This is a genomic window from Streptomyces sp. NPDC014727 (assembly GCF_043083485.1).
GTDB lineage: Bacteria > Actinomycetota > Actinomycetes > Streptomycetales > Streptomycetaceae > Streptomyces.
Genome location: NZ_JBIBYR010000008.1, coordinates 115,344 through 298,403, shown reverse-complemented (window position 1 = coordinate 298,403; position 183,060 = coordinate 115,344). Strand labels below are relative to the sequence as shown.

The following is a 183,060-nucleotide window of genomic DNA, read 5'->3' as shown; positions in this document are numbered from 1 at the left end:
TGGAAGCCTGAAGAACTCCCATCATCGCAGGTCACAAGGCACTTCCTCGTTCCAAGAAGAGTTATCCACAGACACCGAATCGGTGGATCAAGGCTTAGACGTCCGTGATCGCGAGCTGGGGCGAACCCGCCCCGTCATCAGCTTTGCGGGTGTTGGTCAGCTTTCGACTTCAGTTTTGTCGCCGCCCCAGATGGTGTGGAAGGCGCCGTCGCGGTCGATGCGGTGGTAGGTGTGTGCGCCGAAGTAGTCCCGCTGGCCTTGGGTGAGGGCGGCAGGGAGACGTTCGGCGCGCAGGGAGTCGTAGTAGGCGAGGGTGGCGGCGAAGGCGGGGGTGGGGACGCCCTGGGTGGTGGCCGTGGCGATCACGGTGCGCCAGTCGTTCTGGGCGGCGGCGATCTCTTCGGCGAAGCTCTTGTCGGAGAGGAGGCTTGCCATCTGAGGCTGGGCTTCGTAGGCGCTGGTGATCCTGTCGAGGAACGCGGCCCGGATGATGCATCCGCCGCGCCAGATCGCGGCGACCTTGCCGAGATCGATGTTCCAGTCGTATTGCTCGCTGCCGGCCGCGATCTCGTGGAAGCCCTGGGTGTAAGCGACGATCTTCGAGGCATACAGTGCCTGCTCGACCTGGTCGGCGAATGCCGCGGCCTTGTCCTGACCGAGCTTGCGGACGGTCGGTCCGGCGAGGTGGCGTGAGGCATCACGGAGGGTGGCGTGGCCGGAGACAGAGCGGGCGAAGACGGCCTCGGCGATGGCGGAGACGGGAACACCCAGGTCGAGGGCGATCTGCACGGTCCAGCGGCCGGTGCCCTTCTGCTCAGCCTGGTCGAGCACGACATCCACGAAGGGCTTGCCGGTCGCCGCATCGACATGTGAGAGCACTTCTGCGGTGATCTCGATGAGGTAGGAATCCAGGCGCCCGGTGTTCCAGGCGCGGAAGATGTCCGCGATCTGCGCGGGGGAGTATCCGGCCACGTCGCGGAGCAGCTGGTAGGCCTCGCCGATGAGCTGCATGTCCGCGTACTCGATGCCGTTATGGGTCATCTTTACAAAATGTCCGGCGCCGTCAGGACCGATATGCGTGACGCACGGGGCGCCGTCCTTGGCCTTCGCGGAGATCTTCTCCAGCATCGGCCCAAGTGAGTGATAAGACTCTTTGCTGCCGCCCGGCATGATGCTCGGTCCGTTGAGCGCGCCTTCCTCGCCGCCGGAGATGCCGGTGCCGACGAAGTGGATACCGTGCTCGCGCAGTCCCTTCTCCCGCCGGCGGGTGTCCTCGAAGTGGGCGTTGCCTCCGTCGATGATGACATCGCCGGGCTCCAAGAGAGGCGTGAACTCCGCGATCACTGCGTCCGTGGCCTCTCCTGCCTTCACCATGACGACCAGACATCGTGGCCTTTCCAGGGCTGCCACGAATTCCTCTGCACTCTCGGTCGCGATGAAATCACCCTCATTGCCAAACTGTTCGACCAGTTCGTCGGTGCGAGCCGCCGTGCGGTTGTGTACTGCAACGGTGTATCCGTTGCGTGCGAAATTCCGGGCCAGGTTGCGCCCCATGACGGCAAGTCCCGTGACACCGATCTGCGCTGTGCTGCTCATTGCGGCTCTGCCTGCTTCCGGTTTCGCGGTCTTCGGCGGTTCGGCCGACCACCATGATGGAACGGGCTACCGAGCTTACGAGGTACAGACGATCGAGGACCGGGAGGCTGTCATGGTGTCGCAAATGATCCCCGGATGGTCGTCCGCACTCTGTGGTAAGACCGTTTGGTCCGTACGGAGCGCGATCCGGGAGTGTCACATTCAGGCCTGGTGCGGAGACGCGCAGCCAGCGCGTGTCATGGCATCGCGTAGTGGTGATCTCTGAGGGGAAAACGCACGGCGGTGTCGCGCTGGCAGGCTGGCCGGCGCCCGCCTGGATCGTCCAGACCCTCGTAGTTCGTCGGCCGCGTCCACCTCGATGGTGACGGTGGCTTGGTGCGGCCGAGGAGTGCGGATATACCGCACTTCGAACCACGTGAGGAGAAGGTGAACGGAGCGCGGGTTGCGGCCATTGGCGTGGTCCCCTCGACCGCGTCAATGGACGGCCGGGGCGCGACTGGCCAGTGCGGTCACCTCGGCCCGCGCCGCGGCCAGCGAACTCTCCGCCAGCGGCCGGAATCGGGCCAGGTGCGGGACGAGTCCGGCCATGGTCATCTCGACGCCGACGAAGCTCAGGTTCTCCTCCGCCACGCCCTGCCCGCCGAAGTACGTCCGCAGATAGGGCGTTTGGAAGTCCCGTGCCTCGCGTGGGGTGCCCGGACCGTAGGAACCGCCCTGCGTGGTGATCACCACCACCCGCGTAGACCGCAGCAGGCTCTCCCCGGTGTCCGGGTCGGTGAAAGCCCCGGGAAAGCCCACCCGGTCGATCCACGCCTTCAGCGAGGCGGCCACCGAGTAGTTGTACATCGGGGCACCGACCAGCAGGATGTCGGCCGCCAGCAGTTCGGAGACGAGCGGACGGGTCAGTGCCCACTCCCGTTTCTCGGCCGGGCTCTCGACCAGGGCGTCGACTTCGGGCGGCGGGACGAGGCCGTGTCGCTCCACGCGTCGCCCGAGCGAACAGTAGGCCGTGCCCAGCGGCGACACCGGGTCGGCGGCCAGATCCCGGTACCGGTAGCCGGCCGTGCCGTGCACGGACCGCCAAGTGTCCGCGAACAGCGAGGTCAGCTGTCTGCTGAGGGACTCACTGGAACGATTGGCACTGGAATCCAGGTGCAGCAAGGACGTCATCACTTCTCCTGTCACTTCCGCTACGTTGCGTTCGTCATGAGAGCTGACGGGGCGGGACGGAGAAAGGTGACCGGTGGACGAGCGCGACGGGCTGGCGGAACGATTCGAGACGCAGCGCGGCAGACTGCGCTCAGTCGCCTACCGGATGCTCGGATCGTTGGACGAGGCCGACGACGCCGTGCAGGAGGCATGGCTGCGGCTCGGCCGGATCGACGCCGGCGAAGTGGACAACCTGGGCGGCTGGCTCCGGACCGTGGTGACCCGCATCTGCCTCGACATGCTGCGCTCCCGCAGTTCGCGGCGGGAGGACCTGACCGCGCAGGAGAAGCTCGACCACGTCGCGAACCCCGCGCGGGCGAACCCCCGGGAAGAGCCGGAGAACGAGGCGTTGCTGACCGACTCGGTCAGCCGAGCCCTGCTCGTCGTGCTGGACGCACTGGGCCCCGCCGAACGGGTCGCGTTCGTGCTCCACGACATGTACGCCGTGCCGTTCGACGAGATCGCGCCGATCGTGGAGCGCACACCGGTCGCCACGAAGAAGCTCGCCAGCCGCGCGCGCCACAAGGTGCGGGGCAGGCCGGTGGTCCCGGCGTCCGAGCTCGCCCGGAACCGGCAGGTCGTCTCGGCGTTCCTCGCCGCCGCGCGGGCCGGTGATCTCAGCGCGATCCTCGCCGTGCTGGACCCCGACGTGGTGCGCCGCGCCGATCCCGCCGCCCTGCCGCCGGGCGGAGCGACCGTGGTCCGCGGCGCACGGGCCGTGGCGGAGGGCACCGCCGCACTGGCGCAACGGTCCCGGCTCGCGGAACTCGCCCTGGTCGAAGGCGCGGTGGGTGTCGTCTTTGCCCCGCGCGGACGGCTGTTGTTCGCGCTCACCTTCACCGTCGAGAACGACAGGATCGCCGCGTACGAGGTGATCGCCGACCCGGTGCGCCTGCGACGAATCCGCCTGGCCGTACTCGACTGGCCGGCGAAGGACCTGAGTTGACCTGGCGACAGTCCCGGTCGGCCTTCGGCTGCGCGGGACCGCCCCGGTTCGTCGCGACTTCGCACCGGCCCCGGAGTACGCGAAGCCCGGGAGCATCAAGGCGCGACCGGTGGGGCAGGGGCGGGAGCCCTCGTCCCACCCGTCGCGCCCTCGGACGAGCCGTCCGTCACGGGTGGACTGTCCTCGCTCCCTTGTCACCGGCCTTTGTCTGCCCATAAGTTGGGCGCTTGCGACGTGTCCTACTGCCAGTGGGGGAGCCAAGTCATGGCCGCAAACGGACGGCACCGCAGATACCAGCCCGGCCGGCTCAACCGTGCCTCGCTCACGGTCACCGCCGGAGGTGCGGGCATCGCGCTCCCACTCATCGCGGCCGCCTCGGCAGGCGCCGCCTCGACGGACGTCTGGGAGAAGGTCGCCGCCTGCGAGTCCACCGGCGACTGGCACATCAACAGTGGCAACGGCTACTTCGGCGGCCTGCAGTTCACCCGGTCGACGTGGGCGGCCTACGGAGGCACGGTCTACGCCCCGCGCGCCGATCTGGCCACCAAGGGGCAGCAGATAGCGGTCGCCGAGAAGGTGCTCGAAGGGCAGGGGCCGGGTGCCTGGCCGGGCTGCTCGACCCGGGCGGGGCTGACCAGCGGCGGGGACGCCCCCGACATCAGCCCGCAGTCGGAGCGGACCGGTCACGCCAAGGTGCCCGGTAGGGCCACCGCCGGAAAGCCGGAGACGAAGCGGACCTCCGCGACCGCCACGCCGACCACCGTGCCCGGCAAGCGTGAGATGTACACCGTGGCCCGTGGCGACTCGCTCTCCGCCATCGCGGAGACCGAGCACGTCCGGGGCGGTTGGCAGCATCTGTACGCGAGGAACCGGGAGGTCGTGGGCGACGATCCGGATCTCATCCTTCCAGGGCAGCGCCTGAGCCTGGACGCGTCCCGGGCACCGAGGAAGGGTTCCCAGGCGGGTTCGGCCTCGGCGGCAAAGCCGAACCCGAACCCGGACCCGAAGCCGAAAGCGAAGACGCAGGCGGCGACCGCACCGCACGAGAGGGCGAAGGCGCAGCACCGGACGACGTCACCGAAGCAGCAAGCGACCACGCCCCGGCACGAGACCGCGAAGCCGCACCACCGGACCACGAAGCCGAAGGCGCAGCCGAAGAGGGCCAAGGCCCATGAACCGGCGCGGGCGGAGAAGCACTCCGGCCTCGTCGCACCGGTCGCGGCGGGCATCGGCACCCCGTACCACCAGTCCGGTTCCTGGGCCAGCGGCTATCACACCGGTGTGGACTTCCCCGTCCCGACCGGTACCTCGGTGACGGCGGTGGGTTCCGGCACAGTCGTCTCGGCAGGCTGGGCGGGGGCCTACGGGTACCAGATCGTGATCCGGCACAGCGACGGCAAGTACAGCCAGTACGCGCATCTGTCCGCGCTTCACGTCCGTGAGGGCCGGCACGTCTCCGCCGGACAGCGGATCGCGCGCTCGGGCTCCACCGGGAACGTCACCGGTCCGCACCTGCACTTCGAAATCCGTAACGGTCCCGGCTACGGCTCGGACGTCGACCCGCTGGCCTACCTCAGAGCGGGCGGCGTCAGCGTCTGAACGGCGCTCCGGGGCCCGTCCGGATCAACCTGCGCGTCGGACCCCGACGACGTGCCACCCCGCCGTGCGGAGCGGGAACGCGAAGTGCGGCCGGTCGTGAACTCCACCTGCCCGAGCCGACGCTTCAGCGGCATCGTCAGCTGCAGGGCCGGGGCTGCCGAGGACCTTTCGGCGACGGCGTCGAGGGTCGAGGCGGGCGTCGACAGTGCGGGCTCATGACGAGCCACGACCGTCTGAGCAGGCTGAGGCGGACCAACCGTCGGCTCTACGACGCCCTCCGTGCCGGGGGCCGCGCCCGAGTCCTCCGGGCACGTCACGCCGCCCGGGACGAGGCCCGCCAGGTCGCACGGGGCGACCGGGTGCGTACTCCCCGCCCGCTGCCCGGCGCGCTGCTGCGCGCCCAGCCGTTCCGTCGTCAGCAGTATCAGCCCACCCGCGGCGACCACCCCGCAGGCGAGGGCGAGCATCGTGCCCGTCGTGCCGTGCCGGAACCGCTCGTCGAACAGGGTGATGCCGACAGCCGCGGCTATCACCGGGTTCACCACGGTCACGGTGGCCAGCGGCGCGGTCAGCCCGGCACCCCGGTACGCGGCCTGGGAGAGCAGTAGCCCGGCGGACGCGAACACGCCGATCGCCAGCAACGCCGGCATCCCGGCTCCCGCGGCACCGGCGGCCCACTGCACCGCCACCGTCTTCGTGAACACGGAGGCGATACCGAAGGCCACACCCGCGCCTCCTGCCAGGATCACGCTCCGCACCACCGGCCGGTGCGTCCCCTTGGCGATCAGGCAGAGCGCCGCGACCAGGCCGAGTGTGACTCCGGCGAGCATCAGCTGATCCGTGCCGCTCAGGCTGTGCGACTCGGCGTTCCCGGTGAGTGCGAGCAGGCCCGCCAGACCGACGGCCGCCATGATCGCGCCGCGCCAAGCGGTGGCCCCTGCCCGCCGGCGTACGAAGAGCGCCGCCATCGGCAGGGCGAAGACGATGGTCAGCGCACCGAGCGGCTGGACGAGGCTGAGCGGACCGTAGGCCAACGCCACGACATGCAGCACCGCCCCCACGCCGTTCAGTGCCACGGCGGCCCACCAGACGGGGTTGCGCAGGGGTGCGAACGAGCGGCCGTCTCCAGCCGTGGCCACGCGCTCCTGGACGATCGCCCCGGCCGCGTAGGCGACCGCGGAGACCAATGACAGAAGCACGGACAGCGCAAGGGAACTCATGTACACCACGATGTCTCTTCAAAGTGGCTGCGTCGTCGTCCTTGAGGCGGCGATCCTGCCTACTGCCTTGGTAGTACGGGATCACTCCCAGTGTCCTCCTCCCGACGGTAGTCGTCCCTCCGAGGGACTCGGAGCGATCATTCCGACGGGTTACGGTGAGGGCCGGGGCGCGGCGATCCGGGTGCCCGCGATGTCATCGGGGTGGCGGCGGGGAGCCGGGAAGGAGCAGCGTGATGGACGAGCCCGCGGCGGATTCGCCGGCCGGATTCTTCGCACTCCGGACGTCCGCGCCGCCCGACGGGGCGCACCGGCCGCTGGCTCTCTTGTACGCGGGGGAGTCCGCACAGCTGACGGCTCGTATCGACGCCGTCGGCGACCGGCTCGGTACCTCCGAGCGCAGGGTCGCCGCCTCCGTCGCACACCTGGGGCTGGCCGCCCGCCTCTGGTCCGTCGCTCTCGGCCCGGCGGCCCTGACCGGACGCTTCCCCGCCCTCTCTCCCGATGCCCTGCTCTGGGACCCGCGGCACACCTCTCCCGACGACCTGTGGCTGAGCTCCGCCGTGACGCTGCCCGCCACGGCCGACCGCATCCGGGAAGCCGTTCAGTACGGCCATCTCGTTCCCCTCGCCGAAGCGATCCACCGGGACGGCCCCCTGTCGGACCGGCTGCTGTGGGGCAACGCGGGATCGGCGCTGGCAGGGTCCCTGCGGGAACTGGTCGCCTGGGCGCGTGAGCACGGCCGTCCCGACGTGTCGGGACGGGCCCGTGCGCTGGTCGCCGAACTGTTCGACCACCCGAACCTGCGGAACACCGGCGGCCCGCACGACACGGCGTTCCGCCGTCGCAGTTGCTGTCTCTACTACCGCTGCCCGGCGGGCGGCCTGTGCGGCGACTGCGTCTTCGAAAGCGCCTGACACGCCCACGGGCCGTGACGCCGTCCGGCCGCGACGGCGCCGCGGCCGGAGGACGGCGCGACCGGGTCACCCGCCGGGTACCACCTCGACGGAGCCGATGTATTCCTGGGTCTCCTCGGCCGGGAGACGGACGGCCTGGGCCCAGAAGTAGATCACCAGACTGAAGGCGGCGATGAGGACGATGTCCCACCACAGCGGTAGCGCGTCGGTCGCACCGCAGGAAGCGGACGATGCCGGGCCCGTGCTGCAGAAACCGCCCTGCCAGGAGATCAGACCCATGCCCACGAGGTAGACCGGCAGCCACTGCGCGGACCGCCAGTCCATGTGCGGAACCCTCGGGTTGAGCTTGAGCAGGGCTGAGCCGCCCAGCAGCAGATAGCCGAGCACGATGGCCACACCGAGCCGCCACAAGGTGTCCCAGCCCGCCCAGTAGATGATCAGATTCGAGACGATGAAGGCCACGGGCGCCCAGAACATGCCCCCGCGCAGCCGGTACGGACGAGGCCGGTCCGGGTCCTGTTTGCGCAGGCACCCGAAGGCCAGCGGCGCCCCCGCGTACATCAGCACACTCGCGGACGTGACGAAGCCGACCAGCTTCTGCCACGTGGGGAACGGCAGGAACACGATGAGCCCGATCACGAAGGCGAAAAGCAGGCTGAACCACGGGACCCCGCGCTTGGTGGTGCGCTCGAAGACCACCGGGACGTAGCCGTTGCGGGACAGCCCGTAGGAGACCCGTGAGGTGGCCGTGGTGTAGATCAGGCCCGTGCCGGACGGTGACACGACCGCGTCGATGTACAGCAGCGTGGCGAGCCAGCCGAGTCCGACGGACGTGGCGAGCCCGGCGAACGGGCCCGCCTTTCCACTGAAGGTGAGGTCGGCCCAGCCATGGGCGAACGCGCTGTGCGGCAGGGCGGCGATGAAGACGACCTGAAGTGCCACGTAGACGAGGACGCCGATGAGAATCGAACCGATGACCGCCCGCGGGATGTCCCTGGCGGGATCGCGGCTCTCGCCCGCCAGCTGATCCGCCTGCTCGAAGCCGAGCAGCGCGAAGATGATGCCGCTGGTGCTGATGGCGGAGAGCACGCCCTTGGCGCCGAAGGGGGCGAAGCCCTGGTAGCCGAAGTTGGCGCCGTGGAATGTGGTGGCGGCCAGAACGACGATGGTGAAGACGGGGACGGCCACCTTCCACCACGTCGCCACGCTGTTGGTGTGGGCGAGCCATTTGATGCCGAAGAAGTTGACGACGACGAAGAACGCCATGAATGCGACGGCCAGCCCGTATCCCGCGGGTGTCAGATGATTCTTGGCGGTCTGCACCCAGGGGGCGTGGACGCTGAGATAGTTCAGCGACGCCATGACCTCGATCGGCGCCACGGTGACGGCCTGGAGCCACGAGAACCACCCGAAGGACGCACCGGCGGCGCTGCCGAACGCGTAGTGCGGGAAGCGGGCGGTACCGCCCGCGACCGGGTACATGGCTCCCAGCTCGGCGTGGACGAAGGCCAGCACGATGATGGCGAGCGCCCCGATTCCCCAGGAGATGAGTGCCGCCGTGCCGGCTGCCTGTGCGGCGAACAGTGCGCCGAACAGCCAGCCGGACCCGATGATGGACCCCTCCGAGGCCCAGATGAGACCGATCAGCCCGATGTCCCGCCTGAGGCCCGGGTTCGTGGGCGCCGTGGGCGCGACCGGCCTGGACATCCGCATGGTGCATGCACCCCTTGCTCCGGCGGGGATGAGGCGTGGGGGTGTAGATGTGCCTCTGGGGACCTCAACAAGATGCCCCGATCCCGGTGAATCGTTCCCGGTGCACGCGGAAGTTGCGCCACTCGGCCCTGTAGTCCTGGTTCGCCTTGTAGTCCTGGTTCGGACACCAGGGAGCAAGTAACCCGCCGGTAGGAATTCCGGCCGTCGGCCGTGGCGGACGAGGAACGGCTGACGGAGTGGCTGTCGACGGAGGTCTGCCCGGTTGAGCTGGTGGAGGGCCGGCAGCGGGAGGCGCTTGTGATGCAGTGCTGGACCACCTCCCCGTGGTCGTGCCACGTCCCCGCCGGGCCGCGGACCGACGTAGCGCGGACCACGCGGCCGACGCTGTGACTCCGGTGTTCAGGTACCGGTCCGGCGGCAGAACTGCGCCTGAAGAAGATCGGTGAAGATACCGATGGGGTCGTCCCAACCGCCATCGCTCCAGTCGCCGTTGACGTTGGTGGTGACCAACTGTTCGCCACCGGGGGCGCCGTAGGCGTAGGACCACGATCCGAAGAGCGCACCCCCCATGCCCCAGACCGTATTCCCGCACGGCAGTCCGACTGAGGAAACGCCGAGGCCGTAGGCGGCGTTGGAAATCCAGTCGCGGGTGGGCACGGTGGTGAACATGGCGTGTTGCTGGTCCGGCGGCAGCATCCGGCCCTCCAGCAGGGCACCGAAGAACCGGTTGAGGTCCCCGGCGGTGGAGATCATGCCGCCGGCCGCCCAGAACATGGATGAATCGAGCTCGGTCGCGTCGTGGACCGGCGCGCCGGGGTCGGTCCGGAACAGCTTCGTGTAGTGCCGGGAGTGCGGTCCGTGGATCGTCGGGTCGCTGCCGTGCGGCAGGTACGTGCCAGTCAGGCCGAGGGGGCGGGAGATCCGTTCTGTGATCTCCTCGGCAAGGACGCGGCCGGTGGCCCGTTCGATGATCATGCCTGCGAGAACGTAGTTGGTGTTGGAGTACGCCCAGCCCGAACCCGGTGTGAAAGCGGGTGGATGGGAAACGGCGATCCGTGCCAGTGACTCGGGGGTGTGTGTCTCGTAACGGTTCAGCGCCTCCTGGTCATCGGTGTAGTTGAAGATCCCGCTGGTGTGGTTGAGCAGCATTCTGATGGTCACTCCGGCACCGTCGTGGTGGTGGCCGTGGACCACGCCGGGCAGCCACTGCTCCACGGTGTCATCCAGGCTCAGCCTGCCTTCGGCCGCCAGCTGCAGCACGACGGTGGCCACGAACGTCTTGCTGATGCTGCCGATGCGGAACCGGTCGTGCTGTGCTCGCTTGCGGCCGGTTCGGGTGTCGGCCACTCCTGCGGTCCCGAACCACTGCCGGTCGCCGTCGCGGACCTCAGCAAGAATGCCCGGCAGGCCGCCTTGAGTCACGGCCTGCTGGAGCAGGCGCCGGATCGCCGCGTAGTCGTGGGCCCTTGAGGCCGGTGCGGACTCGGATACGGCGCCCGCAGCCTCGGCTGGTTCGGCGCCAGGTCGGCCGCTGGCCGTATGAGCGGTGTGTTGATGCATGTGGTTCTCCTTGTCCTGTGCGATCCGCGGATGGCCGCCAGGCTCCTCTCCACAGCGTGATTCCGTGGCCCACCGGCTCTCGCCAGGGGCTTGGGCCCCAGCGGCAGCATGCGATCCATCGCGCACGCCTGCAGGACCTGCTGCACATCCCAGCCAGGGCACCGCCGTGGGGTGAATCGGCCGCGTCAGCTGTTTCCGGGGTCACTGATCCTTGCTGTTGAGCGTCTGCCGTACGCGGTCCGCCAGTTCGGCCTGATCGATACCGGCCAGGGCGAGAGCGCGCGGCACGGTGCCGATTCGAGCCTGCAGGATCCCGAGCAGCAGATGCGCTGACCGCAGGTCCTTCTTGCGGGCGGAGGCGAAGCTCCGCTCCAGTGCGAGTCTGGCGGACGCACCCATCTTGGGCTGTTGGGAAGCGTGGCTCGGCCTGGGAAGGTCATAGGTGGCCGGAGACACTCCGATCAAGCTCAGGCTGTGCTCGAACTCTCGGTCCAGTGCCTCTCGGACAGCAGCGCGATCGAGACCGGCCGAGGCCAGGACCTGCTGTGCGGTAGATCCCTGATCGGCGGCGATCGACAACAGGAGATGGTGCGCGCCGATCGTCGCGGACCCGTCCTCGTGGGCTTCGTGCATCGCCCGCACGATGAGCGCGTGCAGGTACTTGTCAAGCGCGCTCATCGCCGCGCCTCCTCAGCTTGACTCCGGCGGCGATGAGCCGCTTGGCGTGCTTCTTGTGGACGGCTTGGCGGGTGACACCGAGTGCCTCGGAGACCTGTGGCCAGCTCCAGCCCGCTCGCATGGCCTGCTCGACAGCGGCGTCCTCCAGCTGATCGGCAAGGCGCCGCAACGCCACGACAGCCGCCAGGGCGTCGGCGGGCTCTTGAGGAAGAGGATTCTTGGCGGCGGACATGTAAGCAACTGTAGTTGACTAATGGAGATAGTCAACCCGAGTTGCTCATGGCTGGGACGGGGCGGGGTGATGCGTCGGGACTCTGCGGATCGGGTGTCGTGTTCGTCCGCGACGCGTCGAATCCGGCCGTGGCGGGGTGTCCCACCGGCCGATCCGTGACAGAGTTCCGGCCCGTTCCGGTCCATCCGGGCCGGAATGTATCCGTCCGCGCCTCTGGCCCGGATCACTGGGAAACCAGGAACGAGCGCGCCCGGCAACGGCTTTCCGACGAGCGTCGGAGTACCGGTGGGCGGTGAGCCGTCAGCTCGGGACGACAGCGTCCACGGACACCCGAGGCACCGGACCGACCGTGGTCGTGGGGCGGGCGGCGTCCCGCCCGCCCCACAGCTCAGCTGCTCAGCTCGAACTCGGCCCGGATGCGTTTGCCCACCGGTACGCGCTCGGCGGTCAGCCGGTCGCACAGGGCCACGACGATCTCCATGCCGTGGCCGCCGGGGCGTGTGGGATCGGGCGAGTAGAACAGCGGCAGGGCCGTGCTGCTGTCGTACACCGTCACGCTGACGCGCTCCGCGGTGCCCTCCAGCTCCAGCAGATACGGGCCCTGACTGTAGCGGTCGGCATTGGTGACCAGCTCGCTCACGGCCAGCATCAGATCGCTGCGGGTGTGTTCGCCGAACACCGCGAGCCATTCGGCGGCCAGCCGGACCAGAAAGCGATCGGCCAGCTCCCGGGCCTGCGCGATGCAGCCGGGCTCGCCGTCGAACACCTCGGCGCTGTGCAGAACCTCCGTGGGCCGGTCCGGGGAGGGGCGACCGGCCGGCCGGGAGGTGACCTGTTCGTTCATGTGCTCCAGCCAGGGCGACGCAGGGGTGTTCGATGACAGCTTCTCGCCGTTCGCCTACCCGCGACGAACGGTCCCACTCCGGGGAGAACCCGGCAGATCTCAGCCATGGCCGGGCCTTGTGGCGGAAGGATCCACGACGAGCGGGCGCGCCCTCGGGTGCGCCGGCGCGGAGGGGGCGACGGGAAGGGTGAAGTGGATGCAGGTGCCTTCGGCGGTCTCCGGGTCCAGCCGGATCCGGCCGCCGTGGAACTCCACGATCTTCCGGCACAGAGCCAGACCGATGCCCGTCCCCTCGTACTCGTCCCTGCTGTGCAGTCGCTGGAAGACGACGAAGACGTCCTGCGCGGACTCCGGTGCGATCCCGATGCCGTTGTCCGTCACCCGGAAGTGCCAGTCGTCGCCCTCCCGCGCGCAGCCGACCGTGATCCGGCACGGCACCTCGGGGCGGCGGAACTTCACCGCGTTGCCGATCAGGTTCTGCCAGACCATGGCGAGCGCCGTCGCGTCCCCGGTCACTTCGGGCAGCCGACCCTCCCGTACGACCGTCGCACCGGACTCCTCGACGACCAGCGCGAGATTGGCCAGCGCGCGGTCGAGGGTCCGGTCGAGGCCGACCGGCTTCCACTTGTCGTGCACCCGGCCGGTACGGGAGAAGGTGAGCAGGTCGTCGATCAGCACCTGCATCCGCCCGGCGCCGTCGACCGCGTAGTCGATGTACTGCCGCCCCCGGTCGTCGAGCTCCGGGCCGTACCGTTTCTCCAGGAGCCGACAGAACGAGGCGACCTTGCGCAGCGGTTCCTGCAGATCGTGCGAGGCCACATAGGCGAACTGCTCCAGCTCTCCATTGGACCGGCGCAGTTCCCGAGTCTGGTCCGCCAGCAGCGTCTCGCGCTCCCGGGACTCGGCCAGCTCCTCGACGATACGACGGCGCATGTCCTCCACGGCCGCCGCCACCGCCCGCACATCGGACGGGCCGTCGACCTCGATCCGCTTGTGGAACGCCCCCGAGCTGACCGTCTCGGAGGCAGCGGTCAGCCGGCTCAGCGGCCGGCCCACCATCCGGTTCAGCAGCAGACTCAGTGAGAGGACCGCGAGCAGAAAGCCCAGGACCAACGAGATCAGCACCTGGTCGCGGGTGGTGCGGGCCGTGCTCAGATCGGCGCGGGTCCGGTCGCGCGCCACGTCGAGGTGTGCCTGCTGGGTGGCGTACAGCCGCCGCAGGGTGTCGAATTCGCGGTTGCTCCGCCGGATCGGGGCGGAGGACTCGGACGCGGGGCCGTCCCGCCGCACCGCGGCGACCAGCGGCTCGGCGTGCAGGCTGCGCCACTCCCGCGCGGCCGCGGCGATCCGGTCGAGATCGCGGGCGAAGGGCTGCTCGTTCCCGACGAGCGCGCGGACTCTGGCCAGCCGCAGCTTCTCGTCCCGCATCCCCGCCTCGTACGGCCGAAGGAACGTCGCATCACCGGTGAGCGCGTATCCGCGGACCCCGGTCTCCTGGTCCAGCAGGGCGTTCTGCAGTTGGAAGGACGACGAGCGCGCCGGCTGGATCCGGTCCACCAGTTCGGTGGTGCGGTCGGATATCCGGGCGAGCACCAGGCCACCGACGGTCAGTTCGGCACAGACGACCAGCACGAAGACGGCGAGGATCAGATGGATCCAGTTCTGGACCGACAGGCGGGAGGCCGGGCGGCGGCGGGGGGCCGGCGGTGCGTCCCGGCCGCTCACCGCGGCTCCTCCCGCCCCCAGCCCAGGTGGAGCACGGCCACGTCGTCGGCGAGGCCGCCGTACGGGGACGCGGCCACGGCGGCCTCGTCGACCAGGGTGTCCACGAAGGCGCGGGCCGCCAGTGACCCGTGTCGGCGGGCCATGGCGAGCAGCCCGTCCTCGCCGAGCCGGGTTCTCGGCCCCGTACGCCCTTCGAAGAGACCGTCCGTGAAGAGGACGATCCGGCCGTCCCCTGGCAGCGACAGCTCCGAGACGCTCCAGTGCCCCGTCCCCGGCAGCAGTCCCAGCGCCATGCCCGGCTCGGGCTCGATCCAGCTCACCCTGGCACCGTCGCGCAGCAGCAGCCCGGGATGACCGGCCCGCACCACCCGCACCCGGCGTCGGTCCGCTGTGAAAACCAGTGAGGTGACGGTGGCGAAGACATGCGGGTCGGAGCGTTCGGCGACGAGGATCTCCTCCAGCAGCCGGACCTGTTCGGCCTGACCGGTGGCGCACAGCACCGCCGTGCGCCACGCCACCCGCAGACAGACGCCGAGCGCCGCCTCGGCCGCCCCGTGCCCCGACACATCGCCGATCACCGCGTGCACCGTGCCGTCGGACGCCTGCACCACGTCGTAGAAGTCACCGCTGAGCAGGGCCTGCGCCCGGCCCGGTGCGTACCGCGCCACTGCTTCGAAGGAGTCGTCGTGCAGCAGGGGCACGGGCAGCAGACCGCGTTCCAGACGGGCGTTCTCCTGCGCCATGAGCCGGTTGGCACGCAACGCGGCGGCGGCCCGCTCGACCTGCTTGCGCTGGAGGGCATAGCGGACCGAGCGCCCCAGCGCCTCCGGATCGAGCCGGCCCTTGACGAGATAGTCCTGGGCACCGGTCGCCACGGCCGACAGGCCCGTATCGGCCTCGGACCTGCCGGTCAGCACGACGATGGCCGCGTCGGGCGCCGACTCCACGATCCGGGTGACGGCGTCCAGGCCGTACCCGTCGGACAGGTGGAGATCGAGCAGGACACAGCACGGGGTCCGGCAGCCGGCCAGGAACCGGCGCGCCTCCGTCAGCGTCCTGCACCAGGTCAACGCCGAGTCGAGCTCACTGTCCGCGAGCATCTCCTCGACGAGGAGCGCGTCACCGGCGTCGTCCTCGACCAGCAGGATCACGGCATCGACGTCCCAGACGGAACCGCTGCCGGCCGACGGGTGCCCGTTCTGCACGGGGACGGCGGCCGGGCGCACGGGCTGTGCCGGGGACCCGCCCACGGGGAGTTCGGCCACTGTCCACCCCCTGTGTACGGACGGTTCGGCCCGGCTGCGGCCGTATCGCAGGGAAGCATATGTGACCGAACCGTGGAGGAGCCCCCGGGACGGAGCGGCTCGGCCCGCTCGAAGTCACGCGATGACGCGCCCGGCGAACCACGGGGCACCTCACGGGACACGTCACACGAACGGAGCAGCATCCGGTGCATGGCAGACTTGACCGGGGCGTTCGGCCCGACAGGACCCGGTACGGCGGTCGGCGCCACGAGGGACGAGTGACAGAGGAACGGCAATGACGGTGACAGAGGACAGCCCGGAGCTCGCTCCCGGTACTGAGGAGTTCGGTCCCGGTATCGACCCGGAGCGGCTGGCCGTCTGCCTGAGCGTGCTCGACGAACTCGACACCATCGAGGTCGACCACCCCGACGCCATCGCCGTGCGCCGTGCCACGGCCGGGATCTACCGGACCGTGAAGCAGCGCCGCCGTCAGGAGCGCCGCGCCGCCAAGACCGCGCACGACAAGGCCGTCACCGAGGCCACCGCGACCGGCTCGGCCGACCGCATCGACGACGAGACACAGGGGATCCTGCCGTCGTCCTCGGCCCGTGCCGAGATCGCGGGCGTCCTGCAGCGCCCGCGGTCCTGCTACATCTGCAAGACCCGGTACGTCGAGGTGGACGCGTTCTACCACCAGCTCTGTCAGCAGTGCGCCAAGGAGAACCGGGCGCGCCGCGACGCGCGGACCGACCTCACCGGCCGCCGCGCGCTCCTCACCGGCGGTCGCGCGAAGATCGGCATGTACATCGCGCTGCGGCTGCTGCGCGACGGTGCGCACACCACCATCACCACGCGTTTCCCCAACGACGCGATCCGCCGCTTCAAGGCGATGCCGGACAGCGACGAGTGGATCCACCGGCTGAAGATCGTCGGCATCGATCTGCGCGACCCGGCCCAGGTCGTCGCGCTCGCGGACTCGGTCGCCGCCGAGGGCCCGCTGGACATTCTGATCAACAACGCGGCGCAGACGGTGCGCCGCTCCGCCAACGCGTACAGCGAACTGGTCCACGCGGAGTCCGCTCCTCTTCCGGCGGGTGAACTGCCCGCCGCCGAGGTCATCGGCACCTTCGGCAGTGGCAGCGTCGACCGGGTCGCGGCGCTTCCGGCTGCCCGCAAGGAAGGCCTGAGCGCGCAGGACGTGACCGAGCTCGCCCTGGTCACCGGGTCGGCCTCCCTGGAGCGGATCGCCGCCGGAACGGCGATCGACGCGGGCGGTCTCGTGCCCGATCTGCATGACACCAACAGCTGGATCCAGACGGTCGACGAGGTCGAGCCGATCGAACTGCTGGAAGTCCAGCTCTGCAATTCCACCGCCCCGTTCATCCTGATCAGCCGGCTCCGCCCGGCGATGGCGGCGACCGCCGCCAAGCGCGCCTACGTGGTCAACGTCTCGGCGATGGAAGGCGTGTTCGGTCGCGGCTACAAGGGCGCGGGCCATCCGCACACCAACATGGCCAAGGCCGCGCTGAACATGCTCACCCGCACCAGCGCCCAGGAGATGTTCCAGAGGGACGGCATCCTGATGACCGCGGTCGACACCGGCTGGATCACCGACGAGCGCCCGCACCCCGACAAGATCCGCCTCGCCGAGGAGGGCTTCCACGCCCCGCTCGACCTGGTCGACGGCGCCGCCCGGGTCTACGACCCGATCGTGCGCGGCGAGGGGGGCGAGGACCTGTACGGCTGCTTCCTCAAGGACTACGCGCCCGCCAACTGGTAGGGAACGGGTGGCGCGGCGCGTGCGCGGCGCCATGGACCCGGTCGGGAACCGCTCCTGGCCGGGTCCTTTCCGTATCCGGTGGCTGAAAGTGACCTAGAGCACGCATTCCATCGAGCGGGAGCGCGCTCATTTGGTTACTCTGATGTGAACGGACGTCATCGAGGAGTCCACGAACCCTCCCCGACCGTCCTGGGACAGACTTTCAACCAAGTCGCCGTCCCGCCCCGTACCCGGCGCCACCGCGACCGTACTGTTCCTTCCTCCACCCCTCGCGGGTGATCGACTCCTGGTATTGAGGCCGGGTGTCGGCGACGCCGGGGGCCACGCGACACAAAGGAGTGCGCGGTGACGACACCAGAACTGACGAAGCACGAGAAGCCTTCGGCCGAACGATACGGAGAACGGGCCCGCAGGCCCGAGAAGCTCCGCAATATCGAGGTCTGGGCCAGGTCCGCGCCGATCCGGCTGGCCGGCTACGAGGACGACCTCGCCGAGCCGCACATCCTGCCCGGCATCGACTGACCGCTTCGCGTCCGACCGCTTCACCCCCGAGCTCCGGCCCGCATCCCGCAAGGGGCGGGCCGGAGCTCGGCCCGGCTGGCAGACCGGCCTCTTCGCCACGCTCGGCACGATGCTCTCCACGGCGACCGCCTACGCGCTGGGTGTCGCCTCACCTGGCTCATCGTGAAGGTGGTCGACTCGACCGTCGGCTTCCGCGCTGTGGACGAGTACGAGCGCGTGCGGGCTCGGAGGTGGAGCGCGCGTAGGACTTCCGGACCGCCGAGCGTCTCGGTGCCCTGGTCTCGGGCAAGGCCGTGACCAGCGACGACGAGCTCGTCAGGCAGATCACCAAGCTGCTGCGGGCCCGGGAGGAATCGAGATAGGGGACCTGGCCGTGGCCAGGCGTGGATCATTCGGCCCCAACGGTGAATCCGCTCAGTCATCGGATGGTTGTGGGGTACGGGTTTCGTTCTGTCTGGAAGATTGCATTGACAGGTTCGCTTCGCGCTCCAATCATCGGACGTCATGACCGAACTTCCCAGACGCCATGTACTCGGAATGACGGCAGGGGCGGCAGTCGGCGCCGCCCTGCTCACCCCCGCCACCGCCGATGCGGCCCCGCGAACCGGAGCCGCCCGTACGCCCGCAGCGGCCGGTGCCCACGACGGCGACTGGGGCACCGTCCCCGCAGCCGTTCCCGTGCCCCTCGACCGGTGGTTCGACAACGACGGCATCGACACCGCCGATGCCCGCGGCGGCAACTTCGACGGCTCCGGCTACACCTTCCCCGGCGAGGAACTCCCCGCCGGAGAACGGAACATCGACGGCACCGCGTTTCTCTTCCCCGGTTCCGGAGCGGGTGTCAGGAACAACATCGTCGCCCTCGGACAGCGCATCGACCTCCCGCCGGGCCGCTATCTCTCCGGCCTCTTCCTCACCGCGTGCAGCTACGGCGCCGCATCCGGCAAGGCCACGGTCCACTACGCCGACGGCACCACCTCGGCCCCGGTCCTCGGCGGCCCCGACTGGTACTCGGGGAGCGGCGCCGTCACCGCCGCGTACCGCTACACGGCCGACGGCGCCAAGGACGGGCACCAGGTGTCCATCGCCGTCAGCGAGATCGCGCTCGACCCGGCCAGGGAAGCCGTCGCGCTCACCCTGCCCACCACCCAGCCCGCCGAGGCCGGCAAGCCGTCCCTGCACATCTTCGCGCTCTCCCTCCAACCAGCCTCCCAGGGGCGGGCGTTGACCCTGCGCGACGCCCGCTCCACCACTTCGTTGCTGGACTCCGGCGCCCAGAGCGTCGAGGCCACCGTCGTCAACGCGGGCACGGTCGGCATCCTCGCCGCGGACGGCCTCACGCTCGCCGTGGACGTGCCGGGAGCCCGTACCGTCGCGCCCGCCCGTATCACCCGGCTCGCCCCCGGCGACCAGGCCCGCGTCCGCATCGGTATCCGCAACAGGCCCGGCACCGCACCGGGCACCGCCCGGGACGGCAACGTTGTCGCCCACGGTCGCGGACAGCAGGCCGCCACCGTCCGCCGTTCGCTCACCCTCGGCGTCCCCGACTACGCCCCGACGGACGAATCCCTCTCCACCCATCAGGCGCCGTACTGGTTCCAGGCGGCCAAGTTCGGGATCTTCATCCACTGGGGGGTCTACTCGGTACCCGCCTGGGCCCCGGTCGGCACACAGTACGCCGAGTGGTACTGGAACCAGATGCAGGACCCCAACAACCCCACTTACGCCCACCATCGCGACACCTACGGCGAGTCCTTCGCCTACGACGACTTCATCCCGCGGTTCCGCGCCGAGCGCTTCGACCCGCGCTCCTGGGTGGAACTGTTCCGGGACGCGGGTGCGCAGTACCACGTACTCACCTCGAAGCACCACGAGGGCTTCGCGCTCTGGGACACCAAGCTCTCCGACCGCAACGCCGTCAGGATGGGGCCGAAGCGAGACCTCGTGAAGGAACTCTTCGACGCCTCGCGTCGCTACACCCCCGAACTCCACCCGGGGCTGTACTTCTCGATGCCCGAGTGGTTCAACCCCGACCATCCCTGGATGGGCCACGCCCCGCGCAATCCGTACACCCTGGAGCCCGTCCCCTACACCGGGTACACGGCCGGCAAGGACTACGTCACCCAGTTCCAGGGCCCGCAGATGCTGGAGCTGATCCACCGGTACGGCCCCGAGATCCTCTGGTGCGACATCGGCGGCGACAACGACAGCCACCGCGTGCTCGCCGAGTACTTCAACCATGCCAAGAACCGGGCCCGCCCGATCGAGGTCACCGTCAACAACCGCTCAGGGATCGGGCCGCACGACTTCACGACGCCCGAGTACACGACGTACGACCAGATCGTCCCCGCCAAGTGGGAATCGAGCCGCGGCCTCGACCCGTACAGCTACGGCTACAACGCCCAAACGCCGGACGAGAAGTACATGACGGCGGAGGAGATCGTGCACTCGCTCGTCGACATCGTCTCCAAGAACGGCAACTTCCTGCTCGACATCGGGCCGAGGGCCGACGGCACGATCCCCGACATCATGCAGCGCAGGCTGCGCGAGACGGGGGAGTGGCTGAGGACCAACGGGGAGGCGATCTACGACACCACGTACTGGGCACGGATGCCGCAGCTCGGTGAGGACCTGCGGTTCACCGTGCGGCCCGACAAGGCCTTCTACATCCACTCCCTGGCCCGGCCCGGCTCCACCCTGACCGTCGAGGCGCCGGTGCCGATCCGCAGCGGTGACCGGGTCACCCTGCTCGGTCACGACCGGCCGCTCGGCTGGCGCACCACGGGCGGCTCGCTGGTGATCGACGTACCGGCGGCGGCCCGCAGGAGCGGAGAGCACGCCTGGGTGTTCAAGATCGCCTGGTCGGGCTGAGCCAGGCCGGACCGAGTGAGACGGGAGGCATGAAGCCCCGTACGTAGGTGCGGTGCCACCAGCGTCCGGTGGCCCGCAGTTCGCGCCAGGTCGTGAACTGATAGCGGTACACCCTGGCGCGGACATGCGTGGGCGGGGCGTCCGGGAACGGGTTGTGACGCAGCAGCCGCAGCGTGTCCCGGTCGTTCTCCAGCAGCCGTTCCACGAACTGTCCGAACCAGGGGCCCGCGTACGCGGGGGAGAGCGCCGCGAACCACATCAGCCAGTCGAGCCGCAGATGGTACGGGGCGAACTGGCGGGGCAGCCGGCGCGGATCGCCCGGCTTGCCGCGGAACCCGTACTCCTGCCAGACCGTGCCCTCGTGGAGCACCGGGTCGTCCGTGCCCTCGACCGCGACCTCCAGCCGGACCCGGCTGATGCTGCCGAACGCGCCGTAGGTATTGACCAGGTGCAGCGGGTCGAACGAGCGGTTCATCACCTGGCGGCGGGAGACCAGATTGCGCGCCGGGCGGTAGCTGAGGAACACCACCAGCACGGTGACGGCGATGACGACGATCTCGTACCAGAGGGGCGGCGCGGACTGCGTCGGCGGTTCGGTGAACAGGGACCAGTCGACGGCGGACAGCGCGAGGGTGATCGTCACCCAGTTCAGCCAGGCGAAGTTCCCCGACAGAACCAGCCACAGCTGGGTGACGATCATCAGCCCCGCGGCCGCGCTCGCGACCGGCTGCGGGGTGAAAAGGAGCACCGGCACCAGGAGTTGGGTGACGTGGTTGGCCGCCACCTCGACCCGGTGGACGGGCTTCGGCAACCGGTGGAAGAACCAGCTCAGCGGACCCGGCATCGGCTGGGTCTCGTGGTGGTAGTACAGACACGTCAGCTTGCGCCAGCACTCGTCGCCGCGGATCTTGATCATCCCGGCGCCGAACTCCACCCGGAACAGCACCCAGCGCAACAGCCACAGCACCAGCACCGGCGGAGCCGTGTGCGCGTTGCCGAGGAACACGGCGAGGAAACCGGTCTCCAGCAGCAACGACTCCCAGCCGAAGCTGTACCAGGTCTGCCCGACCTGGACGATCGAGAGATAGAGCGCCCAGGGCAGCGCCCAGAGCAGCATCGCCGCCCAGAGCGGAACATACGAGTCCACCCCCGCGAGCAGGGCGACGGCGAGCGCGCAGCCGGTCCAGGAGATGAACGCGAAGAACCGGTCGGAGTAGTGGAGCCGGAAGAGGCCGGGCGCGCTGCGCCAGTCCGTGCGCCGCAGGAAGTCGGGCACGGGCAGCATGCCGCGTTCACCGATCAGCGCCCGGAACTGGAGCACGGCGGTGAGGAAGGCGAAGAGATAGACGCCGGCGAGAGCCCGCTGGAAGATCAGCCGGCTGAGCCAGTACCCGTCTGCGGTGAACCACTCCATCGCTTCCAGTATCGGCCCGGGTGCCCGGCTCAGCCCCTCAGGCCGACGCGTTCCGCCCTTCGGTGACGATCCGGCGCAGCGTGGCGCCGAGGCGCCGGGCGTACCACCGCTGCATCACCGGTACGACGGGCCCCGCGAGCCGGCTGTACCAGGCGGCCGGGCGGCTGAACGCCATGACGGTGAACCACACCGTCCCGTCGTCGGCCAGCTCCACCACGAAGGACTCCTCGCCACGTTCCGGGTGCCCCGGGAGTGTTCCGTAGCCGAATCCGATGCGATCGCTCTCGTACGCCGCCCAGACGACCAGGCAGGGTGCGGTGAACCGGAACGGGCCGACGCCGAGCGACACCCGGACTCGGACCCCGGCCCCGGCGCGGGCCGCCGACGCGCGGACCCGGGCCCCGCTGCTGCGATGCATGCGCCAGTCGGTGACCGCCGTGCCCGCCGCCACCAGGTCGGCCCGGCCGCGTCCGACCCGGGTCCGGTGGTGGAGGTGGTGGTAGCCGTCGGGGAGCGGGCCCAGACGGGTGGCTCCGACCTCGGAGTAGGAGAGGGCGCTCATACGGTCCTGCCTTCATGATCGGTGGGGTGCTGGAGCCTCTGCCAGGCGAGCACCGAGCACAGTGCGAAGCCCAGAGCGTTGCCGAGACCGTGGGTGGCGGCCATCCAGGTCGGTGTGGGGTGCGGGAGCCCGGTGGCCTCGCCGAGTGCCCAGCTCAGTGCGAGCACCATGGTGACCGCGAGCACGGCGGACGAGGTGGCGAGCAGCAGTCGGGTGATCCGGTCCCGTTGCCGGCCGCGGACCGCTCGCCAGGTCAGGAGGGCGACGGCCCACATGCCCGCTGTCAGGACCACCGTCCCGGCCAGCTCGGCCCAGTCGCCGATGAAGTAGCCGGTCAGGACGAGCAGGGTGCCCAGCGGCACGCTCAGCGCGGCGAACCTGCCTGCGGCGCTGTCGGCGGCCCGGCAGACGAGTCCCGCGATGAGGGCTGCGGCGAATCCGGCGAAGTGGAAGTGCGGCACGGTGAGCGCGAGGATGCCGAGCCCGAAACCGAAGAGTGTGTGCCCCGAGCGTTCGGCGACCAGCGCGGTGGCGGCGATCGAGGGGGTGACGAGTGCGGTGAGCAGCGCGATCTCGGCGGGGGCCACGGCGGACGCATCGCGGGCGGCGCGACTGCGGATCAGCCGCACAGGGGCGTGCAGGGCCAGAAGTACGGCCCCGAGCGCATAACACGCCGCCAGAGCGGTGGCCGGCGCGCCGCGCGGCAGCCAGAGAGCGACGGCGCCGGGCACGGCGAAGAGCGGCCACAGACGGCGCATCCGGTCCAGCTCGGGCGCTCCGGCCAGCCGCAGCCCCGTGGGCACCACCACGAGCATGCCCAGCATCACGATCAGATCGACCAGTACAGACATCGAGCCCCCCAGACTTGAACGCGTTCAAGTGTGTCCGGCGACGACTCTACGACCTCTCTTGAACACGTTCAAGAGAAGGGTGGGGGAGGCGATTGCGGCGTAGTCGGCAGGATGTCCCGCATGGGGATCACTCCGGGCACGGCGTCGGCCTCGTCGTGACCGGCGACCACCGCTCCCGGGTCAGGGCCGGAAAGACCTCATAGGACGCCCCGGCGCCACTCCCGTATCAGCAGATAGCCGAGGTACACGCCTCCGACGGCCATGGTGTAGATGCCGACGGGCAGGCTGTCGAACAAAGGCAGTTGCTGGGCGCAGAGATCCGCGAGGACCAGCAGCAGCGCGCCGGTCAGCGCGGAGAGCACCAGGTGCGGGCCGGATACCCGGGTGATCCGCTTGGCGATCTGCGGGGCCGTCAGAGAGACGAACGCGATGGGCCCGGCCACGCTGACGGCGCCCGCCGAGAGCACGATCGCGAGGACGACGGCGATCGTCTTCGTGCTGCGGGGCCCGGAGCCCAGCGCCCCCGCGATGTCGTCGCCCATCTCCCCGATGTCCAGCCGCCGCGCGACGAGCGCGGTGAGCGGGGCCACCACCAGCAGCACGAGCCAGATCGTGGTGGCGTCCTCCCAGGAACGCGCCGACAGACTCCCGTTGACATAGGCGGTGAGGACGGTCGCCCGGTCCCGTTCCATGGCGTAGACGACGTACTGCGTGATCGCCGTGCCGATCGCGGCCACACCGATCCCCGCGACGACGAGCCGGGCGGGGTTGCGGAATCCGGTGCCGGTCGACACGTGGACCAGTGCCATGGCGAGGACGGCGCCGAGCAGCGCGCCGAGCGCCACCGGCACGCTGTCCGGGAACATCAGCGCGACGATCGCGGCGCCCGCCCCGGCGCCGGAGGCCAGGCCGATCACATCGGGGCTGCCGAGCGGATTGCGGGTGACGGACTGGAACAGCGCCCCGGAGAGGCCGAGCGCCCCACCGGTGCCCAGGGCGACCACCAGGCGCGGGCCGCGCAGACGTTCCAGGACGAACGCGTTCTTGCCCGCGGCCCCGCCGGTCAGCGCCCCGGCGAGATCGGCGAGCGGAACGCCGAGCCTGCCGAGCGAGAGTGTGGCGACGGCGGCCACCGCGAGCAGCACGAACAGCAGGAGGGCCGTCAGCACCGACACCCGGCGCACCGGCAGCGCGACGGTCCGGCCGATTCTCAGAACCCCCCTGGGAGAGGAGGTGCGGAATCCGGTCTGATGCGACGTCATGCGTTGCCCCTCATTCTGCGTACGGCGACCAGCAGCGCGGGCGCGCCGATGAACGCGGTCACGACACCGACCATCAACTCCTGTGGGCGCATGACCACACGGCCCACGACATCCGCGAGGAGCAGCAGCGCGGGGCCGACCAGCGCCGAGAGCAGGATCTGCATCCGGAATTCGACACCGACCAGGGCCCGCACCACATGCGGAACGGCCAGGCCGACAAAGGCGATCGGACCGACCGCCGCCGTCGCCGCGGCGCTCAGCAGCGTGGCCGAGAGCAGCCCGCCCGCCCGCACGAGGGCCGGACGCGCCCCGAGGGACGCGGCGGTCGAGTCGCCGAGTGCGAGCACGTTGAGGCCGGGCCCCAGCAGAGCGGCTGTCAGCAGACCGGCCACCGCGAACGGCAGGACCGACCAGAAGACGTCGAAGTCCCGGCCGCCGAGGGCGCCGACGACCCAGTACCGGTAGCTGTCGAAGACCTTGGGCCGGCTCAGCGTCACGGCCTGGATGTACGCCATCAGCACGGCGGAGAGCACCGCACCGGCCAGCACGAGCCGCACCAGTCCCGCGCCCGATCCCGCCGATCCGATCGCATGGACGAGCAGACCGGCGATCAGCGCACCGGGCAGCGCCCACCACATGGTGTCCGTACTGCCCGACGCCCCGAGGAAGGCCGTCGCGGTGACGATGCTCGCGGAGGCGCCCGCGTTGATCCCGAGGAGGCCGGGATCGGCCAGCGGATTGCGGGTCACCCCCTGCATGAGCGTGCCCGCGACGGCCAGGCAGAGGCCGGCGAGCACACCGAGCGCGGTCCTCGGACACCGGCTCTCGACGATGGCGGTGACATTCGGGTCGGCGGTGCCGGACAGCACGTTCAGCACTTCACTGAACGAGGTGGTCCGGCTGCCGAACATGACGCTCGCGAAGACGGCGAGCACGAGCACGACGAGTGCGACGACGACGCAATACACCCGCCGAGCGGTGCCGGCCCGTGAAGTGCCGGCACCGCTCGGCGGCGCGTGTGTGGTGGCGGCCATGTGGTGGCGGTCAGCCCCGGCCGCCGTCGGCGGCCTTGACCGCCTGGTCGATCAGCGGCAGGTATCGGTCGATCACCCACGGCACGGTGAGCGGGTTGATGATCGAGGAGGCGGTGACGAAGGAGTTGTCCTTGCTGGAGACCACGGCGCCGCTCTTGACTGCGGGGATCGCCGCGTACAGCGGTTGTGCCTCGATCTCCTTACGGGTCTTGTCATCGGTGTAGAAAGTGAAGACCAGTTGGCTGCCCTTCAGCTTCTCGGCGTTCTCCAGACCGATGAGCGCCGAGTCGGTGCCCTTGGTCTCCTTGAAGGAGTTCACCACCGGGTCGACGGTGAGGCCGAGCGAGGAGACCATCTTGACGCGCTGCTCCTCGGGCTTGAACACGCCGAGGGTGCCGGGGCCGGAGGTGTAGATGTAGGAGAACTTGTACTTCTTGTAGTTCGGCCGGGTCGCCGCCGCGTCGGACAGCTGCTTCTCGATCTGCGAGATGAGGGTCTTCGCCTTGTCCGGCTGCCCCAGCGCCTTGGCGATGATCTCGATCTGCTGGTCCCAGTCCGTGCTCCACGCCAGATCGGGGTAGGCCACGGTGGGGGCTATGTCCTTGAGGATGTCGTACTGCTTCTGCGTGATCCCGGACCACGGCGCGAGGATGACGTCCGGCGCCAGCTCGGTGATGGCCTCGAAGTCGATGTCCTCGCCGCCCTTGAACTGGATCGGCAGCTTCTCGCCCTTCTTCTCCACCGCCTCGTGGATCCAGGGCAGATAGCCCGTCTTGTCGCTACCCCATTCATAGCTCTCGATGCCCACCGGAGTGTGGCCCAGCGCGATGGCGGTCTCCGCCGAGCCCTGGCCGAGCGTGACGATCCGTTCGGGCTGCTTCTTGATCTCCGCTGTGCCGAGGGCGCTCTTGATGGAGACGGGGAACGCTCCGCTGCTCTTCCCGGATGCGCCGGAGGTCTCCTTGCCGTCGTCGCCCGACGAACAGCCACCGAGGACGAGAACGAAGGCTGCGGCGGCGGCAGTTGCGGCGAGCGTCCGGCGACGCACGCGGGTGAACCGGGACATGGGTGTTCCTCAGGGGTTGATGGACGGAGCAGTCGGATCCCGCGCGGAGTGCGAAGGTTTAGGTAAGCCTAAGCTAAGTCGACTTCCGCTCACAATCGGCCTCCGGTTCCCGGCTCCCGGTGGTGCTTGTCAGGATCATGACACGGCGATATCAACCAGCTGTCCGCCTCACAGGCCAACCTCATCCGCATCATCGACGGTGTGCTCGCGCGGATGCCCTCGAACTTCGGTCTGACGATGGCCCCGGAGACGGCTTACGTCCCCGGCGGGAGCATCACCGCCCGGCGCCGGAGGCGGCCACATGGCGACCGGTCAGGTGGCGCAGGCGTGGAACCACTACGGCAGCAGCCTCAAGGGACTGATGACCTGGTCGCTCAACTGGGACGGGTCGAAGGGATGGACGTTCGGGGACAACGTCAAGGCACTGCAGGGACGTTGAGCGGTCATGGGCAGGGCGGCTCCGCCGAGGTGGACGGAGCCGCCCTCCCGGGCCGGCCGCGGTGACGGTCGGCCGGGTCATCGGCCCGTGCGGTCAGTGGCGGGGCTCGGAGGCGTCCAGCATGGCCTCGCGCTCCACGACCTTGATCCTCTCGCGCCCCTGCTCCGCTCCCAGGGCCTGCTCGTGCGCGTCCAGGCGGTGCCAGCCCTCGCGAGTGGTGTATCGGACGCCGCGCTGCTCCAGGAAAGCGGTGATGGCTTCCGGCTCGGGGCTGTCGGGTGCGGGCAGCCGGCCCGAGGCGTGGTCGTCCAGGAGGCAGGCGACCGTCTCGTTCGCGTCACCCTTGGTGTGTCCGATCAGGCCGACCGGGCCGCGCTTGATCCACCCCGTGACGTACACCGACGGCATGGGCCCCCCGCCGTCGACGACCCGGCCCGCGGCGTGCGGGACGGTGCCGGAGGCCACGTCGAACGGGAGCTTCGGGAGCTCCTGCGAGTAGTAGCCGACCGCCCGGTAGACGCTCTGCACGTCCCAGTCGGTGAAGCGCCCGGTTCCGTTGACGTTCCCGGTGCCGTCCAGTTCGGTCCGCTCGGTGCGCAGACCGGCGACCCGGCCGTCCTCGCCGAGGATCTCGACCGGGGACTCGAAGAAGTGCAGGAACAGCTTGTGCGGCCGGTCGCCGACATCGCGGATGGCCCAGTTCTCCAGCGTGGAGGCGACCATGTTGGCCTGCTTGTTGCCGCGCCGGGTCTCGATCGATCCCGCGTCGTACTCGATGTCCTCGGGGTTGACGACGACCTCGATGTTCGGTGAGTGGTCCAGCTCCCGCAGCTCCATCGGGCTGAACTTGGCCTGCGCGGGACCGCGACGCCCGAAGACGTGCACCTCCAGGGCCTTGTTGGCCTTGAGCCCCTCGTAGACGTTGGCGGGTATCTCGGTCGGCAGCAGTTCGTCAGCTGTCTTGGCGAGCATGCGTGCCACGTCCAGGGCCACATTGCCCACACCGAGCACGGCGACCTTCTCCGCCTCCAGCGGCCAGGTGCGCGCCACGTCGGGGTGCCCGTCGTACCAGGAGACGAAGTCGGCCGCGCCGTGGGAGCCGGCCAGGGAGCTGCCGGGGATGTCGAGCGCGCGGTCCGCGTCCGCGCCGGTGGAGAAGATCACCGCGTCGTAGAAGGACCGCAGGTCGTCGAGGCCGATGTCGCCGGGGTAGTCGACGTTGCCGAACAGCCGCAGCTGCGGCTTGTCGAGCACCTGGTGGAGCGCCTGGACGATGCCCTTGATCCGAGGGTGGTCGGGGGCCACTCCGTAACGGATCAGGCCGAAGGGGGCGGGCATCCGCTCGAACAGGTCGATCGAAACACCCGGGTCCTGTGCGGCCTCGGATTTCAGCAGCGCGTCCGCTGCGTAGATACCGGCGGGGCCGGCTCCGACTATGGCGACGCGGACGGGGCGGGTCATGGGGTGCAGGTCCTTAGAACGGGCTGACGCGGGCAGTGCGGCGCAGGGCAGAAGCAACGACCTCGTCGTAAGGATGGGCTTACGTGCTCCACGGGACACGGTAGCCGCTGCTGACCTGCGGCCTTTCGGCGGGCGCTGGTTCCCGGCGCACCGCTGGGCTGCCGCGCGGTGCCCGGCAGGCGTCCGGCGTCCGCCCGGACGAGCGGCACGGGATCCCCTCCGGGGGCCTCGGGTTCGCTCGAAGAATCAGACAAATGATGGCAGAGTGACCCACATGGATGATCGGGTAGCGGGTGCCCTGTCACTCCCGGACGACTGGCCCGCCCACCCGGATCTCAGCCTCGCCCTGAACCGTATGGGCAGCTTCGACTGGGATCTCGACAGTGGCCTCATGCACATGGACCGGCCCGCACTCGACGTGTTCGATCTGCGGGCCGAGGAGTACGACGGCCGGCCGGAGTCGCTCGGCCCGCGGGTGCCGCCGGACGAGGGTGTGCGACTCGACGCCATGGTCGCGCAGGCGCTGAAGAGCGGGCAGCGCAACTACGGCGCGTACTTCAGGATCCTGAGGCGCGACGGCACGCTGCGCTGGACGTACACCCAGGCCTTCATCCGGCGCGACGGTACCGGCCGGCCCGTTCGCATCATCGGTGTCGTCCGCGACGCCACCCAGGAGCTCGCCGACTCGACCGCCCGCCGCGAACTGGACGCGGAGCGGCGGCGCCGCACCAGCGTGGTGGAGGGCACCACGGCCGCACTGGCCCACGCCCGGACGGTCCGGGACGTCATCGAGGTGCTGAAGAACTCCCAGGGCCTGGCGCATCTCGGCGCGACCAGCCTGGTCGTGGGGCTGATCGAGTCCGGGCGCATCCATCTCGTGGCGGACGGCCCGGAGGGCTCGTTCGTCCCCGGCACCCGCTACACCCGGACGGACGAGCCGTACCCGATGAGCGAAGTGGTCCGAACGCTCATGCCCCGCTTCATCGAGTCCGCCATGGATTTCGCCACCTCGTACCCCATTCTCTGGCCCCACATCAGCCACCTCGGCATCACGGCCGCCGCCTATCTGCCGCTGATCGCCCAGGCCAGGCCCATCGGCGCGATCGGACTGCTCTACAGCGACAAGGGCGGCTTCACCGGTGACGAACGCAATCTCCTGGTCGCGCTCGGCAGCTCCATCGCCCAGAGCCTGCAGCGGGCCATGCTGTACGAGCAGGAGCACGATCTCGCCGAGGGCCTCCAGCAGGCCATGCTGCCGCGCCGGATCCCCGAGGTGCCCGGCGCGCAGGTCGCCGTGCGGTACCGATCGGCCCGGCTGGGCCGGGACATCGGAGGCGACTGGTACGACGTCATCCCACTGCCCGGCGGCCGGGTCGGGGCCGTCATCGGGGACGTTCAGGGCCATGACACGCATGCCGCGGCCGTCATGGGGCAGCTCCGTATCGTGCTGCGCGCGTACGCCGCGGAGGGACACAGCCCCGCCACGGTGATGGCCAGGGCCTCCGTCTTCCTCCATGAGCTGGACACCGACCGCTTCGCGACCTGCACCTACGCCGAGGTCGACCTGACGACCGGAGTGGTGCAACTCGTCCGGGCCGGCCACGTCGATCCGTTGCTGCGCGACACCGACGGCAGCTGCCGCAGGCTGCCCGCGGAGGGTGGGCTGCCGCTGGGCCTCTCGGCCGAGTTCGGACGGCTCGAATACCCGGTCAGCACGGTCGAGCTGGACCCTGGTCAGGCGCTGGTGCTGTTCACCGACGGCCTGGTGGAACTGCCCGGCGCCGATCTCGACGAGGGCATGCAGCTGCTCACGTCCATGGTGCGCGACGGCCCGGACGATCTGCAGAAGCTGGCCGACAAGCTCTGCGAAGAGGTTGATGAGCGCGGCGGGGAGGACGATGTGGCGGTCCTGCTGCTGGGCCGCAAGGCCGCTCACGCGCCCCAGCCGGGCGGCCGTCTCCAGCAGCATGTCGCCCAGAGCGATCCGGAGGCGCTGAGCTCCGCGCGGCACATGATCAGGGCGGCGGTACGCGCCTGGGGCGCCAAGACGCGGGCCGACGAGGTCGAGCTGGCCGCCGACGAGCTGATCACCAACGCGCTGATGCACACCGACGGCGGGGCCATCGTCACGATCCGGGTGCTCACCGGGCCCGAGCGCCGCCTGCGGGTCGACGTCGAGGACCGGTCCAGCGCGCTGCCCCGGCGCCGGGACGCCGGCGAGGCCGGGGTGTCCGGACGGGGGCTGATGCTGGTGGACCGGCTGGCGGACCTCTGGGGCGTGGAATCGCGCGGCAGCGGCAAGAGCGTCTGGTGCGAATTCGTCATTCCGGAACGTGAATGACGACAGCGCCGAGAATTACCCGACATTAACAGAAAGTAACATGTCTGTGCTTGACCGTAACCGACCGCAAGCGATTGACTGCGACTCCGGCAGTCTGTCTTTCGATGACATGAGGATCCGTTGGGCACTGAGCTACTGGCACCCCTCGATCTGGCCTTCTGGCACCTCGAATCCGATGCCCACCCGATGCATCTCGGCGCGCTCGCCGTGTTCGCCCCGGCTCCCGGCCCGGCGCGCGGCGCGAACGTCTCGGAACTGCTGGGCAGCCGCGCCGCCGCGATTCCCCGGCTGCGGATGCGCGTCAGGGACGTGCTGCTGCCGGTCGGTGGCGCGGCCTGGTTCGTGGACAAGGACTTCGATGTGCGCCGGCACATCGAGCGGGTACGCCTGACCGGCGTGGAGTCGCGGGACGACGACGGATTCATGGCCGGCGCCACCCGGCTCGCCGGCGAGCTGATGGAGCGGCCGCTCGAACGGGGCCTGCCTCCCTGGCAGATGTATCTGGTCGAGGGTGCGGACGGCGGCCCCTTCGCCGTACTCGTCAAGCTCCACCACGCGCTCGCCGACGGGATGCGTGCCGTCGCCATCGGCGCCGGGATCTTCGACGAGATCGCCCCGCTGGCCGGCCGCGCCCGCGGTGCCGTCTCCCCCCGTCGGTCGCGCGCGGTCCCGCCCCGCTCCTGGATGCCCGGCCCCCGTCAGGTGGCCGGGCTCGCGCTGGGCCGGATCGAGGATCTCGGGCGGGCGTTCGGGGTCGGTGCCTCCATGGTCCGGGCGAGCCGCCTGGATCTGCGCGGAGCGCCCGCACTCACCGCGAGCTCCAGCGGCACCCGGCGGCTGGCCATCGCGGACCTGGACCTCGCCGCCGTCCAGTGCATCCGGCGGGCCGCCGGGGGAACGACCAACGACGTCCTGCTCGCGGTCGTGGCCGGGGCGCTGCGCCGGTGGATGCTGGAGCGAGGCGAAGCGCTGCCTTCCGAGGACCCGCGCGCCCTGGTGCCGGTCTCCCGTCGGCGGCCGGGCCAGCCCGCCGCGACCGGGAACAAGCTCTCCGCATATCTGCTCGGGCTCCCCGTCTCCGAGCCCGATCCCTGGAAACGGCTCCGAGCCGTCCGCACCGCCATGGACCGGAACAAGGCCGCGGGCCCCTTCCGTGGCGCCGGCGCGGTCGCCGTGCTCGCCGATCAGTTGCCCTCGCTGGCCCACCGGTTCGGCGCGCCGATCGCCGGGAACGCGGCCAGGATGCTCTTCGACGTCCTGGTCACCAGCGTGCCCCTGCCGCGCTCGGCCCTCTCGCTCGGCGGCTGTCCGCTGCGCGCCGTCTATCCGATGGCGCCGCTGGCGCGCGGTCAGTCCCTGGCCGTCGCCCTGTCCACGTACGGCGGCCGGGTGCAGGTCGGACTGGTGGCCGACGGCAAGGCGCTGCCCGATCTGGACCGGCTGGCGGGCTGTGCCGACGACGAGGTGGCGCACCTGCTCACGGTGCTGCCGCCCCCTGACCGGCCGTCCTCGATCAACCATAGGTCGGACAGATTTCCGAGAAGAAGCCGCAGTTCATGATGTCCGGGTGTTGACGTGCCCAAGTGATCCGATGAATATTCGCTCTGTGCAGGAAGCGATCATCGGGGAGGGCGGCGGAAGCATGCGGCGCAACAGACTGGGAAGCAGCGCGGTCGACGTCACTGAACTGTCCTTCGGGGCGGCCGCCATCGGCAACCTCTTCAGCGCCGTCGACCCCGCGCAGGCCGCGGCCGCCGTCGACGCCGCGTGGGACGAGGGCATCCGCTACTTCGACACCGCGCCGCACTACGGACTCGGACTCTCCGAGCGACGGCTCGGCGAGGCCCTGCGCGGCAGGCCCCGCGACTCCTACGTGCTGTCCACCAAGGTGGGACGGGTGCTCGACCCCCTGCCCGCCGACGGCGCCCTGGAGAACATGTCCGACGGGCTCTGCGAGGGCTTCGCCGTACGGGCCACCCACCGCCGCCGCTGGGACTTCAGCGCGGACGGCGTGCGCCGCAGCATCGAGGACAGCCTGGAGCGGCTGGGCCTCGACCGGATCGACATCGCGTATCTGCACGACCCCGACGACCACGCGGAGACCGCGTTCCACGAGGCCTATCCTCAGCTGGAGGAACTGCGCGCACAAGGGGTCGTCGGCGCCATCGGCGCCGGAATGAACCAGTCCGCGATGCTCACCCGCTTCCTGCGCGACACCGACGTCGACGTCGTGCTCTGCGCGGGCCGCTACACGCTCCTCGACCAGTCCGCCCTGACCGAACTGCTGCCCGAAGCGGCCGCCCGCGGTCGCAGCGTCGTCGTCGGTGGCGTCTTCAACTCCGGGCTGCTCGCCGACCCGCGCCCCGGTGCCACGTACGACTACACGGCCGCACCCCTCACCCTGCTGGACCGGGCGCTGCGCATGAAGGCCGTCACCGAGGGCCACGGCGTCCCGCTGCGGGCCGCCGCGCTCCACTACCCGCTCGCACACCCGGCCGTCGCCGGAGTGCTCGTCGGCACCCGTTCCCCGGACGAGGTGCGCGACGCCGCCGCCCTGCTCCGCCGGGAGATCCCGGACGAACTCTGGGACGACCTGCGCGCCGAGGGCCTGCTGACCGAGGACGGACACTGACATGAGGATCGCCCTGCACACCAAGGTCCGCGCCGACCGCGTCGAGGAGTACGAGGCCGCCCACCGCGAGGTCCCCGCCGAGCTGACCGCCGCGATCCGGGCGGCGGGCGCCACCTCCTGGACGATCTGGCGCAGCGGCACCGATCTCTTCCACGTCATCGACTGCGAGGACTACGCCGCACTCCTCGCCGAGCTGGAGAAACTCCCCGTCAACGTCGCCTGGCAGGCCAGGATGGCCGAACTCCTCGACGTGGCGCACGACTACTCGTCGGACGGTGCCGAAGCCGGTCTGCCGGTCGCCTGGGAGCTGTGACATGACCGGTCAGGAACGGATCGTCGACGCCCATCATCATGTCTGGGACCTGTCGGTGCGCGACCAGGAATGGATCACCGGCGACGAACTCGCCCCGATCCGGCGCAGCTTCACCCTCGCTGAACTGGAGCCCGAGGCACGCGCCGCGGGGGTGTACGCCACCGTCCTCGTCCAGACCGTCACCGTGCCCGGGGAGACCCCCGAACTCCTCGCCCTCGCCCATGACAGCGACCTGGTCGCGGGCGTCGTCGGCTGGTGCGACCTCACGGCGCCGGACGTCGCGGACACCCTCGCCGCCCTGCGCGAACTTCCCGGCGGCGACCGGCTCGTCGGCATCCGCCACCAGGTCCAGGGCGAACCCGACCCCAAGTGGCTGCTGCGCCCCGACGTCCGGCGCGGACTGCGCGCCGTCGCCGACGCGGGACTCGTCTACGACCTCGTCGTCCAGGCCCACCAGTTGCCCGCCACCGTCGAGGCCGCCGCTCTGCTGCCCGAGCTGACCTTCGTGCTCGACCATGCCGGCAAGCCGCCCGTGGCAGCCGGTGCACTGCGTCCATGGGCCGACGACCTGCGAGCGCTCGCCGCCCGGCCCAATACCGTGTGCAAGCTCTCCGGCCTGGTCACCGAGGCCGATGTGCGCTCCTGGACCGTGAACGACCTGCGCCCGTACGCCGACACCGTCCTGGACGCCTTCGGGCCGGACCGGACGATGTTCGGCTCGGACTGGCCGGTGTGCCGGCTCGCCGCGACGTACGAGGAGGTCGTCGATACGGCACGCACCCTGATCGGCGCCCTCACCGAGGACGAGCGGCGCCTTGTCCTCGCCACCACGGCGGAGCACGTGTACGGCATCCGACAGGCGTCCGGGCCATGATTCCGGCAGTCTGGAACCATGCCCGAACTGCCGGAAGTCGAAGCCCTGCGGGTCTTCCTCGACGACCACCTGGTCGGCAGGGTGATCGACCGGGTCCTGCCGCTCAACGTGAGCGTCCTCAAGACGTACGACCCACCGCTCACCGCACTGCACGGCGGCACGGTCACGGACATCGCCCGGCACGGGAAGTTCCTGGACATCGGTGTCGGCCCGCTGCACCTGATCACCCATCTCGCGCGGGCCGGATGGCTGCGATGGAAGGACAGCTTCCCCGCCGCGCCGCCGCGCCCCGGCAAGGGCCCGCTGGCGCTGCGTACCGTACTCATCGGCGGCGACGGCTTCGATCTCACCGAGGCGGGCACCACCAAGCGCCTCTCCGTCCACCTGGTGCACGACCCGGGCGAGGTCCCCGGTATCGCCCGCCTGGGCCCCGATCCCCTCGACGACTCCTTCGACCGTGACGCGTTCGCCGCGCTGCTCGCCGGGGAACGCCGACGGATCAAGGGCGCCCTGCGCGACCAGTCCCTCGTCGCCGGTATCGGCAACGCCTACAGCGACGAGATCCTGCACGTCGCGAAGATGTCGCCGTACCTGCTCACCGCGAACCTCACCGACGACGAGATCACCCGGCTCCACACCGCGCTGCGCACCACCCTCCGCGACGCGGTGGCACGCTCCAGCGGACTGGCGGCCGGGAAGCTCAAGGCCGAGAAGAAGAGTGGGATGCGCGTCCACGGACGCACCGGCGAGCCGTGTCCCGTCTGCGGGGACACCGTGCGCGAGGTCTCGTTCAGCGACTCCTCGTTGCAGTACTGCCCGACCTGCCAGACCGGAGGCAGGCGACTGGCCGACCGCCGCCTGTCCAGACTGCTCAAGTAGCCCGGACCGGCGGCTCGAGCAGCCCGGACCGGCGGGTGTCCGCCGCATCCGGCCCCGGCGCAGCCGGGAAGCACCGCTCCGTTCCGGGCCCCCGTTCCACGGTTGTCGACATCGCGATGAGTCCTTGGGGTGCGCACACGGTCCGGTACGGAAAGAAGCGGTGAATCGCGACGCCGCATACCCCCCGGCACGTCCTAAACTCCGCCCCATGCTGCGCGTACTCGCCGTCGACGACGAAGACCCCGCCCTGGAGGAGCTCCTCTACCTCCTGCGCGCCGATCCCCGCATCCGCAGCGCCGAGGGCGCCACCGGGGCCACCGAGGCGCTGCGCCGGATCGGCAGCGCCGTCGAGGCGGGACCCGAGGACCCGTCCGCGATCGACGTGGTCTTCCTCGACATCCACATGGCCGGTCTCACCGGCCTCGACGTCGCCCAGTTGCTGGCCGGATTCGCCGCGCCCCCTCTGATCGTCTTCGTCACCGCGCACGAGGGCTTCGCCGTCCACGCCTTCGACCTCAAAGCCGTCGACTACGTCCTGAAGCCGGTACGCCGCGAACGCCTCGCCGAGGCGGTCCGCCGGGTGGCCGAACAGGTCGGCGGCCGCTCCGCACCCGTGCTCGACACCGCCAACGACCAGATACCGGTGGAGCTCGGCGGCGTGATCCGGTTCATCCCGATCGACGGCATCGCCTACGCCGAGGCCCAGGGCGACTACGCACGGCTGCACACCGACACCGGCAGCCACCTCGTCCGGGTCCCCCTCACCACGCTGGAGGAACGCTGGCGCGCGCGCGGATTCGTACGTATCCACCGCCGCCATCTCGTCGCGCTGGGCCGGATCGACGAACTCCGCCTCGACGCGGGCAGCATGAGCGTGCGCATCGGCACCGCGGAACTTGCCGTGAGCCGTCGCCACACCCGGGCGCTGCGCGATCTGCTGATGCGCCAGACCGGCCGCTGACCAGGACCTACCCGGGTTCGCAGGCTCTTCCCAGCGGGGTCCGGCGCTGCGTACACTCCGAGCCCATGTCCGCAGAGCCTGCGCCCCGGCGCGAAGTGGTGACGGGGGAGCCCCGGCGGGTCCGCCCGCTGCCCCGCTATCGCACCCAGTCGGAGATCGACGAGCAGACCGCACTCGGCGGCGCGTACGTACGTTCACTGATGCGCGGCCAGTTGCGCGCCGGACTCACCGCGTTCACCGTCCTCGCCGTGGTGGTCGGTACGCTGCCGCTGGTCTTCGAGGCCCTGCACAGCGCCGCGCTCGTCTGGGGGGTCCTCGGATTCGCCGCTTATCCGCCGCTGACCCTGACCGCCTGGTGGTACGTGCGGCGTGCCGAGCGCAACGAACGCGACTTCGCCAGGCTCGTGGAAGGCCGCTCCGCACAGTGAGCCGTACGTACGCGGTGGCGGCCGTCGCCGTGGTCGTGGCCGCGACCGTCCTCGTCGGCGGTTTCGGGCTGCGCATCTCCCGCACCACCTCCGACTTCTACGTCGCCTCGCGCACCGTGCGGCCCCGGCTCAACGCCGCGGCGATCAGCGGCGAATACCTCTCCGCCGCCTCCTTCCTCGGCATCGCCGGCCTGGTGCTCGTGCACGGCCCGGACATGCTCTGGTACCCGGTCGGATACACCGCGGGCTATCTCGTACTGCTGGTCTTCGTCGCCGCGCCGCTGCGCCGCTCGGGGGCCTACACCCTGCCCGACTTCGCCGAGGGGCGGCTGGAGTCCCGACAGGTGCGCCGGCTGGTGAGCGTCTTCGTCGTGGCCGCGGGCTGGCTGTACCTCGTACCGCAGCTCCAGGGCGCGGGACTGACGCTCAAGATCCTGACCGGCGCGCCCGGCTGGCTCGGCGACGTGCTCGTGGCGTCCGTCGTCGTCCTCGCCGTCGCCGCGGGCGGCATGCGCTCCATCACCTTCGTACAGGTCTTCCAGTACTGGCTGAAACTGACCGCGCTCCTCGTCCCCGCGATCTTCCTCGTGCTCGCCTGGCAGGGAGACGGGCAGCCGTGGGCCACGTTCGACGAGCAGCCCTCCGTCTTCCGCGCCGACCATCCGCTCTACGCCACCTACGGGCTGATCGTCGCGACGTTCCTCGGCACCATGGGACTGCCGCATGTCGTCGTCCGCTTCTACACCAGCCCCAACGGCCGCGACGCCCGCCGCACCACGGTCGCCGTTCTCGCGCTCGTCGGCGTGTTCTACCTGCTGCCACCGGTCTACGGCGCCCTGGGCAGGCTGTACGCCCCCGAACTGATCCACGGCGGGGACGCGGACGCGGCGGTGCTGCTGCTGCCCGAGCGGGTCATCGGCGGACTCGGCGGCGATCTGCTCGGCGCGCTCATCGCGGGCGGCGCCTTCGCGGCGTTCCTGTCGACCGCCTCCGGCCTCACGATGGCCGTCGCCGGGGTCATCACCCAGGACGTGCTTCCCTCGCGCGGGGTACGTCACTTCCGGCTGGCCACCGTTCTCGCCGTATGCGTGCCGCTGGCCGGATCGCTGATGGTCAGCCGGGTGCCGGTGGCCGACTCGGTGGGCATGGCGTTCGCCGTCTCCGCGTCCTCCTTCTGCCCGCTCCTGGTCCTCGGCATCTGGTGGCGGGGACTCACCCCGCCCGGAGCGATCGCCGGACTGCTCCTCGGCGGCGGCTCCGCGTTCCTGTCCGTCGCCATCACCGTCAGCGGCGCCGTACGCCCGCCGGGCTGGCCGCACGCCCTGCTCGCCTGGCCCGCCGTCTGGTCGGTGCCGGTCGGCTTCCTCGCCATGGTCCTGGTCTCCCTCGCCACGCCCGGCCGCATACCTCCCGGCACCAACGCCGCCATGACCCGCTTCCACCTGCCGGAAGCGCTGACCTCCGGGAGACACCGATGACCGGGGCCGGATACGCCGTGCTCGTCCTCCTGCTGCTGGGCGCGGGCTTCCTGCTCGGCCGCCGCACCGCCCGCCCCGTCCGCACCAGCGACGTCGGAACCCCCGTCGAGCACGCCACCTTCGAGACCCTGCACACGGCCTCGCTCGCCGCGCCGCCCCTGCGCGCCGGACTCACCGAGGAGAGCGCCCGCAAATCCGCCCGCAGGCTCCGCTCCCTGCTCGGCACCGACGCCCTCTGCCTCACCGACCGCGACCGGGTGCTGGTCTGGGACGGGGAGGGCGAACACCACGGCCGGCACGTCATGGACCAGGTGCGCGGCCTCCTCGCCAGCGGCCGGGACACCGCCTTCCACAGCGACTGCGACGACCTGGACTGCCCGCTGCGCTGGGCCGTCGCCGTACCGCTCACCGTCGACCACCGGGTGCTCGGCACTCTCATCGCCTACGCCCCACGCGAATCCGCGGTGCTGGCGAGAGCGGCCGGGGAGGTGGCCCGCTGGGTCTGCGTACAGCTGGAACTGGCCGAGCTCGACCGCTCCCGCACCCAGCTCATCGAGGCCGAGATCAGGGCGCTGCGGGCCCAGATCTCCCCGCACTTCATCTTCAACTCGCTCGCCGCCATCGCCTCGTTCGTCCGTACCGACCCCGAGCGCGCCCGCGAACTCCTGCTGGAATTCGCCGACTTCACGCGCTACTCGTTCCGCAGACACGGCGACTTCACCACCCTCGCCGACGAACTGCACTCCATCGACCAGTACTTGGCACTGGTGAGGGCCCGCTTCGGCGAACGGCTCGCGGTCACCCTCCAGGTCGCCCCCGAGGTGCTGCCCGTCGCCCTGCCCTTCCTCTGCCTCCAGCCCCTGGTCGAGAACGCGGTCAAACACGGCCTCGAAGGAGCGGTCAGCCCTCCCCGGCCCCTGAGCTCCGGCCGAGCGGGGGAGACCCCCATCCGGATCACCATCAGCGCACTCGACGCCGGGTCCGAGGCCGAAGTCGTCATCGAGGACGACGGCGCGGGAATGGACCCGGAACGACTGCGCCACATCCTGCGCGGCGAGGGCGGCCACTCCGCCGGGATCGGCCTGCTGAACGTCGACGAAAGGCTGCGTCAGGTGTACGGGGACGACTACGGACTCGTCATCGAGACGGGCCTCGGCGCAGGGATGAGGATCACGGTGCGGCTGCCCAAGTACCGTGCGGGGGTGCACGGTTCCTGATCACCGGGCAGGGAGGCGTTCAATGCAGATGGATCGCCAGATGCCCCAGCGGCAGCCCCAGCTGCCAGGCGGGCGTCCACACCTGGGCCGTCTCGTCCGCATCCGGCTCGTCGCCCACAGGTTCCCACGGCGGCGGACCGATCGCGTCGAGGTCGGCCGCCAGCAGTTCGGTCTCCTCCAGCCACCGCCAGGCCGCGCGGGCCAGCGCCAGATCGGGGTCCGCGCCGCCGGACCCGGGCCCGGCGGACGCCTCCGGCGCGAGCCGCTCACAGACCCAGCCGCGCCAGGCCGTCCCGTACGCGGTCAGCAGCCGCAGCTCGTCCATCCGGGCCGCAGGCAGGGCGTCGGCCGCACCGTCGTCGGAGAGGAAGATGGTGAGCGCGAGCGCGTCGCGGCCCGCGCGGTACTCCAGCGTGGACGGCTCCATCAGATCGCCGGTCCGCAGCAGCTCATCGGCCATGTACTCGGCGTACATCCAGGCCATCGGGACCAGCAGCCCGCCCCCACTGGTTCCATCCTGACGTTCCGGGCGCATCCCGTCTCGCCTCTTTCTCTTCTCGGCACCGGGCTTCACGGAGCATTGAACCGGGGGAGCGCGCCCCGCGTGGCCAGAAAGACAGGATCCGTCACGACCGGACCCGTCCACGACACGAGGATGCGATGACCGCCGATCCCGGGGAGGGCCCGCACGTGCGGCAGTTGCTCGGTGCCTACGTCCTCGATGCGCTCACGGCCGAGGAGACCCGTACGGTCTCCCGCCATCTGCAGTCGTGCGACCGCTGCGCCGCCGACTACGTGGAGGCCGCGGAGGCCGTGTCGCTGCTCGCCCTGCTGAGCGTGGACGACCTGCTGGAGTAGCCCGGCAGGTTGCGGGAGAGCTGCCGCAGCGCGTAGTAGGACCGGGACTTGACGGTGCCCGCCGGAACACCCAGGACCCGGGCCGTCTCGCCCACGCTGAGGCCGCGGAAATATATCTGGACGAGGACGGCGCGGTGTTCCGGGCTGAGGGTGCGCACCGCGTCGCGCACGTCGAGGGCCGAGACCGTGGACTCGGTGGTGTCCTCCTCGCCCGCGGCGGTCTCCAGCACGACGTCGCACACCTCGGTGGGCCGGGCCTGCCTCGACCGGCGCGCATCGATCGCCAGGCGCCGCGCGACGGTGAAGAGCCAGGGCCGCATCGAGTCGTACGGAGCGTCGAAGGCCTCGGGATGCTGCCAGGCCCGCACCAGCGTCTCCTGGAGCAGATCCTCGGCCCGCTGCCGGTCGCCGAAGGTCAGCCCGAGCAGAAAGTGGAACAGGGCGGGGCCGTGTTCCCGCTGGACATCCGCGAGGGCCCGCTCATCGGTCGTCGTGGTGGTCATCGTGAACGCCCTTCCCCGTGGTGGCCCCTGCAGTTTCGCTGCCGACTGGCGTATACGAACGCATCGGGGCTCCGAGGAACAGTCGATGGGCGGCTCCGTGCGACGAGCGGTCGCACAGTGCGGCGAATGGTGCGGTGAACGGTCGGGCGGCGGCCGGCCCGGTGGTGCGCACGGTGGCCGACGCGGTGCCCGTGCGGGCGTCGGGGGCTTCGCAGGACGCCGGGCAGCCCTTCGCCCCGTCCCCTCGGCGGACGGGGCGAAGGAGCACGGGGCGACGGATCAACCCGTTCCCGTGCCTGTTCCCGCCTCCGGTGTCCTCGCCATCTCGGACTTCCGGTACGAGTAACCGAAATAGATCACCAGACCGATCAGGAACCACACCACGAAGCGCACCCACGTCTGCCACTGCAGGAAGGTGATCAGCCAGACCGAGAACACCACGCCCAGGGCCGGCACGAACGGCATGCCGGGGGTGCGGAACGTACGGGGGAGCTCGGGCCGCTTGTAGCGCAGCACGATCACCGCGATGCACACCACCACGAACGCCAGCAGAATGCCGATGTTCGTCAGCTCGGCGGCCTCGCCGATCGGCAGGAACCCGGCGATCACGGCCGAAGCCGCGCCGACGATCCAGGTCACCCGGGTCGGTACGTGCCGGGTCGGATGGGTCTTGGCGAACCACTTGGGCAGCAGCCCGTCGCGGCTCATCGAGAACCACACCCGGGTCACGCCGAGCATGAAGGTGAACATCACGGTGAGGATGCCGATGATGGCGCCCACCGCGATCACATTGGCGAGTCCGCTGAGCCCGACCGACTTGAAGGCCGTGGAGAACCCGGATTCCGGGTCGATGTCCTTGTAGCTCTGCATCCCCGTGAGCACCAGGCACGCCGCCACATAGAGCACCATCGAGATGGCGAGGGAGTACAGGATCGCCTTGGGCATGTGGCGCTGGGCGTCCTTGGACTCCTCGGCGGCCGTCGACATGGCGTCGTACCCGAACACCGCGAAGAACACCGTGGCCGCGCCGGTGAAGGCGCCGCCGACGCCGAACGGGAAGAACGGGTGGTAGTTGGCGGTGTTGAGGTGGAACACGCCGACGCCGATGACGAGCAGGACGACCAGGACCTTCAGAACGACGACGACCGTTTCGAAGCGGGCGGCGTTCTTGATGCCGAGGGTCAGGAGGTACGCCACGAGCAGGCAGAGCAGCGCGGCGAACAGGTCGATGCGATGGCCCGGCCCGGTGCCCGGCGCGCCCAGCATCCACTTCGGCAGTTCGAGGCCCATCTCCCCGAGCAGAAAGCTGAAGTAGCCGGAGATGCCGATCGCGACCACGGCGACGATCGCCGTGTACTCCAGCAGCAGGTCCCAGCCGATGAACCAGCCCACCAGCTCGCCGAGCACCGCGTATCCGTAGGTGTAGGCGGAACCGGCCTTGGGGATCAGGCCCGCGAACTCCGCGTAGCTGAACGCGGCCGCCGCGCTCGCCACGCCCGCGATCAGGAAGGAGAGCAGGACCGCGGGTCCCGCGGTGCCGTTCGCCACCGTGCCGGCGAGGGTGAAGATGCCCGCGCCGATGATGCCGCCCACGCCGATCGCCGTGAGCTGCCACAACCCGAGCGATCTGGTGAGCCGAGTGGTGACATCCCCTGTCGGCCTCGTCTCGTCGATCTGTTCGATCGGTTTGCGGCGCAGTACACCCTCGCCCACCCGGAGCCTGGCCATGAGTCACCTCTTCGCTGACGGCTGTCCCTGACGGGCGCTCATGATGGCCCAGGCGGGAGAGGGGCGAAAGACGGCGTGCCGTCCGGCGGAGGTGTGGGTTCTGCGACGGTTACGGGACTACCGTGACGGGCCAACGGCCCGCCTTCACCAGCCGGATGGCCACCGATCCGATGAAGCGGTGCCCGGCCGATTCCGACGCTCCCACCACGACGGCATCGGCCTTGAGCTCGTCCGCCGCCGTCACGAGCCCGTTGTAGGGATCACCGCGGAAGGTGTGGAACTCCCAGCGCACATCCCATATGTCCTTCATCCGCGCCGTCGCTTCCTGGATCTCGTTCACCAGCCCCTCCGCGACCTCTCCGGTCGTGTCGGCGACCGGTGCGCCGAGCGCGGCCCCGGCGGGCAGCACGGGCTGGACGTAGACGAGGGCGAGCATGGCTCCCTGCCGACGGGCGAGTCCCGCCGCGTACGCCGCGGCACGCATGGACGAATCGGACCCGTCGAGGCCGGAGACGATCACTTTCGGGCCGTCTGTGCCACGTTCGAACTGGTGGGGCTGCTGGTCAGTCACGGCAGTGAGGCTATCCGCTCCCGGAGTCGGCTCCGGCCCCGGATGCGGCGCGACCTGGGAAGGGGCTGCCGGTTGCTCCGGAGTCGGTCCCTCCATTGGGTACAAAACCCCACACGGCCGGTGTCGTTGACCGGGGCGCGCTCACCGACGTGCGAGCAGTTGGTCATGAAAAATGATCAGAGGCTGCCGGGGCGCAGAATGCTGCTGAGGCTGGCTGCCGGACTCGGCACGGCCGGCGCCGTGCGTGTGATCGCGGCAGACCCGGCCGGAGCACCGTCCCGGACCTCCGCAACGGTCGCGGGCGCCGCGGGACCCCGGTCCGCCCCCCGCGCGCGGCCCTCCGCCTACCGGCTCCGGCCGATGACCGCGGGCGCCCCGCCCCGCTTCCGGCCCGCGGCGCCCCCCGTCCGCACCAGGCCCTTCGAGAAGCTGCCCGAGATCGGGCAGGCCATGGTGCTCACCTTCGACGACGGCCCCGACCCGCTCTACACCCCGCACATCCTCGCCACGCTGCGCGAACACGATGTCCGAGCGATGTTCTTCCTCTGCGGGGAGATGGCCCACGACAACCAGGACCTGGTGCGGGCGATCGCCGCCGACGGTCACACCATCGGCAACCACACCTGGACGCATCCCCTGGTCACCAGGCTCTCGCGGGCCGGCATCCGCGACGAGATCGGCCGCACCAGCGAGGTGATCGAGAAGATCACCGGTGGTGCGCCGCTCTGGTTCCGGGCGCCGTACGGAGCGTGGAACCGGAACGCCTTCGAGATCGGCGCCGATCTGGGGATGGAACCGATGGCGTGGACCGTCGACACGCTGGACTGGACCGAACCGGGTGCCGGCACGATCGTCCGCAGGGTCCGGGAAGGGGCGGCACCCGGCGTCGTCGTGCTGTCGCACGACGCGGGAGGCAATCGTTCGCAGAGCGTGACCGCGCTGCGGCGGTACCTCCCCGAACTGCTCGCGGACGGCTACCGGATCACGGTGCCGCAGCGCCGGTGAGCGCGCGGTCGGCGGGCCCGATCGCAGGGCGCGGCATCGCGGGCCGGCCGCCGCCGCGGCCCGATACGCCCGGGGGGGGCGCGGGGGGGGGGGCCCGGTGCGCGGGGGGGGGCTGGGGGGGCGGCCCGCCCCGGGGCCCCTACCCCCCGGGCCCCGGGGTCGTGCCCCCTGCCCCGGGGGCGACGGGCATATCGGGCCGCACTGCCCTGCTCTCAGTGCGGGCGGCTCTCCCTGCGCAGGCGCACCACATGGATGGCGGCGGTGGCGGCGACCACCGCCACCGCCGTTCCGACGGCGACCTTCGCGGCGTTCATCCTGGCGACGCCGTCACCGGGGTGGGCCCTGCACACCGGCCGGAGCGACCGGGGTGCCGGTGGTGGGCACGCCGGGGGCCGGGCCGACCGTGAGGCCGACCCTCGCCGTGGAGTCCGGTGACGTGTTGCAGATGAACGTCACCTCGTAGGCGGCGCCGGGCCGTGCCTCTCGGTCGACGGTGGCCGCGGCGGTTCTGCCTCTGGGGATGGTGACCGTGTCGAACACTCCGGAGCCGGCCGTGGCGGTTGTGGAGCACCCCCGGGCGGCCAGGACGACCTGGCTCCCCGGCGCGATCACCGACGGAGTGACGGTGTATCCGGTCGCGGAGGACGCGCCTGTCGACGTCGCGGCGTACGCGGATGCGGCCGCGACGGTCGGGACGAGTGCGGCGGCGCCGAGCAGGGCGACGGGTGCGACACCTATTGCGGGCATGGGTGAATCCTCCGGTCCCCGAGGAGCAGTTGCGGAACGGATTTCCACAGAGCATCAGAAATGCACCTCGACGGGCCAAACGCTAGAAGTCGCACATTTCTCCGTCGATCCGAGTGCGCCGCTCGGGGCACCGGTTTCGCCCGAGCGGCGCATTGCCCGTATGTCGGCTTTCGGTGGACGGCTATCCGCCTGCCGCCCCGGGGAACAGATCGAGGAACGGTGCCGAGGTGGCCGAGATGCCCCGGCCGAAGGGGGAGTCGAAGTCCCAGATCAGGAAGAGCAGAAAGGCGATCAGGACGCTGAAGAGGCCGGCCAGCAGCAGTTCGCGGAAGGTTCTGCGGATCTGCAGTGTGAAGATCAGCCCGATGGTCACCAGTGCCCCGATGATCAGTCCGAACCAGACCACGCCCGGCATGGTCGCCCCGGCGCTCTGGCCGCGTCCGCTGCGGGCGTCGTCGACCGCGGCGACCTCGTCGACCAGTGGCTGATATGCCTGCCCCTCGTGGTCGTTCCTCGGTCGGTAGTCGGTGACGTCGGCACGTACCCGGTCGAGGAGCCGGGCCCCCTCGTCGGTGAGGGTGCCGTGGTCCGACATGGACCGCCACTCGTCGTGGAGGACGTGACGGACGTAGGCGTCGACATCGGTGCGGATGCGCGTACGCACCTCGGCCGGGTAGACGGCGGAGCGGGCCTTCACCTCGTGCAAGGCCTGGGCCTCCAGGCGTACGTACTCCTGGGCCGCGCTGCGGCCCTCCCAGACGCCCGCGATGGCGAGGCCCAGCACGATCGCGTAGACCACGCCGATCATCATCGTCATGTACTCGATGACGTCAGGCGTCTCGGACGGGTCGTCATCGTCCGCGAGCCGACGGTTGCTGAGTACGGCGATGGTCAGGACGACGGCGCTGGCCGCAATCATGGCGAGGGTGAGAACAAGCCATTCCGACATGTTTCCTCCGAAGGTCATCGGGAGCGGGGACGCAGCACGGCGACGGCGAACACCGCAGGGGCCGTGATCATGAGGGTGAGGGTGACCAGGGAGGTGCCGCGGCGCGGGACCTTGCGTGGCGGCTTGCGGTAGGTGGGGAGCGCCACGGGCCGGGGCGCGGGAGGCGTGGAGCGTACGGAGGGCGAGGGCGAGGGCGAGGGCGAGGGCGGAGGGGGCGGTGGCGCAAGGGGTGGTGGCGCAGGCTCCGGTTCCGGAGGCGGCGGCGCATGGGTCGGTGGCGGTGGGGGCGGTGGCGGTGGCGGTGGGGGCGGCGCCGGTCTGGGCGGTGGGGTCGGCTTGGGCATGGGGCCCGCGTGACAGTGGCCGTCGCCCGACACGGCGACCGCCGAACTCCCGCCGTCCTCCCCGATGGAGGCGTACGCACAGTTGTCCGCCACCGCGGGTGCAGGGGCGCTCAGCAGCCAGAGGAGTACGACGGCCGCCGCGAGCCGTCCTATGAGTGATCCGTACACGACGGGGAGCATGTTCCGGCCCGTCGCGGCACACGCCGGGGGCGGACCGGATTCCCCTGATGGTGGGGACATGGAGCGCCGGATGTTTGCGGCTCAAGGAAATTCTGGGAACGCGTTGAACAAAGCGGGGCACCACCCTTGCCGGGGGCCGTGGATGAGCGACTGCGCATCGCAGTCTGGCCGGGGCGAAGGGGAGTTGTCGCGTACCGTCGGCGGAATGCCTCGCACATGAGGACGCCGGAGGTCCTCCTCGCGCTCACGGTGGCGTGCGGTCGGGATGAGGCGCGGCGCAGGGCCGGCGATGCCCAGGGGCAGCAGGTGGGCGACAGCCGGTTCATGTCCGCGTCGGACGACGGGAAGGCCGCGGTGAACGCCGAGCGCCGCTCGGCGCCGACCCCGGTGAACTCGCGAGGCATTCGGCATCGAAGGATCCGGAACTCGGAGCCATTGTCGTCGAGAAGTGCGGCAGGACGGTCTCACGCTTCAAGAAGGATGTCGCGCTGTCGATGAACCTGGTCCGCACGGGTTCCCGCTGATGGAAGTGCCCAGGCGCCCATTGGCGATGATTGATGTCAAAGGCGTCACCAACAAGGGGTTTGCCGCTTTCGATCGGCCCGGCGGACTTGAACGGCAAGCCATCCACTGCTGTCAGGTCCATACCTTCACCGGCGAGGTGAAGTCGGGGAGGACACCAACGGCCAAGGCGTCGGCAGCACATGATACGTGGAGCCCCCGACGCCGAACTGCTGGTGCCCCCCGAGTAACCCGAAGTGCCTCTGTGCGGCCGGTTCGTCGCCGAATGTCACACGTAGCGACAGACCGATCGCACATGCCACTGGTGTGTGACCAATAACGGACGGCTAATTTCCGTTTCCGCTCGCTCTCCTGGCGGTCGATCAGTAGCCTCTGGACAACACTGACCATGAACATGGCCGGATCGCCGTGGCGACTTGTTGGAGACATCGATGGAGCGTCCCGCCTGGGCACCGCAAGGCATTGACATCACTGTGCCGAGCGTGTCTCGCATGTACGACTTCTATCTGGGCGGATCGCACAATTTCGAGGTGGACCGGGAAGCGGCTCGCAAGGCGATGGAGTTCCTGCCGGGACTCCCCAAGATCATGCAGGCGAATCGCGCCTTTATGCGCAGGGCCGTGCGTTATGCGGTAAGCGAGGGCATCACCCAGTTCCTGGACATCGGCTCCGGAATACCGACTTTCGGCAATGTGCACGAAGTCGCGCAGGCGGCCGACCCCGAGGCCCGGGTGGCATATGTCGATCACGACCCCGTCGCGGTCGCGCACAGCCAGGCCGTACTCGAAGGAAACGACCGGGCGGTGATCGCCGCCGCGGATCTGCGCCGCCCGCGGGAGATCGTGAAGAGCCCGGAGATCTCCGAACTGCTGGACCTGAAGCGTCCGGTGGCTCTGCTCCTCGTCGCCGTACTGCACTTCATCGAGGACTCCGACGACCCGCGGAGCGCGCTCACCGAACTGCGCGAGGCACTGGCCCCCGGCAGCCTCGTCGTCATCACCCACGCGTCGTACGAGGGGATTCCGGTCACCCAGGAGGAGGCGGGCGGCGCGGTCGGCGTCTACAAGAACATCCGCAACCCTCTGATCATGCGTTCGCGCGACGAGATCAGCCGGTTCTTCGAGGGGTACGAGATGGTCGAGCCCGGACTCGTGTCGATGCCGAACTGGCGCCCCGACACCCCTCTGGCGCCGGAGCACGAGGACCCATTCGCCTTCTCGGGCTTCGCGGGAGTGGGACGCAAGGCGTGAGCATTCCCGCCCAGTCGTCCGGAGCGCCCGACACGGAGCCCGACGGCCCCGAGGACCGGCTCCGGAGATTCGCCACGATCTGGAGCCGGGCCATCTTCCCGTCGACGGCTACCTCCATGACGCGCCCGGAGTTCGAACAGCATCTGCTGCCGCTGGCCCGTGTGCTCAGCGACATCCTGCACGCGCGGCCCTTCGACGCGGCTCCCGCGAGCGAGGTGGGCGCCGCCCTCGTCGGCGCGCACTGCACGGATCCGGACGCGCTCAGCAGCACGCTCGGTGTGGTCGACTCGTACCTCGTGCTCTACTGCGGCGGCAACGGCGAGACGCTGGTGTCGACCGAGGACAGCAGAGCCCGCTGTGCCCGGATGCAGCACGCCCTCGCGGCCGGCTTCACCCAGGCGCTGCGCGAGCGGACCCTCGCCGAACAGGAGGCCATCGCCCGCTCGGCACTCACCGCCCGCTCGAATGCCGAGCAGGCCCTGCACGCCACGGAGGCACGCTTCCGCGCCGTCTTCAAGGACGCGGCCGTCGGCATCGGGATCGCCGACCTGGACGGCAATGTCCTGGAGGTCAACGACACCCTGACCCGGATGTTCGGCGGGCTGGAGCACCATGTGCGCAGCCACAAGATCAACGAGTGGGTCCACCCGGAGGACTCGCCGCAGGTCTGGAAGTACTACAACGAGCTGGTCCGCGGCGAACGCGAGCACTACCGGGTCGAGAAGCCGTACTACCGCAACGACGGCACGGTCCTGTGGACCAATCTGACGGTGTCGCTGCTGCGCGACGCCGAGGGCCGACCGGAATACCAACTGGCGCTGTTGGAGGACACCACGGAGCGTCGGCTGCTCAACCTGCGGCTGCGGTACGAGGCCACCCACGACGCGCTCACCGGCCTGCCCAACCGGACGCTGTTCTTCGAGCGGCTGGAGAAAGCGCTCTCAACCGACGACGGCAGCCGCTTCGGCCTGTGCTACCTCGACCTCGACGGCTTCAAGGCCATCAACGACAGCCTCGGTCACGCGTCGGGCGACCGGCTGCTGGTCGAGGTCGCCGACCGGCTGCAGAGCTGTGCGACCGCGCCCGGCGAGATGGTGGCACGGCTCGGCGGCGACGAGTTCGTGGCCCTGACCACGGGCCCCGACACCCGGACGGAGGTCGACGAGCTGGCCTGCCGGATCCTCGGCGTGCTCAGCACCCCGATCCGCCTGGAAGGCCGTGAGCTGACCGTGCGCGGCTCCATCGGGGTCGTCGAAGGGCCCGCCGGTGAACGCAGCGCCGCCGAGGTGTTGCGCAGCGCCGACATCACGATGTACCGAGCCAAGTCGGCGGGCGGCAACCGCTTCGAGCTCGCCGACGCCGAGGCGGACGCCCGTGCCATCACCCGGCACGGGTTGACCACCGCCCTGCCGGCGGCCCTGGAGCGCGGTGAGTTCTTCATCGAGTACCAGCCCCTGGTGCACCTGGGCGACGGCTCGGTGCACGGCGCGGAGGCGCTGGTGCGCTGGTGCCACCCGCAGCACGGGGTGCTCGGTCCCGACCGCTTCATCCCGCTCGCCGAGCACACCGGGCTGATCGTGCCGCTCGGCCGCTGGGTGCTGGAGGAATCCGTGCGCCAGGCCAATTTCTGGCAGGAGCGGCACAGCGACGGCGGTCCGCTGCGGATCAACGTCAACCTGTCGCCGACGCAGCTGCACCACCCGAGGCTGGTCGCCGAGACCGTCGACGTACTGGAGCGGTCGGGGCTCGACCCCGGGGCGCTGTGCCTCGAGGTCACCGAGTCCGCGCTCATCGGTGCGGACGACGATCTGCTCAAGCCGCTGCGGCAACTGTCCGAGATGGGCGTCGACATAGCGCTCGACGACTTCGGAACCGGGTACTCGAACCTGGCCAACCTGCGCCGGCTCCCGGTGAGCGTGCTCAAGCTGGACCGCTCCTTCACCCAGGGAATGCAGCAGCATCCGGTGGACCCGGTCGATATGAAGATCGTCGAGGGGATCGTCTCGCTGGCGCACAGCCTGGACCTCGCGGTCACGGTGGAGGGCGTGGAGACCGGGGCCCAGGCGGAGCAGCTGCGGAATCTGGGCTGCGACACGGCACAGGGGTGGTACTACGCACGTCCCGGAGCGCCCGACCGGATCCACTCGCTGCTGCTGGCCGACGCGGAGTGAGGGACGCGGGAGGGTGTCGGCGCGGTTCTCGAGGGCCGGACGGGCCGGATCAGCCCGTCCGGCTGGCGAGCAGCACCTTCTGCAACTCGCGTGCCGCGCGCGGCGGCGCCACATCGCTGCGGTGCGCGAGTGCGATCGTGCGCCGCAGCCCCGGCCGGGCCAGCGGTGTGGTCCGCAGGTCGTGACCGGCCCGGACGGCGACCATGCTGGGCACCACCGCGATCCCGAGCCCCGCCCGGACGAAGCCGAGCACCGCGTCCATCTCTCCGCCCTCCACTGTGAACGACGGCTCGAAACCCTCCGCGCGACAGGCCGCGACCGTCAGTTCGCGCAGGTCGTAGCCGTGCCGGAACATCACCAGGGATTCACCCTGGAGGTCGGCGATGCGTACGCTCCCGCCCCGGCCGGGCCGTGGCGCCCGCGCCGACGAGACCACGACCAGGTCCTCCTGGAGCAGCTCGACCGTGGTGAGCGCGGGGGAGGCGGCGGGCAGCGGCAGCACGACCAGGGCGAGGTCGAGGGCGCCGCGCGCCAGCTCCCGCACGAGGTCCAGCGAGCCGCCCTCCTCCAGCAGCAGTCGGATCCCCGGGTGCCGGTCGTGGAAGGCGCGCAGCACGTCGGGCAGGAGACCGGTGCAAAGGCTGGGCGTCGCGCCGAGCCTGACTCGGCCCCGGCGCAGCTGCGCCAGCTCCTGCACCTCGTGGCGTGCGGTGTCGGCGTCCGCGAGGATGCGGCGGGCCAGCGGCAGCAGGGCCTCGCCCGCGTCGGTGAGGGTGATGTTGCCGCGCGCCCGGCTGAACAGCTCCGCCCCCAGCTCGTTCTCCAGCGCCCTGATCTGCTGGGAGAGGGAGGGCTGAGAGACGTGCACCTCCTCCGCGGCACGGGTGAAGTGGCGCGTCTCCGCCACGGCCACGAAATACATCAGCTGCTGGAATTGCATACACGCAGCCTAGCGGCGGCGATAGCCAAAGCCTATGAACATGAGCCGCACCATGTCTTGGACTGATGGGGCCTTTCGGCCCTAGCGTCGTGTCCATGGCATTGGCAACACGGGCGGACCGACGGCCGTCCATGACGCGTACGCTCTGGGACTCGTCCGTCGGCAAGAAGACGATCATGGCCGTGAGTGGTCTGATCATGCTCCTCTACTTGGTCGTCCACATGATCGGGAACCTGAAGATCTTCTTCGGGTCCGGCGAGTTCAACCACTACGCGCACTGGCTGCGGACCATGGGGGAGCCCTTCCTGCACTACGAGTGGGCCCTGTGGATCGTCCGCGTCGTGCTCGTCCTCGCCGTGGTGCTGCACGCCGTCTCCGCGTACCAGCTGAGCCGCCGCGACATCAGGGCACGCCCCGCCAAGTACGTCCACAAGAAGCCGCGCGCCGGCTATGCCACCCGGACCATGCGCTGGGGCGGGATCATCCTCGCCCTGTTCATCGTCTGGCACATCCTCGACCTGACGACGGGCACCGTGCATTCCGGCGGGTTCCAGTCCGGGCACCCGTACCAGAACGTCATCGACACCTTCTCCACCTGGTACGGCAACACGATCTACATCGTCGCCATGCTCGCCCTCGGACTCCATGTGCAGCACGGATTCTGGAGCGCCGCCCAGACCCTCGGCGCGGGCAGGGCAACCCGTGAGCGCGTCCTCAAGACCATCGCCAACGTCCTCGCACTGGTGCTGACGGTGGGCTTCATCTCCGTACCCGTCGCCGTCATGACCGGAGTCGTGAGCTGACATGTCCGACTACTCGCACTACGAGACGGGCACGCCCGTCGTCGACACCAAGGCCCCCGAAGGCCCCGTCGCCGAACGCTGGGACACCCGCCGCTTCCAGGCCAAGCTGGTCAATCCGGCCAACCGCCGCAAGCACACCGTCATCGTCGTCGGCACCGGCCTGGCCGGTGGTTCGGCCGGCGCGACACTGGCCGAACAGGGTTACCACGTCGTGCAGTTCTGCTTCCAGGACTCGCCCCGCCGCGCCCACTCGGTCGCCGCGCAGGGTGGTATCAACGCCGCGAAGAACTACCGCAACGACGGCGACTCGATCCACCGGCTCTTCTACGACACGGTCAAGGGCGGCGACTTCCGGGCCCGCGAGTCCAATGTGCACCGGCTCGCCCAGATCTCCGTGGAGATCATCGACCAGTGCGTCGCCCAGGGCGTCCCTTTCGCCCGCGAGTACGGCGGACTCCTCGACAACCGGTCCTTCGGCGGCGTCCAGGTCTCCCGCACCTTCTACGCGCGCGGCCAGACGGGACAGCAGCTCCTCCTCGGCGCCTACCAGGCGCTGTCCCGGCAGATCGCCGCCGGCAACGTCGAACTGCACGCCCGTACCGAGATGCTCGACCTGATCATCGTCGACGGCAAGGCCCGCGGTATCGTCGCCCGCGATCTCGTCACCGGGAAGATCGACACCTACTTCGCCGACGCGGTCGTCCTGGCCAGCGGTGGCTACGGCAACGTCTTCTATCTGTCGACGAACGCCATGAACTCCAACGCCACCGCCGTCTGGCGCGCACACCGCCGCGGCGCCTATTTCGCCAACCCCTGCTTCACCCAGATCCACCCCACCTGCATCCCGCGCACCGGCGACCACCAGTCCAAGCTGACCCTGATGAGCGAGTCGCTGCGCAACGACGGCCGGATCTGGGTGCCGAAGGCCAAGGGCGACGACCGCCCCGCCAACGAGATCCCCGAGGACGAGCGCGACTACTACCTGGAGCGCATCTACCCCGCCTTCGGCAACCTCGTCCCCCGGGACATCGCCTCCCGCGCGGCGAAGAACGTCTGCGACGAGGGACGCGGCGTCGGCCCCGGCGGACAGGGCGTCTACCTGGACTTCGCCGAAGCCGTCCAGCGCATGGGCAGGGCCGAGGTCGAGGAGAAATACGGCAACCTCTTCGACATGTACGCACGGATCACCGCGGAGAACCCGTACGAGACCCCGATGCGGATCTACCCCGCCGTGCACTACACGATGGGCGGACTCTGGGTCGACTACGACCTCCAGACCACGCTCCCGGGCCTGTTCGCGATCGGGGAGGCCAACTTCTCCGACCACGGCGCCAACCGGCTCGGCGCCTCCGCGCTGATGCAGGGCCTCGCCGACGGCTACTTCGTCCTGCCGTCGACCATCAACGACTACCTGGCCCGCAATCCCCACCACGACGAGGTCGACGCCTCGCACCCCGCCGTCGAAGAGGTCGTCGCGGACACCGAGGACCGGCTGAACCTGCTGCTCTCCGTCGACGGTGACCGCACCCCCGACTCCTTCCACCGCGAGATCGGTGAACTCATGTGGGAGTACTGCGGAATGGCCCGCACCGAGGAGGGGCTGCGCACGGCACTCGACCGGATCCCGCAGATCCGCGAGGAGTTCTGGCGCCGCATCAAGGTGCCCGGCACCGGCGACGAGTTCAACCAGTCGCTGGAGAAGGCCAACCGCATCGTCGACTACCTGGAGCTCGCCGAGTTGATGTGTCTCGACGCCCTGCACCGCGCCGAGTCCTGCGGAGGCCACTTCCGCGAGGAGTCGCAGACCCCGGACGGTGAAGCCGCCCGTCGGGACGAGGAGTTCTCCTACGCCGCCGCCTGGGAGTTCTCCGGCACCGGCGAGGCACCCGTCCTGCACAAGGAAGACCTCGTCTTCGAGTACGTCCACCCCACCCAGCGGAGCTACGCATGAAGCTCACCCTGCGCGTCTGGCGCCAGAAGAACGCCGACGCCCCCGGCGCCATGTCCACCTACGAGGTGGACGGCATCTCGCAGGACATGTCGTTCCTGGAGATGCTCGACACCCTCAACGAGGAACTCATCCTCGCCGGCGACGACCCCGTCGCCTTCGACCACGACTGCCGTGAGGGCATCTGCGGCGCCTGCAGCCTCGTCATCAACGGCGACGCCCACGGCCCCGAACGCACCACCACGTGCCAGCTCCACATGCGGTCCTTCGAGGACGGCGACACGATCGACATCGAACCGTGGCGCGCCTCGGCCTTCCCGGTCGTCAAGGACCTGGTGGTGGACCGCTCGGCCTTCGACCGGATCATCCAGGCGGGCGGGTACATCTCCGCCCCGACCGGCACCGCCCCCGAGGCGCACGCCACACCGGTACCCAAGCCGGACGCCGACTTCGCCTTCGAGCATGCCGAGTGCATCGGCTGCGGTGCCTGTGTCGCGGCCTGCCCCAACGGCTCGGCGATGCTCTTCACCTCGGCGAAGATCAACCATCTCAATGTCCTGCCGCAGGGCGCCCCCGAGCGCGAGACCCGGGTCCTCGACATGGTCGGACAGATGGACAGCGAGGGCTTCGGGGGCTGCACCCTCACCGGGGAATGCGCCACGGCCTGTCCGAAGGGCATTCCGCTGCCGTCGATCTCGGCCATGAACAAGGAATGGCTGCGGGCGACCCGCAAGGTGCGCCGCTGAGAGCACGGCCGATTTCCCGGCCCCGGAGGCCGCCCACCTCCGGGGCCGGGAAGTCTCAGCCGCTGCGCCGGGTCAGGACGTCACGGCGAGGTCGTCACCGTAGACCGTGCCCTGCCCGTACCAGCCGTGCAGATAGACGGTCACCGCCCCGGTCGCCCCCGTGGTGAACGCCACCGACTGCTTGGCGTAGCCGCTCGACGATCCCCAGGTGCTCGCCGAGGCGTCTCCCCGCACACCGAGGTAGCCGTAGGAGCCCTGCACCCAACCGCTCAGCGTGTACGTGGTGTGGGGAGACAGGGTGAGCGTCTGTGCGCACTCGCCCGTCCGCGACGAGGTGGCCGTTGCCGCGAGCGCGTGCGCACCGCTGTGGACCGGGGTGGAGACGACCGAGCCGCCGGACTCACAGGTCCAAGGGCTCAGCGAACCCGTCTCGAAGTCGCCGTTCACCAGGGCGCCCGTGCCGCCGCCCGGACCCGACACCGTCAGGGTGAAGGCCGCCGCATGGCTGAGTGCGCCCGCCGTACCGTTCACATCGATCTTGTACGTGCCGGGCGCCGCGGACGCCGAAGCGCTGACCGTCAGCTTCGATGTACCCCCGGCGGTGAGCGAGGTCGGGCTGAGCGTCGCCGTCACGCCGGCGGGAGCTCCGCTCGCCGTCAGCGCCACGGTCTTTGCGTTGCCGGAGGTGACCGCGGTGTTCACGGTCGCGGTGGTGGAGCCACCGGGCGCGACCGTGGCCGAACCGGGCGCGACGGCCACCGAGTAGTCGTCCGTCACCGGACCCGCGCCGCTCGTGAACGGCGCGAAGGTGTGCGAGAAGTACCAGGTGTCCTGGGCGATTCCGGAACAGGTGTCGCTGCCCCCGGTGCCGGGGCAGCCTCCGTTGTCGCGCTGGAGCGCCCAGAACGACAGGGTGCTGACGCCCTTGGCGACGGCCCAGTTGTAGACCGAGGTCGCGTCGGCCGTGGTGAAGGTCTCCGCGGGACCGTAGTCGTCGATGCCGGGCATCTCGATGATGCCGGTCATGCCCCACAGCTGGGCGTCGGTCTTCGACGGGTAGAGGGCGGCCAACTGGCCCTTCAGACCGGTGATCGCCGTCTGGGTGTCCTGCGCCATGTTGTGCGAGGCGCCGTCGTAGTAGTCGAACGTCATCAGGTTCACCACGTCGACCCTGGTGCCGTTGGACACGGCGTTCTCCAGCACCGCCAGACCGCTGTCCGCGAGTCCGCTCGTGGTGGTGGGCAGGGTGTAGGAGATCTGCACCGAGCGGCCGTTGGCGGCGGCCCAGTCCTGGACCTTCTTGATCGCCTTGTTGCGGCGGTCGACACCGGCGCTGTTCTCCAGGGAGTTGTCCTCGATGTCCATGTCGAGGCGGGACACGTCGTAGGTCGTGATGACCTTCTCGTACGCTGCCGCGATGGAGTCGACGTTCGTACAGCTGTCGGCGATCTCGGTGCCGCCGTTGTCGGCCGTGTATCCGCCGAACGACGGGATCACATCGCCGCCGCGCGACCGCATGGTGGTGAAGTCGGCGCCGAACTCGGACTGGGCGATGGGGGTGCTCGAATCGCCGTTCCAGTAGGGGGTGCAGGAACCGCGGGCCTCCGTCTGGATGAAGGCCATGGTCAGGTACTTGGCACCGGACGCCTGCGCGAGCGCGGCCGGGCTGTCGCCGTTCCACGCCTCGAAGTACGGGGCGAAGACATGCGCGGGCAGGGGGGTGGCGGCGGTCGTGGCGGCCTCGGCGCCGACGCCTGATCCGAGGACCAGACCGGCGGAGGCGATGGTCGTCGCCAGGACACTCAGGACTGCGCCGAGTGTTCTTGGACGTCTCATGGGGTGCTCCCAGCGGGGTGAGACAACGGGCGGATCGCACGGTTCGGCCGCGCCCGGTCGGGGGCGCGGCCCGTTCCTGTGATTCCCGGCCGGGGGTCACATGCCGCACGGCATGGAGCGACCGTGAGGCATGCCCATGATTGGTCTGGACCATCCTTCGGTCAATGCTCTTTGCCTTTTCATTTCCCATTGCTTGCCTGATGCGGCAACTCACCATCGGGGAAAAGGAGTTGAGTCATCAGCTCAGTCGGAGCGAGGCCCTGAGGTACGCCGCGGTGCGGCTGCCCTCCGCGCGCGCGACCTCCGTGGGCGATCCCGCCGCCACGATCCGGCCGCCCCGGTCGCCGCCTCCGGGACCGAGGTCGATCACCCGGTCGGCGCCCGCCACCACGGCCATGTCGTGCTCCACGACCACGACGGTGTTGCCCGCGTCCACCAGTCCGTGCAACTGCCGCATCAGCACCTCGACATCGGCGGGATGCAGCCCCGTCGTCGGCTCGTCCAGCAGATAAAGGGTGTGGCCCCGGCGCGTGCGCTGGAGCTCGGCGGCCAGCTTGATCCGCTGAGCCTCGCCGCCCGACAGCTCCGTGGCCGGCTGACCGAGCCTCAGATAGCCGAGACCGACCTCGAGCAGCGTCCGCAGACTGCGCTCGGCGGCGGGCGTACCGGCGAAGAAGCCGGCCGCCGACTCCACCGTCAGATCCAGGACCTGCGCGATGTCCAGGCCGCGCAGGGTGACCTCCAGGGTCTGTGGGTTGTACCGCGCACCGTGACAGTCCGGGCAGGGCGCGTACGTGCTGGGCAGGAAGAGCAGCTCGACGGAGACGAAACCCTCGCCCTGGCAGGTCTCGCACCGCCCGCCCGGCACATTGAAGGAGAACCGCCCCGCCTTGTAGCCGCGTTCGCGCGCCGTGTCCGTCTCGGTGAACAGCTTCCGCACGACGTCGAAGAGCCCGGTGTACGTGGCGAGATTGGAACGGGGGGTACGGCCGATCGGCTTCTGGTCGACCTGCACGAGGCGGTCCACCGCCTCCAGCCCCTCAGCCGACGCGCACCAGGGCGGGGGAAGCTCCGCGGGCGGACCCGAGGCGGCGGACACCTGCCGGTCGGCGAGCACACCGGCCAGGACCTGACCGACCAGGGTCGACTTCCCGGACCCCGAGACGCCGGTGACGGCGGTGAACACCCCCAGCGGGAACTCGGCGTCCACCCCTCGCACATTGTGGCGGTCGACCCCGTTCAGTTTCAGCGAGCCCGACGGTGTACGCACCTGCCGCACCGGTGCGGGACCTTCATCGAAGAGGAAGCGCCGGGTCGCCGACTCCGTCACCTCCGCGAGCCCGGCCGGCGGACCGCTGTGCAGTACCCTGCCCCCGTGCTCACCGGCCAGCGGCCCCACGTCGACCAGCCAGTCCGCCCGGCGCACCACATCCATCTGATGCTCCACCACGAAGACCGAGTTCCCGGCCTCCTTCAGTCGGCCCAGCACTCCCAGCAACGACTCGGTGTCCGCCGGGTGCAGACCGGCCGACGGTTCGTCCAGTACATACACGACACCGAACAGGCCGGAGCGCAGTTGGGTGGCGAGGCGCAGCCGTTGCAGCTCGCCGGAGGACAGCGTCGGAGCCGTGCGGTCGAGGCTGAGATAGCCGAGGCCGAGCTCGGTGACCGTCTCGATCCGGGCGAGCAGATCCGCCGTCAGGACCCGCGCCGTGTCGCTCCCGCCCGCCGTGCGCAGCACCTCGGCGAGAGAGGTGAGCGCAAGCGCGGCCAGTTCGGCGATCGAACGGCCGGCGAAGGTGACGGCCATCGCCTCCGGGCGCAGCCGGCCGCCACCGCAGACCGGGCAGGGGGCACTGGTGAGGAAGCGCTCGGCCTTGGCGCGCAGCGTGCGGCTCTTGGAATCCGCGAAGGTGTGCAGCACATAGCGGCGGGCGCTCATGTACGTGCCCTGGTAGGGGCGTTGGATGCGTCCCGCGTCCCGCACCGGGTGGACGGTCACCACCGGCTGCTCATCGGTGAACAGGATCCACTCGCGGTCCGCGGCGTCCAGCTCGCGCCACGGGCGGTCGACGTCGTAGCCGAGCGCGTCCAGCACATCGCGCAGGTTCTTGCCCTGCCAGGCCCCCGGCCAGGCGGCGATCGCGCCGTCCCGGATCGACAGCGAGGGGTCGGGGACCAGCAGTTCCTCGGTGGTGCGGTGGATGCGGCCGAGACCGTGGCACTCGGGGCATGCCCCGGCAGCGGTGTTCGGCGAGAAGGAGTCGGAGTCCAGCCGTTCGGCACCGGGCGGGTAGCTCCCGGCGCGCGAGAACAACATGCGCAGGGAGTTGGAGAGCGTGGTGACCGTCCCGACCGAGGAACGGGCGCCGGGCGCCGAACGGCGCTGCTCCAGCGAGACGGCGGGCGGCAGTCCGGTGATCTCGCCGACCGCGGGAGCACCGACCTGATGGATCAGCCGACGGGCGTACGGGGCGACGGACTCGAAGTAGCGGCGCTGGGCCTCCGCGTAGATCGTGCCGAACGCGAGGGAGGACTTCCCGGAGCCCGAGACGCCGGTGAACACGGTGAGGGTGTCGCGCGGGATGTCGACCGAGACGTCCTGGAGATTGTGCTCACGGGCGCCGCGCACCCGGACGTACGGATCGTGGGGGGTGGGCATGGGCGCGTGGACTCCGTAGAGATCGGGGCAGAGGCGGCAGCCTGGGGACAAACACTCCGATTCTAGGCGCCGGGAGTGGTCCGGGGGCGGCTGCTGCCGGGCACGGACCCGCAGAAGCCGGAGGCCGGCCCTGTGCGGGCCGGCCTCGGACGACGGACACACTCGCCCTCCCGTTGTCCGCCGACGGACCGGGGGCGGACAGGGCCGAAGGACCTCAGCGGGACGGACGCAGCGCGCGCTTGATGGGCCGCCCGACGACACTGCGGGCCCGCTGGTACGTGGAGCGCTGGACCGGCACCGCGGAGTTCTTCGCGAGCTTCCGCTTGAGCTGGTTGTTCTGCTCGGTGAGGTCCGTCAGCTGGGACTGGAGCCAACCCAGGCGCGCGCTCATCGTGGAGGCGTCGGCGCCGACCCACGGGCGGATGCCCGGCGGGAAGGCCAGCCCGCTCATCCGCTCCTCGAAGGCAGCACCGCCGTCCCCGTGGGTGAAGGTGTTCTCCAGGCCGTTCTTGTCCAGGAAGTTCATGAACCGGTCGAACCGTTCCTGGTGGCCGTGTGTCAGCGGTCCGAAGTCGGCCTCGGCGTAGAGCTCGGCGGGGTCGAGATCTGAGGGGGCCTTGGCGAGCATCCGGTGCGGGATGTCGAAGTAGCGGCACAGCTCCAGCGTCCTGGAGTCGCCGCAGAGCACGGTGGCGGGCGTGCCGGCCAGCAGCGCCGCGATGTTGCCGTGGATCCGGGAGCCGAAGGAGAAGTCGAAGCCCCGTAGGTCATCCATCCAGGCGGCCGGGTCGACATAGACGCGGACCTTGTCCTCCCGGTACATGGGATGGTCGGGATGGGTGGGGATGTCGGTCAGCGCGGCGTTCTGATGGGACATGTCGCGCCAGTGCAGCTGACGTGCTTCGGAGAGGTTCTGGCCGATGAACCGGAGATGGGGGTAGCGGGCGTGGGTGCGGTTGATGATCCGCCCGAGCTTGTGCTTCCGCACGGCGTCGTGGGATCCGTTGACGGAGATCCGCGAGTCGGGCCCGAGCGCCCGGCCGCTCTTCCGGATGTCGAGCCTGGTGCCGTTGAGGAACATCGAGGGGCAGCCGATGACGTCCACGTCACGAAAGCCCATGTCCCGCAGATACCGCTCGGTGAACTCCCCGCGCACACCGATCGAGGCGCTGTGGTCGAGCACGGCGGAGACGAACGCGTAGACCGTGGACTGCATGGGACGCAGCCGGTCCGCGGAGTAGTTGACGCCGGTCTGGGCACCCACGCCCGGCACGACGACCGGGATCTTGAGCTTCGAGATGAGCTGGGTCAGACGCTCCAGCTGGCGCTCGAAGGACGGCCGGAAGGCGTTGGCGAGCGGGATGACGAAGACGTCGAACTCGCTGTTGATGCGGTCGGCGTCGGCGACCCTGGTGGTGATGCCGTTCGACACCACTTCCGAACGCGGCGTCTCCAAAATCTTGTGGGCGGCATCGCTGAAGATCAGGTTGCCCGAGTTGGTGGCGAACACGTCCTCGTGGAGAGCGCGCTCGACAGGGACGACGTCGTAGGGGCTCTTCCCTGAACGCAGGAGTATTCGCTTCACATGGTTAACGTTGGATGCCACAAAGCTGAATATAGCTTTACGAATGCTTTTGGTTCCATGCGCATCCTGTACAACCTTTTACGGTCTACACGGAACGTGGGTACATGATCACACATCCGCGCACGAACGGGGTGAGGTCGGGGTGCGACTTCTCGGAACCGTCCTGCAGTGCGTCGGCGACGCTCTTCTGACGCCCTCTTGAGTGCCGGGCGGCCCCGCCGTACGCTGCGTTCCGCCTGTGGGTGCGCCTACCGGGGAGGTGGAAGCGCCGTCATGGTCGACGCACTGTCCGAGAACGACATCCTCGAAGCCGTCGCCCGGCACATCGGCCGACCGGGACAGGGGCCGCAACTGCGGCGGACCGGCGCCGACATCACCCGGCTCCCGATGCTCGACCTGCGCATCGTCCGCTGCGTGGAGACCCGCACCACGCGGCCGGAGTCCAGGCCCGGCACGTACGACACGTCGAAGCGGGCCGAGTACGAAGGTGACCTGCGCGATCATCCGGTCGATCCGCCGAAGGACCCGGGGGTGTCGCGGACGGTGGAACTCGTGCTCCGCGGTTCGGTGAGAACGGTGCCCTGTGGCTGCGACGGGGGACGGCAGCCCTGCTCGCGCTGCCGGGCCAGGGGAAGGCTGCGCTGCGACATCGGCCCGGTGTGCCCGGCCTGCGAGGGCGTCGAGCCGTGTACCTGGTGCGACGGCACCGGCGAACGCCGCAAGGACCGAACGCCGCCCCAGTCGGCACGGCAGAAGTCCGCTGCCGGTCGGACCGCCTGTGTGAAGTGCCGTAAGCCCCGCACTGCTTGTCCGGAATGTCGGGGATGGGGTGCCAAGAGGTGTCCGAAGTGCGATGACACGGGCTTCCGGGTCTGCCCGGTCTGCTCGGGGGAGGGATCGACGGCGCACGACGCCTGCGACGGCACGGGCCTGGTCACCCGCTGGACCGGGGGATCGGTCGGGCAGGCCCCCGACCGGTCCTCGTTGAGACTGCCGGAGCCGGCGCCGCCGCTGCGCTTCCGGCAGCAGGCCGGCCGTGCCGGCGCGTGGCAGCGGGTCACTCTGGGCTCGGCCGGTGCCCCGCTGCCCGACGGCCTGGACCCTGCCCATCTCGCGGCGGTCGAATCGGCTCTGACGCCGCGCCGGGGCGAGGTGGCCAGGCGCGTCGACATCGGCTGGCTGCAATCGGCCGTGGTCACCCATCCCGACGATCCCGACCACGTCTTCTACGTCTTCCCCGGACGCGAGGGGCCGGAGGTCGTCCCGATCTGGTCGAGGCGCCGGTCCCTGCGGGCCGCCGCTGTGGTGGCCGGTGTGGTCGTGCTGGTGCTGCTGATAGTGGCGTTGGTCTGATTTGCTGGGGGCGTGAGCAGCGACCACCGGCCCCTGGCCGTATTCGACCTGGACGGCACGCTCGCCGACAGCGGCCACCGGCAGCACTGCCTGGAGGGTCCCCGACGCGACTGGGACAGCTTCTTCTCCGCCGCCGTCGACGACCCGCCGCTGTCCGAAGGCGTCCGGCTGGCGCTGAGCAGCGCCGAGGACTGCGAGATCAGGTATCTCACCGGTCGGCCCGAGCGGTGCCGTCGCGACACCGTGGCATGGCTGGCGGAACAGGGCCTGCCCGAGGGGCGGTTGTACATGCGCCGCAACGACGACCGCAGGCCCGCCCGGCACACCAAGCTGGAGATCCTGCGACGGCTGGGGCGGGACCGTGAGGTGCGGATGCTGGTCGACGACGAACTCGTCTGCGACGCGGCGGAGCGGGCCGGATTCGCCGTGGTGCGGGCCCGTTGGGCGCAGGTGTCGCCCGCCCTCAAGGACGCGCAGGAGCGCGAGGGCCGAACCTGAATCCGGTGTGACCGGCTGGTGTGGACGGGGGTGCTGGTGCCGCGGGCGGCATCAGGGAGCGTAGCTCGGTTCGTCGAGTCGGAAGCCCACTTTCAGGCCCACCTGGTAGTGCTCGATTCGGCCATCCTTGATGTCTCCGCGAACCTGCGTGATCTCGAACCAGTCGAGATTGTGCAACGTTTCCGAAGCTCTGGCGATGCCCCTGCGGATGGCGTCGTCGACGCCTTCATGGGAGGTTCCCACGATCTCGGTAACCCGATAGGTGTGATTCGACATGTTATGTCTCCTCTCCTCCTTATCACGGTGCCCCACCCGGACCGGGTGCGCGAGGGGTCGGTGTGCAGAATGTGTGATGAACGGGCCTTGACCAAACCAATGGTCCATACCAAAATCCAGCCACGCCCGTGCGAGCGCCGCCCGCAGTCCCCCACACCGGGTCCTGGATTTTGTCGTGCCGTTTCGCAGAAGGTGAACCTGGTGAAGAACCGCATACTCGTCGGAGCCGTCGCGCTCGTTTCCACCTTTGCGCTGGGCGGATGCGACTTCGTCTCGGGCTCGGAGGCGTCGGGCGGCAAGAAGGTCACGATCTGGCTGATGAAGGACAGTGTGTCCGCCGATTTCCTGGAGCGCTTCACCAAGGCGTACCGCGACGAGCACCCTTCCATCGAACTGGAGTTCAAGATCCAGAGCTGGAGCGGCATCGGCCCGAAGGTCATCGACGCGCTCAAGGGCAAGGACACCCCGGACGTCATCGAGGTCGGCAACACCCAGGTCTCCCAGTACGCGGAGAGCGGCGGACTGAGCGACCTCACTCTGGAGTCCGTGCGCGACCTCGGCAGCGAGGAATGGCTGCCGGGCCTCGCCGACCCGGGCAGTATCGAGGGCGTCCAGTACGGCATTCCCTGGTACGCGGCCAATCGAGTGGTGATCTACAACAAGGATCTCTTCGAGCAGGCAGGTATCACCAGCCCGCCGAAGACCCGGGACGAGTGGATCGCGGACAGCGCCCAACTGAACCGGAACGGCAATCAGGGCATCTACCTCGCGGGCCAGAACTGGTACGTCCTCGCCGGATTCATCTGGGACGAGGGCGGCGAACTGGCCGAGGAGAGGGGCGGCAGCTGGGAAGGCACCCTGGACAGCCCCGGCGCGCTCAGGGGCATGAGCTTCTACAAGCAACTCCAGGCGCTCGGTGACGGCCCCAAGAACGCGGACGAGGAAAGGCCCCCGCAGGCCAAGGTCTTCGCCGAGGGCGACGTCGCGCAGATCATCTCGGTACCCGGCGCCGCCGCGCAGATCGAGCAGCTGAACCCTGAACTCAAGGGAAAGCTGGGCTACTTCCCGATCCCGGGCAAGACCACGAAGTCTCCCGGCTCCGTCTTCACCGGCGGATCCGATCTGATCGTGCCGGAGAAGGCGAGCCAGCGCGCCGCGGGCATCGATGTGATCAAGGCGCTCGCCGGCCAGAAGTGGCAGGAAGAACTCGCGAAGGCCATGAGCTACGTGCCCAACAAGCCCGGTCTCGCGCGTGTCATCGTGGGACAGGAGGGCACCGCCGCGATGGCCCGGGGAGCCACGAAGGGACGTGCGACCCCCAACGCGCCGCAGTGGGCGGATGTCGAGGCCGTCAATCCGATCAAGCCGTACATGACAGCGGTCCTGGAGGGCGGCGACCCGCAGGCGGAGGCGAAGGCCGCGTCTGAGAAGATCACCGAACAGCTCGCGGGCGGCTGACGCGAGCGGCTCCGGTCCGTGGCGGGAACCCGGTCCCCGGCCGGGCACACCTGGGATTCAGCCTTCGCACATCCCGGCTCTCCCATGCGGTCACGTCGAATCCAGCCGGTCACGGAAGAAGTAAGGGGCCGGGCCTTCGCAGCAGCGCGACGGCCCGGCGGCCGCCCTTGCCGATCCGTCCCCGGAGACCGTCATGAACGCGCTGCCCGTCACCTCCCTCCCCGCCGCCCCCGTCGTTCCCGCGCAGCCCGTCCCTCCCGCCCCGGCGCGCTACCGGGTGTCCCTCGCCGTGGACCAGGACGAGGTGCGCGCCGCCCAGCGCCTGCGCCACCAGGTCTTCGCCGGCGAGCTCGGCGCCAGGCTGGACGGAGCGGAACCCGGCCTGGACAGCGATGCGTTCGACGCGTACTGCGACCACCTGCTGGTACGGGAGGAGACCACTGGCGACGTCGTCGCCACCTACCGTCTGCTGCCGCCCGACCGGGCACGGATCGCCGGGCGTCTGTACGCGGAGAGCGAGTTCGACCTAGGACGGCTCGGCGCCATCCGCGACGACCTGGTAGAGGTCGGCCGGTCCTGCGTCCACCCCGCCCACCGGGACGGCGCCGTCATCGCGCTGATCTGGGCCGGACTCGCCCGCTACATGGAACGCACCGGGCACAACTGGCTGGCCGGCTGCTGCTCGATCCCCCTCGCCGACGGCGGCGTCGCGGCGGCCGGAGCGTGGGAGACCGTACGGACGAAGCACCTGGCACCCGAGGACCACTGGGTCACTCCGCACCGCCTCTGGCAGTACACCGCCGCCGGAGCCGAAGAAGGGGGAGCGGTGCCCACCGGACTCGCCACGCTCCCGCCGCTGCTCCGCGGCTACCTGCGACTGGGCGCATGGGTCTGCGGTGCACCCGCGTACGACCCCGACTTCAACGTCGCAGACCTGTACGTGCTGCTGTCGTTGCGCCGTACCGACCCCCGCTATCTGCGCCACTTCCTCGCCCTCGCCCCGCTGCGATGAACCCCTGGCTGCCCACCGCACCCTGCACCCCGCTCGCCTGCGCCGGTCACGACGGCCGCGTGCGGGGCCGACCGGCGGCCGTGGCCCTGCTGCTCGCCGGGTGCGCGTTCGTCCTGGCCGGGGCGCTGGGTGCCCCGTTCGCGCTGATGCTCGGTGCGGCACAGCGGGAGAGGCTGATCCGGCGCTGGGCGTACGGGGTCGTGCGGGCCTTCGGAGTGCGCGTGCGGGTCGTCGGCGCACCCGAGGCGGTCGCACCGGGCGGGCTCATCGTCGCGAACCACATCTCGTGGCTGGACATCCCGCTCGTCGCGGCCGTGTTCCCCGGCCGGATGCTGGCCAAGAGCGAGATACGCAACTGGCCGCTGCTCGGCCGGCTCGCCGCCGCCGGCGGCACGCTCTTCGTCGAACGCGACCGGTTCCGCACACTGCCCGCGACGGTGGGCCGCATCGCGGCGGCGCTGCACGGTGGTTCACGGGTGGTCGTCTTTCCGGAGGGCACCACCTGGTGCGGGCGCGGCGGCGGCAGGTTCGGCCCCGCTGTGTTCCAGGCGGCGATCGACGCGGACGCCACCGTCCGGCCGGTACGCATCAGCTATCGCACCCCGCCTCCGCACGGCTCGGCCGCCGCCCGGCCGCCCGGTCACGACGGCTCCGCACCGGCGGAGCACAACGCCCCGGCCGGTGCGGCCGCCTTCGTCGGCGACGATCCGCTGACCGCCTCACTGTGGCGAGTGGTGACGGCGGCGGGGCTGACCGCCGAGATCCGCGTCCTGCCGCCGATCCCGGCGGGTGACGGGCCGGACCGCCGCGCCCTGGCCCGGCTCGCTCAGAGCGCCGTCGCCAACGACAGCGCGAACCGGTCCGCGGAATCCGTCCACCACTGATCCATCCTCAAGCCGGCCGCGGCGAGTTCGGCCCGCACGCCCTCCTTGCGGAACTTGGCCGACACCTCCGTACGCAACTCCTCACCGGCCTCGAAGGACACCACCAGATCCAGGTCCGGGATCTTCACCGTGAGCGGCTCACGGGCCCGCAGCCGCATCTCGATCCATTCGCGTTCCGGATCCCACAGCGCCACGTGGTCGAAGCCGGACGGGTCGAAGTCCCCGCCCAACTCCCGGTTCACCACCCTCAGTACGTTCTTGTTGAACTCGGCAGTCACCCCGGCCGCGTCGTCGTACGCGGCGACCAGCACCTCCTCGTCCTTCACCAGATCCGTGCCGAGCAGCAGCGCGTCGCCCGGGAACAGCAGCGACCGCACCGATTTCAGGAACACCGCCCGCTCGGCGGGCAGAAGATTGCCGATCGTGCCCCCCAGGAACGCGATCAGCCGCGGCCCCGGGGTGCCGGGCAACGCGAGACCGCCCGTGAAGTCGGCGATCAGGGCATGCACGGAGAGACCGGGCCGCTGCGCGAGCAGGGCTTCGGAAGCTCCGTGCAGCGCGCTCTCGCTCACATCGACCGGCACGTAGCTGCGCAGCCCGGGCAACGCGTCCAGCAGGTGCCGGGTCTTCTCCGACGATCCCGACCCCAGCTCGATCAGGGTCCGGGCCCCGGACGCCCCGGCGATCTCCTCGGCGCGGCCGATCAGGATCTCGCGCTCGGCGCGGGTCGGGTAGTACTCGGGAAGCCGGGTGATCTCCTCGAACAGTTCACTGCCGTGCGCGTCGTAGAACCACTTGGGCGGCAGCGACTTCGGTTGCCGGGTCAGGCCGTGCAGGACATCGGCGCGCAGCGCCGCGTCCGTGGCGTCCACCGGCAGGGTGCGGGTCAGCAGAAAGGGACTCACTCGGCGGGCTCCTTGAGCGGGGTCAGCAGGACTTCGGCGCGGGTCGCGGCCAGCAACGTCCGATCGGGGACCGCGCGCCAGTGCGGATCGTCGTCGTACGGCTCCGAGGCGACGACCGTGCGCAGGCCGGGTTCGGCGAGGTACCACAGGGTGTCGCCCCAGGCCGTCGCCACGATCGCCGTGCCATCGGTGAGCAGCAGATTCAACCGTGCTTCCGGCGCCGCCGCCGCCACGTCGAGCACGGTGTCGGCCACCGCCTGCGGCAGTTCGTCGCCGTCGGCGAGGCGGTGCCGTACGAGGGCCCAGACCAGGGCCGAGTCGCAGCGGGCCGTGAGCGTGAGCAGTTCGGCCGGGGGCAGCGAGGCGGCGAGCGGCGCCATCGAGCCGGGCCAGCCCTTCACCGCACCGTTGTGGCTGAACAGCAACCGCCCGTCGGCGAACGGCGCGGCGGCCGCTTCGCCGTCGGCGCCCGCCTCGGTGGCGTCGCGCACCGCGGCGAGCAGCGCCGAACTGTGCACCACTCTGGCCAGGTCGGCGAATGTCTGATCGCCCCAGACCGGACCCGCGCGCCGGTAGCGTCCGGGCACCGGATCGCCGTCCGCGTACCAGCCGACGCCGAAACCGTCGGCGTTGACGGCCCCGTACCGTTGGTGCCTCGGCGCCCAGGACTGGCGCACAAGACTGTGGGGCGGGCGTGTCAGCAGTTCACCGAGAGCTACCGGAGGCCCCACGTAGGCGATATGACGACACATCAGAGCCCCCTCGCGGTACGGAAACCGGAGAAGATCTGGCGCCGCACCGGCAGGTCCCAGTTACGGAACGTCCCTCGGCACGCCACTGGGTCCACGGCGAACGAACCGCCGCGCAGCACCTTGTGGGCCGGACCGAAGAACACCTCGGAGTACTCGCGGTACGGGAACGCCGAGAATCCCGGGTAGGGAAGGAAGTCGCTCGACGTCCATTCCCACACGTCACCGATCAACTGCCCCACGCCCAGCGGTGACCGGCCGGCCGCGTACGCCCCGGCGGCAGCGGGCCGCAGATGGCGCTGGCCCAGGTTGGCCCGCTCGGGGGTCGGGTCCTCGTCGCCCCACGGATAGCGCAGCGAACGCCCCGACGCCGGGTCATGGCGTGCCGCCTTCTCCCACTCCGCCTCCGAGGGCAGCCGCCGCCCCGCCCACCGGGCGTACGCGTCCGCCTCGTACCAGCTGACGTGGAGCACGGGTTCGTTCCCGGGCACAGCCTCGGTCACTCCGAAGCGACGACGCAGCCACTGGCCGGCGTCCCGGTGCCAGAACAACGGACCGGTCAGTTCGTGCTCACGGACCATCGCCCACCCGTCGGGGGCCCACCAGCGCTCCTCGGTGTAGCCGCCGTCCTCGATGAACCGCTGGTACGCGCCGCAGGTGACCGGCGTCGTGTCGATGAAGAAGCCCGGTACGTCGCGCACATGGGCGGGGCGCTCATTGTCCAGCGCCCAGGGTTCGGTGGACGTGCCCATGGTGAACGGACCACCGGGGACCAGGACTTCGGTGGCAAGCTCCGTCGCGTCGACGGGGGTGGGGGGCAGTGGTGCGGTCAGGACGGCGGGACCCGACCTCAACTGATGTGTGATCAGCATCGTTTCGTCATGCTGCTGTTCGTGCTGGGCGATCATGCCGAAGGCGAAACCGGACCGCACCAGCGGACGATCACCGTGCAGCGCCGTGCCGTCGAGGACGTCCAGTGCGCGTCCGCGCACCTCCGCGGCGTAGAAACGGGCCTCCGCGGGCGGCAGCAGCGGCAGCGAGGGGCGGGTCGCCCGGGGGTGCTCGAAGGCGTCGTACAGCCCGTCGATCTCCGGACGCATCGCCTCCCTTCCGGCCACCGCGCGCAGCAGCCACAGCTCCTCCTGATTGCCGATGTGTGCGAGGTCCCACACCAGAGGGGACATCAACGGCGAGTGCTGGGAAGTCAGTTCACGGTCGTCCACACTGTCGGTGAGAAGCGTGGTGCGTTCGCGCGCGGTGAGCAGTGCGGCGAGTGCACGCTGCCGGAGCGCCTCGGTGTCCGCCTCGTCCGGTCCGGTGGGGCCGGACGGAGCGGGTGTGGGGGAGTCGGTCATGAGAGGAACCCCTCGACGTGGTGGCCCGAGCCGCCCGCCTCGCCCGGCGCGAGCAGATTCGGAAGAGCGTCCGCGGGACATCGGCCCCGGGCGACGTAGCGGTCGTTGAAGTCCGCCACCGCCTCCTGCACCGCCGTGCTCGCGCCCATCCGGGGCAGTGCCTCCAGCGCGAGCCGGAAACAGACGGTGGCCGCCGCCCGCAGTTCGGGATCGGTCAGGCCGTCGCGGGCGGCGCCCGTCCAGAGCGGATTGCGCGGCGCGGGCGAGGGCCCCGCCGTCTCGGCCAGCGGTTTGACGGTGCGGTACACGGTCTCGGCGGCCTCCGGGTCGTCGAACAGAGCGGTGGTGACGGCGAGCGGCACCAGCCACCCGTCCCTGCCGAGCTGCGCGTCGATCATGCGCAGCTCCAGATGTCCGCGCGGGCGAACGGGTGGAAACAGTGTGCTGATGTGGTAGTCGAGGTCATCGCGCACAGGCGGTCTCGGCACGCCGGTACGGATCCACTCGCGGAAGGTCAGAGCCTCCGGTACGGCCCACGGCCCCTCGTCCTGCCGGATGCACATCACCGGTGTGTCCAGGACGTGTGCGGCCCAGGCGTCGCGGGGCGGCAGATGACCGGACGGTGCCAGCGGCCGCCATGGGTCGAGGTCGGCCCAGAGCGACTGCCGGGTGGACCGCCACGGCGTCGGGCGCCCGCACCGGAGAGGAGAGTTCGCGAACACCGCGACCAGCACCGCGCCCAGCAGATGACACAGCTGCCAGCGCCGCGCGTAGCCGAGCGGACCGGGTTCCTCCTCTCCCGCGTCCAGGCAGACCTGGACGGACGCGGTGGTGCACATCATGGCGCGGCCGGCCGGTCCCGACCGGTCGAACGAGATCTCCATGGCGTCGTAGCGCGGCTCGTGCAGCAGACGGCGCGGGGGATGCCACGGATCGAGGCCGAGCCCCACCGGTACGAGATCCACCCGGTCCAGGGCGTCACGCACAGCGGCGAGATCGGCGGCCATGGCGTCGATGCACGCCATCAGGGAGTCGGCGGGGCGCGAGCTGAGCTCCAGCTGGCCGCCGGGCTCGAAGGTGAGCGCCGCGCTCAGGGGCAGGGCCCGGAGGATCGCGGCAGCCGCGTCGAGACGGTGGTGGGGGACGGGGACGCGGGGCAGATCCCGGTGGTGAATGAGCCATTCGAGTTCGACGCCGACCGTCCGGGGCGGTCCGGTCTTGAAACAGATGCAGCGCAGTAAGTCCTCCGTCTCGCCCTCGCCGAGGGGCGGGGCCTGGCCGGGCGGACCGTGGCCGGGTGTGTCGGATGACATGCCGGGGCCTCCTTGTTCTCGGTTCGTCCGTCCCAGCCAAACCCTTACGAGGGGATCGCACAAGAGTGCCCCTGTGCGTCATAAATTCGGTTGCATCCATGCCGCTGGAGCGCCGAGCATGCCCCGTATGCACCACACGGGGGAGTACCGATGAGCGCGCGGCTGCGCGGCATCGCGCGAGAGACCGAGGCCATCGTGGCGGCCGGCCGCTACCGCACGCAGGAGGGGCGTGAGGTGAGCATCGAGCGCGCGCTGACCGCCGCGCTCTCGGGGACCAGGCTGCACGGGCCCGAGCCGGTGCCGGTCGCGGCTCTCGACTCCGACCGCACGCCGGTCGTCGAGGTCACCGATGAGAGCAGCCTGTGCGCGGCGCGCCGGATGACCGCCGAAGGGCCGGGCAAGGTCGCTGTTCTGAACTACGCCTCCGCCCGCAATCCCGGAGGCGGATACCTCAACGGCGCGCAGGCCCAGGAGGAGGCCCTGTGCCGGGGCTCGGCCCTGTACGCCACGCTGCTGCGCGCCCCCGAGTACTACGCCCACCACCGCGCCGAACGCAGCGCCTTCTACACCGATCGGGTGATTCATTCCCCCGGTGTGCCGGTGTTCCGCGACGATCGGGGCCGGCTGCTCGACACCCCGTACACCGCGGGCTTCCTCACCTCCCCGGCGCCCAACGCCGGGGTCATCCGCAGCCGCACCCCCGAGGAGGCCCACCGCATCCCCGCCGCGCTCGCCTCCCGGGCCGAACGGGTGCTGGAGGTCGCGGCCGTGCGCGGGTACCGCAGACTCGTGCTGGGCGCCTGGGGGTGCGGTGTGTTCCGCAACGATCCGGCGCAGGTGGCCGGTGCGTTCCGGGCATTGCTCCTCGACGGCGGCCGGTTCGACGGGCACTTCGAGCAGATCGTCTTCGGCATCCTCGACCGCGGCCCCGAATCCGCCACCCGGTCCGCCTTCACCCGGACGTTCGGCGGTCAGTGCCAGCCGTAGCGCTCCCGCAGGCGGTCGGTGACCAGATCGAACCGGGTCCGGTCCAGCGCACACGCCTCACGCCGCATCCCGTCCTCGTGCACCCGCAGCACCCGGTCCAGATCGGCCCAGGACGGGCGGCCCGAGCTGTCCCAGGGTCCGGCCCCGAGCGCCACCCACTCGCGGTCCCGGTCGTGCTGCTTGCTCGACAGCTGTACGGCCAGCAGGGTGCCCGCCGCCTCGCGGGCCACGACCAGCACGGGGCGGTCCTTGCCGCGCCCGTCGTTCTCCTCGAACGGGACCCATGTCCAGACGATCTCGCCGGGGTCGGGATCGCCGTCCCGGTCGGGGGCGTACGAGGTGCGGACCGGGCCCACCTCGTGCGGCTCGGCCTCACACGTCGCCGTCGGGCCGGTACGGCCGGGGAACTCGGCCGTACCGTCGGTGCTGTCGTCACGGTGCTGAAGGGTCATGCCCCCACCGTAGGACCTGCACGGCCCGACCCATGGCGCGGGTCCGGGGTGCGGACACCGGGCCCGGACCGTGACCGGCGCAAGTCTCGCCCGCGCCGGACGCACCGTCACCACCGCCGTGCTGATCGCCCGTCACCGGGAAGCACCGCCCGCGGCCGAGGGGCGGCAGGCCGGTCCGGCAAGCCGTCGCCCCGCCTCGCCCCGTCATCAAGAGGTCATCCGTGCCCCGGGGCGTACCCATGGGGCACGAGTCTGGAAGACTGCCCGACGCCATGAGCCAGTTACCGAAGCAGCCCACCGAAGGCCCCGTTCCGACCAGTGCCGATGTGGCACGCCTCGCAGGGGTCTCGCGGGCCACCGTGTCGTACGTCCTGAACAACAACGCGACCGTACGGATCAGCGAGACCACCCGCCGCCGGGTCAGGGCGGCGGCCACCGAACTCGGCTACGTACCGCACGCGGCGGCCCGCAGCCTGCGTGCCGGGCACACCCGCATGGTGTTGCTGCCCACCGTGAACCTCCCGGCCGGGCCGCTCCAGCAGCACTTCTTCCACGAGTTGGAATCAGGGCTGCGACGCCTGGACTACACCGTGGTCCAGTACGGCAGTACGAGCCTGGACGCCGACGACGCGCCCCGCGTCTGGGCCGAACTCCGCCCCGTCGCCGTCATCGTGCCCGGCACGATCGCCCTCACCCCGCAAGGCATAGCGGTACTCAGGCGATCGGGAGCCAAGGCCGTCATCACGCTCGGCCCGCGGCCGGTGGACGGTGCCCACGCGCTGGTCATGGACCAGCGGGAGGTCGGCGTCCGGGCGATCGGACATCTGCTGGAGCGCGGCAGGCGTCGCATCGGCGTGGTCATGCCGGAGGAATCCGGTCTCGGCCTGTTCGCCGAGCCCCGGCTGGCCGGGGCCCGACAGGCGGCACGGAGCCACGGAGCCCGTATCGAACCGCTGCCGCTGCGGTACGAGGAGGAGTCCGCCGCCCGGCTGGCCGCCCGCTGGCGCACCTTGGGCCTCGACGCCGTGTTCGCGTACAACGACGAGTACGCGATGCTTCTGATGCGGGCCCTTCAGGACACGGGTGTCGAGGTGCCCCGCGAGGCGGCCGTGGTCGGTGCCGAGGACCTGATGCTCGGCAGACTGCTTCGGCCCCGGCTCAGCACCGTGCGGATGGAGCTGGCCACGGCGGAGCCGCTCGCGGACCTCGTGGACCGGTTGGTGCGCCACCCCGGCGGCGTCCCTGCGCGGTACGACCTGTTGCGGGCCGGAGCCGTCCACCGCGAGTCCAGCTGAGGAGCCGGATCCGCACGGAGCGGCAACGTGCGCACCACGCGCCACTTGCCTAGCGTCAGGACCATGAGCCATCCGCAGAGTTACGAGATCCTGCTGGTCCCCGAATTCGCCGAGGACACCACCGACGCCGTCGAGCCCGGCGGTGCCATCCGTTCGGCGGTCGTGGCGGCGACCGGAGAGACGGGGGCATCGGGCTACCCCCGGTATGCGGGCGAAGGCATCGTGGCGGACATCGACACGACGACCCACACGGTCGAGGCCCTGCTGGTCGACGGTGCCGAGCTGGACTACGGCCTCTCGGTCCGGATCAAGGAGCAGGGTGCCGGGAAGAACAACCGGAACGACGCCGAGATCGACGCGGACGGCTGACCGGACCGCTTCCGGCCGTGGTGAGGGGCCCGGCAGTCGACCGGGCCCCTCACCCCGCTTCTGCGCGCGCGGAGCCTACTTCTGCTCCTTCTGCTGCTCCTCGATGGACTTGCGGACCTCGTCCATGTCCAGTTTCCTGGCCTGGCCGATGACGTCCTCCAGCGCGGCCTCCGGCAAGGCGCCGGGCTGTGCGAACACGGCCACATTGTCCCGGACGATCATCAGCGTGGGAATGGAGCGGATCTCGAAGGCCGCCGCCAGCTCCTGCTGCGCCTCCGTGTCGACCTTGGCGAAGACCAGGTCGTCGTGGCGCTCCGAAGCCGCGTCGTAGACCGGCGCGAACTGCCGGCACGGGCCGCACCAGGAAGCCCAGAAGTCGATCAGGACGAAGTCGTTGTCACTGACGACCTGATCGAAGTTTTCCTTGGTGAGCTCGACGGTGCTCATGCTCTGTTACCTCTTCCTGTACCGGCTCGGACCTGTCCGGCACAACGGTGCTCGGACGTGCGCTATTCCGCCTGCCCATGTGGCCGCCGCCCACACCCGCGATCAGACTGTCCTCATGACAGATGCTTCCCTCAACACCGAGTACGACGTCGTGGTGATCGGAGCGGGTCCGGTGGGTGAGAACGTCGCCGACCGGGCGCGTGCCGCCGGACTGAGCACGGCGGTCGTCGAGACGGAACTCGTCGGCGGCGAGTGCTCGTACTGGGCCTGCATGCCCAGCAAGGCCCTGTTGCGCCCCGTCGTCGCCCGCGCGGACGCCCGCCGTGTCCCGGGCCTCAGCGACGCCGTACGGGGACCGCTGGAGACGGCGGCGGTCCTCGCCCACCGCGACGACCAGACCGCGCACTGGAAGGACGACGGGCAGGTCGCCTGGCTGGAGGGCACCGGAGCGGACCTCTACCGCGGCCGGGGCCGGCTCACCGGCGAGAAAGCCGTCTCCGTCACCGCCCTCGACGGCACGGAGCACCGGCTCATCGCCCGGCAGGCCGTCGCCGTGTGCACGGGCAGCCGTGCCGTCGTACCCGCCCTGCCCGGCGTCGACGGGGCCCGTCCCTGGACCAGCCGGGAGGCGACGAGCGCCAAGAAGGTGCCCGGCCGCCTCGTGATCGTCGGAGGAGGTGTGGTCGGGACCGAGATGGCCACGGTCTGGCAGGCCCTCGGTGCCCGCGTGACGATGCTGATCCGCGGCAAGGGACTCCTGCCGAAGATGGAACCCTTCGCGGGAGAGCTGGTCGCGCGGGCGCTGACGGAGGCGGGCGCCGACATCCGTACCGGGGTCACCGCCACCTCCGTACGGCGTACGGCCCCGGACGGGCCGGTCGTCGTGGAGCTGGACGACGGTGAACGCATCGAGGCCGACGAGATCCTCTTCGCCACCGGCCGCGCTCCGCGCACCGATGACCTCGGCCTCGAAACGGTGGGCCTGACACCTGGCTCGTGGCTCACCGTCGACGACAGCTGCCGCGTCGACGGCACCAGCTGGCTCTACGCGGTCGGCGACGTCAACCACCGTGCGCTCCTCACACACCAGGGCAAGTACCAGGCACGCATCGCGGGCGCCGCGATCGCCGCCCGTGCGGCGGGCGACCCGCTGCGGGAGACCGACCGCTGGAGTGCCCACACCGCCACCGCCGACCACGCGGCCGTCCCCCAGGTCGTCTTCACTGACCCCGAGGCGGCCTCGGTCGGCCTCACCCTCGCCGAGGCCGAGCGGGCCGGACACCGCGTACGCGCCGTCGACCACGACCTCGCCGCGGTGGCAGGCTCCGGCCTGTACGCGGACGGCTACCGGGGCCGTGCCCGCATGATCGTGGACCTCGACCGGGAGATCCTGCTCGGTGTCACCTTCGTCGGACCCGGCATCGGTGAACTGCTGCATTCGGCGACGGTCGCGGTCGCGGGCGAGGTCCCCATCGCCCGGCTGTGGCACGCCGTCCCCTCGTATCCGACGATCAGCGAGATCTGGCTGCGCCTGTTGGAGACGTACCGGGACGCGTGAGCTCCGGCCCGCACACGGGCGATATACGCCGACGTACGCGCCCTGCGGTGGCGGCGCGTACGTCGGCCGGGGTATGCCCCCGCGACGGTCGCCCCGCCGTCGGCACGGCCGGGGGGCACGGAGGCGTACTGTGCGCGGCCCGGGACGGGCGCCCGGCCCGGGCCGCGCGGCGGATCAGTGGGCGGTGCCGGCCACCGTCGCCCGTACCTCGACGGCCGCCGAGACCAGGTTCTCCAGCGAGGCGCGCACTTCGGGCCAACCTCGTGTCTTCAGACCGCAGTCGGGATTGACCCACAGCCGTTCGGCCGGAATCGCTTCGAGTCCCTTACGGAGCAGAGCGACCGCCTCAGCCGTGCTCGGCACCCGCGGGGAGTGGATGTCGTACACGCCGGGACCGACCTCCCTCGGGTAGCCGGCCGATGCCAGCTCGTCGGCCACCCGCATGTGGGAGCGGGCCGCCTCCAGACTGATCACATCGGCGTCCAGGTCGGCGATGGCCCGGAGGATGTCGCCGAACTCCGCGTAGCACATGTGCGTATGGATCTGGGTCTCGGGACGGACACCACTGGTGGCCAGCCGGAACGACTCCGTGGCCCAGCGCAGGTACCCGGCGCGGTCGGCGGCCCGCAGCGGCAGTGCCTCGCGCAGAGCGGGCTCGTCGACCTGGATCACGCAACCACCCGCGGTCTCGAGGTCGTTCACCTCGTCCCGCAGTGCGAGGGCGACCTGGCGGGCGGTCTCGCCGAGCGGCTGGTCGTCGCGGACGAAGGACCAGGCGAGCATGGTGACGGGGCCCGTGAGCATGCCCTTGACCGGACGATCGGTGAGCGACCGCGCGTACGCCGTCCAGCGGACCGTCATCGGTTCCGGGCGCGAGACGTCCCCGGCCAGGATCGGCGGCCGGACATACCGTGTGCCGTACGACTGGACCCAGCCGTGCCGGGTGGCGACGTATCCGGTGAGCCGCTCGGCGAAGTACTGCACCATGTCGTCGCGTTCGGGCTCGCCGTGCACCAGCACATCGATGCCCGCCTTCTCCTGGAACGCCAGCACCTCCTGGATCTCGGCCTCGATCCGCCCGTCGTACGTGGCGCTGTCGATGCGTCCGGCCCGCAGATCGGCGCGTGCGGTGCGCAGTTGGGACGTCTGGGGGAACGAACCGATCGTGGTCGTGGGCAGCGGAGGAAGCCGCAGGCGCTCGCGTTGTGCCGCAGCCCGCTGCGGATACGACGTTTCGCGGCGCACGTCGCGCTCCGTGACGGCCGCGGTCCGTGCCCGTACCGCCGCGTCGTGGGTGAGCGCCGATCGGTTGCGCGAGGCCAGATCGGCACGGTTGGCGGCGAGTTCGGCGGCGATCGTGTCCGTGCCCTGCGCGAGCCCCTTGGCCAATGTGGCGATCTCGGCGGACTTCTGCCGCGCGAAGGCCAGCCAGCGGGCCACCTGCGGATCGAGTTCGCGTTCGGCGTTCACATCGAGGGGAACGTGCAGCAGGGAGCAGGAGGCCGCGACATCGACCCGGTCGGCCAGACCGAGCAGGGTGCCGAGCGTGGCCAGGGACCGCTGGTGGTCGTTGATCCACACGTTGCGGCCGTCGACGACTCCGGCGACCAGCCGCTTGCCCCGCAGACCGCCGACCGCGGCGAGATCCGGCAGATTGGCGGACGCCGGACCGGTGAAGTCGAGCGCGAGTCCGTCGACCGGCGCCTTCGCCAGAACGCCGAGGGCCTCGCCGAGCCGGTCGAAGTAGGAGGCGACGAGGAGCCGCGGCCGGTCGGCGAGCGCGCCGAGGCAACGGTAGGCGTGCGCGGTGGCGTCGAGCTCCGCCGCGGTGCGGTCCTGGACCAGCGCCGGCTCGTCGAGCTGCACCCACCCGGCGCCGGCCGCGCGCAGATCGGCCAGCACCTGCGCGTACACCGGCAGCAGTCGGTCGAGCAGCGTCAGCGGTTCGAAGTCGGCGGCGATGCCCGGAGCGGGCTTGGCCAGCAACAGATACGTCACCGGGCCGACGAGCACCGGTCGGGGGCTGAGCCCGAGGGCCAGCGCCTCCTCGAACTCCGCCACCTGCTTGGCGGAGTCGGCGGTGAAGACGGTGTCGGGACCGAGTTCCGGCACCAGGTAGTGGTAGTTCGTGTCGAACCACTTGGTCATTTCGAGCGGCGCCACGTCCTGCGTCCCGCGTGCCATCGCGAAATAGCCGTCCAGCCCGTCGGCTTCGACGGCGTCGCGGTGCCTGGTGGGTACGGCACCGACCATCACGCTGGTGTCCAGTACGTGGTCGTAATACGAGAAGTCACCGGTCGGGACCTCGTGGATGCCGTCGTCGACGAGCCGGAGCCAGTTGGCGCGGCGCAGGCCGGCGGCGGTCTCCCGCAGACCGGCCGCGGTGACACGGCCCTTCCAGTACCCCTCGACGGCCCTCTTCAGTTCCCGGTCTGCCCCTTGGCGGGGACAGCCGTACACGGTGGCCCGGGCTGCCGCGGCTGCGGACTTGCTGGTCACGGAACTCTCCTTCGCGAGCGTGTGTCCTGGTACGACCCCGGGACGGGTCGAAGGCGCGAAGGGAGGACGGATCGGACGGAACCGCGGCGTCGTGCCGACGCGCGTGTGCCCTGCCCGATCCGTACGCCGACCCGCCCACGAGGTCACCGGGATCACCGTGCGCGTCCGACGCGCACGGGCACTGGCAGGTCTTCGGACTCGCGGGCACGTCTCGCGCACGAGACACCTACTGGCCGTCGCTTCCCGGAGCCCGTTCAGGGTCCAGTGCTTGATGACGGCGGTCGTTCCCACTCACCGCTGCGGGGCAGTCCCGGATTCCCACCGGGTTCCCTCTTGCGACGCGTCTGTCTGGCGGACAGGGCGAACCAGCTGCGCCATCAGACTATGCGCTGACCGCGGCCCCTGGCACCTCAGTTGTCCCCGCGAGTGGTGGCGGACCGCGGAAGCCGGCCCTGCGGAGCGGGGGACAGCGGCCGGCCGCAGCGCAGGTTCCACCGTCCCGAGCGGCCGCTGAGCCCGGTCAGGGTGAGCGGGGCGACATCCAGCCGCCAGAACGCCTCCGCCGGCAGAGCGAGTGCCCATACGACCATCGCCCGCACCACGGCAGGCTCTACGACCGCCAGCACGCGACTGCCCTCCTCGCCGTCCCCGGACTCGAGCGCCTCCAGCAGGCCGCCGATCCTGGCGCAGAACTTCAGCAACGATTCGCCGCCGTGCGGAGCCGCCGACGGATCGGTCATCCAGAGCGACACCGCGTCCGGCTCGCTGCTGCTCACCTCGGCCAGTCTCCGTCCGCTCCAGCGCCCCATGTCCCAGCCACGGAGCGCGGGTTCGGGCCCGGCGCGCAACCCCAGCGCGTCGGCGGTCCCGGCACACCGTTCGGACGGCCCTCGCACATACCGGTCGGCCGGTGGCACCGCCGCGGCGGCGGCACGGGCCCGCCGGGCCCCGGCCGCGTCCAGCGGGGCATCGTCGTCCATGCGGGCCTCGCGCAGCGCGGCGTTGAGCGCCGGTGAGATCAACATCAGCTGTACCGTCATGGCCCGGTCTACTCCCTGAACTGTGGCCTCGCCTCTCGCGTGCGCCCACCATGGCACGCGGGCGTTGCGGCCCCGCCGACGGTACCGTGGCCCTGTCCGCTCCCAGGGGGTATCGTCCGACGAACATGACGAAGGTGTGACGGAAGTCCGGTGAGAATCCGGCACGGTCGCGCCACTGTGTACCCGTACCCGTACGGGAAGTCAGACCCAGCACCTTCGTCTCAGGCACCACGATCGGGACGCGTGTTCCCTCAGGAGGTTCTGCCATGGCACAGAGTGCTGTCCCCGCCACCGCCGTACCGGCGATCACACCCATCTCCCTGAAGTCCATTGCCCCTTGGGCGGTCTTCTTCGGCATTCTCATGCTCGTACTGCTGTACTTCGTCGGCGCGGAACAGGGCGCCACCGCGGTCATCTCCGGCGAGGGTGTCCACGAGTGGGTCCACGACGGTCGCCACCTCCTCGGTTTCCCCTGCCACTGACGCTCCGTCCGATCCAGGGGAAGACCTCATGAACTCCATATCTGTCAGAGCCCTGCTCGTCCGCGGCATGCTGGCCGGCCTCGCCGCGGGCGCGCTCGCACTGGTCGTCGCGTACCTGCTCGGCGAGTCCCGGGTGGACGCGGCCATCGCCCTCGAAGAGTCGCACGGCCATGACCACGGCGGCGGTGAGGAACTCGTCAGCCGCACCCTGCAGTCCACCGCGGGTCTTGCCACCGGTGTGCTCGTCTTCGGTGTGGCGATCGGCGGGATCGCCGCCCTCGTCTTCTGCTACGCCCTCGGCCGGATCGGCCGATTCGGCCCCCGGGCCACGGCCGCCCTGATCGCGGGTGCCGCCCTGCTGGCGGTGTACATCGTGCCGTTCCTGAAGTACCCGGCCAACCCGCCGGCCGTCGGCAACCCCGACACCATCGGCCGCCGCACGGCCCTGTTCTTCCTGATGGTCGCCCTCAGCGTGCTGCTGGCGGTCGCCGCCGTCATCCTCGGCAAGCGGCTGGCTCCCCGCCTGGGCAACTGGAACGCGACGGTCACCGCATCGGCCGCCTATGCGGTCGTGATCGGGGGCGCCTACGCGTTCCTGCCCTCGTTCAACGAGGTCGGAAGGGATTTCCCGGCCACCCTGCTCTGGGAGTTCCGGCTCGCCACCCTCGCGGTACAGGCCACCCTCTGGGTGACCTTCGGTCTCGTCTTCGGCCACCTGACGGAACGGCTTCTCGTGCCGAGGGCCGACACCGTCGCGACGGGAGACGGTACGGCGAACCGGGTCGCCGCCACGGCCGGCTGACCGGCGTAGCACTCACCGCCAGCGGACAGCGGAACCCGCCGGGAGCCTCCCGGCGGGTTCCGCCGTCCTGCCCGACGCGGCCGTACCGGGAAACGGACGGACGCGTACTCACTGCTCCTCGCCCTGCCGGCCCCAATCGACCCGGTAGTACTTCAGCTGCGCGTCCTCCTTCTCCAGGCGCATGCCGACGGCTGTCATGACGTGCTGCGACGCGAGGTTGTCCAGGTCGGTGTCACCGTGGACACAGATCACCCCCTGCTCGCGGGCGAACAGCAGCAGAGCGCGCAGCGCCTCGGAGGCGTAGCCCTTCCCCTGAGCCGAGGGAACGAGGCCGTAGCCGATCGTGACGTGCCCGTTCTCGTCCGGGGCGCCATGGAATCCCAGCCCGCCGATCACAAGGGAGTCCTCACGGCGACATATCTCGTACGAGCCGAAGGGGCTCGGATCCCCCGTCGTCGCGCAGGCGTCGAGGAAGCGCTCGGCCGCGGCCATCTCGCCGGCGGGCGGGTATCCCGGTGCCCAACGGGCGCCCTCCCCCGGCGTGCCGGCCATCACCTGCAAGGCGTCGGAGGCGCTCATCAGGCGGAGGAGGAGGCGGGGAGTCTCAAGGTCGGTCATGACCGAGTGAACTATCACGCGGGGCGGGCGCACGGCATCCGGATTGTCCGGGAGGCGTGTCCGCCGACACGGGGGTCACCACGTCCGGGCCCCGGGTGCCGGCCACCGGGGCCCGACTGAACGCACTGCTGCGACAGTTGCCCGACCCGGCGACGACCGCGGCGGAGGGCGCCCTCCTGACGGAATGGCTGAACCGTCTGTCGAACGCCCCTCACGACCGCTGAGACCCCGCACGACCGTCAGGCGCCGGCCCTCCGGTCACCGTCGAAGTCGAAGTCCCCGGAGAACGCCGCCGCCATCCGCAGATGACCGGTCGCCTCCGCGCTCCGACCCTGGCGTTCGAGCGTGCGGCCCAGCATCAGCCGGGCGTACGGCTCCACCGGGTCGCGCTCCAGGACCGCCCGCAGCTCCGTCTCGGCCCTGCCGAGCCGCGCCGAGTGGTAGTAGGTCCGGGCCAGCAGCAGACGTGGGGAGACCTGCTCCGGCGCCTCCTCGACCAGCCCTTCCAGAATCCGGGCCGCAGTCATGTACTCCTTCGCCTCGAAGAACATCTGCGCACGGTCCCAACGCTCAGCGGCCGTGCCGAACTCGAAATAGGTCTCGCTCACTTGACTCCTCCTTCACGGACCGCCCCGGACCCGCTCTGCTGCTGACCGCGCCATGCGCCCGGTCACGCTTCACTGACCCGAACATGATGCACTGGTTGAATATTCCACTAAATTATCGGCGTGGGTACCGGCACCCCCGGGCTCGCGCGGGAATAGGTTGAGCGCCATGAGCAATCTCGATCGCCAGGCCGCACTCTCCGTCTGCGGAGGACGGGGCTTCGTCGTCGCCGAGCCCGTACGGGAACTCCTCACCCCCCGCCACGTCCAGCTGGGTGAGTCCACCGAGGTCCGCAGGCTGCTGCCCAACCTGGGCCGCAGGATGGTCGGCGCGTGGGCCTTTGTCGATCATTACGGCCCCGACGACATCGCCGGCGAACCAGGGATGCAGGTACCGCCCCACCCGCACATGGGTCTGCAGACGGTCAGCTGGCTGCACGACGGCGAGGTCCTGCACCGGGACAGCCTCGGCAGCTTGCGGACGATCCGCCCGCGCGAGCTGGGACTGATGACCTCCGGCCGTGCCATCAGCCACTCCGAGGAGAGCCCGGAGTCCCATGCGGGGATCCTCCACGGCGCCCAGCTCTGGGTCGCCCTGCCGGAGGCCCACCGGCACGTCGAACCGCACTTCCAGCACCACACCGAACTGCCGACCGTCACCGCGCCCGGCCTCACCGCGACCCTGATCCTGGGTGGACTCGACGGCGCCACTTCGCCCGGCACCGCCTACACCCCGATCGTCGGCGCCGACGTGTCCCTGTCCGCGGGTGCCGAGGCCCGCCTGCCGCTCGATCCGGACTTCGAGTACGCGGTGCTCTCGATGTCCGGCCAGGCCGAGGTCGACGGCGTACCCGTGCTGCCCGGCTCCATGCTCTACCTCGGCTGCGGGCGCTCCGAACTCCCCTTGCGCGCGGACACCGACGCGGGTCTCATGCTGCTCGGCGGCGAGCCCTTCGAGGAGGAGATCGTGATGTGGTGGAACTTCATCGGGCGCTCCCACGAAGAGATCGCACAGGCGCGTTCGGACTGGATGGTCGGCGCTCGGTTCGGGGAAGTGCGTGGCTACGGCGGAGGTCGGCTGCCCGCTCCCGAACTGCCGCCTGTGGCGCTGAAACCACGGGGAAGGGTGCGCTGACCTGGCGCTGTGCGTCCGCCAGTGGTCCCCGCCACGTGCCGTCACCGAGCCCCTTCACCGAAACGGCGAACGGGCTCGGGCATGTCCGACGTGGGCTGACTCCTCGTGGGCCGGCTCCTGCGACCAGGTGGGACCAGGCTGTTTCATCTCGAAAGTTCCTCCGGTCTCAGCGGGAACAAGAAGCTCGACCATCCTCATTCTGGCTGTGCAGAGACGCTTTCGTCTTGACTGGCCAGCTGTCGGAAAGCCCACCCCGTGTAAGTGCGAGGCCGGAGGGGGCGGCCGTCGAGCGATCAGTGGACGCAGATGTGGGGGGCCGCGGCCCCCGCGGCCGGGGGCTCGCTCGCGGCGGCGGCGCGCGCCACGTCGGCCAGCAGGCGCAGGCGTTCCCCGCGGTCCAGGTAGCGGCCCGCGACCAGGACGGAATCGATCCGCCGTGTATGACGGATGTCGGTGCGCGGGTCCGCGTCCAGGACCAGCAGGTCGGCGCGGTCGGTGGGCAGGCCGAGCATCCGAGTGGGCGCGGTGGTCGCGGCGTGGAGGACGTCCCGGGTGGGCAGTCCGGCCTCGGCGAGCAGCTCCAGCTCGTGGTGGAGGGAGAACCCGGGGACCGCGTAGCCGGTGCCCGTGTCGGTGCCCGCGAGCAACTGCACACCGGCCCGGTGGAGTTCGGCGACGAGGCGCAGCCGGTGCTCGTAGATCTGATGGATCCTGGCAGTGTCCTGCGCGGTGCGGCCGGCGGTGAGGGCGGACCAGATGGTGGGCCAGTAGCCCGTCATCCATTCGGGAAGATACTTGAACTCCGGTGAATCGGAATGGAGTTGGTCGGTCTGCTCCAGGGAGTGGTGGACGGTGAGGGTCGGTGTGACGCGGGTGCCGTTGGCGGCGAGCCGGTCGAAGAGGGCGCGGGTACGGCCGACGTCGTACGTCCGCACCGCCTGCCACTCCACAGCGTGCACCTGCCGGAACCAGCTCGCGTAGCGCTCGAAGCTGGTGTGGAGGGTGGGGTCGATACGGACCTTCGCCATGGCCCGCCTGATCTCGGACTCCTGGGCGGAGGTGGCGAGGAGCAGGGCGTGGAGGTGCTCGATGGACTGCTGCCCGGCGTCGCTCGCGCGGGCGATGGGCAGGGTGTCGGGGCAGTGGCCCGCGTGGCGCAGACCCTGGCGGCGGGCCTCGTCGGCGATCGCCTCGTACGCCTCGGGTGTGAGCCGTGAGTACACCTTGACGAAGTCGGCACCGCTTGCTTTCGCCTCCCGTACCGCGCGGCGTGCGGACGGGGCGTCGGTGACCTCTACGACTTGCTCACCGGTGTCATTGGCCCAGATCGAGGGGCCTCCGTCGATGATCGAGCTGGCGATCACCCAGCGCGGGCCGAGGAGTTCGCCCGCGCGGACCTTGTCGCGCCACTCGTGGTGGACGGGTCCGCCCCACATCTCGCGGACCGCGGTCACGCCGTTGAGCGGGAACAGGGGCGGCAGTACGCTCTCGGGCCCGTCGTTGTGGACATGAGCCTCGACGAGGCCGCCCGGGACGATGTACTTGCCGGTCAGGTCGTACGTCGTCGCCCCGCGCGGGATCGGGACCTCGGCCGAACGGCCGGTACGGGTGATGCGGCCGTCGCGGATGAGGATGGTGTGGTCGGGGCCCGCGCCGAGGACGGTGGCGTGGGTGAGGGCGATGGTGCCGCCGGGGCGCTGACCGGATGCGGGCATTGCGCGGCCCGGGGCCACGCGGGGGACGGCCGCCGCGGTCGGGGCGGCGGACAGGAGGGCGCCGCCGGTCAGGGCGGCCGAGGCGGCGAGGGCTTCGCGTCGAGTGGACATGGCACCACTCTGGTCCGGGCCGGGGCCTCGATCACTGGCCCCGGGCCGTGAGTTGGGGGTGTTGGTGGCAACACCATGGGGAGTGGCACTACCACGGACCGGGTGGGGTCTCAGATGGGCAACCGGATGCTCGATGCCATCGACGAGACACGCCAGGCAAGCCCACCACAGGGGGCGCCGACCCTGCGAACGGCTCCAGCCCCAGCCCCACCCGCGCACGGAAGCCCTCAGCCGCCGAGGGGAAGCCGTGAGGGGAAGCCGTCTACGCGTTAGGCTCCGTTCCGACAGAACGGGGACGATCGTGGAACGTGGGCCCGAGGGCCCGGCTGCTGACCCGAAAGCAGCGCGGGAGCGGTACGACTGCGGCATACGGGAGTCGCGAAAGGCTCTGCGAGAGGCGACCAGGGCCGATCTACCCGCCGCGCACTTCGGTCTGGGGATCGTCATCGTCGCCAGTGTGACCGTGGGCTTGTTCGTGGGACCGATCGCCGGAGCCCTCGTGGCCGGAGCCTTTGCAGCTCTGTTCCTCGTTGTGCAGGTTGTCATGCCTCTTCGAGGCATTCGAGGACTGGACGCGGCGCGCCGGGCCTACCTCCTCACCTTTGGATGGGCGAACTGGGTCTAGATCGGTCTGGACCGGGTCATGGTCGGAGCCACAGCCGGCTGCCGGCCACAGTGAGCGTTCCGGGCGGGCCAAGCGGTGGAAGGTGGCCAACGCTCCGGCAGGTGGTCCCGATCGCCCGCGGGGCGGGCCGGGCCGTCGGCTTCATGCACCGGACACCGATGGCTCGATACGGGACCAGTGACGCCCGTCCTCCGATCCTCTGACGGGGGCCGCGTGTCGGCTCCGCGACGGCGTCCGGCCGGATCAGACCTGAGTGAGGAGGCGCTCCAGCGGCCGGGGAACGCGATCGAGGGGCAGGTGTGCGACCAGCGCCTGCGCGTAGAGCGCCTTGCGACCGCTGTGCGTGCCCATGAAGCGCCGCAGCTGGTGTTCCACGGGCCGTTCCCGTTGTGCCGGCTGGCCCTGGAAGGTGTGGAAGGGGCGCATCTCGCCTTGGGCCTGGATCACATGCTGCACGCCCTCGGCTCCGACAGCGCGGATCAGCTCGTCCTCCAGGTCGGCGACGCACACATGGAACCCGAGTGTCTCCAGTTCGGCGTGCGCGAGACCGGACCCGAGCCCGACCCGCTCAAGATGACGCCGGAAATGCCGCTCCTCACCGATGTCGCAGAGACCGGCCAGCGGGAGGCCGAGCCCCGGAGGACCGCAGACGTCCAGGAAGCGCCCGATGTTCGTCGCACCTCCGAGCGGTACTACCGCGACGCCCTCTGCACCGAGGTCGCGGCCGTAGCGCGTGGCCAGTGCTTCGAGCGCGACCTGATCACTGGTCCCCTCGACGAGCACGATCGTCCGCACACCGCCGCCGGCCAGCTCCCGCGCCACTGCGGCGGCGGCACCCGCCTCCGCTCCGCCGGCCGCCCACGCGACCAGCGCCAGGCGCAATCGCCTCAACTCGTCCACGAGACCTCGCTTTCCGACGCCATCCTGGCACGGTCGAGCGCGCGTACGCACGCACGTTCTCCAGGGGGCAGCGCCCGTTCTGCGCTCGCTCCACGAGCAGTTGGACTGGTCCCGGACGTTGATCGACTCCAGCCACGAACAGCGCAGGACATCACCGTCTCCAGCCTTGCCCGCACAGCACGGGTGGACCAGACCTTCCCCTCCTGGTACCTCAGACGGTGACCTCTGACTGCGCTGGGCTGAGGTAGTACACGGCGGTCTGTCCGGCGTGAAGAGCGAGCAGCCCCTGCAACTCCTCCGCTGCTGCCTTGAGGAGGTGGCCGTCACGGGGGGCTTGGAGGGTTTCGAGGACGAAGGCCACGTGTGTGGAGTCCTCGGTGACGCGGGTGCGGTGGGCGTCGCGATGGTTCCAGTGGCGGGTCAGGACGCCGGTGGCGTCCGCGTAGATGATCTCGCCGGGCTTGGGGTTCTCGACGGCGTCGGGTTCGCCGAGCGGAGTGAAGCGTTCGGTGCCGTCCGCGTGGCGGATGTCGATGTCACCGGTGACGTGGTCCAGGTCGAAGGCGCCGGCCGGCAGGCCGTGCTGCACGGAGACGCCGTTGTAGGTGTCGACGGCCGGGTTGATGCGCGGCAGGGTTCCCTTCTTCGTGAAGCGGCGGCCGAGCGCGTCGACGCTGGGGCGGATGCGGCGGGGGTTGGTGCCGAAGGAGCGGTAGGCGGCGTGCCACGCCTCGATACGGGGGTCGGTCTCGTCGGCGGGCTGCCAGGTGCCGTCGGCGAGCCGCCGCTCCAGGTCTTCGAGGGCGGCGGCGGTCTGGGGCCAGGGTTCGTGGCCGCATACTCCGGTGGCGGTGATCAGGGCAATGAGGGTGTCGGGGAAGGCGCCCGCGACGGCGGGGGTGAGGCGGAAGTCGGTCATGTGCGGGGGTTCCGTTTCATGTGCGCGTGCGGGGTCGGGGTCAGGGTTGCGGGAGGGGTGGGCTGCGGGCTCGCTCAGGTCAGGGCGAGGAGGCTGACGGCGACCGCGGCGGTACCCAGGCCGACGATTTGGCCGCGGTGGATGCGTTCGGCGAGCACGCTGCGGGCGAGCAGGACCGTGCCGGCCGGGTAGAGGGCGGTGATCACGGCGACGACGGCGAGGTCCCCGCTGCGGGCGGCGAGCAGGAACAGCAGGTTCGCCACTGAGTCCAGCACACCGGCGGCTGCCGACATCGCGTAGGCGGGCCGCTCGGGTCCGAGCTTGCGGAGCATCAGCCCTGCCGCGGCCAGGGTGACGGCCGAGGAGACCGCTCGGCCCATGATCAGCGGAGCCACTCCGCTGTCGGACGGCGCCTGGTGCAGAAAGATCAGCTGAAGGGCGATAGCGGCGCCCGCACCCAGGGCCAGCAGGAGAGCGGTACGTGAAGGTCGCGCCGACCCGGTTCCGTTTCCGGCGCTGACCAGTACCACCGCCACCAGCGCGAGCGGGAGGCCCACCAGCCCGGCGGCGCCCAGGTGCTCGCCCTGCAGCAGACCCACACCGACGGGCAGCGCGGCGGACACCACGGCGGTCACGGGTGACAGCACGTTCATCGGGCCGATCGCCAGGGTGCGGTAGAGCAGGGTGAACGCGGCGGCCGAGGCGACTCCGGACGCGGCACCCCAGCCGAGAGCGCCGACGCTGAACGAGGCGCCCACGAGCGGCCACAGCAGCATCTCGACCGCGAGGCTGGCCGGGGCCGCGACCATCACGGTACGCAGCACATGAGTCCTACGGGCGCCGAGGCCGCCGAGGAAGTCGGCGCACCCGTAAGCGAGTGAGCTGCCCAGGGCCAGCAGCAGAGCGATCACGGCACATCCCTTACCATTTCAATGGAATGACTGAACCGTACAGCGGATCGACCGGGTTGTGTCAACCAAACGACCGCACGGTGCATTCCAGTGGTCCACTCGCAAGGATGGTGATCGGATGGCCGAGACGGCCGCAGCCCTGCGGACGCTTGCGCACAACGTCAGGGCGGCCCGCACTCGCGCCGGCCTGTCCCTGGACGAGCTCGGCCGACGTGCCCAGGTCAGCAAGGGCGCGCTGGTGGGGCTGGAGAAAGCCCAGGGCAACCCCAACTTCGCCACCCTGGTCCGGCTGGCCGACACGCTCGGCCTCTCCGTGTCCGCGCTGATGGAAGGGTCGGCCGAAGGCCGCGTCCGCGTCGTGACCGCCGACGCCGTCGCCCCCTTGTGGACCGGGGTGCAGGGCGGCGAAGCCCGGCTGATGCTGACGACCTCGGGCCCGGCGCCGGTCGAGGTCTGGCGCTGGAAACTGGAGCCCGGCGAGGAGTACCCCAGTCACCCGCACCAAGCCGGAGTCGTGGAAACCGTCAGCGTCACCTCCGGCCGGATGGCCTTGGTCGTCGACGGCACCGAGTACCCCGTCGAAGCCGGACAGACGGCCACCTTCGACGGCGATGCCCCCCATGCCTACCGCGGCTCCGGCGCCGAGACCTGCCACCTGATCATGACGGTTCACCTGCCGCCCGGCCCTGCCTCCGCGACCTGACCCGCGCTGCGCGGGCCGGATAGTCAACCCGAAGCAGTGGTAGGCGAGTTGGTTGGCCATGAACCTTGTTGGCCGGTTGGACAACAAGGTATTGGTCCAGCTTGCAAACAGGAGAGGGTCATGGTTGCTGGACGGCGAAGGCGTACGCCTGAGCAGGCGCATCTTCGGCGGCTTCGAGCGCAGGGGCCAATGGGTCGTGCCGTCCCTGATGACCCTCTGGTCGATGTGGGGCGGCGGCAAGCTGGATCTGTCCGAGGCACGCTTCAGCAGCCAGGACACGGAGATCCGGGCCGTCGTGCTGTGGGGCGGCACCAGGATCGTGGTTCCGGACGACATCGAGGTCGAGGTGAGGGGTCTCGGACTGTTCGGCGTCTTCGACAAGCGCGCCGCGCACAGGATCGGCAAGCCGGGCACACCGCGCGTCGTCATCAAGGGCCTGGCCCTCTTCGGTGCGGTCGTGATCCGTACGAAGAGGTAGGGCGTGTCCGGCGCCGGCTCGCTGACGCAATCTCGCGCTGCGCCTGCTGCACGCGTGGCCTCTGCTGGTGCCCGAATCGACCCGTATTCCCGCCGAGATGGATCGTGCCGAACGGCCGGTGGTCCTGGTGCGAGCCAGTACGGGCGAAGGCGGCCCACAGCCCACTCGAACTGCGGCAGGCGGCGCGGTGGTGGTGGCGCTCAAACTGGACGGCCCCTGCGACGATCTGCTCACATTCGCGTTCGAGAGCGCTGCCGTGCGGGGTCTGCCACTTCGGGTCGTCCACGGCCGGAGTCTGCCGGTGGCCGCATACGTGCCCTGGGGCGTCAACCACGACATGGCGGAAGGAATCGTTCAAGACGCACAGAAGCCCCTCAGCCAGACCCTCCGCCCCTGGTCTGACAGGTTCCCGCAGGTGGACGTCACCGACAGCACCCCACTCGTGAGCCCTGCCAAGGCTGTCGTACGGGCCGCCGAAGGCGCCGATCCGCTGGTCGTCGGCCGACGGCGACACCATCGCGCCCCGGCACCACACCTGGGCCCCCAGGCCGCCATCCATCACGCACGCTGCCCGGTCGCCGTCGTCCCCCACGATTGACGCGAGGACCACACGGGCCGGCCCAACGACGCACCGGGCCGACCATGCGTACCCCGGAGCCGACGACGTGCCGCGCTCTGCGCGCTCTCCCGAGGCCCGCGTCCTGATCGGGTTCTCGCCGACGACCACCCCCGTACAAGACCGTTCAGCCCCCCGGCAGGGCCCGTGCTTCCTCTCCTCAACGGCGCCGCGTCGCGCCATCCTGGAACTGTCGACAGTCGGCCGTCCTGAAGAAGGTGATCGGCATGATGTGGTACCACGGCGGCTGGGGCGGTGGATGGCTCCTCATGACCGTGATCATGATGGTGTTCTGGTCGCTGCTGATCGTCGGGGCCGTCGCGTTCACCCACTACCTCACCAACGCCCGCCGTAGTCATCAGCCCAGCCCGCCCACCGGTGAGGCAGCATGGGGAAGCCGACGAGCCGAAGACCTGCTCGCGGAGCGGTTCGCCCGCGGGGAAATCGACGACGACGAGTACAAACGCCGCCTCACGCTGCTGCGCGAGCAGCGGTGAGCAGCAACGCCGCGCACCGTGGCCGGGCATCCGCAGGGGTGCTCCCGCGGTGTGGGCGTCACTGTGCGCAGGATGTGTCCGGCAGCCCGGCAATCCATGAGGGAATGGCGGAACCTCCACCGTCATCCGACCGTATAGGGGCGCATCATCTCGTTGTCCTCGTGTTCGAGCATGTGGCAGTGCCAGACGTACCGGCCTGCCCGGTCGAACGTCGCCTTCAGCCTCGTCACGGCACCCGGGTAGGCGATTGCGGTGTCTTTGAACCCGCGCTCCCACGGCTCTGCGGGCCGGGCGGCACGGCCGGCCCGTTGCCGGTCGAGGAGCTGGAACTGGACCTCGTGGATGTGGATCGGGTGGGCGTCCTTCGTGAGATTGTGAATCTCCCAGATCTCGGTCGCACCCAGGGCCGGATTCTCCGTGACGGGGTCGTCCCAGTGCATAGGCACGGCGGCTCCGTTTCGGTCCAGGGTGCCGAGCAGTATGTGTCGGGGGCCGACATGCGGGAGTGATGTGGAGTTCTGCTCACTCAGGGAAAGCCGTCGGATGCGGCTTGCCTTCCCCAATGGCTTCAACGGCGGCAGCGACAGCTGGGAGGGTGGGACGGTCGTGTCCGGCGTGGTGAGTGCTCCGACCGTGAGCTTCATGACCTGCCCGGTGGTGGCCGGGTCCGCCGGGGAGAAGTCCGTACCCGCCTTCCCGCCCTGGAACGCTTTGTCGGGGCCCTCGTTGATGAGATACAACTCGGTCCCGACCGGTACGGACGTGAAGTCGACGATCACGTCGGCGCGCTCGGCGGGAGCGATGAGCACCTGGTCGCGCCGTACGGGTGCGGGGAGGAAGCCTCCCTCGCTGCCGATCTGCCAGAAGGGGAGGGCGGGGGCCGTAGGTCTGTGGGCAAGCGGGCGGGTGACGACCTTCAGGATCAGGTACCGGGAGTTGCATCCGTTGAGAAGCCGGAACCGGTAGCGGCGCGGTTCGACTTGAAGGACCGGCCAGGTTCTCCCGTTGGTCACCATCGTGTTGCCGAAGAACTCGGGGTTCCAGATCGGAGGGATGTCGCTGGCCGGGATGTAGGGGCCATTGAATCCGTCGAAGGCAGTGCGTCCGGCCGGGTAGTAGAGGCTGCCGTCGACGTGGAACGAGCGGTCCTGGATGGCGAGAGGGATCTCGTAGTACTTCCGGCCGGGCGGATCACCGGCCCGGGGTGCGGGACCGGGCAATACCCCGTCGGGAAGGTCCGCAGGGCCGCCTCGTAGGAGGTAGAAACCTGCCAGTCCGGCGTAGACGTTCAGCCGCGTGACGCCCAGGGCGTGATCGTGGAACCAGAAGGTCGAGGCCCTCTCCGCATTGGCGTACTGGAAGACGGCATCTCCCCGCCCCCAGGCGTCGCCGAACCGGTCTTCGAACTTGTCCTTGAACTCCGCGTAGAAGGAACCGACTTCAGCGCATCCCGCAGGAAGGTCGACCGCGTCGGGAAGGTACCAGGCTTCGGTGTAGCCATCGCTCTCCTCCATGCTCTTCCCGCCATGGAGGTGCGTCACGATCGGTACCGGGCCCGAGTACGCTCCGGGTGTCGAGCGGAATCCGGGACGTGTGTCCCGGGCCGAGGTTCCGCCAGGTGGGTTCGCCCAGTGCAGTGTGGGGTCGACCGGCAGCAGGTGCGGCAAGTAACGACCTTTGCGATCAAACAGCTGGTTCTTCCATCTCACCCGCACAGGCGTTCCAGAGCGGGCCTCGACGGTGAACGCGGGGTAGTGGAAGCTGCGCGGATGCAGAGTCGAGCCGTACCCCCACACGGTTGTCGCCGGCAGGCCGGGGGGCAGCACCTGCTGCCGGAACTGCCGTACGCCGATCACGTAGTGGTCGATGCGACCAGCGACGCCGCCCCCGGACTGCGGCATCGTGGAAGGGACGACGAGCCGCGTGACGTACTTGTCCACCGTTCCCGGATCCAGGACACCCTCACCGCCGGGCACGCGGAGGCGTGGAGCCACAGTGGCGGCCGGAAGGAGCGCGAACATTCCGCCGACCACTGACTGCACGACGCGCCGCCTCGTGACCACCCACATCCTCCAAAGCCTGTCGGACCGTCTCTGGTGCTGCTTCCTTCTTCAGCTCCGCCGGTCGGTGCCCCGAGATTGCCAACAAGCACCGGGCACCCCCAGGTTGCCGCAGATGGCAGCTGCGCGCGTTATCGCACTGCTCCAGGGGAGGGATCCACGCCGATTCGTTTGGATCACTCCGGGGCCGTGGTTGTCGTTGATGATGTCCGTGTGGCCAACCGCGTCAGTGCTCTGATCTCCGCCTTTGGTGTCCTCCTCAGCGCTGTGTACACGCTCGTGCGGGACGTGCGGCGGCTCCGCACAGGGGCGTCGGCCTGACGAGCGGCACCGAGCGGCTGGACGACCGGAGGATCGTGGGGAGCGTGTCGACCTGTTTGCTGCCACGTCGGTCCTTCGATGGACCCCCGTAGGGCCCCGTCCGCGTCCCCGCCGATCTCATGACGTCATGCCAGCCGATTTCCTCGCAGGCCGGTGACGACGAAGACTCGGTCGGGAGGCTTCAAGCTCGGTGTGTCAGCAGGTCATCCAGTTCGGCCGCGAAGAGCAGGGCGGGGTCGAAGCCCATCCCGGTGAAGTGGCCTGCGAGTTCGAGGGACAGGATTCCGTGCACGCGGGTCCAGAAGGTCAGGGCCCGATGGAGGACAGCGGGGTGGGCGGGGTGGTTGCCAGCCCAGTCCCGGTGCTCCTCCAGGTGCTTGTCGAACGGCGTCGCGGGGCTGTCCCCCGGGAGCGCCATGAAGGCATCGAGCAGGGTCGCCATCATCTCGGAGGTGATGGCGGTGGTTTCCTCGGGTGCGTGGTAGCCGGGGACGGGCGTGCCGTAGATGAGGAAGTACCGCTGGGGGTCCTGAAGGGCCCAGTCGCGCAGGGCGTGTGCCAGTCCGGCCAGGTCGGCGCCGGTGGCGGCGGCCGTGCGAAGGGTGTCGGCGAGGCTTCGGTAGGCGTCCCTGACGAGTTCGGTGATCAGTGCGTCGCGGCCGGCGTAGTAGCGGTAGAGCGCGGGCCCGCTCATGCCGATCTGTTTGGCGATCGCGTTGAGGGAGAGCGCGGACGCTCCCGCCCTGGCGATCTGCTCCCAGGCGCGTTCCTTGATCTCCGCGCGCACCTCGGCCCGATAGCGCTCCCGCGGGGTCGTCGTGTCCGACTTCGTCACGAGTTACCACCCTTCCCCATCCGTGCGGGTACAGCTTCAAAGTGTCGTTAGAGGTTATCACGCAAGGTGTTGACCCCTGGGGCGTCGCGTTATAGCGTCTAACGCAAGGGAGAGCATCTAAGGGTTTTGGCGGTGCAGCCGCCGCATTCGTGTACTTCACCGGACCAGGGGGGCTTGCATGACCACCACCGTTGTGTCACACCACAGCCGCACGGACCGGCGCGTTCCACGGTCGGTGACCGTTTCCTCCTGGGCGGTCCCCGCCATGGTGGCCGGTCAGTTCGCCCTGATCGCGCTGGTCGGCGCTCTGTGCCATGTCCGCGACCGGGCGGTGCGCGGCGCGGCCACCCTGCTCGCCGTCACGTACGCGATCCCGCTGGTCGTGTGGGTGACACGACCCGATGGGGCGCAGAGCCTGTCGAAGGACATGCACCCCGCATTCGCCGGGCTGATCGTCGTTGCCTCCGCCGCACTCATCGTCACGATCCGTCGAGCCCGCTACCGGAGCCTTCCCGCGCGGTGACGCGAAACCCGTACGCCGACCAAAGTGCGCTCAACCACCAAAGCCTGCCCAGCAACTGACAAGGAGACCGCCATGCCCGGCATCAGGAGCACCAGCGTCCCTGCCGCCCTCTTTACCGTCCCGCTCGTCGCCGTCAGTCTTCTCGGTACCGCCGCGACACCTGCCGAAGCCACCCCTTCCCGCTCCGCCAAGTCCCTCATGTGCCACGGCCAAGGTGTCGATCCCGACGCGCGTGTCCGCTACAGGACCGAGACCGTGATCCACGCGCCTCTGAAGACCATCTGGAAGCTGCAGACCGACGTGGAGCGGTGGCCGACCTGGCAGGCCCCCGTCAAAACCATCGAACGCCTCGACCAGGGGCCCTTCCGGCAGGGCTCGGCGTTCCGGTGGACGACTCCGGTACCCCCCAATCCCGCGACCCCCGCCACCAGCCTGGACATCACTTCGACCGTCGAGCAGCTCAAGCGCAACTCCTGCATCCGCTGGACCGGCCCCGCGGTCGGTGAAGGGCTGCGCATCGACGGCGTCCACGTGTGGACCTTCACCAGGATTGAGGGCGGTGTCCGCGTGCGGACCGAAGAGACCCACACCGGCGACCAGGTCGAAGCGGACGTTCCCGCCGCGACCGAGATCCTCGCCAACGGCCTCGAAGCGTGGCTGCGCGACCTGAAGACCACCGCCGAGGCCCGCACCCACGGCCAACCTCACTGAACCATGAACCAGGCCGGACCCGCGCCGCGGTTCTCCTCGGACCCGCGCACGATGAGGGCGGTGCCTGGACCGAGGCGCTCGCCGACACTTGCCCGGCCGCACCGCCGTGTCAATCCTGAGACATTCGCTGTGCGGGTCGAGGGGCAGGAATCGTATCGACCATGGTTCTGACGGAGAGCGCCCGCAGGGCCATTGAGCAAGGCAAGGAGTGTTCAGAATGCGTACGACCTGGAAGTTCGCCGTCACCGTTGCCGCGACTGTGCTGACGGGAGTCGCTGGTGCGGGAGTCGCGCAGGCTTCGTCCGTATCGGCCGACGGCGTCGCCCCTTCGGCCTGCCGGCCGGCCAACCACATCGCGAAGATCACCGCGGGACCCGCCAGCGCAGGGCACCGCCACTACCGCGTGACGCTGACCGCGCCGCGCGGGTACGAGCCGTGCAAGCTGGCCGGTTCACCCACCGACGTGCGGTTCTCGAACCGTGGTTCGGAGATCGGGGTCACCGCCGGTCACTACGGCAGCCAGGCGAGCGTGGTGACCTTCGGCCCGGGGCACCCGGTGCACTTCGACATCCAGGTTCCCCACAGCGGCCGCGGCACCGCCGCGACGGAGGCGTCGTTCACGCTTCAGGCCCCGGACGGGGAGATCCCCGGTACGTCCGTCGCCGAGGGCGAGTTCAAGGTGGCCACCGGCACCCTCATCGGTCCGGTCCAGCGCGGCGCCTGACCTCCTTCCGCACCCCGGTGTGTTCCGCGGCAGTGTCACGGCGGCGGGACTCACCGGGTCTTCGCGTGCGGCGTACCCGTCATGCAGACGGTGGGAGCCATCCGGTTCTGCAGTTCGGCGTTGTACGCGTGTTGCGTCTTCCCCAGCCCTGGCCCGGCACCCAGGCCCGTCAACTCGTCGCGCAGTGCTGGTCACTCCTGGAGCACGTGGAGGGGAGCGAGCGAGTCAGTCTTTTCCAGCTCTACCGCGACGTGGTCCGCTCAGGAGCCACCGACAACTGAGGTCCGCGACATCGACTGGCTCGCGCGGACCCGGACGGGGCCGCGCCCCGGCCTCGGTGGCCCCGCAGCCGCCGTTGGTCCGCCCCCCGGACGGGCCTTGTTCGGGAAGTGGGGCGTCGTGTCCCCGGAGTCCGTGGTCCGAGCCGGGCGACCACTCCCGCATTCATCGACCCACCGCGCCCGGCGGCCGCCCCCCGATCAGCCGACTGTCACCAACGTCGTGGCCGAGTACAACCGACCAACGGCGGGACATGCCTCGCGCCCCGCTCCCGACGTCGGACGTGTCGGGAGCGGGGCGCGAGGTGAACGGCTGGAACAGGGTTCCGTTGGCAGTCGGGCTCGTCGGACTACCGGGTTCCTTGCTTGCTGTCAGGCTTGTGCCTGGCCGTTGGATCCTTCCTCGCTGAGAGACCTCTTGTGCGCGGGCTTGTGGTGCGCGGGCTTCTTGTGTGAGGGCTTGTGGTGCACCGGCTTGTGGTGCGCGGGCTTCTTGTGTGAGGGCTTCTTGTGCACCGGCTTGTGGTGAGGGGGCTTCTTGTGCACCGGCTTGTGGTGAGGGTGCTTCTTGTGCGGCGGCTTGTGGTGCGGAGGCTTGGGAGGCCGCGGCTTGCTGATGTCGATGGTGACCTTCGCGGGCGTACTGGCGATCTCGTTTCCCTGCGGGTCGGTTCCTGCTGCCACCGCCACATTGGTGACGGGGCAGAGCTTGCCGTCGCCGCCCGCCTTGGTCTTCTTGCAGGCATTGGCGTCGGCCTGGGTGATCGTGTACGTGCCGTGACAGGTCGTAAAGGCACCCGGCGCCAGCGAGGTCGCGTCGCAGATGACGTTGGTGACGCGGTCGTCGCTGACCAGTACGTCGTCCAACGTTGTGCTGCCGGTGTTGGTGACGGTGTAGGAGTACTGCACCTTCGTCCCGACGAAGAACGGACCGGGCGTGACAACCCGCTTCTTCAGCGTGACGTGCGGTGCCCCGACCGGCAGCGTCAGCTGGGTCTCCGGAGAGGTGATGGTCTCGCCGTCCGTCCTACCGGTCGCCGTGGCGGTGTTGGTGACGGAACCGGCCGTACCATCACTCGCGGTGATCGTGTAGGTGCCACTGCAGGTGGTGCTGTCGCCCGGACTCTCCGCCGGGGCCAATGTGGTCGATTGGCAGGTGATGCCGGTGACATGGTCGTCGTTCACCGCGACATCGGTCAGCTCCACCCCGCCCGTGTTGCGGACGGTGTAGGAGAAGGTGACCGTTTGCCCGACGGAGTAGGGGCCGGGCGTCTCAGCCTTCTTCTCCACGACGAGACCGGGCGGCTGTTCGATCGGCACGCTCTGCGACGACGGCGGCGACGTGACCGTCTCGCCGTTCGACGTGCCCGTCGCGACGGCCGTGTTGTCGATGGAACCGTGCGCCACATCGGCGGCCGTGACCGTATAGGTGGCGGTGCAGGTGACCGTCTGACCGCTCGCGAGCGTCGTCGTGGGACAGGACACCGGGCCGATCTTCGGGTCGGTGACGGCGAGGCCGGTGATGTCCGTCGCGCCCGAATTGGTGACCACGAAGTCGTACGGCACCTTCGACCCGGCCACCAGGTCACCGGGGAGCGGCTGCCTGACCTGCTTGACGAGGTTCAACTGGGGCAGCGGCTGGGCGCTGGTGACGACCACGTTGCGGATGAGGTGGATATCGGTGAACAGACCGGTGGAGGCGGCGAAACCGAACTTGTAGGTGGGCGGCACCGGTTGCGGAGCGGGAGTGCTGAGCACCTGGTGGGAGCCGGTACCGTCGTTGAAGTCGACAGAAACGGTGAGTACCGGGTTGGGTGCCGGAGTGAGCTGCACATGGACCCGGCGGCGCGACGGTTCGAGCGCGGCCTCGGCCTGGGCGGGGGTGGCTCCCGGGGGCAGTGCGGTCAGCGGTCCTTGCAGCTTTCCGGGAAGCGTCGACGGCCAGGGCCCGGTGGTGGTGAAGTTGCTGGTGGTGGCGGTCAGGAAGCAGTAGCCCTCGGTCCCGTCGCCGGGACCGCGCACCGTGACCATGTTGGCTCCGGGAGCGGGAACGCGGAACCCCGTCCCGGCCGGCGAGCGGTTGGCGCAACCGTTTCCGCGATGTTCCCAGTCGCCGAAGTAGTTCCCGAGGACATCGAGCCCCACGCCCAGGTAGCCACGGTCCACACCGGGCAGGAACGTGGCGGTGGGGTTGTCGTCCGGGAGCTTCTGCGCATACCCCAGGCTGCCGCCGAACGCACCCGGGTGGGTCAGCGCGCCGTCACCGTTCACCAGGAAGAACGAGATGCCGTCGGCGGGGGTGGCCGGGGTCGTGCTCCCGTACTGCCACTGGTCGAACGTGACGTCGAGGCCCTGGTTGGCGGGCAGCGCTTGGTTGTAGAGGACGGCACCCGCCTGGTCGTTCGAGGCGTCCGTCAGCCGCAGGTAACCGTGCGGCGCTCCGTTGGGGGGCGGCACCGGCCCGACCCCCTCCGGACAACCGCCCAGCGGGTGATCCCCGGGACCCGGTGCGGCGGCGGCCGGGGCGCCGGTGAGACAGGCCGACCCCACACCCGTGAACTGCGGGGCCGTGGCTTGCGTGAACGTCTCATCGACCAGGGGGGATCCCGCGGCACGCGGCTGAGCCTGGGCGCCGACGTCCAGCGTCAACGACGCTCCGGCGCCAACGACGACTGCCAGTGCCGCCGCGGCAAGTCGGGCGGTCCGTGCACGCGGCGCGCGCCGACCCGACGACGGTGAGTACTTCCTTCGGTTCATGCCCGCATCCATAGCAGTCACCTTGCGCATCAGCGATGGTGACGGCCTGTCATGTGACTCAAACGGGTGTTGGGATGGACCGCACCTGGCGGTACGTCGCTCCGAATCCAGGGGTCATCGAATGCCGGAGTCGACGGCTCGGGCTCGTGGAAGCAGCTTCGCCGGGCCACGCGACGGGAGGAGTTCACCCATGGTGTGGTGAAAGCGGTAAGGCATGCAGAAGGAGCGTGCTCAGCGTGGCCCGGAATTACCGTCTGATCCTCAGTTCGCCGTCCGAGGTCTGGGGCCTGCTGTCCGACGGCTACCGCTACGGGGAGTGGGTCACAGGAACCCAGCAGGTCCTCGCCGCGGACCCGCACTGACCAGAAGTGGGCGCCCGCCTGAAAGTCCGAGTCGGTGCCGGCCCACTGACTCTCGACGACACGTGCGTAGTCCGCATCTGTGAACCGCAATACCGCCTCGAACTGGAAGCGAAGGCGGATCCTTTCGACGCGGCCCGTACCGCCATGAACTTGACCCCCTGAGGTGGCAACTCTCTTTTCGTTCTCGACTGGCACCCACTGCGGGGCCCCGGCACCCGGATGCACGGACTTCCCGTGGATGACATTGTCGCGGTCCGCAACGGCCTGATGCTGACGAAGCCGGCCCGGATCGCGACGCGCGAGCATGGCGGAAGTGATTGAGCCACCGGGCGGAACACCCGAGGCGGGCGCTGCTGGAATGTCCCGACGACTACGGGAAGAGCTGCCCGCAGGCCCGTCCCGGCGCGTACGGATCGCGATGGCGCTCGCTCAGCAAGCCGACCTGTTACTGCTCGGCGAGCCCACGACGATTCCCGACGCGCGCCGTCAGATCAGTGGTGCGCAGGCGGAGTCGACGGCGTGAACAACCGACAAGGCCCGAGCAGCGGAGCCGCCACCGCCGACCGTTCACGAGCAGGTCAGGTGAACCGGGCGGAGACTCCTCCGGTGACCAGGCCGACGATGATGATCAGTGGGCTGCCCTTGAGTGCGGCGCTGAGGTGGTAGCGCAGGTCACGGTGTTCCACCATGGCTTCGGTGCCGGGAAGAACGAGGAGGCGGGGGCGCAGTCCGGCGAAGATGATCCAGTCGAACACGACCAGATCCCAGACCGACAGCGTGGTGAAGACGAGGGCCGCGCAGAGGGCTGCGGGAGCAGGCCTTTCTGAGCGCACAGCCGTGCTCCAGCGGGGATGCGGCGCGGGACAACCGGGACTGCCTGCGCACGATCCATGGGACGGCCCTCTCCGCTGAGCGCGCCAAGAGCGGCAAGGCGACGGTCTTCCGAGTTCAGTTGCGGGCCCCTGTTCCGGCCCCCGCCGATCGGCCGATGCACCTCGATTCGCACGGTGAATTGTCGGAGCGCCTCAAGCCGGGGGACGAGATGGAGGTCACGACGTGGCGGAACGTGCGGGTCGCCGTCAGCCACAACGGGATCAGCGAGACTGTCCCCGGGCTGCCCGACGAAGAGGCCACCATGCTCGTCGGGCTCACGCTGGCCGGTGTCTGGTCGGCGCTCCTGGCCTTCATCGCCGCTTTCGGCAGCGCCCGTCGGGCCCGCCGCTTCGCCACCGGCCGCCCCTTCGTACCCCGGGTTCCGTTCGGCCCGGCGAAGTGCGTCGGCGTGGTGGCTTTACCGCTCGTCGTGGCGTTCGTCGTCGGCCGTATGTGGGATGCCTGGACGGCAGTGGTGATGACGGTGGTCATCTGGGCGTCGGCAGCGGTCCCGGCGACGATCGCCGCCCTGCGCTGGGACCGCGATCGGTAGAGTGCTCGACCGAGAAGCACCCGCCCGACCGACGGCGGGCGACCAGCCTCGTAAATCACTTGCAGTGCCTGCATAGGGTGCAGACATGCCGAATTCACTGCATCTGCAAGAGATCACCCCTGACAATTTCGAGACCGCCATCGACCTGAGGGTCCGTCCCGATCAGGAACACCTGGTGGCGCCAGTGATGAAGTCTCTTGCCGAGGCATATGTCCACCCAGCTGTCGCATGGCCCCGCCTCATCTGTGACGACGACGAAGTCGTCGGGTTCCTCATGGCCTTCTTCGACATCGACTGGACAGGCAAAGGCACGGACTTCCGCTCCGGGCTCTGGCGCCTCAACATCGCGGCCGGAAAGCAGGGACGGGGCTACGGACGCTTCGCAGTGGAGTCCGTCGCCACCGAGATCCGGCGTCGTGGTGGCACAGGCCTGACAGCCACCTGGCATCCCGGAGCGGATGGCCCGACAGGCTTCTATCTGGGGCTTGGATTCCGCCCGACCGGAGAGACCAGCGGGGATCAGACGGTGGGGATGCTGGAACTGGACTGAACCGGGTTGCTGCCACACCGGTACTGGTCGCACCATGATGGCCCGGCCCACACGATGCGAGAACTCCGCCGCCGACGACCCATCAGCAACCGTGTTCAAGAACACCACAGCGCGCGGGTGGGCGCTGCCGATGCCGTAAATCTGCGAGCTGCCCAGGTTCTTGCTGCCCGTCCGCTGGTGAGCGTACACACTGCCTCCGGCGCGTGTACGCGCACGGAAACGGTGGATCACGGGCCGACGCCGACGCCGACGCCGACGTGTTCGCGCATGCGGAGTGGCCGCCTCGACTACCGTTCTTCTTCGTGCTCACGACCGATCCGCTCCCGGACGCTCAGGGGATGCGTGGCCGCGGATGTCCGTGCAACGGACGGGCCGAAGCGCCAACTCTTCGCGTACGGGCGGGCACGCGCTCTCCTGCCACGCCGAGACGTGGACGTGAGGCGTGAACAACCGTGATAGAAGAGGGCGTTATGAAGCACGAGTCATACAACGCAGAGCAATTCCACAGTGCTGTTCCGCACTCGGCCCGCGTCTGGAACTACTGGATCGGCGGCAAGGACCACTACCCGGTGGACCAGGAGCTGGGAGACCAAGTCATCGCGAGCTATCCCCAGACACGGGAACTCGCCCTGGCCTCACGGGCCTTTCAGGCGCGTGCGGTGCGGTATCTGGCCGAAGCGGGAATATCCCAGTTCCTTGACATCGGGACCGGGCTTCCCGTGCAGAACAGCACCCATGAGGTTGCGCAGAAATCTGAGCCGAAGGCTCGCATCGTGTACGTCGACAACGACCCGCTGGTCCTCGCACACGCCCGCGCCCTGCTGACAAGTGCACCGGAAGGGCTGACGGACTACGTACACGCGGACATGCGGGAAGCCGAGCGGGTACTTGAGGAAGCGGAGCGCACCCTGGACATGTCACGACCCGTGGCCGTCATGGTGCTGTCCACGCTGGGGCACCTCCAGCCGCAGGCCGGCATCGAACTCATGCGGCGGTACATGGACGGCACAGTGGCCGGAAGCTATCTGGTCCTCTGCGACACGGTCGCCACACCCCAGACGCTGGCCGCGCAGGAGGCGTATGCGTCGGGCGACACCCCGCCGTATCTGGTGCGCCGGCCGGAGGAGATCCTCGCCAGTGCCGATGGGATGGAGTTGGTCGAGCCGGGATTCGGGTCGATCACTCTCTGGCGAGCCGAGGACGAGGACCTTGCACCGGTCGACCAGTGGGGATTCGTGGCGCGGAAGGTGTAGCGGTCGACGACTGCCACCGTCCGATGCTCCGAGCCGCTTGAGCATGTGCTCAACAAAGCGGTCGCAGCACGCTTCGGCGACCACATGGCGTCGCCGGGCGCCCCCGGTTCGGCGTGCCTGCGGCAGGCCGAACCGGTGTACCGGGACGAGGACATGAACTCCTGAGCCGTGACCGCGCTCCGTTGCGTGCGTCCGGGCGGCCCGGTGCGAGCACGGCTCGTCCGCCCGTGTTCGCGACGTACCCGGCGGCGAGACTCCCGAGCCCGAGCACGCAGCCTCTCGCCTGGGACACCACCGCATGGCCGCCGCCCTCGCTACGGACGCGCGGATAGGGCCCGATACGCTACTTCACCGGGTAAGTGCCTCCGGCGGTGGCAGGAACAAGGACCTCGCCAATCCTCATTCTTGCTGGTCAGGGGCACTTTCTGCTTCCTGGCCACCCGTCGCACAGCCCACCTCGGTCGGAAAGCGCGAGGCTAACGCGCCACGCGGTAGCGGAGGTGGACGACTGTCGAGCTGAAGGTGCGGGTCTCGACGAGTTCGAGATCCACCCGGCGCTCGCGCTGGGGAAAGAACGGAATGCCACCGCCAACCAGCACCGGGTAGACCCTGGCCCGGTACTCGTCGATCAGACCCAACGCGGCCGCCTCGGCGGCGAGAGTCGCGCCGCCGATCGCGATGTCGCCCTCTCCCGGCTCGGCTCGCAACCGCTCGATCTCCTCCGCCAGGCCGCCGGAAGCCAGGCGGGCATTGCCCTGCACCGCCGACAGCGTGGTGGAGAACACCACCTTGGGGAGCCGCTTCCAGATCGCGGCCCACTCGAGCATGGAGTCGTCGAGCGATGGATCCTGGTCTGCGGTCTCCCAGTACAGCATCGTCTCGTACAGCCGCCGTCCCAACAGGTGGACGCCGACCTCTCGAATCTCGTCGATCCAGGAGCGAAAGACCTCCTCGTCGGGCGCCGTCCACTCGAAGTCGCCGTCCGGCCCGACGATGTAGCCGTCAAGTGAGACGCCCATCGAATAGGTCACGCTGCGCATCAGAAGTCCTCCTCGGTAACGGGTTCGACAGTACGACCGCGGGACGCCGCAGGACTCGTGCGAATTCCTGCCCTGAAAATGAACGCGGTGGTATCTCCTGTCCTGGTGACAGGTGATACCACCGTGCGAGGATATACACGTAATCACCTGGGCCACGTTTTTTATTCGCCGCGGGATTTTGCTCTCGGGCGGCAACGGCTCCAGCACCGCGCATTCTTCGTCGGTCGGATCCCCCTCCTGGGCACGGCCAGAACAACGAATCACGGATCGAAGAGACCTCTCCAGCCGGCGAGCTGGTGACCTGCTACCTCTTCTCCTTCCGCCTGTTGTATTCGGGGCGCCGTCGCCCGCGTGTTGGGCTGAGCGCCGCGCAAGGGGGGAGGCGGACCGGTGCCCTCCGACCCCTTCGCACGGGACGCGGAGGCCAATGCGCGTCGGGTCCTGCGCGGCGCCACTTGGCCGACTCGGGAGGCTGAGTAGCTCGCGGCGCCCGCGGATCGGACCCGGTAACACATTGCCCGTGCCGCGAAAAGCCGGGTCAACTCCGCGAGGTGACTGTCGAGCCAGTTCGACGAGGGCCTCGGCGGATGCGGCCGACCGGCCTGCACCAGCAGGCCGCAACCCAGGTCTCCACGAGGTAGATCTCATTGACCTCGTCGATACCCGGAAGGAGCCGGCCGTGATCAAGCTCGCCGAGCGGGAAGAGACGACGGCCGATGGACTCGTCCTACTCCCAGAACGGTCGTCCTCGCCCTCACCTGAGCCCCCGCTCCTCAAACTACGGCCGTGACGGGACCGTGCCGCCTTCGCTCCTGCTGCGCCAGTCCCCGAAGAGTCCCGGACCCATCTGGTCGAGGACGGATTCCAGCAGCGTACCGATGTGCGACGCAGTGGTGGGTTCCTTGCCGCACCAGCTCCGCGTCGCTACGCGGCCGGCCGTGACGAAGACGGCGACCATCAGTTGGGGGCGCATGTCGGAACCGGTGCGGATGCCTTCCCGTTCCGCGATGACCTCGGCCAGCCGATCCTCGAGCCCGGAGGTACGGCGCAGTAGTTCGGCGTTCAGGCCGGGCGTCCGGACGATCAGCCGGAGAAGCGGCGCATCGACACCCGATGCGCCGCCTTCTTCCAGAGTGCGCAGAACCGCACCGAACGCCGCGCGCATCGCACGCATGGGGTTCTCATCCTCCGGTCGCGACCGAAGCGCCGCGACCAGCTCGTCCCCGCTCGCGGTCAGCGGGGCCAGCACCAGATCCTCCTTGGCGGGGAAGTAGCGGAAGACCGTGCGGGGGGAGACCTCCGCCGCCTCCGCGATCTGGTCGACGGTGGTCTGTTCGTACCCCTGGGCGAGAAAGAGTCCGGCCGCCGTACGCGCCACGTCCTCACGCGTACGCTGCATCCTGCGCGTCCGCAGATTCTGTCCGGGCACGGCGGCCCTCCTCCTCCAACTCGGTGTGCTCAGTGCGTCGGGGCCGACGGCGCCCCCGCCGCGGCGGCATTCTCCTGCGCGAGCCGCTCCATGCCGCTCTGTGTCTTGAGCGGCTTCTCCTTGATGAAGAGCACCGCGATCAGGGCGAGAAACGCGAAGGGGGCTCCGATCAGGAAGACATCCGCGGTCGCGACCCCGTACGCGTGCTCGACGACCAACCGGGCCGGTGCGGGAAGCGTGGAGAGGTCGGGAACGCCGTGCCCGGCGCCCCCGCCGCCCGCCGCCCCGCCGAAGCCCTTCTCCAGCTCGCTCGCCACCCGGTGGCTCAGCACGGCGCCCAGCGCGCTCGTGCCGATCGCCCCACCGAGGCTGCGGAAGAACGACAGCACCGAGGTCGCCGCGCCGAGCTCCGACGCGGGTACGTCGTTCTGGGCCGCCAGGACGAGGTTCTGCATCAGCATGCCGACTCCGACGCCGAGAACCACCATGTAGACGCTGAGCAGCCCGAACGAGGAGTCCGCGCTGATCGTGGACAGCAGGCCCATGCCTGCGGTCATGATGACGCCGCCCGCGATGAGGAAGCCCTTCCACTTGCCTCGGGCGGAGATGATCTGCCCGGCGATCGTCGTGGACAGCAGCAGACCGAGGATCATCGGCAGGCTCATCAGGCCCGCGACGGTCGGAGACTTGCCGAGCGAGATCTGGAAGTACTGGGAGAGGAACACCGTGCCGCCGAACATGGCCACACCGACCAGCAGGCTCGCCACCGTCGACAGCGTGACCGTGCGGTTGCGGAAGATGTCCAGCGGGATCATCGGCTCCTGGACCCTGGATTCGACCACGACCGCCGCGACCAGCAGGACCACACCGGCGGAGACCAGTGCGGCGGTCTGCCACGACGCCCAGTCGAACCGGTTGCCCGCGAGGGTCACCCACAGAAGCAGTGCGCTGACCCCGCTCATGATGAGGACGGCACCGAGATAGTCGATCTTCACTTCTCTGCGGACCGTCGGCAGCTTCAGGGTCAGCTGGAGCAGCACGATCGCGAGCAGGGCGAACGGCACACCGATGAAGAAGCACCAGCGCCACCCCAGCCAGGAGGTGTCCACGAGCACACCGCCGATGAGCGGTCCCGCGACGGTGCCGACGGCGAAGACGGCGCCGAAAATGCCGGAGTACCGGCCGAGTTCACGCGGCGGAATGATCGCTGCCATCACCACCTGGGCCAGCGCGGTGAGGCCGCCCGCTCCGATGCCCTGCACCACGCGGCTCACGATGAGCAGGCCGACACTGTGCGAGAAGCCAGCGACGAGCGAGCCGACGATGAACATCGAGAGGGAGAGCTGGATGAGCAGCTTCTTGTCGTAGAGATCGGACAGCTTGCCCCAGATCGGGACGGTCGCCGTCATCGCCAGAAGCTCGGCGGTGACCACCCAGGTGTAGGAGGACTGGCTGCCGTGCAGATCGGCGATGATCCTGGGAAGGGCGTTGGAGACCACGGTGGAGGCCAGGATGGCCACGAACATGCCGGCCATCAGGCCCGACATGGCCTGGAGTATGTGACGACGTGTCATGGCGCCTGGCGCCGCCCCCTCGGGCGCGCGGGTTTCAGGTGTGACGGCAGCGGTCATCGGCTGACGTTCCTCATTCTCTGGTGAAGAGCCCCCGGCTGGGGGCTTCGGATGTGCTTCAGCCGCTCAGACCGTCGGCCAGCGAGTTGAACGCCTCGCGATAGATGCTCTGAAACGTGCGGGTACGGCCGGATGCCACCCAGAGCTCGACGGCGGCGCGCACGGCGGCGATCACCACATGCGCGAGAAGCCGAGGGTAGAGATCGGACTCGGGGTCCTGGCCGAGGCGTTCGGCCACGACGGCGACCAGGGCGCGCTCGTCCGCGCCCTGTGCGGCCAGGAATCCGGGAAGCAGCGAAGGACTCGCCCTGAGCACGGCCATCTGGAGTTCCCAGCGTTCGTGATCCTCCTCGATGTGGGCGAGCTCCTGGCCGATCGCCTCGCGCAGGGCATGGAGTGCCGTGAGCTCCTTCGGTGCGTTGAGCACCGCCCGACGCGCCCGTTCGGCGTTGTCCTGATCGGGACGGGTGATCGCTTCTTCCAAACAGGGGAAGTAGTTGAAGAAGGTGCGCACGGAGACGCCGACCGCATCAGTGACCGCTTCCACGGTCACGTTCTCGACTCCACGGTCCGCGGCCATGCGCAACGCCACGTCCGCAAGGGCGTCACGCGTCGCACGCTTCTTGCGTTCGCGCAGTCCGAGAGACATGTCGTCGGCACTCATGAGGTGCATGCTATGTAATTTTGCGCGGCGTGCAAAATTCTTTCCGGTGTGATCCTGGCGGACGATCTCTGCGCTGTGCCGGTTGTCCACCGCCCGCCCCGGTACGGGCGCCGGTCGACCGCGACACGGGGCGTTCCACGCACGGGGCGAGTCGTCTGTCGCCGGGGGTCTGCAGCCCCCCGGCGGTGTCAGCCGCTGGTCAGCTCAGCCGGGCGTCGGCGTAGACGACCATCGCGTCGCGCTGGTAGAGGGCCAAACCGTCGGCGATCCTGTCATAGTTCGCCCGGATTCGTGGGTCATCGACGTAGGTCTGGCCCAGTCCCTTGTAGGCGACCGCGTTCGGGGACCAGAACCGGCAGATGCCCTGGTAATGGGAATCCATTTCGGCCTGCACCGCAGGATCGGCAACCGGCGTGCCGGCCACCATGAACTCCGCGATGCGGATCATCTGTGCCGTCACCTCACGCTGCCATTGCTCCTGATCCTCGGCGGTCATCGCCGCGACGGCCATACGGGATTGCTCCCAGGCCTGCGGCCACCGCTCGCGCACCTCTGCCTCGGCCTCTGCGTCGGAGTGCTCGAATCCGTCGAACAGGTTCTCCGGCCTGTTGATCCTTGCCATGTCGTTGTGTTCCTTGCCTTCCTCCAGTTCGGTGATGGTTCGCTCGACCGTGCGGGCGAGTGTCTCCAGCCGGTCACGCTCCCCGAGGAGCCGCCGGTGGTGCTCGCGCAACACGGTCATCTGGTCGGCCTGGCTGTCCAGGACCGTCTGGATCTCGCGCAGTCCCAGGTCCAACTCGCGCATCAGCAGGATCTGCTGCAGGCGCAACAGACCGGCCTCTTCGTAGTAGCGGTGCCCGTTGCTTCCGATCCACGCAGGCGGCAGCAGACCGATCTCGTCGTAGTGCCGCAACGTCCGGGACGTCACCCCGGACATCCGGGCCACATCCGCGATCGACCAGGCCATTGCCGTGCCTCCCATCACCCGGCCGGTCCCTCCGGCCACATGGAAGACCGTAGGAGTTGACGCAGCGGAAACCGCAAGCCGGAATGGGTGTACGTCGAGCGCCTTCGCGCTCCGCTCGACTTCGTCCGCCCGTGGCGACGGGGCCGGGGTCGCAGTATCAACTCCGCACGGCCATCCATGGGATGCAGATGTGGGGGAGCGATCCGCCCTGGTGGGGCGGGCACCCGTGGCCGGAGCTGCGCGTGATCGTCGACGGATGGAGTGCATTCCCGGTGTGACCGGGCCGACGGCGAAACCGACCCCTTACGACACGGCGGACATCGCCGCCGGCAGTACGAGGAAGCCGGTGAGCGCGGGTGGCGGAACGTACGTGGTCCCTCCGCCTCTTCACTCCCGAGCTGCCCGGCTTCGTCCGCAGTGCCCGACGGCTCGTCAGGCACACGTAGGGACACGGTGCTTCTGGTTCAAGCGGCGGGTACGTGCCGCGTCACACGCGGGCGCGTTCCGCCTGGCCCGAGACGTAGCCCCACCACGCAAGTCCGCTCTGCGCTCGTCAAGTCGTCGCGGATTCGGGGTACTTCGAGCGGCATGGCTGCACGCGTCCGCGGCGGGCCGCCGCGCCGGGTGCGCCGAGCGCGGTCCCCCTCGCGGGCTCCGCGCGAAGAGGGCGAGAAGTGCGGCCGCGCCCGCCCGGTTCGGTCAAACGACAGGTACGGAATGTTCAACCTCTGACCAAGAAATTGACGAGACGGGGCTGGAAATCGTCGCTGCAGGCCCGGAAATCGCGTCCTCTCAGCAGCGGGTATGTCTGATCGCGTCCGTGTGGTCACACTGAGCTGCGACTTTTCGCGCCCCTGGCCCGCCCACGCCGGGCGTACGGTCTCAACAGAATGTTGATCAAGATTCAAAGCGTCCCGGATGCGGGGGCTTTGGTGATTTCGTCATGTTCTCAAAGGAGAAGACGTGCCTGCAGTGGAACAGGTGGTGCAGGCGAAGAACTGGGCCTCTATCCGCGCCGGACAGATACAACTGCGCGGCGTAGCCCAGGTCGCACTCAGCTCGAACGCATGGGCCGGGCTGCTGTTCACCGTGGCGCTGTTCGTGGACGGATGGCGACTGGGCGTGTACGGCCTGCTGGGTGCGGCCTCGTCCACCGCCGCCGCGGCGCTCCTGGGAGCAGACCGGAAGGGATTGGTCAACGGGCTGCAGGGTTACTGCGGTTGCCTGACCGGGATCGCCCTCGTCGTCCGGCTCGGCACCTCGTGGCAAACCGCCGTGCTGGCCGTGCTCGGCGCGGCGGTCTGTTCGGTACTGAGCGCCGCGGCGGGCCGCCTCCTCGGCCCCCTCGGGCTGCCGGTGCTGACGGCCCCATACTGCCTGGTCGCCGGGGCGCTGGTGGTCACGTTGTCCAAGGCGCCGGTCGCCGCCGGTCCGGCCGCACGCGTCTCAGGATTCACGACCATGACGGCCGCGGAGACCGGGCGGGCGCTCTGCAACAACATCGGTCAGATCTTCTACCTGGACAAGTGGTACGCGGGCCTGATCCTGCTCGTCGGGCTGCTCGTCGCCTCGCGGATCGCCGCCGTCGCGGCGATCGGCGCCAGCGTCGTCGCGTTCCTGACCGCCTGCCTGACAGGACTGCCCGCCGACCGGATCATCGAGGGGCTGTACGGGTACAACGCGGTGCTCTGCGCGATCGCGCTGACAGCCACCTTCCTGGCTCTCACTCCGTGGACCGCCGGGTACGCAGCGCTCGCCGCGGCGGCCTCGGTCCCGTTCGCCGCTGCCTGGGAAACCGTTGCCCAGCCCTCCGGCGGATACCCCTTCACCTGGCCGTTCACCGTGACGACCTGGCTCTTCCTGGCGGCTGGTCCACTCCTGGGCCGGCCCGGCATCTCGTCCGAGAAAGCAATGTGACGCCATGAACCTCGCACCGCGGGAAATCGACAAACTCCACGTCTATGTGGTCGCGGACCTGGCCCGCCGCCGCAGGAACCGGGGAACCAAGCTCAACTACAGCGAAGCCGCCGCACTGATCACCGAGGCCGTCCTGGAGGCCGCGCGTGACGGCCGCACCGTCGCCGAATGCATGGAGCTGGGCCGCAAGGTCGTCTCCATCGACGACGTGATGCCCGGAGTACGGGAGATGCTCACCGTCCTCCAGGTCGAGACAGCCTTCGTCGACGGGACGAAGCTGGTCACCTGCCACGACCCGATCAGCGCCTGAAACACCGAGGAGACACAGATGTCTGGCGGAGCTCACTACCTCTACGGGGACGACCCCGTCGAGATCAACGCCGGCCGGGCCAGGATCACACTCACGGTCGCCAACACCGGTGACCGGGCCGTGCAGATCGGCTCGCATTACCACTTCTTCGAGATCAACCGCGCCCTGCGCTTCGACCGCGAGGCCGCCTACGGCATGCGCCTGGACATCCCGTCCGGCACCGCTGTGCGCTTCGAGCCCGGCGACACCCGCGAGGTGGAGCTGTGCGCCTTCGCCGGCACCGGGCGGCTCACCGGCTTCGCCGCGCTCGTCAACGGGGGACTGTCGGCCCCGGACACCAAGCGCGCCGCCCTCCGCCGCGCGGCGGAGCTCGGCTTCACACACGACGACAGCGACACCGAGACCGACCACGAGGGGGCCCGGATCTGATGGCGATCATCCCGCGCAAGCAGTACACGGATCTGTTCGGTCCCACCGTCGGTGACCGGTTCCACCTGGCCGACACCAATCTGGTCGTCGAGGTCGAGTACGACCACAACGCCGGTTCCTACGGGGAAGAGGCCGTCTACGGGGGAGGCAAGGCCATCCGGGACGGGATGGCCCAGGACCCGTCCGCACTCAACCGCGAAGGCGCCCTGGACCTCGTCATCACCAATGTTGTGGTGCTCGACCCGGTTCTGGGCGTGGTCAAGGGCGACATCGGAGTACGCGGCGGCCTGATCGTCGGCGTCGGCAAGGCGGGAAACCCGCATCTGCAGAGCGGAGTCGACCCCAAGCTCGTCATCGGACCCGGCACCGAGGTGATATCCGGCGAACACCTCATCGCCACCGCCGGCGGCGTCGACACGCACATCCACTTCATCGCGCCCCAGCAGGCCCAGGAGGGTCTGTCCAACGGCATCACCACCTTCTTCGGTGGAGGCACCGGGCCGACCGACGGCTCCAACGGCACCACCTGCACCCCCGGCCCGTGGAACATCCACCGGATGCTGGAGGCCGTGGAGGACCTGCCGGTCAACGTGGGCCTGCTCGGCAAGGGAAACGGCAGCCTGCCCGAGGCGCTGCGCGAGCAGGTCGAGGCGGGCGCGGCCGGACTGAAGGTGCACGAGGACTGGGGCGCCACCCCCGCCACGATCGACACCGCGCTCCGGGTCGCCGATGAGCACGACGTCCAGATGGCCATTCACACCGACACCCTCAACGAGGGCGGCTTCTACGAGGACACCCTGTCGGCGATCGACGGCCGGACCATCCACACCTTCCACACCGAGGGCGCCGGTGGCGGTCATGCCCCCGACATCATCCGGGTGTCCGGCGAGGCCAACGTACTGCCTGCCTCCACCAACCCGACCCTGCCGTACACGATCAACGCGGTGGACGAGTTGCTGGACATGGTGATGGTCTGTCACCACTTGTCCCGCGACATCCCCGAGGACGTGTCGTTCGCCGACAGCCGGGTGCGGGCCGAGACGATCGCGGCCGAGACCGTTCTGCACGACCTCGGCGTGATCAGCATCTTCTCGTCGGACTCCCAGGCAATGGGGCGGGTCGGCGAGTCCTTCGTCCGCGCCTTCCAGACGGCACACCACTGCAAGGAACTGCGTGGTCCGCTGGCCGAGGACAGCTCCCGCAACGACAACGCGCGTGTCCTGCGGTATCTGGCCAAGCTGACGATCAACCCCGCGACCGCCGTCGGTGCCGCGGACGTGATCGGCTCCCTGGAGCCCGGCAAGCTCGCCGACATCGTGCTCTGGCCGATCCATTCCTTCGCGGCCAAGCCCAAGATGGTCATCAAGGGCGGCATGGTCAACTGGGCGCTGATGGGCGACCCCAACGCGTCGCTGCCCACACCGCAACCGGTGTACTACCGGCCGATGTTCGGCACGTACGGCCGTGCCCGGCAGCGCACGTCGGTGACCTTCATGTCCCAGGCATCCATCGCCGCGGGCGTCCCCGACAAGCTGGGGCTGCAGCGGCGGATCGAACCCGTGCAGCGCTGCCGGACCATCGGCAAGGAGCACATGGTGCGCAACGACGCGCTGCCGCGCATCGAAGTGGACCCGGAGACGTACAAGGTCACGGTCGACGGCGAGCCCGCCACCATCGAGCCGGCGGAGCGGCTCCCGCTCAACCACCTCTTCTACATCGTCTGACCGTCCTCGACGGCCGTCACCGGCCGGATCACCTCGGACGGCCCCTGGCACGAACGGAATCCCCGGCGTGAACGACCCGATGCCGATCCCGGCGCTGCTGACCGGACTCCAGCTCACCGACTCGGCTTTCCCCAGCGGCTATTACACCCTCTCCCACGGCCTGGAAGGCTTCCAACAGGCTCGCGCGGTCACCCCGCGCGGTCTGCCCGCCCTCCTCCAGGACCTGCTGCGCAACAGCGCGGGGCCGGCCGACGCGACCGCCCTCGCCCTCGCCCACCGCGCGGTCACCGCCGACGACTGGGCGGAGGTGGTGGCCGTGGAACAGCGGTTGCATGCCACCAAATTGGGTCGAGAGGCCCGGCAGGCTGCCGTCCGTACCGGACGGCAGCTGCTGGACCTCGCCGGCGAGGTCTACCGCACACCACAGATCGAGCGGTACCAGGCCCTCTACCGGGAGGGAGCCGTACGCGGCTGCCAGCCGGTCGTCGCCGCCGTCGTCCACGCGGCCAACGGACTGTCGACCCGCCAGGCGGTCACCTGTGAGCTGTTCGCCTTCGCGGCCAGTTTCGTGGGGGCCGCCGTGCGGCTGCGGCTGACCGATCACCGCCGGGCGCAGGTCGTGCTGCACGGGGCCGTCCCGGTGATCGAGGAGACCGTCGACGCCGCCCTGCGGCGGGAGTTGGCCGACATCGGAGGGTGTGTCCCGGTCGCGGATGTCATGGCCGGCCGTCACGAGCGCGCCGAGGCACGCCTCTTCGCCAGCTGAGGACTGTCGCGTAGTCCCTGGCGGATCAGCGCGCGGCGCCAGATGCACAGCCCTCAGGGATCGGCGAGCGGCACGACACCGGGGCATGCGAGCCCGGCGTGTTCCGGACGAAAGGCTCCATCACCCGCCCCTTTCTTCCTCACCTGGAAGACCACCACACCGGAAGGATCACCATGCACGACCCGATGCAGGCCAGGCACCACCACGACCACGACGAGCTCATGCAGCGGCCCAAGGACGGCGTACTGCGCGTCGGTATCGCCGGACCGGTCGGCTCCGGCAAGACCGCACTCATCGAAGCGCTCGTCCCCGTGCTGATCGAGCGCGGCCGGACCCCTGCCGTCATCACCAACGACATCTACACCAGCGAGGACGCCGCGCACGTGCGCCGTACCCTGGCCGGGCTCCTCGACGCGGAGAGGATCGTAGGAGTGGAGACCGGGGCCTGCCCGCACACCGCGGTCCGGGACGACCCGACGATGAACCAGGCCGCCGCGGACGAACTCGTGGAGCGCTTCCCCGAGGTGGACACCCTGCTCTTCGAGAGCGGCGGAGACAACCTGACACTCACCTTCAGCCCCGCGCTGGTCGACCTCTTCCTGTTCGTACTGGACACCGCCGAGGGCGACAAGATGCCGCGCAAGCGGGGCCCCGGCATCACCGAGTGCGAGCTGCTCGTCATCAACAAGGTGGACATCGCACCCTATGTGCGGTGCGATCTCGGCGTCATGGAGTCGGACGCCTACCGCGTCCGGGACGGACGGCCGGTGGTGCTGACCAATTCCCTCACCGGAGAGGGACTCGACACCATCGCCGACTTCCTCCTGTCCCACGAAGCCGCCCAGGTGGCGGCCTCCGCGTGACCAAGGCGCCCGCGCGGCTGGAACCCGCGCACTACGAACCCCGGCGGGTACCGGCCCGGATGCTCGACCTCGTCGGCCGCCCGGACACGCTGGCCGCCGGGCGCCCCGGCAAGGTCGGCCTGCTCGAACTGCGCTACGCACGTGCGGGCGACCGGACCGAGCTCGTCGACCGCTATCAGAAGTCACCGCTGCAGATCATGCGCCCGCTCTATGTCGATCCGGCGCGGCCCGATCTGCCGGTGACCTATCTGATGTCGACCGGGGGCGGGGTCATCCAGGCCGACCGCAACCGGATCGACATCGACTGCGGCCCAGGCACCGCGGTGCACCTCACCACCCAGGCCGCCACCAAGGTCCACCGGATGGAGTTCGACCACGCGACCCAGGTCGTCAACCTCACGGCTGGAGAACGAAGTTACGTCGAGTACCTGCCGGATTCCCTGATTCCGTACCGGGACGCACGTTTCTACCAGCACACCCGCGTGACCGTCGATCCGACCGCCACCGTGCTCCTGGGTGAGACGATCGCGGCCGGACGGCTGGCCCGCGGTGAACGCCATGCCTACCGCATGCTCTTCAGTGACCTGGAGATCCAGCGTCCCGACGGGACACTTCTGGCCGTGGACAGCGTCCGCCTCGATCCGCAGGCTCCGGGCGCGGTCACCGGGCCGGCGGTCTTCGCGGACCACGATCTGATGGCCTCCCTGTACGCGGTCACTCCGCTCGCCCCCGCGACCCGGGTCGCGGACACCCTCCACGAGGCGCTTCTGGCCACCGGCCTGGCGTTCGGAGCGAGCACGCTGCCCGATGACTGCGGTGCGTGGGTACGCATCGTCGGGAGCGACTCACCCGCCATCACCCGTGCGATGCGCGTGGCGTGGGACGCGCTGCGGAGGCTGCTCATCGATGTCCCGGCCCCGGACCTGCGGAAGACCTGACCCGGCCAGAGCCCATGACGCGCGCCTGTCCTCCGCGGCCGTTGGACGGGGGAGCGGGGTGTCCGTCGCATCGCTCGATACGGCCCCTGGGATGTGATGCCACCCATAGGAGGTGCGTCACATCCTAGGGAGGGTAGGAGGACCGGTGCGGTGCGATCGGCATAAGAATGCCGCAGAATCTAGTATTTCGGACATTGCTCCTAATTTGGGTAGTACGTCACATTCTTGCGTCGGGTTCGGACGGGCGTTAACCATGGCTGTCGTTGCGGGAGACCGCGACCGGGCCGGACGGATCGCGTCGGACCGGTTCGCACCGGCCCGCATGGCGGGGCTCCGCTCCGCAGGCCGCCGTGATCGAGACGGCGGGCACCACGTGACGTCCCCGCATTGGAGAGTTCCTTCCGTATGACCACGCACACGCAGTCCCGCACCGCCCGTTTCGCCCGTATCCGTACGCTGTCCGTCGCCGGTATCGCTTCCCTGGGCGCCGCTGCGGCCGCCCTCACCCTGACGTCCACCTCCGCCCAGGCCGCCGAGGTGAAGTCGGTGGGCGCCTCCGTGGCCAAGGTCTCGGCGGCCGACGGCAAGAGCGGCAAGGGGTACGGCAACAACCTGGACGGCTGGATCAAGCAGTCGCTGGCCATCATGAAGGCCAAGGGCATCCCGGGCAGTTACGAGGGGCTGCACCGCAACATCATGCGCGAGTCGGGCGGCAATCCGAACGCCCAGAACAACTGGGACGTCAACGCCCGCAACGGCGTTCCGTCCAAGGGGCTGCTCCAGGTGATCCAGCCGACGTTCAGCGCGTACCACGTCGACGGCACCGCGCACGACCTCACCAACCCCGTCGCCAACATCACCGCGGCCGCCAACTACGCCGCCCACCGCTACGGTTCGATCGACAACGTCAACTCCGCCTACTGAGCGGCGAACTCCACACCCACCGCGTGAGCCAGGACCGGCACGGCAGCACCGACGCTGCCCATGCCGGTCCTTCGGCATGCCATTCGACGGGAAGTGAGCTCGTCCGGGACATGCGGTGAGCCTGCCTGCCTGGCCGCCGGTCCGCGCGGCCTCTCGTCCTCGACCGCGGCGTTCGAGGTGGTGTTCCGGGTGCCTGGCACCGGGGGACGGTCACATCCGCGGCGCGCGTGCGCGACCCGCGCTCCGGTACGGGTCGTGCGCCAGGGCGATTCCCGGCCATGACCGGGTCCCTCGGCGGCTCCCGGGCGGGATGCGGGTCGCGGAGTTAGGCTTCCGGTGAACGGCATACCCGGGCGGAGGGTGTCGCCCGAGCCCGCCCACGAACCGTGGGTCCGGAGCGGAGGGGATGCCTCCGAGACGAGTTGGCCGAACATCGCGTAGACCATTTAGGTGACTGAGGCATCTAGTGGAGGGAGATCGGTAGGACTCCCTCCATCCTGTTTGCGAGGCCCGCCATGGCAGATACCGAGACCATCTCCTTCCCCCAGGACCGCACCTGTCCGTACCACCCGCCGACCGAGTACCGGCCCAAGGACGACGGGCACCGACCGTTGTCCCTGGTCAGACTCTTCGACGGCCGCCGAGTGTGGCTGGTGACCGGGCATGCCGAGGCGCGTGCGCTGCTGGTGGACCCGCGGCTGTCGTCGAACCGGGAGAACCCCGCGTTCCCGATGGTCACGGAGCGGTTGGCCCGGAGTACGAAGCGTCGCGTCGAACTGCTCGGCGTCGACGATCCCGAGCACAACGAGCGGCGCCGGATGCTGATCCCGAGCTTCTCCGTGAAGCGGACCGCCGCATTGCGGCCGAGGATCCAGGAGACCGTGGACCGGTTGCTGGACGCCATGATCGAGCAGGGGCCGCCCGCCGATCTGGTGAGTGCCTTCGCGCTGCCCGTTCCCTCCATGGTGATCTGTTCGCTCCTCGGCGTTCCGTACGCCGACCATGAATTCTTCGAGGCCCAGTCGCGCAGGCTGCTGCGCGGCCCGGATGCCGCCGACGTCGAGGACGCACGGTCCGCACTCGACGAGTACTTCCGGACACTGATCGCGCGCAAGCGGGCCCAGCCGGGCGAGGGCCTGCTCGACGAGCTCATCGCCCAGCAGCTCGACAGCGGAGCCATCAACCTTGAGGAACTGGTCCAGCTGTCAGAGATCCTGCTGGTGGCGGGCCACGAGACGACCGCAAACATGATCTCCCTGGGTACGTTCACCCTTCTCCAGTATCCCGACCAGCTCGACAAGTTGCGTACGTCCGAGGATCTGATGCCCAGCGCGGTCGAGGAACTGCTCCGGTTCCTGTCCATCGCCGACGCCATCTCACGAGTGGCCGCGGAGGACATGGAGGTGGGCGGGGTGACCATCCGCGCAGGTGACGGCGTTGTGCTGGCCACTTCGGTGATCAACCGGGACGAGTCCGTGTACGCGGCGCCGGACGAACTGGACCTCGGCCGGCAGTCACACCACCACGTCGCCTTCGGTTTCGGGATTCATCAGTGTCTCGGCCAGAACCTCGCGCGCGCCGAGCTGGAGATCGCGCTGCGTACCCTCTTCGACAGGCTGCCGGAGCTGCGTCTGGCGGCGCCCGTCGACGAGATCCCGTTCAAGCCCGGCGACACGATCCAGGGCATGCTCGAACTGCCCGTGGCGTGGTGACCGGACCCCTCTCGGAAAGGATGCCGCGGTGATGCGGATCAGTATCGACAAGGATGTGTGCATCGGCGCCGGCCAGTGTGCGCTGACCGCGCCGAAGGTCTTCACCCAGGACGACGACGGCCTCAGCGAACTGTTGCCGGGCCACGAGAAGGACGTGACCGACCCGATGGTCAAGGAAGCCGTCCGCGTCTGCCCGGTGCAGGCCATCACCGTGGAATAGCGGTCCCTGTCGGCGAACTCTTCAGCCGTCGATGAGAGATCGGCGAGCCCTCGCGACGGTTCTGCTGTTCCGTACGGCCCCGGACGAGGTGCTCACCCGTCCGGGGCCCGATGACGTGGAGCGAGGCGTGCCTGCCGCGTCCGCCTCCCGCTCACGCGCGCAGTCGCCCGGAACGGCGCAGCCGACGCCTGAGCAGCAGGAGCACGGCGAGCACAACGACCGGAACGGCCCACCGCAGTTCGGGGCCGACGGAGGACCAGTTGAGGCCCGGTCCCCCTTCGGCGGCCTGCCGCGCCTTCGAGGGAGAGGTGCCACCGCCCAGCCAGACCGATCCGGTGTCGGAGACGGGCATGTCCCAGGACTGGTCGACACGTTCGGGCATCCTGGGCCACTTCGCCCTGAACTCGTTGTCCGCCACCTCGTGGAACGGCACCTTGGTCAGGTCGACACCACCGAACACATAGGTGTTGGTGTAGATGGTGTTGCCCTTCCTGGTCCGGTGCGTCACCTTGAACTCGCCCTTGGTGTAGGAGTCGACGTAGTCATTGAAGGTGTCGACGGGCTTCCAGGGGGTGCGGGTGGTCCAATCGCCGATGTCACCTTTGTCGATGAGCCCGCCGTAGGCGGTGGTCTTCTGCTCACTGATCCGTCGGTACCACTCTGCCGCCACCCGACTGCGGTAGACGCGCCGCAGCGAGGCGTACTCCGGGGCGGTGTTCACGGCCCGTTCCACACCGGGCAGGATCATGCTGCGGAAGACGGACTCGTTGTGCGTCTCGACGGACTTCTCCTGCCGCTGGCACGAGCCGGTCCGGTGAGCACCGAGCGGGTTGCGCGCGTTGAGGTACTGGGTCTCCATCTTCACCGAAAGCGGGGCGTCCAGGATGTACAGCTGATCGGACGACTCATGCACCTCGGCCGGTGCCGGCACGATCCAGGTGCGCATCGACATGCACGTGCCCCGAAGCTGCTTCCAGTAGCGGCCCCCGAGCTTGCTGTCCGGGTGGATCAGCTGGGCGATCGTCTTCTTCATGCGCAGGTCGGCCTGGAGCAGGACGCGCCCGGCATCGGTCCGTCCGAGGGAGTCGTCCACGATTCGCCGGGGCTCGCTGGGGTTGAGGTTCACCCAGAACGTGGACGTCGGCAGCGTCAGCCACACGAAGAACGCATCCGAGGCCTCGCGCACGGCGCTCACGCCGTCGGACCGGCTGTTGTCGTCGTTCCCGGCGGCCGTGGGGGCGACAGGAACGGCACTCAAGGAGTAGCGCAGGCCGGTCTTCGCCGAGCCGGTGTCGGCCATGTAGCGCAGTTCCAGGGTGGAGAAGTCGATTCCGCCGGGACTGGAATCGGGTCGGCCGAGCATCCTGGCCAGGGCCGACGCCGGTTCCTCGGGCGGGCACGGGCGGCTGTACGCGATCAAGGCGATCTCGCTGCGGCCCAGACCCTGCGAGCCGAGCGAGCAGTCGGTGGCGGCCTCCCCGTGGGTGAAGGCGGTGGCGGCCTCCTTCTGCCGCTGGAGCGCCGCATCCCGTTCCTTCGACGGTGACTTCGCGATCCGCGCCGTACTTTCGGCCTTGTCCGTGAGAGCACGCACGATGAAGCGCTCCACTGCCTTCACACTGCCGCCGCGCCAGGACTTGTCCTTCACGGAGAAGAAGATCTTGACGTTCTTCGCACGACTTCTGATCCGGGGCGCGCACAGGGTGGCGCACGGTGAACGCTCCGACCACAGCGCCACCAGCAGGTCGGGAGAGATGCCCCTCTCCTCAAGCGCCTGGAAGATCTCCTCCTCGGAGTGATCCCCCTTCGGAGCGTTGAGTTTCGGTATCACCAGCAGGGCCTTGATGCTCGGATCCAGCCCCAGCGCGGCGAAGAGGTCGGGATCGTCCACGGCCTCCCGGATCTCGTACGGTCCGTACTTCTCCTGGAGCTTCGCTCTTCCCTCCCCGGCCAAGAGGGAGGTCACGTCGGCGAAACCGACGGCCATGTTGCGGCCCCAGTCGCCTGGACTGCCCCTGTGCCGGGCTTTCCGGGCGTCGTAACCGATCTGCGTGATCGGGTTGTCGTACGTCGGTATCTCCACCCAGCCGTCGGGTATCGTCGGTTTCGACTGGCGACCGGTCTCCGGCTGGGCGATCGCGTGTCCTGGCGGCCCGACCAGGACAGGCGCGCATCCCACCGCCACCGCCAACATCACGGCCGCCAGCCGCCGCCGTAAGTTCCCCTGCCTCCTGCGCCCGTCACCCGTCATGGGTCGAGTGTGGGGCAGAAGACCCCCGGTACGGATTCACTTTGCGGAAACCCGGTCCCGGTCGATCCACGCCGACCGCCAGGGGAGACGCTCACGGAGCAGGCCCGCCAGAGGTGTTGCGTCACGACTTCGGCAGCTTCGGCGGCCACCGGAGAACCCATCAGCTGATGGAGTCCACCGGTGACCGATCGTCAACGGTCCTCACGATCCAGGTTCCCGTGCTCGCCGTTGCCGGGCACGGGGACCGCTCCGCTCACGGCTGAGAGCCGCTGCCGGCGCCCATGCGCGGATCGACCGGGGTGAACACGCCGAGCCGGTCCTCGATCGCCTGGGCCGCGGCCAGGCACAGGTCCTCCCGGAATGCGCGTCCGACAACCTGGACCCCGGACGGCAGGCCGTCGACCACTCCGGTCGGTACGGCCACGCCCGGCACGCCCACGAAGCTCGTCACGGTGCACAGACGCATTCCTGACGCGACCCGGTCCCGGCCCGCCCTGTCGCGCGACTCCAGCCCCGGCTCGACCGGGGGCTCGGTGAAGGAAGGGCCGAGCAACAGCGGGTATTCATCGAGGAATTCGGCCCATGCGCGGCGGATGTTCATCCAGGTGCCCATCAGCTTCATGAACTCGGCCGCGCTTGCGGGCGGGGTCTGTTCCATCGCCATCTCGATAAAGCGGTCACCACCTTTGCCGAGCAGCGTGCGTACCACTGGCCAATTCGGGGCGAACTCGGTGACGGTGATCCGGCCGTACGCCTCAAGGGCCTCGTCCATCCGAGGTACGTCCTGCACCTCGCGCACGTCGTATCCGGCGTCGCGGAGCGCCTCGGCCGCGGTCGCGACGGCTCCGCGAACCGTGGGGTGGACGCCGCGCCCGCCGGGGTCCGCCACAACCGCGACCTTCACCGGCCCGGCGAGCGGTTCGCCGTAGGCGGGCACCGGCACGGCACGTGGGTCTCGCGGATCGGTTCCGGCCAGCACCTCGTAAGCAAGCCGCAGGTCGCCCACACTCCGTGCCAGCGGGCCGTCGGTGACCAGTAGCTGGGACGCCGGGCCGGGGTCGTCCGGTCCGAGAATGCGGTGGTCGGCGGGGAACCGGCCCGTGGACGGCTTCAGCGCGGCCACACCGCAGAACTGGGCCGGGACGCGTACCGACCCGCCGGAGTCGTTGCCGAGTCCGAGCGCTGCCATGCCCGTGGCGACGGCCACTGCGTCACCCCCGCTGGTGCCGCCCGGGGTCCGGCTGCTGTCCCACGGGTTGAGCGTGTCGCCGAACAGCTCGCTGCGCGTGTGCATCCCCGCCAGGATCAGGGTGGGTATGTTGCTGTGCCCGATGGGGATGGCCCCCGCCGCACGCAGCCGTGCCACCGGGGGAGCGTCGCTCGGCGCCACCAGATCGCGGAAGCGCTCCGTGCCGAACGTCGTCGGCACGCCTTCGACGGCGGTGCTCTCCTTCACGGTGAACGGCACACCCGCCAGCGGCCCCAGCTCTTCACCGGCGGCTCGCCGGCGATCGGTCTGCGCCGCGGCGGCCCGTGCGCGCTCCGCCAGGAGCTGGGTGACCGCGTTCATGCGTGGGTTGACCTCAGCGATGCGCTCCAGGTGGCTTTCGACCAGTTCGACAGCCGAGACGTGTGCGTTGCGCACTGCCTCCGCCTGAGCGGCGGCCGGCATCTTCCACAGGGCGTCCTGCATGTGCTCGTGTCCTTTCCCGTCCACGTTCCGATGCGCTTGCATCGGAACTGTAGCCCGAGAAGCGATACGCTCGCATCGAATAAGGTTCGCCACGGAACAGAGCACCGTGCATCAGGGAGGCGACCGATGCCCAGACAGGTGGATCACGCGGAGCGGCGACGCCGGATCGCCGAGGCCGTCTGCCGCATTGCCGACGAGCGTGGACTGGAGGGTGTGACCCTTCGCGATGTCGCCGCCTGTGCGCAGGTGTCGATGGGTGCTGTCCAGCGGTGCTTCCGCACCAAGGAAGAGATGCTCGTGTTCGCTCTCGGGCACATCGGGGAGCGGATCGGCGAGCGCGTGCAGGCCCGCCTCGTCAGGAGCCCGGCCCAGTCGGCGGCCACCGCTCTGGGCCACGTGGTCGCCGAGATGTCACTGCTCCGGGAGGAGCACCGTGCCGAGGCCAGGGTCTGGCTCGCCTTCGTCGCGCAGGCGGTTGTCAGCGAGCCGCTCGCCCGGACGCTGCAGGCGAACTACGCGGCCCTGCAGGAGGCGTTCGTCGGCCTGATCTCGGAGGCGGACGAGGGTACCGACCGCGCCGTACCCCTCGATCCGCAACGCGAGGCCCGGACTCTCCTCGCCCTTGCGGACGGTCTCACCTCACACGTCCTCGTCGGCCATCTCACTCCACCGGAGGCGCAGGACGTCCTCCACACTCACCTGAGCGGCCTCTGGGAACCGGTGGTCCGGTCCCCTCGCAGCAATTGAACGCCTCGACCGGACGCCGCGCTGTTCGCCGTGGCGCCCGCCGATGCCGGGAAAGCGGATGCCGGGTGCGTGCCGGACGGCCTGGTCCCGGCTCCCTTCGGCCGTCTCGTCGCCTGCCGCTACTCGAACCTTGTCGTGTCGCCCGCTCCCCGTCGTACGATCTCGGGTTCGCCGGCGGAGAAGTCGATGACCGTCGTCGGTTCGGTGCCGCAGTCGCCCGAGTCGAGCACGGCGTCCACCACGTGGTCGAGCCGTTCCTTGATCTCCCAGCCCTGCGTCAGCGGCTCGTCCTCGTCGGGCAGGAGCAAGGTGCTGGACAGCAGCGGCTCACCGAGGTCGGCGAGGAGGGCCTGAGTGACGACGTGGTCGGGAATCCGTACTCCGACCGTCTTCTTCTTCGGGTGCAGCAACTGGCGCGGTACCTCCTTCGTCGCAGGAAGGATGAAGGTGTAGCGGCCGGGCGTCGCCGCCTTGATCGCGCGGAACACATCATTGTCGACGTGCACGAACTGACCCAGCTGAGCGAAGTTCTGGCACACGAGAGTGAAATGGTGACGGTCGTCGAGGTTCCGGATCGACCGGATCCGGCCGATACCGTCCCGACTGCCCAGCCGGCATCCCAGCGCGTAACAGGAGTCCGTCGGGTACGCGACGAGCGCGCCCGATCGGATGCTGTCGGCCACGGTGCGGATGGTGCGCTGCTGAGGATTTTCGGGATGCACGTCGAAATACTTCGCCATCCGCCGAGTCTAAGGGCTGTCATTCGGATCAGGCCGGACGGCGAGCGGGGCCCGGCGCCGTCGGCCTCCGACGGCGCCGGAGCTCACTCCTTGACCGCGCCCGCGTTGGCGCCGTTCACGAAGTAGCGCTGGAAGCAGAAGAACAGCGCGGCCACCGGGATGGTGGAGAGCAGGGCGGCCGCCAGCTTCAGCGGATACTGCGTTCCGCCGCCGAGTCCGCCCGACACGAAGCGCGCCAGACCCGTGGTGAGCGTCTCGTACTGGCCGGACTGCGTGCTGACGAGGAAGTGCGTGAATTCGTTCCACGATCCCTGGAAGGACAGGATCGTCAAGGTGATCAACGCCGGTCTCGCCATCGGCAGGACGACGGACCAGAAGATCCGGAACACCCCCGCCCCGTCGACCCGCGCGGCCTCCTCGACCTCGCGCGGCACCGACTCGAAGAACTGCTTCATGATGAAGATGCCCGCCGCGTCCACCAGCAGCGGCAGAACCATGCCGGTGTACGTGTCGAAGAGACCGAAGGTGTTGAGCACCAGGAACTTCGGGATGAGCAGGGCCACACCGGGCACCGCCATCACCGCGAGCACGAAGCCGAACAGTACCGAGCGGCCCCGGAAGCGCAGCCGCGCCAGCGCGTATCCCGCCATGGAGTCGAACAGCACCCGGCCCGCGGTGACCAGCACCGCCACCAGCGCCGAATTGCCCAGCCAACGCAGGAACGGCACCTCCCCGGCGGCCTGGCTCAGTCCGAACAGCCGCTGGTACGCGGCCGTGGTCGCAGTGGTGGGCATCAGGGCCAGCGGATGCGCGGCTGCGTCCGGGTCCGTCTTGAAGCCGGTCACCAACTGGAGGACGAACGGCAGCAGATAGAGCAGCCCCAGCCCCAGCACCGCGGCGTACCCCGCGAGCCGCCACGGCAGCGGGAAGCGGCTCAGGACGGGGCGTGCCCGGTCGCGCGAGGCGGGACGGCGAGAGGAACGCCGAGTCCGGTCGCGTACGGTCGTGCCGGCGGCGGTCATCGGTTCCTCCCGGTGCGTGCGCCACGATCCCGCAGCGCCCAGCGCTGGAACGCGGTGAGGATGAGGATCAGGGCGAGCAGGATGAACGCGATCGCCGCGCCCTGCCCGAAGTCCGCGCCCTCGAAGCCCGCGGAGTACGACAGGAAGGCGGGCGTGAGCGTCGTGTTGCCCGGAGCCCCCTGACCCATCACATACACCTGGTCGAAGACCTGCCACGTGGAGATCAGCCCCAGGGTCAGGACGAGGAACAGCACGGGACGCAGCGCGGGCAGTGTCACGTACCGGAGCATCTGGCGACGGTTGACCCCTTCCATGGCGGCCGACTCCTCCAGCTCCCGCGGAATGTTCTGCAGTGCCGCGAGGAAGATCAGCATGAAGGTGCCGGAGGTGGTCCACACGGCGAGCAGGATGAGTGTGCACATCGCGACCGAGGGACCCGAGAGCCACTCGAACCACGACAGGCCCATGACGGAGTGATCGGCCAGCATCCCGGTGGGCCGTTCCGGGTCGACGATTCCCAGGCCGCCCAGGATCAGCGACAGCACCCCGCGGGGATCGGCGAACCAGTTCGGTCCCTTGACTCCGATCCAGGACAGCATGGAGTTGACGGCTCCGCTGCCCTGGAAGAGAAAGAGGAAGACCGTGGAGACGGCGATGGAACTGGTGACCGACGGGAAGAAGAACGTCGTACGGAGGGCGCCACGCCCCCGTAGCAGCTTCTGGTTGACGATCAGGGCCAGCCCCAGTGCCAGCAACGTCTGCAGAGGGACGGTCAGCAGAACGTAGTAGGCGTTGTTGCGCAGGGCGGTCGCGAAGAGGGTGCGGTCCAGTCCGTCCTGCGTGAGCAGCGACCGGTAGTTGTCCAGGCCGACGAAATCGGCCTGGCCGGAGAACGGGTTGGACTGTCCGTCCCAGTGCAGCAGGCTCACCCACAGCGCCATCAGGATGGGCAGCACCATGAACAGGCCGAGGACGAGCACCATGGGGCTGACGAACAGCCAGCCCCAGGTGCCCTCCCCGCGAAGGCCCGCGCGCCGGGCGCGAGCCTTCGCGGTCGTACCGGTCGCGCCGGGTGCGCTGTCAGGTGCGCCCGGCGTGCCGGTCGTGCCGGTCGTGCCGGTCGTTCGAGGGGGGTCGCTCGCGCGCGTCGTGCGGTTGGGCATGGGGCTCAGTTGCCCTTCGCGATGGCCTGTTCGCCGTTGCGCTGGAGGTCGGCGAGGATCTTCTTCGGGTCGGCGGTGCGCAGCGACTGCAGATCGGTGTTGAACTGGCTCAGCACCTTGTCGAAGCCGGCGATCGTCACGGGACCCTGCGCGTAGGCGCTGCCGTCCACCCAGGCCTTGGCGGCGGGCTTCTTCTCGGCGTACGTCTTGAGGGCGCTGGTCCGCGACGGCATGACGCCGAAGGCGTCGGCGAAGGCGAGCTGCTGCTTGGCCGACGTCAAGTACTTCACGAGGTCGACGCTCGCGTCGCGGTGCGCGCTGTCTGCGGCGACGCCCCAGCAGTTGCTGAAGGCGAGGGTGCCCTTACCGGCCGGCCCCGCGGGCAGCGGTGCGACGGTGTACTTCACATCGGGGTAGTCGAGCTTCATGCCGCCTTCGAGCCAGTTGCCCTCGATGGTCATGGCGGCCTTGCCCTTGCCGAGCGCCTCCCCGCCCCAGCTGGTGTCCACCTGCTTGGCGAACTTCATCGAGCCGGACTTGAGCAGGGACTGGACGAACTCAAGACCCTTGGCGTTCTCCGGGCTGTCGGAGGTCATCTTCTTCTGGCTCGGGTCGGTGAGCCAGCCGCCCGCCTGCTTCATGAAGACCCCGAGCCGCTGGTACTCGTCACTGGTGACCAGACCGGTGACGCCACTGCCGGTGAGCTTGTCCGCGACCGTCTTCAGCTCCTCCCAGCTCTTCGGATAGTCCTTCTCCGTCAGCCCGGCCTTCCTCCACAGGTCGGTGTTGATGGCGAGACCGAGGGTGGAGGTGTCCTTCGGCAGGCAGACCAGCTTCCCGTCGTACGAGAACGAGGTCCGCAGCTGCTGGGAGAAGTCGTCGGCGTCGGATATCCGGTCGCCGTACGGGTACAGCGAGCCGCCCTTGGCGTAGTTCGCGAACTGGTCGGAGTTGACGTAGAAGACGTCCGGCGGCTTGTGCCCGGCGAAGGCCTGGGCAAGCTGCTGGTTCATGTCCTTGGCGGTCTCGACCGTGACCGAGTTGCCCGACTTCTTCTCATATGCGGCGGCGGCGGCCTTGACTGCCTGAGTCTCGGCGTCCCCCGAGGTGGCGATCAGTACCGTCAGCTTCTGCTTGCCGGCCTTGTCCTGCTCCGGCTCCTTGTCGCCGAAGCCGGATGAGCAGCCGGTGGCGGCCAGTAGCGCCGCGCAGGTGGCGAAGGCGGCAACGGCCGTACGGGTTCTCATGAGTTCCTCCAGGAGGGATGACACTTGCGGCTCAGCTGCCCGGAAACGGGCGCGCTGTGAATAGACGGCCCGTGAACGGGCGTTGGGGGTGGTTCAGTCGTCCGACGCGGACGTGCTGTCACGCACGACGAGAGACGGTTCGAGAAGGACGCGTTCGGGCGGAGCGCCGACGTCCGACATCCGGGCCAGCAGCAGCCGGACGCATTCGCGGCCGACAGCCTCCAGCGGCTGGGCGACGGTGGACAGCCCCGGGGACAGGAGTGCGGCCGTGGGGGAGTCGTCGAACCCGATGACCGCGACATCCTTGCCCGGCACGGCTCGGCGCTCGCGCAGGGCGTGATAACAGCCCAGTGCGAGCATGTCGCTGGCGGCTATCACGGCCGTCGCACCCGCGTCGAGCAGCGGTCCGACAGCGGCCTGTGCGGAGGCGATGTCGTCCACGCTCCGGGCCCGCCTGTTGCGTAGCGAAAGGTGGTGCCGCCGCATGGCGCGCTGCCAGCCCATGGCTCGGTCGTCACCGACCCCGGAGCCGCGCGGCCAGCCGAGGAACGCGATCCTGCGATGCCCCAGGGCGACCAGATGCTCGACTGCGGCGTCCGTGCCCGAGGCGCCGTCGACATCGACCCAGTCGCCGATCTGCCGGCCGGACCACATCCGGCCGAAGCCCACGAACGGCACCCCGCGCTTCTCCAGCCAGGCCTGGCGCTGGTCGCCCCGGTCGGTGCCGCTGAGCACGAAACCGTCCACGCTGTGCAGGTCGAGGAGTTCCTCGTACCCGTCGAGGCCCGCTCTGCCGGGGGGTGAGGCGAAGAGCAGGATCCGGTACCCGGCCTCGTCGGCCGTCTGGGACAGGGCGTGCAGGAACCGGTCCATGACCGGGGCCGAGGTACCCGGAGCGGTGGGACGGATGCCGTACCCGATGAGCTTGCTGGAGCGAGTGCGCAGGGTCTGCGCCGCTCGGTGCGGGCGATAGCCCACCTCGTCGATGGTGCGCAGAACTCGGTCCAGGGTCTCCGGACGCAGCAGTTCGGGCGAATTGAGTGCGTTCGACACCGTCTGCGGAGAGACCCCGGCTCGCCGTGCGACCGTGGCCAGCGTTACCGAAGCGGCCTTGGGTGCGGGGGTGTTGGGGGAGCGGGGCATGAGAGTCTCCGGAACCGGTTGTGCGAACTGACGAGATTATTGGAGCGTTCCAAAAGCATTGTCAACGCCCTGAGGTCGTCGTTAGGGTTCTTGGAACGCTCCAATGCCTGAGAGGTTCTGCTCTGTTGGACACCACTGTCAAGACCCACGACATGACAAACTCCGAGACGGAGGCCGGCCCGTCGGTCGAGGGCCTCCAGCCGTTCCTGCACGATGCCTGTGTGACGCTGTGCGCTCCGAGCTTCGCGATCTCGCACGACGACGGGCAGATCGAGGGTTCGGCCGACGGCTTCTACCACGGCGACAGCAGGGCACTTGCCCGGCTGACCGTCGCGGCGGACGGAATCGTGCTCGCCCCGGTGCGCGGAGCGTTCGAGGGAGCGGACCGTGCTGCCTTCCGCAGCGTGCTGCGCGGGCTGGGCGAGGAGACACCGGACCCGGCAGTCACCCTGCACCGGCGTCGCCGCATCACCCCCGGGCACCTGGAGGAGACCCTCGAAGTCGCCAACTCCGGGCGGCAGCACGTCCGTGTCCGGCTGATCGTCACCGCCCAGACGGACCTCGCCCCGATCGAGCGCGTCAAGTCCGGAAACGCGCAGAGCCCGGTCACCGCCACCGCCACCGGAAGCGGACTCGACTGGTCCCGGGACGGCTTCGCCGCACACCTCACCAGCTCCCCGGAGCCCGCCGCCGTCGACCCGGCCGCCGGACGGCTGGAGTACGACATCGCACTCGCCCCCGGCTCGTCATGGACCGCCGTACTGGACTGCGCGGCGGCGCACGAGGACGGCGACCAGTTCCCCGCGCCTCCCGCGCAGAGCCTGCCCTGGCGTACACCGGCACTGCGCAGCGCCGACCGGCGCTTCGACCACTGGTTGAGCCAGTCGGCCGCCGACCTCGACCGGTTGCGGCTGACCGACCCGGAGGAGCCCGCCGACCAGTTCCTGGCGGCCGGTGCCCCGTGGTTCCTCACCCTCTTCGGCCGCGACTCCCTGTGGGCGGCCCGCATGATGCTGCCGCTGGGCACCGAACTCGCCGCCGGCACGCTGCGCACGCTCGCCCGGCGACAAGGTACGAAGTCCGACCCGGACACCGAGGAACAGCCCGGCAAGATCCTGCACGAAGTGCGCCGCGCCACCCAGGACTTCAACGAGAACTTCTCCCTGCCGCCCTGTTACTACGGCACGGTCGACGCCACCCCGCTCTGGATCACCCTGCTGCACGACTCCTGGCGCTGGGGCCTCGCGCCCGAGCAGGTCGAACAACTCCTGCCGCACGCGGAGTCCGCCCTCGCCTGGATGCGTGACCACGGCGACGCGGACGGGGACGGCTTCCTGAAGTACATCGACCACACCGGGCGGGGCCTGGCCAACCAGGGCTGGAAGGACTCCGGCGACTCCATCCGGTACCGCGACGGAGGCTTCGCCGCGTCCCCGATCTCGCTCTGCGAGGTCCAGGCGTACGCGTACGAGGCGGCCCGCGGTGGCGCGGACCTGCTGCGCGCCTTCGGTCGCCCCGGCGCCGACCAGTGGGAGGAGTGGGCCGAGCGGCTGAGCGATCGCTTCCGCAAGCACTTCTGGGTGGAGGACGAGCGGGGACCGTACCCGGCCGTGGCGCTCGACCGGGACGGGAAGCCGGTCGACTCGGTCACTTCGGGCTTCGGCCACCTCTTGGGCACGGGCCTGCTCAACCACGAGGAGAGCGCCCTGCTGGCCGCCAGGCTCAGCGCGCCCGACCTCGATTCGGGCCACGGTCTGCGAACCCTGAGCAGTGACTCCGTGGCTTACAACCCGTACGGCTATCACATCGGTTCCATCTGGCCGCACGACACCGCGATCGCGGTGCACGGCCTGGTCAGGGCCGGGTTCCCGGACGCGGCCGCATCCCTGTCCGAGGGGCTGCTGACCGCGTCGGCGGCCTTCGACGCGCGGCTGCCCGAGCTGTTCGCCGGCCATGGCGCGGCGACCGACGCGCGGCCCTCGCCCTATCCGGCGTCCTGCCGACCGCAGGCCTGGGCGGCGGCCTCGTCCGTCATGATCCTCCAGTCGGTGCTCGGTCTCTCCGCCGATGTCCCCGGCGGAACGCTCACGGTCGCGCCCGCGTTCGCGGAGGCGTACCGGCCGCTCAAGGTCGAGGGACTCGACGTCGCGGGTGGGCGGCTCGACATCTCCGTCGACGCGGACGGTACGGCGCACATCGACGCGCCCGAGGGCCTGGTGGTGGAGAGGCAGCACGCGACGCCCCGTTGACACGGGCGGCTGTACCCGGTCCGAGGCAGGACCCTGCGAGCCGGGCACGGACCCGCCTCGGACCGGGCGGCCGGTACCGACCCCAGGAGGCTGAGGCCGGGCTCGCGGGGCCTGCGAGCCCTCAAGGTGATTCGCCCGCGGACTCGTGTGCCCGGCGCAGTGACTGATGGACCGACCAGACGACGGACACGAGCGGCACCGCCACCACCGCCCCCAGCACCCCCGCCGCGATGGCGCCGCTGATCACCGCGAGTGCGACGACCATCGGGTGCAGGCGGACCGCCCAGCTCATCACGACCGGGTGCAGCAGATGGCCCTCGATCTGGCCGATGACCACGATCAGCGCGATGACGACGGCCGCCACGATCGGACCTTTCGACGCGAGAGCCACTACGGCGGCGACCGCGAGGGCGATCGGCGAGCCGATCAGCGGAATGAAGGCGGCGAAGAACTCCAGCAGCGCCAGCGGAAGCGCCAGTGGTACTCCGAGCGCGAACAGGGCCAGCCCGACGAGTACCGCGTTGGTCGCCGCCACCAGGAGGATGCCGTGCGTGTACCCGGTGAATGTGCGCCACGCGGCACGGCCCGCGATCGCGACCCGGGTGCGGGCGCTCCGCGGAAGCTGGTCGCAGAACCAGTCCCACTGCCGGTTGCCCGAGTGGATGAAGAAGACCGAGCAGAACAACCCGAGCACGAACACCGTCACCACCTCCACCAACTGCCCGACGCCGCTCACGGCCGTGCTGATGAGGGTGGAACGATGGCTGGACAGGAACTTCCCGATCCGGGACTTGATGTCGTCGAGCGCTGCCGGGTTCAGCCGGAACGGCCGCCCCTCCAGCCAGCGCTCGATGCGGCCGAGACCGTCGCCGAACTTCCGCTCCAGCCCGGCGCGCTCGTCGGCGACCGTCTCGCCGACGAGGGAAAGAACACCGAGGACGAGGACGGCACTGCCGAGCAGCGCGAGGGCGACGGCGAGCGGCCGGGGCATGCGGCGCGCCAGGAGATCCGTCACCGGACGCAACAACGCGGCGCCGATCAGACCGAGGAAGACGGCCGCCGCCACCTCGTGGAACCGTCCCAGTGCCGAGAAGACGGCGTACACGACCGCTCCCACGACGAGGATCCGCCAGGAGTACGCGGCGGCCGTCCGCAGCGCCGGGTTCACGCGTGGCTCGTACGGCTGACCGGGCCGTGCGTGCTGCAGGCCCGACTCCCGGGCTGCGGGGCGCGGCATGCCGCGCAACGCCTGGCGTGACGCGGCGCGGATCCGGTGGCGCCGTCCTTCGGGCGGGGCTCCGGCTTCCTTGTTGTCGGGCTGCGGATGCGATGGCCTGGGCATTCCCTGCTGGTACCAAGCAGAGGCCGCGCCGTAGCGGGCCCGTGCGGCGACATGCACGGGAAGTCACCCTATGGGCGGAGCCGACGGCCCGGGGACCGCGAGGCGCACCCGGGAGACGGACGCGGGGGGTTCCGTGAAGGATCACTTGCGCGGTGCGCTGCGGCTCCTCGCCGAGATGGATCTCGTCGACCCCGACCGCCGTGGTTGCACGGCCGTGAACACCGTGGCGGAACTGGCGGGGGCGGACGAGACCGCGACCGAGTTGGTCCGGCGCATGTCCGGGTGGACCGAAGACGCCTTCCGTGCGCTCGTCGAGGAGGGCCGGCGCGGGGGAGAGGTGGCTGCCGACCGGGACGCCACCGCCATCGGGAGCCTGCTGTTGAACACCGTCGTCGGTCTGCGTCTCATGGCCCGTGTCGCCGAAGGGCGGGAGCCGAATGCCGTGGAACGGTGGCGAGAGCCCGTACGTCCTCCTGCCCGTACGTCCTCCTGCGGATGCCCGGATGCCCGGATGCCCGGATGCATCCGCACGCTGCCTGGTGCCGGTTCTGCGGGATCGGCGAGTGATCCTCCCGGCCCGTTCTGCGTCAAACTGCGGGAGCGGTCGCCGGGCGCATACTGGGAGAAGACGCTCGATAGGAGGACGCAATGATCGTCCTAGGTGTCATTCTGCTGGTCATCGGCCTGGTGACGGGCATCGCGATCCTGTGGACCATCGGTGTCGTGCTCGTCGTCATCGGCATCATTCTCTGGATCCTGGGTGTCGTCGGGCACGCTGTAGGTGGCCGTCGGCATTACTGGTAGGGCCTGCTCCGTGTCGACGGGCGTCATGCCCGGTGAGCTTGACGTGGGCGCTCTGCCGAGAAGCCCTCATGCACGGGGGTGTGTCGGTCCGTTTTTCGTTCCGGTTGGGCAGATGACGAATCTCCGGCGTATGACCCCAGGGGCTGTCCCGTAATCCCGAGCGCGGCGTACCAGCGATTGCGGGACAGCCCTCAGCTCAGCGAAGGGAGCGGAAGCCGGCGCGGAGCTCTTCTGTGAAGAGGCGGGGCTGTTCCCAGGCGGCGAAGTGGCCTCCCTGGGGCAGCCTCTTGTAGTGGATGAGGTTGGGGTACGCCTTCTCTGCCCAGCTCTTCGGGGCCTGGTAGATCTCGTAGGGGAAGACGCTCACGGCGACCGGGAGGGTGACGCCCTTGACGCCGAAGAAGGATGCCTTGTTCTCCCAGTAGAGACGGGCGGCGGAAATCGTGGTGTTCGTCAACCAGTAGAGCGTGGTGTTGTCGAGGATGTCGTCCCGCGACAGGCCTTCGGTGTGTCCGGCGAAGACCCGGGAGATCAGCTTCAAGCCGGCCGAGTCGTGGTCGAGCAGGAAGGCCGCCAATCCGACGGGCGAACCCCGCCAGCCCGGCCAGTGTCCCCGGGCACGCCGGGACACGTCTGCCGACGGATCTCGCCGAGGCCACCGGTCCGACCACCGCGTCCGGCCGAGCTGTGGTGCCCGTAGCGCGATGTCCGAATAGCGCCGGATCTGCCGCCCCGTGACGGCCAGGATCGATCGTCGAGGGCTTACGGCGGCCTGGCCGGGCAGGGCGCGGGCCGGTGGTCACAAGCACCGAAGGGGCGCGGTGCCGCCGGACCGGCCGCCGCGAGGACAACACAGCACCGAGGAACACACATCATGAACCACTCCGCCGTCACCCCGACGCTGTTCGGTACGACACCCCGTACCGCTGACGCACCGCGCATCGCGTACGACAGGGACCTGCCCGTGTTGAGCGACCTGGACTGGCCCGCACTCTACGACCGGTTGAACGAGCGCGGCGTTGCGCTCACCCCGCCCCTGCTCAGCCGGGAGCAGTGCGAGGAACTCATCGGCATGTTCGACGACGACGGAGTGTTCCGCAGCACGGTGATGATGCAGCGGTACAACTTCGGCCGCGGCACGTACAAGTACTACGCGCATCCGCTGCCGTCACTCGTCCGTGTGCTGCGGGAGAGCCTCTACCCGCCGTTGGCCTGGATGGCCAACCAATGGGCGCCGATGCTCGGCGAACGCACCTTCCCGGACACGCTCGCGGAACTCACCGAGGAGTGCGCGGCCAACGGCCAGCACCGTCCGACCCCGCTGATCCTCTCCTACGGGGAGGGCGACCACGCCTGCCTCCACCAGGACATCTACGGCGACATCGTGTTCCCGTTGCAGATCGCGATCATGCTCAACCAGCCGGGCGACGACTTCACGGGCGGAGAGAACGTCTTCGTCGAGCAGCGCCCCCGCTTCCAGTCCACGGCCGTGGTCGTCAAGCCGGAGCTGGGCCAAGGGATGATCTTTCCGGTGCGTCACCGCCCGGTCCGGGGCCGGAACGGCTACCGTCGGCACCCCGTGCGGCACGGTACCGGCGCGGTCGAGTCCGGGCGGCGCCAGACCTTGGGCCTCATCTTCCATGACGCCCGCTGAACCCCCGCCGGGCTCCGGCACATCGCCCGTCGTGGCACCTGGAGGGCTGGAGCGCGAGAGACACCCCCGGCTCCGCGAAGGCGTCGCCGGGGGTGGCGACCGGACTGCCGCCCGACCGGCTTCGCCGCGCCTCCCCTTCCGCCAGGGCTGCGGCGACGCCGAAGCCCCACCCCTTCGCCGACAGCGCACTGAGGAACGAGACTCGTGAACGACACAACACATCCGGCCGGGACGGTGAGCGAGCTGGTCGACGCCACGGACTGGGCGGCGCTCACCGAAGAGGTCGACGGGCACGGAAGCGCGCTCACCGGACGGCTTCTCACCCCCGCGCAGTGCCACGAACTCGCCGGTCTGTACGACGAGAACGAACGCTTCCGCTCCACCGTCGACATGGGACGCCATCGTTTCGGCTCCGGCCAGTACCGCTACTTCACCCACGATCTGCCCGAGCCGGTGGGGGAGTTGCGCCAGGCCTTCTACCCACACCTGCTGCCGATCGCTCGCGACTGGGCCGGCAGGCTGGGACGGCCCGCCCCGTGGCCCGACGAACTGGAGCAGTGGCTCGGCATGTGTCACGAGGCCGGACAGTCCAAGGCCGCCCAGATCCTGCTGCGTTACGGCGCCGGAGACTGGAACGCCCTGCACCGGGACGTCTTCGGCGACCTGCTCTTCCCGCTGCAGGTCGTCATCGGACTCGACACGCCGGGCACCGACTACACCGGTGGCGAGTTCCTGATGACCGAGCAGCGCCCCCGCGCCCAGTCCCGGGGATCGGCCACCCTCCTCCCGCAGGGGCACGGGCTGGTCTTCACCACCCGGGATCGCCCCGTCGCCTCCAGGCGGGGCTGGTCGGCCGCGCCCATGCGGCACGGTGTCAGCACCGTCCGCTCAGGCCGGCGCCGTACTCTCGGCCTCGTCTTCCACGACGCCGGATGAACGACCGCACCGATACCCGCCGGAGAGACGACCGACGCGTCCACACACTGCTCGGCCCGGACGGCGAGCCCTACCGAAGCGTCGCACCGGGCACGTTCGGCGGACACCGGCGAAGCCGCCTGTACGGCCGACTGGACTGCCCCTGCGCGCTTCGGGCCTTGGCCCGCGGCCAGTACGTGTCCCAGCGCGTGTTCTTCGCCGACGAGAGCACTGCCGTCCGGGCCGGATACCGGCCATGCGCGGTGTGCCTGCCGAAGGCGTACGCCCGTTGGAAGGCGAGCGGACGGCGGGACAGGAACAACGACCCCGAGGACACTTCATGAGCCCGACCGAGGACGACGCGCTGAGCCGGCCACCCGGACCCCGTGCCCCTGTCGTCGACAACCCGGCGCCGGATGCCCACACCGAAGCGGAGCTGGTTGCACTGATCGGCCTGCTGACCGCGGTGCGCCCGGACGTCCGGTCCGTGGCCGTCGGGCACGGGCGCGACACCAACTCCCGTACCGCCGCACAGGCGTTCGTCCGTGCATGGCACTCCCTGCACAAGGACGTCCTTGCCGTCGTCGACTGGCCCGAGGACGCCGCCTCGTGGCTGCGGCCCGCCCGGCGACTGACGGCACAGGCTCCGGACGCGTGGGTGCTGGCCGGTGCGTCGCTCGGAACGGCCCGGCTCGCCCGGCGTCTGCGCCGTTCCACCGACTGGGAACCGGCCCGCACCTTTGGATTCGCCTCGCTCGGCACCCCCCGGCTGGTCGAACTCGCGGGCGCCGAGACCGTGCACGGTCTGCGGGGCGCCTCCGCCGACGGTGGCACCTGGGAGATGCGCCGTGGCTGGACCGCCCACTACGGGCCCCCGGACCTGCCGTCCGAATGACGCGGGGGAGGGCCGGCCCGTCCGGGATCGTCGCCGGCCCCCGACCCGGTCCGCCACGGGCCCGGCAACGCCTCGCCGACCCGGGCGAACGGGGAACTCGCCCCGCACCGCGCCGCTTTCGCCGCCTCAGAGTTCCCGGTAGTGGTCGGCGACGGCGGCGAACGCGGCCTTGGGCTCCCACGGCATGTCGGGGTAGGTGTCTCCGAGGTGACCTTCGAGGACCTTCACGATGCCGTAGCTGGCCAGGTCCAGGTCCTCGCGAGGGTCGCCGTCGGGGCGGTGCACATGGTCGTACAGCGCGAAGGTGAAGACGAAGGCGCTGTCGATGCCGCCGTCCTCGAACGCCTCCAGCGACTCGCGCAGATACGCTGCCTGACCGGCCTCGTCGCGGATGTACTCACCGTTCAACCGGACCGGACCGGCGTCCGGGTCGTACTCCACGATCTCCAGACCGAGGGCGCCCCTGTCACCCGCGCCCCGGTAGCCGGCCGCGCCGAACTCGGTGATCGCGACCGGCTTGTCCGTCGCAGTGAGATCGCGGACACCTGCGGCGAAGCGGTCGGCGGTCTCGGCCGACCGGTAGAGATCCATGGACGCGATGTCGAAGGGTGCCCAGTCGACGCGTTCGAGCGGCACGGAGGCGTAGGTCACCTTGCCGCCGAAGCGCTCGCGGACGAGTGCCGCGGCCTTGCCGAGGAAGTCGTTGACCCGCGGACCGACCCGGCCCACGTGCTCACGCACACCCTCCGGTCGACTCAGCAGTGCGACCCGCTCGTCGGTGCTGTCGCCCGGCAGGAACCCCTTGTTCATCATGCTCAGCTCGGCGCCGGTGACGAACACGACCTCGGCCCCCCGCTGCCTGAGCCGCTCCGCGCGCTCGGCGCAGTCGGCGAACAGCGACAGCATCTCGTCGGTGGTCAGTTCGAGGGGATAGGGGGAGAACCAGATCTCAAGACCGAGGCCGGCGGCGTACGTGGCCGCGAGCTCCACCCGTTCCGGATCACCGCCCATGACGCGGACGGCGTTGCAGTGCAGGTCGTCGCGGATGATGCGCAACTCGCGCTCGACCACCACGGGGTCGAAGAACCTGCGGGAGTTCACTCCGTTCCGGACGAAGCCGGTGTCGTAACTGATGCCTCTGGCCCGCATGGGTCGCATCCCCTCTTGTCGGAATCCAAATACGGTACGCAACGTACCCTATTTTTCATGGGTCGGGGATGCCAAGCAGAATGGAGGTGTGATCGGTACCGAGTGAGGCAGGGGCCATGGCAGGGGACGCGATGGGGCAGCAGAACGCCGGACGGACGCGCCGACGCGGAGCTGCCCTGGAGGAGGCGATTCTGCGCGCCGCGGTCGACGAACTCACCGAATCCGGATACGCCGGGCTGACCATGGACAAGGTCGCCGCCCGTGCGGGCACCAACAAGAACGCCATCTACCGTCGCTGGCCGAACCGCCTCGCGCTCGGCATCGCCGCCTACCGGCAACTGACCACGACGGTCCGGCCACCCGACACCGGCGATCTGCGCGATGACGTCCTGGAGCTGTTGCGCCGGGCGAACCGCCACTGGAGCTCCCCGATCGGCACGATCCTGCGTGAACTCCTCGCCGCGGCCGGTGGCGCATCGGAACTTCTGGCGCAGCTGCAGGACCAGTCCGGCGACGCCGCGGCCGTCCCCTGGCTGACCGTCCTGGAGCGCGCGGTGGCCCGTGGGGAAGCCGCTCCGGAAGCGCTCCGGCCACGGGTCGCGACCGTGGCCGTCGTCCTGCTGCGCAACGAGTTCGTCATGCGCGGGGTTCCCACCGCACCGGACGACGTCCTCGTCGAAATCGTCGACGAGGTGTACCTGCCGCTGGTGCGGCGAAGCGGTCCGGTCCCGAGCTGAAGTGCGCTCCCTGGCGCCCGTACCGCACCCGCGGCGGGGCCTGACGCGGTGCTCCGTCGACTCATCGGGGCCGCGCAAGTAACATCGCGGCTCCAAGCCGCTGTCGTCGCCCGCTGTCGGCCTCAGGCGGCAGCACCGTGCCAGGGAGGACCATGCTGAAGGCTTTCGAGGATCTGTCCACACCGCTGGTGGCCGATGCCTGCCTCCGCGTCGATGTGCCCCTGCGCATCGCGCCGTCCGGAATCGGCGCGGTGGTCTCCGGGCACCGGATCGCGGGCCGGGTGCTGCCGGTGCGGCACTACGGCAGCGTGGACGTCTTCCTGGAGGCGTTCGGCGCGGCGGAGCAGGGTGACGTGCTGGTCATCGACAACGACGGCCGTTCGGACGAGGCATGTGTGGGAGACCTGGCGGTGCTCGAGGCCGAGGCCGCGGGCGTGGCGGCCCTGGTGGTGTGGGGCCTGCACCGTGATACCTCGGAACTGGGCGAGATCGGCGTTCCCGTGTTCAGCTATGGCAACTACCCTTCCGGCCCCGTCCGGTTGGACGAGCGAGAGCCCGAGGCCCTGACCACGGCGCGATTCGGTCCGCACCTGGTGAGCGCGGAGGACGTCGTCTTCGGCGACGAGGACGGAGTGCTGTTCGTCCCGGCCTCACGCGTCGAGGAGGTACTGACCACCGCGCACGAGATCCGCCGGACCGAACGCGAACAGGCCCTCATGATCAGGGCGGGCGAGACGCTGCGCGAGCAGACCTCCTTCGACGACTATCTGGCGCGGCGCACAGCCGATCCGTCGTACACCTTCCGCCGGCACCTCCGGCGGACCGGCGGAGCCATCGAGGAGTAGGCCGCGGGGCGGCGGGGAACCGCCCTGTTCACAGCCACGGTTGAGGAGATGCCGGTGGCCGGGCCGGGGTGACGGGTTTCCGGCCACCGGCGCGTGAGCCCGGGACGGGGGCGGTGGGGCCCGGTCGGGGCGCCCGGTGGATCACATGGCGCGGTCGACGAAGAACGGGAACAGCGCGAGGAGTTCACCGAGCGGGGCCGGGGCCAGGGGAACGCCGTCGAGGCTGCGGCGGGCGCTGTCCAGGTGCCGGTGAGCCTCGGCCAGCGTCGCCGAACGCCCGCCGGCCTCTTCGACGAGGCCGGCCGCCCGTCGGGCCGTGGCGGCGTCGAGCGGGTTGCCGGAACCCAGGAGCGCGGCGAGGTGCCGCGCGGCGGGGCCGTCCGTGGTCAGGGCCGCGAGGACGGGGTACGTCTTCTTCAGCCTGCGCAGATCGCTGTGAACCGGCTTGCCCGTGAGCTCCGGGTCCCCCCAGATCCCGAGGAGATCGTCCACGGCCTGGAACGCCACTCCGAGGTGCCGACCGGCCTCGGCGAGGGCGTCGACGGTCGCGGCCGGGGCTCCGGCGAGGAGTCCACCGAGGCCCGTCGCGCACCCGAGCAGCGCGCCGGTCTTGTGCTCGGCCATCCACCGGTACTCGTGGGGTCGCACCGCTTCGGGTCCGGTCCAGGGCCGGTTCTCGAAGAGCAGGTCCTCGGCCTGGCCGCGCACCAGGTCGGTCAGCGTCGCGGCGAGATGCCGGACCGCGGCCGCGCCGTGCGCGCCGGGCGAGTCGGCCAGTGTCTGGACGGCCAGTGCGAAGAGCGCGTCCCCTGCGAGGATCGCGGGGCCGGTTCCGTACACCTTCCAGACCGTGGCGCGCTGTCTGCGGGTCTCGTCGCCGTCCATGATGTCGTCGTGGAGGAGGGAGAAGACGTGGATCAGCTCGACGGCGACCGCGCCGACGACGGCATCCTCCGCCGGCGCGCCGGCGGCTTCGGCGCTGAGCAGTGTGAGGGCCTGGCGCACCCCCTTGCCCTGTGAGCCGGGGACGGGGCTGCCGTCCGCTCCGCCCCAGCCGAGGGAGAAGGCGGCCATCTCCGCGTGCCACGGGTGCAGACGCTGCACGGCTCTGGCCAGCGCGGGGCGGACGAGATCGCGGCAGCGGGTGAGGGCCTGCGGCGCCGTGGCCCGGTGCGTTACGGGCGAGGGTGTCATCGGCGCCCGCTTTCCTCGTCCGAATCGCCACCGACCGGTGTCACGCCGAGTTCCGCATACGCCTTGTCCACCATGTCGCGGGCGTTGAGCAGGCCGATCCGGTTGAGTGTGCGGCGCAGCTCGCCGAGGTCGGCGGCGGTCTCGCCTCGGTCCCGGCCGAGCCGGGACAGTGACTTGACGAGACCGAGCCGGGCGAGGGCTTCACCCCGGGGTTCGGCCATCGCGCGGAACTCCGCGAGTGCCTCCTCGTACACCTGACGCGCTTCCTCGTACCGGTGGGCACGGAAGAAGACGTTGGCGCGCATCTTGTGGTTGTACGCCAGTGCGCTGGACAACTTCATCTCGCGGCAAGTGAGTTCCGCCTCGGTGAGCAGGGCCAGAGCGCGCTCGGGGTCGTCCCGCAGGGAAATGATGTCGGCCATGCCGCGCAGGGCCCATGCGCGGCCACGCCGGTCGTCCGCGTTCCCGGCCAGTTCGGCCGCTTCCTCGAACATGGCCAGGGCGCTGTCGAGCGATCCGGTGTTGCGGTGGATCTGCGCGATTCCCTCCAGGGCCCACACGGTGTGCCGCGCCTCGCCACGTGCTCGCGCTTCGGCGAGCAGTTGTTCGTGCAGCACTGCGACAGTCTCGTAGTCGCCCTGTATTCGCCCGGTCTCGGCGAGGCCGGCGAGGGAGTATCCACGGGCCACGACATCCCCGCCGCGCTTTCCCATGTCGGCAGCGAGCCCCAACAGGCGGAAAGCGAGCCGGAGTTCACCGCGCTGCCGGGCGAGTGTCCCGCCGCTCCACAGCGCCCACGCCATCGCTCCCAGGTCACCGGCCGAGCGGGCGGCCCGGTAGCTGGCCTTCCAGGCCTGATCGGCTTCCGCGATGTTGCCGAGCCGGCGATGGGCCTCCGCCACCGCGAGCCCGCACTTCGCCACTTCCTGTTGGGAGCCGGTGAGTTCGGCCTCTCTCAAGTGACGTACGCCCTCCGCCAGTACATCCGTGAGAGAGGAGTTCACCGACATCTTGGTGAGAGCGCCTTGGTACTCGGGCGCCATTGCCTTGCTGTGCATGGGTGCCTTTCGCGCGCGGCCGGGTCGGCGGCAGAGCGACTATGCACTTCATGTATACATATGGTGCATAGTTGCTCGGTGGCCGAAACCGGGCGGGCGTTCGTGGGGGTCGGAGGTTGCTGGTGACGTGCGGCGAACCGCCTTGTTGTGGATCAAGACGGCGGTCGGGTGGTTCAGGTTGCTCCGTGAGCAACAGAAGCCGTCGGCGCTTCGTCCGGCACCTGGCGTCGCTCGTCATGCCGGCCGGCGGACAGTTGGGGCATCGGACGGGAGCCCGATCTCCGATCCGTCCTCGAACGAGGCGACCGCGTGCGCGTACCGACCCGCCGGTGGGCAACGGTCGGCAACGGCCGTCGGCCGGACCGCGTAATCGCCCCGGGGCCACGCGCGGCACCGCACCGGGGCCGACCGGGGGACGGTCTGAGGAACGGCGTCCTGGCCGATCCCGCGGACGGTGCGCCGCGCACCACGGGAGATCCTGGCGGGGCGCCTTGCGAAGCGCCACGGGCATCTCCTGGCTAAGCTCGTCGAGGGGCCGAATACCAGACCGACGGAGGCTCCCATGACCATGACGTTCGAACCGCGCGATGTGGCCCCGCGCCTCGCCATCGGCGCGTTCATCCTGAACTCCGGCCTGGGCAAGTTGAAGGCGGACGAGGAGACGGCGCGGGCCGTACACGGCATGGCCTGTGTCGCGTACCCGTTCCTGGAGAAGTTGGAGGCCGGGCGATTCACCCGGATGCTCGGCTGGTCGGAGGTCACGATCGGCGGTGCGCTGCTCGCCCCCGTCGTGCCGACCCGGCTGGCCGGACTGGCACTGACCGGGTTCTCCAGCGGACTCCTCGGCCTCTACCTGCGTGTTCCCGGTATGCGGGAGCCCGGCAGTCTGCGCCCCACCCAGAACGGCATCCCGATGGCCAAGGACTCCTGGATGCTGGGCGTCGGTCTGGGTTTCCTGACCGCGGGCTGCCACCGGGGACGCCGGGCGTCATCGAGGTGCCCCCGGCGCCGGGCCCGGGGCTGACCGCTCACCCCTCGGCCGGGCGGGCCGTGGCGGTTCGTTCGCCGCGCGGCTGCGGATGAGCGAGAGCACGGTGAAGGCCCACGTCAGCCGTATCTTGACTACTCTGGAGGTCGGAAACCCTGTTCAAGCGGCACTGGCCGCCCGGGATGCTGGGCTGACGGCTGACGGCTGACGGCTGACGGCTGACGGCTGACGGCTGACGGCTGACCCGGGCCGGACTCTTTTGTGTCGCGCTCGACGGTCGGTGACCGACCGGGACGCGTGGCCCCCAGGGGCTCGGTTCCGTGATTCCGTGGGCGGAGCCCGCTCCGGCCGCAGATCCAAGGAGTGATCATGAGCGAGTCAGAAGAATACCGAGGTCGTGTGAAGCAGATGCGTGCCAAGGCCAAGGACCTTGAGGAGGCAGCCGAGCGCACCACCGACCCCAAGGAACGTCAGCGCCTGAAGGACAAGGCCCGCAGGATCGAAGCGGAGAGTGATCAGGTCAGCGGCATGGCGAGCGGGGACATCTACCCCATGAAGTAGTCGTCCGGCCGTCCCCCTGGCGCCCCTCCGCCGGACGCCGTGCAGGCCTGTCGGCCGCGGGCCCTCGAACGTCATCGTCCCGGGCCCGCGCGCACGCCTCGACCGGCCGGGGAATCCTGGTGCGGGCCGGACGTTGGACAAGGATGTGAGTTCTGTAATCGCATCCACCCGGTTTTCCGTCCTCGACCGCTCCCGGACCCGCGAGGGCCACGACGGTCCGGAAGCGCTGCGCGACACCGTGCGTCTCGCCCAGGAGGCCGAAGCGCTCGGCTTTCACCGGTTCTGGGTGTCCGAGCATCACAGCGTGCCGGGCGTCGCCGGTTCGGCGCCGACCGTGCTGGCAGCGGCCGTCGCGGCGGCGACATCGACCATTCGGGTCGGTACGGGCGGTGTGATGCTTCCCAATCATCAACCGCTGGTGGTGGCCGAGCAGTTCGGGGTGCTGGAATCGCTCTTCCCCGGCCGGATCGACATGTCTCGGACGTTCGGTGGGCTTCACCGACGGCATTCGTCGCGCGCTCGGCCGGGACAAGTCGGCCGCGGAGGAGTTCGCCGGCCGGCTCGGCGAACTCCTCGGCTGGCTGGGGGGTACGCAGCGCGCCTACCCGCAGGTTCATGCCCGCCCCGCGGAGGGGCTGCGCATACCTCCGTTCGTTCTGGCCACCGGCGAGGGGGCCGGTATCGCCGCCGCGTCCGGGCTGCCGCTGGTCGTGGGCGACCTCCGCGGCCGGGAGCAGTTGCTGCGGGCCGTCGAGCGCTACCGTCGGGAGTTCCGCCCCTCGTCCTGGGCCCATGAGCCCTATGTCGTCGTGTCGGGAACGATCGCGCTCGCGAGGAGCGCGGAGGAGGCCCGGCGCCTTCTGGTGCCGGAGGCCTGGTCCCTGGCCCACTCCCGGACGCATGGCGTGTTCCCGCCGCTCGCCCCCGCCGAGCGGATCGAGGCGCTGACGATGACGGAGAAGGAGCGTGGCTTCTACGAGAAGGGACTGCACGGTCATCTCCAGGGAACGGAGGATCACGTGGTTCCGGCGCTCGAAGCGGCGATCGAGGAGACCGGGGCGGACGAGGTGCTGGTCACCACCAGCACCTATGACCGCGCGGCTCTGCTGGATTCACTGCGTCGGCTGTCCCGGCTCGCGGATTTGACGAGCGACAGGAGCGGATCCGCCGCCCCGGCATGACGGCTGCCGAACCGTCCGTGGCCCCGACGACTCATGCGGGTCGCTCCCCGTCGCCACCACGACCCGAGGCCGTGCCGGGTGCGGCGCGTGTCGATGGCGGGGGAGAAGTACGAGAGCGGCCATGGTGAGGGCATGAACAGCGTTGACCTTTTGACAGATGCTTTCACTCGCGTCCAGGAGGCGGTGCACTCGGCGGTCGAGGGCGTTTCGCACGCCGATCTCCATGCCCGCCTCGACGACGGAGCGAACACGATTGCCTGGCTCGTGTGGCACCTGACGCGGATCCAGGACGACCATGTATCGGACGCGGCCGGGATCGAGCAGGTCTGGTTCACCCACGACTGGGCCTCGCGTTTCGATCTGCCCTTCGCGAAGGAAGCCACCGGTTACGGACACAGCAGTGCGGACGTCGCGGCTGTGCGGGTGGGCTCTGCCGAACTGCTGAGCGGCTACTACGACGATGTCCACGAACAGACCCTCCGGTTCCTTCGTGGGCTCGACGGCAGGGCTCTGGGCCGCGTCGTGGACGACTCATGGTCACCCCCGGTCACTCTGGGGGTGCGTCTGATCAGTGTCGTCTCGGACGATCTGCAACATGCGGGCCAGGCGGCCTTCGTCCGGGGTGTGCTCGAACGCCGGTAGAACTCGACGTGGGCACAGGCCCGTTGGGCCGGTGAGGCAGTCGGCATCCGCCGACGCCCGCTGCGCTCCCGGTCCTCCGGAGCCGCAGCCGTGGAGGACATGGCTTCGGCTTCCGGAGGACCCGGGCGGCTCAGCGCTTGAGCGCGACGCCGCTCACCGCGTGGCCCTGCAGGGCGTCCGCCGGGTTCTGTGCGGGATCGGGGCGCCAGGCCGACGTCTTGACGACGCCCGGCTCCACCAGTTCCAGACCGTGGAAGAAGTCGGCGATCCGTTCAGGGCTGCGCAGATGGTACGAACTGGCCGAGTTCGCGTTGTAGGAGGCAACGGCATGGTTCAGCACGTCACTTGTGTTCGTGCCGTCGCTGAGGGCCAGATAGCTTCCCGGGGGAAGCGCGTCCACCAGTCGGTCGACCAGTGCCCAGGGGTCGTCCTCATCGGGCAGCTGTCCCATGATCCCCAGCATGGTCAGCCCGACCGGCCGGCTGAAGTCCAGTGTCCTGGCGGCCTCGGAGAGGATCGCGTCGGCGTCCCTGACATCGGCGTCGATGTACGCGCAGGCACCCTCGGGGGTGCTGGTGAGCAGGGCACGGGCATGGGTCAGGACGAGCGGGTCGTTGTCGACGTACACGATCCTGGACTCCGGGGCCAGCCGCTGGGCCACCTCGTGCGTGTTGTCGGCGGTGGGCAGGCCCGTGCCTATGTCGAGGAATTGACGGATGCCCGCCTCCGCGGTGAGGAAGCGCACCGCGCGGGCGAGGAAGGCCCGCTGGAGGCGGGCGACGTCGGCGAAGTCCGGGAACATCTTGAGGATCATGTCGCCCATCTGGTGGTCGACGATGTAGTTGTCCTTGCCGCCCAGGATGTAGTTCCACACCCGTGCCGAGTGCGGCCGGTCCGTCTGAAGTCTGTCGGCCGGCGACTGCGAAGAAGTACTCATGACACGATCCTGGCATATGCCAAACCCGTCTGCCGAGGTGCTGATCACCGAGGCCGTCCCGCAGGGGACCCGCCTCGGGCCGGAGGCGCGTCCCCTGCGGAGTGCGTCACGCACCTTCGGTCAACGAGTACCCGTCGCTTGAAGGTCCGCAGAGCTGTCTCTCTTCTGGCCGACGGGCGTTGAGCGGTGCGACGGCGCCGGTTCACGCGTGGTCGCGCGTCGTCGGCGCGCTCTGGTGCGGGAGGACGGCGTCCGTGCGGGGCGCGTACTGGGCCGCCTGGGTACGGAACATGGAGGCGTAGCGCCCGTCGGCCGCGATCAGTTCGTCGTGGGTGCCGTGCTCGACCAGACGGCCCCTGTTCAGTACGTGGATGGTGTCGGCGTGGCGGACGCCGGACATGCGGTGGGTCACCAGCACGACCGCCCGATGCGGACCGGCGAGCTGCCGGATCCGGTCGAACGCGGCGATCTCCGCTTCGGGATCCAGGGCCGAGGTCGGCTCGTCGACGATCAGTACGCTGTCCGCCGCGCAGGTCTTCGTCCGCCAGTGCGTGCGGGCCAGACCGATCTTCTGCCACTCGCCGCCCGAGATCTCCGACGCGCCGCGGAACATGCGGGCCAGCAGCGTCGCCAGTCCGTGGGGGAGTTTCGCGACGACCGGCGACGCTCCGGCGTACTCGACCGACCGTTCCAGCTCCTCGTCGGTGGCGGCCCGGTGGGGCCGTCCGATACGGATGTTCATCGCGGCGGTCACCGGCCACCGCTCGAAATCCTGTGTCAGCAGCGACACCCGCTCGAAGAGCCGGGCCCGGTCGAGATCGGTCTCGTCCACACCTCCCCAGCGCACACAGCCGCTCTGCGGCAACAGCAGTCCGGCGACGACCTTCATCAGCGTGGACTTGCCCGAACCGTTCTCACCGACGACGGCGGTCACCGACCCCATGGGGAGCGACAGGGACACCTCGTCGAGGGCGGGCTCGTCACGGTCCGGGTATCGGTATGTCACCTTCTCCAGTACCACCGCGCCGACACGGTCAGGAAGGTCCGGACCACCCGTGGGGATGGCGCGGCGGGCCGCCTCGCCGAGGAATCGGTCGTGGTCCTGTACGTACAGACTCTCCTCGTGGAGCTGATTGACGTTCATGACGAGGCCGCCGAGGTTCGCCGAGCCGGAGCGCACCGCGACAACAGCCGTGCCCGCGACGGCGAGTTCCATGTGCCCCGACACGATGAGCCAGCCCAGGACGGCGTACGTACCGACCACGGCGATCCCCGACATGCCCGCGGCCACCAGTTCGGTGAGGCCCTTGTCCGTCGCGAGCCGCTTCTGTTCCGCCTCCGCGTTCTCGGCCATGTCCTCGTACCGCTCCAGCAGGAACCGCCCCACCGCATGGATGCGCACCTCCTGAGCCGCGCTGCGGGACGTGAGCAGCGTGCCGATCAGACGGCTCGCCCGCACGTGCTCGATCCAGGTCATCACCGACACGTACCGCTTCTGCGCCACCCGCATCGCTCCCCAGCCTCGGGGTGCGGCGATCAGCACCAGCATCGGCAGCAGCACCGGGTTAGTCGTTGCAGACGCCGTGTCCCCCGCAGGTTGTGTCGCATTCCGGAGGGCTGGCGCTCCGGCCTGTGACGCGCTGCGGTGCATCGGTGTGTGCCTTTCCCGGGTGTTGCGAGTAACCAGCATCCCAGTCGGAGGGGCCGCCGCGCGGCTGCTTGAGAAGGCGGCATGCGCAAGGCGCGCTTGACTGGGTGCTGCGCGTCTTTCCCGGACAACTGGCGGCTATGGACCGGTGATGCGGTCCACAGCCCGGAGGGGCTGGTGCGTCAGGCATTGAGGCCCGGATCTGCTTGGAATGTTGCCGAGAACGCAGTGTGAGGCGATGACGCCGACTCGCGGTCCTCGGAGACTGCGTGCTCACCCTGACGCCATTGCGGCAGCGCGACGCAACCGCCCATCTGGCCTTCGCGGTTATAGTTCCAGGCAGCGTCGCGTGCCGGTGGCGGATGGATCGTCAGGCATGGAGGCGTCGTATCGAAAGGTGGCTCCGGCCATTCCCACCCCAATTTCACAGAAGATCACGCTTTACCCCGCCGAGGACCGGTTCTTCGGCCCCCGACCCGCCGTCCTCGTCCTGCCCGGCGGCGGCTTCCGGGAACTTCCACCGCACGAGGGCGAAGGCTACGCGCGCTGGCTGTCCGGCCTCGGCTTCCACGCCTTCGTCCTGTCCTACCGGCTGCTGCCGGACCGGTTCCCGGCCCCGCTCGAAGACGCCCGGGCCGGGTTGGACCACATCCGCAACGGCGATCACGGCCTCGACGTCGGCCGGGTCGGCGTCATCGGATCAAGCGCGGGCGGCCAACTCGCCGGCCTGCTCATGACCGGCCGGGTCCTGTCCATCGAGGAGGGCGTCGCCGACCCGCCCCGACCGGACTTCGCGATCCTGGCCTATTCGCTGGCCGACCTCGACCTGCTGCCGCCGTCGGTGGTCGAGAACCTGCTCGGCGACCTGCTGCCCATCAAGGACGAGCTATCCCCGGCCAAGCATGTGGACGCGTCGGTGTGCCCGACCTTCGTATGGGCCACCGCTCAGGACCCGCCGGGCCTGCCCAACGCCCTGGAGTGGACCCGGGCGCTGGCGGCGGCCGCGGTACCGGTGGAGTTGCACGTCTACCCGGGCGGCAGCCACGGTATCGGCCTGGCCGACGGCGTGGAATACGGCGGCGAGCCGCATAAGTTCATTGCGCGCGAGCCGCACACTGCGTCGTGGACGACCGCGTGCGCGGCCTGGCTGCGACGGGAGGGCGTTCTTGCCGACTGACCGTGTCACCGCCTGGGGCGGGGAACTGCGGCGGGTGCACGGCAAGCTGCGCAATGCGTTGGCGCTGGCGCGGGCGGGACTGGACGGCGGCGATCCCGCCGATGCCGCCACCGACCTGCTGTTGTTCTGTCACGGGTTCTGCGCTGCCCTGTCCGGCCACCATCGTGCCGAGGACGGTTCGCTGTTCCCGGAACTGGTGCGGGTGCGACCCGACCTGGCGCCGGTGGTCGCGAAGCTGACTCAGGACCACAACATGATCGAGCACCTCATCGGTGGATTGCAGAAGGCGGTGGCCGACTCGACCGACCCGGAGGTGGCACACCGCCACCTGGACGGGATCGAGGCGGTCATGGAGACGCACTTCAAGTACGAGGAGAAGCAACTGGGAGCGGTGCTGGACGGCATGGATGCCGACTTCGACCGCACCGAGATCTTCGGCCCGATTAGCTGAGCCGCGTCCCGGTCGCGCCGCCCGCCGACGGCGCGACCGGGAATCCACCTGGGGTCGAGCGGAACCGCCACCGCCTCGCCCGGGTCCTGAAGCGCGACCGCCGAGGTTTCGGTGAACCGGACCCGTGTCACGAACCGCGACCGGCCCTAACTACATGACCCGAAGGGCGCGGTGTGGTTCGTGGCTTCTGGCAGCCGTCGTACGACGCCGTTGTCGGTGACTTGCCTGCACAGACGCTCGATCTCGTCGTGCTGAGCGGCAAGGCGAGAGATCGCCAGGGTTCTGAACTCGGTGAGCTGCGCGATCTGCTCGTCGCGGGTGACGATGCGCGCTTTGAGCTCGGCGTTTTGTGCCTTGAGTCGTTCAATCTGCGCGATCCGGGGATCGGCGATCTCTCCGGCGTCGCGGAGTTCGTTAAGCCTGCGCTCGAACTCCTCGGCGAGGTGCTGGTAGGCGCCGGGCCGGGTGGTTCCGTCGCGGTTCTTCTTGGGATAGAAGCCGGTGCGGGTCACGCCGGCCAGAGCGGCGAGGGTCTTCAGGTCGGCCTTGCCGCCGGGTGGGAGATCTCCCTTCAGGATCCGTTGCATGGCGGCTCGGATCGCGGCCTCGTTGTGGGTCTTGGACTCCTCGGTGAGCCGGGCCATCTCAGTCCTCTCCAATGGAAACGGTCTGGGCGGTGTCGATCTCGGCTACGACTCGCAGGGCGCGGTCGCGTTCGGGGGCCAGGCGCGCCTTCTCGCCCTTGGCGACCCGGGGGCTTTGGATGAACACGTCGATGGCGGTGGCCTGCCCGGCCCACACGGGACGGTGACAGGGATGGTGGGTGGCCTGCGGGCAACGCGCCGAGTCACACATCCCCACCAGCGGCTTCGTGGCATTGGGCGTGCCGGCCAGGCGCAGGCATAGGGCTTTGGACGGGTCGCGGAACCAGCAGAAGTTGGCGGGCCCGACGTGGAGTGTCCTGGCCTGCTTGCGCAGGAGTCCCTCCAAGTGACGGTCGTCCTTGAGGATCTTCGGGTCCGTACGGGCCGCGTTCTTCAACTGAGCGTCCACGTGGTGGAACGCCTCGATCAGGCCCCGCGCACCGGGACCGGCGGGCATTCGGCCCGCTTGGACATCCCGGAACGCTTCCACCGTCAGCTGCACGTGATGGGCCTCCTCAGCTTCTTCGATCTCGGCATGGAACAGTCGCTGGGAGCCGCCGGGGCGAGCGGCATAGCCTTCCGTGGTGGCCACGGAGATGTGCTTGAGGGCGACTTTCGCCGCCAGGAGGCCGCCGGGCCGTTCTGCGATGGCCAGGGACAGTGTCCGGCGCAACATCCGGGCGCTGAGCGGACCTTGGGGAATGACCGGCAAGCCCCAGCGTTCCCGGTTGCCGGTCCGCTCTAGCCAGCCGCGCAGATTCTTCAACCGGCCGGCCAGGTCGATGGTGCCGAACAGCGCCTCACCGGCCGACCGGTTCACCAGCCGTTCGGCAAGGGCCACCGCGCGGTCCACCTGCTCGATGACCACCCACTCGTCGGGGACGCCCCCGAACTTCTGCCCCTTGATCAGGCGGCTGGCGAGCCGGAACCGCCGGCCGCCCCCGGGCGTCGCCACGGCGGGGAGCCGGCAGCCAGCTTCGAGCTCCAGCAGTTCACTGGTCCGCATCCCACTGAGCGCGGAGGTCACCACCAGACAGGCCGTCACCGCGTGATCGACCATGAAGAAGAGATCACCGTCGGCCAGCGGCAGCGTCCATGGCACGAGCTCGCTGTTGACCACACGCGGGATTACCGCGGCCTGTCTGGCCAGCGGCGGCTGGAAGCCGACCTCGGCGGCCAGCGCGGTCAGCTCCAGGATCAGAGCCTGCCGCGCGTCGTCCCCGAATCTCCGCGCGCCGACCGTGCGGGCGAGGGCTTCCCAGCCCAGATGCTTCAGCGGGCCTTCTTCTCCCAGCGTGGTCCGCTTGCGCAGCTGCGCGTCATCGACTGCCGGCAGGGGCGCTCCCGACGTCCGCATGCGCTCCAGGACCTGCCTCAGAGCGGGAAGCTGCGCGAGGGTCACGCCGCCCGACGTCGGAGGGGCCGCTCTGTCGGCGCGCACCGTCTCCATCAGATCTACGAGATGCGGCCCCACCTCGTTGACCAGGTGCAGGCAGGTGGCCAGCAACGGTTGCAGCATGGAGTCCGGCACGGGAGGCGTCAGGTTCGGCCCCTTCGACTTGTAGCCGACGACCTGGGTGGCGGTCTTCCCCTTCCACGGTACGAACCCCACGTCGTAGCCGTCGCCGGACAGCAGCTCCTCGTACTGGGCGATCAGCTTGAGGATCCTGACGTGCGCCACGGTCGAGTACGGCTCCAGACGTCGTCGGGGCCGCCCCAGGCGAGGAACGCTCCATGAGCGTTCCTCCAGATAGCGCTCACACAGTTCCTGCGAGACGCCACGCAGAGAGGTAATGCCTTTGTCTGTAAGCCAGTTGAACCACTCGATGTACTTCTCCAGGAAGCCGTAGAGAGTCCGAGGGGAGCGAGCCGCCCGCAGCGCATGCGCGCACTCCAGCACCGCCTCGTACTGCGGGGCCAGCATCGCCAACAGGATCTCCTTGGCCACGACCCGCCATTGCGGATCGATGATCTCGGTGAAGTCCCAGATCTGCTCGCGCTCGGTCATCATCCGGTGCGCGTCCACCAGACCGGAAAACACCCAGCGATCCTGCTCGAATCGCGGGCGCATCGCCCCCTCGGCCAGCCTCAGCCCGGCGATCTCACACACGTCCACCTGGGCGAAGACCGAGACAATCCCACGGTGACGAGGCAGGGACGCGGATACGGACCGGCGCATCACAGAGTTCCTTCCTCGGGTCGGAGCGGGAGACCAGTGTCGTCGTCTGCCACCTCGCGTGCGGCCTTCTCCTTGGTCTCCTCGGAGAGCTTCGGCAGGATCTCGGTGGCCAGGCGGTCGGCGTACGGACCGAAGACCCGGACGAAGTTCTCCGTGGACATCTGCCGGAACTGCCGCGAGAAGAAGGCGTTCAACCGCAGCAGATTCGCTGCGTGACGTGGAAGGAACACCGACAGCGGGCACAGCAGGCAGACCCATGGACGGGCTGGACACGGCTGCCCGGCTGGACCGTGGACCCCGGCCAGTTGATCGGCGCACGCCGCAGTGAACACATCACGCTCGCCGCCGACCAGCTCGGCGATGGCAGCGGCATCCAGCTCGAGCCGCTTCACGTCGTCAGGGAAGTCCTCTGCGAACCGCGCTGCCTGCTCCGCCGAGAGCACCACCGGCGGCAGCGCCTTGCGCAGCACGTCGGCCTGGCCGTCCTCGATGATCGACTCCACCGCATCGAGCTGCGCAGGACTGGTCGGAGTGACGTAGTGATCGCCCTCGGTGCGGGCGGTGTGGTTCGGATCGATCGTGGCCCGTCCGGTCCACCCCCGTCTCGCCAGCCGTTCGTGGTACGTCGCGCGAATCCGGCCGCGATGGATCACGAACGGCTTCCCCGCATCGTCCACCAGGCCCACCTGCTTCACCAGATCCCGATGGCGGTCCGTGTCCGACGGAGGACCGACGATTGGGCTGAACCCTCCACCCGTCGTGAACCACTTCGGGCTGTACGAGATCCACAGCTGCCCTCGGAGCTCGTCGTCGGCGAAGCTCCGCAGCGGAGCCGAGTACCCCAGCCACCGCTCCAGGATCCGCACCGCTCGGGTCGGCAGATTCGAACTCTCCCGCGCGGTACGGCCCTTGATGTAGGTGATCACTATTGAGGTGTCGCCGGTCCACTCGAGACCGTCCAACCCCAGATCGTCAATGCCGTCCGGCACGACCCCGCAGTACATGCCGAACAAGACGGAGTAGGCGACTTGGACGATCGGGTGCGGAAACAGATCGCTGCGTACCTGCCGCACTGCCCGGCGCAGGTCCCACTGCGTCGACTTCGTGCCCTGGGTCTGCGCCCGGTACACGGGCCGGTCCGGAAAGGGGCCGTCCCGCAACAGCAGCCACGCGATGTCCTGCGGACTGTGGTGCGCGCTCCCCGACGGCTCGCCGCCCTGCGAGGCCAGCTCCAGTGCACGACGGTGACGGGCCCAACTGTCGTCCACCACTGCCCGGCATGACGTCTCCAGCCGCTCCCACTCCCCATCGGTGTACGCCTTGTACGGGCTGGTGCTTCGATACGCCTGGATCTGGTTTCCCGTGAGGTACGTGCGCACTTCCGGACGCAAGGCTCCGGTGACCGCGTCGAAGCCCTTCAACAGCATGCGGGTCTCGCGCTCACGCGTATACGTGCTGGCCATCCAGTAACGCACCAGCGTGGCCCGCGTCAGATCCTGGGCACTCCCGGTGAACCCGGCCTCAGCCAAAGCGCTCACCAGCTGGCGCAGGGCCACCGCGTACGCCTTCGCCGTGTTCTTCGCGCCGATGCCGCCCTCGGGATGCGCGTTGGCCGCGAGCCCTTTCGCAAGGTCGCGCGCCAGCCCGGGATTCGGCAGACCGTCCAGAGCGGCCGTCCACTTACCACCGTTGGGGAACACGAAGTGCACGGCCAACGGCGCGTCCTTCACATACGCGGGCATTCGCTGGCCTCCTCGTCATCGAACTCCGCCGCAGCTTCGGCAGCGGCCTCCGGATGTGGTGCGCCGGTCGTGTCCTCGTAGGCGTCGCGATAGATCCGTGTGACGTCCAGGCGAGCGATGTAAAGCTCCGTGGACAGAACACTCTGGTGTCCGAGCAGGTCGCGCAGGATCAGCATCGGATCGTTTCGGGTCAGGTAGAGAGCCATCGCGGCGTCGTCTCCGGTGTCCGCCGCGAGGGCAGCCGCCCGCTGGTAGTAGCCCGTGACCAGCCACTCAAGGGTCGCCATCGCCATCGAGTGACGCAGCCGGTGCGGGGCCACCGTCGGAAACCGCGGCTCGAACCGCTCGCGGATACGCGCCGACGTCCGACGGAAGACCGTTGCCCAGTCCACGAACGGCTTCCCCGAGGACTGCAGGCCCAACAGCGGCGACCCGCCATCCGGAGCGACCAGGCGCAGCCGCTCGGCCGGCCGTAACTTCCGCCACGACCTCCGCTCCCCGTTGAGGAGCGCGCCCTCCCAGTCGGGCTCCTCCACCACCAGCGGCTCACCCAGCTTCGACGGTGGCCGCCACGTGAAGCCCTCGGCCGACGCCGCCCTGTCCAGCTCGATGTACTGGTGCACCTCGGCGAGCGCCTCATAACTGATCCACGATGTACGGGCCTTCTGCCCCTTGGTGATCGCATGACTCAGTGGAAACAGAACGGGCAGCGTTCGCGGGCGGGTCGGAAGAGGCGGTACCTCGTAGATCGTCAGGTGCGTGAACTCCTGCCGCCGCAGGCCACTGGACAGCACCAGGCGGGCCATCGCCGCGTTGCGGGCCCCTTCCCGGCCGCGGTAGCGCGGGTCCGGCTCGCCGTCCGGGCCGAGCCCTGCCAGGCCCCGCACGAACAGCTCCGCGAAGTCCTGTTCCAGGTACTTGATCGTTGTGTGCGGCCTCGGAGTGCGCAGCTTGGCGAGGTTCCGCTCCACCTCGACCAGAACCCCCTCCGCCATGCGCCGGCCCATCCGGTAGCTGAACGGCACGGCGGAGGCGATGCCTTCTTCACGGGCCCACGAGTAAAAGCCCGACAGGATGCCCATGTTCAGGTTCCACGTGCTGGGGTCCCAGCGGTCCTTGAGCTCGCCGGCCAGCCGATACTCGGCGTACATGCCCAGGGCGGCACGCAGATCCCGGCCGTCATCCAGGGGGCTGACCCCCCGGACCTGGAGGAACGTCAGCCAGTCGCGGAGGCAGTTGGCGCTGTTCTGCCAAGTGCGCGTGGCTGGAGCACCGTTCAACGGAAGCTCACGCAGCCAGCGATTGACGAACACCGTCAGCCGGGGCGCTCCTGGAGCGTCCTCGAATCTCAGGTCGTCGTCGATGAGTACAGGCATCCGGTCCCGGATGAGCGGCTGTTGAGCCACATCCCAGGACTCCCAGCCGGTGGCGGAGAAGCCGATCAGTTGCATGGCGCGGAGCCTAGATATTCGACACGACCTCAGTGCAACAGACTTGAAGGAATCACTCCAAGGTGTACCGCGAGGAAAGCGACACGATGATTAAGCAGCGACTTCCGGGTGCAGAACGGTGAGGACGCCGCCGGTGGCGAGGAGGGAGATGGCGCCGTTGAGGGCTGCGACACAGGCGCCGATCATGCGCCGGGCGGAGGCGGCGCCGTACTGCGCGACTTCGATGAGGCGGCGGAACTCCGGATCCTCGATCGCCTCCAGCTCCACCGCCGCCGCGGCGGCCAGGTACTCCGTCGTGGCCAGCCGCTCCACCAGGGGCTCCAGACGCCCCGCCCGTGCGGTGGACCAGCAGGCCAGGCACGCGCTGATCACCGCGATCGCCCCGGCCGCGGCCATTGCGGGCAGCGCCTCGTACAGCCGGTCGACCGGGGCCTTCGTACCGAGCAGCGCGTGCATCACGGCATTGACCGCGAGCAGCCCGACCGCCGCGGCGACCCCCTGTCCGATCTCGCTCACGGCCAGCACCACCAGAGCCGGGCGATCGGCGCGCCAGGCCCGCCGCAGGGTGGTGCCGACCAGCCGGGGCAGCACGCGCACCGCCTCCGGCATGGTCAGGTCCAGCGTCGACAGTTCGTGCTCGGACCAGCCCGTGTCATAGCGCAGGGGACCGCCGAACAGTTCCTTCTCGCTCGCGGAGACGGCCGGCTCGGCCATCCGCACCCGTCCGAAGACCTTCACGCCGCACCCGCTTCCTGATTCCCGAACGGCACCGGGGGACGGACCGGGCCGGACCGGGCGTCAACGAGGTGCCGCGAGGGTGGCGCGTGCGCGGGACGATTCTCGAACACCAGGTGAAGGACGGTAGGGATGGGACGGAGACTCACGGTTCCTCCTCGAAGTCGGCCGTACCGGACGTGTGATCGGAAAACGCGTGGCGCGGGGACTCGTCACGGGTCATGACGGACGAATCGTCGGACGAAAGTTCGACTCGATCGGGGAGGCTTGGGGGCGCTGGTGAAGGGAGCGTGATGTGACGTTCGATTCACCCGCCAGGTGGTCTGACACCTGATCGAGGGATTGCGTTGCTGTGGCGAACCCTCCGCCCGAATCCCTCACCCGGGCCCTCCGTGGCTCGCGCCCTTCGTGCGCCATGCCGTCGCGGCCTGCCGCCACCGCGGCCGCTCGGGACGGCCGGGAGGCGGCGTTCACGCGTCGACGAGGAGATTTCGCGCGGTGGCCGGTGGCACCGGGTAGATCCGCTCGGACGGAAGCAGCCGCTGGGCCTGCGCGGTCCGGCCGCTCTGCCTGAGTGCCGCGATCCTGCGAACCTGTGGCGTCACGTCGGTGAGGCCGACGACCCAGTCCTCCGCGAAGGTGCGGATCAGCCCGCGCCCGACCCCGACCTGGATGCTGTAGTGATTGAGCGCGGCTCCCCGAAGTGAACGCTCGGGATCCCACTGGACGTGGACGGGGGCTCGGGCGACGATCGCCGGGTCGGTCGTCGTGAGCACGGCCCGGGACAGCGCCTCCTCCCAGCCGGCACGGGTGAGGCGTACCGCGAGCACGCGTTCCTGCCCGGACTTCTGTGCCCAGTTGCTGCGGTGCATGAGCCACAGGAACGACGGTTTGATCCAGGTCATCCGGTTGAACGAGAACGGCGGCACGAACCGGTTCGCCCGCAGGGACGGTCCGGCGACCGCGGGTGAGTACGCCTGGTACACCACGATCGTCCGTTCGTCGTAGTGGGCGCGTACCTGGTGCTGGGTGGACATGCGCCACAGGCTTCCAGGCACCCGATTCGACCGCGATCGGATTTCGCTCCGCCCGACCGGACCGCTCCTGCCCCCGCACCCTCGTGTTCGTCTTCGTCGTGGAGCACCGTCGGCAGAACGGTTTTTCGTGCGGCGCGACCACTCGGGGCCGTTGCGCGGCTGCCTAATGTTCCCTCACTCGGCGGCGGCGTGCCGCTCCCCCGGAGGTGACCATGGCCAGCACCGCAGGCACGGAGACGAGATTCGGCACGAGGCGAGGGGTCCGGTCCGCGGCCGCGATGGTCACGGCGCTCGGCCTGGTCACCACCGCGGCCGCGTGCGGTGGCGACTCGTCCACCGAAGGCGGTGGCGGGGCGACGGTGGTGCTCTCCGTCGCCGCCGATCCGGGCACCCTCAGCCCCACCACGGCGCTCGCCGGCACCGCGCTGTCGATGAACTCCTTCGCCTACGACACGCTCGTGCACATCGAGGCCGACGGCTCACTGGTCCCCGGAGTGGCCGAGAAATGGTCCGCCACGCCGACCTCCGCGAAGTTCACCATCCGCTCAGGGGTGACCTGCGAGGACGGAGCGCCGCTCACCGCCGACGACGTGGCAGCCGAGTACAACCACATCGCCGATGCGAAGAACCAGTCCCCGATGCTCGGGCTCTCCGTCCCCGTCACCGCTGTGGCCGAGGCCGACAGGGCGAGCCGGACCGTCACCGTCACCACGACGAAACCCGCACCGTTCATCGTGCAGATGTCCCGGCTGCTGCCCCTGCTCTGCAAGAAGAGCCTGGCGACACCGGAAGCCCTGACCAAGGCGACCGACGCGAGCGGACCGTACCGGCTGACCGAAGCGGTTCCGGGCGACCACTACACCTATGTCAAGCGGGACGGATACGCCTGGGGGCCCCGCGGAACCACCGGAGCCGGCCTCCCCGCGAAGCTGGTGTTCAAGGTGGTCGCCAACGAGTCCACCGCGGCCAATCTCCTGATGGCCGGGCAGATCAACGGCGCCCTGATCAACGGCGCCGACCAGGACAGGCTGGACGCGGCAAAGGTGAACCGCGAGACCACCCAGGCGCTCTTCGGGCAGCTCCTCTTCAACCAGGCCGCCGGCCACCCGGGCGCCGACCGGGCGGTCCGCAAGGCCCTGGTCTCCGTACTGGACCTGAAGCAACTCGCAAACGTGGCCACCGGGGGAAAGGGCAGGCCCGCCACCGGCATCGGCGAGACGGCTCCCACCCCCTGCACCGGCGACACGGTGACCGGCAACCTTCCCGCCCATGACACGGCGCGGGCCACCGCCGCACTCACCGCCGCGGGCTGGGCGAAGAGCGGCGGCACCTGGACCAAGGACGGCAAGCCGCTCGCCGTCGGGCTCAGCTACCCGACCAATCAGGGCCCACAGGTCGCCTCGGCGGTCGAACTGGCCGTCCAGCAGTGGACGTCGTTCGGTGTGAAGGCATCGGCGAAGCCGACGGGTTCCTCCAGCATCCTCGCCACCCTCACCGGCGGCGACTGGGATGTGGCCTGGGCTCCCATCGGGGTCGTCCTCCCGGACCAGCTGACCCAGTTCTACGACGGGCCGCCACCGCCCAAGGGCAACAACTTCGGCTCCCTCGCCAACGCCGACTACCACCGGCTCGCCGCACAGGCCTCGGCGAAGCCCGGCATCTCGGGCTGCGACCTGTGGAACGCGGCCGACGCCGCCCTGGTCAAGAACGTCGACATCGTGCCGATCGTCAACAGGCCGCTCCGGTACTACGGAAAGGGCATCACCTTCGAGGTGGACGGCTCCGGCATCATCCCCAGCACTCTGCGGCGGAGCGCCGGCTGATGGCGACGATCACCCTCGATTCCCTGAGCACGACCGCCCGCAGCCCCTGGGCCGGATTCGTCCTGCGCCGGACCTGGCGGCTGGTGGTGTCGCTGGCCGCGCTGGTCACGGCCGCGTTCGCGATGATCCATCTGATCCCCGGCGACCCGGTGCGGTCGGCACTCGGCACCACCGCCGACCCGGCGCTGATCGCGGCCCGCAGACACTCGCTCGGCCTGGACCAGTCGCTACCGAAGCAGTACGGGGATTTCGTCGGCCATCTCCTCCAGGGCAGGCTCGGTGACTCGATCGGCGCCCAGATGCCCGTCTCCGAGATCATCTCCAGCAGGCTCCCGGCGACCCTGCAGATCACCGTCCCCGCGTTCGCGTTGATCCTGCTGCTCGCCGTCCCGGTCGGAATGGCCGCCGCGGTGCTGACCAAGGACGGCCGCAGGCGCCGCGGCGAGCTGGCCTTCACCGGCGTCACCGGCTTCCTGGGCGCGGTGCCCGAATTCCTGCTGGCGGTCGGCCTGGTCGCGACGTTCGCCGTGGCATGGCCGGTCTTCCCGGTGGCTTCGCGCGGCGGTGTGGACTCCTACGTCCTGCCGGTGCTGGCGCTCGCCGTCGTCCCGGCGGCCGCACTGTCGCGCATCGTCCGGGTGGAGACCCTGCGGGTGCTCGGCGAGGACTACATGCGCACCGCGCGGGCGAAGCGGCTTCCGGCGCGGCTGCGCTATCTGCGGCACGCGCTGCCGAATCTGCTGACGTCCTCGCTCACCCTGGGCGGCCTGCTGTTCAGTTCGCTGCTCGCCGGCACCGTACTGGTCGAGAACGTCTTCGCCTGGCCCGGACTCGGCACGACGATCGTCCAGGCGATCACCGAGAAGGACTATCCGCTGGTCCAGGGCGTCGTGCTGGTCTACGGGGCGGCCGCGCTGCTCATCACCTTCGCCGTCGACGTGGCCGTGGCCGTCGCCGACCCTCAGTCCACCGTCCGCGGGAGTTGACGATGCCACACCAGGATCAGGACACCTCACTGCGGCACCGGCTGGGGCGCACGCTCCGGACACCGATCGGCATCACCGCGCTGACCGGCTGCCTGGTCGTGGCGCTGGTCGCCGTGTTCGGACCGGTCCTGCTCGGTGACCAGGCCGCGCGGGTCGACACCGACGCCATCAACCAGGGCAGCAGCGCCGCGCATCTGCTGGGCACCGACCAGCTCGGCCGTGACATCGCCGCCCGCGTGGTGGTGGCGACCCGGCTGACCCTGCGACTCACCCTGCTGGCCGCCGTGGTCGGGGTCGGCGGCGGGCTGCTGCTCGGTGTCGCGCCGGCGGTGGTGGGCCGACGCCCGGGCCGGCTGATCACCGCGACCGTGGGCGTACTGGTGGCCTTTCCCGGACTGCTGTTCCTGCTCTTCCTCGCCACGATCTTCGGGGTGGGAAGCACCGGCGCGGTGTTCGCCGTGGGTCTGGCCATGGTCCCGCCCATGGCACGGCTGGTGCAGAACCTGACGGCCTCCGTCGCGGGTTCGGACTACGTCGCCGCTGCGCGGATCCTCGGTGTGGGCCGGTTCCGGCTGGTGGTACGCCATCTGCTCCCCAACATAGCCGAGCCGTCGGTGCTGTTCGCCGCCCAGGCGACCGGTGGCATCCTGGTCGCTTTCTCCGGCCTCTCGTTCCTCGGCCTGGGCGTACAGCCGCCCGAGTACGACTGGGGGCGGCTGCTCAACGAGCAGCTGAACCGGATCTACGTGAACCCGGCGGCGGCCCTGGCACCCGGCGCGGCCGTCGTCCTGACGGGGCTGGTGTTCGGGCTGCTCGGTGAAGCGCTCGCCCAGGCCGGCGGCCGACGGACGCCGCGGACACCGGTCCCGGCGCCGGGACAGCGGGCCGCGGCACCGGTCGACACGGGCCCCCGCAACGACGACGCGCCACTGGTCCGGGCGCGCGACCTGCGCGTGACCTTTCCCGGCGGGCGACACGCCGTACGCGGGATCTCCCTGGACATCGGCGCCGGCGAGGCCGTCGGCCTGGTCGGGGAATCGGGATCCGGAAAGAGCCTGAGCGCCCTGGCCCTGGCGGATCTGGTCCCGCACCCGGGACGGGTCGACGCGGGCACGCTCCGCTTCGACGGCCACGATCCGCGCGCGGACCCGCGCCTGGGCACCGAGCTGGCCATGGTCTTCCAGGACCCGATGGCGTCGCTCAACCCGGCGCTGCGGGTGGGACGCCAGCTCGCCGAGGTGGCCGAGGTGCACCTCGGAGCGTCCCGGGCGCAGGCCATGGCACGCGCCACCGACCGGCTCGGCGCAGTCCGTATCCCCTCGCCGGAGAGGCGCGCACGGCAGCGGCCGCACGAGTACTCCGGCGGGATGCGACAACGCGCCGTCATCGCGATGGGCCTGATGGGCGAGCCGAAACTCGTCATCGCCGACGAGCCGACCACGGCACTCGACGTGGCCGTCCAGCAACAGGTGCTCGACCTGCTCGCCGAGGTGCGCGAGGAGTCCGGCGCCGCGTTGCTGCTGATCTCCCACGACCTCGCCGTCGTCGCCCAGGTCTGCGAACGCGTTCTGGTGATGTACGGAGGCCTGGTCGTCGAGGATCTTCCCGTCGCCGGACTGATTGGCGGCGCGGCCCACCCGTACACCCGGGCGCTGGTGGGGGCCGTCCCGACCATGGCCACGGACCCCGGTACGGAACTGGCGACCATCCCCGGCCGCCCGCCGGAACCGGGGGAGGCGGGTCCGGGCTGTCCCTTCGCACCGCGTTGCGAACGCGCCCGGGACCGCTGCCACGACCAGGTCCCCGACCTCACCTCGTCCGGACCCGGCCACAGGGTCGCCTGCTGGTTCCCGGTGGACGCGGTGGCGGTCGGCACGCCCGCCCGGACCACCTCGAACGGAGCGGAGGCAACGCCGTGAGCTCACTCGAACTGCGCGGAATCACCGTGCGCTACGGTCGCTTCACCGCGGTGGAGAACGTCGACCTGCTGGTGCCGGAGGGAACGGTCACCGGACTCGTGGGCGGCTCGGGGTCGGGTAAATCGACCCTCGGGAAGGCCGTCGTCGGGCTGGCGCCGACGCACTCCGGGCGGGTACTGGTCGCCGGGCGCGATGCCGGGCGACGGCACGGGCGCAGCCCGGTGCAACTGGTGTTCCAGAATCCGTACGCTTCGCTCGACCCGCGCATGACCATCGGCGCGTCGATCGCCGAAGCGTTGGAGCCGCCCCGAGGAGCCGACCCGGGCGAAGCTCTCGCCCGCACGGCACCGGCCCCGCGGTCCGGCCGGCGCGAAAGGACTGTCCGCAGGGCAACGGCCCGTGAACGCCGTGCGGCACGCCACGCGGAGGTGGCCCACTACCTGGAGCTCGTCGGCATCGACCCCGCGAGGGCGGCGCTCACCCCGGACGCGCTCTCGGGCGGCCAGCGCCAACGGGTGGCCCTGGCCAGGGCTCTGGCGGCCCGGCCCGCCGTGCTGATCGCGGACGAGATCACCTCGGCCCTGGACGTGTCGGTCCAGGGCGCGGTGCTCAATCTGCTGCGCCGCCTCCAGCGCGAGCTGGGCTTCGCGATGGTCTTCATCTCCCACAACCTCGCAGTCGTCCGCTACTTGTCCGACCAGGTCGCCGTGATGGACGGCGGACGCCTCGTCGAGTGCGGCCCCACCGACCGGGTGCTGGAGCGCCCGGAGCACCCGACGACCCGGAACCTGATCTCCTGTGTACCGACTCTCGCCCTCGCCGAGGAGACGTCATGACCCGACCGCTGAAGATCGACGACTTGTACCGGTTCGAGATCCCCGGTGATCCCGCGCTTTCCCCCGACGGGGAACGTGTCGCCTACACCCTGGCCACCCAGGACGCCGAGAACGACCGTGTGGTCCGCTCCGTGTGGGAGGTGCGCGCCGGCGGAGGCCCGGCCCGGCGGCTCACCCACGGCCCCGCGGACACCACGCCGCGCTGGTCCCCGGACGGGACGCGGCTGGCGTTCCTGCGCGAAGGGCAGCTCCATCTGCTCCCCGTCGACGGAGGAGAGGCCGTACCGCTCACCACGCCCGCCCGGTGCCCGGCTGGAGCGGGCACGCCGGTCTGGAGCCCGGACGGATCACGGATCGCCTTCTCGGCCCCCGCGACCCGGCGCGAGGAGACCGCCCCCGTGATCATCGACGCCCTCGGCTGGAAGGCGGACGGGGCCGGGACGATCGGATCGGTCCGGACACAACTGTTCGTGGTGGAGGTGGAGTCGGGCGAGGTCAGGCAGCTCACGCACGGCGACCGGCACGCCGGCCCGCCCACCTGGTCGCCCGACGGCACACAGCTCGCCTACCCGGCGCAGAGCGGCCCGGACGCGGCTGTGCTCGGAACCTCGGCCGCCCATGTCGTAGGAGTCGGGGAAGACGCGCCCGAGCCCCGCCGGATCGGCCCGGCCGAGGGCCTGGCCGGCCCGGTGAGCTGGTTCCCCGACGGATCCGCCCTGCTCGTCGTCGGCCGGACCACGTTCGCTGTCGGCCATCAGGAACTGCTGCGCCAGCCCCTGGACGGATCGGCGCCGGTGTCGGTCGGCGCCGCCCTGGACCGCAATGTCCTGCCCGGCGGGCCGGGCTATCCGGGTGCGCTGCCGCAGTTCCACGGCGACGCCATCGTGTTCTGCGCCCGCGACCGGGGCGCCACCCGCCTGTACCGGGTGGACGCGGCAGGGATCAGCGCCTCTCCGCTGCCCGTCGGCACCGGGGTCAGCGGCTGCTCGGTCGCCACGAAGGCCGGACGGGCGGCGGTGGTGGTCTCCGACGCGTCGAGCTTCGCCGAGATCGAACTGCTCGACCTGGACGCCTGGACGTCCGGGGAACCGGCCGGGCCGTCGGCCGGAGCACCGTCCGTGCGACTGACCGACCACATGACCCGGTCGCTGCCCGAGATCGCCCTCCACCCCGTGACCGAACGCGAGTTCACCATCGCGGACGGCACCGTGGTGCACGGCATGATCACCCGGGACGCGCAGACGCCCGCGGGCGGGCCGCTGCTGGTCGACGTCCATGGCGGCCCGCACAACGCCTGGGCGCCGCACTCCGATCCCGCCCACCTCTACCACCAGGAGCTGGCCTCGCGGGGCTGGACCGTCCTGACGCTGAACGTCCGTGCCAGCGACGGCTACGGCGAGGCGTTCTACACGGCCGCCGTGGGTGCCTGGGGCGAGACGGACGAGCAGGACGTCCTGCAACCGGTCGCCACCCTCGTCGCCGAGGGGCTCGTCGACCCGGAACGGATCGCGCTCACCGGCTACAGCTACGGCGGCTATCTGAGCTGCTGGCTCTCCGCCCGCAGCGACGTCTTCGCCGCCGTCGTCCCGGGCGGCACCCTGGTCGACCTGAGGAGCATGGCCGGCACCTCCGAGGAAGGACACCTGATCGCCGACTTCGAGATCGGCGACCCGGAACGGCTGACGGAGCTCTCGCCGATCAGCCACGCGGACGCGGTCCGCGCGCCCACCCTGATCCTGCACGGCGGCGCGGACGACACCTGCCCGGTCGGTCAGGCCGAGCAGTGGTTCCACGCGCTGCGCACCCGGGACGTGCCGGTCCGGCTGGTCGTGTACCCCGGCAGCTCGCACCTCTTCCTCCTGGACGGCCGGCCCTCGCACCGGGAGGACTACTCCCGCCGGCTGATCGAATGGGTCACCACGCACACCGACCGCTGAAGCCGCCGAACACCCCGAACACCCCGAACCCGCCGAACGAAGCGGAACGAAACGAAACGGAATGGGAGCCGAACATGACCGACACCACCGCCCTGTCAGCCCGCTGGACCGCCCGCCTCACCGAACTGACCGCCCGCCACTCCGTCCCCGGCGCCAGTCTCGGCATCCTGCACCGCGGCGAACTGATCGCCGAGACCGCCGTCGGACTGGCCAACACCGACGCCGGGATCGGGACGACCACCGACACCTTGTTCCAGATCGGCTCGATCTCCAAGGTGTGGACCACCACCGTGGCGATGGCCCTGGTCGACGAGGGCCTGCTCGAACTGGACGCGCCCCTCCTCTCCGTACTTCCCGAACTGCGGCTCGCCGACGAGGAACTGACCAACAGTGTGACGCTCCGTCATCTCCTCGACCACACCAGCGGGATCGACGGCGACCTGTTCACCGACACCGGCCGGGGCGACGACTGCCTGGAGAAGTACGTCGCGCAGCTCGGCGACGCCACCCCCAACCACCCGCTCGGTGCCACCATGTCGTACTGCAACGCGGGCTTCACGCTCCTCGGCCGGGTCCTGGAAGTCGTCACGGGCGTCCAGTGGGACGAGCTGATGCGGGAGCGCCTGTTCCGTCCGCTGGGCCTGACGCACACCGTGACCCTGCCGGAGGAGGCACTGCGCTTCCGGGCCGCCATCGGGCACCTGGGGGACCCGCCGGTGCAGGCCCCGCAGTGGGGGTTGATGCGTTCGGCCGGACCGGCCGGACTGATCTGCTCGACGCCGCGCGAGGTACTGAAGTTCGCCCGGCTGCACCTCGACAACGGCGTCACCGAGGACGGCACCAAGATCCTCTCGGCCGAGGGCGCCACCGCCATGCAGACCCCGCAGGTCGAGGTACCCGACCCCTACCTCCTGGCCCAGGCCTGGGGGCTGGGCTGGTTCCTCGACACCTGGGACGGGCAGCGGGTGTACGGACACGACGGCGGCACGATCGGGCAGAGCGCGTTCCTGCGGGTGCTGCCCGAGGCCGATCTGGCGGTCTGCCTGCTCACCAACGGCGGCGACACCATGAGCCTCTACCGGGACGTGTTCGCGGAGATCGTCCAGGAGCTGGCCGGGGTGACGATGCGCGGCACGATCCGGCCGGCGACGGATCCGGTGGCGGTGGACCCCGCCGACTACGTCGGCGTCTACCAGCGGCTCTCCAGCAGGGTGGAGATCGTGGAGCGGGACGGCGGCCTGGTGATGCTCGACCGGATCACGGGACCGCTCGCCGGACTGATCTCCGACACGGAGCAGGAGTACGAGCTGCACCCGGTCGAGCCGGGGCTGTTCGTGGTGCAGCGACCGGGCCTCAAGGTCTGGGTCCCGGTCGTGTTCTACACACTCGCCGACGGCACGCCCTACCTCCACCACGGTGGCCGCGCGACCCCCAAGGTGGGCTGACGTGAGCGCAATCGCCACCGCCCTGGAGGCGGGGCTGCCGGGCCTGCTGGCCGACATCGAGGCGCTGGTCCGTACCGAGTCGCCCAGTGAGGACCTGGCCGCCGTCGCCGACTGCGCCCGGGTCGTCGCCGGGCTCGGAACCCGGCTGACCGGCGCGGCGCCCGAGTGGCTCGACGGCTCGGGACGGCCCGCTCTGCGCTGGCGCTTCGGCTCCGGCGACCGGGTGCTGCTGCTCGGCCACTTCGACACGGTGTGGCCGGTGGGCTCCTTGGCCGGTCACCCCTTCGCAGTGGCCGGCGGCCGGCTGACCGGACCCGGCTGCTTCGACATGAAGGCCGGCGTCGCACAGCTGTTCCACGCACTGTCGGTGCTCGACGACCTGGACGGGGTGTCGGTCCTGCTCACCGGCGACGAGGAGATCGGCTCCCCGACCTCGCGCGCCCTGATCGAGGCCGAGGCCCGCCGCACACGGGCCGTACTCGTCCTGGAGGCGAGCGAGGGCGGCGCACTGAAAACCGCGCGCAAGGGCGTGTCCGGCTACGAACTGAACATCGCCGGACGCGCGGCGCACGCCGGTCTCGAACCGCACCGCGGCGTCAACACGACCGTCGAACTGGCCCACCAGGTACTGGCGTTGTCCGCGCTCGCCGACCCCGCCACCGGCACCACGGTCACGCCGACCGTGACTTCCTCCGGCACCACCCGCAACACGGTGCCCGACGGTGCCCGGCTGCTGGTCGACGTCCGGGTGGAGACCGCCGCCGAACAGGAACGGGTGGACCGTGCCGTGCGGGCCCTCCCGTCGGTGCTCGCGGGCGCCTCGCTCACGTGGTCCGGCGGCCCCGACCGGCCGCCGCTGCAGACGAGCGCCTCGGCGGAACTGTTCGAACTGGCCCGAAGCAGCTACCAGGAGCTGGGCTTCGGCCCTCTGCGCGGGGTGGCGGTCGGCGGCGGCTCCGACGGCAACATCACCGCTGGAGCGGGCACGCCCACGCTCGACGGGCTCGGAGCCGTGGGCGGTGGGGCGCACGCGGACGACGAGCATGTGGTCGTCGCCGAACTGCCCCGCCGCGCGGCGCTGGTCGCCCTCCTGGTGGCCTCGCTCGTACGCGAGCCGCCGGCAGGCCGGGTGAGATCGTGAACGGCACGGAGGCCGTCGCCGCGGCCGCCGCCGCGGACCAGGCGGCGCACCGGGCCGGCGTCACCGTCACGGAGCTGCACGGACTGGACGAGATGCGGACGGCCTGCCAGGTGCTGGACCGGGTCTGGCGGCCCGACCCCGGAAATCCGCTGATCACTCCGGAGCTGCTGCGGGTCTTCGCCCACTCCGGCAGCTATGTCGTCGGTGTCCACCAGGAGGGCCGGATGGTCGGATTCTGCCTGGGCTTCCTGGCCACCGCCGGGCTGCACTCGCACATCGCCGGAGTGGACGACAGCGCCCGGGGCCGCAACGTCGGCCACGCCGTCAAACTGCATCAGCGGGCCTGGGCCCTGAGCCGCGGCATCACCGCGGTCACCTGGACCTTCGACCCGCTGATCAGCCGCAACGCCTATTTCAACCTGGCCAAACTGGGTGCGGTGCCGAGCGAGTACCTGGCCGACTTCTACGGCGCGATGCAGGACGAGGTCAATGCCGGAACCGAGACGGACCGTCTGATGGTCCTCTGGGAACTGACCGGCGAACACGCCGTCGGATCCGCCGCGGGCACACCCCGCCGTGTCACGGTCGACACCGCGGGCGAACACGCGGTGGTCGGCCTGGACGCCAAACCCGACGGCGGTCCCGCCATCGGGCGCCGGGACGGCGACACCGTCCTGGTCCGGATCCCCGCCGAGATCGAGACGCTGCGCCGCATCGACCCACCTCTGGCCCGCGCATGGCGATACGCGCTGCGCGAGGTGCTCGGCGGCCTGATGGCCGAGGGGCACACCGTCGCCGGATTCACCCGGGACGGCTGGTACGTGATCGACAAACGTCAGGAGAAGCAGGCATGAAGCTCGTCGGTGTGGAACTGCGCCGGATCGCGATGCCGCTGGTCGCACCGTTCCGGACCTCGTTCGCCACCATGACCACCCGGGAGATCCTGCTGATCAGGGTCGAGACCGAGCACCACGAGGGCTACGGCGAATGCGTCACCATGGCCGATCCGCTGTACTCCTCGGAGTACACAGAAGGCGCCGCGGATGTGCTGCGCAGCTATCTTGTGCCCGCGCTCGCCGCCCTCCCGGAGCTCGACCCCTGGGCGGTCGCACCGGCACTGGCCGCGTTCAAGGGGCACCGGATGGCCAAGGCCGCGCTGGAGACCGCGGTGCTGGACGCCTGGCTGCGCGCCCATGAACTGTCGATGGGGCAATGGCTCGGGGCAACGGCCGAACGGGTACCGGCCGGAGTGTCGGTCGGGATCATGGATTCGATCCCCACACTGCTGGATGCCGTCGACGGCTATCTGGCCGAGGGCTATCTGCGGATCAAGCTGAAGATCGAGCCCGGCTGGGACGTGGAACCGGTGCGCGCGGTCCGGGAGCGTTTCGGCGACGACGTACTGCTCCAGGTGGACGCCAACACCGCGTACACCCTGGCCGACGCCGCACAGCTGGCCCGGCTCGACCCGTACGGACTGCTGCTGATCGAACAGCCCCTGGACGAGGAGGACATCCGGGGCCACGCGGGACTGGCCGAGCGGGTGAACACCCCGATCTGCCTGGACGAGTCCATTGTCTCGGCCCGCTCGGCGGCCGACGCGATCGCGATGGGTGCCTGCTCGGTCGTCAACATCAAGCCGGGGCGGGTCGGCGGCTATCTGGAGGCCCGGCGGATCCACGACGTGTGCGCCGCGCACGGTGTCCCCGTCTGGTGCGGCGGAATGCTGGAGACCGGCCTCGGCCGGGCCGCCAACGTCGCCCTCGCCGCGCTGCCCGGCTTCACTCTGCCCGGTGACACCTCGGCCTCCGACCGGTACTACCGGACCGACATCACCGAGCCGTTCGTGCTGAAGGACGGCCATCTCGACGTGCCGCGCGCGCCCGGCCTCGGACTCTCGCCGGTCCCCGGGCAACTGGCCGAAGTGACGGAGACCACCGAATGGATCAGCCGATGACCGCCGACCGGTCCGCCACCGTCGAGGCACGGATCCGGACGGCATTCGACGAAGCCGGTGTCGAGGGATTCTTCTTCGCCCGGGACATCGACGGCGAACGGACGATCGCCGTCGCGGCGGACGAACCGGTCTGCCTGGCCTCCGTCTTCAAGATTCCGGTCGCCCTCGCCTATGCCCGCGAGGCAGCGGCGGGACGGCTGGAGCGGACCGAGCGCCACGAGGTGGATCCGAAGTACCGCGACGGCGGCATCGGCACCTCGGGCTGCGCCGACCCGGTCGGGATGAGCCTGCGGGACCTGGTCCACATGATGATGACGATGAGCGACAACGCCGCCACCGATGTCGTGCTGGACCGGGTCGGGCTCGACACGGTGAACGTGATGCTCGCCGAACTGGGGCGGAGACAGACCCATTTGATCGGTGGTTGTCTGGAGCTGACCAGCTCGCTCTTCGCCGATCTCGGTGTGACCACCGAGGTCGAGGCACACGCGAGGATGGCCGCACTGACCGCGCAGGGGCCGGAGAAGGTCATGGAGCTGTCGGTGTGCGTGCCCCGGCGTACCACCCGGGGCACGGCCCGTGACATCGCCGAACTGCTGGCCCTCGTCTGGCGTGACGAGGCCGGGCCGGCCGAGGCGTGCGCCGAGGTGCGGGCCGTGATGGCGCAGCAGATCTGGCCGCACCGGCTGTCGTCCGGCTTCGACGACGGCTACCGCCTCGCGGGCAAGACCGGAACGCTGCCGGGCTGGCGCAACGAGGCCGGGGTCGTCGAGGCCCTCGGCGGCGGACGCTGGGCGGTGGCCGTCTTCACCCGGTCCGACATCCCCGACTTCCGCAATCCCCGGGCGGACCGCGTGATCGGACAGGTGGCACGGCTCGCCGTCGACGAACTCCGATCAACTACCTTGTGACGATGACGGAGCAGCCACGAGCCGTGCTCGGCCGGATCCTCAGCGATCTGGGTTCGACGTTGATCGAGGTGGTGGCCGGAGAAGCCGACCCGGCCCGCACCGTCAGTGGAGTTCTCATCCAGGACCCGCTGGACGAGCCCGCCAGGCTGCCCGGCGCGGTGGTGCTCGGCGTCGGGGTGTACGGCGCCGAGCCGGTCGCCGCCCTGGTCGACCGGGCGGCCGGGCTCGGCGCGGTGGCCGTGGTGGTCCGGTCCCCGGTCCCGGTGGAAGGACCCGTCTCCGAGGCCGCCGCGCGCACGGGCCTGACCGTGCTCGGACTGACGCCCGGCGCGTCCTGGGCCCAGGTGGCCGCGCTGCTGCGGTCGTTGCTCGCCGCGGACGAACTGGGCACGGTCGGTGGCCCCGACGAGGCCGACGGCGCCGAGCCGCTCGCCGGTGACCTGTTCGCGCTGGCCAACGCGACGGCCGGGCTGCTGGACGGCCCGGTCACCGTGGAGGACCGCGGGGGCCGGGTGCTCGCCTTCTCCAGCAGGCAGGACGAGGGCGACGACGCCAGGATCGCCACCATCCTCGACCGCCAGGTGCCCGCCGAGAAACTGCGCGCCCTGGAGCAACTCGGCGCCTTCCAGGCCATCTACCGCAAGGAGGAACCCGTCTATGTGGCCGGCATCTCCGACAAGCCCCGGGTCGCGATCGCCGTCCGCGCGGGCGGCGAGATCCTCGGATCGATCTGGGTCGTGGTCGACGGACCGCTGAGCGAGGACCGTACGCAGGCCCTGCACGAGGCCGCGAAAGTGGCCGCCCTGCATCTGCTGCGTCACCGCACGGGCGAGGACGTCGAACGGCGGTTGCGCGCGGACCTGCTCGCCACGGTCCTGGAGGGCGGCCCCCACGCCTCGCAGGCCGCCGTGCGGCTGGGCCTGTCCGCCCAGTCCGCCTGCGTACTGGCACTCGCCGTGACCGGTGAGCCCTCGGCGCCCGACCGGGTGGCCGCGGGCCACCGCGTCGCCGAGTCCCTCGCCCTGCATCTGGCCGCGATCCATCCCCGGACGGCCGCGGCCTCGCTGGGGGGCGTCACCTACGCGGTCCTGCCCACGAGTTCGGACGAGCACGCGCTACGGGTGGCCGATGCGTTCCTCGGCCGCGTGGGCGACCGTGTCCCCGCCGTCATCGGCATAGGCCGACTCGCCGCCCGCCCGGCCGAGCTGCGCCGCTCCCGCGCCGACGCGGACCGGGCGTTGCGGGTCCTGGGATCCGGCCGCTCCCCGCGACGGTCCGCTCGGTTGTCGGACGTCTACGCCGCCTCGCTGCTGGAGGAGCTCACGGACCGGATCGCCGCCGAGGACGACCTCCCCGACGGCCCGGTCGTCCGGCTGCGCGCGTACGACGCCCAGCACCACACCGCCCTCACGGACACCCTGGAGGCCTGGCTGAGCACCTTCGGCGATGTGGCCGCCGCCGCTGCCGCCGTCCACATCCACCCCAACACCTTCCGGTACCGGCTCAGACGGCTGGCCGTGGTGGCGGGCATCGACCTCGACGATCCGGAGGCCAGATTCGAAGCGATGCTGCAGTTGCGGCTGAGTCCGCCGCGCCCTTGAACCCGCTACGTCTGTCGTCATGACACGCGGTTGCGCCCCCGTCCCGGGCGGGCACGATGATGAAAGAGTTCTCGGAGCGACGGGATAGACCAAGACCCGCGTGTCCGCGTATGCGCACCACCGAATGCCGACGATGGGACAGATGCCATGCCTCTCAAGGGCGAGTACGAGCCGAGCCCCGCGCAGTGGGTCCGCGATCAGGTCGAGTTGTTCGAGAGTTCCGGTGGTACCGAGGGGACCATGATGCGGGGCCTGCCGGTGATCATCCTGACCACCCGCGGGGCCAGGAGCGGCAAGATCCGCAAGACCCCGCTCATGCGGGTCGAGCACGACGGCACGTACGCCGTGGTCGCCTCGCAGGGCGGCGCTCCCAAGCACCCGGTCTGGTACCACAACCTGGTCGCCGACCCCAGGGTGGAGTTGCAGGACGGCCCGGTCCGGCAGGACATGAACGCCCGTGAGGTCACCGGTGAGGAGAAGGCGGTGTGGTGGCAGCGCGCGGTCGACGCGTTCCCCGACTATGCCGACTACCAGCTCAAGACCGACCGGCAGATTCCGGTCTTCGTGCTGGAACCGGCGGCCGGGCAGCACTGACGACCGCACAGGGGAGGCGCCGCCGTTGCCCGCGGCGTCTCCCCGTCTTCGACACGGCCGTGCCAGGCAGGCCACGCTCGGCACCCGCCCGCTCAGCCGGCGGGCGTGGTGGACGCCCCCGCCGGGCCTGCCGCGGGCATGCCCGTGCGGGTCGCCGCCCAGACGACGAGCGCGAGTGCGCTGAACGCGGCGCCGAGTATGCACACCGCGCCCCACCCGGCCCTCGCGTAGACGGTCGTCGAGGCGAGGGCGCCCGTGGCGCTGCCGACCGAGTAGAAGATCATGTATCCGCCGATCAGACGGCTCCCGGCGTCGGGGCGGATCGCGTAGATCAGGCTCTGGTTGGTGACGTGGACGGCCTGCACGGCGAGATCGAGGAGGACCGCGCCGATCGCCAGCGCCCAGAGTGACTGCTGGGTGAGGGTGAGCGGGAGCCACGACACGGTGAGCAGGCCCAGGGCGATACCGGTCGTCCGTCCGGCGAGACCGCGGTCGTGCAGGCGTCCCGCCGGAGCCGCCGCGAGCGCGCCCGCTGCCCCCGCGAGCCCGAACGCTCCGATCGCGGTGTGCGACAGCGACAGCGGCGGTGCGCTCAGCGGGAGCGCGACACAGCTCCACAAGGTGCTGAAGGCGGCGAAGACCAGCAGGGCGAGCAGGGCGCGGACCCGCAGTACGCGCTCCTCTGCGAACAGCATGAGCGTCGAGCGCAGGAGCCGCGTGTACCGCATGGCAGAGGGCGCCGCCGGGCGTCGCGGCAGCACCCGGTACAGGGCCAGGGCGAGCACGAGCGTCAGCGCCGCGGAGGTGAGGTAGACCGATCGCCAGCCCGCGAAGTCGGCCAGCGCACCGGAGACCGTGCGGGCGAGCAGGATTCCGATGACGATTCCGCTGGTGACCAGGCCGACCGCGCGGCCGCGCCGTTCCGGGGCGGACAGCGATGCGGCGAAGACCACGAGGGTCTGGGTCACCACGGCGAGAAGGCCGACGGCTGCCAGGGCGGCCAGCAGGATCGGTGCGGTGGCGGCGGTGCCGGTGGCGATGAGCGCCGCTGCCAGCAGTGCCAGCTGGGTCACGACGAGGCTCCGCCGGTCGACGAGATCGCCGAGCGGCACGAGCAGGAACAGTCCGAGCCCGTAGCCGATCTGGGTGAGGGTGACGACGATGCCGACGGTCGCCGCACTGATCCCGACGTCCCGGCTCAGGGTGACCAGAAGGGGCTGCGCGAAGTAGACATTGGCCACCGCCGCACCGGACGCGACCGCGAACAGCAGCGTCGTGCGTCCGGCCAGTGCGCTCGCCGGTGTCCCCCCGCTCGTGTTCCCGGTTCTCGTCGTCGTCCCGCTGTCGGCCATGGGGCCCCCTTCGATCGAATTGGTTGCAACTTGCTACCACGAGGACCGTAGCCCGGCTGGTAGCATGTTACAACCGATGGTGTGAAGGGGAACGGCATGGTCAAGCGGACACGCTTCAACGACAGCGACTGCCCGGTGGCTCGTTCGGTCGACGCGATCGGCGACTGGTGGTCGCTGCTCATCGTCCGCGACGCGTTCGACGGCAGCCGCCGCTTCGGGGAGTTCCAGCGCAGTCTCGGCGTGGCGAAGAACATCCTCGCGGCGCGCCTGCGTGAGCTGGTCACGGGCGGCATCCTCGACATGGTCCCGGCGGCCGACGGCAGCGTGTACCACGAGTACGTGCTGACGGCCAAGGGCCGGGATCTCTTCCCGGTGATCGTGGCGCTGCGGCAGTGGGGCGAGGGGCACTTCTTCGAACCGGACGAACCGCATTCGGAGATGGTCGATCTGCGGCACGGCCGCCCGCCCCGGGCGCTGGAGATCCACTCCGCGGACGGGCGGCGGCTCGGACCGGACGACGTCACGGTGCAGAAGGTCCAGCGGCCCGCGGCGCGGTCAGCGGCCTCCGAATAGGTCGAGGGGCCGCCCGTCCCGGAGGTGCCGCCCTCCACGCCACCGGCCTCGCACGCCTGCCGGCCCGCACGCCCCCCGGACAGCCGATCAGGACGCGCGTCCGCTCGCCTGCCCACGCTCCAATGGACGGGTGACCGCGCCTCCCGACGACTGCCTCGCGCGCAATGAGTGGCTCTGCGGTGCCTATCTGAGCAGCCGTCGCGAGATCCTCCGCGACGCCGTCGTCGAGCACCTCCAGCTCACCGCGGTCTCCGTACTCATCGGGCTGGCCCTCGCCGTTCCGCTCGCCCTCGCGGCCCGCCACCGGCGCTGGGCCGCGGGCCCGGTTCTCGGCGTGACGACGATCCTGTACACCGTGCCTTCGCTCGCCATGTTCTCGCTGCTGCTGCCGGTGTACGGACTCTCCGCGTCGCTCGTCGTCGCCGGACTCGTCCTGTACTCGCTCACCCTGCTCGTCCGGAACATTTTGGCCGGGCTGCGGGCCGTGCCCGAGGAGACCCGGCTGGCCGCGCGCGGCATGGGATACGGGCCGGTGAGGCTGCTCGTCGCCGTGGAACTTCCGCTCGCCCTGCCGGCCGCCATGGCCGGACTGCGTATCGCGACCGTCTCCACGGTCTCCCTGGTCACGGTCGGTGCGATCGTCGGGTACGGCGGACTCGGCAACCTCATCTACTCCGGGATGAACACGTACTTCAAGGCCCAGGTGCTCACCGCCTCCGTCCTCTGCGTCCTCATCGCCGTCGCCGCCGACCTGATGCTCCTTCTCCTGCAGCGCATCCTGACGCCGTGGACCCGGAGGCGGCCGTGAACACCCTCGCCGACGCCTGGACCTGGCTCACGACCGCGGCGCACTGGTCGGGCGACGGCGGCATCTGGAACCGGCTCGGCCAGCATCTGTTCCTCACGGTCGTCTGCCTGCTGATCAGCTGTCTGATCGCGCTGCCCGTCGCCCTGGTCCTCGGCCATCTCGGCAGGGGCGGCGCGCTCGCCGTCAACCTCTCCAACATCGGCCGGGCCGTGCCCACCTTCGCCGTGCTGGTGCTGCTGCTCCTCACCCCGATCGGCGGGCACGGCGAGTGGCCGACCGTCATCGCCCTCGTACTCTTCGCCGTACCGCCGCTGCTCACCAACGCCTACGTGGGCATGCGAGAGGTCGACCGCGACGTCGTGCGGGCGGCCAGGGGGATGGGCATGACGGGCAGGCAGCTGATGCTGGGTGTCGAGGTGCCGCTCGCCCTGCCGCTGATTCTCACCGGCGTACGGATCGCCGCCGTCCAACTCGTCGCCACCGCCACCCTCGCGGCGCTGGCGGGCGGCGGCGGACTGGGCCGCATCATCACCGCGGGCTTCAACCTCGCCTCGACCCCGCAGGTCGTGGCCGGGGCCGTTCTCGTCGCCGCCTTCGCCCTCGCCGTCGAAGGGCTCTTCGAAGTGGTGCAGCGGCTCGCCCCCGACCGGGGCCGCGGCGAGGGACCGGGATGAGGCCGCTCCCGGCACTCTCCGCTCTCCTGGTGCTCCTGCCCGCGAGCGCCTGCACGACCGGTCCCTCCCTGGAGAACCGGGGCGAGGTCACCGCACCGCCGGGCGACAGCAAACACCTCACCATCGGCTCCGCCGGCTTCACCGAGAGCGATCTCCTTGCCCAGATGTACGCCGCTCTGCTCGGCCGGGCCGGCTACTCCACGAAGATCATCTCCGTCTCCAACCGCGAGATCTACGAACCGGCGCTGGAGAGCGGCCAGATCGATGTCGTGCCGGAGTACGCCGCCACCTTCGCCGACTGGCTGAACGCCAGGAAGAACGGCGCGGACGCGGCCCCGGTCGGTTCGCCCGACCTCGCCGCCACCATGAGGGCCCTGCGCGCCCTCGCCGAACCGCGTGGCCTCACCGTGCTCGACCCCGGGCGCGCCGTCGACCAGAACGCCTTCGCGGTCGCAGCTCCGTACGCGGCGAAGCACCGTTTGAAGACCCTCAGCGATCTGGGCCGGTCAGGGCTGCCCGTGCGGCTGGCCGCCGGTGACGAATGCGTTCAGCGCCCCTACTGCGCACCCGGGCTGCGGAAGACCTACGGCATCCGCGTCACCGCCGTGGACCCCAAGGGCGTCGGCACCACTCAGGCCAAACAGGCCGTCCAGAAGGGGCAGGACCAGATGGTGCTGACCACCACCGCCGACGCCACCCTGGACGACTTCGGCCTCGTTCTGCTCGCCGACGACAAGCACCTGCAGAACGCCGACTACCTCGTCCCCGTCGTCAACCGGTCCCGTGCGGGCGGCGCAGGCGTACGCAAGGCGCTGGGCAAGCTCAACACCGTACTGACCACCGCCGACCTGGCCCGGCTCGACGAACGGGTCGACAGCCGGCGACGGCTGCCCGAGGACGTGGCACGTGCGTATCTGGAGTCCAAGAATCTCATCCGGCCCTGAGGCGGTGTCCGCGAAGAGCCCGGCGCCCGACGCCGGTACGCGCACCGTGCTGTGACCGGAGAGGCTCACCGGCGGGCAGATCTCCCCGGCCCCGACGTCACGGCTTCGCGGGTCAGGTCCTCAGCCTGCCGGGCAGCCAGCCCAACTGCACGGCCTGCTGGAACGGCCCGCCGCCCTCGTGGTCGTTGAAGTCGTACACCTCGATGTCCTTGTCCTGGTGGGCGTAGGCGTTGAAGGCGGCGAAGACGGTCGAGGGCGGGCAGGTCATGTCCTCCAGGGCGGTCGAGAACAGCGCGGGTGCCCGCCCGCGCGCGGCGAAGTGCACTCCGTCGAAGTAGGACAGGGTGGCCCGCGCCCGCTCCGCGCGGCCCCGGTGCGTCTTGAGGTAGTTGCCCACCTCGCGGTACGGGGTGCGGTCGGTGACGGTGAGCGCGCGGGGGAAGTCGCACAGGAACGGGACGTCCGGCGCGATCGCCACGAGGTCGGGTATCAGTCCGCCGACGGCGAGCGTGATGCCACCGCCCTGGCTCACACCGAGGGCCGCGGTGCGTGTCGCGTCGGTCAGGGGATGCGAGCGCGCCGCCTCCACCGCTCGTACCGCGTCGGTGAACACACGCCGGTAGTAGAACGCGTGCGGATCCTCGATGCCTCGGGTCATGAAACCGGGGAACGAGGGCGCGCTGCCCACCGGGTCGGGGGTGTCGCCGACCAACCAGCCGCTGCCCTGGCCCCGGGTGTCCATCACGAAGTGCGCGAAACCGGCCGACGCCCAGAGCAGATGGGTGTGGGCCAGTCCCCGCCCGCCGCCGTAACCGATGAACTCCACGACCACCGGCAGTGGTTCGGTGGTGCCCGCGGGCAGGACGAACCAGCCCTTGACCGGGTGCCCGGCGAAGCCCGCGAACGTCACGTCGTACACGTCCACGGTCGTCAGCCCCGTATCCGTACGCCGCTCGAACCGGGCGCCGAGATCATGGGACCGGGCCTCGTCGAGTGTCTGCGACCAGAACGCGTCGAAGTCCTCCGGTTCCACCGAGCGGCTGCGGTAGTCGCGCAACTCGTCGAGCGGCAGATCGAACAGGGACATGAGGACCGCCTTCTTCGCAGGGTGAGTGATCACCGCGGGGATGGTTGATCACACCGTACGGGGCGGGCGGTACGCGGACGAGGGCGCCTTGGGAACAAGCGGTTCGCACCAGGTCGCGGCGCTCTTCTCGCACGGCCGGCTGACGGCGATCCCCCGTAGGACGGCCCGCCGCGAGCAGTTGCTGGTCCACCTCGCCGCGACGCTCTTCGAGCAGGACCGGGCCTACACCGAACGCGAGGTCAACGAGGCACTGCTCACGGTGCACGAGGACTGCTCGGCACTGCGCCGCCATCTGGTCGTCGCCGGACTGCTGGTCCGGCCGAAGGACGGCAGCAGCTACCGGCTCGGGCGGTAGGGCGAGTCCTGACCGGTGCGTGGCGTGCGCCGTACAGCGCGCCCTACGCGTCCGCCACCGAGTCGAACCGCACCTCGTCCCGTCCTACGCCCTGTGCGTCGGCGTCCACCGAGCGGCGCAATGCCTCGTGGAGCTTGGCCGGGGTCAGCACGCCGAGGAACCGTGAGCCGTCCAGCACCGCGACCCATCCGGCGTCGTGCTGGAGCATTTCGCTGAACGCCTGCTTCAGCGGAGCCCCGACCGGTACCCACGCGTCCATCCTGCGGGCCAGGTCCCCGACCGTGCCGTACTCCCCGGCGATCCGCAGCGCGTCCGCCGCCACCCAGCCGTGCAGATCGCCCGCCCCGTTCAGTACGACCGCCCAACGGGCACCCGCACCGCTCAGCCGCGCCGCCGCCGACCGGACCGGCTCGTCCAGCCGGGCGACCGGCGGCTCCTCCAGATCGTCCGGCTCGATCGTGGTGACCGACAGACGTTTCAGGCCCCGGTCGGCGCCGACGAACCGGGCCACATACGGAGTCGCGGGAGACCCGAGTACAGCCCCCGGGGTGTCGAACTGCTCGATGCGCCCCGCTCCGTACACCGCGACGCGGTCACCCATCCGGACCGCTTCCTCGATGTCGTGGGTGATCATCAGGACCGTCTTCCTGACGGTGGCCTGCAGGCTCAGGAATTCGTTCTGCAGCCGCTCCCGCACCACCGGGTCGACCGCGCCGAACGGCTCGTCCATCAGCAGCACCGGCGGATCGGCGGCCAATGCCCGTGCCACGCCCACTCGTTGGCGCTGGCCACCGGAGAGCTGGGCAGGGTAGCGGGAGCCGTAGGTCTTCGGGTCGAGGCCCACCAGATCCAGCAGTTCTGCCGCGCGCTCACGGGCCCTCGCCCGCTTCCAGCCGACGAGCGAGGGGACGGTCGCGGTGTTGTCGAGGATCGTGCGGTGCGGGAAGAGCCCCACCTGCTGGATGACGTAGCCGATCCCGCGGCGCAGCTTCACCGGGTCCACGCCGGAGACGTCCTCGCCACCGACCAGGATCCGGCCGGACGAAGGCTCGATCAGCCGGTTCACCATCATCATCGTGGTGGTCTTGCCACAGCCGGACGGGCCGACGAGGGTGACCAGCTCCCCCTCGGCGACCTCGAAGGAGAGTCCGTCGACCGCGCTCGTACCGTCCGGGTAGACCTTGCTGACCTGCTCGAACCGGATCATTCCTGCACGGTAGGAGGCCTCCGGGCGGGCCGCACACCGGCCGCGACCGTCCGTGTCGCGGGCCGTGTGCTGAACTGTGCGTGGAACGTCTGATTCAGGAGCACCTTGTGAGCAGCTACCGGCATCCCGGCATCGTCTTCACCGACCGCTATTTCACGGTCCCGCTCGACCACACCGATCCGGGCGGTGAGCAGATCGAGATCTTCGGCCGAGAAGCCGTGGCGAGCGGCAGGACCGGCGAGGAACTGCCCTGGCTGGTCTATCTGGAGGGCGGCCCCGGCTTCGGCGCCCGGCGCTTCATCGGTACGGAGGCATGGCTGGGACGGGCCGTGCGGGAGTTCCGGGTGCTGCTCCTGGACCAGCGCGGAACCGGTCTCTCCACCCCGGCCAACCGGCAGACCCTGCCGCTGCGCGGCGGCCCGCGCGAGCAGGCCGACTACCTCGCCCACTTCCGCTCCGACAGCATCGTGCGCGACTGCGAGCTGATCCGCCCGCAGCTGACCGGCGGCGAACCGTGGACGGTACTCGGCCAGTCCTTCGGCGGTTTCTGCGCCGTCCGCTACCTGTCGGCCGCCCCCGAAGGCCTCAAGTCCGTGCTCATCACCGGTGGACTGCCCTCGCTCGACGCACACGCCGACGACGTCTACCGGGCCGCCTACCCGCGGATCGAGCGCAAGGTCGCGGCCCACTACGCCCGCTACCCGCAGGATGCCGGGCGCGCCCGGGAGATCACCGCTCACCTCGCGGAGCACCGCCCCGACAGCGCCGGACACCGTCTGACGCCCGAGGCATTCCAGTCCCTCGGCATCATGCTGGGCGGTGGCAACGGCAGCCACCAGCTCCACTATCTGCTGGAGAACGCCTTCGTCCGCACGCCGCACGGCACCGAGCTGTCCGACACCTTCCAGGAGGCCATGCGCACGGCCGCTTCATTCGCCGGGCATCCGCTGTACGCGCTCATGCACGAGGCGATCTACGGTCAGGGCGAACGGCCCACCGCCTGGGCCGCGGAGCGGGTCCGTGCCGAGTTCCCGCAGTTCGACGCGGCCGAGGCGCTCAAGGGCGACGGCCCGGTGCTCTTCACCGGTGAAAGCATCCACCCCTGGCACTTCGAGGTCGACCCGGCGCTGCGCCCGTTGCGCGAGACCGCCGAACTGCTGGCCGCCCGTACCGACTGGGCACCGCTGTACGACCCCGCGCGCCTGGCCGCCAACGAGGTGCCGGTCGCCGCCGCCGTCTACCACGACGACATGTATGTCGACACCGGACACGCGCTGCGCACGGCGGCGGCGATCCGCGGGCTCCGTACCTGGGTCACCGACGAGTTCGAGCACGACGGGCTGCGCGCGGGCGGACCGCGGGTACTGGACCGGCTGCTCGCCCTCGTCCGGGACGAGGCCTGACCCCGTCCCCTTCTCGACGTCAGGAGCCGGTCATGCGGGGTGCATGACCGGCTCCTGACGCCACCGAGGGTGATTCTCGTACGGGGGCCGTCTCCGTGCGTGGCGGCTCAGCTCTGCAGGGCCTCCAGCGTCGCGTCCAGGTCCGTCGCCGAGCGCGGAGCGCGGTTGTACGGCAGCTTCGACAGGAGCGCCGCCATGCCGCAGGTGTTGGTCACGGCGGAGAAGACGAGACCGGAGCCCACACCGGCGGAGACCCAGCGCGCGGCCGGGAAGCGCACGCCGGCCAGCAGTCCGGCCACCACGAGCGAACCGGCGGCGAGCCGGACCTGACGATCCATCGGCCACGCCGCCCGTGCTCCGGCGGGACGGTCGAGATCGCGCCCCTCGCCCTCCCAGGCGGAGGTGCCGCCGGACAGCGTGACGGCCTCGATGTCCGCCGCCGCGAGAATGTCGCAGGCCCGGGTCGAGCGGATGCCGGAGGCGCAGACCACGAGCAGCGAGCCGCGGGCCGCGGCGGACTTCAGCGCGGGCACGGCCTCGGGGAAGCGGTCCAGCGGGATGTTCAGGGCACCGGGAACGTGCCCGGAGGCGTACTCGCCGGGAGCCCGCACATCGATGACGGTGAACTCCGCGAGACGGGCCGCGGCCTGGGCGGGGGAGAGGGAGAGGGGGCTGGTCACGAGCAGTGTTTCCTTTCGTTCACCGGGGCTGGGGGAGGGACTCGGTCCCTTCCTTCCCCATTCGGGTAGAATACCCCTTGGGGTATCAGGAGGAGGATGTGTGGAACTCGACATGGCGGCCGACGAACTGAAGTCGGTCCTCAACCGCCTTCGCCGCGCTCAGGGCCAGCTCGCCGGGATCATCAGGATGATCGAGGAGGGCCGGGACTGCGAGGACGTCATCACCCAGATGGCGGCCGTCTCCAGGGCGCTCGACCGGGCCGGTTTCGCGATCATCGCCACGGGCCTGCAGCACTGCATGGCCGACGGTGGCGGTGAGCCCGCCGATCGCGAGCAGATGCGGACGCGGCTGGAGAAGCTCTTTCTCTCACTGGCCTGAGCCGGGGGCAGCACCGGCCGGCCGGTGGATCGACGTCGTGGCTCTCACGCCACGGCGTCGACGAGCATGAACACGGCCACGGCCAGCAGCACCACGCCGAAGATCCGTTGGAGCGCGGCCGTGGACACCTTCGAGGCCAGGCGCTGCCCGTCCCAGGCCCCGAGGACCGCCGCCGCCGTGAACGGGGCGATCACCGCCCAGTCCAGCGCGGTGGGCGCGGCGAGGCGGGTGACCAGGGCCGCCGTGGAGTTCACGGTGATGACCAGCAGGCTGGTCCCGACCGCCGAGGCCATCGGGACGGCCAGCACGGTGACCAGGGCGGGCACCGCGAGAAAACCGCCGCCCACCCCCAGGAACCCGGTCACGGCGCCGAGTCCGGCACCCGCCCGTGCGGCCCGCCCGGCGGGCACTGGGCCCTGCGGCGCGGCCTCGGCCCGCGGCCGGAGCATCCGGACCGCGGCGACCACCGCGAGGACGGCGAACGCGGCAGTCAGCACCCCGGACGGAATCCGCATGGACAGGGCCCCGGCAACGGCGGCCGGGACGATTCCGGCCGCAGCGAAGAGCCCGCCCGTACGCCAGCGGACCCTGCCCTGTCTGGCATGGGCGACGAGGCCGGTGAGAGACGTGGCGATGACGATGAGGAGCCCGGCAGTGGTGGCGGCGGCCGGGGTGAAGCCGAGCAGATAGATCAGCGCGGGGACGGCCAGAACACTTCCGCCGCCGCCCAGTCCGCCGAGGGCCAGGCCGACCACCGCCCCGGCGAGCAGCGCCAGAATGAGCGTCGTCATGAGATGGTGCCCGCCGCCCCGCGCCGGTCGCGCACCGGCAGCCCCTCAGTCGCCCAGGAGGTCATGCCGCCCACGACGTCGACGGCCTGGGCGCCGCGGTCGGCGAGGATCCGGGCCGCCTGTCGGGACCGGTTGCCGGAGCGACAGATCACCACCACCGGACGGCCCGTCGCCGAGTCGGGCAGCGACGCGCCCTCGGTGAGCCGGGACAGGGGCAGATGGATCGCCCCCGGCGCGTGACCGGCGTTCCACTCGGGCAACTCACGTACGTCCAGCAGAACAGCCGGACCGTCGGTGGTCATGCGGGCGGCCTCGGCAGGGGTGACGCGGCCGGGGCCGCGCCGGAACAAGGACATCAGGGAAGACATGGAGAACACTCCTCGGGTGCGGGTGCGGGTGCGGGTGTGTGGTCGTCGGGTGGTCAGGCCGTGGTGGCGGCCGGGTCGGCGGAGAGGGGGACGGTCAGGCTCAGGCCCGCTGCCGACGCCCCGTCGAAGCCGTCGTCGACGGCCACCACCTCTCGTCCCGCCGCATCCAGCAGTGACGCGGCGATCGCCGCCCGCATCCCGCCCGCGCAGTGCACCCACACGACGCCCGGCGGCACCTCGTCCAGCCGTCGGCGCAGTTCGTGCACGGGAATGTGCATCGCCCCCGTGATCGCTCCGCCGCTGTGCTCGGCGTCCCTGCGCACATCGAGAACCACCGGGTCCTCGCCGCGCGCCCGTGCGGCTGCCAGACCCGCGAAGTCGGATCTGCGGAACGACCGCAGCGCCGCCGGTGCGCGTACCCAGTCCTCGGGGCGGCCGGTGGCGGCGGCCACCGGCCGCCCCATGCCGACGCGCGACAGCTCCCGCTGCGCGTGCGCGACATCCGCAGCCGTGCTCGCGAGCAGGGTGACAGGCTTGCCCCAGGGGATCAGCCAGGCCAGATACGTCGCGAGCTGTCCCTCGCCCTCGAAGTTGAACGATCCGGCCACATGGCCCTCGGCGAACGCCAGCCGGCTGCGCAGATCCACCACCCATTCGCCCGCGGCGAGCCGCCGGGATATCTCCTCGGGGTCGGCCGCATCCGGCGGGGTCAGATCGAGCGGAGCGGGGCCTGCCGCATTGGCCGGTCCCATGTGCGCGTAGTACGCGGGCACGTCGTCGAGGCCGGCGAGCAGTTCCGCGACGAAGGTGTCGACATCCTTGACCAGCGCATCGTTCCGGCTGCGCTCCTCGCCGATCGTCGTGGCCGCCCCCTCGCCCTGGGCGGACGAACAGAAGCTGCCGAAGCCGTGCGTCGGCAGAACCGGCACGGTGTCTTCGAGCTCGTCGGCGAGC

Annotated in this window: 170 protein-coding genes, 6 pseudogenes and 2 riboswitches (1 of these 178 cut by a window edge); of the genes and pseudogenes, 97 read left to right on the top strand and 79 right to left on the bottom strand. The window is 70.0% G+C overall.

Annotated features, from left to right (window positions below; all coding sequences use genetic code 11):
• Positions 1 to 156: 156 nt before the first annotated feature.
• The gene (gene gndA, locus ACF1B9_RS16110) at positions 157 to 1,596 is read right to left on the bottom strand and encodes an NADP-dependent phosphogluconate dehydrogenase (protein WP_391743633.1); all 1,440 of its coding nucleotides are present in this window, start codon (positions 1,594 to 1,596) and stop codon (positions 157 to 159) included.
• A gap of 474 nt (positions 1,597 to 2,070) precedes the next feature.
• The gene (locus tag ACF1B9_RS16105; RefSeq protein WP_391743634.1) at positions 2,071 to 2,766 is read right to left on the bottom strand and encodes an FMN-dependent NADH-azoreductase; all 696 of its coding nucleotides are present in this window, start codon (positions 2,764 to 2,766) and stop codon (positions 2,071 to 2,073) included.
• Positions 2,767 to 2,839: 73 nt separating this feature from the next.
• Between ACF1B9_RS16105 and ACF1B9_RS16100 the strand changes: the two genes are divergently transcribed.
• Both ACF1B9_RS16100 and ACF1B9_RS16095 read left to right on the top strand, forming a co-directional pair.
• Positions 2,840 to 3,751, top strand: a complete 912-nt coding sequence (locus ACF1B9_RS16100) for a sigma-70 family RNA polymerase sigma factor (protein WP_391743635.1) — start codon at positions 2,840 to 2,842, stop codon at positions 3,749 to 3,751.
• 264 nt (positions 3,752 to 4,015) lie between these two features.
• A complete protein-coding gene (locus tag ACF1B9_RS16095; protein WP_391743637.1) occupies positions 4,016 to 5,350 on the top strand; it encodes a transglycosylase family protein in 1,335 nt (444 codons plus the stop codon).
• Here ACF1B9_RS16095 and ACF1B9_RS16090 read toward each other — a convergent pair.
• Positions 5,320 to 6,570, bottom strand: coding sequence for a DMT family transporter (locus ACF1B9_RS16090; RefSeq protein ID WP_391743639.1), 1,251 nt, complete (start codon positions 6,568 to 6,570; stop codon positions 5,320 to 5,322). The genes ACF1B9_RS16095 and ACF1B9_RS16090 overlap by 31 nt on opposite strands.
• Positions 6,571 to 6,803: 233 nt before the next feature.
• Between ACF1B9_RS16090 and ACF1B9_RS16085 the strand changes: the two genes are divergently transcribed.
• Positions 6,804 to 7,484 carry a (2Fe-2S)-binding protein gene (locus ACF1B9_RS16085; RefSeq protein WP_391743641.1) on the top strand — a complete coding sequence of 227 codons (681 nt, stop codon included), beginning with the start codon at positions 6,804 to 6,806 and terminating at the stop codon, positions 7,482 to 7,484.
• Positions 7,485 to 7,550: 66 nt separating this feature from the next.
• Here ACF1B9_RS16085 and ACF1B9_RS16080 read toward each other — a convergent pair whose 3' ends face one another.
• The 7 genes from ACF1B9_RS16080 to ACF1B9_RS16050 form a co-directional block, all read right to left on the bottom strand.
• Positions 7,551 to 9,197 carry an APC family permease gene (locus ACF1B9_RS16080; RefSeq protein ID WP_391743643.1) on the bottom strand — a complete coding sequence of 549 codons (1,647 nt, stop codon included), beginning with the start codon at positions 9,195 to 9,197 and terminating at the stop codon, positions 7,551 to 7,553.
• A 399-nt stretch (positions 9,198 to 9,596) separates the two neighbouring features.
• Entirely contained in the window at positions 9,597 to 10,757 is a 1,161-nt protein-coding gene (locus ACF1B9_RS16075) for a serine hydrolase domain-containing protein (RefSeq protein WP_391743645.1), read from the bottom strand.
• Between the two features lie 201 nt (positions 10,758 to 10,958).
• Positions 10,959 to 11,435, bottom strand: coding sequence for a Clp protease N-terminal domain-containing protein (locus ACF1B9_RS16070; protein WP_391743647.1), 477 nt, complete (start codon positions 11,433 to 11,435; stop codon positions 10,959 to 10,961).
• Positions 11,422 to 11,667, bottom strand: a complete 246-nt coding sequence (locus tag ACF1B9_RS16065; protein ID WP_391743648.1) for a hypothetical protein — start codon at positions 11,665 to 11,667, stop codon at positions 11,422 to 11,424. Before ACF1B9_RS16065 ends, ACF1B9_RS16070 begins: the two co-directional genes overlap by 14 nt.
• 388 nt (positions 11,668 to 12,055) lie before the next feature.
• A complete protein-coding gene (locus tag ACF1B9_RS16060; RefSeq protein ID WP_391743650.1) occupies positions 12,056 to 12,511 on the bottom strand; it encodes an ATP-binding protein in 456 nt (151 codons plus the stop codon).
• A gap of 99 nt (positions 12,512 to 12,610) precedes the next feature.
• On the bottom strand, positions 12,611 to 14,236 hold the full coding sequence (locus tag ACF1B9_RS16055; RefSeq protein ID WP_391743651.1) for an ATP-binding protein: 1,626 nt from the start codon (positions 14,234 to 14,236) through the stop codon (positions 12,611 to 12,613).
• Complete coding sequence (locus tag ACF1B9_RS16050) at positions 14,233 to 15,501, bottom strand: PP2C family protein-serine/threonine phosphatase (RefSeq protein ID WP_391743653.1); 1,269 nt, start codon at positions 15,499 to 15,501, stop codon at positions 14,233 to 14,235. Before ACF1B9_RS16050 ends, ACF1B9_RS16055 begins: the two co-directional genes overlap by 4 nt.
• Before the next feature lie 274 nt (positions 15,502 to 15,775).
• On the opposite strand from ACF1B9_RS16050, the gene ACF1B9_RS16045 reads away from it, so the two are divergent.
• From ACF1B9_RS16045 to ACF1B9_RS16030, 4 genes and pseudogenes are all read left to right on the top strand, one after another.
• Entirely contained in the window at positions 15,776 to 17,260 is a 1,485-nt protein-coding gene (locus tag ACF1B9_RS16045) for an SDR family NAD(P)-dependent oxidoreductase (protein ID WP_391743655.1), read from the top strand.
• Positions 17,261 to 17,605: 345 nt separating this feature from the next.
• Positions 17,606 to 17,782, top strand: a complete 177-nt coding sequence (locus ACF1B9_RS16040) for a hypothetical protein (protein ID WP_351081417.1) — start codon at positions 17,606 to 17,608, stop codon at positions 17,780 to 17,782.
• Between the two features lie 147 nt (positions 17,783 to 17,929).
• Positions 17,930 to 18,144, top strand: a pseudogene (locus ACF1B9_RS16035) (ammonia channel protein); the annotation flags it as partial.
• A gap of 142 nt (positions 18,145 to 18,286) precedes the next feature.
• On the top strand, positions 18,287 to 20,653 hold the full coding sequence (locus ACF1B9_RS16030) for an alpha-L-fucosidase (RefSeq protein WP_391743656.1): 2,367 nt from the start codon (positions 18,287 to 18,289) through the stop codon (positions 20,651 to 20,653).
• Here ACF1B9_RS16030 and ACF1B9_RS16025 read toward each other — a convergent pair.
• The 6 genes from ACF1B9_RS16025 to ACF1B9_RS16000 form a co-directional block, all read right to left on the bottom strand.
• Entirely contained in the window at positions 20,631 to 22,067 is a 1,437-nt protein-coding gene (locus ACF1B9_RS16025; protein ID WP_391743658.1) for a lipase maturation factor family protein, read from the bottom strand. The genes ACF1B9_RS16030 and ACF1B9_RS16025 overlap by 23 nt on opposite strands.
• A 37-nt stretch (positions 22,068 to 22,104) precedes the next feature.
• Positions 22,105 to 22,629, bottom strand: coding sequence for a DUF1990 family protein (locus ACF1B9_RS16020; protein ID WP_391743660.1), 525 nt, complete (start codon positions 22,627 to 22,629; stop codon positions 22,105 to 22,107).
• The gene (locus ACF1B9_RS16015) at positions 22,626 to 23,480 is read right to left on the bottom strand and encodes a YndJ family protein (protein ID WP_391743662.1); all 855 of its coding nucleotides are present in this window, start codon (positions 23,478 to 23,480) and stop codon (positions 22,626 to 22,628) included. Before ACF1B9_RS16015 ends, ACF1B9_RS16020 begins: the two co-directional genes overlap by 4 nt.
• A 197-nt stretch (positions 23,481 to 23,677) precedes the next feature.
• Positions 23,678 to 24,742 (bottom strand): FecCD family ABC transporter permease, encoded by a 1,065-nt coding sequence (locus tag ACF1B9_RS16010; protein WP_391743663.1) that lies wholly within the window; start codon positions 24,740 to 24,742, stop codon positions 23,678 to 23,680.
• Complete coding sequence (locus ACF1B9_RS16005; RefSeq protein WP_391743664.1) at positions 24,739 to 25,776, bottom strand: FecCD family ABC transporter permease; 1,038 nt, start codon at positions 25,774 to 25,776, stop codon at positions 24,739 to 24,741. The genes ACF1B9_RS16010 and ACF1B9_RS16005 overlap by 4 nt, the downstream gene beginning before the upstream one ends.
• Positions 25,777 to 25,786: 10 nt before the next feature.
• Complete coding sequence (locus tag ACF1B9_RS16000) at positions 25,787 to 26,842, bottom strand: iron-siderophore ABC transporter substrate-binding protein (protein ID WP_391743665.1); 1,056 nt, start codon at positions 26,840 to 26,842, stop codon at positions 25,787 to 25,789.
• A 144-nt stretch (positions 26,843 to 26,986) separates the two neighbouring features.
• On the opposite strand from ACF1B9_RS16000, the pseudogene ACF1B9_RS15995 reads away from it, so the two are divergent.
• A pseudogene (locus ACF1B9_RS15995) lies at positions 26,987 to 27,281 on the top strand (hypothetical protein); the annotation flags it as partial.
• Between the two features lie 93 nt (positions 27,282 to 27,374).
• On the opposite strand, the gene ACF1B9_RS15990 reads toward ACF1B9_RS15995, so the two are convergent.
• Entirely contained in the window at positions 27,375 to 28,742 is a 1,368-nt protein-coding gene (locus tag ACF1B9_RS15990) for an FAD-dependent oxidoreductase (RefSeq protein ID WP_391743667.1), read from the bottom strand.
• Positions 28,743 to 29,016: 274 nt separating this feature from the next.
• Here ACF1B9_RS15990 and ACF1B9_RS15985 point away from each other — a divergent pair, with 274 nt between their 5' ends.
• The 10 genes from ACF1B9_RS15985 to ACF1B9_RS15940 all read left to right on the top strand — a co-directional run bounded on the left by ACF1B9_RS15985 (position 29,017) and on the right by ACF1B9_RS15940 (position 39,865).
• Positions 29,017 to 31,083 (top strand): SpoIIE family protein phosphatase, encoded by a 2,067-nt coding sequence (locus ACF1B9_RS15985; RefSeq protein ID WP_391743669.1) that lies wholly within the window; start codon positions 29,017 to 29,019, stop codon positions 31,081 to 31,083.
• 120 nt (positions 31,084 to 31,203) lie between these two features.
• Complete coding sequence (locus ACF1B9_RS15980) at positions 31,204 to 32,643, top strand: wax ester/triacylglycerol synthase family O-acyltransferase (RefSeq protein WP_391743671.1); 1,440 nt, start codon at positions 31,204 to 31,206, stop codon at positions 32,641 to 32,643.
• 82 nt (positions 32,644 to 32,725) lie between these two features.
• Positions 32,726 to 33,715 (top strand): aldo/keto reductase, encoded by a 990-nt coding sequence (locus tag ACF1B9_RS15975; protein ID WP_391743672.1) that lies wholly within the window; start codon positions 32,726 to 32,728, stop codon positions 33,713 to 33,715.
• A gap of 1 nt (position 33,716) precedes the next feature.
• The gene (locus ACF1B9_RS15970) at positions 33,717 to 34,028 is read left to right on the top strand and encodes an L-rhamnose mutarotase (RefSeq protein ID WP_376209492.1); all 312 of its coding nucleotides are present in this window, start codon (positions 33,717 to 33,719) and stop codon (positions 34,026 to 34,028) included.
• A 1-nt stretch (position 34,029) separates the two neighbouring features.
• Complete coding sequence (locus tag ACF1B9_RS15965) at positions 34,030 to 34,902, top strand: amidohydrolase family protein (RefSeq protein ID WP_391743674.1); 873 nt, start codon at positions 34,030 to 34,032, stop codon at positions 34,900 to 34,902.
• Positions 34,903 to 34,920: 18 nt separating this feature from the next.
• Positions 34,921 to 35,781: an Fpg/Nei family DNA glycosylase gene (locus ACF1B9_RS15960; RefSeq protein WP_391743676.1), complete on the top strand. Its 861-nt coding sequence runs from the start codon at positions 34,921 to 34,923 to the stop codon at positions 35,779 to 35,781.
• A gap of 208 nt (positions 35,782 to 35,989) precedes the next feature.
• Positions 35,990 to 36,742: a LytR/AlgR family response regulator transcription factor gene (locus tag ACF1B9_RS15955; RefSeq protein ID WP_391743678.1), complete on the top strand. Its 753-nt coding sequence runs from the start codon at positions 35,990 to 35,992 to the stop codon at positions 36,740 to 36,742.
• A gap of 65 nt (positions 36,743 to 36,807) precedes the next feature.
• Positions 36,808 to 37,170: a hypothetical protein gene (locus tag ACF1B9_RS15950; protein ID WP_391743680.1), complete on the top strand. Its 363-nt coding sequence runs from the start codon at positions 36,808 to 36,810 to the stop codon at positions 37,168 to 37,170.
• On the top strand, positions 37,167 to 38,648 hold the full coding sequence (locus ACF1B9_RS15945; protein WP_391743682.1) for a cation acetate symporter: 1,482 nt from the start codon (positions 37,167 to 37,169) through the stop codon (positions 38,646 to 38,648). The genes ACF1B9_RS15950 and ACF1B9_RS15945 overlap by 4 nt, the downstream gene beginning before the upstream one ends.
• Positions 38,645 to 39,865 (top strand): sensor histidine kinase, encoded by a 1,221-nt coding sequence (locus ACF1B9_RS15940; RefSeq protein ID WP_391743683.1) that lies wholly within the window; start codon positions 38,645 to 38,647, stop codon positions 39,863 to 39,865. Before ACF1B9_RS15945 ends, ACF1B9_RS15940 begins: the two co-directional genes overlap by 4 nt.
• A gap of 19 nt (positions 39,866 to 39,884) precedes the next feature.
• Here the strand turns inward: ACF1B9_RS15940 and ACF1B9_RS15935 are convergent, their stop codons facing one another.
• Positions 39,885 to 40,400: a hypothetical protein gene (locus ACF1B9_RS15935; RefSeq protein WP_391743685.1), complete on the bottom strand. Its 516-nt coding sequence runs from the start codon at positions 40,398 to 40,400 to the stop codon at positions 39,885 to 39,887.
• A 125-nt stretch (positions 40,401 to 40,525) separates the two neighbouring features.
• On the opposite strand from ACF1B9_RS15935, the gene ACF1B9_RS15930 reads away from it, so the two are divergent.
• Positions 40,526 to 40,723 carry a zf-HC2 domain-containing protein gene (locus ACF1B9_RS15930; protein ID WP_391743687.1) on the top strand — a complete coding sequence of 66 codons (198 nt, stop codon included), beginning with the start codon at positions 40,526 to 40,528 and terminating at the stop codon, positions 40,721 to 40,723.
• On the opposite strand, the gene ACF1B9_RS15925 is transcribed toward ACF1B9_RS15930, so the two are convergent.
• The 3 genes from ACF1B9_RS15925 to ACF1B9_RS15915 form a co-directional block, all read right to left on the bottom strand.
• Entirely contained in the window at positions 40,657 to 41,226 is a 570-nt protein-coding gene (locus tag ACF1B9_RS15925; RefSeq protein WP_391743688.1) for a sigma-70 family RNA polymerase sigma factor, read from the bottom strand. The genes ACF1B9_RS15930 and ACF1B9_RS15925 overlap by 67 nt on opposite strands.
• 279 nt (positions 41,227 to 41,505) lie before the next feature.
• Positions 41,506 to 42,954 (bottom strand): amino acid permease, encoded by a 1,449-nt coding sequence (locus tag ACF1B9_RS15920; RefSeq protein ID WP_391743690.1) that lies wholly within the window; start codon positions 42,952 to 42,954, stop codon positions 41,506 to 41,508.
• Between the two features lie 109 nt (positions 42,955 to 43,063).
• Positions 43,064 to 43,525, bottom strand: a complete 462-nt coding sequence (locus ACF1B9_RS15915; protein ID WP_391743692.1) for a universal stress protein — start codon at positions 43,523 to 43,525, stop codon at positions 43,064 to 43,066.
• Between the two features lie 165 nt (positions 43,526 to 43,690).
• On the opposite strand from ACF1B9_RS15915, the gene ACF1B9_RS15910 reads away from it, so the two are divergent.
• Positions 43,691 to 44,530 (top strand): polysaccharide deacetylase family protein, encoded by an 840-nt coding sequence (locus ACF1B9_RS15910; protein ID WP_391743694.1) that lies wholly within the window; start codon positions 43,691 to 43,693, stop codon positions 44,528 to 44,530.
• Between the two features lie 327 nt (positions 44,531 to 44,857).
• Here the strand turns inward: ACF1B9_RS15910 and ACF1B9_RS15905 are convergent, their stop codons facing one another.
• From ACF1B9_RS15905 to ACF1B9_RS15895, 3 genes are all read right to left on the bottom strand, one after another.
• Complete coding sequence (locus ACF1B9_RS15905; protein WP_391743696.1) at positions 44,858 to 45,277, bottom strand: hypothetical protein; 420 nt, start codon at positions 45,275 to 45,277, stop codon at positions 44,858 to 44,860.
• 181 nt (positions 45,278 to 45,458) lie between these two features.
• Entirely contained in the window at positions 45,459 to 46,226 is a 768-nt protein-coding gene (locus ACF1B9_RS15900) for a hypothetical protein (RefSeq protein ID WP_391743698.1), read from the bottom strand.
• A 14-nt stretch (positions 46,227 to 46,240) separates the two neighbouring features.
• The gene (locus tag ACF1B9_RS15895; protein ID WP_351084420.1) at positions 46,241 to 46,372 is read right to left on the bottom strand and encodes a hypothetical protein; all 132 of its coding nucleotides are present in this window, start codon (positions 46,370 to 46,372) and stop codon (positions 46,241 to 46,243) included.
• Between the two features lie 1,331 nt (positions 46,373 to 47,703).
• On the opposite strand from ACF1B9_RS15895, the gene ACF1B9_RS15890 reads away from it, so the two are divergent.
• Positions 47,704 to 48,522, top strand: a complete 819-nt coding sequence (locus ACF1B9_RS15890) for an SAM-dependent methyltransferase (RefSeq protein WP_351084418.1) — start codon at positions 47,704 to 47,706, stop codon at positions 48,520 to 48,522.
• Positions 48,519 to 50,693, top strand: coding sequence for a putative bifunctional diguanylate cyclase/phosphodiesterase (locus tag ACF1B9_RS15885; RefSeq protein ID WP_391743700.1), 2,175 nt, complete (start codon positions 48,519 to 48,521; stop codon positions 50,691 to 50,693). The genes ACF1B9_RS15890 and ACF1B9_RS15885 overlap by 4 nt, the downstream gene beginning before the upstream one ends.
• 49 nt (positions 50,694 to 50,742) lie before the next feature.
• On the opposite strand, the gene ACF1B9_RS15880 is transcribed toward ACF1B9_RS15885, so the two are convergent.
• Positions 50,743 to 51,633, bottom strand: coding sequence for a LysR family transcriptional regulator (locus tag ACF1B9_RS15880; RefSeq protein ID WP_391743702.1), 891 nt, complete (start codon positions 51,631 to 51,633; stop codon positions 50,743 to 50,745).
• A gap of 95 nt (positions 51,634 to 51,728) precedes the next feature.
• Here ACF1B9_RS15880 and ACF1B9_RS15875 point away from each other — a divergent pair, with 95 nt between their 5' ends.
• The 3 genes from ACF1B9_RS15875 to ACF1B9_RS15865 are packed head-to-tail and all read left to right on the top strand — an operon-like array spanning position 51,729 to position 55,130.
• Positions 51,729 to 52,436: a succinate dehydrogenase gene (locus ACF1B9_RS15875; protein ID WP_391743704.1), complete on the top strand. Its 708-nt coding sequence runs from the start codon at positions 51,729 to 51,731 to the stop codon at positions 52,434 to 52,436.
• Between the two features lies 1 nt (position 52,437).
• Complete coding sequence (locus ACF1B9_RS15870) at positions 52,438 to 54,387, top strand: fumarate reductase/succinate dehydrogenase flavoprotein subunit (RefSeq protein ID WP_391743706.1); 1,950 nt, start codon at positions 52,438 to 52,440, stop codon at positions 54,385 to 54,387.
• Positions 54,384 to 55,130, top strand: coding sequence for a succinate dehydrogenase/fumarate reductase iron-sulfur subunit (locus ACF1B9_RS15865; protein WP_072488934.1), 747 nt, complete (start codon positions 54,384 to 54,386; stop codon positions 55,128 to 55,130). Before ACF1B9_RS15870 ends, ACF1B9_RS15865 begins: the two co-directional genes overlap by 4 nt.
• Positions 55,131 to 55,202: 72 nt before the next feature.
• Here ACF1B9_RS15865 and ACF1B9_RS15860 read toward each other — a convergent pair whose 3' ends face one another.
• From ACF1B9_RS15860 to ACF1B9_RS15850, 3 genes are all read right to left on the bottom strand, one after another.
• Positions 55,203 to 56,966: a glycosyl hydrolase family 18 protein gene (locus ACF1B9_RS15860; RefSeq protein ID WP_391743707.1), complete on the bottom strand. Its 1,764-nt coding sequence runs from the start codon at positions 56,964 to 56,966 to the stop codon at positions 55,203 to 55,205.
• 238 nt (positions 56,967 to 57,204) lie between these two features.
• Entirely contained in the window at positions 57,205 to 59,628 is a 2,424-nt protein-coding gene (uvrA, locus tag ACF1B9_RS15855) for an excinuclease ABC subunit UvrA (RefSeq protein WP_391743709.1), read from the bottom strand.
• A gap of 214 nt (positions 59,629 to 59,842) precedes the next feature.
• A complete protein-coding gene (locus ACF1B9_RS15850; protein WP_391743711.1) occupies positions 59,843 to 61,234 on the bottom strand; it encodes a polysaccharide pyruvyl transferase family protein in 1,392 nt (463 codons plus the stop codon).
• 252 nt (positions 61,235 to 61,486) lie between these two features.
• Here ACF1B9_RS15850 and ACF1B9_RS15845 point away from each other — a divergent pair, with 252 nt between their 5' ends.
• A complete protein-coding gene (locus ACF1B9_RS15845) occupies positions 61,487 to 62,566 on the top strand; it encodes a hypothetical protein (RefSeq protein WP_391743712.1) in 1,080 nt (359 codons plus the stop codon).
• Between the two features lie 12 nt (positions 62,567 to 62,578).
• Positions 62,579 to 63,064, top strand: a complete 486-nt coding sequence (locus ACF1B9_RS15840) for a hypothetical protein (protein WP_391743714.1) — start codon at positions 62,579 to 62,581, stop codon at positions 63,062 to 63,064.
• A 51-nt stretch (positions 63,065 to 63,115) separates the two neighbouring features.
• Here ACF1B9_RS15840 and ACF1B9_RS15835 read toward each other — a convergent pair whose 3' ends face one another.
• A complete protein-coding gene (locus ACF1B9_RS15835; protein ID WP_391743716.1) occupies positions 63,116 to 63,340 on the bottom strand; it encodes a dodecin in 225 nt (74 codons plus the stop codon).
• 201 nt (positions 63,341 to 63,541) lie between these two features.
• Here ACF1B9_RS15835 and ACF1B9_RS15830 point away from each other — a divergent pair, with 201 nt between their 5' ends.
• The 3 genes from ACF1B9_RS15830 (at position 63,542) to ACF1B9_RS15820 (ending at position 66,694) form a co-directional block, all read left to right on the top strand.
• Positions 63,542 to 64,798, top strand: coding sequence for an extracellular solute-binding protein (locus ACF1B9_RS15830; protein ID WP_391743718.1), 1,257 nt, complete (start codon positions 63,542 to 63,544; stop codon positions 64,796 to 64,798).
• 193 nt (positions 64,799 to 64,991) lie between these two features.
• Complete coding sequence (locus tag ACF1B9_RS15825) at positions 64,992 to 65,810, top strand: GNAT family N-acetyltransferase (RefSeq protein WP_391743720.1); 819 nt, start codon at positions 64,992 to 64,994, stop codon at positions 65,808 to 65,810.
• Positions 65,807 to 66,694, top strand: coding sequence for a lysophospholipid acyltransferase family protein (locus tag ACF1B9_RS15820; RefSeq protein ID WP_391743721.1), 888 nt, complete (start codon positions 65,807 to 65,809; stop codon positions 66,692 to 66,694). Before ACF1B9_RS15825 ends, ACF1B9_RS15820 begins: the two co-directional genes overlap by 4 nt.
• Here ACF1B9_RS15820 and egtD read toward each other — a convergent pair.
• Genes egtD through egtA form a run of 4 tightly spaced genes read right to left on the bottom strand, consistent with a single transcriptional unit; the run spans position 66,637 to position 71,016 of the window.
• Positions 66,637 to 67,599, bottom strand: a complete 963-nt coding sequence (egtD, locus tag ACF1B9_RS15815; protein ID WP_391743723.1) for an L-histidine N(alpha)-methyltransferase — start codon at positions 67,597 to 67,599, stop codon at positions 66,637 to 66,639. The two genes, ACF1B9_RS15820 and egtD, sit on opposite strands and share 58 nt — an antisense overlap.
• Positions 67,596 to 68,351 carry an ergothioneine biosynthesis protein EgtC gene (egtC, locus tag ACF1B9_RS15810; protein ID WP_391743724.1) on the bottom strand — a complete coding sequence of 252 codons (756 nt, stop codon included), beginning with the start codon at positions 68,349 to 68,351 and terminating at the stop codon, positions 67,596 to 67,598. The genes egtD and egtC overlap by 4 nt, the downstream gene beginning before the upstream one ends.
• Positions 68,351 to 69,703 carry an ergothioneine biosynthesis protein EgtB gene (gene egtB / locus ACF1B9_RS15805; protein ID WP_391743725.1) on the bottom strand — a complete coding sequence of 451 codons (1,353 nt, stop codon included), beginning with the start codon at positions 69,701 to 69,703 and terminating at the stop codon, positions 68,351 to 68,353. The genes egtC and egtB overlap by 1 nt, the downstream gene beginning before the upstream one ends.
• Positions 69,700 to 71,016, bottom strand: a complete 1,317-nt coding sequence (egtA, locus tag ACF1B9_RS15800; RefSeq protein WP_391743727.1) for an ergothioneine biosynthesis glutamate--cysteine ligase EgtA — start codon at positions 71,014 to 71,016, stop codon at positions 69,700 to 69,702. Before egtA ends, egtB begins: the two co-directional genes overlap by 4 nt.
• 150 nt (positions 71,017 to 71,166) lie before the next feature.
• Between egtA and ACF1B9_RS15795 the strand changes: the two genes are divergently transcribed.
• A complete protein-coding gene (locus ACF1B9_RS15795) occupies positions 71,167 to 72,003 on the top strand; it encodes a TIGR02452 family protein (RefSeq protein WP_391743729.1) in 837 nt (278 codons plus the stop codon).
• Here the strand turns inward: ACF1B9_RS15795 and ACF1B9_RS15790 are convergent.
• Positions 71,988 to 72,455, bottom strand: a complete 468-nt coding sequence (locus ACF1B9_RS15790) for a type II toxin-antitoxin system PemK/MazF family toxin (RefSeq protein WP_391743730.1) — start codon at positions 72,453 to 72,455, stop codon at positions 71,988 to 71,990. The genes ACF1B9_RS15795 and ACF1B9_RS15790 overlap by 16 nt on opposite strands.
• A 272-nt stretch (positions 72,456 to 72,727) precedes the next feature.
• Between ACF1B9_RS15790 and ACF1B9_RS15785 the strand changes: the two genes are divergently transcribed.
• Together ACF1B9_RS15785 and ACF1B9_RS15780 are read left to right on the top strand one after the other, a co-directional pair.
• A complete protein-coding gene (locus tag ACF1B9_RS15785) occupies positions 72,728 to 73,750 on the top strand; it encodes a LacI family DNA-binding transcriptional regulator (protein ID WP_391743732.1) in 1,023 nt (340 codons plus the stop codon).
• Positions 73,751 to 73,813: 63 nt separating this feature from the next.
• Entirely contained in the window at positions 73,814 to 74,119 is a 306-nt protein-coding gene (locus ACF1B9_RS15780; RefSeq protein ID WP_391743733.1) for a hypothetical protein, read from the top strand.
• Positions 74,120 to 74,194: 75 nt separating this feature from the next.
• On the opposite strand, the gene trxA is transcribed toward ACF1B9_RS15780, so the two are convergent.
• Entirely contained in the window at positions 74,195 to 74,566 is a 372-nt protein-coding gene (gene trxA / locus ACF1B9_RS15775) for a thioredoxin (RefSeq protein WP_351084371.1), read from the bottom strand.
• A gap of 115 nt (positions 74,567 to 74,681) precedes the next feature.
• Here trxA and ACF1B9_RS15770 point away from each other — a divergent pair, with 115 nt between their 5' ends.
• A complete protein-coding gene (locus ACF1B9_RS15770; protein ID WP_391743736.1) occupies positions 74,682 to 76,124 on the top strand; it encodes a dihydrolipoyl dehydrogenase family protein in 1,443 nt (480 codons plus the stop codon).
• Positions 76,125 to 76,298: 174 nt separating this feature from the next.
• Here ACF1B9_RS15770 and metE read toward each other — a convergent pair whose 3' ends face one another.
• The gene (gene metE, locus ACF1B9_RS15765; protein WP_391743738.1) at positions 76,299 to 78,623 is read right to left on the bottom strand and encodes a 5-methyltetrahydropteroyltriglutamate--homocysteine S-methyltransferase; all 2,325 of its coding nucleotides are present in this window, start codon (positions 78,621 to 78,623) and stop codon (positions 76,299 to 76,301) included.
• A gap of 165 nt (positions 78,624 to 78,788) precedes the next feature.
• Positions 78,789 to 79,008: riboswitch (cobalamin riboswitch) on the bottom strand.
• A gap of 25 nt (positions 79,009 to 79,033) precedes the next feature.
• On the bottom strand, positions 79,034 to 79,663 hold the full coding sequence (locus ACF1B9_RS15760; protein WP_391743740.1) for a histidine phosphatase family protein: 630 nt from the start codon (positions 79,661 to 79,663) through the stop codon (positions 79,034 to 79,036).
• A 114-nt stretch (positions 79,664 to 79,777) separates the two neighbouring features.
• Positions 79,778 to 79,926: riboswitch (adenosylcobalamin (AdoCbl) riboswitch) on the top strand.
• A gap of 3 nt (positions 79,927 to 79,929) precedes the next feature.
• On the opposite strand from ACF1B9_RS15760, the gene ACF1B9_RS15755 reads away from it, so the two are divergent.
• Positions 79,930 to 80,145, top strand: a complete 216-nt coding sequence (locus tag ACF1B9_RS15755) for a CbtB-domain containing protein (RefSeq protein WP_391743742.1) — start codon at positions 79,930 to 79,932, stop codon at positions 80,143 to 80,145.
• Between the two features lie 28 nt (positions 80,146 to 80,173).
• The gene (locus tag ACF1B9_RS15750) at positions 80,174 to 80,947 is read left to right on the top strand and encodes a CbtA family protein (RefSeq protein ID WP_391743743.1); all 774 of its coding nucleotides are present in this window, start codon (positions 80,174 to 80,176) and stop codon (positions 80,945 to 80,947) included.
• A gap of 108 nt (positions 80,948 to 81,055) precedes the next feature.
• On the opposite strand, the gene ACF1B9_RS15745 is transcribed toward ACF1B9_RS15750, so the two are convergent.
• The gene (locus tag ACF1B9_RS15745; RefSeq protein ID WP_391743744.1) at positions 81,056 to 81,565 is read right to left on the bottom strand and encodes a GNAT family N-acetyltransferase; all 510 of its coding nucleotides are present in this window, start codon (positions 81,563 to 81,565) and stop codon (positions 81,056 to 81,058) included.
• 56 nt (positions 81,566 to 81,621) lie between these two features.
• Between ACF1B9_RS15745 and ACF1B9_RS15740 the strand changes: the two genes are divergently transcribed.
• Complete coding sequence (locus ACF1B9_RS15740; RefSeq protein WP_391743745.1) at positions 81,622 to 81,789, top strand: hypothetical protein; 168 nt, start codon at positions 81,622 to 81,624, stop codon at positions 81,787 to 81,789.
• A 15-nt stretch (positions 81,790 to 81,804) separates the two neighbouring features.
• Here ACF1B9_RS15740 and ACF1B9_RS15735 read toward each other — a convergent pair whose 3' ends face one another.
• Entirely contained in the window at positions 81,805 to 82,173 is a 369-nt protein-coding gene (locus tag ACF1B9_RS15735) for a tetratricopeptide repeat protein (protein WP_391743746.1), read from the bottom strand.
• A 166-nt stretch (positions 82,174 to 82,339) separates the two neighbouring features.
• Between ACF1B9_RS15735 and ACF1B9_RS15730 the strand changes: the two genes are divergently transcribed.
• The gene (locus tag ACF1B9_RS15730) at positions 82,340 to 83,305 is read left to right on the top strand and encodes a pirin family protein (protein WP_391743748.1); all 966 of its coding nucleotides are present in this window, start codon (positions 82,340 to 82,342) and stop codon (positions 83,303 to 83,305) included.
• Positions 83,306 to 83,598: 293 nt separating this feature from the next.
• Here the strand turns inward: ACF1B9_RS15730 and ACF1B9_RS15725 are convergent, their stop codons facing one another.
• The 4 genes from ACF1B9_RS15725 to ACF1B9_RS15710 form a co-directional block, all read right to left on the bottom strand.
• On the bottom strand, positions 83,599 to 85,131 hold the full coding sequence (locus tag ACF1B9_RS15725) for a hypothetical protein (protein WP_391743749.1): 1,533 nt from the start codon (positions 85,129 to 85,131) through the stop codon (positions 83,599 to 83,601).
• Positions 85,132 to 85,999: 868 nt separating this feature from the next.
• A complete protein-coding gene (locus tag ACF1B9_RS15720; protein ID WP_391743751.1) occupies positions 86,000 to 86,656 on the bottom strand; it encodes a TOPRIM nucleotidyl transferase/hydrolase domain-containing protein in 657 nt (218 codons plus the stop codon).
• 211 nt (positions 86,657 to 86,867) lie between these two features.
• Positions 86,868 to 87,575 carry a B3/4 domain-containing protein gene (locus ACF1B9_RS15715; protein WP_391743752.1) on the bottom strand — a complete coding sequence of 236 codons (708 nt, stop codon included), beginning with the start codon at positions 87,573 to 87,575 and terminating at the stop codon, positions 86,868 to 86,870.
• A gap of 74 nt (positions 87,576 to 87,649) precedes the next feature.
• Positions 87,650 to 88,486 carry an EamA family transporter gene (locus ACF1B9_RS15710; RefSeq protein WP_391743753.1) on the bottom strand — a complete coding sequence of 279 codons (837 nt, stop codon included), beginning with the start codon at positions 88,484 to 88,486 and terminating at the stop codon, positions 87,650 to 87,652.
• Between the two features lie 118 nt (positions 88,487 to 88,604).
• Between ACF1B9_RS15710 and ACF1B9_RS15705 the strand changes: the two genes are divergently transcribed.
• The 4 genes from ACF1B9_RS15705 to ACF1B9_RS15690 all read left to right on the top strand — a co-directional run bounded on the left by ACF1B9_RS15705 (position 88,605) and on the right by ACF1B9_RS15690 (position 90,780).
• Positions 88,605 to 89,189, top strand: a complete 585-nt coding sequence (locus ACF1B9_RS15705; protein WP_391743755.1) for a helix-turn-helix domain-containing protein — start codon at positions 88,605 to 88,607, stop codon at positions 89,187 to 89,189.
• A 124-nt stretch (positions 89,190 to 89,313) separates the two neighbouring features.
• Positions 89,314 to 89,667, top strand: coding sequence for a LiaF domain-containing protein (locus ACF1B9_RS15700; RefSeq protein WP_391743757.1), 354 nt, complete (start codon positions 89,314 to 89,316; stop codon positions 89,665 to 89,667).
• A gap of 67 nt (positions 89,668 to 89,734) precedes the next feature.
• Entirely contained in the window at positions 89,735 to 90,265 is a 531-nt protein-coding gene (locus ACF1B9_RS15695) for a universal stress protein (protein WP_391743759.1), read from the top strand.
• A gap of 245 nt (positions 90,266 to 90,510) precedes the next feature.
• Positions 90,511 to 90,780: an SHOCT domain-containing protein gene (locus ACF1B9_RS15690; RefSeq protein WP_391743760.1), complete on the top strand. Its 270-nt coding sequence runs from the start codon at positions 90,511 to 90,513 to the stop codon at positions 90,778 to 90,780.
• A 122-nt stretch (positions 90,781 to 90,902) separates the two neighbouring features.
• Here the strand turns inward: ACF1B9_RS15690 and ACF1B9_RS15685 are convergent, their stop codons facing one another.
• Entirely contained in the window at positions 90,903 to 92,822 is a 1,920-nt protein-coding gene (locus ACF1B9_RS15685; RefSeq protein WP_391795918.1) for a multicopper oxidase family protein, read from the bottom strand.
• Positions 92,823 to 93,342: 520 nt separating this feature from the next.
• Complete coding sequence (locus tag ACF1B9_RS15680) at positions 93,343 to 93,996, bottom strand: TetR/AcrR family transcriptional regulator (RefSeq protein ID WP_391743763.1); 654 nt, start codon at positions 93,994 to 93,996, stop codon at positions 93,343 to 93,345.
• Positions 93,997 to 94,174: 178 nt separating this feature from the next.
• Between ACF1B9_RS15680 and ACF1B9_RS15675 the strand changes: the two genes are divergently transcribed.
• The 4 genes from ACF1B9_RS15675 (at position 94,175) to ACF1B9_RS15660 (ending at position 96,235) form a co-directional block, all read left to right on the top strand.
• Entirely contained in the window at positions 94,175 to 94,519 is a 345-nt protein-coding gene (locus ACF1B9_RS15675; RefSeq protein ID WP_391743764.1) for a hypothetical protein, read from the top strand.
• Positions 94,520 to 94,591: 72 nt separating this feature from the next.
• Positions 94,592 to 95,230: an SRPBCC family protein gene (locus tag ACF1B9_RS15670; RefSeq protein ID WP_391743766.1), complete on the top strand. Its 639-nt coding sequence runs from the start codon at positions 94,592 to 94,594 to the stop codon at positions 95,228 to 95,230.
• A gap of 217 nt (positions 95,231 to 95,447) precedes the next feature.
• Complete coding sequence (locus tag ACF1B9_RS15665) at positions 95,448 to 95,954, top strand: DUF4232 domain-containing protein (RefSeq protein ID WP_391743767.1); 507 nt, start codon at positions 95,448 to 95,450, stop codon at positions 95,952 to 95,954.
• Positions 95,955 to 96,082: 128 nt separating this feature from the next.
• Positions 96,083 to 96,235, top strand: coding sequence for a hypothetical protein (locus ACF1B9_RS15660; RefSeq protein ID WP_391743769.1), 153 nt, complete (start codon positions 96,083 to 96,085; stop codon positions 96,233 to 96,235).
• A 369-nt stretch (positions 96,236 to 96,604) separates the two neighbouring features.
• Here the strand turns inward: ACF1B9_RS15660 and ACF1B9_RS15655 are convergent, their stop codons facing one another.
• Complete coding sequence (locus ACF1B9_RS15655) at positions 96,605 to 98,989, bottom strand: hypothetical protein (protein ID WP_391743770.1); 2,385 nt, start codon at positions 98,987 to 98,989, stop codon at positions 96,605 to 96,607.
• Positions 98,990 to 99,225: 236 nt separating this feature from the next.
• Here ACF1B9_RS15655 and ACF1B9_RS15650 point away from each other — a divergent pair, with 236 nt between their 5' ends.
• Positions 99,226 to 99,351: a hypothetical protein gene (locus tag ACF1B9_RS15650; protein ID WP_391743772.1), complete on the top strand. Its 126-nt coding sequence runs from the start codon at positions 99,226 to 99,228 to the stop codon at positions 99,349 to 99,351.
• 358 nt (positions 99,352 to 99,709) lie between these two features.
• Positions 99,710 to 99,874 carry a hypothetical protein gene (locus tag ACF1B9_RS15645; RefSeq protein ID WP_391743774.1) on the top strand — a complete coding sequence of 55 codons (165 nt, stop codon included), beginning with the start codon at positions 99,710 to 99,712 and terminating at the stop codon, positions 99,872 to 99,874.
• 55 nt (positions 99,875 to 99,929) lie between these two features.
• On the opposite strand, the gene ACF1B9_RS15640 is transcribed toward ACF1B9_RS15645, so the two are convergent.
• A complete protein-coding gene (locus ACF1B9_RS15640; RefSeq protein WP_391743775.1) occupies positions 99,930 to 100,184 on the bottom strand; it encodes a hypothetical protein in 255 nt (84 codons plus the stop codon).
• 155 nt (positions 100,185 to 100,339) lie between these two features.
• Between ACF1B9_RS15640 and ACF1B9_RS15635 the strand changes: the two genes are divergently transcribed.
• The 3 genes from ACF1B9_RS15635 (at position 100,340) to ACF1B9_RS15625 (ending at position 102,580) form a co-directional block, all read left to right on the top strand.
• Positions 100,340 to 100,777: a hypothetical protein gene (locus ACF1B9_RS15635; RefSeq protein WP_391743776.1), complete on the top strand. Its 438-nt coding sequence runs from the start codon at positions 100,340 to 100,342 to the stop codon at positions 100,775 to 100,777.
• An 85-nt stretch (positions 100,778 to 100,862) separates the two neighbouring features.
• A complete protein-coding gene (locus ACF1B9_RS15630; RefSeq protein ID WP_391743778.1) occupies positions 100,863 to 101,327 on the top strand; it encodes a GNAT family N-acetyltransferase in 465 nt (154 codons plus the stop codon).
• Positions 101,328 to 101,797: 470 nt separating this feature from the next.
• Positions 101,798 to 102,580 carry an SAM-dependent methyltransferase gene (locus tag ACF1B9_RS15625; RefSeq protein WP_391743779.1) on the top strand — a complete coding sequence of 261 codons (783 nt, stop codon included), beginning with the start codon at positions 101,798 to 101,800 and terminating at the stop codon, positions 102,578 to 102,580.
• 476 nt (positions 102,581 to 103,056) lie between these two features.
• Here ACF1B9_RS15625 and ACF1B9_RS15620 read toward each other — a convergent pair whose 3' ends face one another.
• The 5 genes from ACF1B9_RS15620 to ACF1B9_RS15600 form a co-directional block, all read right to left on the bottom strand.
• Positions 103,057 to 103,620: a dihydrofolate reductase family protein gene (locus ACF1B9_RS15620; RefSeq protein WP_391743780.1), complete on the bottom strand. Its 564-nt coding sequence runs from the start codon at positions 103,618 to 103,620 to the stop codon at positions 103,057 to 103,059.
• Between the two features lie 778 nt (positions 103,621 to 104,398).
• Positions 104,399 to 105,049, bottom strand: coding sequence for a TetR/AcrR family transcriptional regulator (locus ACF1B9_RS15615; RefSeq protein WP_391743781.1), 651 nt, complete (start codon positions 105,047 to 105,049; stop codon positions 104,399 to 104,401).
• Positions 105,050 to 105,078: 29 nt separating this feature from the next.
• A complete protein-coding gene (locus ACF1B9_RS15610; protein ID WP_391743783.1) occupies positions 105,079 to 106,680 on the bottom strand; it encodes an MDR family MFS transporter in 1,602 nt (533 codons plus the stop codon).
• 58 nt (positions 106,681 to 106,738) lie between these two features.
• Positions 106,739 to 107,344 (bottom strand): TetR family transcriptional regulator, encoded by a 606-nt coding sequence (locus tag ACF1B9_RS15605; protein WP_391743784.1) that lies wholly within the window; start codon positions 107,342 to 107,344, stop codon positions 106,739 to 106,741.
• Positions 107,345 to 107,543: 199 nt separating this feature from the next.
• A complete protein-coding gene (locus ACF1B9_RS15600) occupies positions 107,544 to 108,311 on the bottom strand; it encodes a MerR family transcriptional regulator (protein WP_391743887.1) in 768 nt (255 codons plus the stop codon).
• Positions 108,312 to 109,274: 963 nt separating this feature from the next.
• Between ACF1B9_RS15600 and ACF1B9_RS15595 the strand changes: the two genes are divergently transcribed.
• The 10 genes from ACF1B9_RS15595 to ACF1B9_RS15550 all read left to right on the top strand — a co-directional run bounded on the left by ACF1B9_RS15595 (position 109,275) and on the right by ACF1B9_RS15550 (position 118,114).
• On the top strand, positions 109,275 to 110,228 hold the full coding sequence (locus ACF1B9_RS15595) for an urea transporter (RefSeq protein ID WP_391743785.1): 954 nt from the start codon (positions 109,275 to 109,277) through the stop codon (positions 110,226 to 110,228).
• 4 nt (positions 110,229 to 110,232) lie between these two features.
• Positions 110,233 to 110,538 carry an urease subunit gamma gene (locus ACF1B9_RS15590; RefSeq protein WP_391743787.1) on the top strand — a complete coding sequence of 102 codons (306 nt, stop codon included), beginning with the start codon at positions 110,233 to 110,235 and terminating at the stop codon, positions 110,536 to 110,538.
• 18 nt (positions 110,539 to 110,556) lie between these two features.
• Positions 110,557 to 110,967 carry an urease subunit beta gene (locus tag ACF1B9_RS15585; protein ID WP_391743788.1) on the top strand — a complete coding sequence of 137 codons (411 nt, stop codon included), beginning with the start codon at positions 110,557 to 110,559 and terminating at the stop codon, positions 110,965 to 110,967.
• Positions 110,967 to 112,691 (top strand): urease subunit alpha, encoded by a 1,725-nt coding sequence (gene ureC, locus ACF1B9_RS15580; RefSeq protein ID WP_376284607.1) that lies wholly within the window; start codon positions 110,967 to 110,969, stop codon positions 112,689 to 112,691. The genes ACF1B9_RS15585 and ureC overlap by 1 nt, the downstream gene beginning before the upstream one ends.
• A gap of 79 nt (positions 112,692 to 112,770) precedes the next feature.
• Positions 112,771 to 113,457: an urease accessory protein UreF gene (locus ACF1B9_RS15575; RefSeq protein WP_391743888.1), complete on the top strand. Its 687-nt coding sequence runs from the start codon at positions 112,771 to 112,773 to the stop codon at positions 113,455 to 113,457.
• A gap of 221 nt (positions 113,458 to 113,678) precedes the next feature.
• Positions 113,679 to 114,320, top strand: coding sequence for an urease accessory protein UreG (gene ureG / locus ACF1B9_RS15570; RefSeq protein WP_391743889.1), 642 nt, complete (start codon positions 113,679 to 113,681; stop codon positions 114,318 to 114,320).
• A 59-nt stretch (positions 114,321 to 114,379) separates the two neighbouring features.
• Positions 114,380 to 115,258, top strand: coding sequence for an urease accessory protein UreD (locus ACF1B9_RS15565; RefSeq protein WP_391743890.1), 879 nt, complete (start codon positions 114,380 to 114,382; stop codon positions 115,256 to 115,258).
• Between the two features lie 405 nt (positions 115,259 to 115,663).
• A complete protein-coding gene (locus ACF1B9_RS15560) occupies positions 115,664 to 116,182 on the top strand; it encodes a transglycosylase SLT domain-containing protein (protein WP_391743789.1) in 519 nt (172 codons plus the stop codon).
• A 515-nt stretch (positions 116,183 to 116,697) separates the two neighbouring features.
• The gene (locus ACF1B9_RS15555; protein WP_391743790.1) at positions 116,698 to 117,894 is read left to right on the top strand and encodes a cytochrome P450; all 1,197 of its coding nucleotides are present in this window, start codon (positions 116,698 to 116,700) and stop codon (positions 117,892 to 117,894) included.
• 31 nt (positions 117,895 to 117,925) lie between these two features.
• Entirely contained in the window at positions 117,926 to 118,114 is a 189-nt protein-coding gene (locus ACF1B9_RS15550; RefSeq protein WP_376221696.1) for a ferredoxin, read from the top strand.
• 151 nt (positions 118,115 to 118,265) lie between these two features.
• Here ACF1B9_RS15550 and ACF1B9_RS15545 read toward each other — a convergent pair whose 3' ends face one another.
• Complete coding sequence (locus tag ACF1B9_RS15545; protein ID WP_391743792.1) at positions 118,266 to 120,365, bottom strand: nucleic acid/nucleotide deaminase domain-containing protein; 2,100 nt, start codon at positions 120,363 to 120,365, stop codon at positions 118,266 to 118,268.
• A 253-nt stretch (positions 120,366 to 120,618) separates the two neighbouring features.
• On the bottom strand, positions 120,619 to 122,058 hold the full coding sequence (locus ACF1B9_RS15540) for an amidase (protein WP_391743794.1): 1,440 nt from the start codon (positions 122,056 to 122,058) through the stop codon (positions 120,619 to 120,621).
• Positions 122,059 to 122,184: 126 nt separating this feature from the next.
• Here ACF1B9_RS15540 and ACF1B9_RS15535 point away from each other — a divergent pair, with 126 nt between their 5' ends.
• Complete coding sequence (locus ACF1B9_RS15535) at positions 122,185 to 122,805, top strand: TetR/AcrR family transcriptional regulator (RefSeq protein ID WP_391743796.1); 621 nt, start codon at positions 122,185 to 122,187, stop codon at positions 122,803 to 122,805.
• Positions 122,806 to 122,924: 119 nt separating this feature from the next.
• Here ACF1B9_RS15535 and ACF1B9_RS15530 read toward each other — a convergent pair whose 3' ends face one another.
• The 5 genes from ACF1B9_RS15530 to ACF1B9_RS15510 all read right to left on the bottom strand — a co-directional run bounded on the left by ACF1B9_RS15530 (position 122,925) and on the right by ACF1B9_RS15510 (position 128,120).
• Positions 122,925 to 123,545, bottom strand: a complete 621-nt coding sequence (locus ACF1B9_RS15530; RefSeq protein ID WP_351085629.1) for an L-threonylcarbamoyladenylate synthase — start codon at positions 123,543 to 123,545, stop codon at positions 122,925 to 122,927.
• A gap of 83 nt (positions 123,546 to 123,628) precedes the next feature.
• Entirely contained in the window at positions 123,629 to 124,567 is a 939-nt protein-coding gene (locus tag ACF1B9_RS15525; protein ID WP_391743799.1) for a carbohydrate ABC transporter permease, read from the bottom strand.
• Entirely contained in the window at positions 124,564 to 125,550 is a 987-nt protein-coding gene (locus ACF1B9_RS15520) for a carbohydrate ABC transporter permease (protein WP_391743892.1), read from the bottom strand. Before ACF1B9_RS15520 ends, ACF1B9_RS15525 begins: the two co-directional genes overlap by 4 nt.
• 185 nt (positions 125,551 to 125,735) lie before the next feature.
• Positions 125,736 to 126,977 carry an extracellular solute-binding protein gene (locus tag ACF1B9_RS15515; RefSeq protein ID WP_391743801.1) on the bottom strand — a complete coding sequence of 414 codons (1,242 nt, stop codon included), beginning with the start codon at positions 126,975 to 126,977 and terminating at the stop codon, positions 125,736 to 125,738.
• A gap of 93 nt (positions 126,978 to 127,070) precedes the next feature.
• The gene (locus tag ACF1B9_RS15510; protein ID WP_391743803.1) at positions 127,071 to 128,120 is read right to left on the bottom strand and encodes a LacI family DNA-binding transcriptional regulator; all 1,050 of its coding nucleotides are present in this window, start codon (positions 128,118 to 128,120) and stop codon (positions 127,071 to 127,073) included.
• A gap of 152 nt (positions 128,121 to 128,272) precedes the next feature.
• On the opposite strand from ACF1B9_RS15510, the gene ACF1B9_RS15505 reads away from it, so the two are divergent.
• Positions 128,273 to 130,369 carry a glycogen debranching N-terminal domain-containing protein gene (locus tag ACF1B9_RS15505; RefSeq protein ID WP_391743805.1) on the top strand — a complete coding sequence of 699 codons (2,097 nt, stop codon included), beginning with the start codon at positions 128,273 to 128,275 and terminating at the stop codon, positions 130,367 to 130,369.
• A 121-nt stretch (positions 130,370 to 130,490) separates the two neighbouring features.
• Here the strand turns inward: ACF1B9_RS15505 and ACF1B9_RS15500 are convergent, their stop codons facing one another.
• Positions 130,491 to 131,606, bottom strand: coding sequence for an AI-2E family transporter (locus ACF1B9_RS15500; RefSeq protein WP_391743893.1), 1,116 nt, complete (start codon positions 131,604 to 131,606; stop codon positions 130,491 to 130,493).
• Between the two features lie 238 nt (positions 131,607 to 131,844).
• On the opposite strand from ACF1B9_RS15500, the gene ACF1B9_RS15495 reads away from it, so the two are divergent.
• Positions 131,845 to 132,363, top strand: coding sequence for a TetR family transcriptional regulator C-terminal domain-containing protein (locus ACF1B9_RS15495; protein ID WP_391743807.1), 519 nt, complete (start codon positions 131,845 to 131,847; stop codon positions 132,361 to 132,363).
• Positions 132,360 to 132,515, top strand: a complete 156-nt coding sequence (locus tag ACF1B9_RS15490; protein WP_391743809.1) for a DUF6131 family protein — start codon at positions 132,360 to 132,362, stop codon at positions 132,513 to 132,515. Before ACF1B9_RS15495 ends, ACF1B9_RS15490 begins: the two co-directional genes overlap by 4 nt.
• A 196-nt stretch (positions 132,516 to 132,711) precedes the next feature.
• Here the strand turns inward: ACF1B9_RS15490 and ACF1B9_RS15485 are convergent, their stop codons facing one another.
• A complete protein-coding gene (locus tag ACF1B9_RS15485) occupies positions 132,712 to 133,092 on the bottom strand; it encodes a hypothetical protein (protein WP_391743811.1) in 381 nt (126 codons plus the stop codon).
• A 297-nt stretch (positions 133,093 to 133,389) separates the two neighbouring features.
• Here ACF1B9_RS15485 and ACF1B9_RS15480 point away from each other — a divergent pair, with 297 nt between their 5' ends.
• The 4 genes from ACF1B9_RS15480 (at position 133,390) to ACF1B9_RS15465 (ending at position 135,979) form a co-directional block, all read left to right on the top strand.
• Positions 133,390 to 134,169, top strand: a complete 780-nt coding sequence (locus tag ACF1B9_RS15480; protein ID WP_391743813.1) for a 2OG-Fe(II) oxygenase — start codon at positions 133,390 to 133,392, stop codon at positions 134,167 to 134,169.
• Positions 134,170 to 134,373: 204 nt separating this feature from the next.
• Positions 134,374 to 135,105, top strand: coding sequence for a 2OG-Fe(II) oxygenase (locus ACF1B9_RS15475; RefSeq protein WP_391743815.1), 732 nt, complete (start codon positions 134,374 to 134,376; stop codon positions 135,103 to 135,105).
• Positions 135,102 to 135,428 (top strand): Ada metal-binding domain-containing protein, encoded by a 327-nt coding sequence (locus tag ACF1B9_RS15470; protein ID WP_391743817.1) that lies wholly within the window; start codon positions 135,102 to 135,104, stop codon positions 135,426 to 135,428. The genes ACF1B9_RS15475 and ACF1B9_RS15470 overlap by 4 nt, the downstream gene beginning before the upstream one ends.
• On the top strand, positions 135,425 to 135,979 hold the full coding sequence (locus ACF1B9_RS15465) for a hypothetical protein (RefSeq protein ID WP_391743819.1): 555 nt from the start codon (positions 135,425 to 135,427) through the stop codon (positions 135,977 to 135,979). The genes ACF1B9_RS15470 and ACF1B9_RS15465 overlap by 4 nt, the downstream gene beginning before the upstream one ends.
• 126 nt (positions 135,980 to 136,105) lie before the next feature.
• On the opposite strand, the gene ACF1B9_RS15460 is transcribed toward ACF1B9_RS15465, so the two are convergent.
• The gene (locus tag ACF1B9_RS15460) at positions 136,106 to 137,128 is read right to left on the bottom strand and encodes a hypothetical protein (protein WP_391743821.1); all 1,023 of its coding nucleotides are present in this window, start codon (positions 137,126 to 137,128) and stop codon (positions 136,106 to 136,108) included.
• A 116-nt stretch (positions 137,129 to 137,244) separates the two neighbouring features.
• Here ACF1B9_RS15460 and ACF1B9_RS15455 point away from each other — a divergent pair, with 116 nt between their 5' ends.
• On the top strand, positions 137,245 to 137,865 hold the full coding sequence (locus ACF1B9_RS15455) for a TetR/AcrR family transcriptional regulator (RefSeq protein ID WP_391743823.1): 621 nt from the start codon (positions 137,245 to 137,247) through the stop codon (positions 137,863 to 137,865).
• A gap of 152 nt (positions 137,866 to 138,017) precedes the next feature.
• A complete protein-coding gene (locus tag ACF1B9_RS15450; protein ID WP_391743825.1) occupies positions 138,018 to 138,710 on the top strand; it encodes an RraA family protein in 693 nt (230 codons plus the stop codon).
• Positions 138,711 to 138,851: 141 nt separating this feature from the next.
• Here the strand turns inward: ACF1B9_RS15450 and ACF1B9_RS15445 are convergent, their stop codons facing one another.
• Complete coding sequence (locus tag ACF1B9_RS15445; protein ID WP_391743827.1) at positions 138,852 to 139,904, bottom strand: polyprenyl synthetase family protein; 1,053 nt, start codon at positions 139,902 to 139,904, stop codon at positions 138,852 to 138,854.
• A complete protein-coding gene (locus ACF1B9_RS15440) occupies positions 139,901 to 140,962 on the bottom strand; it encodes a tetratricopeptide repeat protein (RefSeq protein ID WP_391743829.1) in 1,062 nt (353 codons plus the stop codon). Before ACF1B9_RS15440 ends, ACF1B9_RS15445 begins: the two co-directional genes overlap by 4 nt.
• A gap of 562 nt (positions 140,963 to 141,524) precedes the next feature.
• On the opposite strand from ACF1B9_RS15440, the gene ACF1B9_RS15435 reads away from it, so the two are divergent.
• From ACF1B9_RS15435 to ACF1B9_RS15415, 5 genes and pseudogenes are all read left to right on the top strand, one after another.
• Positions 141,525 to 141,986 carry a hypothetical protein gene (locus ACF1B9_RS15435; RefSeq protein WP_391743831.1) on the top strand — a complete coding sequence of 154 codons (462 nt, stop codon included), beginning with the start codon at positions 141,525 to 141,527 and terminating at the stop codon, positions 141,984 to 141,986.
• A gap of 40 nt (positions 141,987 to 142,026) precedes the next feature.
• Positions 142,027 to 142,158: pseudogene (locus ACF1B9_RS15430) on the top strand (LuxR C-terminal-related transcriptional regulator); the annotation flags it as partial.
• 161 nt (positions 142,159 to 142,319) lie between these two features.
• Positions 142,320 to 142,511 carry a DUF6381 family protein gene (locus ACF1B9_RS15425; RefSeq protein ID WP_351083309.1) on the top strand — a complete coding sequence of 64 codons (192 nt, stop codon included), beginning with the start codon at positions 142,320 to 142,322 and terminating at the stop codon, positions 142,509 to 142,511.
• Positions 142,512 to 142,656: 145 nt separating this feature from the next.
• Positions 142,657 to 143,692, top strand: a pseudogene (locus ACF1B9_RS15420) (MsnO8 family LLM class oxidoreductase).
• 132 nt (positions 143,693 to 143,824) lie between these two features.
• Positions 143,825 to 144,334: a DUF664 domain-containing protein gene (locus tag ACF1B9_RS15415; protein WP_391743833.1), complete on the top strand. Its 510-nt coding sequence runs from the start codon at positions 143,825 to 143,827 to the stop codon at positions 144,332 to 144,334.
• A gap of 130 nt (positions 144,335 to 144,464) precedes the next feature.
• On the opposite strand, the gene ACF1B9_RS15410 is transcribed toward ACF1B9_RS15415, so the two are convergent.
• Both ACF1B9_RS15410 and ACF1B9_RS15405 read right to left on the bottom strand, forming a co-directional pair.
• Positions 144,465 to 145,271 carry an SAM-dependent methyltransferase gene (locus tag ACF1B9_RS15410; protein WP_391743835.1) on the bottom strand — a complete coding sequence of 269 codons (807 nt, stop codon included), beginning with the start codon at positions 145,269 to 145,271 and terminating at the stop codon, positions 144,465 to 144,467.
• Between the two features lie 202 nt (positions 145,272 to 145,473).
• Positions 145,474 to 146,838: pseudogene (locus ACF1B9_RS15405) on the bottom strand (ABC transporter ATP-binding protein); the annotation flags it as partial.
• A gap of 457 nt (positions 146,839 to 147,295) precedes the next feature.
• Here ACF1B9_RS15405 and ACF1B9_RS15400 point away from each other — a divergent pair.
• Positions 147,296 to 148,096, top strand: a complete 801-nt coding sequence (locus ACF1B9_RS15400) for an alpha/beta hydrolase (protein WP_391743837.1) — start codon at positions 147,296 to 147,298, stop codon at positions 148,094 to 148,096.
• Positions 148,086 to 148,547 (top strand): hemerythrin domain-containing protein, encoded by a 462-nt coding sequence (locus ACF1B9_RS15395; protein WP_391743839.1) that lies wholly within the window; start codon positions 148,086 to 148,088, stop codon positions 148,545 to 148,547. Before ACF1B9_RS15400 ends, ACF1B9_RS15395 begins: the two co-directional genes overlap by 11 nt.
• A 146-nt stretch (positions 148,548 to 148,693) precedes the next feature.
• On the opposite strand, the gene ACF1B9_RS15390 is transcribed toward ACF1B9_RS15395, so the two are convergent.
• The 6 genes and pseudogenes from ACF1B9_RS15390 to ACF1B9_RS15365 all read right to left on the bottom strand — a co-directional run bounded on the left by ACF1B9_RS15390 (position 148,694) and on the right by ACF1B9_RS15365 (position 156,335).
• Positions 148,694 to 149,191: a hypothetical protein gene (locus ACF1B9_RS15390; protein WP_391743841.1), complete on the bottom strand. Its 498-nt coding sequence runs from the start codon at positions 149,189 to 149,191 to the stop codon at positions 148,694 to 148,696.
• Between the two features lies 1 nt (position 149,192).
• Complete coding sequence (locus ACF1B9_RS15385; protein WP_391743843.1) at positions 149,193 to 151,370, bottom strand: integrase; 2,178 nt, start codon at positions 151,368 to 151,370, stop codon at positions 149,193 to 149,195.
• Positions 151,370 to 153,112, bottom strand: coding sequence for a hypothetical protein (locus ACF1B9_RS15380; RefSeq protein WP_391743845.1), 1,743 nt, complete (start codon positions 153,110 to 153,112; stop codon positions 151,370 to 151,372). Before ACF1B9_RS15380 ends, ACF1B9_RS15385 begins: the two co-directional genes overlap by 1 nt.
• Positions 153,097 to 154,563, bottom strand: coding sequence for a site-specific integrase (locus ACF1B9_RS15375; RefSeq protein WP_391743847.1), 1,467 nt, complete (start codon positions 154,561 to 154,563; stop codon positions 153,097 to 153,099). The genes ACF1B9_RS15380 and ACF1B9_RS15375 overlap by 16 nt, the downstream gene beginning before the upstream one ends.
• Positions 154,564 to 154,668: 105 nt before the next feature.
• Positions 154,669 to 155,277 (bottom strand): annotated as a pseudogene (locus ACF1B9_RS15370) (ABC transporter ATP-binding protein); the annotation flags it as partial.
• 491 nt (positions 155,278 to 155,768) lie between these two features.
• Positions 155,769 to 156,335 (bottom strand): DUF4291 domain-containing protein, encoded by a 567-nt coding sequence (locus tag ACF1B9_RS15365; RefSeq protein ID WP_391743849.1) that lies wholly within the window; start codon positions 156,333 to 156,335, stop codon positions 155,769 to 155,771.
• Positions 156,336 to 156,547: 212 nt separating this feature from the next.
• On the opposite strand from ACF1B9_RS15365, the gene ACF1B9_RS15360 reads away from it, so the two are divergent.
• From ACF1B9_RS15360 to ACF1B9_RS15305, 12 genes are all read left to right on the top strand, one after another.
• Complete coding sequence (locus ACF1B9_RS15360; RefSeq protein ID WP_391743851.1) at positions 156,548 to 158,158, top strand: ABC transporter substrate-binding protein; 1,611 nt, start codon at positions 156,548 to 156,550, stop codon at positions 158,156 to 158,158.
• Entirely contained in the window at positions 158,158 to 159,144 is a 987-nt protein-coding gene (locus tag ACF1B9_RS15355) for an ABC transporter permease (protein WP_391743853.1), read from the top strand. Before ACF1B9_RS15360 ends, ACF1B9_RS15355 begins: the two co-directional genes overlap by 1 nt.
• A 2-nt stretch (positions 159,145 to 159,146) precedes the next feature.
• Entirely contained in the window at positions 159,147 to 161,063 is a 1,917-nt protein-coding gene (locus tag ACF1B9_RS15350) for a dipeptide/oligopeptide/nickel ABC transporter permease/ATP-binding protein (protein ID WP_391743855.1), read from the top strand.
• The gene (locus ACF1B9_RS15345; RefSeq protein WP_391743857.1) at positions 161,060 to 161,899 is read left to right on the top strand and encodes an ABC transporter ATP-binding protein; all 840 of its coding nucleotides are present in this window, start codon (positions 161,060 to 161,062) and stop codon (positions 161,897 to 161,899) included. Before ACF1B9_RS15350 ends, ACF1B9_RS15345 begins: the two co-directional genes overlap by 4 nt.
• Positions 161,896 to 163,836: a prolyl oligopeptidase family serine peptidase gene (locus tag ACF1B9_RS15340; protein ID WP_391743859.1), complete on the top strand. Its 1,941-nt coding sequence runs from the start codon at positions 161,896 to 161,898 to the stop codon at positions 163,834 to 163,836. Before ACF1B9_RS15345 ends, ACF1B9_RS15340 begins: the two co-directional genes overlap by 4 nt.
• Positions 163,837 to 163,910: 74 nt before the next feature.
• Positions 163,911 to 165,281 carry a serine hydrolase domain-containing protein gene (locus tag ACF1B9_RS15335; RefSeq protein WP_391743861.1) on the top strand — a complete coding sequence of 457 codons (1,371 nt, stop codon included), beginning with the start codon at positions 163,911 to 163,913 and terminating at the stop codon, positions 165,279 to 165,281.
• Between the two features lies 1 nt (position 165,282).
• A complete protein-coding gene (locus ACF1B9_RS15330; protein ID WP_391743863.1) occupies positions 165,283 to 166,422 on the top strand; it encodes a M20 family metallopeptidase in 1,140 nt (379 codons plus the stop codon).
• Positions 166,419 to 167,276: a GNAT family N-acetyltransferase gene (locus ACF1B9_RS15325; RefSeq protein ID WP_391743865.1), complete on the top strand. Its 858-nt coding sequence runs from the start codon at positions 166,419 to 166,421 to the stop codon at positions 167,274 to 167,276. The genes ACF1B9_RS15330 and ACF1B9_RS15325 overlap by 4 nt, the downstream gene beginning before the upstream one ends.
• Positions 167,273 to 168,379 carry an o-succinylbenzoate synthase gene (gene menC, locus ACF1B9_RS15320; protein WP_391743867.1) on the top strand — a complete coding sequence of 369 codons (1,107 nt, stop codon included), beginning with the start codon at positions 167,273 to 167,275 and terminating at the stop codon, positions 168,377 to 168,379. The genes ACF1B9_RS15325 and menC overlap by 4 nt, the downstream gene beginning before the upstream one ends.
• Positions 168,364 to 169,290, top strand: a complete 927-nt coding sequence (locus ACF1B9_RS15315; protein WP_391743868.1) for a serine hydrolase — start codon at positions 168,364 to 168,366, stop codon at positions 169,288 to 169,290. Before menC ends, ACF1B9_RS15315 begins: the two co-directional genes overlap by 16 nt.
• A gap of 2 nt (positions 169,291 to 169,292) precedes the next feature.
• Positions 169,293 to 170,891: a PucR family transcriptional regulator gene (locus tag ACF1B9_RS15310; RefSeq protein ID WP_391743870.1), complete on the top strand. Its 1,599-nt coding sequence runs from the start codon at positions 169,293 to 169,295 to the stop codon at positions 170,889 to 170,891.
• A 147-nt stretch (positions 170,892 to 171,038) separates the two neighbouring features.
• Entirely contained in the window at positions 171,039 to 171,485 is a 447-nt protein-coding gene (locus ACF1B9_RS15305; protein WP_391743871.1) for a nitroreductase family deazaflavin-dependent oxidoreductase, read from the top strand.
• Between the two features lie 92 nt (positions 171,486 to 171,577).
• Here ACF1B9_RS15305 and ACF1B9_RS15300 read toward each other — a convergent pair whose 3' ends face one another.
• Positions 171,578 to 172,837: an MFS transporter gene (locus tag ACF1B9_RS15300; RefSeq protein ID WP_391743872.1), complete on the bottom strand. Its 1,260-nt coding sequence runs from the start codon at positions 172,835 to 172,837 to the stop codon at positions 171,578 to 171,580.
• Positions 172,838 to 172,933: 96 nt separating this feature from the next.
• Between ACF1B9_RS15300 and ACF1B9_RS15295 the strand changes: the two genes are divergently transcribed.
• The 4 genes from ACF1B9_RS15295 (at position 172,934) to ACF1B9_RS15280 (ending at position 175,836) form a co-directional block, all read left to right on the top strand.
• Positions 172,934 to 173,410, top strand: a complete 477-nt coding sequence (locus tag ACF1B9_RS15295) for a winged helix-turn-helix transcriptional regulator (protein ID WP_391743873.1) — start codon at positions 172,934 to 172,936, stop codon at positions 173,408 to 173,410.
• 130 nt (positions 173,411 to 173,540) lie between these two features.
• The gene (locus ACF1B9_RS15290; RefSeq protein ID WP_391743875.1) at positions 173,541 to 174,218 is read left to right on the top strand and encodes an ABC transporter permease; all 678 of its coding nucleotides are present in this window, start codon (positions 173,541 to 173,543) and stop codon (positions 174,216 to 174,218) included.
• On the top strand, positions 174,215 to 174,892 hold the full coding sequence (locus ACF1B9_RS15285) for an ABC transporter permease (RefSeq protein ID WP_391743894.1): 678 nt from the start codon (positions 174,215 to 174,217) through the stop codon (positions 174,890 to 174,892). The genes ACF1B9_RS15290 and ACF1B9_RS15285 overlap by 4 nt, the downstream gene beginning before the upstream one ends.
• Positions 174,889 to 175,836, top strand: a complete 948-nt coding sequence (locus ACF1B9_RS15280; protein ID WP_391743877.1) for an ABC transporter substrate-binding protein — start codon at positions 174,889 to 174,891, stop codon at positions 175,834 to 175,836. The genes ACF1B9_RS15285 and ACF1B9_RS15280 overlap by 4 nt, the downstream gene beginning before the upstream one ends.
• A 112-nt stretch (positions 175,837 to 175,948) precedes the next feature.
• On the opposite strand, the gene ACF1B9_RS15275 is transcribed toward ACF1B9_RS15280, so the two are convergent.
• Positions 175,949 to 176,923, bottom strand: coding sequence for an acetylxylan esterase (locus tag ACF1B9_RS15275; RefSeq protein ID WP_391743896.1), 975 nt, complete (start codon positions 176,921 to 176,923; stop codon positions 175,949 to 175,951).
• Between the two features lie 40 nt (positions 176,924 to 176,963).
• On the opposite strand from ACF1B9_RS15275, the gene ACF1B9_RS15270 reads away from it, so the two are divergent.
• Positions 176,964 to 177,278: a DUF2087 domain-containing protein gene (locus tag ACF1B9_RS15270; protein WP_391743878.1), complete on the top strand. Its 315-nt coding sequence runs from the start codon at positions 176,964 to 176,966 to the stop codon at positions 177,276 to 177,278.
• Between the two features lie 43 nt (positions 177,279 to 177,321).
• Here ACF1B9_RS15270 and ACF1B9_RS15265 read toward each other — a convergent pair whose 3' ends face one another.
• Positions 177,322 to 178,485, bottom strand: coding sequence for an ABC transporter ATP-binding protein (locus ACF1B9_RS15265; protein WP_391743879.1), 1,164 nt, complete (start codon positions 178,483 to 178,485; stop codon positions 177,322 to 177,324).
• Between the two features lie 107 nt (positions 178,486 to 178,592).
• On the opposite strand from ACF1B9_RS15265, the gene ACF1B9_RS15260 reads away from it, so the two are divergent.
• Positions 178,593 to 179,888: an alpha/beta fold hydrolase gene (locus tag ACF1B9_RS15260; RefSeq protein ID WP_391743880.1), complete on the top strand. Its 1,296-nt coding sequence runs from the start codon at positions 178,593 to 178,595 to the stop codon at positions 179,886 to 179,888.
• A 107-nt stretch (positions 179,889 to 179,995) separates the two neighbouring features.
• Here ACF1B9_RS15260 and ACF1B9_RS15255 read toward each other — a convergent pair whose 3' ends face one another.
• Entirely contained in the window at positions 179,996 to 180,568 is a 573-nt protein-coding gene (locus ACF1B9_RS15255; RefSeq protein ID WP_391743881.1) for a rhodanese-like domain-containing protein, read from the bottom strand.
• A gap of 100 nt (positions 180,569 to 180,668) precedes the next feature.
• Between ACF1B9_RS15255 and ACF1B9_RS15250 the strand changes: the two genes are divergently transcribed.
• Positions 180,669 to 180,947 (top strand): metal-sensitive transcriptional regulator, encoded by a 279-nt coding sequence (locus ACF1B9_RS15250; RefSeq protein ID WP_351083362.1) that lies wholly within the window; start codon positions 180,669 to 180,671, stop codon positions 180,945 to 180,947.
• A gap of 44 nt (positions 180,948 to 180,991) precedes the next feature.
• Here the strand turns inward: ACF1B9_RS15250 and ACF1B9_RS15245 are convergent, their stop codons facing one another.
• From ACF1B9_RS15245 to ACF1B9_RS15235, 3 genes are all read right to left on the bottom strand, one after another.
• Positions 180,992 to 181,738: a sulfite exporter TauE/SafE family protein gene (locus tag ACF1B9_RS15245; protein ID WP_391743883.1), complete on the bottom strand. Its 747-nt coding sequence runs from the start codon at positions 181,736 to 181,738 to the stop codon at positions 180,992 to 180,994.
• Positions 181,735 to 182,094: a rhodanese-like domain-containing protein gene (locus ACF1B9_RS15240; RefSeq protein ID WP_391743897.1), complete on the bottom strand. Its 360-nt coding sequence runs from the start codon at positions 182,092 to 182,094 to the stop codon at positions 181,735 to 181,737. Before ACF1B9_RS15240 ends, ACF1B9_RS15245 begins: the two co-directional genes overlap by 4 nt.
• 65 nt (positions 182,095 to 182,159) lie before the next feature.
• Positions 182,160 to 183,060 carry the 3' portion of a rhodanese-like domain-containing protein gene (locus ACF1B9_RS15235; RefSeq protein ID WP_391743885.1) on the bottom strand. The gene runs 494 nt beyond the window's last position, so 901 of the gene's 1,395 nt are visible here — the last part of the coding sequence; its start codon lies off the right edge, out of view; it ends in the stop codon at positions 182,160 to 182,162.

What these genes read in the sequence shown, in the direction of transcription:
- gndA (WP_391743633.1), bottom strand. Translation starts at nt 1,596, where the DNA reads ATGAGCAGCACAGCGCAGATCGGTGTCACGGGACTTGCCGTCATGGGG.
- ACF1B9_RS16105 (WP_391743634.1), bottom strand. Translation starts at nt 2,766, where the DNA reads ATGACGTCCTTGCTGCACCTGGATTCCAGTGCCAATCGTTCCAGTGAG.
- ACF1B9_RS16095 (WP_391743637.1), top strand. Translation starts at nt 4,016, where the DNA reads ATGGCCGCAAACGGACGGCACCGCAGATACCAGCCCGGCCGGCTCAAC.
- ACF1B9_RS16090 (WP_391743639.1), bottom strand. Translation starts at nt 6,570, where the DNA reads ATGAGTTCCCTTGCGCTGTCCGTGCTTCTGTCATTGGTCTCCGCGGTC.
- ACF1B9_RS16085 (WP_391743641.1), top strand. Translation starts at nt 6,804, where the DNA reads ATGGACGAGCCCGCGGCGGATTCGCCGGCCGGATTCTTCGCACTCCGG.
- ACF1B9_RS16080 (WP_391743643.1), bottom strand. Translation starts at nt 9,197, where the DNA reads ATGCGGATGTCCAGGCCGGTCGCGCCCACGGCGCCCACGAACCCGGGC.
- ACF1B9_RS16075 (WP_391743645.1), bottom strand. Translation starts at nt 10,757, where the DNA reads ATGCATCAACACACCGCTCATACGGCCAGCGGCCGACCTGGCGCCGAA.
- ACF1B9_RS16070 (WP_391743647.1), bottom strand. Translation starts at nt 11,435, where the DNA reads ATGAGCGCGCTTGACAAGTACCTGCACGCGCTCATCGTGCGGGCGATG.
- ACF1B9_RS16065 (WP_391743648.1), bottom strand. Translation starts at nt 11,667, where the DNA reads ATGTCCGCCGCCAAGAATCCTCTTCCTCAAGAGCCCGCCGACGCCCTG.
- ACF1B9_RS16060 (WP_391743650.1), bottom strand. Translation starts at nt 12,511, where the DNA reads ATGAACGAACAGGTCACCTCCCGGCCGGCCGGTCGCCCCTCCCCGGAC.
- ACF1B9_RS16045 (WP_391743655.1), top strand. Translation starts at nt 15,776, where the DNA reads ATGACGGTGACAGAGGACAGCCCGGAGCTCGCTCCCGGTACTGAGGAG.
- ACF1B9_RS16030 (WP_391743656.1), top strand. Translation starts at nt 18,287, where the DNA reads ATGACCGAACTTCCCAGACGCCATGTACTCGGAATGACGGCAGGGGCG.
- ACF1B9_RS16025 (WP_391743658.1), bottom strand. Translation starts at nt 22,067, where the DNA reads ATGGAGTGGTTCACCGCAGACGGGTACTGGCTCAGCCGGCTGATCTTC.
- ACF1B9_RS16020 (WP_391743660.1), bottom strand. Translation starts at nt 22,629, where the DNA reads ATGAGCGCCCTCTCCTACTCCGAGGTCGGAGCCACCCGTCTGGGCCCG.
- ACF1B9_RS16015 (WP_391743662.1), bottom strand. Translation starts at nt 23,480, where the DNA reads ATGTCTGTACTGGTCGATCTGATCGTGATGCTGGGCATGCTCGTGGTG.
- ACF1B9_RS16010 (WP_391743663.1), bottom strand. Translation starts at nt 24,742, where the DNA reads ATGACGTCGCATCAGACCGGATTCCGCACCTCCTCTCCCAGGGGGGTT.
- ACF1B9_RS16005 (WP_391743664.1), bottom strand. Translation starts at nt 25,776, where the DNA reads ATGGCCGCCACCACACACGCGCCGCCGAGCGGTGCCGGCACTTCACGG.
- ACF1B9_RS16000 (WP_391743665.1), bottom strand. Translation starts at nt 26,842, where the DNA reads ATGTCCCGGTTCACCCGCGTGCGTCGCCGGACGCTCGCCGCAACTGCC.
- ACF1B9_RS15990 (WP_391743667.1), bottom strand. Translation starts at nt 28,742, where the DNA reads ATGACCCGCCCCGTCCGCGTCGCCATAGTCGGAGCCGGCCCCGCCGGT.
- ACF1B9_RS15985 (WP_391743669.1), top strand. Translation starts at nt 29,017, where the DNA reads ATGGATGATCGGGTAGCGGGTGCCCTGTCACTCCCGGACGACTGGCCC.
- ACF1B9_RS15975 (WP_391743672.1), top strand. Translation starts at nt 32,726, where the DNA reads ATGCGGCGCAACAGACTGGGAAGCAGCGCGGTCGACGTCACTGAACTG.
- ACF1B9_RS15970 (WP_376209492.1), top strand. Translation starts at nt 33,717, where the DNA reads ATGAGGATCGCCCTGCACACCAAGGTCCGCGCCGACCGCGTCGAGGAG.
- ACF1B9_RS15965 (WP_391743674.1), top strand. Translation starts at nt 34,030, where the DNA reads ATGACCGGTCAGGAACGGATCGTCGACGCCCATCATCATGTCTGGGAC.
- ACF1B9_RS15960 (WP_391743676.1), top strand. Translation starts at nt 34,921, where the DNA reads ATGCCCGAACTGCCGGAAGTCGAAGCCCTGCGGGTCTTCCTCGACGAC.
- ACF1B9_RS15955 (WP_391743678.1), top strand. Translation starts at nt 35,990, where the DNA reads ATGCTGCGCGTACTCGCCGTCGACGACGAAGACCCCGCCCTGGAGGAG.
- ACF1B9_RS15950 (WP_391743680.1), top strand. Translation starts at nt 36,808, where the DNA reads ATGTCCGCAGAGCCTGCGCCCCGGCGCGAAGTGGTGACGGGGGAGCCC.
- ACF1B9_RS15940 (WP_391743683.1), top strand. Translation starts at nt 38,645, where the DNA reads ATGACCGGGGCCGGATACGCCGTGCTCGTCCTCCTGCTGCTGGGCGCG.
- ACF1B9_RS15935 (WP_391743685.1), bottom strand. Translation starts at nt 40,400, where the DNA reads ATGCGCCCGGAACGTCAGGATGGAACCAGTGGGGGCGGGCTGCTGGTC.
- ACF1B9_RS15930 (WP_391743687.1), top strand. Translation starts at nt 40,526, where the DNA reads ATGACCGCCGATCCCGGGGAGGGCCCGCACGTGCGGCAGTTGCTCGGT.
- ACF1B9_RS15925 (WP_391743688.1), bottom strand. Translation starts at nt 41,226, where the DNA reads ATGACCACCACGACGACCGATGAGCGGGCCCTCGCGGATGTCCAGCGG.
- ACF1B9_RS15920 (WP_391743690.1), bottom strand. Translation starts at nt 42,954, where the DNA reads ATGGCCAGGCTCCGGGTGGGCGAGGGTGTACTGCGCCGCAAACCGATC.
- ACF1B9_RS15910 (WP_391743694.1), top strand. Translation starts at nt 43,691, where the DNA reads ATGAAAAATGATCAGAGGCTGCCGGGGCGCAGAATGCTGCTGAGGCTG.
- ACF1B9_RS15905 (WP_391743696.1), bottom strand. Translation starts at nt 45,277, where the DNA reads ATGCCCGCAATAGGTGTCGCACCCGTCGCCCTGCTCGGCGCCGCCGCA.
- ACF1B9_RS15900 (WP_391743698.1), bottom strand. Translation starts at nt 46,226, where the DNA reads ATGTCGGAATGGCTTGTTCTCACCCTCGCCATGATTGCGGCCAGCGCC.
- ACF1B9_RS15890 (WP_351084418.1), top strand. Translation starts at nt 47,704, where the DNA reads ATGGAGCGTCCCGCCTGGGCACCGCAAGGCATTGACATCACTGTGCCG.
- ACF1B9_RS15880 (WP_391743702.1), bottom strand. Translation starts at nt 51,633, where the DNA reads ATGCAATTCCAGCAGCTGATGTATTTCGTGGCCGTGGCGGAGACGCGC.
- ACF1B9_RS15875 (WP_391743704.1), top strand. Translation starts at nt 51,729, where the DNA reads ATGGCATTGGCAACACGGGCGGACCGACGGCCGTCCATGACGCGTACG.
- ACF1B9_RS15870 (WP_391743706.1), top strand. Translation starts at nt 52,438, where the DNA reads ATGTCCGACTACTCGCACTACGAGACGGGCACGCCCGTCGTCGACACC.
- ACF1B9_RS15865 (WP_072488934.1), top strand. Translation starts at nt 54,384, where the DNA reads ATGAAGCTCACCCTGCGCGTCTGGCGCCAGAAGAACGCCGACGCCCCC.
- ACF1B9_RS15860 (WP_391743707.1), bottom strand. Translation starts at nt 56,966, where the DNA reads ATGAGACGTCCAAGAACACTCGGCGCAGTCCTGAGTGTCCTGGCGACG.
- uvrA (WP_391743709.1), bottom strand. Translation starts at nt 59,628, where the DNA reads ATGCCCACCCCCCACGATCCGTACGTCCGGGTGCGCGGCGCCCGTGAG.
- ACF1B9_RS15845 (WP_391743712.1), top strand. Translation starts at nt 61,487, where the DNA reads ATGGTCGACGCACTGTCCGAGAACGACATCCTCGAAGCCGTCGCCCGG.
- ACF1B9_RS15835 (WP_391743716.1), bottom strand. Translation starts at nt 63,340, where the DNA reads ATGTCGAATCACACCTATCGGGTTACCGAGATCGTGGGAACCTCCCAT.
- ACF1B9_RS15825 (WP_391743720.1), top strand. Translation starts at nt 64,992, where the DNA reads ATGAACGCGCTGCCCGTCACCTCCCTCCCCGCCGCCCCCGTCGTTCCC.
- ACF1B9_RS15820 (WP_391743721.1), top strand. Translation starts at nt 65,807, where the DNA reads ATGAACCCCTGGCTGCCCACCGCACCCTGCACCCCGCTCGCCTGCGCC.
- egtC (WP_391743724.1), bottom strand. Translation starts at nt 68,351, where the DNA reads ATGTGTCGTCATATCGCCTACGTGGGGCCTCCGGTAGCTCTCGGTGAA.
- egtB (WP_391743725.1), bottom strand. Translation starts at nt 69,703, where the DNA reads ATGACCGACTCCCCCACACCCGCTCCGTCCGGCCCCACCGGACCGGAC.
- egtA (WP_391743727.1), bottom strand. Translation starts at nt 71,016, where the DNA reads ATGTCATCCGACACACCCGGCCACGGTCCGCCCGGCCAGGCCCCGCCC.
- ACF1B9_RS15795 (WP_391743729.1), top strand. Translation starts at nt 71,167, where the DNA reads ATGAGCGCGCGGCTGCGCGGCATCGCGCGAGAGACCGAGGCCATCGTG.
- ACF1B9_RS15790 (WP_391743730.1), bottom strand. Translation starts at nt 72,455, where the DNA reads ATGACCCTTCAGCACCGTGACGACAGCACCGACGGTACGGCCGAGTTC.
- ACF1B9_RS15785 (WP_391743732.1), top strand. Translation starts at nt 72,728, where the DNA reads ATGAGCCAGTTACCGAAGCAGCCCACCGAAGGCCCCGTTCCGACCAGT.
- ACF1B9_RS15780 (WP_391743733.1), top strand. Translation starts at nt 73,814, where the DNA reads ATGAGCCATCCGCAGAGTTACGAGATCCTGCTGGTCCCCGAATTCGCC.
- trxA (WP_351084371.1), bottom strand. Translation starts at nt 74,566, where the DNA reads ATGAGCACCGTCGAGCTCACCAAGGAAAACTTCGATCAGGTCGTCAGT.
- ACF1B9_RS15770 (WP_391743736.1), top strand. Translation starts at nt 74,682, where the DNA reads ATGACAGATGCTTCCCTCAACACCGAGTACGACGTCGTGGTGATCGGA.
- ACF1B9_RS15760 (WP_391743740.1), bottom strand. Translation starts at nt 79,663, where the DNA reads ATGACGGTACAGCTGATGTTGATCTCACCGGCGCTCAACGCCGCGCTG.
- ACF1B9_RS15755 (WP_391743742.1), top strand. Translation starts at nt 79,930, where the DNA reads ATGGCACAGAGTGCTGTCCCCGCCACCGCCGTACCGGCGATCACACCC.
- ACF1B9_RS15750 (WP_391743743.1), top strand. Translation starts at nt 80,174, where the DNA reads ATGAACTCCATATCTGTCAGAGCCCTGCTCGTCCGCGGCATGCTGGCC.
- ACF1B9_RS15745 (WP_391743744.1), bottom strand. Translation starts at nt 81,565, where the DNA reads ATGACCGACCTTGAGACTCCCCGCCTCCTCCTCCGCCTGATGAGCGCC.
- ACF1B9_RS15730 (WP_391743748.1), top strand. Translation starts at nt 82,340, where the DNA reads ATGAGCAATCTCGATCGCCAGGCCGCACTCTCCGTCTGCGGAGGACGG.
- ACF1B9_RS15725 (WP_391743749.1), bottom strand. Translation starts at nt 85,131, where the DNA reads ATGTCCACTCGACGCGAAGCCCTCGCCGCCTCGGCCGCCCTGACCGGC.
- ACF1B9_RS15715 (WP_391743752.1), bottom strand. Translation starts at nt 87,575, where the DNA reads ATGACCGACTTCCGCCTCACCCCCGCCGTCGCGGGCGCCTTCCCCGAC.
- ACF1B9_RS15705 (WP_391743755.1), top strand. Translation starts at nt 88,605, where the DNA reads ATGGCCGAGACGGCCGCAGCCCTGCGGACGCTTGCGCACAACGTCAGG.
- ACF1B9_RS15690 (WP_391743760.1), top strand. Translation starts at nt 90,511, where the DNA reads ATGATGTGGTACCACGGCGGCTGGGGCGGTGGATGGCTCCTCATGACC.
- ACF1B9_RS15675 (WP_391743764.1), top strand. Translation starts at nt 94,175, where the DNA reads ATGACCACCACCGTTGTGTCACACCACAGCCGCACGGACCGGCGCGTT.
- ACF1B9_RS15670 (WP_391743766.1), top strand. Translation starts at nt 94,592, where the DNA reads ATGCCCGGCATCAGGAGCACCAGCGTCCCTGCCGCCCTCTTTACCGTC.
- ACF1B9_RS15665 (WP_391743767.1), top strand. Translation starts at nt 95,448, where the DNA reads ATGCGTACGACCTGGAAGTTCGCCGTCACCGTTGCCGCGACTGTGCTG.
- ACF1B9_RS15655 (WP_391743770.1), bottom strand. Translation starts at nt 98,989, where the DNA reads ATGAACCGAAGGAAGTACTCACCGTCGTCGGGTCGGCGCGCGCCGCGT.
- ACF1B9_RS15645 (WP_391743774.1), top strand. Translation starts at nt 99,710, where the DNA reads ATGTCCCGACGACTACGGGAAGAGCTGCCCGCAGGCCCGTCCCGGCGC.
- ACF1B9_RS15635 (WP_391743776.1), top strand. Translation starts at nt 100,340, where the DNA reads ATGCACCTCGATTCGCACGGTGAATTGTCGGAGCGCCTCAAGCCGGGG.
- ACF1B9_RS15630 (WP_391743778.1), top strand. Translation starts at nt 100,863, where the DNA reads ATGCCGAATTCACTGCATCTGCAAGAGATCACCCCTGACAATTTCGAG.
- ACF1B9_RS15625 (WP_391743779.1), top strand. Translation starts at nt 101,798, where the DNA reads ATGAAGCACGAGTCATACAACGCAGAGCAATTCCACAGTGCTGTTCCG.
- ACF1B9_RS15620 (WP_391743780.1), bottom strand. Translation starts at nt 103,620, where the DNA reads ATGCGCAGCGTGACCTATTCGATGGGCGTCTCACTTGACGGCTACATC.
- ACF1B9_RS15610 (WP_391743783.1), bottom strand. Translation starts at nt 106,680, where the DNA reads ATGACCGCTGCCGTCACACCTGAAACCCGCGCGCCCGAGGGGGCGGCG.
- ACF1B9_RS15605 (WP_391743784.1), bottom strand. Translation starts at nt 107,344, where the DNA reads ATGAGTGCCGACGACATGTCTCTCGGACTGCGCGAACGCAAGAAGCGT.
- ACF1B9_RS15600 (WP_391743887.1), bottom strand. Translation starts at nt 108,311, where the DNA reads ATGGCCTGGTCGATCGCGGATGTGGCCCGGATGTCCGGGGTGACGTCC.
- ACF1B9_RS15590 (WP_391743787.1), top strand. Translation starts at nt 110,233, where the DNA reads ATGAACCTCGCACCGCGGGAAATCGACAAACTCCACGTCTATGTGGTC.
- ACF1B9_RS15585 (WP_391743788.1), top strand. Translation starts at nt 110,557, where the DNA reads ATGTCTGGCGGAGCTCACTACCTCTACGGGGACGACCCCGTCGAGATC.
- ureC (WP_376284607.1), top strand. Translation starts at nt 110,967, where the DNA reads ATGGCGATCATCCCGCGCAAGCAGTACACGGATCTGTTCGGTCCCACC.
- ACF1B9_RS15575 (WP_391743888.1), top strand. Translation starts at nt 112,771, where the DNA reads ATGCCGATCCCGGCGCTGCTGACCGGACTCCAGCTCACCGACTCGGCT.
- ureG (WP_391743889.1), top strand. Translation starts at nt 113,679, where the DNA reads ATGCAGCGGCCCAAGGACGGCGTACTGCGCGTCGGTATCGCCGGACCG.
- ACF1B9_RS15565 (WP_391743890.1), top strand. Translation starts at nt 114,380, where the DNA reads ATGCTCGACCTCGTCGGCCGCCCGGACACGCTGGCCGCCGGGCGCCCC.
- ACF1B9_RS15560 (WP_391743789.1), top strand. Translation starts at nt 115,664, where the DNA reads ATGACCACGCACACGCAGTCCCGCACCGCCCGTTTCGCCCGTATCCGT.
- ACF1B9_RS15555 (WP_391743790.1), top strand. Translation starts at nt 116,698, where the DNA reads ATGGCAGATACCGAGACCATCTCCTTCCCCCAGGACCGCACCTGTCCG.
- ACF1B9_RS15550 (WP_376221696.1), top strand. Translation starts at nt 117,926, where the DNA reads ATGCGGATCAGTATCGACAAGGATGTGTGCATCGGCGCCGGCCAGTGT.
- ACF1B9_RS15545 (WP_391743792.1), bottom strand. Translation starts at nt 120,365, where the DNA reads ATGACGGGTGACGGGCGCAGGAGGCAGGGGAACTTACGGCGGCGGCTG.
- ACF1B9_RS15540 (WP_391743794.1), bottom strand. Translation starts at nt 122,058, where the DNA reads ATGCAGGACGCCCTGTGGAAGATGCCGGCCGCCGCTCAGGCGGAGGCA.
- ACF1B9_RS15535 (WP_391743796.1), top strand. Translation starts at nt 122,185, where the DNA reads ATGCCCAGACAGGTGGATCACGCGGAGCGGCGACGCCGGATCGCCGAG.
- ACF1B9_RS15530 (WP_351085629.1), bottom strand. Translation starts at nt 123,545, where the DNA reads ATGGCGAAGTATTTCGACGTGCATCCCGAAAATCCTCAGCAGCGCACC.
- ACF1B9_RS15525 (WP_391743799.1), bottom strand. Translation starts at nt 124,567, where the DNA reads ATGACCGCCGCCGGCACGACCGTACGCGACCGGACTCGGCGTTCCTCT.
- ACF1B9_RS15520 (WP_391743892.1), bottom strand. Translation starts at nt 125,550, where the DNA reads ATGGTGCTCGTCCTCGGCCTGTTCATGGTGCTGCCCATCCTGATGGCG.
- ACF1B9_RS15515 (WP_391743801.1), bottom strand. Translation starts at nt 126,977, where the DNA reads ATGAGAACCCGTACGGCCGTTGCCGCCTTCGCCACCTGCGCGGCGCTA.
- ACF1B9_RS15510 (WP_391743803.1), bottom strand. Translation starts at nt 128,120, where the DNA reads ATGCCCCGCTCCCCCAACACCCCCGCACCCAAGGCCGCTTCGGTAACG.
- ACF1B9_RS15505 (WP_391743805.1), top strand. Translation starts at nt 128,273, where the DNA reads ATGACAAACTCCGAGACGGAGGCCGGCCCGTCGGTCGAGGGCCTCCAG.
- ACF1B9_RS15500 (WP_391743893.1), bottom strand. Translation starts at nt 131,606, where the DNA reads ATGCCGCGCCCCGCAGCCCGGGAGTCGGGCCTGCAGCACGCACGGCCC.
- ACF1B9_RS15490 (WP_391743809.1), top strand. Translation starts at nt 132,360, where the DNA reads ATGATCGTCCTAGGTGTCATTCTGCTGGTCATCGGCCTGGTGACGGGC.
- ACF1B9_RS15480 (WP_391743813.1), top strand. Translation starts at nt 133,390, where the DNA reads ATGAACCACTCCGCCGTCACCCCGACGCTGTTCGGTACGACACCCCGT.
- ACF1B9_RS15470 (WP_391743817.1), top strand. Translation starts at nt 135,102, where the DNA reads ATGAACGACCGCACCGATACCCGCCGGAGAGACGACCGACGCGTCCAC.
- ACF1B9_RS15465 (WP_391743819.1), top strand. Translation starts at nt 135,425, where the DNA reads ATGAGCCCGACCGAGGACGACGCGCTGAGCCGGCCACCCGGACCCCGT.
- ACF1B9_RS15460 (WP_391743821.1), bottom strand. Translation starts at nt 137,128, where the DNA reads ATGCGGGCCAGAGGCATCAGTTACGACACCGGCTTCGTCCGGAACGGA.
- ACF1B9_RS15455 (WP_391743823.1), top strand. Translation starts at nt 137,245, where the DNA reads ATGGCAGGGGACGCGATGGGGCAGCAGAACGCCGGACGGACGCGCCGA.
- ACF1B9_RS15450 (WP_391743825.1), top strand. Translation starts at nt 138,018, where the DNA reads ATGCTGAAGGCTTTCGAGGATCTGTCCACACCGCTGGTGGCCGATGCC.
- ACF1B9_RS15445 (WP_391743827.1), bottom strand. Translation starts at nt 139,904, where the DNA reads ATGACACCCTCGCCCGTAACGCACCGGGCCACGGCGCCGCAGGCCCTC.
- ACF1B9_RS15440 (WP_391743829.1), bottom strand. Translation starts at nt 140,962, where the DNA reads ATGCACAGCAAGGCAATGGCGCCCGAGTACCAAGGCGCTCTCACCAAG.
- ACF1B9_RS15435 (WP_391743831.1), top strand. Translation starts at nt 141,525, where the DNA reads ATGACCATGACGTTCGAACCGCGCGATGTGGCCCCGCGCCTCGCCATC.
- ACF1B9_RS15425 (WP_351083309.1), top strand. Translation starts at nt 142,320, where the DNA reads ATGAGCGAGTCAGAAGAATACCGAGGTCGTGTGAAGCAGATGCGTGCC.
- ACF1B9_RS15415 (WP_391743833.1), top strand. Translation starts at nt 143,825, where the DNA reads ATGAACAGCGTTGACCTTTTGACAGATGCTTTCACTCGCGTCCAGGAG.
- ACF1B9_RS15410 (WP_391743835.1), bottom strand. Translation starts at nt 145,271, where the DNA reads ATGAGTACTTCTTCGCAGTCGCCGGCCGACAGACTTCAGACGGACCGG.
- ACF1B9_RS15400 (WP_391743837.1), top strand. Translation starts at nt 147,296, where the DNA reads ATGGAGGCGTCGTATCGAAAGGTGGCTCCGGCCATTCCCACCCCAATT.
- ACF1B9_RS15390 (WP_391743841.1), bottom strand. Translation starts at nt 149,191, where the DNA reads ATGGCCCGGCTCACCGAGGAGTCCAAGACCCACAACGAGGCCGCGATC.
- ACF1B9_RS15385 (WP_391743843.1), bottom strand. Translation starts at nt 151,370, where the DNA reads ATGCGCCGGTCCGTATCCGCGTCCCTGCCTCGTCACCGTGGGATTGTC.
- ACF1B9_RS15380 (WP_391743845.1), bottom strand. Translation starts at nt 153,112, where the DNA reads ATGCCCGCGTATGTGAAGGACGCGCCGTTGGCCGTGCACTTCGTGTTC.
- ACF1B9_RS15375 (WP_391743847.1), bottom strand. Translation starts at nt 154,563, where the DNA reads ATGCAACTGATCGGCTTCTCCGCCACCGGCTGGGAGTCCTGGGATGTG.
- ACF1B9_RS15365 (WP_391743849.1), bottom strand. Translation starts at nt 156,335, where the DNA reads ATGTCCACCCAGCACCAGGTACGCGCCCACTACGACGAACGGACGATC.
- ACF1B9_RS15360 (WP_391743851.1), top strand. Translation starts at nt 156,548, where the DNA reads ATGGCCAGCACCGCAGGCACGGAGACGAGATTCGGCACGAGGCGAGGG.
- ACF1B9_RS15355 (WP_391743853.1), top strand. Translation starts at nt 158,158, where the DNA reads ATGGCGACGATCACCCTCGATTCCCTGAGCACGACCGCCCGCAGCCCC.
- ACF1B9_RS15350 (WP_391743855.1), top strand. Translation starts at nt 159,147, where the DNA reads ATGCCACACCAGGATCAGGACACCTCACTGCGGCACCGGCTGGGGCGC.
- ACF1B9_RS15340 (WP_391743859.1), top strand. Translation starts at nt 161,896, where the DNA reads ATGACCCGACCGCTGAAGATCGACGACTTGTACCGGTTCGAGATCCCC.
- ACF1B9_RS15335 (WP_391743861.1), top strand. Translation starts at nt 163,911, where the DNA reads ATGACCGACACCACCGCCCTGTCAGCCCGCTGGACCGCCCGCCTCACC.
- menC (WP_391743867.1), top strand. Translation starts at nt 167,273, where the DNA reads ATGAAGCTCGTCGGTGTGGAACTGCGCCGGATCGCGATGCCGCTGGTC.
- ACF1B9_RS15315 (WP_391743868.1), top strand. Translation starts at nt 168,364, where the DNA reads ATGGATCAGCCGATGACCGCCGACCGGTCCGCCACCGTCGAGGCACGG.
- ACF1B9_RS15310 (WP_391743870.1), top strand. Translation starts at nt 169,293, where the DNA reads ATGACGGAGCAGCCACGAGCCGTGCTCGGCCGGATCCTCAGCGATCTG.
- ACF1B9_RS15305 (WP_391743871.1), top strand. Translation starts at nt 171,039, where the DNA reads ATGCCTCTCAAGGGCGAGTACGAGCCGAGCCCCGCGCAGTGGGTCCGC.
- ACF1B9_RS15300 (WP_391743872.1), bottom strand. Translation starts at nt 172,837, where the DNA reads ATGGCCGACAGCGGGACGACGACGAGAACCGGGAACACGAGCGGGGGG.
- ACF1B9_RS15295 (WP_391743873.1), top strand. Translation starts at nt 172,934, where the DNA reads ATGGTCAAGCGGACACGCTTCAACGACAGCGACTGCCCGGTGGCTCGT.
- ACF1B9_RS15280 (WP_391743877.1), top strand. Translation starts at nt 174,889, where the DNA reads ATGAGGCCGCTCCCGGCACTCTCCGCTCTCCTGGTGCTCCTGCCCGCG.
- ACF1B9_RS15275 (WP_391743896.1), bottom strand. Translation starts at nt 176,923, where the DNA reads ATGTCCCTGTTCGATCTGCCGCTCGACGAGTTGCGCGACTACCGCAGC.
- ACF1B9_RS15270 (WP_391743878.1), top strand. Translation starts at nt 176,964, where the DNA reads ATGGTTGATCACACCGTACGGGGCGGGCGGTACGCGGACGAGGGCGCC.
- ACF1B9_RS15265 (WP_391743879.1), bottom strand. Translation starts at nt 178,485, where the DNA reads ATGATCCGGTTCGAGCAGGTCAGCAAGGTCTACCCGGACGGTACGAGC.
- ACF1B9_RS15245 (WP_391743883.1), bottom strand. Translation starts at nt 181,738, where the DNA reads ATGACGACGCTCATTCTGGCGCTGCTCGCCGGGGCGGTGGTCGGCCTG.
- ACF1B9_RS15240 (WP_391743897.1), bottom strand. Translation starts at nt 182,094, where the DNA reads ATGTCCTTGTTCCGGCGCGGCCCCGGCCGCGTCACCCCTGCCGAGGCC.